The sequence below is a fragment of the Stenotrophomonas sp. 169 genome (assembly GCF_014621775.1).
In the GTDB taxonomy this organism is placed as follows: Bacteria; Pseudomonadota; Gammaproteobacteria; order Xanthomonadales; family Xanthomonadaceae; genus Stenotrophomonas.
On the sequence record NZ_CP061204.1, the window covers coordinates 1137992 to 1367496 of the forward strand.

General features: G+C 64.8%; 199 protein-coding genes, 1 tRNA gene and 4 pseudogenes (2 of these 204 running past the window's edge). 112 read left to right on the plus strand and 92 right to left on the minus strand.

The window, feature by feature from the left end; translation table 11 throughout:
* The 6 genes from ICJ04_RS04810 to ICJ04_RS04835 form a co-directional block, all read right to left on the minus strand.
* On the minus strand, positions 1 to 106 hold the 5' end (the start) of the coding sequence (locus tag ICJ04_RS04810; protein WP_188326414.1) for a PepSY-associated TM helix domain-containing protein. 533 nt of this gene lie to the left of the window's left edge; the window shows 106 of its 639 coding nt (coding positions 1–106); the start codon lies at positions 104 to 106; its stop codon lies beyond the left edge, outside the window.
* A 117-nt stretch (positions 107 to 223) separates the two neighbouring features.
* Positions 224 to 2605, minus strand: a complete 2382-nt coding sequence (locus ICJ04_RS04815; RefSeq protein WP_188326415.1) for a TonB-dependent receptor — start codon at positions 2603 to 2605, stop codon at positions 224 to 226.
* Positions 2606 to 2752: 147 nt separating this feature from the next.
* Positions 2753 to 3151, minus strand: coding sequence for a hypothetical protein (locus ICJ04_RS04820; RefSeq protein ID WP_188326416.1), 399 nt, complete (start codon positions 3149 to 3151; stop codon positions 2753 to 2755).
* Positions 3152 to 3313: 162 nt separating this feature from the next.
* Positions 3314 to 3991, minus strand: coding sequence for a Fe2+-dependent dioxygenase (locus tag ICJ04_RS04825; RefSeq protein ID WP_188326417.1), 678 nt, complete (start codon positions 3989 to 3991; stop codon positions 3314 to 3316).
* A 57-nt stretch (positions 3992 to 4048) separates the two neighbouring features.
* Positions 4049 to 6373, minus strand: a complete 2325-nt coding sequence (locus ICJ04_RS04830; RefSeq protein WP_188326418.1) for a catecholate siderophore receptor Fiu — start codon at positions 6371 to 6373, stop codon at positions 4049 to 4051.
* 116 nt (positions 6374 to 6489) lie between these two features.
* Positions 6490 to 6672 (minus strand): hypothetical protein, encoded by a 183-nt coding sequence (locus tag ICJ04_RS04835; protein ID WP_188326419.1) that lies wholly within the window; start codon positions 6670 to 6672, stop codon positions 6490 to 6492.
* A 430-nt stretch (positions 6673 to 7102) separates the two neighbouring features.
* Here ICJ04_RS04835 and ICJ04_RS04840 point away from each other — a divergent pair, with 430 nt between their 5' ends.
* Positions 7103 to 8167 carry an ornithine cyclodeaminase gene (locus tag ICJ04_RS04840; RefSeq protein WP_188326420.1) on the plus strand — a complete coding sequence of 355 codons (1065 nt, stop codon included), beginning with the start codon at positions 7103 to 7105 and terminating at the stop codon, positions 8165 to 8167.
* On the opposite strand, the gene ICJ04_RS04845 is transcribed toward ICJ04_RS04840, so the two are convergent.
* From ICJ04_RS04845 to ICJ04_RS04880, 8 genes are read right to left on the minus strand one after another with little or no spacing between them, the layout of a single operon-like run.
* Positions 8164 to 8496, minus strand: a complete 333-nt coding sequence (locus ICJ04_RS04845; RefSeq protein ID WP_188326421.1) for a non-heme iron oxygenase ferredoxin subunit — start codon at positions 8494 to 8496, stop codon at positions 8164 to 8166. The genes ICJ04_RS04840 and ICJ04_RS04845 overlap by 4 nt on opposite strands.
* Positions 8493 to 9032: a GNAT family N-acetyltransferase gene (locus ICJ04_RS04850; protein ID WP_188326422.1), complete on the minus strand. Its 540-nt coding sequence runs from the start codon at positions 9030 to 9032 to the stop codon at positions 8493 to 8495. Before ICJ04_RS04850 ends, ICJ04_RS04845 begins: the two co-directional genes overlap by 4 nt.
* A gap of 59 nt (positions 9033 to 9091) precedes the next feature.
* Positions 9092 to 10348 carry a cysteine desulfurase gene (locus ICJ04_RS04855; RefSeq protein WP_188326423.1) on the minus strand — a complete coding sequence of 419 codons (1257 nt, stop codon included), beginning with the start codon at positions 10346 to 10348 and terminating at the stop codon, positions 9092 to 9094.
* Positions 10345 to 11607, minus strand: a complete 1263-nt coding sequence (sufD, locus tag ICJ04_RS04860; RefSeq protein WP_188326424.1) for a Fe-S cluster assembly protein SufD — start codon at positions 11605 to 11607, stop codon at positions 10345 to 10347. The genes ICJ04_RS04855 and sufD overlap by 4 nt, the downstream gene beginning before the upstream one ends.
* A complete protein-coding gene (gene sufC, locus ICJ04_RS04865) occupies positions 11607 to 12371 on the minus strand; it encodes a Fe-S cluster assembly ATPase SufC (RefSeq protein ID WP_188326425.1) in 765 nt (254 codons plus the stop codon). Before sufC ends, sufD begins: the two co-directional genes overlap by 1 nt.
* 44 nt (positions 12372 to 12415) lie before the next feature.
* On the minus strand, positions 12416 to 12826 hold the full coding sequence (locus tag ICJ04_RS04870) for a lysozyme inhibitor LprI family protein (protein WP_223202986.1): 411 nt from the start codon (positions 12824 to 12826) through the stop codon (positions 12416 to 12418).
* Positions 12823 to 14289, minus strand: coding sequence for a Fe-S cluster assembly protein SufB (sufB, locus tag ICJ04_RS04875; protein ID WP_188326426.1), 1467 nt, complete (start codon positions 14287 to 14289; stop codon positions 12823 to 12825). Before sufB ends, ICJ04_RS04870 begins: the two co-directional genes overlap by 4 nt.
* Before the next feature lie 16 nt (positions 14290 to 14305).
* Complete coding sequence (locus tag ICJ04_RS04880; protein ID WP_188326427.1) at positions 14306 to 14761, minus strand: SUF system Fe-S cluster assembly regulator; 456 nt, start codon at positions 14759 to 14761, stop codon at positions 14306 to 14308.
* Positions 14762 to 14955: 194 nt separating this feature from the next.
* On the opposite strand from ICJ04_RS04880, the gene ICJ04_RS04885 reads away from it, so the two are divergent.
* Entirely contained in the window at positions 14956 to 15423 is a 468-nt protein-coding gene (locus ICJ04_RS04885) for an SET domain-containing protein-lysine N-methyltransferase (RefSeq protein ID WP_188326428.1), read from the plus strand.
* An 84-nt stretch (positions 15424 to 15507) separates the two neighbouring features.
* On the plus strand, positions 15508 to 16050 hold the full coding sequence (locus ICJ04_RS04890) for a type 1 glutamine amidotransferase domain-containing protein (RefSeq protein ID WP_188326429.1): 543 nt from the start codon (positions 15508 to 15510) through the stop codon (positions 16048 to 16050).
* Positions 16051 to 16101: 51 nt separating this feature from the next.
* Here the strand turns inward: ICJ04_RS04890 and ICJ04_RS04895 are convergent, their stop codons facing one another.
* The 4 genes from ICJ04_RS04895 to ICJ04_RS04910 form a co-directional block, all read right to left on the minus strand.
* Positions 16102 to 16698 carry a DUF1439 domain-containing protein gene (locus ICJ04_RS04895; protein WP_188326430.1) on the minus strand — a complete coding sequence of 199 codons (597 nt, stop codon included), beginning with the start codon at positions 16696 to 16698 and terminating at the stop codon, positions 16102 to 16104.
* Positions 16699 to 16770: 72 nt separating this feature from the next.
* Entirely contained in the window at positions 16771 to 17310 is a 540-nt protein-coding gene (locus ICJ04_RS04900) for a hypothetical protein (RefSeq protein WP_188326431.1), read from the minus strand.
* A 46-nt stretch (positions 17311 to 17356) separates the two neighbouring features.
* The gene (locus ICJ04_RS04905) at positions 17357 to 17665 is read right to left on the minus strand and encodes a DUF3861 family protein (RefSeq protein WP_188326432.1); all 309 of its coding nucleotides are present in this window, start codon (positions 17663 to 17665) and stop codon (positions 17357 to 17359) included.
* 267 nt (positions 17666 to 17932) lie between these two features.
* Positions 17933 to 18331 (minus strand): HU family DNA-binding protein, encoded by a 399-nt coding sequence (locus ICJ04_RS04910; protein ID WP_188326433.1) that lies wholly within the window; start codon positions 18329 to 18331, stop codon positions 17933 to 17935.
* 347 nt (positions 18332 to 18678) lie between these two features.
* Between ICJ04_RS04910 and ICJ04_RS04915 the strand changes: the two genes are divergently transcribed.
* Positions 18679 to 19113 (plus strand): OsmC family protein, encoded by a 435-nt coding sequence (locus ICJ04_RS04915; protein ID WP_188326434.1) that lies wholly within the window; start codon positions 18679 to 18681, stop codon positions 19111 to 19113.
* A 129-nt stretch (positions 19114 to 19242) separates the two neighbouring features.
* Here ICJ04_RS04915 and ICJ04_RS04920 read toward each other — a convergent pair whose 3' ends face one another.
* Together ICJ04_RS04920 and ICJ04_RS04925 are read right to left on the minus strand one after the other, a co-directional pair.
* A complete protein-coding gene (locus ICJ04_RS04920) occupies positions 19243 to 20118 on the minus strand; it encodes a PhzF family phenazine biosynthesis protein (RefSeq protein WP_188326435.1) in 876 nt (291 codons plus the stop codon).
* A 30-nt stretch (positions 20119 to 20148) separates the two neighbouring features.
* On the minus strand, positions 20149 to 21021 hold the full coding sequence (locus ICJ04_RS04925; protein WP_188326436.1) for a PhzF family phenazine biosynthesis protein: 873 nt from the start codon (positions 21019 to 21021) through the stop codon (positions 20149 to 20151).
* A gap of 75 nt (positions 21022 to 21096) precedes the next feature.
* Here ICJ04_RS04925 and ICJ04_RS04930 point away from each other — a divergent pair, with 75 nt between their 5' ends.
* The 3 genes from ICJ04_RS04930 (at position 21097) to murD (ending at position 26498) form a co-directional block, all read left to right on the plus strand.
* Complete coding sequence (locus ICJ04_RS04930) at positions 21097 to 23691, plus strand: bifunctional aspartate kinase/diaminopimelate decarboxylase (protein ID WP_188326437.1); 2595 nt, start codon at positions 21097 to 21099, stop codon at positions 23689 to 23691.
* 67 nt (positions 23692 to 23758) lie between these two features.
* Positions 23759 to 25111 carry a UDP-N-acetyl-alpha-D-muramoyl-L-alanyl-L-glutamate epimerase gene (gene murL / locus ICJ04_RS04935; protein ID WP_188326438.1) on the plus strand — a complete coding sequence of 451 codons (1353 nt, stop codon included), beginning with the start codon at positions 23759 to 23761 and terminating at the stop codon, positions 25109 to 25111.
* Positions 25092 to 26498 carry a UDP-N-acetylmuramoyl-L-alanine--D-glutamate ligase gene (gene murD / locus ICJ04_RS04940; protein ID WP_188326439.1) on the plus strand — a complete coding sequence of 469 codons (1407 nt, stop codon included), beginning with the start codon at positions 25092 to 25094 and terminating at the stop codon, positions 26496 to 26498. Before murL ends, murD begins: the two co-directional genes overlap by 20 nt.
* A gap of 637 nt (positions 26499 to 27135) precedes the next feature.
* Here the strand turns inward: murD and ICJ04_RS04945 are convergent.
* Complete coding sequence (locus ICJ04_RS04945) at positions 27136 to 28134, minus strand: polyprenyl synthetase family protein (RefSeq protein WP_188326440.1); 999 nt, start codon at positions 28132 to 28134, stop codon at positions 27136 to 27138.
* Positions 28135 to 28360: 226 nt separating this feature from the next.
* Between ICJ04_RS04945 and ICJ04_RS04950 the strand changes: the two genes are divergently transcribed.
* The gene (locus ICJ04_RS04950; RefSeq protein ID WP_188326441.1) at positions 28361 to 29977 is read left to right on the plus strand and encodes an alpha-amylase family glycosyl hydrolase; all 1617 of its coding nucleotides are present in this window, start codon (positions 28361 to 28363) and stop codon (positions 29975 to 29977) included.
* A gap of 575 nt (positions 29978 to 30552) precedes the next feature.
* Here the strand turns inward: ICJ04_RS04950 and ICJ04_RS04955 are convergent.
* Entirely contained in the window at positions 30553 to 33315 is a 2763-nt protein-coding gene (locus tag ICJ04_RS04955) for a TonB-dependent receptor (RefSeq protein WP_188326442.1), read from the minus strand.
* Between the two features lie 234 nt (positions 33316 to 33549).
* Positions 33550 to 35604: a glycoside hydrolase family 97 protein gene (locus tag ICJ04_RS04960; RefSeq protein WP_188326443.1), complete on the minus strand. Its 2055-nt coding sequence runs from the start codon at positions 35602 to 35604 to the stop codon at positions 33550 to 33552.
* A 237-nt stretch (positions 35605 to 35841) separates the two neighbouring features.
* Between ICJ04_RS04960 and ICJ04_RS04965 the strand changes: the two genes are divergently transcribed.
* From ICJ04_RS04965 to ICJ04_RS04985, 6 genes and pseudogenes are all read left to right on the plus strand, one after another.
* Positions 35842 to 38055: a Six-hairpin glycosidase-like protein gene (locus ICJ04_RS04965; RefSeq protein ID WP_188326444.1), complete on the plus strand. Its 2214-nt coding sequence runs from the start codon at positions 35842 to 35844 to the stop codon at positions 38053 to 38055.
* Positions 38052 to 39551 carry an MFS transporter gene (locus ICJ04_RS04970; RefSeq protein ID WP_188326445.1) on the plus strand — a complete coding sequence of 500 codons (1500 nt, stop codon included), beginning with the start codon at positions 38052 to 38054 and terminating at the stop codon, positions 39549 to 39551. The genes ICJ04_RS04965 and ICJ04_RS04970 overlap by 4 nt, the downstream gene beginning before the upstream one ends.
* The gene (locus ICJ04_RS04975) at positions 39551 to 41269 is read left to right on the plus strand and encodes an alpha-amylase family glycosyl hydrolase (RefSeq protein ID WP_188326446.1); all 1719 of its coding nucleotides are present in this window, start codon (positions 39551 to 39553) and stop codon (positions 41267 to 41269) included. The genes ICJ04_RS04970 and ICJ04_RS04975 overlap by 1 nt, the downstream gene beginning before the upstream one ends.
* 216 nt (positions 41270 to 41485) lie before the next feature.
* On the plus strand, positions 41486 to 41866 hold the full coding sequence (locus ICJ04_RS04980) for an SseB family protein (protein WP_188326447.1): 381 nt from the start codon (positions 41486 to 41488) through the stop codon (positions 41864 to 41866).
* Positions 41867 to 42007: 141 nt separating this feature from the next.
* Positions 42008 to 42091 (plus strand): annotated as a pseudogene (locus ICJ04_RS18515) (SseB family protein); the annotation flags it as partial.
* Between the two features lie 188 nt (positions 42092 to 42279).
* Entirely contained in the window at positions 42280 to 42765 is a 486-nt protein-coding gene (locus ICJ04_RS04985; RefSeq protein ID WP_188326448.1) for a hypothetical protein, read from the plus strand.
* 68 nt (positions 42766 to 42833) lie between these two features.
* Here the strand turns inward: ICJ04_RS04985 and ICJ04_RS04990 are convergent, their stop codons facing one another.
* Both ICJ04_RS04990 and ICJ04_RS04995 read right to left on the minus strand, forming a co-directional pair.
* Positions 42834 to 43178, minus strand: a complete 345-nt coding sequence (locus ICJ04_RS04990) for a hypothetical protein (protein ID WP_188326449.1) — start codon at positions 43176 to 43178, stop codon at positions 42834 to 42836.
* Positions 43165 to 44217, minus strand: coding sequence for a LacI family DNA-binding transcriptional regulator (locus ICJ04_RS04995; RefSeq protein WP_188326450.1), 1053 nt, complete (start codon positions 44215 to 44217; stop codon positions 43165 to 43167). The genes ICJ04_RS04990 and ICJ04_RS04995 overlap by 14 nt, the downstream gene beginning before the upstream one ends.
* A 700-nt stretch (positions 44218 to 44917) precedes the next feature.
* Here ICJ04_RS04995 and ICJ04_RS05000 point away from each other — a divergent pair.
* From ICJ04_RS05000 to ICJ04_RS05020, 5 genes are all read left to right on the plus strand, one after another.
* Positions 44918 to 45490: a single-stranded DNA-binding protein gene (locus ICJ04_RS05000; protein WP_188326451.1), complete on the plus strand. Its 573-nt coding sequence runs from the start codon at positions 44918 to 44920 to the stop codon at positions 45488 to 45490.
* Between the two features lie 231 nt (positions 45491 to 45721).
* Positions 45722 to 46624: a TIM barrel protein gene (locus ICJ04_RS05005; RefSeq protein WP_188326452.1), complete on the plus strand. Its 903-nt coding sequence runs from the start codon at positions 45722 to 45724 to the stop codon at positions 46622 to 46624.
* A 30-nt stretch (positions 46625 to 46654) separates the two neighbouring features.
* Positions 46655 to 48340 carry a GMC family oxidoreductase gene (locus ICJ04_RS05010; protein ID WP_188326453.1) on the plus strand — a complete coding sequence of 562 codons (1686 nt, stop codon included), beginning with the start codon at positions 46655 to 46657 and terminating at the stop codon, positions 48338 to 48340.
* A complete protein-coding gene (locus ICJ04_RS05015; RefSeq protein WP_188326454.1) occupies positions 48340 to 48915 on the plus strand; it encodes a gluconate 2-dehydrogenase subunit 3 family protein in 576 nt (191 codons plus the stop codon). Before ICJ04_RS05010 ends, ICJ04_RS05015 begins: the two co-directional genes overlap by 1 nt.
* Positions 48916 to 48959: 44 nt before the next feature.
* On the plus strand, positions 48960 to 49703 hold the full coding sequence (locus ICJ04_RS05020) for a DUF1080 domain-containing protein (protein WP_188326455.1): 744 nt from the start codon (positions 48960 to 48962) through the stop codon (positions 49701 to 49703).
* 28 nt (positions 49704 to 49731) lie between these two features.
* Here the strand turns inward: ICJ04_RS05020 and ICJ04_RS05025 are convergent, their stop codons facing one another.
* Genes ICJ04_RS05025 through ICJ04_RS05045 form a run of 5 tightly spaced genes read right to left on the minus strand, consistent with a single transcriptional unit; the run spans position 49732 to position 54367 of the window.
* Complete coding sequence (locus ICJ04_RS05025; protein ID WP_188326456.1) at positions 49732 to 50028, minus strand: cytochrome c; 297 nt, start codon at positions 50026 to 50028, stop codon at positions 49732 to 49734.
* Between the two features lie 18 nt (positions 50029 to 50046).
* Positions 50047 to 50913 carry a sugar phosphate isomerase/epimerase gene (locus tag ICJ04_RS05030; RefSeq protein ID WP_188326457.1) on the minus strand — a complete coding sequence of 289 codons (867 nt, stop codon included), beginning with the start codon at positions 50911 to 50913 and terminating at the stop codon, positions 50047 to 50049.
* A gap of 19 nt (positions 50914 to 50932) precedes the next feature.
* The gene (locus ICJ04_RS05035) at positions 50933 to 52057 is read right to left on the minus strand and encodes a Gfo/Idh/MocA family oxidoreductase (protein ID WP_188326458.1); all 1125 of its coding nucleotides are present in this window, start codon (positions 52055 to 52057) and stop codon (positions 50933 to 50935) included.
* 12 nt (positions 52058 to 52069) lie between these two features.
* Entirely contained in the window at positions 52070 to 53287 is a 1218-nt protein-coding gene (locus ICJ04_RS05040) for a nucleoside permease (RefSeq protein WP_188326459.1), read from the minus strand.
* Positions 53288 to 53314: 27 nt separating this feature from the next.
* Complete coding sequence (locus ICJ04_RS05045) at positions 53315 to 54367, minus strand: sugar phosphate isomerase/epimerase family protein (protein WP_188326460.1); 1053 nt, start codon at positions 54365 to 54367, stop codon at positions 53315 to 53317.
* Between the two features lie 95 nt (positions 54368 to 54462).
* Here ICJ04_RS05045 and ICJ04_RS05050 point away from each other — a divergent pair, with 95 nt between their 5' ends.
* The 11 genes from ICJ04_RS05050 (at position 54463) to ICJ04_RS05100 (ending at position 65960) form a co-directional block, all read left to right on the plus strand.
* Entirely contained in the window at positions 54463 to 55470 is a 1008-nt protein-coding gene (locus ICJ04_RS05050; RefSeq protein WP_188326461.1) for a LacI family DNA-binding transcriptional regulator, read from the plus strand.
* Between the two features lie 129 nt (positions 55471 to 55599).
* A complete protein-coding gene (locus ICJ04_RS05055) occupies positions 55600 to 56607 on the plus strand; it encodes an aldose epimerase family protein (protein ID WP_188326462.1) in 1008 nt (335 codons plus the stop codon).
* A complete protein-coding gene (locus tag ICJ04_RS05060) occupies positions 56604 to 57371 on the plus strand; it encodes an SDR family oxidoreductase (RefSeq protein ID WP_188326463.1) in 768 nt (255 codons plus the stop codon). Before ICJ04_RS05055 ends, ICJ04_RS05060 begins: the two co-directional genes overlap by 4 nt.
* 7 nt (positions 57372 to 57378) lie before the next feature.
* A complete protein-coding gene (locus ICJ04_RS05065; protein WP_188326464.1) occupies positions 57379 to 57993 on the plus strand; it encodes a 2-dehydro-3-deoxy-6-phosphogalactonate aldolase in 615 nt (204 codons plus the stop codon).
* A complete protein-coding gene (gene dgoD, locus ICJ04_RS05070) occupies positions 57990 to 59138 on the plus strand; it encodes a galactonate dehydratase (RefSeq protein ID WP_188326465.1) in 1149 nt (382 codons plus the stop codon). Before ICJ04_RS05065 ends, dgoD begins: the two co-directional genes overlap by 4 nt.
* A 2-nt stretch (positions 59139 to 59140) precedes the next feature.
* Entirely contained in the window at positions 59141 to 60049 is a 909-nt protein-coding gene (locus ICJ04_RS05075; RefSeq protein ID WP_188326466.1) for an SMP-30/gluconolactonase/LRE family protein, read from the plus strand.
* The gene (locus ICJ04_RS05080) at positions 60046 to 60927 is read left to right on the plus strand and encodes a 2-dehydro-3-deoxygalactonokinase (protein WP_188326467.1); all 882 of its coding nucleotides are present in this window, start codon (positions 60046 to 60048) and stop codon (positions 60925 to 60927) included. The genes ICJ04_RS05075 and ICJ04_RS05080 overlap by 4 nt, the downstream gene beginning before the upstream one ends.
* A gap of 75 nt (positions 60928 to 61002) precedes the next feature.
* A complete protein-coding gene (locus ICJ04_RS05085; protein ID WP_188326468.1) occupies positions 61003 to 62565 on the plus strand; it encodes a sodium/sugar symporter in 1563 nt (520 codons plus the stop codon).
* A gap of 10 nt (positions 62566 to 62575) precedes the next feature.
* Positions 62576 to 64417: an NPCBM/NEW2 domain-containing protein gene (locus ICJ04_RS05090; RefSeq protein WP_188326469.1), complete on the plus strand. Its 1842-nt coding sequence runs from the start codon at positions 62576 to 62578 to the stop codon at positions 64415 to 64417.
* A gap of 134 nt (positions 64418 to 64551) precedes the next feature.
* Positions 64552 to 65262, plus strand: coding sequence for a FadR/GntR family transcriptional regulator (locus tag ICJ04_RS05095; RefSeq protein ID WP_188326470.1), 711 nt, complete (start codon positions 64552 to 64554; stop codon positions 65260 to 65262).
* Positions 65263 to 65267: 5 nt separating this feature from the next.
* Positions 65268 to 65960, plus strand: a complete 693-nt coding sequence (locus ICJ04_RS05100; protein WP_188326471.1) for an MOSC domain-containing protein — start codon at positions 65268 to 65270, stop codon at positions 65958 to 65960.
* Positions 65961 to 66173: 213 nt separating this feature from the next.
* Here ICJ04_RS05100 and ICJ04_RS05105 read toward each other — a convergent pair whose 3' ends face one another.
* Together ICJ04_RS05105 and ICJ04_RS05110 are read right to left on the minus strand one after the other, a co-directional pair.
* Positions 66174 to 67007 carry an isocitrate lyase/phosphoenolpyruvate mutase family protein gene (locus tag ICJ04_RS05105; RefSeq protein WP_188326472.1) on the minus strand — a complete coding sequence of 278 codons (834 nt, stop codon included), beginning with the start codon at positions 67005 to 67007 and terminating at the stop codon, positions 66174 to 66176.
* Between the two features lie 34 nt (positions 67008 to 67041).
* Positions 67042 to 67704, minus strand: a complete 663-nt coding sequence (locus ICJ04_RS05110) for an SDR family oxidoreductase (RefSeq protein WP_188326473.1) — start codon at positions 67702 to 67704, stop codon at positions 67042 to 67044.
* Between the two features lie 143 nt (positions 67705 to 67847).
* Here ICJ04_RS05110 and ICJ04_RS05115 point away from each other — a divergent pair, with 143 nt between their 5' ends.
* Both ICJ04_RS05115 and ICJ04_RS05120 read left to right on the plus strand, forming a co-directional pair.
* Positions 67848 to 68987: a metallophosphoesterase gene (locus ICJ04_RS05115; protein ID WP_188327201.1), complete on the plus strand. Its 1140-nt coding sequence runs from the start codon at positions 67848 to 67850 to the stop codon at positions 68985 to 68987.
* 139 nt (positions 68988 to 69126) lie between these two features.
* Positions 69127 to 70374 (plus strand): MFS transporter, encoded by a 1248-nt coding sequence (locus ICJ04_RS05120; RefSeq protein ID WP_223202987.1) that lies wholly within the window; start codon positions 69127 to 69129, stop codon positions 70372 to 70374.
* A gap of 170 nt (positions 70375 to 70544) precedes the next feature.
* Here ICJ04_RS05120 and ICJ04_RS05125 read toward each other — a convergent pair whose 3' ends face one another.
* The 4 genes from ICJ04_RS05125 to ICJ04_RS05140 all read right to left on the minus strand — a co-directional run bounded on the left by ICJ04_RS05125 (position 70545) and on the right by ICJ04_RS05140 (position 76734).
* On the minus strand, positions 70545 to 71492 hold the full coding sequence (locus ICJ04_RS05125) for a nucleoside hydrolase (RefSeq protein WP_188327203.1): 948 nt from the start codon (positions 71490 to 71492) through the stop codon (positions 70545 to 70547).
* Positions 71493 to 71628: 136 nt separating this feature from the next.
* Positions 71629 to 73785 carry a TonB-dependent siderophore receptor gene (locus ICJ04_RS05130; RefSeq protein WP_188326474.1) on the minus strand — a complete coding sequence of 719 codons (2157 nt, stop codon included), beginning with the start codon at positions 73783 to 73785 and terminating at the stop codon, positions 71629 to 71631.
* A 180-nt stretch (positions 73786 to 73965) separates the two neighbouring features.
* Positions 73966 to 75672, minus strand: coding sequence for a malate dehydrogenase (quinone) (mqo, locus tag ICJ04_RS05135; protein ID WP_188326475.1), 1707 nt, complete (start codon positions 75670 to 75672; stop codon positions 73966 to 73968).
* Between the two features lie 156 nt (positions 75673 to 75828).
* A complete protein-coding gene (locus tag ICJ04_RS05140; RefSeq protein WP_188326476.1) occupies positions 75829 to 76734 on the minus strand; it encodes a LysR family transcriptional regulator ArgP in 906 nt (301 codons plus the stop codon).
* Between the two features lie 136 nt (positions 76735 to 76870).
* Between ICJ04_RS05140 and ICJ04_RS05145 the strand changes: the two genes are divergently transcribed.
* Together ICJ04_RS05145 and ICJ04_RS05150 are read left to right on the plus strand one after the other, a co-directional pair.
* Entirely contained in the window at positions 76871 to 77506 is a 636-nt protein-coding gene (locus tag ICJ04_RS05145; protein ID WP_188326477.1) for a LysE family transporter, read from the plus strand.
* Positions 77507 to 77653: 147 nt separating this feature from the next.
* The gene (locus ICJ04_RS05150; RefSeq protein ID WP_188326478.1) at positions 77654 to 79615 is read left to right on the plus strand and encodes a prolyl oligopeptidase family serine peptidase; all 1962 of its coding nucleotides are present in this window, start codon (positions 77654 to 77656) and stop codon (positions 79613 to 79615) included.
* A 26-nt stretch (positions 79616 to 79641) separates the two neighbouring features.
* Here the strand turns inward: ICJ04_RS05150 and ICJ04_RS05155 are convergent, their stop codons facing one another.
* Together ICJ04_RS05155 and ICJ04_RS05160 are read right to left on the minus strand one after the other, a co-directional pair.
* Entirely contained in the window at positions 79642 to 81390 is a 1749-nt protein-coding gene (locus ICJ04_RS05155) for an oligopeptide:H+ symporter (protein ID WP_188326479.1), read from the minus strand.
* 19 nt (positions 81391 to 81409) lie between these two features.
* Positions 81410 to 82561 carry a heparan-alpha-glucosaminide N-acetyltransferase domain-containing protein gene (locus ICJ04_RS05160; RefSeq protein WP_188326480.1) on the minus strand — a complete coding sequence of 384 codons (1152 nt, stop codon included), beginning with the start codon at positions 82559 to 82561 and terminating at the stop codon, positions 81410 to 81412.
* A gap of 142 nt (positions 82562 to 82703) precedes the next feature.
* On the opposite strand from ICJ04_RS05160, the gene ICJ04_RS05165 reads away from it, so the two are divergent.
* From ICJ04_RS05165 to ICJ04_RS05175, 3 genes are all read left to right on the plus strand, one after another.
* On the plus strand, positions 82704 to 84671 hold the full coding sequence (locus ICJ04_RS05165) for an oligopeptide transporter, OPT family (protein ID WP_188326481.1): 1968 nt from the start codon (positions 82704 to 82706) through the stop codon (positions 84669 to 84671).
* Between the two features lie 138 nt (positions 84672 to 84809).
* Positions 84810 to 86888, plus strand: a complete 2079-nt coding sequence (locus tag ICJ04_RS05170; RefSeq protein ID WP_188326482.1) for a S9 family peptidase — start codon at positions 84810 to 84812, stop codon at positions 86886 to 86888.
* 126 nt (positions 86889 to 87014) lie between these two features.
* Entirely contained in the window at positions 87015 to 88256 is a 1242-nt protein-coding gene (locus ICJ04_RS05175) for a DUF819 family protein (protein ID WP_188326483.1), read from the plus strand.
* A 172-nt stretch (positions 88257 to 88428) separates the two neighbouring features.
* On the opposite strand, the gene ICJ04_RS05180 is transcribed toward ICJ04_RS05175, so the two are convergent.
* The 5 genes from ICJ04_RS05180 to ICJ04_RS05200 are packed head-to-tail and all read right to left on the minus strand — an operon-like array spanning position 88429 to position 91462.
* On the minus strand, positions 88429 to 88908 hold the full coding sequence (locus ICJ04_RS05180; RefSeq protein ID WP_188326484.1) for a hypothetical protein: 480 nt from the start codon (positions 88906 to 88908) through the stop codon (positions 88429 to 88431).
* A gap of 46 nt (positions 88909 to 88954) precedes the next feature.
* Entirely contained in the window at positions 88955 to 89215 is a 261-nt protein-coding gene (minE, locus tag ICJ04_RS05185) for a cell division topological specificity factor MinE (RefSeq protein WP_188326485.1), read from the minus strand.
* A gap of 2 nt (positions 89216 to 89217) precedes the next feature.
* Entirely contained in the window at positions 89218 to 90027 is an 810-nt protein-coding gene (minD, locus tag ICJ04_RS05190; protein ID WP_188326486.1) for a septum site-determining protein MinD, read from the minus strand.
* Between the two features lie 36 nt (positions 90028 to 90063).
* Positions 90064 to 90852 carry a septum site-determining protein MinC gene (minC, locus tag ICJ04_RS05195; protein ID WP_188326487.1) on the minus strand — a complete coding sequence of 263 codons (789 nt, stop codon included), beginning with the start codon at positions 90850 to 90852 and terminating at the stop codon, positions 90064 to 90066.
* A gap of 13 nt (positions 90853 to 90865) precedes the next feature.
* Positions 90866 to 91462: a GNAT family N-acetyltransferase gene (locus ICJ04_RS05200; protein WP_188326488.1), complete on the minus strand. Its 597-nt coding sequence runs from the start codon at positions 91460 to 91462 to the stop codon at positions 90866 to 90868.
* Positions 91463 to 91602: 140 nt separating this feature from the next.
* Between ICJ04_RS05200 and ICJ04_RS05205 the strand changes: the two genes are divergently transcribed.
* The 4 genes from ICJ04_RS05205 (at position 91603) to ICJ04_RS05220 (ending at position 95192) form a co-directional block, all read left to right on the plus strand.
* A complete protein-coding gene (locus ICJ04_RS05205) occupies positions 91603 to 92793 on the plus strand; it encodes a sensor histidine kinase (protein ID WP_188326489.1) in 1191 nt (396 codons plus the stop codon).
* Positions 92793 to 93434: a response regulator transcription factor gene (locus ICJ04_RS05210; RefSeq protein WP_188326490.1), complete on the plus strand. Its 642-nt coding sequence runs from the start codon at positions 92793 to 92795 to the stop codon at positions 93432 to 93434. Before ICJ04_RS05205 ends, ICJ04_RS05210 begins: the two co-directional genes overlap by 1 nt.
* A 229-nt stretch (positions 93435 to 93663) precedes the next feature.
* Positions 93664 to 94737 (plus strand): SRPBCC family protein, encoded by a 1074-nt coding sequence (locus tag ICJ04_RS05215; RefSeq protein WP_188326491.1) that lies wholly within the window; start codon positions 93664 to 93666, stop codon positions 94735 to 94737.
* 83 nt (positions 94738 to 94820) lie between these two features.
* Entirely contained in the window at positions 94821 to 95192 is a 372-nt protein-coding gene (locus ICJ04_RS05220; RefSeq protein ID WP_188326492.1) for a DUF423 domain-containing protein, read from the plus strand.
* A 470-nt stretch (positions 95193 to 95662) separates the two neighbouring features.
* Here ICJ04_RS05220 and ICJ04_RS05225 read toward each other — a convergent pair whose 3' ends face one another.
* The 6 genes from ICJ04_RS05225 to ICJ04_RS05250 form a co-directional block, all read right to left on the minus strand.
* A complete protein-coding gene (locus ICJ04_RS05225) occupies positions 95663 to 96472 on the minus strand; it encodes a M15 family metallopeptidase (RefSeq protein ID WP_188326493.1) in 810 nt (269 codons plus the stop codon).
* Positions 96473 to 96552: 80 nt separating this feature from the next.
* The gene (locus ICJ04_RS05230) at positions 96553 to 97134 is read right to left on the minus strand and encodes a hypothetical protein (protein WP_188326494.1); all 582 of its coding nucleotides are present in this window, start codon (positions 97132 to 97134) and stop codon (positions 96553 to 96555) included.
* A complete protein-coding gene (locus ICJ04_RS05235) occupies positions 97131 to 98417 on the minus strand; it encodes an alpha/beta fold hydrolase (RefSeq protein WP_223202989.1) in 1287 nt (428 codons plus the stop codon). Before ICJ04_RS05235 ends, ICJ04_RS05230 begins: the two co-directional genes overlap by 4 nt.
* Before the next feature lie 2 nt (positions 98418 to 98419).
* The gene (locus tag ICJ04_RS05240; protein WP_188326495.1) at positions 98420 to 98596 is read right to left on the minus strand and encodes a DUF4177 domain-containing protein; all 177 of its coding nucleotides are present in this window, start codon (positions 98594 to 98596) and stop codon (positions 98420 to 98422) included.
* A complete protein-coding gene (locus ICJ04_RS05245; protein ID WP_188326496.1) occupies positions 98593 to 98772 on the minus strand; it encodes an Arc family DNA binding domain-containing protein in 180 nt (59 codons plus the stop codon). Before ICJ04_RS05245 ends, ICJ04_RS05240 begins: the two co-directional genes overlap by 4 nt.
* 21 nt (positions 98773 to 98793) lie before the next feature.
* Positions 98794 to 99672: an SPFH domain-containing protein gene (locus ICJ04_RS05250; RefSeq protein ID WP_188326497.1), complete on the minus strand. Its 879-nt coding sequence runs from the start codon at positions 99670 to 99672 to the stop codon at positions 98794 to 98796.
* Positions 99673 to 99804: 132 nt separating this feature from the next.
* Here ICJ04_RS05250 and purT point away from each other — a divergent pair, with 132 nt between their 5' ends.
* Complete coding sequence (gene purT / locus ICJ04_RS05255) at positions 99805 to 100989, plus strand: formate-dependent phosphoribosylglycinamide formyltransferase (protein ID WP_188326498.1); 1185 nt, start codon at positions 99805 to 99807, stop codon at positions 100987 to 100989.
* Positions 100990 to 101247: 258 nt separating this feature from the next.
* Here the strand turns inward: purT and ICJ04_RS05260 are convergent, their stop codons facing one another.
* Both ICJ04_RS05260 and ICJ04_RS05265 read right to left on the minus strand, forming a co-directional pair.
* On the minus strand, positions 101248 to 102465 hold the full coding sequence (locus tag ICJ04_RS05260; protein ID WP_188326499.1) for an endonuclease/exonuclease/phosphatase family protein: 1218 nt from the start codon (positions 102463 to 102465) through the stop codon (positions 101248 to 101250).
* A 38-nt stretch (positions 102466 to 102503) separates the two neighbouring features.
* Positions 102504 to 103259, minus strand: coding sequence for an arginyltransferase (locus tag ICJ04_RS05265; RefSeq protein ID WP_188326500.1), 756 nt, complete (start codon positions 103257 to 103259; stop codon positions 102504 to 102506).
* Positions 103260 to 103416: 157 nt separating this feature from the next.
* Between ICJ04_RS05265 and ICJ04_RS05270 the strand changes: the two genes are divergently transcribed.
* A complete protein-coding gene (locus tag ICJ04_RS05270; protein WP_188326501.1) occupies positions 103417 to 103995 on the plus strand; it encodes an EF-hand domain-containing protein in 579 nt (192 codons plus the stop codon).
* A gap of 78 nt (positions 103996 to 104073) precedes the next feature.
* Here ICJ04_RS05270 and ICJ04_RS05275 read toward each other — a convergent pair whose 3' ends face one another.
* The 4 genes from ICJ04_RS05275 to ICJ04_RS05290 form a co-directional block, all read right to left on the minus strand.
* Complete coding sequence (locus ICJ04_RS05275; protein ID WP_188326502.1) at positions 104074 to 105294, minus strand: sigma-70 family RNA polymerase sigma factor; 1221 nt, start codon at positions 105292 to 105294, stop codon at positions 104074 to 104076.
* 150 nt (positions 105295 to 105444) lie between these two features.
* Positions 105445 to 105969 carry a pathogenicity-like protein gene (locus ICJ04_RS05280; RefSeq protein ID WP_188326503.1) on the minus strand — a complete coding sequence of 175 codons (525 nt, stop codon included), beginning with the start codon at positions 105967 to 105969 and terminating at the stop codon, positions 105445 to 105447.
* Between the two features lie 13 nt (positions 105970 to 105982).
* On the minus strand, positions 105983 to 106891 hold the full coding sequence (tesB, locus tag ICJ04_RS05285; RefSeq protein ID WP_188326504.1) for an acyl-CoA thioesterase II: 909 nt from the start codon (positions 106889 to 106891) through the stop codon (positions 105983 to 105985).
* A gap of 61 nt (positions 106892 to 106952) precedes the next feature.
* Entirely contained in the window at positions 106953 to 107729 is a 777-nt protein-coding gene (locus tag ICJ04_RS05290) for an enoyl-CoA hydratase/isomerase family protein (RefSeq protein ID WP_188326505.1), read from the minus strand.
* A gap of 34 nt (positions 107730 to 107763) precedes the next feature.
* On the opposite strand from ICJ04_RS05290, the gene ICJ04_RS05295 reads away from it, so the two are divergent.
* Complete coding sequence (locus ICJ04_RS05295; protein WP_188326506.1) at positions 107764 to 108216, plus strand: copper chaperone PCu(A)C; 453 nt, start codon at positions 107764 to 107766, stop codon at positions 108214 to 108216.
* Positions 108217 to 108396: 180 nt separating this feature from the next.
* Here ICJ04_RS05295 and ICJ04_RS05300 read toward each other — a convergent pair whose 3' ends face one another.
* Both ICJ04_RS05300 and uvrA read right to left on the minus strand, forming a co-directional pair.
* Complete coding sequence (locus ICJ04_RS05300) at positions 108397 to 108804, minus strand: thioesterase family protein (RefSeq protein ID WP_188326507.1); 408 nt, start codon at positions 108802 to 108804, stop codon at positions 108397 to 108399.
* Entirely contained in the window at positions 108804 to 111806 is a 3003-nt protein-coding gene (uvrA, locus tag ICJ04_RS05305; protein ID WP_188326508.1) for an excinuclease ABC subunit UvrA, read from the minus strand. The genes ICJ04_RS05300 and uvrA overlap by 1 nt, the downstream gene beginning before the upstream one ends.
* A 292-nt stretch (positions 111807 to 112098) precedes the next feature.
* On the opposite strand from uvrA, the gene rplU reads away from it, so the two are divergent.
* The 3 genes from rplU to cgtA all read left to right on the plus strand — a co-directional run bounded on the left by rplU (position 112099) and on the right by cgtA (position 113932).
* Complete coding sequence (gene rplU, locus ICJ04_RS05310; RefSeq protein ID WP_188326509.1) at positions 112099 to 112419, plus strand: 50S ribosomal protein L21; 321 nt, start codon at positions 112099 to 112101, stop codon at positions 112417 to 112419.
* Between the two features lie 11 nt (positions 112420 to 112430).
* Positions 112431 to 112694: a 50S ribosomal protein L27 gene (rpmA, locus tag ICJ04_RS05315; protein WP_188326510.1), complete on the plus strand. Its 264-nt coding sequence runs from the start codon at positions 112431 to 112433 to the stop codon at positions 112692 to 112694.
* A 182-nt stretch (positions 112695 to 112876) separates the two neighbouring features.
* The gene (cgtA, locus tag ICJ04_RS05320; RefSeq protein ID WP_188326511.1) at positions 112877 to 113932 is read left to right on the plus strand and encodes an Obg family GTPase CgtA; all 1056 of its coding nucleotides are present in this window, start codon (positions 112877 to 112879) and stop codon (positions 113930 to 113932) included.
* 820 nt (positions 113933 to 114752) lie between these two features.
* Here the strand turns inward: cgtA and rpsT are convergent.
* On the minus strand, positions 114753 to 115022 hold the full coding sequence (gene rpsT, locus ICJ04_RS05325; protein ID WP_042614258.1) for a 30S ribosomal protein S20: 270 nt from the start codon (positions 115020 to 115022) through the stop codon (positions 114753 to 114755).
* Positions 115023 to 115138: 116 nt separating this feature from the next.
* On the opposite strand from rpsT, the gene murJ reads away from it, so the two are divergent.
* From murJ to ICJ04_RS05360, 7 genes are all read left to right on the plus strand, one after another.
* Positions 115139 to 116731 (plus strand): murein biosynthesis integral membrane protein MurJ, encoded by a 1593-nt coding sequence (gene murJ, locus ICJ04_RS05330; RefSeq protein ID WP_188327205.1) that lies wholly within the window; start codon positions 115139 to 115141, stop codon positions 116729 to 116731.
* 75 nt (positions 116732 to 116806) lie between these two features.
* A complete protein-coding gene (locus ICJ04_RS05335) occupies positions 116807 to 117754 on the plus strand; it encodes a bifunctional riboflavin kinase/FAD synthetase (RefSeq protein WP_188326512.1) in 948 nt (315 codons plus the stop codon).
* A complete protein-coding gene (gene ileS, locus ICJ04_RS05340) occupies positions 117751 to 120582 on the plus strand; it encodes an isoleucine--tRNA ligase (RefSeq protein WP_188326513.1) in 2832 nt (943 codons plus the stop codon). The genes ICJ04_RS05335 and ileS overlap by 4 nt, the downstream gene beginning before the upstream one ends.
* A complete protein-coding gene (gene lspA, locus ICJ04_RS05345) occupies positions 120582 to 121100 on the plus strand; it encodes a signal peptidase II (RefSeq protein ID WP_188326514.1) in 519 nt (172 codons plus the stop codon). Before ileS ends, lspA begins: the two co-directional genes overlap by 1 nt.
* A 34-nt stretch (positions 121101 to 121134) precedes the next feature.
* Complete coding sequence (ispH, locus tag ICJ04_RS05350; protein ID WP_188326515.1) at positions 121135 to 122085, plus strand: 4-hydroxy-3-methylbut-2-enyl diphosphate reductase; 951 nt, start codon at positions 121135 to 121137, stop codon at positions 122083 to 122085.
* A 301-nt stretch (positions 122086 to 122386) separates the two neighbouring features.
* Complete coding sequence (locus ICJ04_RS05355) at positions 122387 to 124270, plus strand: M61 family metallopeptidase (RefSeq protein WP_188326516.1); 1884 nt, start codon at positions 122387 to 122389, stop codon at positions 124268 to 124270.
* Positions 124271 to 124673: 403 nt separating this feature from the next.
* On the plus strand, positions 124674 to 125558 hold the full coding sequence (locus ICJ04_RS05360) for a hypothetical protein (RefSeq protein ID WP_188326517.1): 885 nt from the start codon (positions 124674 to 124676) through the stop codon (positions 125556 to 125558).
* 84 nt (positions 125559 to 125642) lie between these two features.
* Here ICJ04_RS05360 and ICJ04_RS05365 read toward each other — a convergent pair whose 3' ends face one another.
* Complete coding sequence (locus ICJ04_RS05365) at positions 125643 to 126611, minus strand: hypothetical protein (protein WP_188327206.1); 969 nt, start codon at positions 126609 to 126611, stop codon at positions 125643 to 125645.
* Positions 126612 to 126761: 150 nt separating this feature from the next.
* Here ICJ04_RS05365 and ICJ04_RS05370 point away from each other — a divergent pair.
* Positions 126762 to 126837, plus strand: a tRNA-Thr gene (locus ICJ04_RS05370).
* Positions 126838 to 127512: 675 nt separating this feature from the next.
* Here ICJ04_RS05370 and ICJ04_RS05380 read toward each other — a convergent pair.
* Positions 127513 to 128675 (minus strand): IS3 family transposase gene (locus tag ICJ04_RS05380; protein WP_188326519.1). Its coding sequence is split into 2 segments (ribosomal slippage): positions 127513 to 128405 and positions 128405 to 128675, totalling 1164 coding nucleotides; the frame shifts between segments, so codons are not numbered across the junction.
* Between the two features lie 324 nt (positions 128676 to 128999).
* Complete coding sequence (locus tag ICJ04_RS05385; RefSeq protein WP_188326520.1) at positions 129000 to 130220, minus strand: hypothetical protein; 1221 nt, start codon at positions 130218 to 130220, stop codon at positions 129000 to 129002.
* 433 nt (positions 130221 to 130653) lie between these two features.
* Here ICJ04_RS05385 and ICJ04_RS05390 point away from each other — a divergent pair, with 433 nt between their 5' ends.
* The 20 genes and pseudogenes from ICJ04_RS05390 (at position 130654) to ICJ04_RS05485 (ending at position 146242) form a co-directional block, all read left to right on the plus strand.
* Complete coding sequence (locus ICJ04_RS05390) at positions 130654 to 130818, plus strand: hypothetical protein (RefSeq protein ID WP_188327397.1); 165 nt, start codon at positions 130654 to 130656, stop codon at positions 130816 to 130818.
* Positions 130819 to 130826: 8 nt separating this feature from the next.
* Entirely contained in the window at positions 130827 to 131660 is an 834-nt protein-coding gene (locus ICJ04_RS05395; RefSeq protein ID WP_240008886.1) for an IS3 family transposase, read from the plus strand.
* A 178-nt stretch (positions 131661 to 131838) separates the two neighbouring features.
* On the plus strand, positions 131839 to 132498 hold the full coding sequence (locus ICJ04_RS05400) for an Imm8 family immunity protein (RefSeq protein ID WP_223202990.1): 660 nt from the start codon (positions 131839 to 131841) through the stop codon (positions 132496 to 132498).
* Positions 132499 to 133336: 838 nt separating this feature from the next.
* Positions 133337 to 133762, plus strand: coding sequence for a hypothetical protein (locus ICJ04_RS05405; protein WP_188326522.1), 426 nt, complete (start codon positions 133337 to 133339; stop codon positions 133760 to 133762).
* Positions 133763 to 134905: 1143 nt separating this feature from the next.
* Positions 134906 to 135235, plus strand: a complete 330-nt coding sequence (locus tag ICJ04_RS05410; RefSeq protein WP_188326523.1) for an immunity 53 family protein — start codon at positions 134906 to 134908, stop codon at positions 135233 to 135235.
* Positions 135232 to 135579, plus strand: coding sequence for an Imm40 family immunity protein (gene imm40, locus ICJ04_RS05415; RefSeq protein WP_188326524.1), 348 nt, complete (start codon positions 135232 to 135234; stop codon positions 135577 to 135579). The genes ICJ04_RS05410 and imm40 overlap by 4 nt, the downstream gene beginning before the upstream one ends.
* 240 nt (positions 135580 to 135819) lie before the next feature.
* Positions 135820 to 136386, plus strand: coding sequence for a hypothetical protein (locus tag ICJ04_RS05420; protein ID WP_188326525.1), 567 nt, complete (start codon positions 135820 to 135822; stop codon positions 136384 to 136386).
* A gap of 127 nt (positions 136387 to 136513) precedes the next feature.
* Positions 136514 to 136933, plus strand: coding sequence for a hypothetical protein (locus ICJ04_RS05425; RefSeq protein WP_188326526.1), 420 nt, complete (start codon positions 136514 to 136516; stop codon positions 136931 to 136933).
* 8 nt (positions 136934 to 136941) lie between these two features.
* Complete coding sequence (locus ICJ04_RS05430; protein WP_188326527.1) at positions 136942 to 137280, plus strand: hypothetical protein; 339 nt, start codon at positions 136942 to 136944, stop codon at positions 137278 to 137280.
* A gap of 475 nt (positions 137281 to 137755) precedes the next feature.
* Positions 137756 to 137908, plus strand: coding sequence for a hypothetical protein (locus ICJ04_RS05435; RefSeq protein ID WP_188326528.1), 153 nt, complete (start codon positions 137756 to 137758; stop codon positions 137906 to 137908).
* A 923-nt stretch (positions 137909 to 138831) separates the two neighbouring features.
* Positions 138832 to 139098: a hypothetical protein gene (locus ICJ04_RS05440; RefSeq protein ID WP_188326529.1), complete on the plus strand. Its 267-nt coding sequence runs from the start codon at positions 138832 to 138834 to the stop codon at positions 139096 to 139098.
* 209 nt (positions 139099 to 139307) lie between these two features.
* Positions 139308 to 139730, plus strand: a complete 423-nt coding sequence (locus ICJ04_RS05445; protein WP_223202991.1) for a hypothetical protein — start codon at positions 139308 to 139310, stop codon at positions 139728 to 139730.
* Positions 139731 to 140447: 717 nt separating this feature from the next.
* A pseudogene (locus ICJ04_RS05450) lies at positions 140448 to 140619 on the plus strand (transposase); the annotation flags it as partial.
* A gap of 57 nt (positions 140620 to 140676) precedes the next feature.
* Positions 140677 to 141108: a hypothetical protein gene (locus tag ICJ04_RS05455; RefSeq protein WP_188326530.1), complete on the plus strand. Its 432-nt coding sequence runs from the start codon at positions 140677 to 140679 to the stop codon at positions 141106 to 141108.
* A gap of 454 nt (positions 141109 to 141562) precedes the next feature.
* Positions 141563 to 142093 (plus strand): hypothetical protein, encoded by a 531-nt coding sequence (locus ICJ04_RS05460; protein WP_188326531.1) that lies wholly within the window; start codon positions 141563 to 141565, stop codon positions 142091 to 142093.
* 293 nt (positions 142094 to 142386) lie between these two features.
* Positions 142387 to 142962: a hypothetical protein gene (locus ICJ04_RS05465; RefSeq protein WP_223202992.1), complete on the plus strand. Its 576-nt coding sequence runs from the start codon at positions 142387 to 142389 to the stop codon at positions 142960 to 142962.
* The gene (locus ICJ04_RS05470; RefSeq protein ID WP_188326532.1) at positions 142962 to 143678 is read left to right on the plus strand and encodes a hypothetical protein; all 717 of its coding nucleotides are present in this window, start codon (positions 142962 to 142964) and stop codon (positions 143676 to 143678) included. Before ICJ04_RS05465 ends, ICJ04_RS05470 begins: the two co-directional genes overlap by 1 nt.
* The gene (locus ICJ04_RS05475; RefSeq protein ID WP_188326533.1) at positions 143675 to 144007 is read left to right on the plus strand and encodes a hypothetical protein; all 333 of its coding nucleotides are present in this window, start codon (positions 143675 to 143677) and stop codon (positions 144005 to 144007) included. Before ICJ04_RS05470 ends, ICJ04_RS05475 begins: the two co-directional genes overlap by 4 nt.
* Positions 144008 to 144611: 604 nt before the next feature.
* A complete protein-coding gene (locus ICJ04_RS05480) occupies positions 144612 to 144911 on the plus strand; it encodes a hypothetical protein (RefSeq protein ID WP_223202993.1) in 300 nt (99 codons plus the stop codon).
* 809 nt (positions 144912 to 145720) lie between these two features.
* On the plus strand, positions 145721 to 146242 hold the full coding sequence (locus tag ICJ04_RS05485) for a hypothetical protein (RefSeq protein ID WP_188326534.1): 522 nt from the start codon (positions 145721 to 145723) through the stop codon (positions 146240 to 146242).
* A 118-nt stretch (positions 146243 to 146360) separates the two neighbouring features.
* Here the strand turns inward: ICJ04_RS05485 and ICJ04_RS05490 are convergent, their stop codons facing one another.
* The 5 genes from ICJ04_RS05490 to ICJ04_RS05510 form a co-directional block, all read right to left on the minus strand.
* Positions 146361 to 147476, minus strand: a complete 1116-nt coding sequence (locus ICJ04_RS05490) for a pectate lyase (RefSeq protein WP_188327210.1) — start codon at positions 147474 to 147476, stop codon at positions 146361 to 146363.
* Between the two features lie 226 nt (positions 147477 to 147702).
* The gene (locus ICJ04_RS05495) at positions 147703 to 148107 is read right to left on the minus strand and encodes a hypothetical protein (protein WP_223202994.1); all 405 of its coding nucleotides are present in this window, start codon (positions 148105 to 148107) and stop codon (positions 147703 to 147705) included.
* 474 nt (positions 148108 to 148581) lie between these two features.
* Positions 148582 to 149061 (minus strand): hypothetical protein, encoded by a 480-nt coding sequence (locus tag ICJ04_RS05500; RefSeq protein ID WP_188326536.1) that lies wholly within the window; start codon positions 149059 to 149061, stop codon positions 148582 to 148584.
* A 108-nt stretch (positions 149062 to 149169) separates the two neighbouring features.
* On the minus strand, positions 149170 to 150480 hold the full coding sequence (locus ICJ04_RS05505; protein WP_188326537.1) for a diguanylate cyclase: 1311 nt from the start codon (positions 150478 to 150480) through the stop codon (positions 149170 to 149172).
* Positions 150477 to 151277, minus strand: a complete 801-nt coding sequence (locus tag ICJ04_RS05510; RefSeq protein ID WP_188326538.1) for an alpha/beta hydrolase — start codon at positions 151275 to 151277, stop codon at positions 150477 to 150479. Before ICJ04_RS05510 ends, ICJ04_RS05505 begins: the two co-directional genes overlap by 4 nt.
* 182 nt (positions 151278 to 151459) lie before the next feature.
* On the opposite strand from ICJ04_RS05510, the gene ICJ04_RS05515 reads away from it, so the two are divergent.
* A complete protein-coding gene (locus ICJ04_RS05515) occupies positions 151460 to 152464 on the plus strand; it encodes a 2-hydroxyacid dehydrogenase (protein ID WP_188326539.1) in 1005 nt (334 codons plus the stop codon).
* 61 nt (positions 152465 to 152525) lie between these two features.
* Positions 152526 to 154148 carry a lactate permease LctP family transporter gene (locus tag ICJ04_RS05520; RefSeq protein WP_188326540.1) on the plus strand — a complete coding sequence of 541 codons (1623 nt, stop codon included), beginning with the start codon at positions 152526 to 152528 and terminating at the stop codon, positions 154146 to 154148.
* Positions 154149 to 154208: 60 nt separating this feature from the next.
* Here ICJ04_RS05520 and ICJ04_RS05525 read toward each other — a convergent pair whose 3' ends face one another.
* A complete protein-coding gene (locus ICJ04_RS05525; protein ID WP_188326541.1) occupies positions 154209 to 154511 on the minus strand; it encodes an addiction module antidote protein in 303 nt (100 codons plus the stop codon).
* 884 nt (positions 154512 to 155395) lie between these two features.
* Here ICJ04_RS05525 and cyoA point away from each other — a divergent pair.
* The 4 genes from cyoA to cyoD are packed head-to-tail and all read left to right on the plus strand — an operon-like array spanning position 155396 to position 159421.
* Positions 155396 to 156442: a ubiquinol oxidase subunit II gene (gene cyoA, locus ICJ04_RS05530; RefSeq protein WP_188326542.1), complete on the plus strand. Its 1047-nt coding sequence runs from the start codon at positions 155396 to 155398 to the stop codon at positions 156440 to 156442.
* 2 nt (positions 156443 to 156444) lie between these two features.
* Positions 156445 to 158442 (plus strand): cytochrome o ubiquinol oxidase subunit I, encoded by a 1998-nt coding sequence (gene cyoB / locus ICJ04_RS05535; RefSeq protein ID WP_188326543.1) that lies wholly within the window; start codon positions 156445 to 156447, stop codon positions 158440 to 158442.
* The gene (gene cyoC, locus ICJ04_RS05540) at positions 158439 to 159077 is read left to right on the plus strand and encodes a cytochrome o ubiquinol oxidase subunit III (protein ID WP_188326544.1); all 639 of its coding nucleotides are present in this window, start codon (positions 158439 to 158441) and stop codon (positions 159075 to 159077) included. The genes cyoB and cyoC overlap by 4 nt, the downstream gene beginning before the upstream one ends.
* Positions 159077 to 159421, plus strand: coding sequence for a cytochrome o ubiquinol oxidase subunit IV (cyoD, locus tag ICJ04_RS05545; protein WP_188326545.1), 345 nt, complete (start codon positions 159077 to 159079; stop codon positions 159419 to 159421). Before cyoC ends, cyoD begins: the two co-directional genes overlap by 1 nt.
* Positions 159422 to 159603: 182 nt before the next feature.
* Here cyoD and ICJ04_RS05550 read toward each other — a convergent pair whose 3' ends face one another.
* Positions 159604 to 161661 (minus strand): bifunctional diguanylate cyclase/phosphodiesterase, encoded by a 2058-nt coding sequence (locus ICJ04_RS05550; protein WP_188326546.1) that lies wholly within the window; start codon positions 161659 to 161661, stop codon positions 159604 to 159606.
* A 178-nt stretch (positions 161662 to 161839) separates the two neighbouring features.
* On the opposite strand from ICJ04_RS05550, the gene radA reads away from it, so the two are divergent.
* The gene (gene radA / locus ICJ04_RS05555) at positions 161840 to 163222 is read left to right on the plus strand and encodes a DNA repair protein RadA (RefSeq protein WP_188326547.1); all 1383 of its coding nucleotides are present in this window, start codon (positions 161840 to 161842) and stop codon (positions 163220 to 163222) included.
* Positions 163223 to 163251: 29 nt separating this feature from the next.
* Here the strand turns inward: radA and ccsA are convergent, their stop codons facing one another.
* Positions 163252 to 164049: a cytochrome c biogenesis protein CcsA gene (gene ccsA / locus ICJ04_RS05560; RefSeq protein ID WP_188326548.1), complete on the minus strand. Its 798-nt coding sequence runs from the start codon at positions 164047 to 164049 to the stop codon at positions 163252 to 163254.
* 245 nt (positions 164050 to 164294) lie between these two features.
* Here ccsA and ffh point away from each other — a divergent pair, with 245 nt between their 5' ends.
* The 7 genes from ffh to ICJ04_RS05595 all read left to right on the plus strand — a co-directional run bounded on the left by ffh (position 164295) and on the right by ICJ04_RS05595 (position 169234).
* On the plus strand, positions 164295 to 165671 hold the full coding sequence (gene ffh, locus ICJ04_RS05565; RefSeq protein ID WP_188326549.1) for a signal recognition particle protein: 1377 nt from the start codon (positions 164295 to 164297) through the stop codon (positions 165669 to 165671).
* Positions 165672 to 165684: 13 nt separating this feature from the next.
* Positions 165685 to 166500 (plus strand): aminotransferase class IV, encoded by an 816-nt coding sequence (locus ICJ04_RS05570; protein WP_188326550.1) that lies wholly within the window; start codon positions 165685 to 165687, stop codon positions 166498 to 166500.
* A 112-nt stretch (positions 166501 to 166612) separates the two neighbouring features.
* Positions 166613 to 166873 carry a 30S ribosomal protein S16 gene (gene rpsP / locus ICJ04_RS05575; RefSeq protein ID WP_188326551.1) on the plus strand — a complete coding sequence of 87 codons (261 nt, stop codon included), beginning with the start codon at positions 166613 to 166615 and terminating at the stop codon, positions 166871 to 166873.
* A gap of 43 nt (positions 166874 to 166916) precedes the next feature.
* Positions 166917 to 167429, plus strand: coding sequence for a ribosome maturation factor RimM (rimM, locus tag ICJ04_RS05580; protein ID WP_188326552.1), 513 nt, complete (start codon positions 166917 to 166919; stop codon positions 167427 to 167429).
* Positions 167429 to 168202 carry a tRNA (guanosine(37)-N1)-methyltransferase TrmD gene (trmD, locus tag ICJ04_RS05585; RefSeq protein WP_188326553.1) on the plus strand — a complete coding sequence of 258 codons (774 nt, stop codon included), beginning with the start codon at positions 167429 to 167431 and terminating at the stop codon, positions 168200 to 168202. Before rimM ends, trmD begins: the two co-directional genes overlap by 1 nt.
* Positions 168203 to 168360: 158 nt before the next feature.
* Entirely contained in the window at positions 168361 to 168765 is a 405-nt protein-coding gene (rplS, locus tag ICJ04_RS05590; protein WP_188326554.1) for a 50S ribosomal protein L19, read from the plus strand.
* A gap of 88 nt (positions 168766 to 168853) precedes the next feature.
* Positions 168854 to 169234, plus strand: a complete 381-nt coding sequence (locus tag ICJ04_RS05595) for a DUF6404 family protein (protein WP_188326555.1) — start codon at positions 168854 to 168856, stop codon at positions 169232 to 169234.
* Between the two features lie 320 nt (positions 169235 to 169554).
* On the opposite strand, the gene ICJ04_RS05600 is transcribed toward ICJ04_RS05595, so the two are convergent.
* Positions 169555 to 171042, minus strand: coding sequence for an MATE family efflux transporter (locus tag ICJ04_RS05600; protein WP_188326556.1), 1488 nt, complete (start codon positions 171040 to 171042; stop codon positions 169555 to 169557).
* 179 nt (positions 171043 to 171221) lie between these two features.
* Here ICJ04_RS05600 and ICJ04_RS05605 point away from each other — a divergent pair, with 179 nt between their 5' ends.
* On the plus strand, positions 171222 to 171629 hold the full coding sequence (locus ICJ04_RS05605) for an RNA-binding S4 domain-containing protein (RefSeq protein ID WP_188326557.1): 408 nt from the start codon (positions 171222 to 171224) through the stop codon (positions 171627 to 171629).
* Between the two features lie 165 nt (positions 171630 to 171794).
* On the opposite strand, the gene katG is transcribed toward ICJ04_RS05605, so the two are convergent.
* From katG to ICJ04_RS05640, 7 genes are all read right to left on the minus strand, one after another.
* Positions 171795 to 174032, minus strand: a complete 2238-nt coding sequence (katG, locus tag ICJ04_RS05610) for a catalase/peroxidase HPI (RefSeq protein WP_188326558.1) — start codon at positions 174030 to 174032, stop codon at positions 171795 to 171797.
* Between the two features lie 145 nt (positions 174033 to 174177).
* Entirely contained in the window at positions 174178 to 174810 is a 633-nt protein-coding gene (locus ICJ04_RS05615; RefSeq protein ID WP_188326559.1) for a DUF937 domain-containing protein, read from the minus strand.
* A 115-nt stretch (positions 174811 to 174925) separates the two neighbouring features.
* Positions 174926 to 176902 (minus strand): acyltransferase family protein, encoded by a 1977-nt coding sequence (locus ICJ04_RS05620; protein ID WP_188326560.1) that lies wholly within the window; start codon positions 176900 to 176902, stop codon positions 174926 to 174928.
* A 206-nt stretch (positions 176903 to 177108) separates the two neighbouring features.
* The gene (mutS, locus tag ICJ04_RS05625; protein ID WP_188327211.1) at positions 177109 to 179679 is read right to left on the minus strand and encodes a DNA mismatch repair protein MutS; all 2571 of its coding nucleotides are present in this window, start codon (positions 179677 to 179679) and stop codon (positions 177109 to 177111) included.
* Between the two features lie 230 nt (positions 179680 to 179909).
* Entirely contained in the window at positions 179910 to 181007 is a 1098-nt protein-coding gene (locus ICJ04_RS05630; RefSeq protein ID WP_188326561.1) for a hypothetical protein, read from the minus strand.
* A 111-nt stretch (positions 181008 to 181118) separates the two neighbouring features.
* Positions 181119 to 181838 carry an EAL domain-containing protein gene (locus ICJ04_RS05635; RefSeq protein WP_223203039.1) on the minus strand — a complete coding sequence of 240 codons (720 nt, stop codon included), beginning with the start codon at positions 181836 to 181838 and terminating at the stop codon, positions 181119 to 181121.
* Positions 181839 to 181994: 156 nt separating this feature from the next.
* Positions 181995 to 182957, minus strand: coding sequence for a cation diffusion facilitator family transporter (locus ICJ04_RS05640; RefSeq protein WP_188326563.1), 963 nt, complete (start codon positions 182955 to 182957; stop codon positions 181995 to 181997).
* A 143-nt stretch (positions 182958 to 183100) separates the two neighbouring features.
* Between ICJ04_RS05640 and ICJ04_RS05645 the strand changes: the two genes are divergently transcribed.
* The 3 genes from ICJ04_RS05645 (at position 183101) to ICJ04_RS05655 (ending at position 185688) form a co-directional block, all read left to right on the plus strand.
* Positions 183101 to 183886: a DUF6491 family protein gene (locus ICJ04_RS05645; protein WP_223202995.1), complete on the plus strand. Its 786-nt coding sequence runs from the start codon at positions 183101 to 183103 to the stop codon at positions 183884 to 183886.
* Positions 183887 to 184065: 179 nt separating this feature from the next.
* Positions 184066 to 184692 carry a YiiX/YebB-like N1pC/P60 family cysteine hydrolase gene (locus tag ICJ04_RS05650; RefSeq protein ID WP_188326564.1) on the plus strand — a complete coding sequence of 209 codons (627 nt, stop codon included), beginning with the start codon at positions 184066 to 184068 and terminating at the stop codon, positions 184690 to 184692.
* Positions 184693 to 184779: 87 nt separating this feature from the next.
* Complete coding sequence (locus ICJ04_RS05655; protein ID WP_188326565.1) at positions 184780 to 185688, plus strand: alpha/beta hydrolase-fold protein; 909 nt, start codon at positions 184780 to 184782, stop codon at positions 185686 to 185688.
* 268 nt (positions 185689 to 185956) lie between these two features.
* On the opposite strand, the gene ICJ04_RS05660 is transcribed toward ICJ04_RS05655, so the two are convergent.
* Both ICJ04_RS05660 and ICJ04_RS05665 read right to left on the minus strand, forming a co-directional pair.
* The gene (locus ICJ04_RS05660; RefSeq protein ID WP_188326566.1) at positions 185957 to 186274 is read right to left on the minus strand and encodes a hypothetical protein; all 318 of its coding nucleotides are present in this window, start codon (positions 186272 to 186274) and stop codon (positions 185957 to 185959) included.
* A 101-nt stretch (positions 186275 to 186375) separates the two neighbouring features.
* Positions 186376 to 186768, minus strand: coding sequence for a barstar family protein (locus ICJ04_RS05665; RefSeq protein WP_188326567.1), 393 nt, complete (start codon positions 186766 to 186768; stop codon positions 186376 to 186378).
* 260 nt (positions 186769 to 187028) lie between these two features.
* On the opposite strand from ICJ04_RS05665, the gene ICJ04_RS05670 reads away from it, so the two are divergent.
* Entirely contained in the window at positions 187029 to 189740 is a 2712-nt protein-coding gene (locus ICJ04_RS05670) for a PAS domain-containing protein (protein ID WP_223203040.1), read from the plus strand.
* Between the two features lie 43 nt (positions 189741 to 189783).
* Here ICJ04_RS05670 and ICJ04_RS05675 read toward each other — a convergent pair whose 3' ends face one another.
* On the minus strand, positions 189784 to 192405 hold the full coding sequence (locus ICJ04_RS05675) for an excinuclease ABC subunit UvrA (protein WP_188326568.1): 2622 nt from the start codon (positions 192403 to 192405) through the stop codon (positions 189784 to 189786).
* A 183-nt stretch (positions 192406 to 192588) separates the two neighbouring features.
* Here ICJ04_RS05675 and ICJ04_RS05680 point away from each other — a divergent pair, with 183 nt between their 5' ends.
* Positions 192589 to 192951 (plus strand): glycine zipper 2TM domain-containing protein, encoded by a 363-nt coding sequence (locus tag ICJ04_RS05680; RefSeq protein ID WP_188326569.1) that lies wholly within the window; start codon positions 192589 to 192591, stop codon positions 192949 to 192951.
* A 79-nt stretch (positions 192952 to 193030) separates the two neighbouring features.
* Here ICJ04_RS05680 and ICJ04_RS05685 read toward each other — a convergent pair whose 3' ends face one another.
* A complete protein-coding gene (locus ICJ04_RS05685) occupies positions 193031 to 194086 on the minus strand; it encodes a beta-eliminating lyase-related protein (RefSeq protein ID WP_188326570.1) in 1056 nt (351 codons plus the stop codon).
* Positions 194087 to 194485: 399 nt separating this feature from the next.
* On the opposite strand from ICJ04_RS05685, the gene ICJ04_RS05690 reads away from it, so the two are divergent.
* Together ICJ04_RS05690 and uraH are read left to right on the plus strand one after the other, a co-directional pair.
* Entirely contained in the window at positions 194486 to 197086 is a 2601-nt protein-coding gene (locus tag ICJ04_RS05690) for a TonB-dependent receptor (protein ID WP_188327214.1), read from the plus strand.
* A 179-nt stretch (positions 197087 to 197265) separates the two neighbouring features.
* Positions 197266 to 197598: a hydroxyisourate hydrolase gene (uraH, locus tag ICJ04_RS05695; RefSeq protein ID WP_223203041.1), complete on the plus strand. Its 333-nt coding sequence runs from the start codon at positions 197266 to 197268 to the stop codon at positions 197596 to 197598.
* A gap of 447 nt (positions 197599 to 198045) precedes the next feature.
* Here uraH and ICJ04_RS18520 read toward each other — a convergent pair.
* Positions 198046 to 198615: pseudogene (locus tag ICJ04_RS18520) on the minus strand (Rieske 2Fe-2S domain-containing protein); the annotation flags it as partial.
* Here ICJ04_RS18520 and ICJ04_RS05705 point away from each other — a divergent pair.
* The gene (locus tag ICJ04_RS05705) at positions 198595 to 199536 is read left to right on the plus strand and encodes a cation diffusion facilitator family transporter (protein WP_188326571.1); all 942 of its coding nucleotides are present in this window, start codon (positions 198595 to 198597) and stop codon (positions 199534 to 199536) included. The pseudogene ICJ04_RS18520 and the gene ICJ04_RS05705 overlap by 21 nt on opposite strands.
* 174 nt (positions 199537 to 199710) lie before the next feature.
* The gene (gpmA, locus tag ICJ04_RS05710; RefSeq protein WP_188326572.1) at positions 199711 to 200460 is read left to right on the plus strand and encodes a 2,3-diphosphoglycerate-dependent phosphoglycerate mutase; all 750 of its coding nucleotides are present in this window, start codon (positions 199711 to 199713) and stop codon (positions 200458 to 200460) included.
* Between the two features lie 142 nt (positions 200461 to 200602).
* On the opposite strand, the gene ICJ04_RS05715 is transcribed toward gpmA, so the two are convergent.
* On the minus strand, positions 200603 to 201076 hold the full coding sequence (locus ICJ04_RS05715) for a DUF4262 domain-containing protein (protein ID WP_188326573.1): 474 nt from the start codon (positions 201074 to 201076) through the stop codon (positions 200603 to 200605).
* A gap of 134 nt (positions 201077 to 201210) precedes the next feature.
* Here ICJ04_RS05715 and ICJ04_RS05720 point away from each other — a divergent pair, with 134 nt between their 5' ends.
* Positions 201211 to 203307 carry a M13 family metallopeptidase gene (locus tag ICJ04_RS05720; protein ID WP_188326574.1) on the plus strand — a complete coding sequence of 699 codons (2097 nt, stop codon included), beginning with the start codon at positions 201211 to 201213 and terminating at the stop codon, positions 203305 to 203307.
* A gap of 63 nt (positions 203308 to 203370) precedes the next feature.
* Here ICJ04_RS05720 and ICJ04_RS05725 read toward each other — a convergent pair whose 3' ends face one another.
* The 4 genes from ICJ04_RS05725 to rlmJ all read right to left on the minus strand — a co-directional run bounded on the left by ICJ04_RS05725 (position 203371) and on the right by rlmJ (position 209231).
* Complete coding sequence (locus tag ICJ04_RS05725; RefSeq protein ID WP_188326575.1) at positions 203371 to 203967, minus strand: hypothetical protein; 597 nt, start codon at positions 203965 to 203967, stop codon at positions 203371 to 203373.
* A gap of 166 nt (positions 203968 to 204133) precedes the next feature.
* Complete coding sequence (gene mfd, locus ICJ04_RS05730; protein ID WP_188326576.1) at positions 204134 to 207598, minus strand: transcription-repair coupling factor; 3465 nt, start codon at positions 207596 to 207598, stop codon at positions 204134 to 204136.
* A gap of 134 nt (positions 207599 to 207732) precedes the next feature.
* Entirely contained in the window at positions 207733 to 208278 is a 546-nt protein-coding gene (locus ICJ04_RS05735) for a GNAT family N-acetyltransferase (protein WP_101098371.1), read from the minus strand.
* A gap of 95 nt (positions 208279 to 208373) precedes the next feature.
* Positions 208374 to 209231 (minus strand): 23S rRNA (adenine(2030)-N(6))-methyltransferase RlmJ, encoded by an 858-nt coding sequence (rlmJ, locus tag ICJ04_RS05740; protein ID WP_188326577.1) that lies wholly within the window; start codon positions 209229 to 209231, stop codon positions 208374 to 208376.
* A 46-nt stretch (positions 209232 to 209277) separates the two neighbouring features.
* Between rlmJ and creB the strand changes: the two genes are divergently transcribed.
* The 6 genes from creB (at position 209278) to ICJ04_RS05770 (ending at position 216915) form a co-directional block, all read left to right on the plus strand.
* On the plus strand, positions 209278 to 210009 hold the full coding sequence (creB, locus tag ICJ04_RS05745) for a two-component system response regulator CreB (RefSeq protein ID WP_188326578.1): 732 nt from the start codon (positions 209278 to 209280) through the stop codon (positions 210007 to 210009).
* Positions 209994 to 211427, plus strand: coding sequence for a two-component system sensor histidine kinase CreC (gene creC / locus ICJ04_RS05750; protein ID WP_188326579.1), 1434 nt, complete (start codon positions 209994 to 209996; stop codon positions 211425 to 211427). Before creB ends, creC begins: the two co-directional genes overlap by 16 nt.
* 355 nt (positions 211428 to 211782) lie before the next feature.
* Entirely contained in the window at positions 211783 to 213141 is a 1359-nt protein-coding gene (creD, locus tag ICJ04_RS05755; protein WP_188326580.1) for a cell envelope integrity protein CreD, read from the plus strand.
* 148 nt (positions 213142 to 213289) lie between these two features.
* Positions 213290 to 214891 carry a M20/M25/M40 family metallo-hydrolase gene (locus ICJ04_RS05760; protein WP_188326581.1) on the plus strand — a complete coding sequence of 534 codons (1602 nt, stop codon included), beginning with the start codon at positions 213290 to 213292 and terminating at the stop codon, positions 214889 to 214891.
* Between the two features lie 109 nt (positions 214892 to 215000).
* Positions 215001 to 216404: a glutamate--tRNA ligase gene (gltX, locus tag ICJ04_RS05765; RefSeq protein WP_188326582.1), complete on the plus strand. Its 1404-nt coding sequence runs from the start codon at positions 215001 to 215003 to the stop codon at positions 216402 to 216404.
* Positions 216405 to 216429: 25 nt separating this feature from the next.
* Positions 216430 to 216915 (plus strand): Fur family transcriptional regulator, encoded by a 486-nt coding sequence (locus ICJ04_RS05770; protein WP_188326583.1) that lies wholly within the window; start codon positions 216430 to 216432, stop codon positions 216913 to 216915.
* A gap of 1532 nt (positions 216916 to 218447) precedes the next feature.
* On the opposite strand, the gene ICJ04_RS05775 is transcribed toward ICJ04_RS05770, so the two are convergent.
* From ICJ04_RS05775 to ICJ04_RS05790, 4 genes are all read right to left on the minus strand, one after another.
* Entirely contained in the window at positions 218448 to 219653 is a 1206-nt protein-coding gene (locus ICJ04_RS05775) for an HlyD family secretion protein (protein ID WP_188326584.1), read from the minus strand.
* A 9-nt stretch (positions 219654 to 219662) separates the two neighbouring features.
* Positions 219663 to 221345: an MFS transporter gene (locus ICJ04_RS05780; protein WP_188327216.1), complete on the minus strand. Its 1683-nt coding sequence runs from the start codon at positions 221343 to 221345 to the stop codon at positions 219663 to 219665.
* Positions 221342 to 221908, minus strand: a complete 567-nt coding sequence (locus ICJ04_RS05785) for a TetR/AcrR family transcriptional regulator (protein ID WP_188326585.1) — start codon at positions 221906 to 221908, stop codon at positions 221342 to 221344. Before ICJ04_RS05785 ends, ICJ04_RS05780 begins: the two co-directional genes overlap by 4 nt.
* A gap of 156 nt (positions 221909 to 222064) precedes the next feature.
* Positions 222065 to 224254, minus strand: coding sequence for a TonB-dependent receptor (locus tag ICJ04_RS05790; RefSeq protein WP_188326586.1), 2190 nt, complete (start codon positions 224252 to 224254; stop codon positions 222065 to 222067).
* 156 nt (positions 224255 to 224410) lie between these two features.
* Between ICJ04_RS05790 and ICJ04_RS05795 the strand changes: the two genes are divergently transcribed.
* Both ICJ04_RS05795 and ICJ04_RS05800 read left to right on the plus strand, forming a co-directional pair.
* On the plus strand, positions 224411 to 224824 hold the full coding sequence (locus ICJ04_RS05795) for a MerC domain-containing protein (protein WP_188326587.1): 414 nt from the start codon (positions 224411 to 224413) through the stop codon (positions 224822 to 224824).
* Positions 224825 to 224934: 110 nt separating this feature from the next.
* A complete protein-coding gene (locus tag ICJ04_RS05800; protein ID WP_188326588.1) occupies positions 224935 to 225117 on the plus strand; it encodes a 30S ribosomal protein THX in 183 nt (60 codons plus the stop codon).
* Positions 225118 to 225246: 129 nt separating this feature from the next.
* Here the strand turns inward: ICJ04_RS05800 and ICJ04_RS05805 are convergent, their stop codons facing one another.
* The gene (locus ICJ04_RS05805) at positions 225247 to 227310 is read right to left on the minus strand and encodes a 3-hydroxyacyl-CoA dehydrogenase NAD-binding domain-containing protein (protein WP_188326589.1); all 2064 of its coding nucleotides are present in this window, start codon (positions 227308 to 227310) and stop codon (positions 225247 to 225249) included.
* 237 nt (positions 227311 to 227547) lie between these two features.
* On the opposite strand from ICJ04_RS05805, the gene rpoE reads away from it, so the two are divergent.
* From rpoE to ICJ04_RS05820, 4 genes and pseudogenes are all read left to right on the plus strand, one after another.
* Positions 227548 to 228168, plus strand: a complete 621-nt coding sequence (rpoE, locus tag ICJ04_RS05810) for an RNA polymerase sigma factor RpoE (protein ID WP_188326590.1) — start codon at positions 227548 to 227550, stop codon at positions 228166 to 228168.
* A gap of 32 nt (positions 228169 to 228200) precedes the next feature.
* Positions 228201 to 228371: pseudogene (locus ICJ04_RS18250) on the plus strand (sigma-E factor negative regulatory protein); the annotation flags it as partial.
* Positions 228372 to 228598: 227 nt separating this feature from the next.
* A complete protein-coding gene (locus tag ICJ04_RS18255) occupies positions 228599 to 229021 on the plus strand; it encodes a hypothetical protein (RefSeq protein ID WP_223203098.1) in 423 nt (140 codons plus the stop codon).
* A gap of 84 nt (positions 229022 to 229105) precedes the next feature.
* Positions 229106 to 229505 carry the beginning of a DegQ family serine endoprotease gene (locus ICJ04_RS05820; RefSeq protein WP_188327217.1) on the plus strand. 1163 nt of this gene lie beyond the right edge of the window, so the window shows 400 of its 1563 coding nt (coding positions 1–400); the start codon lies at positions 229106 to 229108; its stop codon lies off the right edge, out of view.

The window sequence follows — 229505 nt, forward strand, 5'->3', positions numbered from 1 at the left end:
CGATCAGGCAGACCGCCGAGCTGATCCAGTGCCATTGATGCAGCGTCCGCAGCCAGAAACCGCGGCTCTGCTGCTGTTGCACGGAGGTAGAGACGGAACGGCTCACGCGGAAGGGTAGGGCTCAAGGAGACGGGGCATTACAGCATTGATGAGAATAGTTCGCAATTAGGTGGGTAGTGACGGCCGCTGGCCGTCAAGCTTCGCGGCCGTCACTCCCGGGTCGTCAGAACGAGAAGTTCAGGCTCACCCAGACGCTGCGGGCCTTGTCCTTGTTGTTGTAGTCGTCTTCGAACAGCACCTCGTTGGTGCCGTCAGCGAATGCGCCGTCGCCGTCCAGGTCGTTGAAGGTGGCCTGGTAGGTAGTGAAGTCGCGGTCCAGCAGATTGTTGATGCGGGCGTTGACCGTCAGCCACTGCGTTGCCTCGAACGAGGCGCCCAGATGCAAGACGGTGTAGTCCTTGTAGTACTGCGGCTGTCCGCTGAGGGTGCTGACGCCCCGGTACCGCTTGGAGCGCATCTCGCCGGTCAGGAACACGTTGAAACGCTCGCTGGCCTGCCAGTCGAAGGTGGCGTTGGCCATGTGCTTGGCACTCAGGCCCAGCGGCAGGCCTTTTTCCGCACCGCTCTTCTGTTCGCTGTCGGTGTAGGTGTAGTTGGCGCGCAACGCGAAGCGATCGCTGATCGCCCAACGGCCCGCCACTTCCACGCCCTGGATGACCACCTCATCGATGTTCACCGTGCGGTTGCTGTTGGCATAGCCGAGCTCGCCGAACTCACCGGTGCTGCTGCACGCCAGCGTCAGCGCCGGGCCGCACGGCTGGTTGGCGATCTTGTCGTCGAATTTATTGTGGAACACCGTAGCGTTGGCGCTGTGGCCTGCGGGATGCTGCCAGTACACCGCCAGTTCGGTGCTGGTGCTGGTTTCCGGCTGCAGATCCGGATTGCCATACAGCGGCGTGGTGCCCTGGCCGCCGAAGCCGGTGACGCCGTCATACAGCTGGGTGGTCTTGGGCGTCTTGAAGCCGGTACTGACGCCGCCCTTCATGGTCCAGGCGTCGTTGAACGTATAGACGCCGTACACGCGCGGGCTGAGGTGGTTGCCGAACACTTCGTGGTCATCGAAGCGCAGGCCGTAGGTCAGCGCGAATGGCGCGGTGATGTTCCACGTGTCTTCGGCGAACACCGAATACATGTTGTGGTCCTGGGTCTGCCCGGGATTGCCGGTTTCCATGCCGAACACACCGTCGGTAAGCTCACCGCGGATGACCTGCGCACCGACCACGGCGATGTGCTCGCCCGCGGCCTGGAACGGGATGTCCAGCTTGGCATCCAGGGTGTATTGCGCGCTCTCCAGCGTGCGCTTCGGGCGTGGCAGGAAGGTGGCTTCGGCCGTTGCGCGGCGCTGTGCCTCGGTCTGCCCGGCGTATGCGCCGGTGGCGTTGAGCATCTGCAGTAGCTGGCGGCGTTCGTCGACGGTGAACGGCATCGTGCGGCCATCGTTGTTGGTGGCGACGTGGGCCAGTGACACCAGGCTGCGGCCGAAACTCCAGTCGCCTTCGTGGGTAAGCGCCCACGCATCACGGGTGAACTCCTGGCTGGCGCTGTAGCCCACCCGCGGATCGGCGCGCACACAGTTGCGGCGGGTGATGCAGGTGGTGGTGTTGCCGCGCCGAATGGAGGCGATGCCGTCCACCGTGCCGACCGGGTATTCCTCGACGCCGGCGTCGTTGATCTTGACCGAGTTGTCGTACTCCTGGCGCGAGGTGTCGAAATCCAGCGTGACGCGCTGCGCGTCGGAGACGTTCCACTCCAGACTGACACCGCCCGCCTTGTTGGTGTTGTCCACCGTCTTGCCGCCTGCGCCGAAGCCCAGCGGACGCGTGTGCTCGACGCCGGCCGGATCGGTGGACGGCGAGTACACCGGATTGGATGCCTTGCGGTCGTACCAGCTGGCGCGTGCGCTGAGGTTGAGCACGCCGGGCACCAGCGGTCCGGTGAGGAACGCGTCGACCGTGGTGTCATCGCCGAACTGGTCATCGGTTTCGAACGTGCGACCGATGGTGGCCGAGCCGTGCCAGCTGTCCAGGTTGCGCTTGGTGATTACATTGATCACCCCACCCATCGCATCGGCACCGTACAGGGTCGAGGCCGGGCCGCGGATCACTTCGATGCGTTCGATCGCATCCAGCGGCGGGATGTGGTTGAACTGGTTGCCACCGAAGTTGTTCGGGTAGATGTCGCCGTGGTTGTTCTGGCGCCGACCGTTGATCAGCAGCAGGGTGTAATCCGAGCCCATGCCGCGCATCGAGACGCTGCCTTGGCCCGTCTTGTCGCGCGTCTCGCCCACGTCCACACCTTCCAGGTCACGCACGGCATCCAGCAGCGTCATGTAGGGACGCTTGGCCAGTTCTTCGCGGGTGATGACCGAGATGCTGGCCGGTGCATCGGTGATCTTCTGCTCGAAACCGGATGCGGTGACGACCACCTGGTCGAGGGTGCGCGGCGCGGCGACGTCGGCCAAGGCCGGCGCAGCAAGTGCGCACAGCAGGGCGCTGGACAGAACGGTACGGGAAACGGACGAACGCAGACGATGGCGCTGGGCCATGGCGGTAACCTCGAGAAGATGCAGGAAGGCGCCGCACCGGTGCGCAGGGCATGCGGTGCAGGGCGGGACAGCCCGATGCGGGCGGCGGGTAACGGACGCAGGTACGGCATCAACGCGTTCGCCTGAGCGGCGGACACGGAAGGTGGATCAGCCCAGCGGAGGCGCTTGCCCACGTTGCTGGCGTCGGCCCGGGGCATCGGCACGGCGCGGCTGCGCACTGGCGTGACGCCAGTCGCGGGAATCGGCGGGCGCTGCGATGGCCGCCGCAATCAATATCGTCCAGCCGCGCAGGCAGCCCGCTTCAGTAGCGGACGTGGACGCGGAGCAGGCTTCCTCGGCCGCCAGCGCAGCGCGACGCAGTTTCGCCGGCGCCGACTCGTGCAGCGGCAGTTCGCCACCACCGCGTTCTTCCACCGGCATCTGCAGCAGGGCCGATGGCACGTCAACGACGCTTTCGTGCGACACCACCGCCAGCGACCCCAGCAACAGCGCCAGCATCGCCACCCACGCCAGCAGGCTGGCCAGCGCAGGACGCTGGCCGCGCATGGCGGTACCGAGTTGATGGTGGCGGTGCGGATGACGCAAGCAGGTGGACCCCGATAGGGCAGCCGACGGATGCCGGCGTGCACGGGGCGTGATTGTAGTGAGAGTCGTTCGCCGTTGCAAATGAGAACGATTATTGAAGTGGCGGATGCGAGGGGATGCCGCCTACACCTCGCTCCACCGCCGCAGGAGATTGTGATACACCCCGCTCAACTGCAGCAGCGAAAGCGCCTCTGCGTCAGCGCTGCGCAGTCGTTCCAGGGCGGTATCCATCTCCCACAGCAGGCGGCGCTGTCCATCGTCGCGGATCATGCTCTGCACCCAGAAAAAGGCGGCCGTGCGTTCGCCACGGCTGACCGGATTGACCTGGTGCAGGCTGCTGGACGGATAGAGGATGAGATCGCCTGCGGGCAGCTTCACCTCGTGCTCGCCGTAGGTGTCGCTGATGACCAGTTCGCCGCCGTCGTAGTCGTCCGGGTCGGACAGGAACAGCGTGCACGACACGTCGGAACGCAGATAGCCGCCGGCATCGTTGGCCATCACCGCACCGTCTACGTGGAACCCGTAGTGGCCGCCACCGTGGTACCGGTTGAAGCGGGGTGGCAGGATCTTCAACGGCAACGCGGCCGCGAAGAACAGCGGGTTGCGCTGCAACGCGGCCAGTACGGTGGTGCCCAGCGCCGCTTTCAACGGCGAGCTGTCGGGCAACTGCTGGTTGTGCTTCACCGGCGCGCCCTGCCGTCCCACGGTTTCGCGGCCGTCGGTCCAGTCGGCCGACCGCAGGCGACCCTGCAGGCCGGCCAGTTCTTCAGCATTGAGCACGTCGGGGATGTGCAGCAGCATGGAAGTGCTCCAGTGGGGCAGGGCGCGGGCCGCTGTGTACGGCCCGCGCCTGACGACTCAGAAACGGATGTCTGCGCTCAGCAGGAACGTACGCGGTGCACCCGGTGTGTAACGGTACCCGCTCTTGTTGATCGCAGCCACGTACTGCTTGTCGAACACGTTGTAGGCGTTCAAGCGCAGCACCAGGAAGTCGCTGACCGGGTAGGACAGCACCGCGTCATACACGGTGTAGGACTTGGTGAAGGCTGGCGTGCCCACCGCCCCGTCCGTGCCGCGATGCATCGCGCTGCTGTAACGCAGGCCACCGCCAACGGTCAGGCCGAACGGAAGCTGATACGTGCTCCACGCCGTGAAGGCATCATCGGGTGTATAGGTCAGGTTGCTTGTGCCATCGGCTGCAACGTTCGTCCCCTCCTTCACTTCGGTGTCCAGATGGCTGTAGCCGGCTGACAGCGACCAGTTGTCGGTCAGCCGGCCTACGGCCGACAGTTCAACGCCCCGCACGCGCTTGCTACCGGTCTGGGTCGGGTTGCCCGCATCGTCCAGCACCTGCGTGTTGATTTCATTCTCCACATCGGTCTGGAAGATCGCCATGTTGAATGCCAGCGCATCGTCGAGGAACGCCCACTTGCTGCCGACTTCGAACGTCTTCGCTTCCTGCGGATCCAGGCGCGGATTGTCCAGGCTGCTGGCCGAACTGCTGAGGGCGAAATTGCTGCCGCCCGGCGGCTGCTGCGACAGCGCGTAGTTCGCGTACACGCTTGCCGCATCGCCCACCTTGTACAACGCGCCGAGCTTCCAGTTCAACAACGTGTCCGAGGCTTTCAGGGTGGGCACGCCCAGCACCGTACCTGCTGGGTTGCTGCCACAGGCGGGGCCCGCGCGGCCACCGCAGACCACGGCGCTGGCGTACTCCGTGTTGTAGTGATCCGCGCGCACGCCAGCCGTCAACAGGAGGCTTTCGCCGAAGTGCAGCGTGTCGAACAGATACACCGAAGAGGTGGTGGTCTTGCCGTGCGCATCGGCACCGTTGTGTGCCCAGCTCAGTCCCCCCACGTTCCAGTCCGGGTCATACAGATTCGCCGCCGGCCAACTGCTGCCGCCGGTGACGGCCTGGCCGAAGCTGTCCATTTCTTCGCGGGTGAATTCCACGCCGGTGCTGAGGTTGTGCGCGATGGCGCCGGTGGCGAAGTCGGCGCGCAGGTTGAGCTGGTCGGTCAGCAACGTGTTGCGCTGGTCTTTCAACGTGGGCAGGCTGCGCGCGATGGTATACGTGGACAGGTCGTTGCGGTCGGTATAGCGGATGTTTCCGCTCGGCGCGCCGTTGCTGGCGCGTGTGCCGGTGCCCATGAACGCGGTGAGCAGGTAATCCTGTTCGGTACGGCCCCAGCGCGCGGTGTTGGTCAGGCGCACGGCGTCGTTGAAGTCGTGTTCGATGCGGAACGTGGCCATCTTCGCGGTGACCTCGTCATGGTCCGCGCGCGTGCCGTAGAAGTTCTGCGGATCCACCGGGCGGCCAGCCAGGGCCTCCAGCGTGGGTTGCGGGCTCCAGCCGGGCAGGCCAACGGTGGGCACGCCGCCGTCGGGTACGTTGTCCTGGTCCACGTAGAGCAGGTTCAGCACGTAGCGGGTGTCCGTCCCCAGGCCGAATGCCAGCGACGGCGCAATGCCCCAGCGCGAGGTGTTCACGTGGTCGCGGCCGGGCTGGTCGCTGTCCTGCCACACGGCATTCAGGCGCAGCGCACTGGTCGCTCCCAGCGACTGGTTCCAGTCGGCGGTGGCGCGGCGTTGCTGGTCACTGCCCAGGCTGGCGGTGCCGGATACTTCATCGTGCAGGGTGGCCTGCTTGCTGACCATGTTGATCGCACCGGTCGGTGCCGAACGCCCGTTGTCGGTGCCGGCCGGACCCTTGGTGATCTCCACCTGTTCGGTGTTGAAGACATCGCGGGAGATGGAGCCCAGGTCGCGCACGCCGTCGACGAACAGGCTGCTGGAGGTATCGAAGCCCCGCATGTACAGCGCATCACCGGTGGCGGTGTTGCCGTTCTCGCCGACGAAGAAGGTGCCCACGCCCGGGCTGTTGCGCAGCGCTTCGGTCAGTGTGGTGGCGCCCTGCTGGTTGAACAGGTCCGCGGTGATCACCTGGATGGTCTGTGGCGTGTCCTGCAGGGACTGGGTGAACTTCGGCGAGGCGACTTTGTCGGCCTTGTAGCCGCGCGTGGCGTGCACATCGACCTTGTCCAGCGTGCGTGCGCCGTCGTTGTCATCGGCGAAGGCAAGCGAGGGCAGGGCGGCCAGGCCAAGCCCCGCGGCCAGACTGGCGGTCGCCAGCGGCAGGCGACGGAGTGGGGCGGCATGCTTGCGGCTCTTGATCGGATTCATGGGCAGGGCTTCGGTAATGGCGGGTAGCTACCCGCCAGGTCACAACAGGGCTGCGCCTGGCCAACGGCCGGCGGCGTGCAGATGGGGATTGCGCCGAAGCCCGCGGGCGACGGCGGTCAGGTGTCGCGCGGAGGCGCCTGACCCAGCGGACGACGCGGCCGTTGCGCGTGGAACGCCAGCGCCTCGACCGGTGCCTGCGTTTTGGCTGCCGCACGTGCGAACAGTGCCGTGGGGGCGACCGGCTTCATGCTCGGCGGCTTGTTGCGGCCGGGTTCCGGTTCGGCTTCGGTCGCCCTCATGGCCTGCTCGAAGGGCACGCCTGGATAGGGTGCCGGGTCAGCCGCTCGAAGCACAGCGCTGTGCCGGTCGGCGTGCAGCGGGACCACACCGGCGCCAGCGACCTGCCAGAGCAGCAGCACCATCACCACAGCCCACGCTACCCACGCTCCGCAATGCGGAGGGGCGGAAGGATCCGAAGGACAGGGCAGGCCAGGATTCACGCAGAACGGGTTCCGACACACAATGTTACAAATCGTAGCAGTAACGCGAACTATTCGCATCTACAGAATTGCGCTGCTGCGAGGTGAGTCACATCAGGGTCGGATAATCCCGGAAATGGGGGTACGTACAACCCAGACGCTCGCCGCACAGGGCATTGCGTCAAGGATTCCACACGGCACTGCCTCTTAGCCTTTGCAGCGCCACTATCGGCTCTTCTGGCTCATTCCCATGCACCTGCCACTTCCCAGCGGCGATGTCGCGACGTTACCCGAGCCCGCTGCCACGCCGTGCGCGGTCCTGGATCCCAAGACCATCGGCCGACTCGCGCGCCTCGCCGTGGACCACATGGCCGCAGGCATCGCCTACGGCAGCAAGGTGGTGCTGCAGCCACAGGACGACGAACTGGCCCCGCTGATGGGTCGAACCGCGGCCGAATCCTGCCCGGGCAACCAGCGGTTGAACTGGAAGCTCAACGCGCTGCTGAGCGCGAATGCGCGGTACTGCGCGGTCAAGATCGTCGGCTCCAATGCCTGCAACCACGCGCTGGGGCTTCCGCGTTCGCAGTCGCAGTTGATCCTGTACGACAAGCTGACCATGACACGCCTGGCCCAGTTCGATGGAACCGCCGTGTCCGCGCGAAGGACGGGCGCCTACGCCTCGATGGCGGTCGACCTCCTGCTTGCCGACAGGGAGCGGTTTTCTGTCTGCCTGTACGGCGCGGGGCCCATCGCCGATTGCGTCATCGACGATCTGCACGCGCATCACGCCGAGCGTATCAGCCGAATCCAGGTCTGCAGCCGGCGCCCGGCCAGCGCGGAGGCCTTTGCCACAGCGGCGGCCGCCCGCAGTGGGCTGGATGTACGCAGTGGACTGGATGTACGCAGTGGTGCGGATGGGCCGATGCAGGCCGATCTGGTGATCACCGCGACCAACGCGGGAAGCCCCATCATGTCTGCCGACATGCTGCACAAGGACGTCGCCGTGCTGCACCTGGGGGGCGATGAACTGCCGGTTGCCTTCATCGAACAAGCGCTGGCGCGAGGCACGGTGATCTGCGACGACGTGGACAGCGTGTGCCATCGCAACTCGCAGAGCCTGCCCCTTTACTTCTCACGGCAGAACCTGCGTCTGTCCGATCTGGCCGGCCTTTTCAGGGTCCGTAGCCTGCACGACCACACGCTACGCGGTGAACCGGCGCCCGCGCGTCCCGCCTTGATGACCTGCGTCGGCCTGCCGGTGCTGGATCTTTACCTGGCCCAGTGGCTGTATGAGCACGGTGCAGGCAGCGCCTAATCCCGGTCGTCCCGCGTCCAGACCGCGTCGTGCTCCCGCTTTACCGGGAACTTCGGTGCAGGGCTGTACGCGGGCGCACACAAGGCGCGTCCGTCGCGTACATCGAAGCGGGCACCGTGCAGCACGCATTCGATGCTACCTTCGGCGGTATTGAACTCGCCGGAAGACAGCTCGAATTCTTCGTGCGTGCACTGGTCCTCCAGCGCATACAGCTCGCCGTCCAGGTTGAAGACCACGATGGGCGTACCGGTCACTTCATCGAAAACGGTCTTCATTTCCCCGGGCAGCAGGTCGTTGCTGGCACACACGAAGGTCCAGGCATCGCTCATCGCGGCAGCCCCGACAGGTGCTTTTCCAGGATCTCGAACTGCAGGTCATCGCGCTTGGGGATGCCGAAGCGTTCATCGCCGTAAGGAAAGGGCTTCTTGATGCCCGTACGGACGTAGCCGCGGCGTTCGTAGAAGGCGATCAGCTCTTCGCGGATGTCGATCACGGTCATCAGCATGCTGGACAGTCCCCACGCGCGGACACCGTACGCTTCTGCCTCGGCAATGAGCTGCTTGCCCAGGCCGCTGCCCTGCTGGGTGGGATCTACGGCGAACATGCCGAAGTACCCGTGCTCGCCGCCATCGGCGACGTGGGCGCAGGCCAGCAGGTGGCCATCGCGTTCGGCGACCAGGATGGTGGAACGGGCGCGGGCGATATCTGCCTGCAGACCCTCTGCATCGATACGGGCGCCGTCCAGGATGTCGGCTTCGGTGGTCCATCCCGCCCGGCTGGCGTCGCCCCGGTAGGCCGAGGTGACGAGGGCGATAAGGGCGGGAATGTCGGCCGGCGTGGCGGCGCGGAAGGTCAGCGTACTCATGCCGCCATTGTAGCGCCGAGCCATGCTCGGCGGCATTTGCCTTACCACGGCAACGCAGCTCAGCCCAACAGTTTGCGGACCTTGTTCAGCGCCACCACGAAGCGTTCGACTTCGTCATGCGTGTTGTAGAACGCCAGCGATGCGCGGCAGGTGGCCGCCACACCGTAGTACTGCAGCAGCGGATGGGCGCAATGCTGGCCGGACCGGATCGCCATGCCTTCCAGGTCGAGCAGGGTGGCCAGGTCATGTGCATGGGCGCCTTCGATCAGGAACGACACCACCGCCGCCTTGTCCGGCGTGGTGCCGAAGATGCGCAGGCCGTCGATCTTCTGCAGCTCCTCGGTGAAATGCGCCAGCAGCTCCGCCTCGCGCGCTTCCACATGGGCAAGTCCGAGCGATTCCAGGTAATCCACCGCCACGCCCAGGCCGATGAAGCCGGCGATGTTCGGGGTGCCGGCTTCGAACTTGTGCGGGGCCTCGTTGAACACGGTGCCCTCGAAGCTGACTTCCTTGATCATCTCGCCGCCGCCGAGGAACGGGGGCATCGCGTCCAGGTGCTCGCGACGCGCCCAGAGTGCGCCGGTCCCGGTCGGGCCGCACATCTTGTGGCCGGTGATGGCGTAGAAATCACAGCCGATCGCCGCCACGTCCACCTTGCGATGCGGTACGGCCTGCGAGCCATCCACCACGGTGACGATGCCGCGCTTGCGGGCTTCGCGGCAGATCTCACGCACGGGGTTCACGGTGCCCAGCACATTGGACACATGGGCGATGGCGAGCAGCTTGACCTCGGGGGTCATTGCCTTGCGCATCGCCTCCAGGTCGATCGCACCTGCGGGCGTGATCTCGGCCACGCGGACCGTTGCACCGGTCCGCTCGGCGACCAGCTGCCACGGCACGATGTTGGCGTGATGCTCCATGCGCGACACCAGGATCACGTCACCGGCCTTCAACCGCGGCAGGGCCCAGGAATAGGCCACCAGGTTCAGCGCGAAGGTGGTGCCGCTGCAGAGCACCAGTTCGCTGGCGCGCACATTGAGGAAACGCGCCAGCTTGTCGCGTGCGCCCTCGTAGGCATCGGTGGCCTCGGTGCCCAGGGCGTGCACCGCCCGGCTGACATTGGCGTTGTAGCGCCGGTAGAACTCATCCACCGCGCCGATCACCTGCACCGGCTTCTGGCCGGTGTTGGCGTTGTCGAAATACACCAGTGGCTTGCCGTGAACCTCGCGCATCAGCAGCGGGAAGTCCTGCCGCACGCGGTCCCAGTCCGGCGCGGTAGCGGTGTCAGCCTGCGGACGCGGGGTGGTCAGGTTCATGCCACGCCTGCCTCGACCAGTGCGCGGTCCAAACGGCGGCCGAGCTGCTCGCGCAGCGCATCGGGCAGCACCTTCAACGGCTCGTGGCAGAACGCGGCGCTGAGCAGGGCCTTGGCTTCTTCTGCAGGCAAGCCGCGCGAGCGCAGGTAGAACAGCGCGTTGGCATCGAGCTGGCCGACGGTGGCGCCGTGCGCGGCCTTCACTTCTTCCGCATCGATCACCAGCGTCGGCTGGCTGTCGATCTCGGCGTCGGCGGACAGCAGCAGGTTCTTGTTGGACAGGTTGGCGTCGGTGCCATCGGCGCCTTCGCGGATGTGGATGCCGCCATGGAACACCACACGGCTGCGGTTGGCGGCCACGCCGCGCCACAGCAGTTCGCAGTTGGTGTCGCGCGCGATGTGCTCGATGCCCAGGCGGGTGTCGACATGGCGACGGCCGGTTCCCAGCAGCACGCCGTTGGCGGTCAGGTGCGCATTGTTGCCTTCCAGGCGCACGTTGAGCTCATGACGGCTCAGTGCGGCACCCAGTTCCAGGTCCACGCGGTGATACTGCGCATCGCGTGCGAGTACGGCATCGGTGCGCAGGAAGCTGGTCTGTCGCGCGCTGCCGGCCTGCACCCGGGCGTGCTTGAGCACCGCGTCCTGGGCCAGGTGGACATGCACCACGCTGTTGTCCAGATGGGCGCTGTCGCCGACCTGCAGTTGGTGTTCAACGATACCCAGCTGTGCGCCGACGCGCAGCTCGATCAGCGTGCGATGGTGCCAGGCCAGGTCGGTGTCTGCGGCCACGCTGGCGAACACCAGCTGCACCGGGACATCGAGCTGCACGCCGTCGTCCACGCGCAGCACGACGCCTTCATCGGCCAGCGCGCCGTTCAGGCGGGCAAAGATTTCGTCGCTGCGCTCGTAACGGCGCGCAAGGAAGCGCGCGCTGTCTTCGCCAGCGGCCAGGGCAGCCGACAGCGGTTCCAGCACCACGCCGGCCGGCAGCCCGTGCGTGTCACTCAGTCCGTCATGCAGGCGGCCGTTGACGAAGACCAGGCGCGGCGCCGGGATGTCGTCCAGCAGTGCCACGTCCAGTGCCGGCGGCACGGCAGGCGCGGCGCTGAAGCTGCGGCGCTCCAACTGGCGCAACGAGGTGTATTTCCACGCTTCGGTGCGCGGTCCGGGCAGCCCGTCATGCAGCGCGGCATCCAGCACCTCGCGGCGCGCAGCGCTGCCGCTGAAGGTGGCAGCCAGTGAATCCAGCAGTGCGCTCATCAGACCGCCGCCTCCGGCACCACGCGATTCTTCAGGAAGTCGTACCCGTGCTCTTCCAGCTGCAGGGCCAGCTCCGGGCCACCGGACTGGACGATGCGGCCGTCCGCCAGCACATGCACGAAGTCCGGCTTGATGTAATCGAGCAGGCGCTGGTAATGGGTGATGACCAGGAACGAGCGCTCCGGGCTGCGCAGCGCATTGACACCATCGGCCACGCTCTTCAGCGCATCGATGTCCAGGCCCGAATCGGTCTCGTCCAGGATCGCCAGCTTCGGCTCCAGCACGGCCAGCTGGAAGATCTCGTTGCGCTTCTTTTCGCCGCCGGAGAAGCCTTCGTTGACGCCGCGGTGCAGCAGCTCATCCTTCAGGTGCAGCACGGCGAGCTTCTGCCGCACCAGCTTGAGGAACTGCATCGAATCCAGCTCGTCCTGTCCGCGCGCACGGCGCTGGGCATTCAGCGCGGCGCGCAGGAAATAGGTGTTGTTGACGCCGGGGATTTCCACCGGGTACTGGAAGGCCAGGAACAGGCCGGCGGCGGCGCGCTCTTCGGGCGACAGCTGCAGCAGGTCGGCGTCTTCGAAGCGCACGCTGCCTTCGCTGACGTCATAGCCTTCGCGACCGGACAGCACATTGCCCAGGGTGGACTTGCCGGCGCCGTTGGGACCCATGATGGCGTGCACCTGGCCGGGCTTCACGTCCAGCGACAGGCCCTTGAGGATTTCCTTGTCGCCGATGCGTGCGTGGAGGTTGTCGATCTTCAGCATGTCGATAATCGTCTTGTCAGATAGGGGGCTGGAGGCAGCGCGACTCAGAGGTCGTATTCGCTGCGCTCGAGGAATTCTTTACGCAGGTAGGCGGTACGCGCACGGGTCAGCGCCGCCTTGGCGTCGGAGTACAGCATCGGGTACATCGAGCCGTACAGGAAACGCGGGTTTTCGTCGGCACCCACGGGGTAGCGCGCTTCCAGGTCGGCATCGCGCAGCTGGACCCACACCCGCTGGGCGGCTTTCATCTTCGCCAGCGCCACGGGTTCGCCGGCCAGCTTGGCCAGGATCTGCCGATACGCGGCATTCAATTCGTCGTCTGCCTGCTTGAATTCGCGGTCCGCGCAGGCATTGAGCTCAAGCTGGCTGCCGCCCGGATCGCACGCCACCGGTTGCGCGGCCGCAGGTGCCGCTGCGCCCAGCAGCAGGCACAGACTGATCAGGACACGGATCATCCGACTGAACCTTCCAGCGACACGTCCAGCAGCTTCTTGGCTTCGACGGCGAACTCCATGGGCAGTTCGCGGAACACCTGCTTGCAGAAGCCGTCGACGATCAGCGAAACCGCGTCTTCCTGGCTGATGCCTCGCGCGCGGCAATAGAACAGCTGGTCGTCGGAGATTTTCGAGGTGGTGGCCTCGTGCTCGACCGTCGCGCCCGGATTCTTGACCTCGATGTACGGGAAGGTATGGGCACCGCACTTCTTGCCGATCAGCAGCGAATCGCACTGGGTGTAGTTGCGTGCACCGTCAGCGCCGCGCTCGATCTTGACCAGCCCGCGGTAGGTGTTCTGGCCGTGGCCGGCGCTGATGCCCTTGCTGATGATCTTGCTCTTGGTGCGCTTGCCGACGTGGATCATCTTGGTGCCGGTGTCAGCCTGCTGGCGATGGTGGGTCAGCGCCACGGAGTGGAACTCGCCGACCGAGTCGTCGCCCAGCAGCACGCAGGAAGGATACTTCCAGGTGATCGCCGAACCGGTTTCCACCTGCGTCCAGGTGACCTTGCTGCGGGCACCACGGCACTCGGCGCGCTTGGTCACGAAGTTGTAGATGCCGCCCACTCCGTTCTCATCACCCGGGTACCAGTTCTGCACCGTGGAGTATTTGATCTCGGCATCGTCCAGCGTCACCAGTTCCACCACGGCGGCATGCAGCTGGTTTTCGTCGCGCATCGGCGCGGTGCAGCCTTCCAGGTAGGACACGTAGGCCTGGTCTTCGCAGATGATCAGGGTGCGCTCGAACTGGCCGGTATGGCCCGCATTGATGCGGAAATAGGTGCTCAGCTCCATCGGGCAACGCACGCCCTTGGGGATGAACACGAAGCTGCCATCGGAGAACACGGCCGAATTCAGTGCGGCGAAGTAGTTGTCACCCACCGGCACCACCGTGCCCAGGTACTGCCGCACCAGGTCCGGGTACTCCTTGATGGCCTCGGACATCGAGCAGAAGATCACGCCTTTTTCAGCCAGCTCCTTGCGGAAGGTGGTGCCGACAGAGACCGAGTCGAACACTGCATCCACCGCCACGCCGGCCAGCCTGGCGCGCTCGTGCAGCGGCACGCCCAGCTTGTCATAGGTATCAAGCAGCTCCTTCGGCACGTCGTCCAGCGAGGCATACTTCGGGCCCTTCGGCGCGGAGTAGTAGCTCAGGCCCTGCAGGTCGATCGGCGCGATCTTCAGCTTCGCCCAGTCCGGCATCGGCATGGTGAGGAAGTGGCGGTAGGCCTCAAGCCGCCACTGGGTCATCCATTCGGGCTCTTCCTTCTTTGCCGACAGGGCGCGGATGGTGTCCTCGTCCAGGCCCGGCGGCAGGGAGTCCGATTCGATGTCCGTGATGAAGCCGGCCGAATACTTGCGGCCGAGCTGCTCGTGGATCTCGCGGTTGGGCGTGTCGCCGGTGGCGACGGTGTCGATGGCCATGGGGGCTGCCTGTAAATCAGGAGACGACAGCGGCCGCGATGGCGCGGCGCTGGGAGTCGTCAACAAGGGGATGAGGGGAGAGAATCTGGGCGAGCGTGACCGCACGCAGTGCCTCGGACACCACGTCGTTGATCAGCCGCCAACTGCTGCGCGCACCGCATTTGGGGGCCATGCCGCACTGATGGTTGTCATGGCTGCATTCGGTCAGTGCCAGCGGCCCTTCCATTGCTTCCACGACCTCGAACAGTGAGATATCGCCCGGGGTGCGGGTGAGGCGGTAGCCGCCGCGCACGCCGCGCAGGCCTTCGACCAGCCCGGCCTGGGCCAACGGCTTGAGGACCTTGCTGACGGTGGGCGGTTCCAGACCTGTGAACTCGGCCAGTTCGGTCGCGCTGAGGACTTCGCTCGGACGGGCAGCGAGCACGGTCAGCACGACGGTGGCGTAATCGGTGAGCTTGGTGACGCGAAGCATGGGGTCTGCGGCTGTTCTGCAAAGCGGACCGAAATTGTACGCTTTTCTTCGCCGGCGTCCAAGTTGGACCGTAACCCCGCGATGGGCGCGTGGCGGCGGCGGGGCGCACGAATGGTGGGACATGGCCCGGATTTTGGCAATCACGAAGATTAAGGGAGAATCAACGTCCCACTGTCCACAACGCGCCCGCGCCCATGCCGAAGAAGATCAAAGCCCGCAAATCCGCCATCCATGGCAACGGCGTGTTCGCCATCGCACCGCTGAAGCAGGGGGAGCGGGTGATCCAGTACAAGGGCCTGCTGCGCAGCCATGCCGACGTGGACGCAGACGACAGCGGTGACGTGGAAAGCGGGCATACCTTCCTGTTCACGCTGAACGACGACTACGTGATCGATGCCAACTACAAAGGCAATGAGGCGCGCTGGATGAACCACAGTTGCGATCCCAACTGCGAAGCGTTGATTGAAGAAAGCGAGGAGGGCAACTCGCGTGAGGACAAAGTGTTCATCGAAGCCCTGCGTGACATCGCACCGGGCGAAGAGCTGGTCTACAACTACGGCATCACCCTGGCCGAGCGGCACACTGCGCGCCTGAAGAAGGTATGGGAATGCCGCTGCGGGTCGAAGAAGTGCACCGGCACGATGCTGCAGCCCAAGCGCTGATCCGCACGCGCCGTCCACATCCGTATCACTGCCGGAAAATGCGCCTGCGGTGATGCTGGGGCTCCATTTCCCAGGAGCATTCCCATGGCACAGCGTCTCGAAGGCAAGAAGGTCGCCATCCTCGCCACCCACGGGTTCGAGCAGTCCGAACTGACCGAACCGAAGAAACTGCTCGAGGGCTGGGGTGCGAAGACCACGGTCGTGTCACCTGCCAAAGAAGACAGCATCAAGGGCTGGAAAGAAAAAGACTGGGGCGACGCGGTCAAGGTGGATCTGGCGCTGTCCGGCGCTGATGCCGGGGACTTCGACGCGCTGGTGCTGCCCGGCGGGCAGATGAATCCGGACGTGTTGCGCATCGAGAAGGACGCGTTGGCGTTCATCGAAGCATTCGCGAAAGCGGGCAAGCCGATCGCCGCCATCTGCCACGCCCCGTGGCTGCTGATCGACAGCGGCCTGGCGAAGGGCAAGCAGGTGACTTCGTGGCCGTCGGTGCGCCGCGACCTCGAGAATGCAGGCGCGCAATGGCGCGATGCCGAGGTGGTGGTCGACGGGCAGCTGATCACCAGCCGCAAGCCGGACGACATCCCTGCCTTCAGCGAGGCCGTTGCCAAGGCGCTGGAAGGCTGACCGGAGAACGTAGCGCCGAGCCATGCTCGGCGTTTCGCCATCCAACCGGGCTCAGCGCCCCAGCAGACCCGCCGGCACCATCGTGCCGAGATCCTGGTTGAACGTGACCTGCAGGCGGCCGTCCTTCACTTGTGCCGACTGCACCTGCAACGTGCCCAACAACCCGGCCACGGCCGGGTCGATCTTGTAGATTGGCTCGCGCTGCGCGTAGTCGGTCAGCCATGCATTGAGCAGCGAGCGGGTGCGTGAGTCGAGCCGTGCACCCTGCTGCGCAGGCACGAAATCATCCATGCTCGGCTGCTGCAGGTGGAAACCCTGGGTCTGCTGGTCGTAGCGCAGCCCACTGCTCAGCTTGACCGTGCCCAGCTTGGCCGGCGCCCCACCGGCGGTGGCCAGTGCAACGTCCATGCCCAGGTTGAGGCGCTCACCGGCGGGCAGGCTCAGCTGTGGGTGGCTCATGGTCAGGGCGATCAAGCCGCCCAGCGCATCCTGGGTGCGCGGGAAGCTGCTTTCCAGATACTCCTGCACATCGCCGGCGCCGACGGACAGCTGGCGCCCCTCGATGGACGGGGCGGCCTGCGCGCCGATGGCGGCGGCAACCAGCACGGTGGCCGTGGCAAACCGGGTAAGCATGGGACGAAGACGCATGGTCGTGGCCAGAAAAGAGAAGGACAGGGGGAAAGATAGCCCGCTGCACTGAACGGCGCGTGGACAACGCGCTCAGTCGAGCACCGGCTGCAAACTGGCCGAGTGGATCAACCAGGCGTTGCGTGCAGTGTCGGGGACCAACCGGTACCAGCCGGTATAGCGGAGCGTGCCCGTCGATGTGACCGCACGTACCCGCACCGGTACTTCGATCAGATGGCTGGGCTGTTGCTGGTCGCGCGCCAGCGGCGACTGCGTGTCCACGCGCAGGGTGAGCACGTCGCGCAGCTCACGCAGGGCGGCATCATCGGCATGGCGGGGGGGCGGGGGGACCATCCACGCCGCATCGGCCGCGGTCGTATCGCGCTTCAGCAGCTGCACGGCATAGTCGCGCACCACCCCACCCGGATCCTGCGCGCTGGGCGGCAGCGCAGACAGCAGCGGCAGCGACACGGGCCGCACCGGCACTGCGGAGGTCGCCTGCTGCGTGTCAGCGGCCTGATCGGAGCTCTCGCTTTCACCGGGGCTGCGCGTCGGCGTGGGGTCGGCAACCCGCTGGCACGCGCACAGCAGGATCAGCATCGCGGGTACAGACCAGATAGCGCGCTTCGTCATTCCCGAGATCCCGGTTGGCCAGCGCACAGTCTAGCCAGCGTCGACCTCAGGCGGGGCGGTGCAGGGCATCCAGAATGTCCAATGCGTCGCGCAGGGATCCGGCATGGGCGACAAGCGGATGACCGGACTCGTCGGCATGCCGGTCCAGCACATCGCGCAGGATCTGCGTGGCGACCAATACCGACGCGCGCTCGTCCCCGCTGAAACCGGCCAGTCGCGGCGCGCGCTCCAGCTGGCGCATCCAGTCGTTCTGCGCACGGTGCTCCAGCTCGATCGTGCAGCGCCCGCTGCACTGGATGCCGTCCTTTTCAATCGGGGTGACAGTGAGGCGGTAGCGGGTGGAGGGGCTGGCCATGGCGGGCATCCGTTGGGGGGTGCGACCACCATAGGGCTGTCAGGACAGGGCGACGACCAAGCCGGCTGCACGCAGTGTTCCACCATCCCGCCAGCGGGCATCCGAGGAAGCGGTGCCAACCTTGCACGGCAAGGCCAACGAGGCGCGGCGCAGCGAAACGCGAGCCGGCGGCACACTGTGTTGCGCGGGGCCGCATCGCGGTCCACAACGACGAACGGGACAGCCTGAGCCGTCCCGTTCGCGGTGAAACCCGGTATGCCTACGCGATCAGAGCGCGGCGTCCTTGAGCTTCTTCAGCGGACGCACCTTCAGCTTGGTGGTGGCCGGCTTGGCAGCAAACCACTGCTCTTCCTTGGTGAAAGGGTTGATGCCCTTGCGCTTCGGCTTGGCGGCGACGCTGACGGTGGAGATCTTCAGCAGGCCCGGCAGGGTGAAGCTGCCAGCGCCCTTCTTGTGGACCGACGAGGCGACGGCGCTTTCCAGCGAGGCCAGTACAGCGCGGACATCCTTGGCGACAACGCCGGAGGCTTCCACGATGTGTGCAACCAGGCCCGACTTGGTCAGCACTTCCTTGATCGGCTTCGGCGCGGCCGGCTTGGCAGCTGCCTTGGTCGCGACTTTCTTTACTGCCTTCTTCGGGGCAGCCTTCTTAGCGGTCTTTGCCATGGTTTCCTGTTCCGTAAACGGTTGGTTGTGTGGTCATGCCGACCCCGTCGGCAAACGCAATGTAGGGCAACTACAACGCGCCGCCAATAGGTTATACGCGGAAAAGCCTGCTTTTTTCGCGATCACTCGACCTTGGTCGGGGGGCGCTCAGCTGCACGCCGCATGCGTGGGACGGTGGAAGGTGTGGAATTTGCTCGGAAAAACCGCGCTGCGCGGAAATCCGGCAGGGCACGCAGCACGCGCACGCCGTTCGTCGGCGGACCTTCATCGTGGCGTTGCAGCAGCCGACGCTGCGCTAACGGCGCGGTGGGTAGGGTGGTCCCGAATCCAACCGAAGGAGTCATGCAATGGGCATTTCGCGCCACGCTACCGCGCACTGGGAAGGTGACCTGAAGACAGGCAAGGGACAATTGAGCACGCCGCAGAGTGGCTTGATGGACAAAACCCGTTATGCCTTCAGCAGCCGCTTCGGTGATGAGAAGGGCACCAACCCGGAAGAATTGATCGCTGCCGCACATGCAGGCTGCTTCACCATGGCCCTGTCGGCCAAACTGACCGAAGCGGGCTTTCCGCCGACTTCGCTCGATACCGAAGCCAAAGTCGACCTGTCGATGGAAGGCGGGCCGCAGCTTTCCCAGATCACCTTGAAGGTCGAAGCCAAGGTGCCGGGGATCGAAGCGGAGAAGTTCCGTGCGATCGCCGAAGATGCCAAGCAGAACTGCCCGGTGTCGAAAGCACTGAGCGCCGTACCGGTGACGTTGGATGCCAAGCTGCTCGACTGACTGATCAACGGGAGTGACGGCCGCTGGCCGTCAGCAGGCAACCGGTAGTGACGGCCGCTGGCCGTCAGCAGGACAACGTACATCGTGACGGCCAGCGGCCGTCACTACCTACGCCTCTCAGCATGTCGCCTACCAGTCGATGGTGCCGCGGATCACCGTCAGGATCTGGCCACCGGACCAGACCTCGCCCGCATCATCCACGGCCAGGTGCAGGCGCGCATCGTGACCCACTTCGCGACCCTGGCTGGCCGTGTACTCGCGTCGCCCGCGCGGCATGGCGTCGCGCTCATCCAGCCACGCTGCCAACACGGCATTCGCCGCGCCCGACGCGGCATCTTCGAAGCGCCTTCCGTTCCCGACGAACGCCCGCACCGCGACATCCCACGGCTGGCCGGAAGACCGGGCGTAGGCAAACACGCCCATGCTTCCGGTGTCCTCCGCCAGCGCCGCCACGGCGTCCCAGTCCGGCGTCAGGGCGCGCAACGCAGATTCGTCGGCCACCTCGACGACCCACCAACTGCGGCCGCCCTGCATGCGCGCCGGCGGCAGAGTACCCAGCGGCCAGCCCGCGATGGCAGCGGCCAGGCGCGGATCGGAGGCGTCCACGACCTCAGCGACTGAAGCACGTGGCGTGCGGATGGCGATACGGCGTTCTTGTCCTTCCCCCTCGACGCGCAGCGGCAACCGGCCGGCGATGCCGTCCTGCACCAGCAGGCCCTCCCGCGGCGACGCCAGCCCGGCTTCGATCACCGCATGCGCGGTTCCGATGCTGGGATGGCCCGCGAAGGGCACCTCTTTCTGCGGGCTGAACATGCGCAGCCGGTAGCTGCTGGCCGCATCGACGGCGGGCAGCACGAAGGTGGTTTCCGGCAACCGGGTCCAGCGGGCGATGGCCTGCATGGCCGCGTCATCCAGGCCCTCGGCATCGAGGACCACGGCCAGCGGATTTCCCGTTCCGGCACCGGTGGAGAAGACATCCAGCTGCAGGAATCGGCGGGTGGTCATCGGCAACGCTCCATGGGTTGGCCGCGCAGCTTACCAGTGCACCGTGCCGTCGATGATCCGCTGCACGTGGCCCCCGATCCAGGCGACACCGGTGCTGTCGACATGCAGGTGGACACGACCGTCGCGGCCGACCTCGCGGCCCTGGCTGGCGATGTAACGCCCGTCCTGGCCGGGTAGCTGGCCGCGCTGGGCGAGCACGCTGGCGATCAAGGCGTTGGCACTGCCGGTGACCGGATCTTCGGGCACGTTCACCGCATCGCCCGGGCAGAAGGCACGCACTACCAGGTCGTGGCCGTCGCACGCTTCAGGCGCGAACACGGCCACGCCCGTCGCGGCGGTTTCGTTGGTCCAGTCACGCAGCGCCGCCATGTCCGGTCGCAGAGCGCGGACGCTGGCCGCATCGCGCGCTTCCAGCAGCCACCAACGCGGTCCGTTGTCCCACAGTTCCGGCTGAGCATCAGGCCCGGCCACTGCCTGCAGCGTCTGCGGAAGCGTTCCCGCCTCGACGGAACATGCGCGGGCCGGCGGGCTGGAGAGGTGGATCACCGGCGCTTCGGACGTACCGGTCACGCGCACCGGCAGCAGGCCGGCGGCACATTGCTGCAGCAGATGTCCCTCGCGGGCGCTCGCCAAGCCGCTGGTCACCGCGGCCCATGCCGCGCCCACGCTGGGGTGGCCGGCAAACGGCAGCTCACTGCCAGGCGTGAAGATGCGGATGTGGTAGTCCGCCCCCGGTACGGTCGGCGTTACGAAGAAGACCGTCTCGGACAGGTTCAGCCAAGCGGCCAGTGCCTGCATGGCGTCGGTGGTCAGCCGGTCGGCGTCGAACACCACGCCGAGCGGGTTGCCCGTGCCGGGCTGCGGGGCGAAGACATCGAGCTGGAGGTAGCGGTGAGCGGTCATCGGCGGTCTCTTGGGCTTAGAATCGGGGGTTCCGCTCCCTGCGAGCGGACTCCCCACCTAGACCAGAATACTTCCATGCCTGTTTCTTCTCCTGTCGATCGCTGGATCGTCCTCAAGTTCGGCGGCACCTCGGTGTCGCGTCGCCATCGCTGGGACACGATCGGGAAACTGGCGAAGAAACGCGCGGAAGAAACCGGCGCGCGCGTCCTGGTGGTGGTCTCGGCGCTGTCCGGGGTCACCAACGAACTGACCGCCATTGCCGATGGCGCGGCCGACAGCCGTGACCGCGTGGCGGCGCTGGTCGAACGCCACCAGGCCTTCCTGGACGAACTGGGCCTGGAACGTGCCGTGCTGGCGGAACGCCTCAGTGCCCTGCAGGCACTGCTGGACGATGCCCGTGCCGGCGAGCGGACCCTGGACTGGCAGGCCGAGGTGCTGGGGCAGGGCGAGTTGCTCTCCTCCAGCATCGGTGCCGCCTACCTGCGCCAGAACGGCCTGGACATGGGCTGGATGGACGCCCGCGAGTGGCTGGATGCACTGCCGCCACAGCCCAACCAGAGCACGTGGTCGCAGCGGCTTTCGGTCAACTGCGAGTGGAAGTCCAATGCGGACTGGGCGCAGCGCTTCCGCGCGCAGCCGACGCGCCTGCTGATCACCCAAGGCTTCATCTCGCGGCATGCCGACGGCGGTACCGCGATCCTGGGGCGCGGTGGATCGGATACCTCGGCCGCTTACTTCGGCGCATTGCTGGGCGCCAGCCGGGTGGAGATCTGGACCGACGTGCCGGGCATGTTCAGCGCCAACCCGAAGGATGTGCCGGATGCGCGTCTGCTGACGCGTCTGGACTATTACGAAGCGCAAGAAATCGCGACCACTGGCGCCAAGGTGCTGCACCCGCGCTCGATCAAGCCGTGCCGCGACGCCGGCGTGCCCATGGCGATCCTGGACACCGAACGCCCCGAGCTGCCGGGTACCAGCATCGACGGTGATGCCGCACCGGTGCCGGGCGTCAAGGCGATCAGCCGCCGCAACGGCATCGTGCTGGTGTCGATGGAAGGCATCGGCATGTGGCAGCAGGTCGGCTTCCTGGCGGATGTGTTCGGGCTGTTCAAGAAGCATGGGCTGTCCGTTGACCTGATCGGGTCGGCGGAAACCAACGTCACCGTCTCGCTGGACCCGTCCGAGAACCTGGTCAACACCGATGTGCTGTCGGCGCTGTCGGCGGACCTGTCGCAGATCTGCAAGGTCAAGATCATCGTGCCGTGCGCGGCGATCACGCTGGTGGGCCGCGGCATGCGTTCGTTGCTGCACAAGCTGTCCGACGTCTGGGCGACGTTCGGGCGCGAGCGTGTACACATGATTTCGCAGTCGTCCAACGACCTCAACCTGACCTTCGTGATCGATGAGACCGACGCGGACGGGTTGCTGCCGATCCTGCATGCCGAACTGATCGACAGCGGCGCCATGCCGGTGGAAGAAACCGCCGTGTTCGGACCGCGCTGGCGTGAGATCGCCGGCACCGTGCGCCCGCGTGGCACGCCGTGGTGGCGCGGGCATCGCGCCCAGTTGCTGCAGCTGGCCGAGGCCGGCACCCCGCGCTACGTTTACCACCTGCCCACCGTGCGTGCCCGCGCCCGCGCGCTGGCAGCGATCACCCCGATCGACCAGCGTTACTACGCGATCAAGGCCAACAGCCATCCGTCGATCCTGCGGACACTGGAAGCCGAAGGCTTCGGCCTGGAGTGCGTGTCGCAGGGCGAACTTAAGCACGTCTTCAACGTCCTGCCGGACCTGTCGCCCAAGCGCGTGCTGTTTACCCCCAGTTTCTGCCCGCGCAGCGAGTACGAAGCCGGTTTCGCCCTCGGCGTCACCGTGACCGTGGACAACGTGGAGGCCCTGCAGCGCTGGCCGGACCTGTTCCGCAACCGCGAACTGTGGCTGCGCGTCGACCTGGGCCGTGGCGAAGGCCACCATGCCAAGGTGCGTACTGGCGGCAAGGAATCGAAGTTCGGCCTGCCGATGTCGCGCGTGGATGAGTTCGTCCGTGTAGCGACGGAACTGGGCACCAGCGTGGTAGGCCTGCATGCGCACCTGGGCAGTGGCGTGGAGACGGCCCAGCACTGGCGCCTGATGTGCGACGAGCTGGCTGGCTTTGCACGCCGCATCGGCACGGTGCAGACCATCGACATCGGTGGCGGCATGCCGATTCCGTACAGCGAAGAGGACGAGCCCTTCGACCTGGAGGCGTGGGCCGCCGGCCTGGCCGAGGTCAAGGCCGTGCATCCCGCATTCCGGCTGGCGATCGAGCCGGGCCGTTACCTGGTGGCCGAATCGGGCGTGTTGCTGACCCGCACCACGCAGGTGGTGGAGAAGGACGGCGTGCGCCGGGTCGGACTCGATGCGGGCATGAACACCCTGATCCGCCCTGCGCTGTACGACGCGTGGCATGACATCGAAAACCTGAGCCGCCAGGGCGGCTACGCCGAGGCGGTGTTCGATGTCGTGGGACCGATCTGCGAGTCCAGCGATGTTTTTGGCAAGCGCCGCAAGCTGCCCGCGTCCACCGCGCCGGATGACGTGATGCTGGTGGCCGACACCGGCGCCTACGGGTACGTCATGGCCAGTACCTACAACCAGCGGGAGCTGCCGCACGAGGACGTACTGGAATGAATCGTGCGCGACTGCTTGCCGACACCGTCCGCGCGTCTGCGCGTCACGTGCCCCACCCGGATAAAAAATGACTGCTTTCGATAAACACCAGGTTGCCTGCTTCCGTTTCGTGCGCTGCGATTTCGCCGTCGATACCGGCGTGGCCCGCCTGGTCTATGCCTTCGACCAAGGGCCGGAGATGGTGGAGACCATCACCGTGCCTGGCGCGCCCTTCGTGCTGGAGCCCGAGCGTGCCGCGGCGGTACAACGCGCGCTGCAGTTGCTGCACCTGATCGCCGGCGTCAGCTACTACAAGGCGGCGGTGCCGGATACCGTGACCATCGACGGTTACCGCATCGACGCCGCCACGGCGGCGCTGGTGGAGACCGTCTACCTGAACGGGTTGGGTGAGTTCGCCTACCGCAACGGACTGGATCTGCGGGGGCGCTTCCGCCTGCCCGTGCAGGGTGAACAGGTCGCCGCCCCGACGCTGGGGCTGCGTTCCCATGCGCTAGTCGCCATTGGTGGAGGCAAGGATTCGCTGGTCAGCATCGAAGCGCTGCGCCGTGCCGGCATCGAAGAAACGGTGACCTGGATTGGGGGCTCGCAGCTGATCCGCGCCTGCGCAGAGCGCACGGGTCTGCCGACCTTGAACCTGGGCCGCGCACTGGCACCTGAGCTGTTTGAACTCAATCGCCAGGGCGCGTGGAACGGGCATATTCCCGTCACTGCGGTGAACTCGGCGATCATGGTGCTGGCGGCCCTGTTGCAGGGCGCCGACCAGGTGGTGTTCTCCAACGAGCGGTCGGCCAGCTATGGCAGCCAGATTCCGGGCACTGGCGAGGTCAACCACCAGTGGTCGAAGGGCTGGGCGTTCGAGCAGGCGTTTGGCAACCACGTGCAGCGCTACGTGGCCGCCGACCTGCAGTACTACTCGCTGCTGCGTCCGATGTCCGAGCTGGCGGTCGCACGGCAGTTCACCAAGACCGATTTCTACGACGCGCATTTCTCCAGCTGCAACCGCAACTTCCACATACTCGGCGAGCGGCCGGTGAACCGCTGGTGCGGGGTCTGCCCGAAATGCCACTTCGTCTTCCTGGCGCTTGCACCGTTCATGTCGAAGGCGCGTCTGGTGCGCATCTTCGGGCGCAATCTGCTGGACGATCTCGACCAGGCGGGCGGTTTCGACGCGCTGCTGGAGTTCCAGGACCACAAACCCTTCGAGTGCGTGGGCGAGGGCACCGAATCGCGCGCCGCCATGGCGACGCTGGCGACCCGCGCGGACTGGAAGGAAGATGCGCTGGTGAAGCGCTTCTGTAACGAGATCCTGCCGCAACTGGATGCCAGCGAGCTGGCGCTGGAGCCGCTGTTGGAGCTGCAGGGCGAGCACCGTATTCCCGCGGCACTGTGGGAGCACGTGCGTGCAGATTTCACAGCTTGAGGGCAAACGGGTCGCGTTGTGGGGATGGGGGCGCGAGGGGCGCGCGGCGTTCGCCGTCCTGCGCGCACGGCTGCCGGCGCTGCCCCTGACCCTGTTCTGCCCTGAAAGCGAGATCGACGCAGCACGTGCCGAAGCCCGCGATGCGTTGGACGTGCGTGGCGAGCCGACCGCCAGCGCAATGGCCCACTTCGAGGTGGTGATCAAGTCGCCGGGCATCAGCCCGTACCTGCCGGTGGCGCAGGCCGCAGCCGCGCAGGGCACGCAGTTCATCGGCGGCACGGCCTTGTGGTTTGCCGAACACGCGGCGGCCGACGGCACGGTGCACAACACGATCTGTGTGACCGGCACCAAGGGCAAGAGCACCACCACATCCCTGCTGGCGCACCTGCTGCGTGCAGCGGGTCATCGCACCGGGCTGGTGGGCAACATCGGCCTGCCCCTGCTGGAAGTGCTGGAGCCGCATCCCGCGCCGGACTATTGGGCGGTTGAGCTGTCCAGCTACCAGACGGGCGAGGTGGCGCGCAGTGGCGCACACCCGCAGGTCGCGGTGGTGCTGAACCTGTTCCCGGAGCATCTGGACTGGCACGGCAGTGAACAGCGCTACATCGACGACAAGTTGAAGCTGGTGACGGAGGGCGCACCCCGCATTGCCGTGCTCAACGCAGCCGATCCGCATCTTGCGGCATTGTCTCTGCCGGGCAGCCAGGTGGTCTGGTTCAACCAGCCAGCGGGCTGGCACATGCGCGGCGACGTCGTCCATCGCGGGCCGCAGGCGGTATTCGATACCGCGCGTACTCCGCTGCCGGGACGCCACAACCGCGGCAACCTGTGCGCGGTGCTGGCTGCGCTGGAAGCACTCGGTCTGGATGCCGTGGCGCTGGCCCCCGCGGTGGAGACGTTCCAGCCGCTGCCGAACCGACTGCAGCGGATCGGCGCCCGCGACGGCGTCGTCTACATCAACGATTCGATCAGCACCACGCCGCACGCCAGCCTGGCGGCGCTCGAGTGTTTCGCCGGGCAGCGCATTGCCCTGCTGGTGGGAGGGCATGACCGCGGACTGGACTGGCGTGATTTCGTGCACCACATGGCGGAAGACCAGCCGCCGCTGGCGGTCGTCACGATGGGCAGCAATGGCCCGCGCATCAATGCACTGCTGCAGCCCCTGTCCGAGGCAGGGCGATTCGGCCTGCACGCCGCGCAGGATCTGGCGGACGCAATGGAGCAGGCGCGCAACGCGCTGGGCAGCGAGGGCGGTGTCGTGCTGCTGTCGCCAGGTGCCCCCAGCTTCGGCGCCTACCGCGACTATGTCGCCCGCGGCCGCCACTTCGCGGAGTTGGCCGGCTTCGATCCCGACCTGATCAGCGCCATCCCCGGCATCGGCCTGTAAGAAGGGGCGCGGTGGCGGGATGCTGGCGACCACGCGTTCGCCGCTGCGCTCGCCGACCATGGGTCGGCGCTACGGGGCTGCCGTGGTAGCGCCGAGCCATGCTCGGCGGAATGCTGGCGACCACGCGTTCTCCGCTGCGCTCGCCGACCGTGGGTCGGCGCTACGGGGCTGCCGTGGTAGCGCCGAGCCATGCTCGGCGGAATGCCGGCGACCACGCGTTCTCCGCTGCGCTCGCCGACCATGGGTCGGCGCTACGGGTGACCGGGGGCTGCCGTGGTAGCGCCGAGCCATGCTCGGCGGGATGCTGGCGACCACGCGTTCGCCGCTGCGCTCGCCGACCGTGGGTCGGCGCTACGGGGGCTGCCGTGGTAGCGCCGAGCCATGCTCGGCGGAATGCTGGCAACCACGCGATTTCCGCTGCGCTCGCCGACCATGGGTCGGCGCTACGGGGCTGCCGTGGTAGCGCCGAGCCATGCTCGGCGGAATGCTGGCGACCACACGTTCTCCGCTGCGCTCGCCGACCATGGGTCGGCGCTACGGGGCTGCCGTGGTAGCGCCGAGCCATGCTCGGCGGAATGCTGGCGACCACGTGTTCGCCGCTGCGCTCGCCGACCATGGGTCGGCGCTACCGGTTGGGTCAGTGGCTGCGCTGTACGGCGTAGCGGGCCAGGCCGCGCAGGGCGGCGACGGCGTCGTTGTCGGCCAGGCCGTCGAGGGCGCGCTCGGCGGCGGCAGCGTATTCCTCGGCACGGGCGCGGCTGTAGTCGAGTCCGCCGGTGGCGTGGATGGCGGCCAGCACCTCCGGCATTGCCGAGGCATCGCCATCCTGCACGATGCTGCGCAGGCGCTGGCGGGTGCTTTCGTCAGAATGGGCCATGGCATGGATCAGCGGCAGGGTGGCCTTGCCTTCGGCCAGATCGTCGCCCAGGTTCTTGCCCAGCTCATCCGCATTGGCCGAATAGTCCAGCACGTCGTCGGCAATCTGGAAGGCATAGCCGAGATTCATGCCGTAGTCGTACAGCGCCTGCTGGGTGGCCGCGTCAACCCCGCTGGCGAGGGCGCCCAGACGCGTGCCCGCGGCGAACAGCACCGCCGTCTTGCGCTCGATCACCCGCAGGTAGGCGGCTTCGTCGGTATCGGGGTTGTGGACGTGCAGCAGCTGCAGCACTTCGCCTTCGGCGATGCGGTTGGTGGTGTCGGCCAGGATCTGCATGACCGGCATCCGGTCCAGTTCCACCATCAGCTGGAAGCTGCGCGAATACAGGAAGTCACCCACCAGCACGCTCGGCGCGTTGCCCCACAAGGCGTTTGCCGTACTGCGACCACGCCGCAGGCTGGATTCGTCCACCACGTCGTCGTGCAGCAGGGTGGACGTGTGGATGAACTCGATGATCGCCGCCAACTGGTGGTGCTCCGGGCCCGAACCGCCCACCGCGTGGCCGGCCAACATCACCAGCATCGGCCGCAGGCGCTTGCCGCCGGCCGAGATGATGTGGTCGGCGATCTGGTTGATCAGCACCACATCGGAAGAAAGCCGGCGCCGGATCAGGGCATCGACGGCGGCCATGTCGGCGGCAGCAAGCGACTGGATCTGGGGCAGGCCCAGGGCGGCACGGGTGTCTTCGAGAATGGTCATGCGGTCTGGCTTCAAGGCTCGCTGTCAATTATAGGCGCTGGCCGTGAATTCGGGCGCATGGGGGCAGGACGGGCGCGGCGAGCGGACCTTGCGGTGCAGTGGCCGGCCGCCTTTGCCGTGAATACGTATGCAGGCATCCCCCTGTCATGGCCCCCGCCGCTAAGCTTCCACCGATGCATTCCGGCCCGCGTCCCTGCGCTGGCCCACAGAGCCCGGAGGGGGCCAGATGTCCAATACGCCATGGTGGCGCGGCGCCGTGATCTATCAGATCTACCCGCGGAGTTTCCTCGATGCCAACGGTGACGGCGTGGGAGACCTGCCCGGCATCATCGAGCGCCTGGACTACATCGCCGCGCTGGGCGTGGATGCGATATGGGTATCACCGTTCTTCAAGTCACCGATGGCGGATTTCGGCTACGACATCGCCGACTACCGCGACGTCGATCCGTTGTTCGGCACGCTGGACGACTTCGACCGATTGCTGGCCAAGGCGCATGCGCTGGGGCTGAAGGTCATGATCGACCAGGTCCTCAGCCATACCTCCAGCGAACACGACTGGTTCCAGGAGAGCCGCCAGGACCGCAGCAATCCGAAGGCGGACTGGTATGTGTGGGTGGATCCGCGCGAAGACGGCACGCCACCGAACAACTGGATGTCGCTGTTCGGCGGCGTTGCGTGGCAGTGGGAACCGCGGCGCCAGCAGTACTACCTGCACAATTTCTTCGCCGAGCAGCCGGACCTCAATTTCCACAACCCGCAGGTGCAGAACGCGACGCTGGAGAATGTCCGCTACTGGCTGGACCGCGGCGTGGATGGATTCCGCCTGGATGCGATCAACTTCTGCTTCCATGACCGGCTGCTGCGTGACAACCCGCCCAAGCCGGTGGAGAAACGCGTAGGGCGTGGCTTCAGTCCGGATAATCCGTACGCCTACCAATACCACTATTTCAACAATACGCAGCCGGAGAACCTGCCGTTCCTGGAAGACCTGCGCGCACTGCTCGACCAGTATCCGGGGGCTGTCAGCCTGGGTGAGATATCGTCGGAGGATTCGCTGGCAACCACCGCCGAATACACCACCGACACCCGCCTGCACATGGGCTACAGCTTCGAACTGCTGGTACAGGATTACAGCGCAGCGTATATCCGCGAAACCGTGTCACGCCTCGAAGTGGCGATGACCGAGGGCTGGCCGTGCTGGGCGATCTCCAACCATGACGTCGAGCGTGCGGTGACCCGCTGGGGTGGCCATCCGGCCGATCCTCGCCTGGCGCGGATGCTGGTGGCGATGCTGTGTTCGCTGCGCGGATCCATCTGCCTCTACCAGGGCGAAGAGCTGGGCCTGGGCGAAGCGGACGTGCCCTTCGAGGCGCTGCAGGACCCGTATGGCATCACGTTCTGGCCGAACTTCAAGGGACGTGATGGCTGCCGCACGCCACTGCCCTGGAACGACGATCCTCGGGCGGGTTTCACTACGGGCACCCCGTGGTTGCCAATTCCAGACGCACACCGGGGAGTCTCCGTGGCGACACAGGAGAAAGACCCGGCCTCGGTACTCTCCGCCTTCCGCGCATTCCTCGCCTGGCGGAAGACACAGCCTGTGCTGCTGCATGGCGCAATCAGCTTCCTTGAATCGGCCGAGCCGGTCCTGCTGTTCCAGCGCACCCTCGCCGATGAGCAGCTGCTGCTGGCCTTCAACCTCTCGGGGGTGTCGGTGCGCCATGCGCTGCCCGCTGGCCTGTGGCAGGCTGTAGCGATCCCTGGGCCGGATGCGGGGATGACCGATGGCACCGAACTGGTGCTGCCCGCGCACTCGGTGTTCTGCGGCCGACGCATCGGCTGAACGATTTCTCCGTTGGTGGTACTTGAGGGACGTCGCTGTAAAAAGCGACGTCCCTTTTTTAATGGACGCTTTCCATTGTCCTTTTCACCATCAGCGCGACGTTTTCCGACCCGCCAACGAGCCCTTCGCTCAGGGCCATTCTGCACCAAGGCAGTCAAGCTTCATGCTCACTCACCAATAGCGAGAGCGCTATGAAGTTCCATCGAATCATGTTTGTCACAGCCAGTGTTCTGCTGGCTGCTTCTGTGTTCACGGCCCAAGCCTCCGAGCAACCCTTTCGTGACCCGTCAGATGATGCCATCTGCGTGGATGCTTTCAGCCGCTCCCCCGCTGCGGCATCCTGTCAGCTCACGAAGGTCGAATACAGGGCTGGCAGTGGCGGCACGTGCCACCTATGGGCAGGCTGCCGACGCGATGACGGCAGTTCGGCGGCCGCGTTCGGGGCCTTCCCTGCCGCAAATGTGTATCGCGTGTGCAACAAGGACGGCAAGTTGGTCGCGGGCTGCCCGGGCTGACTCAACCAAGAGGGCCCGCTGCGCTGGCAGCGGGCCCTCTTGTTTCAACGCTTGAATATCTCAGAACTTGTAGTTCACGCCCAGCATGTAGGTGCGACCCCACTCGACATATTCCAGCGGCCGGTCCGTCGTACCGGCATAGGTGCGGTACGGCTCGTTGGTCAGGTTCGTCCCCTGCAGCAGCAGCGTCAGGCCGGCCATCGTGCTGCTGTCGCTGAAGGTATAGCTGACCTGCGCGTCGGTCACGTTCTCGCCGACCACGTAGCGCAGCGTGCGGTTGCCGTTGAAGTTGCCGATCTCACCGATGAAGTCCGACCGGCGACGCTGGCTGACGCGTGCCTCGAATCCATTACGCTCGAAGTACGCGGTGAAGTTGTACACGCGGTCGGACAGGCCGGGCAGGGCAATGGGGTCGCTGCCGACGCTGGAGGCGCTTTCAGGATCCAGGATCTCGATGTCGCTGTCATTGAACGTCGCACTGGCCTGCACGCCGAAGCCGCGCAGCGATTCGGTGAACATGTCCAGCGGCAGCGAGGCAGTCAGTTCCAGGCCGCGCAGCGTGCCGCCCTTGCCGTTCTGCGGCGAGGAGAACGTGCCGGTCTGCAGCACCGGCGACACCATGCCCGGCGGCGGCACATAGCTGGCCAGCAGGTCGGAGAAGTCATAGTCATCGACCGACTGCGTGTACACGTAGCTCTTCAAGTCCTTGTAGAACACGGCGGCGGCCACGTAGGCACGCTCGGCGAAGTACTTTTCGTAGGACAGGTCGAACGCGGTGGCACGCCACGGATCCAGCAGCGGATTGCCGCCGCTGCCACCCGGACGGCCGGTGGCGGTGTCCACGCCGAACTCCAGGCCGGCGCGCATCTGGTCCACGCGCGGACGCGCCACCTGCTTGGCGGCAGCGAAACGCAGGGTCTGCTGGTGCGGGAACATGAAGGCCAGGTTCAAGCTCGGCAGCCAATCCTTGTAGGTCTTGCCGGCGTCGATCGGGAGCACGTTCTGGCCAACGGGGCGCGAGCGGTCGAAGTAGTTCGACTGCGAGCTCTGGTCGGCATGCTGCATCTGCACGCCGATGTTGCCACGCACGCCCACCACGCCGATATCGGTATTGATGTTGGCGCGCAGCCACGCGGTGGTGATTTTCTCCTGCACCGTCCACGACTTCGGGATCAGATAATCCAGGTCGGTGACCGGATTGAACACCATGTAACGCGACACGGCCGCCGGTACGTTCCAGGCCGGGATATAACCGATGCCGGCAAAGCCCAGGTTCACCCGATCACGCTGCAGGTCGGCGGCGATGTTCGCATCCCCCTGTGCCCCCAGCAGGATGTTGCCCTCGGCCTGGGTCTTGTCCTTCTGGCGGTCGGCGTAGTTGACGCCGATATCGAAGTCAGCGAATACCGGGGAAAGCGCTTCCGGCGCGGGCAGCGTCAGGGCGACGCGCGCGCCCTTCAGGCGGTCTTCCACCGTGGGCACCTTGCCGTAGCCGGAGCCGTAGATGGTGTTGGTCAGGAACAGCGCATCGGGGTTGGAATAGTCAAGGCCCGGGGTGATCTGCGAGAAGCCGTTCGGGTTCACCACCAGGCCGATGGTATCCAGCTGTGGCATCGGGGTCAGCTGCAGGTTGTTTTCAAGGTTCAGCTCATCGCGGGTGGCCTTGGAGTAGTTCACATCAGCCACCAGCTTGACGCCATTGCCGAAGGTGAACTCGTTGTTCCAGCCGAACGCATCGATCTTGTCTTCGCGCTTGTTGTACATGCCGCGCACCAGCGGATAGACACCACTGGCCGTGCCGCCCGCGAAGGTGCCGTCGGCATTCACCTGCGGATTGCTGATCAGAAGCCCTGGCGTGTAACCGCCATTGAAGTTGCTGAGGTTGACCTCGAACTGGTTGGCCGTGTCGATCTGCTCGGCTTCGGTGTGGAACGCATCGAAGGTGCTGGTCCAACTGTTGGATGGGCGGAACTGGACGGTGGCCATCAGCCCGTCGCGCTTGTTGTTGCCGGTGCGGCGCAGCGCCTTGATGCCGTCGCTGAAGGCCACGCCGGGTGCCAGGCCCGGGCGGTTGCCGTTGTCGGTGTTCTCGGTGGTCCACGGCTCGTACAGGCCGACCTGGTTTTCCTGGATGGGCATATCGCTGTGCGCGTAGCCGATGGCAATACCCAGGGTCTTGTCGAGGAACTGGTCGATGTAGCTCGCGCTGAAGCGGTTGCCGAACTCATCCACGCCAGCGGCATCGCCCAGCGAGCTCTTCTGGTAGCGCCCGCTCACCGCGATCACGCGGTCCGGGAAACTCAAGGGACGCGCGGTCTGCATGTCGATGGTGCCCGACAAGCCCTGGCCGACGAGTGCCGCATCCGGGGTCTTGTAGACGGTCACGCCGTTGACCAGCTCGGACGGATACTGATCGAACTCCACGCTGCGGTTGTCGCCGGTGCTGACCACTTCGCGGCCATTGAGCAGGGTGGTGGCGAAGTCGGGCGACAGGCCGCGCACGCTGATCACCTGCGCACGGCCAGCGACACGCTGGGCGGCCAGGCCTGGCAGGCGGGCGAGCGATTCGGCGATGCTGACATCTGGCAGCTTGCCGATGTCTTCGGCGGAGATCACTTCCACCACCGAGGTGGCGTCCTGCTTTGCGGCGATGGCGTTCTCGATGCCGCGGCGGATGCCGGTGACCTGCACCGCGTCCAGGTTCGTCGCTGACGCACCGGTCTGGCCGGCGGTGGTGGACGTGGTGGACTGCGCGAATGCGAGTACCGGTGACAGTGCGACGGCCAGCGCCAATGACAGCGTGTTGCGCTTGTGGTTCGACATTTCCCCTCCCAGGCAATGTTGCCGAATCTAGTAGTGGTCCGCGCCGGCACGGCCGATACGGGTCGCGGCACGGTGGCCGCTGACTGCGTCGCTATGGTATGCAGCGCGCCGGGTAGTGGAATCAGCCTGCATACGTATTCAATGCAGTTGCATGCGGTGTAAGCGATTACATGTTGGTGATGACGGCGACGGGGTGTGGGTAGTGACGGCCGCTGTCCATCAGCGCGTGGCCCTTCAGAGCGGAATGAAGCGGATTGCCTGGCCGCCGCCGGGACCGAGGATCAAGGTGAGCTGGTCGGCGCTGGTGACCTCGCGGGTTTCGCGCGCGAAGGCAAAAGGACTGCTGCGGAAATCCGCACCGTCGCCATCGCGGTAGATCTCCGCGCGGTAGCGCACACCCGGCTCCAGGAAGCCCAGCGACACCGGCAGCACGCGGCCGTGTTCATCGGTGATGCTGCCCAGGAACCAGTCACGGCTGTTGCGGTCGCGGCGCACGATGGTGACGAAGTCGCCGACCTCGCCGTCCAGCACGCGGCTCTGTTCCCAGTCCACCGCGACGTCCTTGATGAACTGGAACGCGTCGCGGTGCTGCAGATAGTGCTCCGGCAGATCGGCAGCCATCTGGATCGGGCTGTACAGCACCACATACAGCGCCAGCTGGCGGGCGAGGGTGCTGGGAATCGCCTGGCCGTTGCGTCCCTTCAACGACAGGATGCCGGGGGTGTAGTCCATCGGCCCGGCCAGCATGCGGGTGAACACCAGGTTGACCTCATGCTCCGGGGGATTGGGCGGCTGACCCCAGGCGTTGTATTCCATGCCGCGCGCGCCTTCGCGGGATATCCAGTTCGGATAGGTACGGCGCAGGCCGGTGTCTTTGATCGGCTCGTGCGGGTTCACTGACAGTCGGCGCGCGGCCGCTTCCTGCACTACCTTCAGATGGTGGCGGGCCATGAACTGGCCGTCGTGCCACTCGCGCAGCAGCGGGCCACCGGCCGGGTTGCGCCGGTCCACTTGGCCGTCATCGCAGACATACCCGGTCTTGAAAGAATCCACGCCCAAGCGCGCATAGAGGTCCAGCGCCGCGCCCAACTGGTCTTCGTAGTGTTCGATGGCGCAGCCGGTTTCGTGGTGGCCGACCAGGTGCACGCCTTTTTTCGCACCATAGGCGGACAGCGCCTCGATATCGAAATCCGGAGTGGCGCGGGTAAAGTCGAAGTCGTAGCCGTTGCCCACCCAGTTGCCGTCCCAGCCAGGGTTCCAGCCCTCCACCAGCACGCCGCGGAAGCCATTGGCGGCGGCGAAATCAATCACCTTCTTCGTCTTCGCAGTCGTTGCGGCATGGCGCGGGCCAGTGGCCCAGCTTTCTTCGTCCAGGTGCATCGACCACCACACGCCAAGGTACTTCGACGGCTTGACCCAGCTCACATCACCCAGCGCATTGGGCTCATTGAGGTTGAGGATCAGGTCCGATTCCACCAGCCCGCCTGCGCGGTCAGCGATCTGCAGGGTGCGCCACGGCGTGCTGAAGGGCAGGGTGCGGCGGACCTTCCAGCCCTCTGCCGACGGCGAAAGCTGCGCGCGCAGGCGCTGGCCATCCGTGCGCCGCAGCCACATCCCGGCGTAGTCCACCAGCGCTGCCTCGTGGATGGCCACGTGCAGGCCGGAGTGGCTGCGCAGGGTGATCGGCGTGTGTGCCAGCGGCACTTCCTGCAGTGGCGTGCGCGCATACAGGTACTCATAGTGGATCGGCTCGCCGGCCGGGATCCACCACGCCGTGGACGGCTGGGCGATGGCGAACTCGGTCAGCTCTTCGTCGATGATCGCCTCGGTCATTCCCGGCTGCTGCGGGAACACGTAACGGAAGCCAACGCCGTCGTCGTAGACGCGGAAAACCACGTCCAGCCGACGCTTGTCACCGGTGGTCTGGCGCAGCGATACGGTGAGTTCGTTGTAGTGGTTGCGGGTGACGCGGCGCTCGCCCCACGGCTGCTCCCACGTTTCATCGAAGGCGCGGATGCTGCTGCCGATGATCTCGAAGTCGCGGTCCAGCCGGCCATCCCGCAGCTCGAAGCCGAGCTTGGACCCCTCCACCACGGCATCGCCGAGTCGCTCCACCTGGTAGCGGGCGGTGCCGCCATCCAGCTGCAGCGTCACTTTCAGGATCTTTGCGGGCGATTCCACGCTGGCCGATGGCAGGGTGGCAGCCAGCAGCACCGGGCTGGCGAGCAGCAGGGCCACGCCCAGCCAAGGCGCGGTTCGGCCACGCAGCAACAACGAAAACAGTGACATGTCCCCTCCCAGGGCAATGCAGGAACTGCGCCGACCATAGCCCAGCCGTCAGGGGCGCCTGGCACCCCGCGCCATGAATACGTATGCAGGCGGGGCGTGCCCTGCGAACGCCGTCTACCATGTCCGCACGATGCCTTGAGGGAGGCGTTGCGCCCCCGTCGGCCGCTCGGCAGGCAGGGACCTACAACATGCAAAGAGGGAGGGAGGGTGACAGGCGCAAGCCGGTCGTCCGCTTCGATGCTGAAGATGATCTGCCTGACCGTCGCCATCGCGACGACGCTGGGTTCGGCCGCGCATGCTGCCGACCTGGAATTCGACGGCCGCAAGGCGCATGCCGAATCCGTGGCCGGTGGCGGCTTCGTGCTGCACACGCCGGATCGCCAGGTGCGCATTGCCGCGCAGCCGATGCGCAGCGACACCGCCAGCCCGACGTTCGACGCCCTGTTTGCGCTTGCGCAGCAGGAAATGGACCAGGACCGCGTGGAGGCGATCCGCGATCCGTCTTTCGACGAAGGCCGGCCGGTGCCGTGCGACTGCTTCAAGACCGGTGCCAACTGGCCCTACGTATGGACCCGCGATGTGAGCTTCGCTGCCGATCTGGCGCTGGCGCGGCTGGATCCGCAGCGCACCCGACAGTCACTGCAGTTCAAATTGTCCGAATCACGCGATGGCCATACTGCCGGCCTGTTCGTAGCGCAGGACACCGGCTCCGGTGGCAGCTGGCCGATCAGCAGCGACCGGGTGGTGTGGTTCCTGGCCGCACGTCATCTGCTGGATGACAAAGGCTTTGCCGAGCAGGTCTGGCAGGCGCTGCAGGGCACGCTGGCACAGGACCGTGCGATGGTGTTCGACGCCCGCATCGGCCTGTACCGTGGCGAGACGTCATTCCTGGACTGGCGTGAGCAGACCTATCCCGACTGGACCCGTGAGGACGTGCGCTTCATCGGCGACTCCTTCGCGCTGTCCACCAATGTGCTGCATTACCAGGCCCTGCGGCTCGGCGAGCAGCTGGCGGGCCAGCACGGTGATGGCACCCGCGCGGCGCAGTACAAGGCCTGGGCCGATGCGCTGGCACCGCAGATCGATGCACGTTTCTGGCGCGAAGACGCCGGCCAGTACATGAGCTACATCGGCGAGGCGGCGCATCCGGTGCCCTACGCGAAGTACGACCTGCTGGCCACGTCGCTGGGCGTTCTGGCTGGCGTGCTGCCAACCGAACGCGCACGCCGCGCGCTTTCGGCGTATCCCGCGAGTGCCGCGGGCAGCCCGGTGGTGTGGCCGCAGGAAGGTAACCAGCCGGTCTATCACAACCGCGCGATCTGGCCGTTCGTCAGTGCGTACTCACTGCGTGCCGCGCGGGTGCTCGACGATGCACTGCGGATCCAGCGCGAGATCGAATCGCTGATGCGCGGTGCCGCGCTGGCAGGTTCTAACATGGAAAATTACGAACTGCTGACGCAGAAGGTCCACGTCGACGAGGGCGCCCTGAGCGGCCCCGTGGTCAACTCCGAGCGCCAGCTATGGTCGGTCGCGGGATACCTCGATATGGTGCTGCAGGGCGTGTTCGGCATGGAATCTGATGGCCGGGTGCAGCCAAAGCTGCCGGTGGCCCTGGTGCCGGAGCTGTTCGGTGCACGTGAACGGATCACGCTGCAGATGGACGGCAAGCGCTATGTGCTGCTGAAGCCGAAAGCGCTGCAGGGTGAGCTTTTGATCGCCGGAAAGGTGCAGCGCAGCGGTGACACCACCACCGTGCAGTTGGTGCCGGCCCCCGCGTTGGGGCCCGCGCAGCGCATCGCCGCCGACCGCCCAGCTGCGGCCGCAGCTGCCTACGCACCGGCAACACCGGCGGCACCTGTCGCGCGACAGATGGGCACCCACTGGACCATCGGGGTCCCGGCCCAGCACGTGCTGTGGCGCGATGGTGCCGCGGTCGCCGTACAGGGTGGAGAGATGCATATAGCCAACGACGGCCTGCAGCACTGCCTCAGTCTGACCCACCGCCAGAACGCGCTGGAATCACTGCACAGCCCGACCACCTGCATCGGCCCGCAGCAGCGCCTGCCTGGGGCGCAGACGTGGTCATGGACGCAGCCCGCTGCGGGACGCGTCCGCGTGCGCCTGCAGTTCAACAACCCCAACGGCCCGATCAATACCGGTGTCACCGCCGCGGTGAAGCAACTGGCGGTCACCTGCGCCGGCCAGCCTGCGCAGTCCCACACGGTGGTGATGCCGCACAGCGTGGCCGTGCAGGAATCCACCGCCGCCGAGTTCGACCTGCCGGCAGGCACGTGCGCGATCCAGCTGCAGGACGGTTTCAACATGAGCGCGCTGCAGCACTTCGCGCATTACACCGGTGGCAAGGGCGGCCGCGCGGGCGTGCTCAACGACGCCGAGGTCAAGGCGTTGCTGCTGGTGCCGATCGCCGCCGTGGCAGGGGGCCACCCATGAGCCGTCCCGCTGTTGCCCGTCCTCACAAACCCCAGCTGTCGTTCTGGCAGATCTGGAACATGTGCTTCGGTTTCCTCGGTATCCAGTTCGGCTTCGCGCTGCAGAACGCCAACGCCAGCCGCATCTTCGAAACCTTGGGCGCGTCGATGGAAGCCGTGCCCGGTCTGTGGATCGCTGCGCCACTGACGGGTCTGCTGGTGCAGCCGATCGTCGGCTATCTGTCCGACCGCACCTGGACGCGCTGGGGACGTCGCCGCCCCTTCTTCATGATCGGCGCGGTGCTGACCACGCTGGCCCTGCTGGTGATGCCCAACTCGCCGACGCTGTGGATCGCGGCGGGTACGCTGTGGGTGCTGGATGCGTCCATCAATGTGTCGATGGAGCCGTTCCGTGCCTTCGTCGGTGACCAGCTGGCACCGCGCCAGCGCCCCACCGGGTTCGCGATGCAGAGTTTCTTCATCGGGGTGGGCGCCATCGTGGCCAGCTTCCTGCCCTTCATCCTGGCCCACTTCGGCGTGGCCAATACCGCCGCGCCGGGCGAAGTGCCGGACACCGTGCGCTATGCGTTCTACTTCGGTGCGGTGGTGCTGCTGGCGGCGATCACCTGGACAGTGCTGAGCACGCGCGAATACTCCCCGACCGAGCTGGCCGGCTTTGCCGATGCCGAGCCCCCGCACGCGCACGCGGTAGCCGCGCGCGGTGTGCCGCCATGGGCGCAGATTGTGCTGTGGCTGCTGGTGGGGGGCGTTCTTGCGGCACTGATCGCCTGGCAGGGCGGCGACAAGATGCTGTACGCCCTGGCGGGGCTATGTGCCGCTTACGGCGTGCTGCTGGGCATTGCCCGCTTGCTTCCCGGCACGCACATGCTGGCGACCATCGTCGACGACCTGCGCAACATGCCGGGCACCATGCGGCGGCTGGCGTGGGTGCAGTTCTTCTCGTGGTTCGCGCTTTTCGCGATGTGGATCTACACCACGGCGGCGGTGGCCGGCACCCATTTCGGCTCCACCGATCCGCAGTCGGCCGCCTACAACGAAGGCGCGAACTGGGTCGGCGTGCTGTTTGGTGCCTACAACGGATTCGCCGCGTTGGCTGCGTTGGTGATCCCGTTGATGGTGCGTGCCATCGGCCTGCGCTGGAGCCACCTGGTGAACCTGTGGCTGGGAGGTGCCGGTCTGGTGTCGATGATGTTCATCGACGATCCGCACTGGCTGCTGTTGTCGATGGTGGGCGTGGGCTTTGCCTGGGCCTCCATCCTGTCCCTGCCGTATGCCCTGCTGTCGGACAGTGTGCCGGCGGCGAAGATGGGCGTGTACATGGGTATCTTCAATTTCTTCATCGTGATCCCGCAGCTGGTGGCCGCCAGCGCGCTCGGCTTTGCGCTGCGTGCGTGGCTGGGTGGCCAACCGATGCAGGTACTGGTGCTGGGCGGCTGCAGCCTGCTCGTGGCCGGCCTGTGCGTGCTGCGTGTTCCGTCCCGTCCGGAGGTGGTGTGATGCGTGTGCGTCTGTCTGTTGCGGTAGGTTTCGCCCTGGTCGCTGGCCAAGCGCTCGCCGCGCCGCGCCCGGAGTACGTGGGTACCACCGAACCGTTCGCCAGTGATGCGGTGTACTTCGTGGTCACTGACCGCTTCGTCAACGGCGACCCGTCCAACGACCACCGTGATCAGGGCGGCAAACATCCGACCTTTGATATCCCGGTGCCGTGCCCGGACAAGGTGGATGGCAACATCGGTTACCTCGGTGGTGACTTCAAGGGCGTGCTGGACAACGCGGAGTACATCCGCAACCTGGGCTTCGGCGCGGTGTGGATCACCCCCATCGTCGACAATCCGGACCAGGCGTTCACCGGCAGCAAAGAGATCAGCTGCACCAGCACCCTGACCGACCGCGGCAAGACCGGGTATCACGGGTACTGGGGCACCAACTTCTACAAGGTGGACGAGCACCTGCCCAGCGCCGGCCTGCAGTTCGCCGACTTCACCAAGGGCCTGCACGCGGCCAAGTTGAAGGTGGTGCTGGATATCGTCGGCAACCACGGCTCGCCGTCCTGGACGATGCCGGTGCGCCAGCCCCAGTTCGGGCAGATCTTCGACAAGGACGGCACGCTGATCGCCGACCACGAAAACCAGGCACCGCAGCAGCTGGACCCGGAGCACAACCCGCTGCACGCGTTCTACAACAACATCGGGCCGGTGGATGCGTCCAAGGGCTCGATCTTCGACGGCAACCTGGCCGAGCTCGGCGATTTCAACGAACACAATCCGGCGGTGATGGATTACCTGGTCGGCGCTTACCTGCAGTGGACCGCACAGGGCGTGGATGCACTGCGCATCGATACCATCGGCTGGCTGCCGCACCCGTGGTGGAACGAGTTCGTGCGCCGCGTGCGCGCCGAGCACCCGGGCATGTTCATGTTCGGCGAAGCGTTCGACTACGACGCGGCGAAGATCGCCGAGCACACGTGGCCGGCGAACGCGAACGTCAGCGTGCTGGATTTCCCCTCGCGTGGGGCGATGGAGGAGACGTTCGGCTTGAAGCAGAAGGGATTCGAGACGCTGGCCGAGCCGCTGCACCTGCTGGGCGGACCGTACGCCAACCCGTACGAGCTGATGAGCTTCTACGACAACCACGACATGCCGCGGCTGGATGCCAGCGATGCGGGCTTCATCGATGCGAACAACTGGCTGTTCACCGCGCGCGGTATTCCGGTGCTGTACTACGGATCGGAAACCGGCTTCATGCGCGGCCGCGCCGAGCACGCGGGGAACCGTGCGTACTTCGGCCAGCCGCGCGTAGATGCCGCGCCGCAGAGTCCGATTTTCGGCCCGCTGCAGCGCGTGGCGAAGCTGCGCGAAGCCACCCCGGCGCTGCAGCGCGGCCTGCAGGTCAATGAACGCCTGCAGGGCAATGAGGCGGTATTCTTCCGCGTGCTGCAGTACGACGGGATCAAGCAAACGGCCCTTGTGCTGTTGAACAAGGGGGACACGAACGCGCGCATGGAGGTGACCCGCTACGTGCAGCCCGGCACCTGGCGCGACGCACTGGACGGCGGCAGCGTGGAAGTTTCCGGCACCCTGCAAGCCGATGTCCCCGCGCATGGCATCAAGGTGTTCGTGCTCGACGCGCCCGTGCAGCAGGACGCCCTGCGCGCCGAGCTCGACCGCGCCATGTCCGACCAGCACGCCCGTAGCCGAAAGCTGGCCACCCCCTGACCATTCCGCACCTGCGTCGGTGTGTGACGACCGTTGGTCGTCACGCTGTTGCCCCCGCTCCGGTAGTGACGGCCGCTGGCCGTCATGCACTTGCTCTTGAATCACCCACCACGGCAGCCCGGCACCCCGTTCTGACGGCCAGCGGCCGTCACTACCCGATATCTGCGTCGCGGCGCTGGGTACAATCACGCTTCCGCCCGCCGTGCTCCACCCGCCATGACCGACCTCCCGCCCAAGACCCCGATCGAAACCCTGCTGCAGACCGCCATGGCCGGCCAATTGCCGATCAAGGCCTTTATGCAGGCCTTCGTCGCCTCCGAGGTGGTGCTGCTCACCGGTAGCTTGGTCACCCCCGATGGCAGCGGCTTCGACCCGCTGCTGTTCGACAAGCAGGGCGTGCTGCACGTCGCCGTGTTCACCGATCCGGCGCGTGTCGGTTTCCATTCCGAACAGGCCCCGCACCAGATCCGCTGGCTGATGCTCGACGTGCTGCGCCGCGTACCGGGCGGCTATGGCGTGGTGATCAATCCGGGCACGACGCTGGGCTTTGAGATTTCGCCTGCGGGTGTGGGTGAAATACTCAAAGACTTCGCGTAATGGTAGCCGTCCCGAAGTCCGGCGCCCTGGCAATGAAGTACGTCGCGTTGGGCGGGACCCTTCTGTCGGTAGAGCCGACTTCAGTCGGCTGCTCTGCAAGGAAGCCGACTGAAGTCGGCTCTACCTGCGCCCGACTGATGCCGCCGCGTACCGGGCGGCTATGGCGTGGTGATCAATCCCGGCACCACGTTGGGGTTTGAGATATCGCCTCCGGGCGCTGGTTAAATCCTCAAGGGCTTCGCAGCGTAGTAGCAGTTCGATCAAATTTTGCATCGCCGGACAGGCCAGCTTTGCGTAAATTGGATCATTGAATCGGGCGTTGGCGTGATCCCCAGGTCAGATATGGGCGACCAGCAGACCGTCGCTGTTTTTGATCACCTTCCGGTGATTGCTCAACTGAACTGGAGTGTTTAATGGTTGATTTCGTCAAGGCGCTCCGTCAGGGGATGGCAGCCAAAGAAAATGCCGACAAGAACCAAGAGGAGATCAGGGGAATTCTGGCCAAGGCGAGCGCGCAGTTCGTAGAGGCAGGTTTACCGGGATTCGCTTTCAAGGTCGATTCGGTCATGAAGCTGACGGCGGATTCATTGAAGAAGCAGCGCGCTGGTATGCTTGGCATGACGCTCGGCGACAGGCTTGAATACGAGCATTCTCACTACGTTCTGAAGGCCATGATTGGAGATCATGGAGTTGAACTTTGCGAGTGGGGTCGATCGGATGGGGGTTACCCGATCAAGCTGAAATACTCTGGTCGTGAAGTGACATGCCGTGACGGGGGCGGACTCGAAGTTGCGTTGACCGAGCTGTTGGCGACCGCATACGCTGGCAGAGAAATTGCCAAGCTCTTGACCGAGGCGGGCGCTACGATGCCGAGGCTGACGTCGGCAAGTCTCGAATAGACTGATGAACGATCCAGAGCGCGCGCGCGTCAGCGCACTCTGGAACAGCGTTTACAGACGGCGACGCGTCACCCGGCGTCAGGCTTTTCATGTGGATACCACACCAGTGAACTGCCATTGTTCAGTGCTTCTTCGTAGAAGCAGGCAAAGCCGCGGTAACTGTCCGTGTTCAGCACGTCTACCTGAAGCCTGCCGCAGCGCATGTTCTGGATTTCATGCATGCCGAACTGCTCGCATTCGGCCAGTGCTGCCTCGAACGCGTCCTCCTCGCTGGACTGGGTGAGGAAGAGCATGCAGTTGTGGCGCTGACCGACCTCCGGTGCATTCCAATCGAAGGCCGCAGTGCCGGAGTATTCCCCAGAGAATCGGTACACCATCACTACCCGGTCTGGCACATCTTCAGCCGCCATCATCATCCTTTCTGCACCGCTGCGATGATTCGCGCAGCACCAGTTTCACCGGGATGCTCATCCCCTCGGCGGTTTCACCGGCCACCAGCGCTAACAGTTTTTCCACCAGCAGTTGCCCCGCCTGCTTGGTGTCCTGCGCGACGGTGGTCAGCGGGGGCGATACGGAAGCGGCCAGCGGAATGTCATCGAACCCGGTGACCATGACGTCCTGCGGCACGCGCAGGCCGTGTTCGCGCAGGGCGCGCAGTGCGCCGATTGCGATCAGGTCACTGGCCGCGCAGATCGCATCGAACGGCACATCACGCGCCAGCAGTACTTCGCAGGCGGTCTGGCCATACTCTTCAGTGGTGATCGCATCGACCTGCAGCTGCGGATCGGCCAGCAGGCCGCGAGCTTCGAGCGCGGCGACATGTCCGCGATAACGTTCCTCGAACTCCGGGTAATGGCTGGACGCGTGGCCCAGGAAGGCGATACGCGTGCAGCCCTGGTCGAGCAGATGGGCGGTGATGTCGAAGCCGCCCTGGTAGTTGTCGCTGCCGATCGACACGCCGGGCTGGCCGGGCAGGGCGGCGCCCCAGCGCACGAAATGCGTGCCTTGCGCCACCAGCCGCTGCAGGCGAGTCAGGGACTCGTGGTAATCGCCGTAGCCGAGCAGGATGATGCCGTCGGCCTTGTTGCTGTCTTCGTAATCAGTATGCCAATCGGTGGACAGCTGCTGGAACGACACCAGCAGGTCGCGGCCGTGCAGCGCGCAGGCGCGGGTGATCGAACCCAGCATGGCGTGGAAGAATGGATTGATCAGCGAATCGTCGGTGGTGGGGTCTTCGAAGAACAGCAGCGCCAGCGTGCCGGCATTGCGCAGGCGCAGGCTGGAGGCGTTCTTGTCCACCTTGTAGTTCAGCTCGCGGGCGATGGCGATGATGCGCTCGCGGGTTTCGGCATTGACCATCGGGCTGCCGCGCAGGGCACGCGACACCGTGGGCTGGGATACCCCGGCCAAGTGGGCGATGTCCAAGGACGTGGCTTTGCCTTTGATGGTCATGAATGCGGCACTGGGATGATGCCGTCATGATGCCATGGGCTGATACGAGTGGCCGGGTGCCGGGATGGTGTTGGGCGACGCCGGGTAGCCACCTGCGCGGGAGCGCAAGGTGGCGGACGGTGCGAGGTCACAGTACCGGCTGAGCATAACCCCCCAATAGCCCGGTGGATCCGAAGATCCCCGCGCACCGCCCGCCATGGAAATCAGCGGGAGATGCATACTCTGCCCTGACTGCAAACAAGGGCAAAGCGCGGGGCGGTACTGCTCAGGTGGGGACTGTGATCCCCGCTGGCCTCGCTGGACCAGCCCCGTCATCCTGCGCAGGAACGCCCCGAGCGGCTATGGGCAAAGCTGCAATCTGCAGGTGCACGCCGCCGAGCACGGCTCGGCGCTACCAGCCCCAGCTGCCCCCAAGCCCGGACGACCCCGCAACCCGGTAGCGCCGAGCCGCGCTCGGCGGGATGCCAACGCAGGTCCAACGTCGCGGCCGCCGCCCGGAAACCCCATACCGCCGACCCCCGCTCGGCGGGTCCCCACAAGGGCAGAACCCGACCCCGCACGACCCAATCCCGCCCGAGTCCAACGCCCGTCCGGTGGTAACATGGGGCGTTCTGCAATCCCCCCAATTCACTGGGGTGGTCCCGCGCCGGCGCCCCCAAGGCCCGCCCGGACCGTCCCCGGACAACGGAAGAACACTCCTATGGCGCGTGGCATCAATAAAGTCATCCTGGTCGGCAACCTCGGCAACGACCCGGACGTGAAGTACACCCAGGGCGGCATGGCCATCACCCGTATCAGCCTGGCCACCACCAGCGTCCGCAAGGACAAGGATGGCAACCAGCAGGAGCGCACCGAGTGGCACCGCGTGGTGTTCTTCGGCAAGCTCGGCGAAATCGCCGGTGAATACCTGCGCAAGGGCAGCTCGGTGTACGTCGAAGGCAGCCTGCGTTACGACAAGTACACCGGTCAGGATGGCGTGGAAAAGTATTCCACCGACATCATTGCCGATGAAATGCAGATGCTCGGCGGTCGCGGTGAAGGTGGCGGCGGTGCAGGTGCAGGTGCAGGCGCCGGTGGCAACTACGGCGGCGATCGTCCGCAGCGCCAGCAGGCCCCGCGCCAGGAATACGGCGGCGGTGGTGGTGGCGGCGGTGGTCAGCGCCAAGGCGGCCAGGGTGGTCAGGGCGGCGGCTACGGCCAGCAGCGCCCCCAGCAGCAGCCGCAGCAGGCGCCGCCGATGGATGACTTCGCTGACGACGATATTCCGTTCTGACGGAGCGTCTACTGCCAGCTTTCAAGACATTTCAAAAAGCCCCGTTTTGACGGGGCTTTTTTGTGGCCGACGGATCGGTCGACGATCCCCCGCGCGCGCCGTCTTGTGCCCCGCAGCATGCGTTTTCGTGCACTGCGTCTTGCAAAAAATCAATGATGTCCTCTATGGTGCAATCGATTGCATTGAAGCAAATCGATAGCGTTTGAAACCGGTTGGGAGGCCGGCAGGTGGATGTCCATCCATTCGAACGGACCGGCCCAAGCCCCGGGGTTCACGCGACGGGATGCGCTCCGCATGGCCTTGGCCGGTAGCGCGGGCTTGGGTGCTGCCAGCGTATTAACCGCGCGCGCCACACCCGTCGCCACACGGCTCAAGGGCAATCTCAAGCACTCCGTCGCCCGCTGGACTTTCCCGCAGCAGTCGGTCGCGCAACTCTGTCAGACGGTCAAGGACATCGGTTTCTCCGCCATCGATCTGGTCGGCCCGAAGGACTGGCCCACGCTGAAGGCCCATGGCGTGTACAGCTCGATGTGCAACGGCGCGGAGATCAGCCTGGAAAAGGGCTTCGCCGACCGCCAGTTCCACGATGAACTGGTAGCACGCTACACGCGGCAGATCGACCTGGTGGCTGATGCCGGCTACCGCAACCTCATCTGTTTTTCCGGCAATCGTAACGGCAGGGACCCGCTGCAGGGCATGGCCGATGCCGAGGCCGGACTCAAACGCATCCTCGGACACGCCGAGAAGCGCGGCGTCGTGCTGGTGATGGAGTTGTTGAACTCCAAGGTCGATCATCCGGATTATCTGTGCGACCACTCTGCTTGGGGCGTGGCACTGTGCCAGCGGCTCGGGTCGGCGCATTTCGGCCTGCTGTACGACATCTACCACATGCAGATCATGGAGGGCGACATCATCGCCACCATCGGCAGGCATCACGCGTACTTCAAGCATTACCACACCGCGGGCGTGCCTGGCCGGCACGAAATTGGAGACCAGCAGGAACTCCATTATCCCGCCATCTGTCGCGCGATCCGCGACACCGGTTTCGATGGATATCTGGCGCAGGAATTCATGCCTGCAGCGCCCGATCCCGTCGGTTCGCTGCGCGAGGCAATACGCCTCTGCGACGTCTGAAACGATATCCACCAAGGTGAAGTAGACCCCATGGCAGACAATCATTACGACGCGATCGTCGTCGGCTCCGGAATCAGTGGCGGTTGGGCAGCAAAGGAACTGACCGAGAAAGGACTCAAGGTGCTGATGCTCGAACGCGGACGCAACATCGAGCACGTAAAGGGCTACGTCAACGCGATGAAGGAGGCTTGGGATTTCCCGCACCGCAACCGGCCGACCCAGGCGATGAAGGCCGACTTTCCGGTGCTGATGCGCGATTACGGTCTTGCCGAGAATCTTGAGGGCATGTGGGCCGACGAAAAGGACTCGCCGTACGTCGAGACCAAGCGATTCGACTGGTTCCGTGGTTATCACGTGGGTGGCCGATCGCTGATGTGGGGGCGGCAGAGTTATCGCCTGTCGGATCTGGATTTCGAGGCCAACCTCAAGGATGGCATCGCCACCGACTGGCCGATCCGTTATGCCGACATCGCGCCCTGGTACGACCACGTGGAGAAGTTCGCCGGCATCGCCGGCACGCGTGAGGGGCTGGACGTGTTGCCGGATGGCGAGTTTCTGCCGCCGATTCCACTGAACATCGTCGAAAAGGACGTGGCCGCGCGGATCAAAAAGGCATTCGGCGGCACCCGCCACATGATCCACTCGCGCACCGCCAACATCACCCAGCCCAAGGTGGAGCAGGGCCGGGTCAACTGCCAGTACCGCAACAAGTGCATCCTGGGCTGCCCCTTCGGTGCCTATTTTTCGACCCAGTCGGCGACGTTGCCGGCGGCGATGAAGACCGGCAACCTGACCTTGCGGCCCTTCTCCATCGTCAAGGAAGTGCTGTATGACAAGGATCGCAAGCGGGCGCGTGGCGTGGAGATCATCGATGCCGAGAACGGACAGACCTATCAGTACACGGCCAATGTCATCTTCCTCAACGCTTCGTCGTTCAACTCCAGCTGGCTGCTGATGAACTCGGCCACCGATGTCTGGGAAGGCGGGCTGGGCTCTTCGTCCGGCGAGCTGGGGCACAACGTGATGGACCATCATTTCGGTGCCGGGGCTTCCGGCCGCGTCGAGGGGTACGATGACAAGTACTACTTCGGGCGCCGTCCTTGCGGCTTCTATATTCCCCGCTTCCGCAATGTGGCCACCGACAAGCGCGGCTACCTGCGCGGGTTCGGTTACCAGGGCGGCGCCAGCCGCAACGGCTGGTCACGCGAGATCGCCGAGCTGAACATCGGCGCCGACCTGAAGGACGCGCTGACCCAGCCGGGCGACTGGCGCATCGGCATGACCGGATTCGGCGAGATGCTGCCCCATCACGACAATACGATCCGCCTGGACAGTGACAAGCGAGATAAGTGGGGGCTGCCCGTGTTGGCGATGGACGTGTCGATGCGCGCGAACGAAACGGCCATGCGCAAGGACATGGCCGCCGATGCCGCCGAGATGCTGGAGGCGGCCGGCGTGAAGGACGTGGAGATGCACGACCACGACTACGCGCCGGGCAAGGGCATCCACGAAATGGGCACCGCGCGCATGGGCCGTGACCGCAGCAACTCCGTGCTGAACCAGCACAACCAGGTCTGGGATGCGCCCAACGTCTATGTCACTGACGGCGCCTGCATGACCTCCAGTGCCTGCGTGAATCCTTCGCTGACCTACATGGCGCTGACCGCACGGGCAGCTGACCATGCAGTGCGCGAGCTGAAAGCGGGGAACCTGTGATGGACCGCCGCGAACTGCTGAAGATGATCGTCGCGGCCACCGGCGCGGCGATGGTGGGCCTGCCTGCGTTGGCCCATGGTCAGGCGCCTGCTGCCGGAGCGAAGCGCGCCTTCTCCGCCGCCGATGTCGCCATGCTGGATGAGATCGCTGAAACCATCCTGCCGCGTACCCGCACACCGGGGGCGAAGGATGCAGGCGCCGGTGCCTTCATGTCGACATTCGTCAACGACTGCTACACCCCCGCGCAGCAGACGACGTTCCGCGCCGGCCTGGCCGATATCGACAAACGCGCCGGCGGCCAGTTTGTCGCGCTCACCGGGCCCGACCGCACCGAGTTGCTGCGCACGCTGGATGCGGAGGCCAGGAAACGCGCTGTCGACGTGGACGAAACCGGAATGACCGGAGCGGGAGAAAAAATGCCGCACTACTTCACGATGATCAAGCAATTGACACTCTTCGGTTTCTTCACCTCGAAGGTCGGCGCGACCGAGGTGCTGCAGTATGTCGCCGTGCCGGGTCGCTACGACGGCGACGTGCCCTATGTCCCCGGCACGCCGGCGTGGGCAACCGGCTGATGGCCCGCCACGAAGCGCTTACTCGTCTCTTTCCGGGAACTACGATGATCAAACCCTTGCTGATGGCTACCGGGCTGCTCGCGGCGGCGCCTGCGTTCGCGCAGGCCATTGACGCGCCCGCGCGCGATCCGACCAGAACCGAGGTGTGGACGCCGGTGCCCGCGACCGTGGCCACGCCCGTGGGGAGGGCGCCTTCCGATGCGATCGTGCTGTTCGATGGCAAAGACCTTTCCGCTTGGGAGTCGGAGCAGGGCGGACGCGTGCCGTGGCGTGTCGATGACGGTGCGCTGACCGTGGTGCCGGGCAGCAAGGGCATCCGCACCCGGCAGCGGTTCTGCGATATCCAGCTGCACGTTGAATGGCGCTCGCCCAGCGCGACCGCAGGTTTCGACGGCCAGAACCGCGGCAACAGCGGCATCTTCCTGCAGGAGCTGTACGAACTGCAGGTGCTCGACAGTCATCACAACCCGACCTATGCCAACGGCCAGGCCGGCTCGATCTACAAGCAGGCGATGCCGCTGGTGAACGCCTCGCGTGCGCCGGGGGAGTGGCAGGCCTACGACATCATCTGGAAGGCGCCGCGCTTCTCGCAGGGCGGTGGGCTGATCTCACCTGCGCGCATCACCGTGCTGCACAACGGCGTGCTGGTGCAGGACGATACCGTGCTGGCGGGCAGGACCGAATACATCGGCGCCCCTTCGTACGCGCCGCATGACTGCGCGCCGATCTCGCTGCAGGAACACGATTCCAAGGTCAGCTACCGCAACATCTGGGTGCGCGAACTGTAGCGGCGCAGCGCGGCGCCGCGCCGGGATACTACTTCGCCAGATAGCTGGCGATGTCGTCGATCTCCTGCTGTGTCAGGTGAGAAAAGGGCGGCATCAGGCCGCCGCCTTTGCTGATCTTCTCTTTGATCTCTGCGGGCTGCAGCCGCTTGCCGACGTCGGTGAGTGCGGGGAACGCGCCCGGCATGCCCGCGCGGTCAGCGCCGTGGCAGGCCGTGCAGTGGGTTGCGTAGAGCGTCGCGCCGGCGGCGGGGTCGTCCTTGCTCCACGCCGCGGTGGCAAGCGTCGACGCCCATAGCACCACGGCGATTTTCAGGATCTTTTTCAAACGGGGCTCCTTGGCGTGCTAGCGCGGTGCGCTGGCTGGCAGGGTGGCGGTCAGGTGATTGCGCAGGTAGTCCGCGCCGGTCTGGATGACCGCGGCCGGATCACGCGGATGGTCGTGCTCGACGATGTACCACTGCACGCCAGCCGCTTTTGCAGCAGGCAGGATCGCGCGCCAGTCCAGCACGCCCTGGCCCACAGCGGCGAAGCCGCCTTCGTCTTCGGCGCGGCCTTTCGGCGCATTGTCCTTGGCGTGAATCGCGAACAGGCGGCCTTGGAATTTTGCCAGCATCACGGTCGGGTCATGGCCGGCACGCGCCACCCAGGCCACGTCCAGCTCGGTCTGCAGATCGGGGCCGGCCGCTGCGAACAGCAGTTCCAAGCCTGTCCGGCCATCGAAGTCGACCAGTTCGAAGTCGTGGTTGTGGTAAGCCAGGTGCATGCCCTTGGCCCGCAACCGCGTCGAGATGCGGCCAAGTTCCTCGCCCAATGCGGTCCAGCCGGCCGCATCGGTCGGCCGATCCTTCTCGTCCAGATACGGCACCACCAGCGTGGTATTGCCGACCGACCGGTTGAAGGCGACCGCGCCGTCCAGATCCTTGCGCAGGTCGGCCAACTGTACGTGGGAGGAAATGACCTTTATCGAATACTTTTCCAGCAGTTGCTTGAGTTCCACGGCGCTGACGTTCTGCGTGCCGACCGTCTCCACTGCGTCCACACCCGCGTCGTGGACGATCTTCAACTGTTGGTCGAGCGTGCCCGCGTCGCGCAGCGTGTACATCTGCACGGCAATGGGCTTCTGCGGGGCGGTCGCTTCGCGTGCGAAGGCGGGCAGGGCGGCGAGCACCAGCAGTGCGAAGGTGGCGGTCCGGCGTGCAGCGATGTTCATCAACACATCCTCTTGGGATTCAACCGATGGGGGTCCAGGCGCGTGTCCTGGCCGATGCGATGACGCGGTCGACGATCCGTGCCGAGCGCACGCCGTCTTCGAAAGTGGGAAGGCCCTGCGGCTGCTCGCCGTGGATAGCGCGATAGGTGTCGGCGACGAACGCCTCGAAACAGGTCGCGTAGCCCTGCGCATGCCCGGCCGGCAACACCGACAGGCGGCGCTGTTCGGCACTGCCGGCGCCCGGCCCACGCACGAAGCGCTCCTCGCGCTGGTCAGGCCGGCCGATCCACAGCCGTTCGGCGTCCTCCTGGTTGAACGCGACGCTCGCCTTGGCGCCATCGATCTCGAACCAGAGGCGGTTGTGGCGTCCCGCCGAGACCTGGCTGACCGTCAACGAGGCGAGCGTGCCCGTGCTGGTTCTGAACATCGCCGCCGCCACGTCCTCGCTCGCGACCGCCTGCATCGCGCCGCCCGCGGCCGGTGTGCTGAAGCTCTGCCCGGTGAGCGTGCCGCGCTCGTCGATCACGGTGGCGAACGCCGCGCTGACGTCGACGAAGCGCTCGCCGCCGACCCATTCCACCAGGTCGCACCAGTGCGAGCCGATGTCGGCGAACACGCGCGAAGCACCGCCCAGGACCGGGTCCACGCGCCAGTTGTTGCTGGCAGGGTCCAGCAGCCAGTCCTGCAGGTAGCTGCCGTGGATCAGGTGCAGCGGGCCCAGTTCGCCCTGCGCGATACGCTCGCGTGCCTCACGCACCACAGGGTGGTAGCGGTAGACAAAGGGCACCGTGGCGACCAGACCGCTCGAGGTGGCCAATGCGGCCAGCGCCTGCGCGTCTTCGAGCGTTGTCGCCAGCGGTTTCTCACAGATCACGTGCTTGCCGGCTTCCAGTGCCGCCTGTGCCATGGCGCGGTGCAGATGGTTGGGTGTGCAGATGTGCACGACCTGTACCTGCGGATCGGCGAGTAGCTCGTCGATATCGCGATAGCCGCGCGGGACATTCCACGACTGCGCAACCTCACGCGCGCGCTGTGCGGAAGAGGCAGCGACACCGCGGACCGCGGCCCCGGCCAGCAGGGCCGCGCGACGGTGCACGGCGCCGATCATGCCGGTGCCGACGATGGCGATTCCGAGTGCGTGCATCGGCTGGGGTCCTCAGGGCGTGGAAGGTGTGGCTGCGACGACCGGCCGGTCGCGGAACAACAGCAGGAAGGCGATCAGTACGATCAGTGCGACGCCTGCCGGGAACAGCCAGATCTTCTGCCAGTCCGGGCCGGCTGCCGTGGTGTAGTGCTCGACCACCGCGCCGGACAGGAATGTGCCGATCAACATGCCCACGCCGTAGGTGGCCAGTGTGATGAATCCCTGCGCGCTGCTGCGTGCGGCGGGGCCGGCATGTGCATCGGTGTAGATCTGGCCGGTGACGAAGAAAAAGTCGTAGCAGATGCCGTGCAATACGATGCCGATCACCAGCAGGCTGAAGCCGCCGCCTGCATCGCCGAAGGCGAACATGACATAGCGCAGCACCCACGCGGCCATGCCCACGGCCAGCATCGTCTTGACCCCCAACCGCACGAACAGGAACGGCATCGCCAGCATCAACAGGACTTCGGATACCTGCCCCAGCGACTGCAGGCCTGCCGCGCCGCGCACGCCCAGATCGTTGAGATACGGGTTGGTGAAGTTGTAATAGAACGCCAGCGGGATGCAGATGGCGATGGAGGCCAGGAAGAACACCAGGTAGGAGCGCGACTTCAGCAGCCGCAGCGAATCCAGTCCCAGGATCTGCCCCATCCCGGCGTCGCGCTGTCGGGCCAGCGGCGGCGTGTGGGGCAGGGTGAAGGCATACAGTCCCAACGCCAGCGAGGCCATCGCCGCCATGCGGAACGTCAGCTCAAGCCGATGCGCCTGTTCCCAGCCCAGCCAGCCGATCAGCACGCCCGCTACGATCCAGCCGACGCTGCCGGCCACGCGCACCAAGGGGAACTGCTTTTCAGGCGATTGCATGTGCCGCATCGCCACGCTGTTGGCCAGCGCCAAGGTGGGCATGAACAGCAGCATGTAGCCCATGACGCAGGCAGAAAACGTGCTGAAGTCCGTTGCCGTGGATGCCATCCACATGAGCACCGCGCCCGCCAGGTGGAGCACCGCGAGGATGCGCTGCGCGGCGAAGTAGCGATCGGCGACCAGGCCGACCAGGAAGGGGGCCACGATGGCGCCGATGGACTGGCTGAGGAAGGCCGTCGCCACCTGGCTTGCAGTGGCCTGCAGCGGGCCCTGCACCAGGTACGTGCCCAGGGTCACGAACCATGCGCCCCAGATGAAGAACTGCAGGAACATCATCGCGCCCAAGCGCGACATGGTGTGCGTCATGGCTACCCCTCCCAGGGCGGTAATGGTTCAGATCCCCAGCATGCGGTGCAGTGATTCCGTATTTGTGCCGCTGTCGGCAAAGTCATCGAAAGCACGTTCGGTTACGCGGATGATGTGGTCGCGGATGAAGGCGGCGCCCTCCCGCGCGCCATCTTCCGGGTGCTTCAGGCAGCACTCCCACTCCAGCACCGCCCAGCCCGGGAAATCGTATTGGGCGAACTTCGAGAAGATCGCCTTGAAGTCGATCTGACCGTCGCCGAGCGAACGGAACCGTCCGGGTCGATCGATCCAGTCCTGGTATCCGCCATACACCCCACTTCGCGCACTGGGACGGAACTCCGCGTCCTTGACGTGGAAGATGCCGATGCGCTCGTGATAGCGATCAATGAAGCCGAGGTAGTCGATCTGCTGCAGCAGCAGGTGGCTGGGGTCGTACAGGATTTTTGCGCGGGGATGGTGGTCCACCACGTCGAGGAAGCGCTCGAAGGTGGCGCCATCGTGCAGGTCCTCGCCCGGATGGATCTCGAAGCACAGGTCCACGCCGCAGGCATCAAAGGTATCCAGGATGGGACGCCAGCGGCGGCCGAGTTCGGCGAACGCCTCGTCCACCAGCCCTTGCGGACGCTGCGGCCAGGGATAGAAGTAAGGCCAGGCCAGTGCGCCGGAGAACGTGGCATGCGCCGTCAGACCCAGCCGCTGGCTGGCCTTGGCGGCCAGCATCAGTTGGTCGACTGCCCAGGCCTGGCGGGCGGCGGGATCGTCGCGTTTGTCGGGCGGTGCGAATCCGTCGAACAGGCTGTCGTAGGCGGGATGGACGGCGACCAGTTGCCCTTGCAGATGGGTGGACAGTTCGGTGATCTGCACGCCCTGTGCGGCCAGCGTGCCGGCAATGTCGTCGCAGTACGTCTGGCTGCGCGCGGCCTCGGCCAGATCGAACAGGCGCGGATCGCCGGTTGGCACTTGCAGGCCACAATAGCCCAAGCCTGCGGCCCACTTGGCCAGCGTGTCCAGCCGATCAAAGGGAGGTGTTTCACCGATGAATTGCGCCAGGAACAGCGCGGGACCCTTGAGCGTTTTCAAGCGGATTCGCCCTCGATGCAATCGATTGCATTATCCTAGCAGGGCCTCCTCCAAGAGCTGTTGTGCGCTGCACAGCGGAACCATGAACTGACGCAATGGCCACGATCTACGACATCGCAAAGCACGTCGGTGTGTCTGCTGGCACGGTGTCGCGCGCGCTTTCCCGGCCGGAAAAAGTCCTGCCGGCCACGCGTACCCGCATCGAGCAGGCCGCCGCCGCGCTGGGCTATGTCCCCAACACAGTAGCCCGCACGCTGAAGACGCAGCGCAGCGGCAAGATCCTGGTCACCGTGCCGGACATCGCCAATCCGTTCTTCGCCCAGATCCTGCAGGGTGCGGAGGACGCGGCGCAGGCCGTCGGCTACGCCGTGCTGCTGGGCGATACCCAGGATCAACCCGACCGCGAAGAGCGCTATGCGCAGATGCTCCGGCGCAACGAAGCCGACGGGTTGATCGTGCTGGGGCATCGCCTTCCGCCGACAGCGCAGGCGATCGTCCAGCAGTTGGGCGCCGCCGCGCCGGTGGTCAATGGATGCGAGTTCGATCCTGCGTTGGGCATCCCCAGCGTGCACATCGACAACGTGGCCGCTGCGCGTGCCGTGATGGAACACCTGTACGGGCTGGGACACGAGCACATCGCCGTGGTCGGCGGGCCTCCCGACAATCCGCTGCACCGGCAGCGGCTGGAGGGGGTGGAGGCGGCCGGCAGGGCCCGCGGACGCCTGCGCAGCCTGAGCAGGGTGCCGGGCGATTTTTCCGTGGAGTCCGGCCATGCCGCGGCGATGGCGCTTTTGGCCCGCCCTTCGGTGCCGACCGCGATCTTCTGCTTCAGCGACCAGATGGCGCTCGGCGCCCTGGCGGCCTGCCGGGACAAGGGCATCCGTGTGCCGGAAGACGTGTCCATCGTCGGCTTCGACGACCTGGCGTCGTCGCGTTACCTCACGCCGGCGCTGACGACCATCAGGCAACCCATGCGGGAAATCGGTGTGCGCGCGGTCGGCCTGCTGCTCGCCATCATCGATGGGGTGGAGGAGCCGCTGCAGCAGACGCTGGATTTCAATCTGATGGTGCGCGGCTCAACGGGCACGCCAAAGAACGGCTGAGGAACGAGGCTGCAGCCTCCTCCTTGAAGCCCCATGCTGCAGTGCAACTTTTAAATTGTAGTATTATTTGTTTTTATCCTCAGCGCAGGGCCTACAAGCCCTTGACCGCAGCGCGAGGTGTTTTTGTCCATGGTGGTGTTGAGCAACGTACATGGCCTGCAGGCAGAGATCGCGCAGCACGGCGCAGCGCTCGCGGCGATGCGCGTGCCCGACCGCGGTGGCCATCTGGCAGACGTGGTGCTGGGGCATGTGGATGCGACCGCCCGCCGCGAGGGCAGGTCGTTCCTGGGCAGCAGCATAGGCCGGGTGGCGGGGCGCATCAGCGGCGCTTGCTTCGATCTGGACGGCCAGCAGCACACGCTGGCGTCGGTGGATGGCGGCACGTGCCTTCACGGCGGGCCGGCAGGATTCGATACGCGGCCGTGGCAATGGCTGGACGTGCAGAATGACCGTGCCCGCCTTCAGCTGATCAGCCCCGATGGTGACCAAGGCTTTCCCGGTGAACTGCGGATCACCGTCGAATACACGTTGGATGACACTGACGCATTGCACGTGGAGTACACCGCGACCTGCGACCGTGCGACCGCGGTCAGCCTCACCCATCACCCGTTCTGGAACCTCGCCGGCGAAGGGGCGGGCACCGTGGACGCTCATCGGCTCACGCTGCCGGCGTCGTCGTTCCTGGAGGTGCGGCCGGATCTGACGCCTACCGGCAGACGCCTGGACGTCACTGGCAGCGCGTTCGATTTCCGCGACGAACGCGCGCTCGGTGACGGGCTGTCCGACCGCGACGACGCGCAGTTGCAGCGGGCCGCGGGCTTCGATCATTACTGGATTCTGGACACGCAGGTGCCGGGCGCCCTGCGCTTGGCCGCGCGTCTGCATGAACCGTCTTCCGGCCGCGTGCTGCACGTCTGGAGCGATCAACCCGGCCTGCAGGTGTACACCGGCAACTTCCTTGATGGCAGTCTGCAGGGACGCTCCGGCCGTCCGTACCGCGCACGCGGTGCGATCTGCCTGGAGCCACAGAGCTTCCCCGATGCGATGAACCGCCCGGCGTTTCCTTCCATCGTGCTGCGCCCCGGTGAGGTCTACCGTAATCGCATCGTCTACCGCTTCAGCAAGGACACGCAATGAACGCACCACCTGAACCAACGGGGCGGCTGCACGGCAAGGTGGCCATCGTCACCGGTGCCGCCAATGGGATCGGCCACGCCATCGCCACGCTGTTCCATGCGCACGGCGCGCTGGTGGCCGGCTATGACCTGGGCGCGCCGCCGCAGGGCGATCCCGCGTTCGCGCTGTTCCAGCAAGGTGATGTCACCGATGCCGACGCGGTCAGTGCGTTCGTCGAACACGTGGCGCAGGCCCTGGGTCGCGTCGACGTGCTGGTCAGCAATGCCGGCATGGATGTCTTCTCACCGCCGCTGGAACTGTCCGCGCAGACCTGGCAGCGCAACCTGGACGTGAACCTGGGTGGGCATTGGAACTTCGCCCGCGCGGTCGTGCCGCACATGCTGCAGCAGGGCGCGGGATCGGTGGTCAACATCGCGTCGGTGCATGGCCATCGCATCATCCAGGGGGCCTTCCCGTACAACGTGGCCAAGCATGCGTTGATCGGCATGACCAAGGCACTCGGCCTGGAATACGCGGCCAAGGGCCTCCGCTTCAATTCCATTTCGCCTGGCCTGATCCTGGTGGATCGCATCGAGCGCTGGTTCGACGCGCAGCCGGACCCGGCGCAGGCGCGGCAGGAACAGGAAGCACTACTGCCGCCCAAGCGCATCGGTGAACCGTCCGAAGTCGCGCAGACCGCGTTGTTCCTGGCCAGCGACGAAGCCCGTTTCATCAACGCGGCCGACATCCTGATCGATGGCGGCCGCAGCCAACTCTACTACTGAGCCCCCCATGAGCCTTCCTTCTCTTCCGCTTATTGCGATCCTGCGCGGCATCACGCCTGCGGAGATCCGCAAGCATGTGCGCGCGTTGATCGATACAGGCATCGCGCAGATCGAAATCCCCACCAATTCGCCGGACTGGCTGAGCAGTGTGCAGCTGGCACTGGAAGAGGCGCGCGGCGACGCCGAAGTGGGCGCGGGTACCGTGCTGACGACCGCAGACGTGGATCGATTGGCCGCCACGGGTGCACGGCTGATGGTCACCCCGAATACAGACCCTGTGGTGATCGCGCATGCCCGTGCGCACGGGCTGGACGTGGCCGCCGGTTTCGCCACCGCCAGCGAGGCGTTCGCTGCGATCAACGCGGGGGCGCAGCGATTGAAGCTGTTTCCGGCAGCGCATTTCGGCCCCGGCTATGTGCGTGCGCTGAAGGCGGTGCTGCCGCCGGACGTGCCGCTTTACGCCGTCGGGGGCATCGGCCCGGACAATCTCGCGGCCTTCCTGCAGGCCGGATGTACGGGGGCGGGGCTGGGCGGCGAACTGTATCGCCCCGGCCAGGATGCCGCTACCACCGCGCGCCATGCAGGCGCCTTCGTCGCCGCCCTGCGGAGTGCCACGCCATGAAGATCACCCGCCTGACGACGTATCGCGTCGCGCCGCGCTGGATGTTCCTGAAGATCGAAACCGACGAAGGCGTGGTCGGCTGGGGCGAGCCGGTCATCGAGGGCCGCGCGCGCACGGTGGAGGCCGCGGTGCAGGAGCTCGGCGAGCACTTGATCGGCAAGGACCCGGCGCGCATCAACGACCACTGGCAGGTGCTGTACCGCGGCGGCTTTTACCGGGGCGGCGCGGTGTTCATGAGTGCATTGGCCGGCATCGACCAGGCCTTGTGGGACATCAAGGGCAAGACGCTTGGCGTGCCGGTGTACCAGCTGCTTGGCGGTCTGGTGCGCGACCGCATGAAGACCTATTGCTGGGTGGGCGGTGACCGCCCGGCCGACATCATCGCGCAGATCCGCGCACGCGTTGCACTGGGCTACGACACCTTCAAGCTCAATGCCTGCGAGGAGATGCCACTGCTGGCACCCAGCCGCACCATCGATGCCGCCGTGGCCAAAGTCGCCGAGATCCGCGAAGCATTCGGTCAGACGATCGAGTTCGGCCTGGATTTCCATGGCCGCGTCGGCTGGCCGATGGCGAAGACGCTGATCCGTGAGCTCGAACCGTACCGGCCGTTGTTCATCGAAGAGCCGGTACTGGCGGAGCAGGCGGAGTACTACCCGCGCCTTGCCGAGCAGACGGCCATCCCGCTGGCGGCTGGGGAGCGCATGTTCTCGCGCACCGAGTTCAAGAGCGTGTTCGCTGCCGGTGGCCTGTCCATCGTGCAGCCGGATCTGTCGCATGCGGGCGGCATCACCGAGTGCATGAAGATCGCCGCCATGGCGGAGGCCCACGACGTGGCGCTGGCGCCGCACTGCCCCTTGGGTCCGGTTGCGCTGGCCGCGTGCCTGCACGTGGACTTCGCCAGCTGGAACGCCGTGCTGCAGGAACAGAGCATCGGCATCCATTACAACGCCGACGGCGAGCTGCTGGACTATGTAAAGAACAAGGATGCCTTCACCATGCACGAAGGCTCCATCCTGCCCTTTACCCAGCCGGGACTGGGCGTGGACATCGACGAAGACGTGGTGATCGAACGCGCGCGGACGGCGGGTGACTGGCGCAACCCGCTGTGGCGCCACGAAGACGGGAGTGTTGCCGAATGGTAAGCATGTCGATGCGGGCCCCGGATGCCGTGCTGGCGTTCGACAGCGGCTGCACGCTGGGAGAGAGCATCGTCTGGTGCGCGCGCGAGCGGGTGCTGTGGTGGACCGATATCAAAGGACGCCGGATCTGGCGGCAGGGGCCGGATGCGGCCGCCGGTACATGGTGGTCAACGCCTGGGCGGGTGGGTTGTCTGGCGCTGTGTGGGTCCGGACGCCTGTTGCTGGGCATGGAGGACGCGCTGTACCTGGCTGACCCGCGCGAGTGCGCCGCCGGCAGCGAACTGACGTGCGAGCGGATCTGCGACGTGCCGATGCCCGCAGCGGACATGCGCATCAACGATGGGCGCCTGGACCGCAGTGGCAACTTCGTGTTCGGGTGCATCAACGAGGGCGCGGAGCAGGCACGTACGGCGTACTTCCATCAGTACTCGCGGCGGCATGGCCTGCGTCAGCTGGCGCTGGATCCGGTGACGATCGCCAACGGCATCGGCTTCACGCCCGATGGCAACGGCATGTACTACTGCGATTCGCTGCAGGGACGGATCATGCAGGTGCGCTACGACGCCGATACCGCCACCGTCGGTGCACCACAGCTCTTTGCCGTGGTCGACGGTGCCGAGCCGGACGGTGCAGCGGTTGACGCGCAGGGCCGGGTATGGGGTGCGCAGTGGGGGGCAGGGCAGGTGGTGTGTTACTCCGCTGCCGGCGCCGTCGCGCACACGGTAGACGTGCCCGCCAGGCAGCCGACCTGCGTGGCTTTCGCCGGTGATGCGCTGGACACCTTGTTCATCACCTCGGCACGCGATGGATTGGACGCTGCGCAACTGGAAGCGGAACCCGGCAGTGGCGGCGTGTTCGCCAGCCGCCTGCAGGGCGTGCGCGGTCTGCCCGATACCCGGTTCGCGGACGCATGATCGCCGTTGACTGGGGCAGCAGCAGCCTGCGTGCCTTTCGCGTGGAAAGCGATGGCCGCGTGCGTGAAACGCGCCGGACCGATCAGGGCCTGCTGCACGTGGGTGGCCGCTTCGCTGACGTACTGGGGCAGTTGATCGACGGCTGGGACGACGCCCTGGTGGTGCTCGCCGGCATGGTCGGCAGCCGGCAGGGCTGGCAGGAAGTGCCCTACGTGCAGGCCCCCGTGGGTCTGCAGGACATCGCTGCCGGCATGCGGCTACTTGACGGCGACGCCATGCCGGGTCGCGCGCTGTGGCTGGTGCCGGGTGTGAGCTGTTTCGATGCGCATCAGGTGCCTGATGTGATGCGTGGCGAAGAGACCCAGCTGTGCGGCCTGCTGCCGACGCTCGGTGCGGGCTCGCATCACGTGCTTCTGCCCGGTACGCACAGCAAGCACGTTCGGATAGTGGATGGCCGCATCGAAGGCTTCAGTACCTTCATGACCGGCGAGGTGTTCGCTGTGCTGCGCCAACACAGTCTGCTGGGCCGGATGATGGTCGATGCGCCGCACGATGACGCTGCATTCGCCGACGGGATGTCCATGGCGTCGCGTGGCGATGCGCTGCTGCATCACTTGTTCAGTGTGCGAACGCGCGCACTGTTCGATCAGCTCGCACCCGAGCAGCTGACCAGTTATCTGTCCGGCCTGCTGATCGGGCATGAAGTGCAGTCGCTGTCCGCTTCGGGCGGCACGGTGCAGGTGATCGCATCCGACGACCTGGCTGCGCGCTATCTGACGGCGCTGAAGCTGCGCGGCATGCAGGCGGCACTCCACGGTGAAGAAAGCGCAGCGCGGGGCATGCACCTGCTCGCGCATGCACGTGGCCTGCCGGTATAGCGCTGGCGCACCTTCGCCTCGTTTCATCTCCCACCGCCCGGTGATCCGCCGGCACCCGCAACAAGGAAGCAGGACATGCAACTTTCGGTGCTTGATACCACCATCGTACTGATCTACCTCGCCGGTGTTTTCGTGCTGGCGCAGTGGGTATCCCGTGAGAAAGCGGGCCACATGAAGGACGCCAAGGATTACTTCCTGGCCAGTCGCTCGCTGCCGTGGTGGGCGGTCGGTGCCTCCTTGATCGCGGCCAACATTTCCGCCGAACAGATCATCGGCATGTCCGGCTCCGGTTATGCCATCGGCCTGGCCATCGCCTCGTACGAATGGATGGCGGCGCTGACCCTGCTGATCGTGGGTAAATGGTTCCTGCCGGTGTTCCTGCGCAACGGCATTTACACCATGCCGCAGTTCCTCGAACAACGTTACGGCAGCCGCATCCGTACGCTGATGGCGGTGTTCTGGCTGGGCCTGTACGTGTTCGTCAACGTCACCTCCATCCTGTGGCTGGGCGCGATCGCGGTCAGCCAGGTCACCGGCATGGACCAGATGCTGGCGGTGGTGCTGATCGGTGTGTTCGCCTTGCTGTACCAACTGTACGGCGGCCTGAAGGCGGTCGCCCTGACCGACATCGTGCAGGTGTCGCTGCTGGTGCTGGGCGGTCTGCTGGTGACCGGGCTGACACTCAACCAGCTGGGCGAAGGGGCGGGCATCGTCGCGGGCATCACCCGCCTGTGGCAGGCGCATCCGGGTCATTTCGAGATGATCCTGAGCAAGGACAACCCGTTCTACAAAGACCTGCCGGGCATCAGCGTGTTGATCGGCGGGTTGTGGATCATGAATCTCAGCTACTGGGGGTTCAACCAGTACATCATCCAGCGCGCGCTGGCAGCCAAGAACATCGGCGAAGCGCAGAAGGGCGTGCTGTTTGCTGCGTTCCTGAAGCTGCTGATGCCGCTGATCGTAGTGGTGCCGGGCATCGCCGCGGTGATGCTGGCGCCGGGGCTGGAGACGCCCGACCAGGCCTACCCGACCATGATGCGCCTGCTGCCGACCGGCATCCTCGGGCTGGTCTTTGCCGCGCTGGTCGCTGCGATCGTGGCGTCGCTGGCGTCGAAGATCAATTCGGTGGCCACCATCTTCACGTTGGATTTCTACGCCAAGGGCAAGCGCCAGCACGACGAGACGCAGTTGGTGCGGGTGGGACGCATCGCCGCAGCGGTCACCGTGGTGTTGGGCATCCTGGCCGCCAAGCCGCTGCTCGGCAGCTTCGACCAGGCCTTCCAGTACATCCAGGAATACACCGGCTTCTTCACCCCGGGCATCGTGGTGATCTTCCTGTTGGGCCTGTTCTGGAAGCGCGCCAACGAGGCTGGCGCACTTGCCGCTGCCATCGGCTCGTTCGTCCTGTCGGTGGTGCTGAAGCTGGCCTGGCCTGTACTGCCTTTCATCGACCGGGTCGGCCTGGTGTTCCTGCTGGCGCTTGCGCTCGCGGTGGGCGTTTCGCTGGCCACGCCTGCCGCGCCGGCCAAGGACGTGGTCCGCACCGATGATGTGGTCTACGCCACGAGTTCGTCCTTCAACGTGGGTGCCATCGCGGTCGTTGCGATCCTGGTGGCCCTGTACGCCCTGTTCTGGTGAGGAGAGAGCCATGATCACGAAGACCCTGCTGGCCGCTGCATTGGCCTTTGCCCCCCTGTTCTGCGCAGCGGCCGAGGCGCGCGAGGAACTGCAACCGACCGGCCGCTTCAGCGTATATGGCCACGGTGCCGCGGCCACGCCGCCGATGGGCTGGAACCCATGGAATGCATTCCGCACGGAAGTCACCCAGGACAAGATCCTGTCCGTCGCCGAGACCATCAAGCGCAATGGCATGCAGAAGGCGGGCTACCGCTACGTCAATATCGATGACGGCTGGTGGTTGCAGCGGCGCGAAGACGGCGGCATCCAGATCCGCACCACGATGTTCCCGATGGCGGCCAGCAAAAGCGGACCGCCCAGCCTGAAGCCGTGGACGGACCACCTGCATGCCATGGGGTTCAAGGCGGGGCTGTACACCGACGTGGGCCGCAACGTCTGTTCGCAGGCACACGATGCGCACAGCCCGAACCTGCCGGTGGGGACCACCGCGCAGCGCGAGATCGGCCTGGAAGGGTTCGAGGCGAGCGACCTGGCCACCATGTTTGGCGAATGGGGGTTCGATTACATCAAGGTCGATGCCTGCGGACTGGCTGACTATGGCCAGGGCAGCATGGCGCAGGCCAGTGGGCTGTACCGCGAGGCCCGCCCGCTGATCGTGCGTCGCGATGCGCAGCAGAGTGATGCCGACAAGGTGGAAACGATGTATGCGCGCGTCGGACGCCTGCTGGCCGAGGCCAATCCGGACAACGACTTTGTCTTCTCCATCTGCCCGTGGGGCGAAGCCAACGTGGGCACGTGGGGCGGGCGGCATGGCAACCTGTGGCGCACCAGCCCGGACATCGAGCCGACCTGGGAAAGCATGCTGCACAACTTCGACACGGCATCGCGCCGCGAGCTCTATGCCGGCCCCGGCCGCTGGAATGATCCGGACATGCTCGCCGTGGGATTGGGCGAGTTCGCTGCCGAGCACATGACCGAGGCGCGGACGCATTTTTCGATGTGGACGATCCTCGCCGCGCCGCTGCTGGTGGGGTTCGACCTCAACCATGCCACGCCCGCGCAGATTGCCCTGCTGTCCAACCCGGAGGTGATCGCGGTGAACCAGGATGCGGCCGGCAACCAGGGCCGTATCGTGGCGACGGACGGGGCCGTGCAGGTGCTGGTGAAGCCCTTGGCAGCGCGCGGCGATCGGGCGGTGCTGCTGGTCAACCGGGGCGAAAAAGAAGTGCGCGCCGGCGTGACTGCGGCGCAGATGCTGCTCAACCCGGACAGCCCGCTGCGCGCACGCGACCTGTGGCAGCAGCAGGAGATACCGGCGGCCGACGGCCGGCTTGGGTTCACCCTGCCACCGCACGGGTCGGTGCTGCTCAAGGTCAGCGGTACGCCGGCCACGGGCAACGACATCAGCCTGGGGGAGATCACCGGGCGCATCCACGTCGCCGTGGACGGGCTGGACGGCTACAGCGCCAAGCCCGCCGAGGTGTCTGGTACGCCGCGGGTCGACGTGACGCCGGCGGGACAACCGCTGCGCATCGGCGGCCAGGTGCAGGCACGTGGTATTGGCATCCATGCCAACTCGCGGCTGGAAGTGCGTACTGCCCGGGAGTACGCGCGTTTCAGCGCGCTGGTGGGCCTGGATGACAGCTCCGCAGCGGGGAAGGGCAAGGTCGTGTTCCATGTATACGGCGACGGCAAGCCGCTGTTCACCAGCGCCCCGCTGGGGCGTGGCGACGCGCCGGCCCGCATCGAGGTCGACACCACCGGCGTGCAGGTGCTGGAACTGGTGGCGGATGCAGGAAGCGCGCAGGGCACCACCCCGGTTGTGGTCTGGGCCGATGGCCGGCTGCGCTGAAGGCACCGCCGCGCCGGGTAGCGCCGAGCCATGCTCGGCGGCTTCTCGCGCAGACGGCAACAGCATCCGCCGCGCACGTCCCGGCGCTACACTGACTACATGGAAATTCCGATGTTTCCCGCACAGGACCGGACATGATGGCGACGTCGAGCCGTAGCCTGCACGGGCAGATCGTGCACGAACTGGGCAAGCTGATCATCGCCGGCACGTACAAGCCCGGCGAGGTGCTGCCACGCGAGGAGCTGCTTGCAGAACACCTGCAGGTCAGCCGCACCGCGCTGCGTGAGTCGCTGCGCGTGCTGGGCTCCAAGGGGTTGATCGAAACGAAGCAGAAGATCGGCACCCGGGTCCGCGATGCCACCCACTGGAACCTGCTGGACCCGGACGTGCTGGCCTGGCACGGCGCGGCCTTGCCGGACCTGGAGTTTGTCGAACAACTGGCAGAGATGCGCGAACTGATCGAGCCTGCCGCTGCCGCACTGGCCGCCCAGCGCCGCACGCCCGCGCAGCTCGAGCGTATCCAGCAGGCCTATGCGTCGATGGCAGCGGCCGTGGACATGGAGGCGTGGGCGGCAGCCGATCTCCGGTTCCACCATGCCGTGCTGGATGCCACCGCCAATGCGTTGCTGCGCCCGTTGTTCAGCGTGATTGAAACCGCACTCGGGAGTTACCTCCTGCTGTCTGCGCAGAAGGCCGACGCGGACTTCAAGTACTCGTTGCCCCGGCACGCACGTGTGCTGCAGGCCATTGCCGACCAGCAGCCGGAAGACGCCCGGCAGGCCATGCTGGAAATGATCGCCGATTCGCGCCGCAACCTGCGCGAGGGCGCGAGGCCTACGCCATGAGTGCCATGCCTTCACCCGTCCTGCTGAGCAGCATCCACACCGGACGCGCGCTGCCGTACACGCGACCGGGCAGCCGCAGCGCGATTGCCAAGTCGTTGGTCGATCATCCCGTGCGCATCCACGCAGAGGGCATTGAAGGCGATGAGCAGGGTGACCTGCGCGTACACGGTGGGCTGGACAAGGCCATCCATCACTATCCGTTCGATCATTACCCGTTCTGGCGCGCGGACCACCCGCATCCACTATTGGGCGCCGCTGGTGCCTTCGGCGAGAACTTCTCCAGCAGCGGGTGGACCGAAGCGCACATCCATATCGCCGATGTGATCCGGGTTGGAACGGCCACACTGCAGGTGTCGCAGGGTCGCCAGCCATGCTGGAAACTCAACGACCGATTCGGGTATGCGGACATGGCACGGACAATGCAGTCGAGCGGGCGCACCGGCTGGTATTACCGCGTGCTGGAAGGCGGTACGGTGTCGCCAGGCGACACGCTGACCGTTGTGGAGCGGCCGTGCGCTGATTGGCCGCTCAGCCGACTGGTGACCGTCTTGTTCGATCGCACGTTGGAGCGAGAGCTGCTGGAAGAAGCCAGCCAACTGCCGCTGACCGCATCATGGAAGAAACTGTTGTTGAACCGGCTGCAGCGCAACGAAGTGGAATCCTGGCAATCCCGGCTGCAGGGCCCCGCTGACGCATGACCGCGACCCGCCACGCGCGTCGCCGCCCGGTATAGCCGACCGGTAGAGCCGACTTCAGTCGGCTGCCGTCCGCGAAAAAGCCAGCCGCCTGGTAGAGCCGACTTCAGTCGGCTGCCGTTCGCGAAGAAGCCAGCCGACTGAAGTCCGCTCTACCAACCCGCACGAACCAACGCCCGCGAGCGGTACGGGTCTTCCGCCGAGCGTGGCTCGGCGCTACCGTTGCGCGGGGTCGAACAGGGAATTCAGCGTAGCGCCGGGCGTGGCGCCCTCCAGGCCGGCGAAACTGCCTTCGTCCTGCAGCAGCTGCGTGGCGCGCATGACGCCGCCCCACGCGGCGCGTGCAAGCGCGCCGCCGAGGCTGACGCGGCGCACCCCCATCGCGGCGATGTCCTGCAACGAGAACGCGCTTGGGCCCCCGACCAGCAGGTTCACCGGCTTCGGCGCGACGGCCGCGACCACGGCTTCGATGTGCGCGCGCTGGGTGATGCCCGGTGCATACAGGCAGTCGGCGCCGGCCGCTGCATAGGCGCGCAGACGCAGGATCGCGTCGTCGATATCAGGTTGCCCCACGAAGAAGTTCTCGGCGCGTCCGGTCAGCATCACCACCGCGCCGGAACGGTCGATCGCTTTCCGTGCGGCACGCAGGCGTGCCACGGCGTCATCCAGCGGGCGTAGCGGCTGACCGGGATCGCCACTGGCATCTTCTATGGACAATCCGGCCACCCCTGTATCGATGGCGCGCCGGACAGCCACGTCCACGTCAGCAGGCGCCGCCCCGAAACCATCGCCAAAATCAGCAGTGAGCGGCAGGGAGGTGGCTGCAACGAGCTCGCGCAGATGCGCCAGCACCTCATCCAGCGTCTCTCCGCCATCTGGCACGCCGCGGCTCCAAGCCCGCCCGGAACTGGTTGAAGCCAGTGCCGCGAAGCCCGCGTGCTGCAGGTAGCGTGCACTGCCGATGTCCCACGGGTTCGGCAGCACGAAACAGCCGGACGCGTGCAACGCCCGGAACTGCTGCCGGCGGTTGGTTACCTCGGGCGTCGACATGGAAGGTTTCTCCTGCGAGGGCAATAACAGTGCGTCAGGTGCGCGGATCCAGATAATCCAGCGCCTCGGCCACGGGCGTGTCGCCCGCGGTCAGCTCGATGATCACCCGCTGGATGGCGGGGCGCTCCACCAGCGCCACCAGCGTGGCGGCCACATCCTCACGCGAAATATCGCCATACCCGATCGCCGGGCCGGCAGACACATTACCGGTGCCGGCCGCATCGGTCAGCGTGCCGGGACGCAGGATCACCCATTCCAGACAGGACGCGGCCAGGTGTACGTCGGCCTGTTTTTTGACCTGCATGTAGACCTCGAACGTGTCGGACACGTCCGTGCCACGCCCGGCTTCTGGAAATGCGGACACCAGCAGGACGCGCTGCACGCCAGCCCGTCGCGCGGCATCCACGGCGGTTTCGAGTCCGCGACCATCGATGGCACGCGTGGTGTCCACGCCGCCCTTTCCGCCGGCGCCGGCCGTAAATACAAGCACATCGCTGCCTGTCAGGAGCGCGGCCAGCGCTGTGCCATCCAACGCCTGCAGATCACCCGCCACGGGCGTCGCACCGTCCTGTTGCAGCGCGGCGGCTTGCTCGGGTCGGCGATGCAGCGCACGGACCCGGTGCCCACGGGCGGTCAACTGGCTGACCAGGTGGCGGCCGACCTTGCCGGCCGCACCAATGACGAAGACAGTGCTCATCGGAGAGCTCCAGGGAAGAGGGGGAGGACCAGCATGCGTGATGCTGCGTTGCGACCGCGTGCGCGTCGCTGGGGGGCTGGACGCTACCGTGGCCAGGTGAAATCGGTCACGATGGTGGGTTACGCCCTTTCTGCTCCCCCTGGATTTTTCCTGTGCTGAGTGTCATTGCTTCCGTTCTCGCGCTGTACATCGTGCTCCGCCTGGTCTGGCCGCTGCGCCTTCCGCTGGCCGTGCGCGTGCTGCTGTCTCTGCTGGTCTTCGCGATGGCGCTGCACCATCGCATCGTGGCCCAGTTCGCCGGCACCATGGCGTCGCCTGAGCTGCCGAAGATGGTCATCGCCGTGCTGGCGACCGGATTCACGTCGTTGCTCCTCGGCGCCTTGTTCCTGCTGCTGATCGATGCGGCGTTGCTGATCGCACGTCTGCTGAAGTCAGCGAGGTCAACCGCCGCATTGCGCGCGCCATGGCTGCGTCCTGTCGCGGGCCTGACAGCGCTGGCGCTGGGAATTTTCGGCGTAAGCCAAGGCATGGCGGTGCCCAAGCCGCGCAGCATCGACGTCGAGATCGCCGGACTGCCCGCTGCGTTTGACGGCTATCGTGTGTTGCAACTGACCGACATCCATGCCAGTCGCCTGCTCACCGGTGACTGGGTGCGCAAGGTCGTAGCCGAAAGCAACGCGCAGCACCCGGACCTGATCGTCATCACCGGCGATCTGATCGATGGCACGGTCGCAGCACGTGCCGATGACTTCGCACCGCTCGGTGACCTGCGCGCGCCGGATGGCGTCATCGCGATTACCGGCAACCACGAGTACTACGCGCAGTACGCCCACTGGATGAAGGCATTCCGCGGCCTGGGCATGCAGGTGCTTGAAAATACCCATACCGAGGTCCGCCGCGACGGTGCGGTGCTGACCATCGCCGGGGTCACCGATCCGGTGGCCGCGCGCTATGGCCTGCCACTGCCGGACCTCGACGCCGCGCTGGCGGGCAGCAACCCGCAGGCCCCGGTGATCCTGCTGGACCACCGCCCGCGCGAAGCGGTAGCGAATGCCGCCCGCGGGGTGAAGCTGCAGCTGTCCGGGCATACCCACGGCGGCCATATCATCGGCATGGATCAGCTGGTGAAGCGTGCCAACGGTGGCTTCGTGTCCGGCCGTTATGCAGTGGGTGGCATGACGCTGTATGTCAGCAACGGCGCCGGTCTGTGGCCGGGCTTCGCGGCCCGCATCGGGGTGCCGTCGGAGATCACGTTGATCACCTTGCGGGTGCCGCGCTCGTGACAGCGCCGGCATTGCCGGAGCATGCCCGGCAGTGGCCTGCCGTGCGATTCCGTTCTTCACCTGCCCTGCGTTAGGGTGGCCGCTTCTTGAGCGGAGGCGCGTGGATGAAGCATCGGACAGGGAGCCTATGAACGCCGTCATGCACCGCCGTTCAATGTGGGTGGCCGCGCTGTCCACCGTGGTGGAGTGGTACGACTTCACCCTGTACCTGTACTTCGCCACCGTGCTGTCCCGGGTGTTCTTCGGCGGCGGCGAAACCGCGCTGCTGGCCACCCTGGCAGGGTTCGCCGTGTCCTACCTGATGCGCCCGCTGGGGGCGCTGTGCTTCGGCCATCTGGGTGACCGTCTCGGTCGTCGCTGGATGCTGCTGGCGTCGATGACCCTGATGGCCGCCGCGATGCTCGCCACCGCATTGCTGCCGACCCATGCCCAGATCGGCGCCAGTGCAGGCGTGCTGCTGCTGGTGCTGCGCTGTGTGATGGCGTTCTCGGTAGGCGGTGAGTACACCGGGGTGGTGGCCTACCTGCTGGAAAGCGCGCCCAGCGGACGGCGTGGTCTGATCACGTCGCTGGCATCGGCTGCCAGTGAAGTCGGTGCCTTGCTGGCGGTGGCGCTGTCCGCGCTCACGGTCGCCTTGCTGCCACAACCTGCGCTGGATACGTGGGGCTGGCGTATTCCGTTCTTCGTCGGTGCGGCGTTGGCGGTGGTGATCCTGCTGGCCCGCTCGGGCATGCACGAATCGCCGGAGTTCGAACGCCAGCAGCGCGAAGGCAGCGTGCCCAGCGCACCGCTGCGGCAGATACTGCGTTCGCATCCGGGCGCGGTCGCGCGTACTTTCGCCATATCGGCACTGGGATCGATCACCTACTACGTGGGCATCACCTACGTGCCCGCGTTCCTGCACGCCAACGGCCGCGGCGAGGGGGAAGCCCTGTGGCTTTCAACCATCGCGGCAGTGGCCGTGATCGCGGCGACGCCCTTGTGCGGTGCGCTGTCCGACCGCTTCGGGCGGCGCCCGATGTTGCTGATGCTGACGGTCCTGTCTGCGCTGCTGCCGTTGTCGATGTTCAGCTGGATGGCAGATGCCTCCACCGCAGGCGTCATCGCTGCAGCGGTAACCCTGGCCTGCGTGGCGGGTGGGATCAGTGCGGTGGCCGCATCGGCCACCGCAGAGCAGTTTCCCGGCGAGGGCCGCCTGAGCGGGCTGGCCCTGGGGGTGACCATGGCCACCGCAGTATTTGGCGGCGCCACGCCGTGGCTGGCGCAGTGGTGGGTGGAGCGCAGTGGCTGGAATGCAGCGCCCGGCGCGATGATCGCCATCGTCGCGGTGCTGGTCCTGCCGGTACTGTGGCGGCTGCCGGAAACGCGTCCGACGCCAGTCCGGTAGCGCCGAGCGACGCTCGGCGGACGAACAAAGGCGCCGCGCTGCGCGCTCGCCGAGCGTGGCTCGGCGCTACCAGAGAAACAAAGGCGCTGCGCTTCGCGCTCGCCGAGCGTGGCTCGGCGCTACCCGTTACCCGTCACCCGTTACCGCTTGCCGGGATGTGTCGTGCTGGCTTACAGCGACAGTGTCTTTTCGATATCGGCCAGCACGGCGTGGGCATCCACGCCGATGGCGATCGACTGCATGGCCTGGTTGTCCCACACGCTGGGGCCGAAGGACAGGCCGGCCGGCTTGGGGATGGTCATGCCGCGGGCCACGCCGTCGGTCGCCACGCGCACGCTGGCGTGCTCGTACTCGAACAGTTCCGGCCGGGTCAGCGCGATGCAGGCGCAGCAGTCATGCACCACCATGCCCTTGTGACCGGCCTGCAGGTAGAAGTCCACGTAGTCCTGCGACAGCGCACGGACCAGGTCGGCGTCGGCACCACCGACCTCGGCCAGGGCATCGAGTCCATGGCGATCCATCTCCACCTGGGTGGTGACGTCCAGGCCGATGGCGATCAGCGGCCAGTTGGCGGTGAACACGATATCGGCGGCTTCGGCATCGCCCCAGATGTTGGCTTCCGCCGCCGGGGTGATGTTGCCGTTGACATGGAATGCGCCGCCCATGATCACCACGCCGCGCACCAGCGACGCGATCTCGGGTGCTTCGCGCAGGGCCAGGGCGAGGTTGGTCATGCGGCCCACTGCGACCAGGGTGATCTGGCCCGGCTGGGCACGCACCATGTCGATGATCAGCTGATGCGCGCTGCGCGGATCGGCGGCGACGTCCAGCATGGCCGGCACCGGATGATTGCCCAGGCCGTTGTCACCGTGGATGTGCACCGGCCAGGCTTCCGGCTGTGCATCCGGCTGCAGCGGGCCCGCAGCGCCGCGGGCGACCGGCGCATCGAAGCCCCATACCTGCTTGAGGAACAGCGCGTTGTGGGTGGTGGATTCCACGGCGGCATTGCCGAATACCGTGGTCACCGCCAGCAGGTTCACCTGCGGATGCTTGTACAGGTAAAGCAGGGCCAGGGCATCGTCGACGCCCGGGTCCGTATCGAAAATAACGTTGTGCATCATGGCGTTGTTCTTCTGTTTCGTCGTGATTGTTCGCTGCGTATTGTGTCACGACGGAACACCCGCCAAGGCCACCCCACGGCCAGGTAGAGCCGACTTCAGTCGGCTCAGTCCCACTGCACCCCTCCAACGTAGCTCAATATTTCCAGCGCAGGCTGAAGGCCACGAAGCGCGGCTCGCCGTAGTTGTTGTAGTCCAGGTTCGCCCAGTAGGTCTTGTCCAGCGCGTTGCGCACGCTCACCGTGGCCGTCCAGCTGTCGCTGATCCGGTAGTTGGCGTTGAACTGCACCAGCGCATACGCCGGCTGGTTCACGGTCACCGCGCCACCGGTCGGGTAGGGCACGTTGAACGCCTGCACCTTGCTCTGCCACTGCACGCCGCCCCCCAGGGTCAGCCGCTCCCAGGCACCGCGCAGGCGGACGCTGGTATTGAGCTGCAGGAAGTCTTCAGGCAGGTTCGCGTACAGCAGGTCGGTCGCCGCGCGGGTCACCTTTACGTGGGTGAAGCCGGCATTGACCGTCCAACCGGGCAGGATCTCGCCGTTGAGGTCCAGCTCCCAGCCCCGTGCCTTGGTGCCGTTGATGCCGATGAAGGCCGAGCTGCCATCGCTGAGCGAGCCTTCCGGCACGCTGGCGTCACGCACCGCGTAGTTGTCCTGCTTGGCCTCGAACACGGCCGCGTTGGCAGTGAACCGGCCCTGCATCCACTGCGATTTGATGCCCGCTTCCACGTTGGAGCCTTCCACCGGCGCCAGCAGGTTTTCGTTGCGGTCCTTGTAGTTCTGCGGATTGAAGATCTCGGTGTAGCTGGCGTAGCCGGAAACGTTCGGCGTCACGTCATACACCAGGCCCACGTACGGCGTGACTTCGTCATCCACCTTGTACGCGCCGCTGGTGGCGGTATAGGTGTTGGCGACGTTGTAGGCCCGGGTGCGGGTCTCCCACGAACTCAGCCGCGCGCCGGCGATCAAGGACAGCGGGTCGGCCAGGCGCAGGCGGGTGGAGGCATACACACCGCGTTGGGTGGTACGCGCGTCGCGGTGTGCCCCGGTCCGGCGCACGATCAACTCCGGCGCGTCGCCGTTCCAGGTGTTGATATCGGGGATGTCGTAGCGCCAGCCCGCCGTCGGGCTCATCGTCCACGCGGTGGACTGCAGGTCGGAGAAGCTGCCACCCAGGACGACATCGTGCTCGCGGCCAAACAGGGCGAAGGTGCCGGACAGGTACACGTCCACGCCCTTGCGGGTGTCGTCGGTCTCACCGGCAGCGCCCAGCAGGTACACGCCTGCGCCGGTGGTCGGGTCCGGGTAGCCGCTGCCGTACACGCGCACGTTCTGCACGTTGCCGCGGGTGTACGCGGTGTTGACCTTCAGCAGCCAGTCCTCGCCGAAACGCTGTTCCAGGTTGGCGAACGCGGTGCTGGTCTGGCGCTGCCAGCGGGCCCAGTGCGGGGCCATGTTGGTGCTGCGCGGCAGGTGCGCGAAGCTGCCGTCACTGTTGAAGAACGGCACCGTGCCCCAGGTCGAGCCGACCGGGTTGTTGTCCTGGGTCTGGAAGCCGACGGTGACCGTGGTCGACTCGGTCAGGTCACCTTCCAGCACCGCCATGCCGGACATCTTGTCCTCGCTGTAGCGGTCGTAATAGAAGTCTTTGTCCTGATACGCCGCGACCACCCGGCTGCGGAAGCGGCCATCGGCGGTCAGCGGCGCGTTGACGTCGGCCTGCATGCGGCGGAAGTCCCAACTGCCTGCGCTGACCGCGAAGGAGGCGTCGAAATCCTTGCCCGGCCGCTTGCGCAGCAGGTTCACAGTGGCCGACGGCACGCCGGCGCCGCTGAGCAGGCCGTTGGCACCGCGGATCACTTCAATGCGGTCATAGAAGGCGGTGTCGTATTCCTGGTTGGTCGAGCCGCTGTACGTGGGCAGGCCGTCGACCTGGAAGTCGGTGATCGCAAAACCGCGCGCGTAGTACAGCGGGCGCTGGGTGTCGTAGAACGAGACATTGACGCCGGTGACGTTGCGCATCACGTCGTTGATGCTGAACAACGACTCGTCCTGCAACCGCTCCAGGCCGATCACGGTGGACGACTGCGGGGTCTCCTGCAGGCTGATCGGCAGCCGCGTGGTGCTGGACGGGGCGGCCTTGCTGCCGTGCACGCTGACCTGGTCGAGGGTCTTGGCACTGGCTGCGGCACTGGCGTCGGCCGCGGTGTCGGCCTTGGCCGGTACGGCGGTCAGGGCAGCGAGCAGCGCGATGGCCAGCGGCGCGGGTCGGAACGAGGAAGAGGCGGTCATGGCGGTTTCGCGGAAGGGTGGGGTAGGCGGACGGGCGCAAATGTAAATGATTATCGAAAACCTTACAATTCGCGATTGAGTCCGGGGCGACGAACGGTCGTGTCCGCGCTCAACCGCCAGGGCCGCCAACGAAAACGGCCACCCGAAGGCGGCCGTCTCGATAGATCACTTTGGCAGGCCTTACAGCGCCTGCAGCTCCTCGTTCTTGTTGCGCTTCACCTGCGGCGGCTCGGGCGCTTCGGCCGGGCGGGCCACCGTGGCGGGGATAGCGGCCGGCTGGATCACGTCCGCCGGCACATCCAGGAAGGGCAGCTTCAACGCCTGGCTGGTCAAGGTACGGATCTCGTTGGTCAGCGCCGGGCTCTCGTTGAGCTTGCGGCCATACGACGGCACGATCTCGCGAAGACGCGCTTCCCAGCCGGCTTTCATCTCTTCCGGGAAGGCCTTGGCCATCAGGTCGAGCATGATCGGCGGCGAGGTCGAGGCGCCCGGCGAGGCGCCCAGCAGGGCGGCCAGGGTGTGATCCTTGTCGGTCACGATCTCGGTGCCGAACTGCAGCACCGGGCCTTTCTCCGGGTCACGCTTGATGATCTGCACGCGCTGGCCGGCGGTGACCAGCGTCCAGTCTTCGCGTTTGGCGTTGGGGAAGTATTTGACCAGCTCGGCCTGGCGGTCGTCGTCGTTCAACTGGGCCTGGTTCATCAGGTACTTCACCAGGTCCAGGTTTTCCGCGCCCACGTTCAACATCGGGGCGACGTTGTTGTGGGTCACCGACGAGTAGAGGTCGAACCACGAGCCGTGCTTGAGGAACTTGGTGCTGAACAGCGCGAACGGTCCGAACAGGACCACGGGCTTGCCATCGAGCTTGCGTGCATCAAGGTGCGGCACGGACATCGGCGGCGAGCCGGTCTCGGCCATGCCGTAGGCCTTGACGCTGTGGCGCGAGGCGATGTCGGCACCCTGGAAGGCGAGGAACTGGCCGCCCACCGGGAAGCCGCCGTAGTTCTTGGCTTCCGGAATGCCCGACATCTGCAGCAGCTTCAGGGCCGCGCCGCCGGCACCGATGAAGACGAAACGCGAGTGGGTGGTGGTCTCGTTGCCGGACGCAAGGTCCTTGACGGTCACGTTCCAGGTCTTGTCGTCGTTCTGGCGCAGCGCGGTGACTTCATGGCCCAGGTGCAGGCCGAAATTCGGGCTGCGCTTCAGGCCATCGGTGAGCTGGCGGGTGATGACGCCGAAGTTCACGTCGGTGCCCAGCGGCATCCAGGTAGCGGCGACTTTCTGCTTCGGGTCGCGGCCTTCCATCAGCAGCGGAGCCCACTGCTTGATCTGTGCCGGATCTTCGGAGTACTGCATGCCGTAGAACAGCGGATTCTTGACCATCGCCTGCTGGCGCTTGTGCAGGAAGTTGATGTTGTCGTCGCCCCACACAAAGCTCATGTGCGGGGTGGCATTGATGAAATCGCTGGGCTGGCTCAGGCGGCCTTCGCGCACCTGGTGCGACCAGAACTGGCGCGAGACCTCGAACTGTTCGGCGATGCCGACCGCGCGCTTGGTCTCGATGCTGCCGTCCGGAAGCTCCGGGGTGTAGTTCAGCTCGGCGAACGCGGAATGCCCGGTACCGGCGTTGTTCCAGCCATCGGAGCTCTCTTCGGCCACGCCGTCGCGGCGCTCGTACACCTGTATGTTCCAGTCCGGCTGCAGTTCCTGCAGATAGGTCGCCAGGGTGACGCTCATGATGCCGGCGCCTACCAGGACTACGTCAACGGGCTTGTCGTTGCTGGCCGCCGGCACCGAGCGCTGGGTCAACGGCCAGTACAGGAACAGTACCGACGTCACCAACAGCAGCACGAGCAGGGCGACTAAAGCCTTGCCAAATTTCTTCATGGGAACGATTCGTTTGGGGAGGGAATCAGGATGCGTGCCGGCCAGGGGCGGCGCGTGAAGACGCGTCAGCAGGCGGCCGCCTACGGCGTCCAGTGACGTATTTTACCCGTTTGTGGTCCTGATTTGGTGCGACGCAGCATCCTGCGCGTGGCTGGATCAGCGTTTGCGGCGGATCAGGGCCGTCGATGCGCCCAGCACCGCGCGGGTCAGCAGCGCCATGGTCTGCACGTCGCCTTTCCAGTGCTGCCAGTACAGCGGCACGTCCTCCCACGCGCGCTGGCGCACGTAGACCAGCCGACCGGCATCGAGGTGGCGCTTCACCAGCGGCAGCGGATTCATCGTCCAGCCCAGCCCGCCCAGGTTGGCCTGGACGAACGCGCGGGTGGAGGGAATCCACCACGTGGGCGCCGTGTTGGGCACCTCGACCCCGGCCATCCGCCGCGCGAACCGGGCCTGCATGTCGTCCTTGCGGTTGAATACCAGGACCGGGGCCTGCGCCAGCGCCTGGGCGCTCACCCCCTTGCCGAAATGCCGGTCGCGGAACGCCGGGGTGCACGTGGCGGCGTAGCGGATGCTGCCCAAGGCGTGGATCTGGCAGCCCTGCACCGGCTCATCCAGCGTGGTCACCGCGCCCAGCACCGTGCCCTGGCGCAGCAGCTCCACAGTGTGGTCCTGGTCTTCCACGCGCAGGTCCAGGGTGGTGCCGGTGACCTGTGCGAACTGCTGGGCCGCTTCCGGGAACCAGGTTTCCAGGCTGTCATGGTTCACCGCCACCGGGATGCTGGCCTGCGGCAGGTCTTCGTCGGCAAGCCCCATCCGGTGCAGCGCGTCGTGCTCCAGCAGGGCCGTCTGTTCGGCCAGCTGCACCAGCACCTGGCCCTCGGCGGTGGCGGTGGCCGGTGCGCCGCGTTTCACCAACAGCCGACCGACGCGGTCCTCCAGCGCTTTGACGCGCTGCGACACCGCGGAGGCCGTGACATTCAGCGATTGGGCGGCGCGATCGAAGCTTCCCTCGCGTATTACGGCGGCAAGTGCACGCAGCTGGGCATGGTCAACGCGCATGGCAGTTAAGTTCCGCTAAAGAGGCTTAAGTAAGTTTAGCTTTTCTTGAGCGTGCTGCAACGCGACAATACGCGCCGTACCCCGGTGCTGTCCGCCTTCGCGAGGCACCGCCCACCCGCATTACAAGGTTGCCCTCATGTTCTCTCTCATCTCCGCCAGCACCGGCCTTGCGGCCTGGTTCAGTGGTGCCGCTACCGGCATCGGCTTGTTTGCCGTGGTCGGTGCACAGAGCGCTTTCATCCTGCGCCAGGGCATCCTGCGCAAGCACATCGTGCCGGTCGTGGCGACCTGCGCGGCGATCGATGCGGTCTTCATCTTCGCCAGCGTGGCCGGCCTGCGCACCCTGATCCAGGCAGCGCCGTGGCTGACCAGCGCGGTGCTGTGGACCGGTGTCGCCTTCCTGGCCTGGTACGCGCTGAAGTCCGCGCGCCGTGCCATCGCAGGTGGCGGTGGCATGGGCGAAGCCGAAAGTGATGACGGCAGCCGCCGCGCCGTGCTGATGGCAGCGGTCGGTTTCTCGCTGATCAATCCGCATTTCTGGCTGGACATGATGGTCATCGGTTCCATCGCGGAAAACTTCGGCAACGACCGCATGGCATACGCCGCCGGTGTGGTCACCGCCAGCTGCATGTGGCTGACCGCGCAGGGCCTCGGCGCCCGCCTGCTGGCACCGTTGTTCAACAAGCCCGGTACGTGGCGCGTGCTGGATGGCACCATCGCGGTGATCCTGAGCATTCTTGCCCTCACCCTGGCGGTGCGCGGCGTCAACTGATTCCACTCTCTCTCCAGAACGTGGTTTAAGGGGCGGCATCGGCAACGATGTCGCTCTTTTTTTGCAGATACCCTGATTCCCAATTCGTTCACGTGCCGTTTACAATCGTGGCGTGGCGGACATGCTGTCTGCAGAACGGGGATAAGGATGCGCAAGACGATGCTCGCGGCAATGATCGCCCTCCTGGCGACGCCGCCGATGGCCGACGCGGCCGAGGTGAACCTGGACCATTTCCTGCGCCGGGACGCCTTCACCGATATCAAGCTGTCGCCGGGTGGCGAGTATTACGCCGCGACCATACCGTTCGAGAAAGAGACCGCGCTGGCGATCCTGCGCGTGGCTGACGGCAAGCTGGTGGGCCAGTTCATGCCACCGCAGCACAACCACGCTTACCGCTTCGACTGGGTCAGTGACGACCGGGTACTGATCGAGCTGGCGCAGAAACTCGGTTCGCTGGACATGCCGCAACGCACCGGTGAGTTGTATTCGCTGCGCGCGAATACCTCCAGCGGCCAGCTGCTGGTCGGTTACCGGGTTGATGCGCAGGAGACCGGGTCGCATATTTCAGGCAAGAAGGCCGAGCGCGTGGCCGCCTTCCTCACCGACGACCTGCCGGCTGACGACCGCAACGTTTTGATCGCCGTGTCGCCGTTCACTGCCGATCCCTACACACGCCTGGAAAAGATGGATGTCAGCACCGGCCGGCGCACGCCGGTAACCCGCTCGCCGGTGCGCCGTGGCAGCTTCACCACCGACGGGCAGGGCCAGGCCCGCTTCGTTCATGGGGCCGGTGCGGACAACGTCAACAAGCTGTTCTACCGCGAGCGCAATGGTGCCAGCTGGGCGATGATCAACGACGAAGCCGTGACCGGCCGGATCGAAGATGCCATCGGCTTTTCGGCAGACGGCACGCTGGCGTACCTGCAGATCGAGCAGGCCGACGGTCCGGACAAGATCGTCAGCTGGAACCCGGCCACCGACGAACGCAAGGACGTGCTGCAGGACCCGGTGGTGGATCCGTCGCGGATCATCCATCGTCCAGGCACGGCCATTCCGGTGGGTGCGCTGTTTTTGGGCGACACGCCGCGCACGCGCTTCTTTGATGAGACGTCCGCCGATGCGCGGCTGTACCGCAGCTTGGAAAGTGCCTTCGACGGCAACGCCGTGTATGTCACCTCTAGCACGCGTGATGGCAACAAGGTGCTGGTCCAGACCTTCTCGGGCACCAATCCCGGCGATTTCTTCATCTATGACCAGAAGGCGAAGGCGGCCGAGCACGTGGTCAGCCGCAGCCAGTGGATCGATCCGGCGCAGGCCGCACCGGTCCGCGCTGTCACCCTCAAGGCCCGCGACGGCATGGTCCTGCATGGCTTCCTGACCACCCCGCCCGGTGGCCCATCGCGCAACCTGCCCACGGTGGTGATGCCGCATGGCGGACCCTTCGGCGTGTTTGATGAGGGCACCTACGACGTGCAGTCGCAGATGCTGGCCGCTGCTGGCTATGCGGTGCTGCAGCTGAACTTCCGCGGCTCGGGCAACTATGGCCGCGCGTACAAAGCGGCCGGTGCCCGGCAATGGGGCGGTGCCATGCAGGACGATGTGACCGATGCCACGCGCTGGGCGATCAGCGAGGGCATCGCCAACAAGGGAAAGATATGCATCTACGGCGCAAGCTACGGTGCCTATGCGGCGCTGATGGGCGTGGCCAAAGAGCCCGCTCTGTATAAGTGCGCGGCCGGCTATGTCGGGGTCTACGACCTGCCGATGATGCATGCCCGCGGCGACATCCAGCAGCGCGATTCGGGCGTGAACTACCTGCGGGAGTGGGTGGGCGAGCCGGCAACGCTGGCGGCGGTATCACCGGTCAATCTGGCCCAGCAGATCAAGGTGCCTGTCTTCCTTGCCGCCGGTGGCGAGGACGAACGCGCGCCGATCCAGCACACCCAGCGCATGGAAGCCGCCCTCAAGCGTGCCGGCGTGCCGGTGCAGAGCCTCTACTACCCCCGCGAAGGCCATGGCTTCCATGTCGATGCCAACCGCCGCGAGTACTACGGCAAGCTGCTCACCTTCCTCTCGCAGAACCTCGAAAAAGGGGACGGAGGGAATTAATTTCAATTAATTACCTCCGTCCCGCTTTACTTGACGCCGTGCATCATGCGCCGCAGCAGCGGCGCACAGGCGAAGGCGATCACCGCGCAGCCCAGCCCGATCCACATCAACAGCCAGAACAGGTGGGCGTAGCTGGCTGACGCGGCGACGATGTCCAACGTCTCGCCCTCGGGCACTTCGATGGCGGCCAGTTTGCCGAACAGGGCCGCCAGCGTTTCGGAAAACGCGGTGGCCAGGAACCAGGTGCCCATCATCAGGCTGACCACGCGCGGCACCGCCAGCTGGCTGACCGCCGACAGGCCCACCGGCGACAGGCACATCTCGCCACTGGCCAACAGGAAGTACGCCAGCACCAGCCACCACACGCTGGCCATCTGGCCGGTTTCGCCGACCTGCTGTGCGGCCAGCGCCAGCGGCACGAAGGAGAGCGCGCCGATCACCAGGCCCATCGCGGATTTGTACGCCTTGCCCGGTTCGGCGCGACGGCGGTCCAGCCACGCCCACAACAGCGCGAACAACGGCGCCAGCAGCACCAGGAACAGGCTGCCGAGGTAGGTCAGCGAACCGGCGGTCTGCGGTATGACCAGGCAGTCGCGCACCAGCAGCACCACCATCACCAGGCCGATGGCAATGAACATCCGCCGTGGCAGCGCCGAGCCGGGATGGCGATCGGACAAGCGCGCGCTGACCACGAAGCCCAGCGGTGCCAACACCAGCGAGAGGATGGACCACGGCAGCGGGGTGCCATCGCGGATCACCAACGCGGGTACGATGTCCTTGGTCAACAGGCGGTCGGTGAAGGTGACCCATGACCCGTACGACTGCTCGTACAGGGTGAAGAACACCAGTGCCATGGCGATCAGCGCCATCAGCGCGATCATCTGCTGGCGTTGCACCGGCGTGCACTGGGTGCCGGTGAACCAGGCAAACCACAGCAGCACACCGCCCAGCACGACGATCATCAGCAGCAACGCCAGGCTGATCTCGCCACCGAGCGCGAAGGCCCCGTTGCCGGCGGCCCACATCAGCCAGGCGATCGGCAGCACGGCGATCACCGCGCCGGCGTAGATCAGCCACTCGCGTGGCAGGCCGAGCACGCGGTCTTTCAATGAGGCCGGATCGCGCGGCTCGGCCAGCCCATGCAGGTATTTCTGGCCCCACAGGAACATGCCCAGGCCGACCAGCATGCCGATGCCGGCGGCACCGAACCCGTATTTCCAGCCGTAGGCTTCCCCCAGGAAACCGCAGATCAGCGAGGCGAACAGCGCGCCGAGGTTGATGCCGGCGTAGAACAGCGAGAAGCCGGAGTCGCGACGCGGATCGTTCTCGGCATACAGCTTGCCGACGATGGTGGAGATGTTCGGCTTGAGGAAGCCGACGCCCATGATGATCAGCGCCAGCGACAGGTAGGTGATGGACAGCGCGCCGGTATCACGCACCACCTGGCCGTCGCGCACGTAGGCCGCGTGGCCTTCGAAGGCCATGCCCAGGTGCCCCAGCACCAGCAGCACACCGCCGAACAACACGGCCCGGCGCATGCCCAGCCAGCGATCGGCGAGCAGCCCGCCGAACACCGGGATGCAGTAGACCAGTCCGCCATACGCGCCCAGGAGGTCCAGCCCGGCCTTGTCGCCGAACAGGTGGTACTTGGTGAGGTAGAGCAGCAGCAGCGCCTTCATCCCATAGAAGGAGAAGCGCTCCCACATTTCGGTGAAGAAGCAGACGTAGACGCCCTTGGGGTGGCCGAGGAAGTCGTCGGAGGCAGTGGTGGTCATCGGGCAGAGTATGAGCCCGTTACAGATACCTCAGCCAGAGCAGATCCTTGCGTCGTGCCTTCAGGGCAGCAAACGCGCGCGTGGGCAGGTACAGCAGCAGCGCCAATGCGGTGCTGATCAACAGCAGGGCGGCCACCGATTCCACCGCGAACAGGGGCCCGTTGGTGGGCCCCCACAGTGCCAGCGCGCCCAGGTACATCAGCTTCAGCACATACAGGTGCAGCAGATAGAAGAACATCGGTGCCGCGCCGATCCGCGCCAATGGCTGCAACGCGGCGGCCACGGCAGGTACTTCGTACAGGCGCAGCAACAGCAGCCCGACGCCGAGCGTGGCCAGCAGGAACAGCAGCGAGGGCGGGTACTTGGTGATGTTGACGATGCTCATCAGCGTCCGCAGCGCGGTGTCCTGCACCTGCCACGGTGCATCGCCATACCCATTGAGCGCGCGCAGCATCACGAACGCGGCCAAGGCGCCGACGCCGCTCATCAGCAGCCAGCGCTGGCGCTGTGCCGCCGGCCGGCTGTTGGCGAACCACGGTCCCATCAGGTAGCCCAACGTGATCACGCCGATCCACGGCAGCAGGGGGTACGAGGTGCGCAGGCGCAGCCCGTCACCGAGTGCGATCCAGTCGCGCTGGTGCAGCACTTTCCACAGGGTCGCCACGATGCCGTTGCCGTCCATATGCACACCGTCCAGCAGGTTGTGCCCGGCGACCAGCAGTACGGCCAGCGGCAGCAGCACCGCACGCGGCAGCCACACCAGCCCGGCCAGCGCGATCATGCTCAGGCCGATCACCCAGATCACCTGCAGGTAGATCGTGTCCGGCGGGAACTGGAAGGTCCACGCGAAGTTGACCAGGGTCAGCTCGAGCACCACCAGGAACAGGCCGCGCTTGAACAGGAAGCCGGCGATGGCGCGCCGGGGATCGGCCTGTCGCTGGCCGTAAAGCCACGCCGACAGCCCGGTCAGCAGCACGAACACCGGCGCACACAGGTGGGCCAGCAGGCGGCAGGCGAACAGCGCCGGCGACACCGTGCCGACATCCATCGGGTCGCTGACCTGGTACTGCATGAAGAAGGTTTCGCGCACGTGGTCGAGCAGCATCAGCAGCATCACGGTGCCGCGTAGCTGGTCGATCGACGCCAGCCGGGTGGAAACAGAAGGGGGCATACGGACGGCAGGAAGGGGTGTGGAAAGGATATAACATATCATTTTGGGGGTGTGCCAAGCCAGTCTCCCTGCGTGCGCGTGCTGGACTTGCCGCAGCCCGGACGCTAGCGTTGCAGGGATTTTTTTCGTATCAGGGGCTTCAATGAACAACGTCGCTGCGCCCAAGCAGCTCACGTTCCGCGCGGTGGTGCTTTCCATCGTGCTGGCCGTGGTGCTGTCGGCCGCCAACGCCTATCTGGGTCTGTTCGCAGGCCTGACCATCGCTACGGCGATTCCTGCCGCAGTGATCTCCATGGGCGTGCTGCGCCTGCTCGGCGGCGGTTCCATCCTGGAAAACAACATCGTGCAGACCGGTGCGTCTGCCGGCTCGTCGATCGCTGCCGGTGTGATCTTCACCATCCCGGCGCTGGTGATCATGGGCTACTGGCCGGACTTCAAGTACTGGTGGGTGCTCGGCATCGCCGGTCTGGGTGGTCTGCTGGGCGTGCTGTTCTCGGTGCCGCTGCGGCGCTCGATGATCGTCGAAGATCCACTGCCGTTCCCGGAAGGAAAGGCCGCGGCCGAGGTGCTCAAGGCCGGTGAGAATCCCGGGCCGGGCATGAAGATTCTTGCCGTGTCGGCGGTGATCGGCGCCGTGGTCAAGGTCGCTGCCGCCAGCGGTCTGCGGCTGATTCCCGACGCGTGGGCCACCGCAGCCTACGTGGGCAGCTCCAAGGTCACCGCGTTCATCGGCACCAACCTGTCGCCGGCATTGCTGGGCGTGGGCTACATCGTCGGCCTCAACGTCGGCATCGTGGTGGTGGGCGGCTCGATCCTCACCTGGCACATCGCCATTCCGATCTACCAGGCGTTCTTCCTCAACACCGACCCCGCCCTGGCCGCGTCCATCGCCACGGCATCGGCCACCGATGCGGCTTTCGCCATTTGGGGCGCGAAGATGCGCTACCTGGGCGTGGGCGCCATGCTGATCGGTGGCATCTGGACCCTGTTCTCGCTGCGCAAGTCGCTGCTGAGCGGCGTCAAGAGCGGCTTCGCCGCAGCCCGCAAGAGCACCGGCCCGGCCGTCGCCGAGACCGAGCGCGACCTGCCGATGAAGTGGATGCTGGTGGCGCTGGTGGTGTTCACCCTTCCGTTGCTTGCGCTGTACCAGGCGATCGTTGGCCAGTGGCATGTGTCGATCCCGATGACCATCATCATGATCGTCGCCGGCTTCCTGTTCGTGTCGGTATCTGCGTACCTGGCCGGCCTGATCGGCTCGTCGAACAACCCGGTGTCGGGTATCACCATCTCCACCATCCTGTTCGCGTCGGCGGTGCTGGTGCTGTTGCTGGGCAAGGACGGCCTGACCCCGGTCGGCGCCTTCGGGGCCCCGCTGGGTGCGGTCGCGGCGATCATGATCGGCGCGGTGGTGTGCTGCGCCGCCGCCGTGGGCGGTGACAACCTGCAGGATCTGAAGGCCGGTTACATCGTCGGTGCTACCCCATGGAAACAGCAGCTGATGCTGGGCATCGGCGCGTTCTCGTGCGCGCTGATCATGGCCCCGGTGCTGAACCTGCTGGCTACCGCCTACGGCATCGGTGCGCCGACGCCGGAACATCCCAACGCGCTGGCCGCACCGCAGGCCAACCTGATGGCGTCGGTGGCCCGTGGACTGTTCGGCGGCGAGCTGCCGTGGAACTTCATCATCATGGGCGCCGTGGTGGGTGCGGCGATCATCGCCCTCGACGACTGGCTGAAGAAGACCGGCAAGCGCTTCCGCGTGCCGGTGCTGGCGGCCGCCATCGGCATCTACCTGCCGCTGGAACTGATGGTGCCGATCTTCCTCGGCGGCCTGATTTCCTATCTGGTGGAACGCTTCCACAAGATCCGCGCTGAAGACGAAGAGGGCCGTGACCGCGTGCACCGCCCGGGCGTGCTGTTTGCCGCCGGCCTGATCACCGGTGAGGCCCTGATGGGCATCGCCATCGCCGTGCCGATCGTGGTCAGTGGCCGCGCCGACGTGCTGGCGGTTCCGGTCACGCTGCCGGCTGCGCAGTGGATCGGGCTGGCCGTGCTGTTCCTGGTCGGTTGGCTGATCTACCGCACCGGCAAGCGCGCCAGCGCTGCCTGATCACGTGCTGATCCGGGGTCGGATCCCGTTTGCCCTGCGAACTGAATCCGGCCCCGACCTGGCCCCATGACCGATGGGCTAGGCAGGGTGGGCCGCGCAGGCCTACCATCGACGTTTTGCCGTCCTGCGGAGAACCCGATGAAACTGCGCCATGCCCTGTTGCCGTTGAGCCTGCTTGCGGCCCTGCCGTCCGTGGCGGCCGCCCGCGGTCTCGATGTCCGCGACATGATCGCGATGGACCGGGTGTCTTCGCCCGTGCTCAGTGCCGACGGTGGCACCGTGGTGTTCGCCAAGCGCAGCGTGGATGCGCAGCAGAAGGCCAGCAGTGCGCTGTTCGTGCGCAACCTGCGTACCCGCGATGCGGCGCCGCCGAAGCAGGTCACCCCGGCCGGCTGGAACGTCAACTCGGCGTCGCTGTCCGCCGACGGCCGCACCGTGTACTTCCTCAGCAGCAAGAACGGCAGCCAGCAGCTGTACGCGCAGGGCCTCGACGGCGACGCACCGCGCCAGCTGACCGATTTCCCGGTGGACGTGGACAGCTACCACGTGTCGCCGCAGGACGACCGCGTGCTGTTCAGCGCCGGCGTATTCCAGGACTGTGGCTCCGACCTGGCCTGCACCGAGAAGAAACTCGCTGCGAAGAAGGACACCAAGGCCAGCGGCCAGGTGTTCGACACGATGTTCGTGCGTCATTGGGATACCTGGAACGATGGCCGCCGCAACACCTTGTTCGTCGCTCCGCTGCCCACGGGCAAGGCCGCTGGCGTCAAGGGCGCCTCGGCGCTGAGCGCCACCCTGGCCGGTGATGCACCGTCCAAGCCGTTCGGCGGCAACGATGATTTTGCGTGGTCGCCCGATGGCCGCAGCGTGGTGGCGAGCATCCGCGTGGCCGGTCGCGAAGAGCCGTGGTCGACCAACTTCGATCTGTACCGCTTCGATGCCGCTGGCAAGCAGGCGCCGGTCAACCTGACCGCCGACAACCCCGCGTGGGATGCCGGCCCGGTGTTCAGTGCCGACGGCAAGACGCTGTTCTACCGCGCGATGAAGCGTCCCGGCTTCGAGGCCGATCGCTACGCCCTGATGGCGATGGACCTGGGTACCGGCAAGCGCCGCGAAATCGCCGCGGACTGGGACCGCTCCGCCGGCGGCATCGTGCTGTCGGCCGACGGCAGCACGATCTACACCACCGCCGACGACATGGGCGAGCATCCGCTGTTCGCGGTGGACGTGGCCAGTGGCAAGGTGGAAAAGCTGGTGGGCGAGGGCAGCGTCACGGCGGTCGATGTGGCCGGCGGCAGCGTCGCCATTACCCGCAACAGCCTGAAGAGCAATGACCAGGTGCTGGTCGGCCTGCTGCCTGCGGCGGGTGAGGCGATGGGGGCGCTGCGTGCCCTGACGCCTTCCGCGGAAGAGGTGCTGAAGGACGTTGATTTCGGCGACTTCGAGCAGTTCTCGTTCAAGGGCTGGAACAACGACACCGTGCACGGGTACGTGGTCAAGCCGCACGATTACGTGGAAGGCAAGCAGTACCCGGTGGCGTTCCTGATCCACGGTGGCCCGCAGGGCAGCTTCGGCAATGGCTGGAGCTACCGCTGGAATCCGCAGACCTATACCGGCCAGGGCTATGCGGTGGTGATGATCGATTTCCACGGCTCCACCGGCTACGGCCAGGCGTTCACCGACGCGATCAGCCAGCATTGGGGCGACCGTCCGCTGGAAGATCTGCAGAAGGGCTGGGACGCTGCGCTTAAGCAGTACGCGTTCCTGGACGGTGACAAGGCCTGTGCACTGGGTGCCAGCTACGGCGGCTTCATGGTCAACTGGATCGCCGGCAACTGGAACAGCCCGTTCAAGTGCCTGGTCAACCACGATGGTGTGTTCGACCAGCGCATGATGGGGTACGCCACCGAAGAGCTGTGGTTCACCGAGTGGGAGCAGGGCGGCACGCCGTTCGCCAAGCCGGCCAACTACGAGAAGTTCAACCCGGTCAACCACGTGGCGGACTGGAAGAAGCCGATCCTGATCATCCACGGCCAGCTGGATTACCGCATCCCGGTGGAGCAGGGGTTGGCCGCGTTCACCGCCGCGCAGCGCCAGGGCATCGACTCGAAGTTCCTGTACTTCCCCGATGAGAACCATTGGGTGCTGAAGCCGGCCAACAGCGTGCTCTGGCACGACACGGTCAACGCGTGGCTGAAGCAGCACATCGGGCAGTAAGGCCCGTTTGAAGCGCCGCTCCTCGGGGCGGCGCTTTCAGGTGGGGTAGAGCCGACTTCAGTCGGCTGCCATTCCGTTTCACTGACAGCAGCCGACTGAAGTCGGCTCTACCGGGTGCCTGTGTCCATGCCTTCGACTCCCCTGATCCAGAACGACATCGTCGTCTTCGGTTTGATTGCCGCTACCCTCGGTGCGGTGTTCTGGACGGCTTCGCGCGAGCAGGGGCTGTGGAAGCGGTTCTACGCCTTCGTGCCGGCGCTGCTGCTGTGTTACCTGCTGCCCGGCATCTACAACACGGTGGGCCTGATCGACGGCCAGAACACCAAGCTGTACAACCCCATCGCCCGCGACGTGCTGCTGCCGGCCGCGCTGGTGCTGCTCACCCTGGCGGTGGACATAAAGGGCATCCTGCGGCTGGGGCCGAAACTGGTGCTGATGTATCTGGGGGCGTCTGCCAGCATCATGATCGGTGCCGTCGTGGCGTTCCTGCTGATGCGCGCGCTGCACCCGGAAACGGTCGCCGGCGATACGTGGGCCGGCATGGCGGCGCTGGCCGGCAGCTGGATTGGTGGCGGCGCGAACATGCTGGCGATGCGCGAAGTCTTCGACGTCAACGCGACCACGTTCGGCCAGTTCGCGGTGGTCGATGTCGGCGTGGGCTATGTATGGATGGCCGTGCTGATCTTCATGGCGGGGCGGTCGGCGAAGATCGATGCGCGCAGCGGGGCCGATACCACGCCCATCGATGAGCTGAAAGAGCGCATCGCCCGCTTCCAGGCCGAGCACGAGCGTGTGCCGACCTTGACCGACCTGATGCTGATCGTGGCGGTGGCCTTTGGCGGTGTGGGCCTGGCCCATGCGCTGGGCGCGCCCTTGGCGGCGTGGTTCAAGCTCAATGTCAGCTGGGCATCGCAGTTCAGCCTGGACGCGCCGTTCGTCTGGGTGGTGGTGCTGTCCACCACCTTGGGCCTGGCCCTGAGCTTTACCCGGGCACGCACCCTGGAAGGTGTGGGTGCATCGCGCGTCGGCTCACTGCTGCTGTACTTCCTGATCGCCTGCATCGGCATGCAGATGGACCTGCTGGCGCTGCTGGACCGGCCGTGGCTGTTCCTGCTGGGCATCATCTGGATCGCGGTGCACATCGTGCTGCTGTGGCTGTTGGCGAAGCTGCTGAACGTGCCGTTCTTCTACTTCGCCATCGGTTCGCAGAGCAACATCGGCGGGCCGGCGTCGGCACCGGTGGTGGCCGCGGCATTCCATCCGTCGCTGGCGCCGGTGGGCGTGCTGCTGGGCACGATGGGCTACGCGACCGGCACGTACCTGGCCTACGTGGTGGGCATTACATTGCGGGCGCTGGCGGGGCAGTAATTTTTTCGTCTGTCGTGGTGGGACCAGGCAGAAGCAGGTAGCGCCGAGCCATGCTCGGCGGAATCCATCCGTGCCCGTCAGCAAAAAGCCGCCGAGCATGGCTCGGCGCTACCGCTTTTGCGTTTGCTTTTCTTCCCGCCCTCGGCCCACCCGCACACACGGACACACCCGCTCAGCCGACCAACAAACCCCGTTCGACCAACCATGCGCGCGCGTCTTCGGCGTCCTGCTCGAACCAGGCGCGGGTGGAGCCCAGCCGGTAGGTGTAGCCCCAGGCATCCATGTCCGCCATCAGGCGGTCGCTGCCCACGCCGGGCAACTGCCCGGCCAGCACGATCTGCAGATAACAGGTGGCGTCTTCTTCGGGCACCGAATCGGTGGCGTCGGTGTGCACCAGCGCGCGGCGCTCCGGCGGCAGCACGATCAGATGGCAGGACTCGTGCAGCATCGAATGCACCGGGGTGTCATCGCGCACGTAGACAGTGTGGGCGATGATGCCTGCCTCCGGTTCGCCCCAGTAACTGCCGGGGATCGGTTCACCCGCCGCCACGTGGTGCAGGTGCAGGCCGTGCGTGGCGAGCAGGCACGCGGCATCGGCGAAGGCGATGTCGCCCACGCAGGTGACGATGGGATCGGATGCAGGATCGGTCATGGCAGGTATCGACCCCGTCCGCACCGGGTGCGGACGGGGCAAAGAATCAGGGCTTGTCAGGCCCTTCGGGCAGGGCCACGGAAATATCCAGCACGTCGTGCTGTCCATCCTTGACCAGGTCCACCCGTACCGCATCAACGTCGATGTTGACGTACTTGCGGATCACTTCCAGCAGCTCGCGCTGCATCAGCGGCAGGTAATCCGGACCGCCGCGATGGCTGCGTTCCTGCGCGATGATGATCTGCAGGCGGTTCTTCGCGGTCTCGGCGGTGGTCTTCTTCGCTTTCAGGAAATCGAACAGGCCCATGCTTACCCTCCGAACAGCTTGCTGAAGAAGCCCTTCTTGTCTACGGCGGTGAAGCGCATCGGGCGGTCTTCGCCCATGATGCGCGCGACGGCATCGTCATAGGCCTGGCCGGCCGGTGAGGTGCCATCCAGAATGACCGGCTCGCCCTTGTTGGAGGCATTGAGCACGTCGCCCGATTCCGGAATCACGCCGATGGCCTTCAGGCCCAGCACTTCTTCCACGTCGGTGATGCTGAGCATTTCGCCAGCTTCCACCCGGGTCGGGGTGTAGCGGGTCAGCAGCAGGAAGGCGGGTACGTCCTGGCCGTTCTCGGCCTTGTGGGTCTTCGAGTCCAGCAGGCCGATGATGCGGTCTGAGTCGCGTACCGACGACACTTCCGGGTTCACCACCACGACGGCGCGGTCGGCGAAGTACATGGCCAGGAACGCGCCTTTTTCGATGCCGGCGGGCGAATCGCAGATGACGTACTCGAAGCCGTCGGCGGCCAGGTCCTTCAGGACCTTGCCCACGCCTTCCTGGGTCAGTGCATCTTTGTCACGCGTCTGCGAGGCCGCCAGCACGTACAGATTGTCAAAGCGCTTGTCTTTGATCAGGGCCTGCTTGAGGCTTGCTTCGCCATGCACGACGTTGACGAAGTCGTACACCACGCGGCGCTCGCAGCCCATGATGAGGTCAAGGTTGCGCAGGCCGACGTCGAAGTCGATCACCGCCACCTTTTTGCCACGACGTGCCAGGCCGCAGGCAAGGCTTGCGCTGGTGGTGGTCTTGCCGACGCCGCCCTTGCCGGAGGTGACTACGATGATTTCAGCCAAAGGACTTCTCCTGCTCTAGTTCTGGTTGGGGCTGCGTCAATCAAGCGCAGCGATCATGATCTGGTCCTGTTCCAGCCAGACCTGCACGGCCTTGCCGCGCAGGTTGTCCGGTACATCGTCCAATACCTTGTAGTGGCCGGCAATGGCTACCAGTTCGGCATGGAAATCGCGGCAGAAAATACGCGCCGCGGTGTTGCCTTGGGCACCGGCCAGCGCGCGTCCGCGCAGGGTGCCGTAAATATGGATGCTGCCATCGGCGATGACTTCGGCGCCGGCGCCCACGGTCGCCATCACCGTCAGGTCGCAGTTTTCCGCGTACAGCTGCTGGCCCGATCGTACATTGGCCAGTTGCATGCGGCCCGGCTTCGGCGCACCGCCGGTGGCCGGTGGGGGCGCCGCCAGCGCTGCGCTTGCCGCCGCCGCACGGCGCGGTTCACGCGTCGGCGCGGGCGCAGCAGCAGGGGCCTGGCGTGCCGTTACCGGCTCGGCATCCGCGCGTTCGTACTGGGCGCGGAACTTGGCCAGCAGCGGCAGGCCAAGCTGCTGGGACAGCAGCTCGATTTCCGACGTGCCATAGGCCAACGCCACCGGCAGCACGCCGGCGCCGCGCAGCCCGTCCAGCAGCGCCTGCGCACTGACAACATCCGGTGCGCGGGTCAGGCCGCCGAAATCCAGGATCACTGCGGCGCGGCCGAACAACTTCGGCGCCCGCGTGACCCGCTCGTTCATTTCCTGCACCAGCCGTTCGACATCCATCGTGCGGATGCGCAGGTTGGCAATGCCCACCTGGCCGATCTTCAGCTCACCGGCCTGTTCGTAATCCATGTTCACCGCCACCTCAAGTACCCGTCGGCTGCTGTGCGTGCGCCGGCAACTGCCGGCCACGCGCCCATGCCACGTCTGGCAGCTTGCCGCCGTAGGTATCACTCACCCAGGCGTAGCTGCACAGTTCCTTGGCCAGCATGCTGGCGCGTACATCGACGTGCGGCATGGTGTTCTGGCCCAGTTCGCGGAAGCCGAAGCTGCCGTGGAAGAGCAGTGCCGCATCGGCGCCGTGGTCCTGGAAGACCTCGCACGTCATCTGCGGGTAGCGCAGTTCGGCATAGCTCTGCGCATCGGCGTAAAAAGCCCGCCCGACACCGCCGCCACGCCGACGGCTGGCGACCACGATGCGGTCGATATAGAAGAATCCGCTGTCCAGGTGCTGCTTGAACCAGGCGAAGTTGCTGCTGTCGTGCTCGCTTGCGCTGCCGAACCCGATCAGGAAGCCGGCAAGGTTGCCGTCGCGCTCGGCGACGCGGAAATATTCGGCCGTTTCATAGAACAGATGCAGCCGGTGCGCGTCCAGCGGCAGGATCGCCAGGCCGGCATTGTTGTTCAAGGCCAGGACGGAATCGAGCTCATGCTCGCGCACGTCGCGGATGACAATCGACATTGTGACTCCGTGGGGTGGTGCGTGTGGCCCGTTTCCGGACCGCTCCCATTGATTATTGCATGGGGGGACCGTCGCCGGGGGAATCCGGGGCATGACTTCCGTGGGAGTGACGCGGGCCGGGTTCAGCCTAAGATGCAGGGATGTTGGGAGCCCTCAGTCATACCCGCGTCCTCCGTCTGGCCGGCCTGTTCACCTGGGTCATGGTCGGCCTGCCGCTGGTTTATTCACAGATAGAGAACCTGCAGCGGCAAGGCGCTGACAACGGGCCGGCCATGCTGTTGTTCGGTGCCTACCTGGTGTTCGGCGGGGCCTACTTCCTGCTCACCCGTGATCTGCGCAGTGGGGGCCACGCCAGTTGGATGGACCGCGGCATGCTCGTGCTGCTGACCATTTCCGCGCTCGGCGTCAGCTTCCTGAGCGGCTCGGGGCTGGGCAGCATCCTGATGATGGTCGCCGCCGGGGTGATCCCATGGATGCTTGCCGCGCACTACGGCGTGATCTGGCTGCTGTTGAGCCAGTTGGCGGTGGCGCCGGTGTACTACGTGCTGCTGCGCTTCCCCCTGTTCGAGGCGGTGATGCAGTCGCTGCTGTACGGCGGGTTCTCGATGTTCATCTTCGTCACCAGTCTGGTGGCCCGGCAGCAGACCGATGCCCGTGAAGAACAGCGTCGTCTGAATACCGAGCTGCGCGCCACCCGTGTACTGCTGGCCGAAAGTGCCCGCGTCAACGAGCGCACGCGCATTTCCCGCGAGCTGCATGACCTGTTGGGCCACCACTTGACCGCGCTCAGCCTGAATCTGGAGGTCGCCGGTCACATCACCGAGGGACGCGCGCAGGAGCACGTGCATCAGGCGCACACGCTGGCGCGGCTGCTGCTGACCGATGTGCGCGAAGCGGTCAGCCAGCTGCGCGACAGCGGCGCGATCGATCTGGCGGCGGCGCTGCGCCCGTTGACCCTGCGCGTACCGGCGCTGGAGGTGCACCTGGACGTGCCCACGCCGCTGTATGTGGAAGATCCCGAGCGCGCCCATGTGCTGCTGCGCTGCACCCAGGAGATCATCACCAATACCGTGCGCCACGCCGGTGCGCGTAATCTGTGGCTCAAGGTCCGCCGGGAAGAGGGCGGAGTGAGCCTGGAAGCACGCGATGATGGTGCCGGCACGGACGGAATCGTGGTAGGTAATGGCCTGCGCGGAATGCGCGAACGCCTGCAGCAATGCGGCGGGCAGCTGGAGATTGAAACCCGCCGTGGCGAAGGCTTCTGCCTGCGTGCAACGGTTCCCGGTGTTCCGGCCTTGGCGCTGAGCACTGCACCTGAAGGAGTTCGTTGATGATTCGCGTATGCCTGGTCGACGACCAAACCCTGGTGCGGCAGGGAATCCGCTCGCTGCTTGCACTGGACGATGGCATCGAAGTCATTGCCGAGGCGGCCGACGGCCGGCAGGCGGTCGAGCTCATTCCGCAGGTGAAGCCGGACGTCGTGCTGATGGACATGCGCATGCCGGCGATGTCGGGGCTGGAGGCGCTGCAGATGCTGTCCAAGCTGGGGCAGCTGCCGCCCACCATCATCCTCACCACCTTCGACGATGACCAGCTGGTGCTGGCGGGGCTGAAGGCCGGTGCGAAGGGCTATCTGCTCAAGGATGTGACCCTGGACCAGCTGGTCGGGGCGATCCGCACGGTGTCCGAGGGCGGTTCGCTGGTACAGCCGGCGGTGACCCAACGGCTGCTGTCCGGACTGGAGCACATGCGCAATGAGTTCGTCAGCCTGGACCGGCCGGACCCGTTGACCGATCGTGAGACGGAGATCCTCCGGCTGATGGCCAGCGGTTTCTCCAACAAGGAGATCGCCAATTCGCTCGGCGTGGCCGAGGGCACGATCAAGAACCACGTTTCCAACATCCTGTCCAAGCTCGGTGTGCGCGACCGTACGCGCGCCGTGCTCAAGGCATTCGAGTTGCAGTTGGTGTGAAAAACCTTGAATGACAAGGGTTTGGCGATAAACTGAACGACCCCCTGAAGGGGACCCCCTACTGGTGGGTAGCGGATGTGCGCTACCCTTCGGTCCCTTGTATGTACAAAACGGTTGCCGGCACGGAAACCGGTACGCCAAAACCAGATCTACAACGCCAACGAAGCTGCTAGGATTGGCGCTTCGCTTCAATCAACCCGGCCGTGGGATCGGCCCCGGAGACTTCTGAATGACCCGTATTATCGAGTTCCTGATCGCTTTGGGGATCGTGGCTGGCCTGTTCGTCATCATCGGCGTGGTCTTGCCGGGCCAGCGCCATGTTTCGGAAAGCATCGAAACCAACCGCAAGATGACGATCGTGTTCGACACGGTGAACAGCTTGCGCCGCTTCAAGGATTGGAACCCACTCCTGCTGCGTGATCCCGCTGCCGAACTGAAGTTCTCCGGCCCGGCTGCCGGCGTCGGTGCCACCTTGGATTACACCTCCAAGGACCTGGGCAACGGCACCTGGAAGATCACCGAGAGCGAAGAAAACAAGCGCGTTGCAATCGCTGTCGACGATGCCACCAAGGGCAGCGACAAGGTGACCACGTTCCTGCTCGAGCCGACTGGCAAGGGTGGCCGCAACGTCAAGATCACCCAGGATTACAGCGTCAACTACGGCTTCGATCTGTTCGGTCGTTATGCCGGCCTGTACGTCAGCCGCCACATCGGTGACGACCTGAAGCTGGGTCTGTCGCGCATGGCGAACATGCTGGCCACGGTGCCGAACATTGATTACCGCACCGCCGAAGCACCGTTGAACGACCTGGCCATCGTGGATGTCCCGGCCGAAGATCTGCTGGTCGTCAACGCGGGCAACGTGGATCGTGGCGAAGCCACCATCACCAAGTCCATCGCTGACAACGAAGAGTGGATCAAGCGCGTGATGGAAGCGAACAACCTGGAAGCTGCAGGTCCGTTCCGCCTGATCACCACCGATTTCGGTGCAGAGAAGTACGCCTTCGACGTGGCCCAGCCGGTCAAGAAGAAGGGCACCGAGGGCGTGTCGGCTGAAGAGCTGACCGTCAAGATCGACGGTGGCGCGCCGGTGAAGTACGTCCGCGTTGCACCGCACCGCTCGGCCCATGCGACCTTCACCGGTCACATGGCTGGCCTGGACATTGCCCGCAATGCCCTGCGCGCCTGGTCGGTGACCGGCGGCAACGAAGTGATCGACCGCCCGTACGAGACCTGGAATGGTGGCGTGCAGAAGTCCTTCACTGCAGAAGGTACGTACGACATCTATTGGGCCGTCAAGTAAGCCTGGACGCCTGATGTAACGTACGAACGAAAACGCGCCGCTCACTGCGGCGCGTTTTTTTTTGTAGTGCCCAAGGAGCCGCTATGTTTTCCATGGATCGACGTACCCGCAGGCCTTCGTTGCTGGCCTGCATCGGCGCGCTGTTGGCTGCAGCGTCCATCGGCGTGTCTGCCTACGCCTCGCACGGTGTCAGCGACCCGCTGGCGCAGCAGCACCTCAACATGGCCGCGCTGTATGCGTTCGCGCACGGTGCGGTACTGGTGGCATTGGGGCCGCGGGCGAGCACGTTCTTCGCGCAGCTGGGGTTGTGCGTGCTGCTGCTGGGCACGCTGCTGTTTGCCGGCAGCCTGGCCGGCAACGCGCTCTGGCAGTGGCCGACACGCTTCGCACCGATCGGCGGCAGCGCATTGATGCTGGGGTGGGTGCTGGTGGCGGTAGACGCCTTGCGGCGCTGAGTGACCTGGTAGCGCCGAGCCGTGCTCGGCGGAGGCTTCAGGCACCGCTGCGCTCGCCGAGCGTGGCTCGGCGCTACCGATTACGGGCATTTCGGGGCCGGCTGTTGTAGCGCCGAGCCATGCTCGGCGGAGGCGTCAGGCACCGCTGCGCTCGCCGAGCGTGGCTCGGCGCTACCGATCACGGGCATTTCGGGGCCGGCTGTTGTAGCGCCGAGCCGTGCTCGGCGGAGGTGTCAGGCACCGCTGCGCTCGCCGAGCGTGGCTCGGCGCCACCGATCACGGGCATTTCGGGGCCGGCTGTTGTAGCGCCGAGCCATGCTCGGCGGAGGCGTCAGGCACCGCTGCGCTCGCCGAGCGTGGCTCGGCGCTACCGATCACGGGCATTTCGGGGCCGGCCGTTGTAGCGCCGAGCCGTGCTCGGCGGAGGCTTCAGGCACCGCTGCGCTCGCCGAGCGTCAATCAGGCGCGTTTCAGGCGCCGGCCGGGTGCCATCGCCAATGCCACGGTTCGTAGACGATGCCATGCGGGTTGCCCTGCGGGTAACTCATCCGGAATCCATGCCGGTGCGCATGTTCCTGCAGCCAGGCGAACGCCGGGCTGTGCTCGAACGACGTTTCCGCAGGCGGCTCGCCGGGTGTGCCGATGTCCAGCGCCATGCCACTGTGGTGCTCGCTGAAACCCGGTGCCGCGTTCACCTGCAGGATCTGTTCGACGTGCTGCCCGCGGGCCCGCTTGCGTTCGAAAATTCCCAGCTGGTAAGCATGGCTGCGGTAACCGGAAATCGCGTCCAGGGCGACGCCGTTGCGTGCTGCCTGCAGGCGCATGCGTCGCCACGCCAGGGCCGCCGCTCGACGCAGCCACAGGGGGCGATGGAAACGGTCGCGACCGGCGTAGTGAAGCAGCACCGGTTCAGGCTCAAGCATCAGGCCACTCTGGTCCGCGTACGCATCAGCATCCAGCCCAAGCGGCTCGAGCCGCTCCCGCAGGCCCTGCGGGGACAGCAGGCGCGTGTCCAAGGCCCCCGCGCCGCGCGCAGGGTCCAGCCACGACAGCGCGTCGAGCGCCTCGGCGGTACCGGGTTCCCGTGGCAGCTGGGCGATCAGCGAATGCACGCCCTGATCGAGCACCGCTGCCAGATAGCGGCCGTCGCGCTTGCGCCGGAGTACCCAATCCGCCCGTGCCAACAGGCGCGCATCGGCATTGCCGTGGGCGCGCAGCAGCGGGGCGGGCCACACTTCGATGGCGTCGGTGTTCAGCAGCAGGGGGATCGAGCGGTGCATACGGTCAGCTTAGCGCGAAGCGCCGTGGGGGGCAGCCTGGGCAGGCTCCCCGGTAGCCCCGACCATGGCGCAGCCCACGCTCAGCCGCGATCGTTGCGCAGCGCCTGCAGCAGCTGCTGTGGCTGCTCCACGCTCAGCAGCAGGGTAGGCCCCTCGCGCACCGGGATCACCAGCACCCGGCGCAGGTCGGTCACCAGGGCGAAGCCCTTGCCGCCACCGCGCAGGCGGTAATGGCCGGAGTGGAAGCCGGGCAGGCTGTACGCATTCGTCCTGCACTGCAGCCCTTGCCGCCGGTCCCGCGTCATATCGACCACCACGGCTTCGTCCAGTTGCATGTCCACGACGGCCGTGCGGCGGCGATAGAACGTGGACCACACCGTCAGCACGCCGTTGTCCAGCTGCACCCGGCGCTGGAAATACTTCCAGCACAGCACGCCAGTGACGGTGATCGCCACCAGCAGACTCCATCCGGGGCTGCCCCCCATCGTGAAGTAAGGGGGCGAGGCGGTGATGTCGAAGATGAGCGTCGAGAAGGGCGCCGGTTCGCGCAGGTGCCACGCCGTCACGCCAATGAAGGACAGCATGGGCAGCAGGATCCAGAGCAGGCGCAGTGCCGAATCCTCGCTCACGTCGAAACAGCGCGGGTCGCTGCCGCCGCTCACTTCTGCGCCTCGATCCAGGTGGCGATGTCATCCACCAGCTGATCATCGACGTGGCCGGTCTGCGTGTATTCCTTCAGCGAACTGGGTCCGGTGCCGGCGATGCCGATGTGGTTCAAGGCCGGATAGCGCTTCCAGGCGACGTCGTTGCGTCCCTTCAATGCGGCTTGCCACAGCGCCCAGTCGGTGTCGGTGATCTGGAAGTCACGCCCACCGTGGACCAGCAGCAGCGGTTTGCGCAGGGCCTTGGCATCGGCGCGTGCATCTACTGCTTCGATGCTCTTCCAGAAGTGCTGGGGCACGCCCAACGGCAACGTGTTGGCGGCAGCAGGCACGTCGCTGCGCGCAGCGGCGATCTGTGCGTCCAACGTGTCGAGGAAGGCCTGTTCGGGGGCCGTGATGTCACCGTCCAGCCCCAGCAGGTAGCGGTTCTGTTCGGGCAGCAGGTCCAGCAGGCCGCGCGCCGGCGCTGCCCACATCACCACGCCGCGTGCCTGCGGCCAGCGGCTGGCGATGCGCGGTGCCAACATGCCGCCCTGGCTGTGGCCCAGGACGAACACACGGCGGCCATCGATGCGGGGATCGGCGGCCAGTGCGGTCAGTGCCGCGACGGCGTCGTCGGTGGTCTCGTCATCGATGTCGAACGGTTGCTGGAAATCCTGCGGGCGGGCGAGGGTGCGCTTGTCATAGCGCAGTACCGCTTTGCCGTGTGCCGCCAGGCCGCGCGCGATGTCCAGGAAAGGACGGTTGCCGCCAACGGTCTCGTCGCGGTCCTGCGGGCCGGAGCCGTGGACCAGCACCACCGCGGGGAAGGGGCCCTTGCCCTTGGGCAGCGCCAGCGTGCCGGGCAGTGCGCCGCGCTGCTGGGGAACGCTGAACTCCAGCTCCAGGAAGCGGGCGTCCGCTGCGGGCGCGGGTGCCTTCGCGGCCGGGGCAGGGCGTAGCAGCAGGCCGGCGATGTTGTCCTGTGGGTCTACCGCGATCTGCGCGATCAAGGCCGCGCTGGCGAACTGCAGCGGAACCTCCACCATCTGCATTCCCTGCTGCGTACTCACGCGTGCATCGCCGCGCTGTTGCAGATCACCCAGTGATTGCCACAACGCACGCAGCTTGGCAGCGGGCACGGCAGCGCGCATCTGCGGGGTGAACATGGATTCGGCGTCGTCGACACGCCCCGCCTGCAGGTGGTCGAGCAGTTGCACCGCGCGCGTCGCCGGTTCGCCTGCACAGGCCAGGCCGGCAGACAGTGACAGCGCCACGGCGAGCATCGTGCGATAGAAGCGCATGCTCAGGCCTCCTTCTTGAAGACCAGGATCATCGGATTCAACGGAGCGAAGACGATGTTGACCAGCTCCCAGCCGAGCTGTCCCTGTCGATTCAGTTCCGTCTGCACTTCATCAACCTTGAAGCCGCCCATCAGGCCGGGCTTGATCTCGATGGTTTGATAGGTCCAGCGCTTGCTCATTCCTTGTGCTCCTTCGATGGGGGGGATTTGGGCAGCCGCCCGGCCTTGCGCAGCGCATCGCGCAGCACGTATTCGATCTGGGCGTTGAGGCTGCGCAGCTCGTCGTCAGCCCAGCGCTGCGCCGCGGCCAGAACATCGGCGTTGATGCGCAGTGGATAGGCTTTCTTCTCGCTCATGGAAACTCCTGTGACACCGACTCAGTACAGCGATCCGGCATTGATGACCGGCTGCGTGCCGCGGTCAGAGCACAATACCGTCAACAGGTTGCTGACCATGTGCGCTTTGCGCTCTTCGTCCAGCTGCACCACACCGTTCTTCTGCAGTTCGCTCAGGGCCATTTCCACCATGCCCACCGCACCGGCGACGATGCGCGTGCGCGCGGCGATGACCGCGTTGGCCTGCTGCCGCTGCAGCATCGCCTGGGCGATCTCGGCGGCGTAGGCCAGATGGCTGATGCGCGCATCGATGATCTGCACGCCGGCATCGGCCAGCCGCTCGGCCAGCTCGTTCTTCAGGTGCAGGGAGATCTCGCTGGCATGGCTGCGCAGGGAAAGCTGGCCTTCTTCATGCTGGTCATACGGATAGCTGGTCGCCATCGCGCGCAGCGCGGATTCGGACTGGATATGCACGAAGCTTTCGTAGTCGTCCACGTTGTAGACGGCTTCGGAGGCATCCACCACCTGCCATACGATCACGGCCGCGATCTCGATCGGGCTGCCGTCGAGCTCGTTGACCTTGAGCTTGCCGCTTTCGAAGTTGCGTACGCGCTGGCTGACACGGCGCTTGGCATAGAAGGGGTTGTTCCAGCGCAGGCCGTTGTCTTTCACCGTGCCGACATATTTGCCGAACAGGCTCAGCACAGCCGCCTGGTTGGGCTGCACGGTGTACAGGCCGATCAGTGGCAGCACCGCCACCATCATCAACACCACACTGCCCAGCAACAGGACCGGGCTGGGGCGCATGCCGCCCGCACCGGTGATGCCGACCAGGAATGCAACGCCCGCAATGCCGGCGATGACCAGAATGGCGGCCAGTACGGCCAGGCCATTGATGGAGCGGATGGGCTGTTCTTTCATGGCGATACGTCCTTGAGGTGTCAGAAATGGAAGATATCAAATTGATATCACTTTGCAAGTTCCGCTGTTCGGCCGGAAGGCCGGAGCGGCTAGAATGCCCCTCCGCCATCAGCTCGCCGTTGGATCGCCGCCATGTCTGCATTTGGAACCCCCCTGTCGCCCTCCGCTACCCGTGTATTGCTGCTCGGTTCGGGTGAACTCGGTAAGGAAGTGGCGATCGAACTGCAGCGGCTGGGCGTAGAAGTCATTGCGGCCGACCGCTATGCCGATGCGCCGGCGATGCAGGTCGCGCACCGGGCGCATGTGATCGACATGCTGGACGGCATGGCGTTACGTGCGCTGATCGCAGAGGAGAAGCCGCATCTGGTGGTGCCCGAAATCGAAGCCATCCACACCGAAACGCTGGTCCAGCTGGAACAGGAGCAGGGCCTGCGCGTCGTGCCGACGGCGCGTGCCGCGCGGCTGACCATGGACCGCGAAGGCATTCGCCGGCTGGCCGCAGAAACGCTCGGCTTGCCGACCTCGCCGTACCGTTTCGTGGATACCGAGGCAGAGTATCGCGCGGCCGTGCAGGCCATCGGTCTGCCGTGCGTGGTCAAGCCGGTGATGTCGTCGTCGGGGAAGGGGCAGAGCACGCTGCGCAGCGAATCGGACATCGCGCCGGCATGGGCGTATGCACAGACCGGTGGTCGCGCCGGTGCCGGTCGCTGCATCGTTGAAGGCTTCATCGACTTCGAGTACGAGATCACCCTGCTGACCGTGCGCCACGCGGGCGGCACCTCGTTCTGCGCGCCGATCGGCCACCTGCAGAAGGATGGCGACTACCGCGAGAGCTGGCAGCCGCAGACGATGACTGCCGCGGCGCTGGCCCGCGCCGAGCAGATTTCGCAGGCCGTCACCGATGATCTCGGGGGCTGGGGGTTGTTCGGCGTCGAACTGTTCGTCAAGGGCGACGAGGTGTGGTTCAGCGAGGTCTCACCGCGCCCGCACGACACCGGCCTGGTCACGTTGGTATCGCAGGAACTGAGCGAGTTCGCCCTGCATGCGCGGGCGATCCTCGGCCTGCCGATTCCGGTGATCCGGCAGAGCGGACCGAGTGCCTCGTGTGCGCTGCTGGCACACGGCGAAGGCGTGCCGCACTTCGCCGACGTCGCCGCCGCGCTGCAGGTGCCGGATACCGCCGTGCGCCTGTTCGGCAAGCCCAGCGTGCACGGCCATCGCCGCGTCGGCGTCACCTTGGCCCGCGGCGAAAGCACGGATCAAGCGCGCGCCATCGCCCGCGACGCCGCCGCCGCCATCGGCGTAAGCCTGAAGTAGGGCCGCTGCTGTCTCTGGTAGGTAGAGCGGACGGGTAGAGCCGACCGGGTAGAGCCGACTTCAGTCGGCTGCCGTTGCGTGGACCCCAAGAGCAGCCGACAGGTAGAGCCGACTTCAGTCGGCTGCCGTTACGCGGACTCGAAGAACAGCCGACAGGTAGAGCCGACTTCAGTCGGCTGATGTTATGCGGACGCAGAGCAGCCGACTGAAGTCGGCTCTACCCGGTCGGAGCTACCCGGTCGGCGCTACCCCTCAGCGTTACCGGACGTCGGCCCAGACGAGGTGGTGGTCGCTGCCGTCTGCGATGCGGGACTCGGGGCTGCCTTCGGCGGGCCAGAAGACGCCGCCACCGAGGTACGCGAAGCCGACCGAGGGCAGCACATAATCCAGCCGCATCGTGCCCGACTTCGGGCCGAAATCGCCGGTTGCGTGCTGCGGGGCGCCACGGCGGGTGATGCCTTTGGCGGCGTAGGCCAGGCTGGTCTGCTCACCGCCCACGCTGGAGGGGGTGGCGTGGCGCAGCACGCGCGGGTGTTCCAGCAGTTCGACAATCGCCTCGTGGCGGCCATCGCCGTCCACCGGATCATTGTTGAGGTCACCCAGGATCACGAAGCGGGCATCCTGCGCCAGGCCGCCGCAGCGCTTCTGGTCATCGCACAGCCACGAGGTGTCACCGGCCGACAGGTAGGCCTGCCACAGCTTCAGTTCGTCATGGTTGCGCGCGGCATTGCGCTTCTCCGGGCCGTCGAAAACCGGCGGGGTGGGGTGGGATACCAGGGCGTGCACCACGCCGGACGGGGTCTGCACCGGCACGTCCCAATGCGATTTGGACGACAGCCGCAGCTGGGCCCATACCGCGTCGCTGTAGAAATGCGTTCCGGTGCGCGGGTCCACCGGGCGGATCGCTCCGGGCAGCGCGCTCCACTTCAGCAACTGGAAGCTGCGCACCTTTGCTTCATCGATCGGGTAGCGCGACAGCACCAGCATGCCGTATTGGCCGGGGTGCAGGCCGTAGCCCCATGCATCGTTGCCGCGGCTGCGGCCCTCCCCGCCGATTTCGCCGTTGTTGTCCAGGTCCAGCCCGCTCTGCACGCCGGTATTCACCGGGGCCAGGTAGCGGTAGGCGAAATGCAGCGACTCACCGCCGCCGTCCTGCGCGACCTCCAGATAACGTTTCTGGAACAGATCGGCAGCCCGCTGGGCGTCGTCGAAGTCGAACTCGTTGAGCAGCACCAGGTCCGGGCGTACCTGCTGCAGTACCGCGGCAATCTTGCGCGCATGCGCGCTGTCGCCTTCCAGTTCGGCGATCAACCCCCCGGTCTCGTCCGAGTACAGCGAGGTGTTGTAGGTGGCCAATCGCAGGGGGGAGGCGGCGTCGGGCATCGTGGCGGTACGCTCGGGGGTCTGCGCGCAGCCGCCGCACAGCAGGGCCAGGGCGACGGTCAGGGCAGGGAGGCGGAATGCGGGAATTTTCATGGTCGGTATTGTGCACCGGCGCCTGTGTCAGTGGCTTGTCAGCGACCGGCCAGTTCCAGGTCGAACTCGTTCCAGCGGCGTCCGTCATAGGCTTCAAGCGGGCGGAACCTCCGCTTGTAATCCATCTTCAGGTGGTCGCGTATCCAGTAGCCCAGGTAGAGATGAGGCAAGGCCTCGCGGCGCGCCCATTCCACCTGCTGCAGGATCGCGAACGTGCCCAGACCGCGCTGGGCGTGGTCCGGATCGAAGAACGTGTAGACCGCCGACAGGCCCTGCTCGGTCACGTCGGTGACCGCCACCCCGATCAGGGCGCCGGGACCGCCCTGCGGCGGCGGCAGGCGGATTTCCATGAAGCGGGTGTGCGACCAGCTGCCGATCAGGAACTGCTCGAACTCGTGCGGGCCGTGGCTGTCCATGCCGCCGTTGGCATGGCGGTGCGACAGGTAGCGGCGATACAGCGCGAACAGCTCGTCGCTGGCAGTGGCGGCGGTGATGCGGATTTCCAGGTCAGCGTTGCGCGCGGCGCAGCGGCGCTGGCTGCGGTCGGCGGCGAAGCGCTGCACCGGGATGCGCACCGCCACGCAGGCATGGCACTGCGCACAATGCGGCCGGTAGACCAGATCGCCACTGCGCCGGAACCCCCAGCTGAGCGCCATCGGATACAGGCCACCCAGCCGGCGGTCGTGCGGGTCCAGCACCAGGTCGCGCGCGGTTCGGTCCGGCCAGTAGCCGCACGGGTGCTCGCCGGTCTGGAACAGGCGCAGGTCGTCGTCTCGGTTGCCATGTAGTGCCATGCGGACAGCATAACTTCTGGCTGTCGCATCAGCCGCGACTGTCTGCCTGATGAACGCGGCGGGGTGGCAGGTCAACCGTGGCTCCGCCCGGGCGTTGTTCGTATATCGAGGGTGACAGACATGCACCCCCGGTACCCCCTTCTACTGGAGCGACACCATGACCCTGCGTACCCCCCTGCTGCTGGCCCTGCTGTTCAGCACCTCTGCTACCGGCATCGCACTGGCCGCTGACGCGCCGCCCGCTCCGCAGCGTCCGGCCAAGCTGGACACCAACAACGACGGCTTCGTCGATCGTGCCGAAGCAGCCGCGTCGCCGCGTCTGGTCGCGCGTTTCGACCAGATGGACGCGAACAAGGACGGCAAGCTGTCGCGCGAGGAAATGCCGCGTGGCAAGCACGGCCACCGCGGCCCGGGCCGCGGCCACGCCGAGCAGCTGGCGAAGCTGGACACCAACAAGGATGGCCGCATCAGCCGTGAGGAAGCCAAGGCCGATCCGCGCCTGGCCGAACGCTTCGATCAGATGGATATCAACAAGGATGGCTTCCTGGACCAGGCCGACCGCGAGCTGCGCATGAAGCAGCATCGGGATGCCTGGTTCACAGCGGCCGACACCAACAAGGACGGCCAGTTGAGCAAGGCCGAGTTCGATGCAGCGAAGGGCCTGATGCACGGTCCCCGCGGCCAGGGCCGGGGACCTGCTGGTCCGGCGGGTCCGGCTCGCCCCGCTGCCAAGTAACCCTGCAGGTTGATCGCCCGCCCTCGTCGGCCACGCCGGCGAGGGCAGGTGATCGCGGTGCTCAGGATCCGGCTGGGCTCACAGCGAGCCGTTTCTCCACAACAACGCCCCGACCACGATCAACGCACCCAGGCCGGCGCCCAGCATCCCCTGCTTGCCGTACATCGCTTCGTACGTCCAGTTCCGCTTTCCCTGCCGTCCGCGCCGTTCGGCATCCCGGTCGATCAGCGGCTGCATGATCTGCCGCAGTGGAACCAGACACTGCCAGCACACCAGCGACAGGCCTGCGAACAGAGCGAACAGACCCACCCACACCGGTGCCGCCAGCAGCGAAAGCGCCAGCACGGTGATGCAGACCACGAGCGCAGTGAGCGTGTTGAGATACACGAAACGCCGGATCTGCGTGCGTTCCTGCGGCGATTCCGCGAATGACATCAGGTAGCGACCGCCGAGGTAACTGAAGGTCGTACCCCCCACCACGGCGCCGATCGTCGCGCCCACGCTGAGTTGATCCGCAAACACCGGCAGCTGGGATGCCGCTGCGGTCAACGAACCCAGTGCCGTGCCACCGGTCGCACTGGCGCCGCCCAGGCCGAGCTTGGTGCCGCCCGCGCCCACGGTACCCAGTACGATGGCCGCGCTGGCCGTACCCGGCGCCACCACCATCAGCGTAGACACCACCGCTGTAGCGAACGCGGCGCTGGGCGCCGTGCTGCGGGCGAACTCGCCGAAGCGTTGCAGCAGGCCCTCGCGCACCATGCCGCGCGCGCGCGACAGGCGCTTGCGTACCGCCGCGTCACTCAGGCCCAGCAGGTTGGCCACGTGCTGCGAGCGCTGGCCCTCGCGGTAATACAGCAACAGCACTTCGCGGCTGTCTTCAGGCAAGGCCGAGATGATGTCTTCGGCCGCCGTTTCTTCTTCGATCTGTTGCAGGCGGTCGGCTGCATCGGGCGATGGATCGGCCGCCATCTGGATGGCCAGATCGGCCGCATCGCCGGACAGGGGACGACCGCGCTGACGGCGCAGCCAGTCACGGGCGAGGTTGCGGGTGATCTGCCGCAGCCACGGCATGAAACTGGACGGATTGCGCAGCGTCTGCAGTTGCTGCCAGCCGCGGACGAAGGCGTCCTGGGCGATGTCTTCGCTCGCCTCGCGATCACGGGTGATGGCCAGGGCGATGGCGGTCACCGTGTTCTGGCACGCCTGCACGATGCGGCCATACGCATGCTGGCAGCCCTTTGCGGCGGCCGGCAGTTCGCGGTGCAGGACATCATCGAAGGGTGCGGCAACAGTCGTCATGGGCGGCGCTCCTGCGGGGATTGTGTCCCAAGACGAAGCGGCCCGGCGAATGTGACCGCCCTGTAGTGACGGCCGCTGGCCGTCTGCGCTGACGGCCAGCGGCCGTCACTACCGTCAGCGCGCGTTGACGGCCAGCGGCCGTCATTGCAGTCAGCGTTGCGGGGCGGCGGGCTGGATACGCACGCGGACTTCTTCTTCCTCTTCCGGCGCGGCGGGCGGGGTCGGTGCGGCAGGCTGCGGTTGGGCGGCGGGTGCAGGTGCAGCGGGCGCAGGCTGCGGGGCCTGTGCGCCGCGATGGCCCATCGCGATGAACAGCGCTACGCCGGCGATCACCACCAGCAGGGCGATGCGGATGCGCCACGCCCAGCCGCGGCCGCTGGTGGCAGCGGCGGGTTCGCGGAAGGCGAATTCCGCGGTCGGATGGTCGCGGCGCGTGGTGTCGAGCAGCCGTGCATCACGCAGGATCTCGCGCGCCTTCGGCTGGTCGTCGGCCCGCACCACCCACACCGTGGGCGGTCGGATGTTCTTGTTCTGGTCGAGGTAGCTGAACTGGCCGCGGCGTTTGGTGTGGTACGTGCGCCCATCGGTCACACGTACTTCGATGTCATGGCTGCGCAGCAGCTCGGCCACGCCCTCCACGGTTTCCACGCGCTGGCTGCTGAATATCTGTCTCATGGGATGGGGTCCTTCAGTCCTTCGCCGGTACGGCGGCTGCGGCGACGCTGTCGGGCACCACGCGGATCAGGCCTTCCTGTGCCGTGCTGGCGACCAGCCGACCCTGGCGGTCGAAGAACTGGCCGCGTGCCAAGCCGCGCGAATCCTGCGCGCTGGGACTGTCCAGCGAGTACAGCAGCCAGTCGTCGGCGCGGAACGGCCGGTGGAACCAGATGGCGTGATCCAGCGAGGCCATCTGCACGTGCGGCTGGTAATAGCTGATGCCGTGCGGGAACGTTGCCGTGCCCAGCAGGTGGAAGTCCGATGCATAGGCCAGCAGCGCTTGATGCAGCTCCGGGGAATCGCCCACCGGCTCGCTAAGGCGGAACCAGACCTGGTGATACGGCGGGCGCTTGGGCGGGTTGAGTTCATCGCGCGGATAGACGTGGCGGAACTCGAACGGACCGCCGCGTGACAGCCAGCGCTGCACCTTGATCGGCAGCCGCTCCAGCACGTCCTGCGGCAGCGGGCGGTTGGGTTCCAGGTCTTCCGGCTGCGGCACTTCCGGCATCTTGTGCTGGTGCTCGGCGCCGTGCTCGGCTTGCTGGAACGAGGCCGCACAGAAGAAGATCACCTTGCCGTGCTGGATGGCGGTGACCCGGCGTACCGAGAAACTGCCGCCGTCCCGGGTGCGGTCGACGTCGTACACGATCGGATGATCGATGTTGCCCGCCCGCAGAAAGTAGGCGTGCAACGAATGGACGTGGCGGCCGTTCTCCACCGTGGCCTGGGCTGCGGCCAGGGCCTGGCCCAGCACCTGTCCACCGAACACATACTTGGTGCCGATGTCGCGGCTCTGGCCACGGAACAGGTTGTCTTCCAGCCGCTCCAGGGTGAGCAGGTCGATCAGTTCGGAGACGACGGGTTCGTGCGTGTCGTTCAAGAGGGACAGCCGGTGTCAGGACAGGGGGCGATTATAGCGGGGACGCCCCCGGACCCACGGTTCATTTACCCAGCCGGGCGACCAGGTGCTGCAAGGCCTGCTGCGCATCGGGCGCGTACCAGGATTCAATGAAGCGATCCAGCTGGATCAGGTCCGGATGCAGGGCTTCGTGCAGCTCGGCGCGGGCGATGGCCCGGGTCAGCAGCATGGGCTGGCGCGGCATCTTCAGCAGCCGCTGCAGCCACGCCACGGCGCGGGCCACCACCAGATCGCCGTCCGCCAGCTCATCCACCAGGCCGATCTGCAGCGCCTGCTCGGCCGGCACCATCGCCGCAGTGGTAAGTAGGATGCCGGCGCGGTGCACGCCTACGGCACGGCGCAGCAGGCGCTGGATGCCTTCAGGCGCGACCAGGCCGACCTGTACCTCGTTCAATCCGATGGTGAAGGGCTGGGCAGGGTCAATGCTGCGCGCCATCACCCGGTAGTCGCAGCACAGCGCCAGCACGCAGCCCCCTGCCGGCGCGTGGCCGGTCAGCGCGGCCACCACCGGGATGCGGCTCTCGGCCAGCGTGCGCACCGCGCCGAAGAACGCCTGCCAGCTGTCCAGCAGAGCACGCTGGTCATCGCCATGGGCCATCAGATGCGGCACGTCCATGCCGCCGGTGAACACGCGCTCGTTGCCGGACAGCACCAGGCCGTGCACGTCCTCGGCCATGGCCTGTTCGATCGCGTGGATCAGCTGCCGGCACAGCTCGGTGTCGAGCGCATTGACCGGCGGCCGCGCCAGGCGCAGTTCGCGGATGGGGCCGTGGTTGTACACCTCGATGAGGGTGGTCATGCTGCGATCTCTTGCCGTGAGGGAACGTGGTCCGATGATAACCAAACCATTCGTTGGCGTACTGTTCGGGATCTGCGCCTGGGCTGCGCCCCTTGTGGGCTCCGCCGCGACGGTGACCTGCCTGGAAGTAAAGGAGGGCTGGGCGCGATTGCCGCCGACCGCCTCCACGCCGATGACCGCCGGCTACGGGAAAATCCGCAACGCATGCGGAAAGGCCGTCACGGTGGTGGGCGCGCGCAGTGCGGCCTTCGCCGATGTGTCGCTGCATGAAACCCGGGTGCAGGGCGATGTCAGCCGCATGCAGCACCTGCACCATCTGGCGATACCGGCGGGCGCGACGATCGAATTGAAGCCCGGTGGCATGCACCTGATGTTGATGCAGGCAACTGGCGCAGTGAAAGAAGGGCAGGCGGTGCCGGTGGTATTGGCGCTGGACGGCGGTGACGAAGCGAGCATCACCCTGCAGGTGCGGAAGGCCGCCCCCTGACACCCCGCAGTCGTGCGGACGGATGCCGGGTAGCGCCGAGCCACGCTCGGCGAGCGCAGCGGCAAGGTCTACGTGCAGAAGCCGCCGAGCACGGCTCGGCGCTACCGGGGTGGTGTCTGTAGCGCCCAGCCACGCTCGGCGAGCGCAGCGGCAGGGTCTACGTGCAGAACAAGCGGTCGCTCAGGTCGAGGCGTTGCGCACTGCATCCGGTAATGGCGCGCTCTTGCCGGTCTGCGTATCCATCCACACCACCACCACGTTGCCATCCGAGTACAGGCGGGTTTCGTCCTGCTGGTCGACGATGCGATGGCCGATGGTGACGCTGCTGTTGCCCAGCCGCTCCACGAACAGTTCCACCAGGATGTCGTTCGGCCACACGAGCGGCAGCCGGTAGTTGACGTTGGTGGCGGCCACCACCGGCGCGATGCGGTCGGTCATCGCCACGCCTTCCACGCCCAGCATCCAGCGCACGCGCGCTTCTTCCAGGTACGAGATGTACTTGGCGTTGTTGACGTGGCCCATGCTGTCCATGTCGCGCCAGCGCACGCTGATCGGTATGCGGGCGAGGATCTTGTGCTCGTTGCTCATCAGGCGTCCTTCTTCTTGCGCGTCGCGGGGGTCTTGGTCGCGGCGGACTTGGTCGTGGTGCCGGTGCTCTTGGCGGCGGCAGCTTTCTTCTTCGGTTCCGGCTTCACCTTGCGCGGCGGGCGGGCATCCGGCTTGTTCGCCACGGCGGCCGGCTTGTCCGGACGCGCGCTGATCGAAGGCAGCATCTTCGCCAGGAACTGGCCGGTGTACGAGGTCGGGCAGGCTGCCACGTCTTCCGGCGTGCCGGTGACCAGGATCGTGCCACCGCGGTGGCCGCCTTCCGGGCCGAGATCGACGATCCAGTCGGCGGTCTTGATGACATCCAGATTGTGCTCGATCACCACCACCGTGTTGCCTTCGTCGCGCAGCTTGTGCAGCACGCCCAGCAGCGCTTCGATGTCGTGGAAATGCAGACCGGTGGTCGGCTCATCCAGGATGTACAGCGTGCGCCCGGTATCGCGGCGCGACAGTTCCTTGGACAGCTTCACGCGCTGTGCTTCACCACCGGACAGCGTGGTCGCGCTCTGCCCCAGCTTGATATAGCTCAGGCCCACGTCGACCAGGGTTTCCAGCTTGCGCGCGATGCTCGGCACCGGCTCGAACAGCTTCAGCGCATCTTCGACGGTCATCTGCAGCACGTCGTTGATGTTGTAGCCCTTGTACAGGATCTCCAGCGTCTCGCGGTTGTAGCGCTTGCCATGGCAGACATCGCACGGCACGTACACGTCCGGCAGGAAGTGCATTTCGACCTTGATCAGGCCATCGCCCTGGCAGGCTTCGCAGCGGCCACCGCGCACGTTGAAGCTGAAGCGGCCCGGCGAGTAACCGCGCGCACGCGATTCGGGTACCTGCGCGTACAGCTCGCGCAGGGGCGTGAACAGACCGGTGTACGTGGCCGGATTCGAGCGCGGGGTGCGGCCGATCGGCGACTGGTCGATGTCCACGACTTTGTCGAACAGGTCCAGCCCGTCGATTTCCTTGTACGGAGCGATGTCGTGCGATGCGCCGTTGATCTCGTTGGCGGCCAGCGAGAACAGCGTGTCGTTGATCAGCGTGGACTTGCCCGAGCCGGACACGCCGGTGATGCAGGTCATCAGGCCCGCCGGAATCGCCAGGTCGACGTTCTTCAGGTTGTTGCCGCTGGCGCCGCGCAGGTGCAGGGTCGTCTTCGGATTCGGCTTGTGCCGGCGTGCCGGGATCTCGATCCCGCGCTTGCCTGACAGGTACTGGCCGGTCAACGAACGGGGCGAATCCAGGATGTCCTGCAGGGTGCCCTGGCCGACGATCTCGCCACCGTGCACGCCCGCGCCCGGACCGATGTCCAGCACGTAGTCGGCCAGACGGATCGCATCTTCGTCATGCTCCACCACGATCACCGTGTTGCCCAGGTCACGCAGGCGGGTGAGGGTGCCAAGCAGGCGTTCGTTGTCGCGCTGGTGCAGGCCGATGGACGGCTCATCCAGCACGTACATCACACCGACCAGTCCCGCGCCGATCTGCGACGCCAGGCGGATGCGCTGGGCCTCACCACCGGACAGGGTATCGGCCTTGCGTTCCAGACTCAGGTAATCCAGGCCCACGTCCACCAAGAAGCCGAGGCGTTCACCGATTTCCTTGACGATCTTGCTGGCGATCTCGCCACGCCAGCCCGGCAGGCTCAGCGTGTTGAAGAACGTCAGCGCCTCGTCGATCGGCATCACCACCAGGTCCGGCAGCGGACGGTCGGCCACGAACACGTTGCGCGCGGCACGGTTCAGGCGGGCGCCCTTGCACTCCGGGCAGCTCTGCTCGCTGATGTACTTGCCCAGTTCTTCCTGCACCGCCGACGATTCGGTTTCCTTGTAGCGGCGTTCCAGGTTGGGAATGATGCCCTCGAAGCGGTGCTTGCGCTGGGTGCGCCCGCCCGCCTCGGTGAAGTAGGTGAAGCTGATGGTCTCATCGCCGCTGCCGTACAGCACGGCCTTCTGCACGTTGGCCGGCAGCGTGTTCCAGGCCGCATCCACATCGAACTTGTAGTGCTTGGCCAGCGAGGCGATCAGCTGGAAGTAGTACGCGTTGCGACGGTCCCAGCCGCGCACGGCGCCGGCCGACAGCGGCAGCTCCGGGTGCACGACCACGCGGGACGGATCGAAGAACTCGGCCATGCCCAGGCCATCGCAGCCGGGGCAGGCGCCCATGGGGGCATTGAACGAGAACAGGCGGGGCTCCAGCTCGGGCAGCGAGTAATCGCAGACCGGGCACGAGTACTTGGACGAGAACAGCGCGGGCGCCGCATCGGCTGCGTCCAGCGACTGCACCGACACCATGCCGTCACCGAGCTTCAGTGCGGTTTCAAAGCTTTCGGCCAGGCGCTGCTTGATGTCATCGCGCGGGCGGAACCGGTCGATCACCGCCTCGATGGTGTGCTTCTGGCGCAGCGCCAGCGGCGGCACTTCGTCCACCTCGTACAGCACGCCGTCCACGCGCACGCGGACGTAGCCCTGCGCACGCAGCTGGTCGAAGACCTGCGCATGCTCGCCCTTGCGGTCGCGGATCACCGGCGCCAGCAGCATGTAGCGCTGTTCCGGATCCAGCGTCAGCACGTGGTCGACCATCTGGCTGACGGTCTGTGCTTCCAGCGGGTAGCCGTGGTCCGGGCAGCGCGGGGTGCCGACGCGCGCGTACAGCAGTCGCAGGTAATCGTAGATTTCGGTGATGGTGCCGACGGTCGAACGCGGATTGTGCGAGGTCGACTTCTGTTCGATCGAGATGGCGGGGGACAGGCCTTCGATGTGGTCCAGGTCCGGCTTTTCCATCACGCTGAGGAACTGGCGGGCATAGGCCGACAGGGATTCGACGTAACGGCGCTGGCCCTCGGCGTAGATCGTATCGAACGCCAACGAGGACTTGCCCGAGCCGGACAGGCCGGTGATCACGATCAGCTTGTCACGCGGCAGATCGAGATCGATGTTCTTGAGGTTGTGCGTCCGCGCGCCGCGGATGCGGATGAAATCCATCGCCATGGGGGATCCGGTAGTGGGGACTTGGGCTGGGGCCCGGCCAGCAGGAAGGGCGTCGGGGACGGCAATCAAGCAGCCTACCGAGCAGACCAGATGGGGGCAATGGGCGACAATGCCAGCCGCCAGTCGCATGGGATGAGATTGCCAGTCAGGGTGATGAAGGCCTTGTGCCGCCTGCGTTTGCGTGGCGTGGGGCTGGGTTGACCGGGGCAGGGGGCTCGCGTACAATTCCGCTCCTGTTTGCCCTCGATGGCAACAGCCAATAGACCACAATAACTACAAAGGAAGTCTGGTCATGTACGCAGTACTGGTCACCGGCGGTAAGCAATACCGCGTCGCGCAGGGCGAAAAGCTCCGCGTGGAAAAGCTCGAAGTCGAAGTCGGCAGCGAGATCAAGTTTGACAACATCCTGCTGCTCGGCGACAGCGATGGCATCAAGATCGGCGACGCCCTGAGCGGCGCTTCGGTCACTGCCACCGTCCTGTCCCAGGGTCGTGCCGACAAGATCCGGATCATCAAGTTCCGTCGTCGTAAGCACCACATGAAGCGCCAGGGTCACCGTCAGTACTACACCGAAATCGAGATCACCGGCGTTGCCGGTGGCAGCAGCAAGTAAGGAGATAGGTCATGGCACATAAAAAAGGCGTAGGCTCTTCGCGCAACGGTCGCGACTCCAACCCGAAATACCTCGGCGTGAAGATCTTCGGTGGCCAGGCCATCGACGCTGGCAACATCATCGTGCGTCAGCGCGGCACCCAGTTCCATCCGGGTACCGGCGTCGGCCTCGGCCGTGACCACACCCTGTTCGCCCTGGTGAACGGCAAGGTGGAGTTCTCGGTCAAGGGTCCGAACAAGCGTCGTACCGTCAGCGTGGTGTCGGTCGAAGCCTGATCCAGGCCTGGCTGGCAGCCCATGCTGGTCATGGGTTCGCTGCAGAAGAGCCCCGCTTCGGCGGGGTTTTTCGTTGAATGAAGTACCCGGCCCACCGCCCAGGTGGCCGTGCTCCGGCTGCGCCGGCGCGCTAGAATCCCAAGGCGACGGCAGGCTGCCGCGCCCATCGTAGGCATCGAAAAATGAAACTGGTAGACGAAGCAGAAATTGAAGTGTTCGCCGGCAACGGCGGCAATGGCTGTATCGGCTTCCGTCGCGAGAAGTTCATCCCGCTCGGTGGCCCCGATGGTGGCGATGGCGGCGGCGGTGGCAGCGTGTGGATCCGCGCCGACGAAAACCTGAACACCCTGGTCGATTTCCGCCATGACCGCATCTTCAAGGCGCAGCGCGGCGAGAACGGCATGGGCCGCCAGGCCTATGGCAAGGGCGGCGAAGACCTGATCATCACCGTGCCGATCGGCACGACGGTGACCAACGTGGCCACCGACGAAGTGATCGGTGACATGACCACGCACGGCGATCGCCTGCTGGTGGCCAAGGGCGGCCGTGGCGGCCTGGGCAACATGCATTTCAAGAGCTCGACCAACCGCTCGCCGCGCCAGGCGCTGCCGGGCGAGCCGGGCGAAGAGCGTTCGTTGAAGCTGGAGCTGAAGCTGCTGGCCGACGTCGGTCTGCTGGGCTTCCCCAATGCCGGCAAGAGCACGCTGATCCGCGCGGTGTCGGCGGCAACGCCGAAGGTGGCCGATTACCCGTTCACCACGCTGTACCCGAACCTGGGTGTGGTGAAGGTGGAGAACTACCGCAGCTTCGTGATCGCCGATATCCCGGGCCTGATCGAAGGTGCGGCTGACGGTGCAGGCTTGGGTGCGCAGTTCCTGCGCCACCTGCAGCGCACTCGTCTGTTGCTGCATCTGGTGGACATTTCGCCGATGGAAGGCGGGGTGGAAATCTCGCCGGTGGAGCAGGTGCGTGCGATCGAGCGCGAGCTGGAACGTCACGATCCGGAGCTGCTGCAGAAGCCGCGCTGGCTGGTGCTGAACAAGGCCGACCTGATGTTCGAGGACGAGGCCAAGGCCGCGGCCGAGCAGATCATTGCGGATCTGGGCTGGAAGGAGCCGTGGTTCCTGGTGTCGGCGCTGGGTCGCGAGGGTACGTTCCCGGTGATGAGCAAGATCATGGCGTTCTTTGATCGCCAGAAGGAAGACGAGCAGCAGGCGCGTCACGCGGCTGGCGAGTAATCGTCTTCGTTTGGTTGGACGCGAAAAGCCCGGCTTCGGCCGGGTTTTTTGTTGGCTGTTGGTTGGCAGCGAACGGCGGAGCCCCTCGTGGTGGGTCGCGCGAAACGCCGGATTGCTGGGTTGGGGCCGGGCGGGAGGGGTTGGTGGGGGACGCGCACAAGTACGTCCATGTAGCGCTCGTTTCGCGCCATCCATGGCGCTCAACGCCCCCACCAACCCCTCCCGCCCGGCCCTGACAGTCCGCGCGCGGCCCGCCACGTAATGAAAAATGAAAAGCGGTAGCGCCGACCCATGGTCGGCGAGCGCAGCGGGCCGTTGGCGGAGACATTCCGCCGACCATGGGTCGGCGCTACCGCAGGCTCCCTTGACCCGTCGGGGGGAGAGAGCCTCTGAGTCAGCGTCGGCGCGCGCGTCCCGCCACGTAAGAAAGAATGAAAAGCGGTAGCGCCGACCCATGGTCGGCGAGCGCAGCGGGCCGTTGGCGGGAACATTCCGCCGACCATGGGTCGGCGTTACCGACCTGCTTTTCTTTTTCTTTTCCGTGGTGGGCCGCCGCAGAATTCCGGCAGGGCCGGGCGGTGGGGCTGGGTGGGGGCGTTGAGTGCCATGGATGGCACGAAACGAGGCCCGCAAGGACGCAGTTTTTGCCGTCCCCCGCCCAGCCCCACCGCCCGGCCCCAACCCGGGAACCCGACGCTTTACGCGACCCACCACGAGGGGCTTCGCCGTTCGCTGCCAAATCACAGGCAACAAAAAACCCGGCCGAAGCCGGGTTTCAAGCAGCAACCCACACCCTGAGGGTGCAGGTAGCTTCGCCGGATCAGGCGGCCTTGAGGGCCTTGATGCGGGCGGTCAGGCGGCTCTTGTGACGAGCTGCCTTGTTCTTGTGGATCAGACCACGCGCGCTGAAACGATCGAGGATCGGCTGGGCAACGGTGAAAGCGGCTTCGGCGCCGGCTGCATCGTTGTTATCCAGAGCCTTGATCACTTTCTTGACAGCGGTGCGCAGCATCGAGCGCTGAGCCACGTTGCGCGCGTTGCGCACGACGGTCTGCTTGGCGCGCTTCTTGGCGGACTTGATATTGGCCACGGTGGTGGTTTCCTGAAAAATCGGTGTTATGGGAACAGCAAGCTAGCTAGTATGATGACTCGAGAAATGTACGTCAAGTCGATTGTCAAGAGGATGTTTGAGTGAGTTCACCCAAGATGCTGCGGGGCCTGCTGTCGTTCAGCAGCATGACAATGGTTTCGCGGGTGTTGGGGCTCGTTCGGGACACCGTCATCACCACGACTTTTGGTACGAACGCCACGACGGACGCATTCTGGGTCGCCTTCAGGGTACCTAATTTCCTCCGCCGGTTGTTCGCCGAGGGCTCATTCGCCACCGCATTCGTGCCGGTGTTCACCGAGGTGAAAGAAACCCGCAGCCACGAAGAGCTGCGCGATCTGATGGCCCGGGTGGCTGGCACGCTCGCTGGCGTGTTGATGGTGGTGACCGCGCTGGCGCTGATCTTCGCGCCGCAGTTGGCCAGCCTGTTCGCCAGTGGCGCCGATACCGATCCGGCCAAACAAGGCCTGCTGGTGGACCTGTTCCGGCTGACGTTTCCGTTCCTGTTCTTCGTTTCGCTGACCGCGCTGGCGGGCGGGGCGCTCAACAGCTTCCAGAAGTTCGCGATGCCGGCACTGACCCCGGTCATCCTCAACCTGTGCATGATCGTCGGCGCCCTGTGGCTGGCCCCACGCATGGACGTGCCGATCCTCGCGCTGGGCTGGTCGGTGCTGGTGGCCGGCCTGCTGCAGCTGCTGTTCCAGTTGCCCTCGCTGAAGGGCATCAACCTGCTCACGCTGCCGCGCTGGGGCTGGCGCCATCCCGGCGTGCGCAAGGTGATGACGCTGATGATTCCGACGTTGTTCGGCTCGTCGGTGGCGCAGATCAACCTGCTGCTGGACACCGTCATCGCGGCCAAGCTGACCGATGGCTCGCAGTCCTGGCTGTCGCTGGCGGACCGCTTCCTGGAGCTGCCGCTGGGCGTGTTCGGCGTGGCGCTGGGGACGGTGATCCTGCCGGCACTGGCACGGCACCATGTCGGCACCGACCGCGCGGGGTTCTCCAATGCGCTGGACTGGGGCCTGCGCATGACCCTGCTGATCTCCATTCCGGCCATGCTGGGCCTGCTGCTGCTGGCCGAGCCGCTGATCGCCACCATCTTCCAGCACGGTGAGTTCACCGCCTTCGACACCCGCATGACCGCACTGGCGGTGTACGGCCTCAGCTTCGGCCTGCCAGCCTTCGCGCTGCTGAAGATCGTGCTGCCGGCCTTCTATGCGCGGCAGGACACGCGCACCCCGGTACGCGCCGGCATCGCCGCGCTGGTGGCCAACATGGTGTTCAACTTCGCCCTGTTGGCGGTGCTGTACCACGTGATGGTGCCGCAGGAGCTGCGCGCCCAAGGAGTGATGCAGGCGCTGGGGCAGCAGCCGGGCCTGCATCTGGCGCTGGGCATTGCCAGTGCGCTGTCCAGCTACCTGAATCTGGGGCTGCTCTGGTACTGGCTGGGCAAGACCGACGTGTACGAGCGCCGTCCGGGCTGGGCACGCTTCCTGGTCCGGCTGGGCGTTTCCTGTGCGGCCATGGTGGGCGTGCTGCTGGCCCTGCTGTACTGGCTGCCGGCGTTCTCGCCGATGGGCCTGTGGCAGCGGATCGGCGCGCTGTCGCTGCTGGTCGGGGCGGGCGGGGCGACCTATCTGGTGATGCAGCTGGCGCTGGGTCTGCGACCGCGCGACCTGCGCGGGCATTGATCGGCGGCCACGGCGGCTATACTTCATGGTTACCACAAAGGATCCAGCGGCCGGTGTCGGCCGCGAGCGGAGTTGATGACCAGCTTGTTTCGAAGCGTTGAGGGCGGGGCGTTGTTCCCGCACGGAAGCGTGGTCTGCATCGGTGCCTTCGACGGCCTGCATCTGGGCCACCGGGCGCTGGTGCGCCACGCCGTCGCCCGTGCGCGTGCGCTGGGCGTTGCCGCCGTGGCCGTGACCTTCGAGCCGCTACCGCGCGAGTTCTTCGCCCAGGGCACGCCGCTGCCGCGACTCACGCTGGCGCGCGGAAAGGTGCAGATGCTGCGCGAGCTGGGCGTGGATGCGGTCGGCCTGCTGCGTTTCGATGCCGCCATGGCCGCCATGCAGGCCGAAGACTTCGTGCAGCGGCTGCTGGTGCAGCGGTTGTCGGCGCGTGAGGTGTGGATCGGGCCGGAGTTCCAGTTCGGCAACCGCCGTCGCGGCAACCTGGCGCTGCTGCAGGAGATGGGGGCCACGCTCGGTTTCCAGGCCAATGAGATCGAAGCGGTGGACCTGCGCGGTGAGCGCATTTCCAGCACCCGCATCCGCCAGTTGCTGTTGGCCGGTGAGTTCGGCCACGCTGCCGACCTGCTCGGCCGGCCCTATGCCATCAGTGGGCGGGTCGTGCGCGGCCGCCAACTGGGCCGCACGCTGGGCTATCCCACGGCCAACCTGCGGTACCCGAAAACGCCTGCACTTTCGGGCATCTATGCCACCCTGGTGCACGGCGTGTTCGAGCAGCCGTGGCCGTCGGTCTCCAGCTTCGGCACCCGTCCCACCGTGGACGGCGTGGAGCCGCTGCTGGAAGCACACCTTTTCGATTTCCAGGGCGACCTGTACGGTCGGCATATCAACGTCGAGTTCGTGGCCAAGCTGCGCGACGAAGTGAAGTTCAATGATCTGGCGGCACTGACCGACCAGATGCACCGCGACGCCGAGCAGGCGCGCGCCCTCCTTTCCGAACATAGATTGCGAGCCACTGCGTGAGCCAGGATTACAAAGCCACCCTCCATCTGCCGGCCACCGAATTCCCGATGCGCGGCGACCTGCCCAAGCGCGAGCCGGGCATTCTGGCGCGCTGGGAAGAGCAGGGGCTCTACGCGCAGCTGCGCGAGAACGCCGCCGGCCGCCCGCTGTTCGTGCTGCATGACGGTCCGCCGTATGCCAACGGCCGCATCCATCTGGGCCATGCGGTCAACAAGATCCTGAAGGACATCATCGTCAAGTCGCGCTACCTGGCCGGCTTCGATGCGCCCTACGTACCCGGCTGGGACTGCCACGGCCTGCCGATCGAGATCGCGGTCGAAAAGAAGTGGGGCAAGGTCGGTGTGAAGCTCGACGCCGTCGAATTCCGGCAGAAGTGCCGCGAGTTCGCCGAAGAGCAGATCGAGATCCAGCGCGCCGACTTCAAGCGCCTGGGCGTGACCGGCGACTGGGACAACCCGTACAAGACGCTGAGCTTCGAGTTCGAAGCCAACGAGATCCGCGCCCTGTCCAAGATCGTGGCCAACGGCCACGTGATGCGCGGTGCCAAGCCGGTGCACTGGTGCTTCGACTGCGGCTCGGCACTGGCCGAGGCGGAAATCGAGTACCAGGACAAGGTCTCGCCGACGGTGGACGTGGCCTATACGGCGCGTGATTCCAAGGCGCTGGCCGCGGTGTTCGGCGTGGAGCTGCGCGAAGGCGTGGAAGTGGCGGTGCCGATCTGGACCACCACCCCGTGGACCCTGCCGGCCTCGCTGGCCGTGTCGCTGGGTGCGGCCATCGAGTATTCGCTCGTCGAAGGTCCGGCCCACAACGGCGGCCGTCGCTGGCTGGTTCTGGCCACCGCGTTGGCGGGTCGTTCGCTGGCGCGTTACGGCGTGCAGGACGTGGTAAGCCACGGCCATGCCAACGGCGCGGCGCTGGAAAACCTGCTGCTGGCCCACCCGTTCTATGCCGAGCGCGATATCCCGCTGCTCAACGGCGAGCACGTGTCCGACGAAGACGGCACTGGTGCAGTGCATACCGCCCCCGGCCACGGCCAGGAGGATTACGCGGTATGCCAGCAGTACGGCCTGCTGGATCGCTACCACGCCGGTGAAATCACTCCGATCGACGGTGCGGGCGTTTACCTGCCATCGACCCCACCGGCGGGCGATGTCGTGCTGGCCGGCGTGCACCTGTGGAAGGCGCAGCCGCTGATCATCGACGTGCTGCGCGCGTCCGGCGCGCTGCTGGCGTTCGCCGAGATCACCCACAGCTACCCGCATTGCTGGCGCCACAAGAAGCCGGTGGTGTTCCGCGCGACGCCGCAGTGGTTCATCTCCATGGAGAAGGCGCGGCTGCGCGAGGATGCGCTGACCGCCATCGACAACGTGGGCTGGTTCCCGGCCTGGGGCAAGGCGCGCATCCAGAGCATGGTCGACGGTCGCCCGGACTGGTGCATCAGCCGCCAGCGTACCTGGGGCGTGCCGATCGCCCTGTTCACCCACCGCATCACCGGTGAGATGCATCCGCGCAGTGTCGAGCTGATGCAGGCCGTCGCCGACCGCGTGCAGGCCGAAGGCATCGACGTGTGGTATTCGCTGGATGCCGCCGAACTGCTGGGCGCTGAAGCGGCCGATTACGAGAAGGTCACCGACATCCTGGATGTCTGGTTCGACTCCGGCGTCACCCACGAAGGCGTGTTGCTGGCACGTGGCTTCGGCAAGCCGGCTGACCTGTACCTGGAAGGCTCCGACCAGCACCGCGGCTGGTTCCAGTCCTCGCTGCTGACCGGCGTCGCCATCGATCGGCACGCACCGTACAAGCAGTGCCTGACCCATGGCTTCACCGTGGACGAGCACGGCCGCAAGATGTCCAAGTCGCTGGGCAACGGCATCGAGCCGCAGGACATCATGAAGAACCTGGGCGCGGACATCCTGCGCCTGTGGATCGCATCGGCCGACTACAGCAACGAAATGTCGCTGTCGCAGGAAATCCTCAAGCGCAACGCCGATGCGTATCGCCGCCTGCGCAACACTGCGCGCTTCCTGCTGGCGAACCTGGACGGTTTCGATCCGGCCGTGCATCTGCGCCCGCTGAACGACATGGTCGCCCTGGACCGCTGGATCGTGCATCGCGCGTTCGAGCTGCAGGAGAAGATCAAGGCGGCCTACGAGCGCTACGACATGGCCGAGATCGTCCAGCTGCTGCTGAACTTCTGCAGCGTGGACCTGGGCTCGTTGTATCTGGACGTGACCAAGGACCGCCTGTACACCATGGCGGAAGACTCGCGCGGCCGTCGTTCGGCGCAGAGCGCGATGTATCACATCGCCGAAGCGTTCACCCGCTGGGTGGCACCGATACTGACCTTCACCTCCGACGAGCTGTGGGGCTATCTGCCGGGCAAGCGCAGCGCACACGTGCTGTTCGATACCTGGTACGAAGGGCTGGCCCCGTTGCCGGCCGATGCCGAGCTGACCGCTGCCGATTTCGACCAGCTGTTGGCCCTGCGCGAGCAGGTGTCCAAGGTGCTGGAACCGATGCGTGCCAACGGCGCCATCGGTGCCGCGCTGGAAGCGGAAATCACCGTCGCCGCCAGTGAAGAGCAGGCCGCGCGCTGGCAGCCGCTGGCCGAGGAACTGCGCTTCCTGCTGATCAGCGGTGACGTGCAGGTGCGCCCGGCCACCACCGACGAAGTGTTCGTCAGTGCGCAGCCGACCAGCAAGACCAAATGCGCACGCTGCTGGCACTTCCGCAGCGACGTGGGCAGCGTGCCCGAGCATCCGGAGATCTGCGGCCGCTGTGCCGACAACATCGACGGTGCCGGCGAAGATCGGCGGTGGTTCTGATGACCGCCGTCCGTCCGCGCCCGAACGCGCTCATCTGGCTGCTGCTGTCGGCGGTGGTCATCGTGCTGGACCAGTGGAGCAAGGCCTGGGTGCTGTCCAGCCTGCCCGAGTACCAGGCGGTGCCGGTCATCGATGGCTTCTGGAACTGGTTCCGCACCTACAACACCGGCGCGGCGTTCAGCTTCCTCAGCGACGCCGGTGGCTGGCAGAAGTACTTCTTCACCGTGCTGGCGATCGCCATCAGCGGCCTGATGGCGTGGTGGCTGTATGGCACCGCCCGCAGCAACTGGCGCAGCGCACTGCCGTTCGCGCTGGTGATCGGCGGGGCCATCGGCAACGTCATCGATCGCCAGGTGCATGGCCACGTGGTGGATTTCATCCAGTGGTACGTCGGTGACCATTACTGGCCGTCGTTCAATATCGCCGATGCGGCGATCGTGGTCGGCGCCATCGGTATCGCAGTGTTCGGCCTGTTCGAGGGCAAGCCGAGCAAAAAAGCGGATAATACGACCCCGTAACCCCCAGCCGGCTGACGCCGGGAGACGTTGATAGATGGATGTTCTGCTCGCCAATCCGCGTGGTTTCTGTGCAGGTGTCGATCGCGCGATCGAGATCGTCAAGCGCGCGATCGAAACGCTCGGCGCGCCCATCTACGTGCGCCACGAAGTGGTGCACAACCGTTTCGTCGTGGACGATCTGAAAAGCCGTGGCGCCATCTTCGTCGAGGAACTGGACGAAGTGCCGGACAACAACACGGTGATCTTCAGTGCGCACGGTGTGTCCCAGGCCGTGCGTGCCGAGGCGGACCGTCGCGGGCTGAAGGTCTTCGATGCCACCTGCCCGCTGGTGACCAAGGTGCACTTCGAAGTGGCCCGCCACTGCCGTGCCGGCCGTGACGTGGTGCTGATCGGCCACGCCGGTCACCCGGAAGTGGAAGGCACCATGGGCCAATGGAACCGTGAAGCCGGCACCGGCCAGATCTATCTGGTGGAAGACGTGGAGCAGGTGTCCACCCTGGTGCTGGACCAGCCGGAAAATTTTGCCTATACCACCCAGACCACGCTGTCGGTGGATGACACGCGCGGCATCATCGAGGCCCTGCGCGCCAAATTCCCGGCCATGCAGGGCCCGAAGAACGACGACATCTGCTACGCCACGCAGAACCGCCAGGACGCCGTGCGCGACCTGGCCAAGCGCTGCGACCTGGTGCTGGTGGTGGGCTCGCCGAACAGCTCCAACTCCAACCGGCTGAGCGAGCTGGCCCGTCGCGAAGGCGTGGAGTCGTACCTGATCGACGGCGCACACGAGATCGACCCGGCGTGGGTGCTCGGCAAGCAGCACATCGGCGTCACCGCCGGCGCGTCCGCCCCGCAGGTGCTGGTGGACGGCGTGCTCGCCCGCCTGCGCGAACTGGGTGCCGACGGCATCGGCGAACTGGACGGCGAACCCGAATCGATGGTCTTCGCCCTGCCGAAAGAACTGCGCCTGCGCCTGGTCGACTGACCCACGTCCGCCACCGCCGGACGTGACCCCATAACGCGCGACGTAATCCGCCACCGGGCGATGCTCTTCGGTAGCGCCGACCCATGGTCGGCGAGCGCAGCGGCGCTTTTGCCGTCGCTTTCGCCCTTCACGCCCCACCGCGCACCGCGCTCGCCGAGCACGGCTCGGCGCTACCGCTGACGTCCTTCTTACGCACCCACTTTGCCCAATCCGGCCACCCGCCCATCCATGACCTTTGGCCATGGGGCAGGGCACGCCCACAGGCCTAGCATCAAGCATCCCCGCCTGCTGGAACCGCCCCATGACACCCCGTGCGCTGGCCCTGTCCGTCCTGCTTTCCCTGGCGGCCACGCCCGCCTTTGCCCAGCCTGCGCCCGCGGCCCCCATCGCCGCCCCCGGCATGCTGCGCATCGACGTCGACGCACGCGACCTGGACCGGCGCATCTTCAAGGTCACCGCCACCGTTCCGGCCAAGCCCGGCCCGCTGACGCTGCTGTACCCGCAGTGGCTGCCCGGCAACCATTCGCCCAGCGGCCCCATCGACAAGCTCGCCGGCCTGCAGATCACCGCCAACGGGCAGCCACTGAAATGGCAGCGTGACCAGTACAACGTCTACGCGTTCAAGGTTGACGTGCCCGCAGGCGCCAGTGAAGTCGTTGCTCACTTCAATTACCTGTCATCGCAGGGCGGCAGTCAGGGCCGCGTCGTGATGACGCCGGAAATGCTCAACCTGCAGTGGAACGCGAACTCGCTGTATCCCGCAGGCGTGAACATCCAAGGCCTGCAGGCGCAGACCACCGTCACCCTGCCGCCGGGTTGGTCCTACGCCACCGCGCTGGACACCGAGCGCCGCGACGGCGATACCGTAGTGTTCAAGCCGATCAGCTACGACCATCTGGTGGACTCACCGCTGTATGCCGGCGCGCACTTCCAGCGCTTTGATCTGGATCCCGGCGCGAAGCAGCCGGTGCATCTCAACGTCTTCGCTGACGACGCCAAGTCACTCAACGCCAGCGAAAAGCAGCTCAACGCACACCGCGCCCTGGTCCAGCAGATGGACAAACTCTACGGTGCGCGCCACTTCAACCATTACGAGTTCCTGCTGGCGCTGACCGACAAGCTTGGCGGCATCGGGCTGGAACATCACCGCTCCAGCGAAAACAGCGCCGACGTCGGCTACTTCACCGAGTGGGACAAGAATTGGTGGGCACGTGATCTGCTGCCGCACGAATACAACCACTCGTGGAACGGCAAATACCGCCGCGGTGCAGACCTGGCAACCGCCGACTTCAATACCCCGATGGGCGACAGCCTGCTGTGGGTGTACGAAGGGCAGACGCAGTTCTGGGGCCAGGTGCTGGCGGCGCGCTCCGGTTTGTGGAGCACCGACCAGGCGCGCGACATGCTGGCCAACGTGGCGGCGACGTTTGATCGGGGTCGTCCCGGATTGGCGTGGCGCCCCTTGCAGGACACCACCAACGATCCGACCATCGCACAGCGCCGCACACTGGCCTACCGCAATTACCAGATGAGCGAGGACTACTACTCCGGCGGTCAGATGCTATGGCTGGAAGTAGACGGCAAGCTGCGTGCGCTGAGCGGCGGCAAGCGCGGCCTGGACGACTTCGCCAAGGCGTTCTTCGGCATGGACAACGGCAACTGGGACGTCAACCCGTACACCTTCAATGACGTGGTGGCCACGCTCAACGGCATCGCCCCCAATGACTGGGCGAGCTTCCTGCGCGAGCGCCTGGACGGGCATGGATCGTTGATTGGCGGCTTGGAAATGGCCGGCTGGAAACTCGTCTACCGCGATACGCCGAACGACGCCTTCAAAGCACAGGAAACCCGCGCCAAGGCCGCGCTGCTGACGTATTCCATCGGCGCCACCGTCACCGATGCCGGCGTGGTCGGCGATGTGGTGTGGGACAGCCCCGCGTTCAACGCAGGCTTGGCCCCGGGCATGACCGTGATCGCAGTAAACGGGCGCGAGTACAAAAGCGAGCGACTGAAGGACGCGGTGGCCGGATCCAAGGATCAGAAGGCACCGATCACCCTGCTGGTGAAGAACTTTGATCGCGTGATGCCGATCAGCATCGATTACCACGGCGGCGCGCTGTACCCGGCGCTGGAGCGCATCCCCGGCACCCGCGATGGGCTGGCTGCGCTCTGGAAGGCCCGCTGATCCGGCGCCCTACTTGTTGATCCCGCGCCCCAACCCCCGCGCCGGAAATGCCGGCGCGAGGCACGCACCCCCGCACCCGCGGCTCCGCGTGCCCTGAACGCACCTGCGCCCGGCACGTCGACCTCACGCGGCCCCGTGCGCACACCCGGTAGCGCCGAGCCATGCTCGGCGGAAGCCTTCCCCCCATCCCGAACGCCGACGGTACTGCCCTCAGATACTCCGATGCCCAGCGACACCGGCACCGGCCATCTACATCAGGACCGCACCTTGCGCCACTCACAACCACGCGCTACGTTCCTTCGGCACACATGAGGGCTGCCGCAACCCGGTTGCGCTTGAAGCTGATCCACCCGCAGGAGCGAGGCACCAAATGCAAAGGAAGGCAGGAATCGCAGGATGCGTAGTGCTCGTAGCCGCCATCGCTACAACGCTCTGGCTGTGGCGTGGAAACTCGGATGACGTAAGGCCACAATCAAGCCCTCAGGCAGCCGCCTTCAGCAATGCGCCAGCCCGGCCCAGCCCAGTGCCGTCGCCCGCAACGACCCAGCACCTGCAAGCAGCCCGATTTCCGGCCTACGATCCGTCCATGCGAATGGCAGTGGGCCTGAAGGCCTACAGCATCCAGCGGGAGACGGCATGGCGAGCCCCCGGCGATGCACGGCAGCAGGTGCTGGCGCTGAAGCGGCAATCAGATGCAGGCGAGGGCTTGGCCAGCTACGAAATTGAATTGATCGTGCGGGACTGCAGAAACCTGATCAACGGCAATCCGGAGGAAGCCTGGCAGGCCCTGCAACGCGCGGGCATGCGTCCCGATCCCAATCACCTGAGCAGACTGGAGATCGGTCTGGGCGAGTGCTCGGCATTGAGCCAGGATCCCACGCTTTACGACGCGCCGTGGCTGGCGCGTGCAGCGGAACAGGGCTCGGTAGAGGCGCAGTTGCTCTACAGCATCGACATCGAAGCGGTGATCGGGCCCGCATCGACCTTGACCGGGCGCGATGATGAACTGCAGGCGTGGAGGGAGACCTCGCTCCGCTATCTGCACTCCCTCGCCGACGGCGGCAACGTCGACGCACTTTCTGCACTGGCGAGTGTTTACGACAACGGCTTCAACGTCGCCCGCGATCCAGTCGCCGTGCACGCTTATCGCCAAGTCCTCAGCCGCCTCGATCCGCGGTACATCGACGAAACCACGCTGGCGCGCGAACGGCGGGCACTGGCCCCGGAGCAGCAGCGGAAGGCAGCCGATCAAGCCGATGCAATCTACAAACGATGTTGCTCCCTATAGGCGAAGGCCCCGCACCCTTGCATCGCCAAGCCATGCGCGGCGAGCCGGATCCTGACCGCTAAAACCCCGCCGCCGCCCACCGATTCACCACCCCACCGCCTGCACACGCTGCGGATCCTCGGGGTCGTAAAGGATATCCATCGTCTCCCGCGGAATCCTGGCCAGGCCAATCAACGGCACATAGCGTCGAATCACCGCGCGTTGCGCTCGACCCGCCACATCAGTGAAACCCAGCTGGAACTCCACCTGCGGCTGCTCATTGAAGAACGCGCCGGTCTGCCGCACCTCCGCGATGCTTGCCACCGTACCCACGCCCCGATACTTCAATGCGTTGCCGGCCGCATCGGCCTGCAGCCGACGCAACAACAAACGTACGCCGACAACGAACGCGCACAGCACCAGCGGACTGATCAGCAGCGGATGCCCCAAGCTGAAAAATGTCCAGCCCAAGCCGTCGTTCTGCAGGTGCCACGCCACGCCGTACGCGCTCGCGACCAGTGCCATGAAGAACACGCCGATCGCCGCGCGCAGCCACAATGTGCCGTGGTTGATCTCCGGCGCGCCACCTTCCAGCGACATATTGGGATAGGCGCCGGGCGAGCGGCTGAGCCGGGCAGGCAACGTGCGGCCGACCTCGTAGCGCTGCTGCATCGGCTTACTGTCCACCAGCACGAGCTCATCGGTAATGGGCGTGCCGGACAGATTCTCGAATGCCAGGCGCAACCGCAGCTGCGGGAAGCCGTCGACGGTGCCGGGCAAGGAAACCACCTGCTCGATGCGTGCGTTGCGGGGCTCACCGTAGGCCAGGATGTCGCGCATCCGGCGCACAGCGCGCACCCCGGCGAGCACCAGCGTGTCCACATAGACGTAGAGCAGGACCAGCCACAGGCTGAGGGACGCCACCAGGAGTGTCATCGCCCACCCGGGCGGAGAGCGGCTTTCCAGCGGGACGGGGTAGCTGGCCTGCGCATACATCATCACCGGCAAGCCGATGGCGAACATCAGCGCGAAGAACAGTAGGAAAGCGCCCCAGAACCAGAGTGGATTTTTCACGGCCATGTGAGGGGAGTACAGGGGAGGGCAGGGTACTACAGGGGTGTCAGGCCCTTGTCGGGATTGGCTTTGGGGCCATCTTGCGGATTGGGCAGGATGAGCACGCGCGCATTGACCGCTTTCCGGACACGCTTTAGAATTGCCAGCTCAGCCGGAATAGCTCAGTTGGTAGAGCGGCGCATTCGTAATGCGTAGGTCGTAGGTTCGATTCCTATTTCCGGCACCAGTTCTACGAAAAGCCCCGGCCTTGGTCGGGGCTTTTTGTTTGCGGCTCGCTTGGTGGTAGTGCCGGCCGCTGGCCGGTAACTGCAGGTCCGCTTGACGCGAGCACCTGTCGAGACCGCCACCAAGGTCTGGTCTGGCTTCGTTGGCCCTTAGCGCAAAAGGCGCGGGCATTTTCGACTCAGTTGGCGTAGCCATTGATGCAACGGCTACGGCTGTACCCTTCGTGCCCGATGGCGCAGGTACAGCGATCAAGGCAGCTAGAGGACTTGAGAGGGCTGTTGAAGGTGCACGTACGGCAGAAAAAGCGGGAGACAGGCTCGACTCCGCGAGACGTGGTGCGTTTGAGAGCGCTGGGATGAATGACCCCATCAAGGTTGCCTTCTCAAAGGTTGATGAGAAGACCGGTAAAGCTGTGGAGTTCAAGGGGGAGGGTGGGGCGAAGATTGGATACGATGGACCACATCCCAGTCCTGGGCCTCACCATGACACCCAGCATTTAAGCTGGCAGTCTGCGGGAAAGAGAGGCGACGGGTGCACAGCGTGGAAAATATCCCATATTCCGGAGAACGCCATCCATCAAGGCCGGATAGGAAAGATCAATGAGCACGAAAGATAGTGGTGCTGTGGCGGCATCTAAACAAATCTGTGATCTAGACCCCCAATCATGGACACGGGGTTAAGCTATATTTTCAAGCTCGAACTGATCCGGGCTGACGTAGCCCAAGGTCGAGTGCAGGCGTGATCGATTGTAGTAGACCTCGATGTAGTCAAACACCTCGGCTTTGGCTTGCTCGCGTGTGGCGAAGCGCTCGCCGTGGATGGCCTCAACTTTCAGGCTGTGGTTCCAGCTCTCCATCGCGGCGTTGTCATAGCAGTTGCCCTTGGCGCTCATGCTGGGCACCAAGCCGTAGGTCTCCAGCAAGCTCCGATGCTCTTTCGAGCAGTACTGCGAGCCGCGGTCGCTATGTACGATCACACCACGTGGGAACTTGCGCCGGAAAAGAGCCATCAGCAGGGCGTCGCACACCAGCGTCGCGGTCATGCGACTGTCCATCGCCCAACCTACGACTTTGCGGGAGTAAAGGTCCAGCACCACAGCCAAGTACATCCAGCCCTCGTCGGTCTGAATATAGGTGATGTCGCTGACCCAGGCCTGGTTTGGCCGCTCGGTGCGGAAGTTCTGATTGAGCAGGTTTTCAGCCAACGGAAGATTGTGCCGAGAGTTGGTCGTTGCCTTGTATCGACGTGCTGCCTTGGCGCGCAGACCTTGCCGGTGCAGACTTTCGGCGACCTGACGGCGCCCTCGGCGGAGCCTTCGACTCAACCGCTGCGCGCCTTCACGGCGTCTGGCTGTCACGAATGCATCCTGCACTTGGACATCCAGTTCTGACTGCCGCTGTGCTCTGGCCGAGGGCTTGCGGCGATGCCATGCGTGGAAGCCGGTTCGGGAAATCGCAAGCACACGACACATCAGAGATACCGGGTGCTCACCAACGTGCTCAGCGATCACGGCGCACTTCACTTGGAACCCTTGGCGAAGTGCGCCGCCACTTTTTTTAGGAAGTCGTTCTCTTCGGACAACCGCGCCACTTCGCGCTTGAGCTTGGCCAGGTCCGCCTGGGCCGTGCGTTGCTCCTCGCTGAGCGAATCCCTCTCCTGTGCGCGGGCTCGCCACGTGTAGAGCTGCTGAGCCTGCAGGCCGAGGTCCTGCGCAGCCTGGGCTACACCATCGCGCCGAGCACGCTCCAGCGCCTGCACCTTGAACTCCTCGCCATAGCGTTTACGGGTCGTCGGCGGCGCGGGCTTCTGAGCACTCTTCTTGGTCGTCTTCTTGATCATCTGGGCACCTTCAAGTTGTGATATCAAATCACTTAACCGGGTGTCCATGAAACAGGGGCTGGATCAGAACTCGTGGTAGTCCACCCGGCTGGGCTTGTAGAACTGCCGATACCAACGGTGGGCGATGGCTTGGCCCACGTTGCTCTCCGTGCACGGAGGCAGCCCTTTCAGCACGCAGGCCAGCCGTTGGGCGCACACCCGGGCTGCCCGATGCAGCTCTCGTCAGAAATGGACGCAACCGTCAAGCTGCTCTGCGAGGCGTGTGGTTGATCAACGTTCCGCAGAAGGGGCGCCGACTCAGCCACCCCCATGCTGTGCAAGTGTTCAGCCTGACGTGAGGCCAAGCTCTTTGATCGCGCCCCAAGGCATTATGGTAATGCCGTCGCATTCGCCCGCGAGGACGCCGTTGGAATCCGCCTTGGAAACGATGCCATGTCCGTTGTTCCCTCGGACTACTGCGGCACCGCTGTCTCCCGGCGCGCATGCGAGCGCTGGACCCTGGACGCGTATCCAAGTGTTCGCACACGGAAGAGCCTGGCCGGGTCCGCACGAGATGCCAGGATCCCACCCGATGCTGACTACCTTGCCGCAACTCCACCCCGTTCGGACGCCTCGGAAACAGAGTTCTTGCCCCACTTGTGCACCTGTCCACATGTACATGATCGAGCGCTTGTTGTAGTCCGAGGTTGAGGTTGCATACACGCTCCTAAGTGGTGTATGGGCGCCGACCGTATGCCATTGAACGTCATGACTGGCATCGTTGATGCCATCGACGTAGGTCAGCGGCGTGGAGAACTTGGTGGGGTAGCCGTAGTTGCCGTAAATCAGATCGTCAGGGCAATGGGCAGCGGTCGTAATTCCTTTCCGACCCGTCGCGGTATGCTTGACGGGAAATCCTGAGGTGCAAAAAGAGTTGTTGTTCTGAAGCACCGCGCCGCCGTTGATGTACTCCATGTTCAACGACCTGGACATGTTAGGCCTGAGGGAGAGAGAAATGCCTAAGACGCGTTCAAGTTTTTTAAGGGTCGTCTTGAGTTCCTCAGTCTTTGCCTCATCACCCGTAATGTGGATCACAAGCAGGTCTTCACCGGGCAGCCCCATCGTGCCCACGATGCCGGGTATTGCGCTATACAGTAGGTCTCGATGCTTGTCTACAATGGCGTAAAACTCTTCTTCGTTATGCTTGCGGCCGGTCTCAATAACGACGCGGGTGGTGCCGCTGGCTGTTTTTAGAACCCTGCTGTTCACGGGCTCTGAGCCCTTCAGTTCGAGAAGGATGTGTTGATCCGGCTCCTGCTGAATAGATATTGCGGTGAATCTTCCTGCAAATTCCTGTTCAAGGTCCTCCATCGGCTGCAGTATTTCGGTCTGAACTGCGAGTCGGGTGATCACGTCGTCGATGGCTACTTCAGGATGCTCGGTCACATAAGTCTTCACCAACGTTTGCATCTCCTCGCCTAGTTCGGAGTCCGGATCGGGCACCTGTGCCCAAGCGTTCGTCGACAGGCAAAACAAGAATGAACAACCGAGAAGCTTCCATTTCATAAGGGTCTCCGTGTCCCTGTAGGTTGATCCCAGCGCCATGCGATACGCGGGGAGAAAGCAGGCTATCAGTCAAGCCCAGCAGGTTCAGTGACCCGCCTCGCATACTACAGCTGCTCCGTATAACCGAGCGACTGAGTAAATAGGCGTTCGACCACGCGGATAAGGGGAAGCGCGGTCATCTCGGAGGGCCACTGCACCTCAGACTGAAGTCCTGGTAGTCCACTCGTGCTGGGTTGTAGAGTTGCCGATACCAACGGTAGGAAGTGGCTTGGCCCACGTTGCTCTCCGTGCACGAAGGCAACCCCTGCTGGCTCCCATACCCGCCGTTTGGCGTGCACCCGGCTTGGCCCGTGCAGGTCACGTAGGGTGATCCAGCCCCTGTTTCATGGACACCCGGTTAAGTGATTTGATATCACAACTTGAAGGTGCCCAGATGATCAAGAAGACGACCAAGAAGCAGGAGAGGGATTCGCTCAGCGAGGAGCAACGCACGGCCCAGGCGGACCTGGCCAAGCTCAAGCGCGAAGTGGCGCGGTTGTCCGAAGAGAACGACTTCCTAAAAAAAGTGGCGGCGCACTTCGCCAAGGGTTCCAAGTGAAGTGCGCCGTGATCGCTGAGCACGTTGGTGAGCACCCGGTAGCTCTGATGTGTCGTGTGCTTGCGATTTCCCGAACCGGCTTCCACGCATGGCATCGCCGCAAGCCCTCGGCCAGAGCACAGCGGCAGTCAGAACTGGATGTCCAAGTGCAGGATGCATTCGTGACAGCCAGACGCCGTGAAGGCGCGCAGCGGTTGAGTCGAAGGCTCCGCCGAGGGCGCCGTCAGGTCGCCGAAAGTCTGCACCGGCAAGGTCTGCGCGCCAAGGCAGCACGTCGATACAAGGCAACGACCAACTCTCGGCACAATCTTCCGGTGGCTGAAAACCTGCTCAATCAGAACTTCCGCACCGAGCGGCCAAACCAGGCCTGGGTCAGCGACATCACCTATATTCAGACCGACGAGGGCTGGATGTACTTGGCTGTGGTGCTGGACCTTTACTCCCGCAAAGTCGTAGGTTGGGCGATGGACAGTCGCATGACCGCGACGCTGGTGTGCGACGCCCTGCTGATGGCTCTTTTCCGGCGCAAGTTCCCACGTGGTGTGATCGTACATAGCGACCGCGGCTCGCAGTACTGCTCGAAAGAGCATCGGAGCTTGCTGGAGACCTACGGCTTGGTGCCCAGCATGAGCGCCAAGGGCAACTGCTATGACAACGCCGCGATGGAGAGCTGGAACCACAGCCTGAAAGTTGAGGCCATCCACGGCGAGCGCTTCGCCACACGCGAGCAAGCCAAAGCCGAGGTGTTTGACTACATCGAGGTCTACTACAATCGATCACGCCTGCACTCGACCTTGGGCTACGTCAGCCCGGATCAGTTCGAGCTTGAAAATATAGCTTAACCCCGTGTCCATGATTGGGGGTCTAGATCATGCAACTGAACTAAGTCAGCCGCACAGCGCGGAAGATGTTGTCTTGTATACCGCAATTGCGATGTCGGCTGGCATCGGTGCTGGCGCCGGTGGAAGGGCAATGGTTTCGGCAGAGGCGAGGGTGGGTGGGGCTAAGGGGGTGGCTGAGATGAGTGGCATGCTTCGCGATGCCGCTCGTGGAAAAGGAAATTTCGGGATTGGTAATGCGACTTCTGAGCAAGCTGATGTTATGGGTCGAGCATGGGTTGGATCGGGTGCGAGCCAGTCTAGTTCTGGGAATGCGCTCATTAGTCGAGATGGTTTGCGCCAATGCCGTTTCCCATCAGACAAACCCAACAGTGCTCACGCTTCTACCGGTGTTCAGGCCAATTTTGAATATCGCTCCATACCTGGAGGTAGGTGGACCAACAATGCATCTCGATGTCGAGAAAATAAAATGACTCAAGCAAAGTTGATGGGGATCGATTCGGCTGATTGGGATGCTTCATATGATAAGTATCGTCAAACTGGTTTATTTGGTTGCTACTTTCAGGCATCTATCGGTCCAGATGACGCCAAGGGTGCGGAATTTTTTGGTTTTACTGCATGTAACCGCGAGTGGCTGGAGCGCATGGTCGAAGAAGGTCAAATCCTTCCAAAGCTTCTTGTTGTAAGTGATGTCAGCTGTGAGGCAGTTAAACGAGCAGTTGAGCTTGTTTGCGCCGCCGTGCCGCATGGCAGTTGGGATGAGGTGGCCCATAGGTTGGCTGAAGTGATGGACTGGGAGTTTGAAGGTTATGTTCCAAGAGATGACGTTGATCAAAGGTGATGTAGGTAATTACAAAGCTTCCTGGCGTGATTCCCCAAATGATAGTGACGTTTGTTTGAACGTTTAGATGCAGTCAGTCGGGATGATCGGCAGGACCAGTTCTTCAATGGAGACACGGCATACAAGTTTGAAACCCCTCAGCAGCAAAATATCTTCAAGACGTTGCCCAGTGAGCAGCGCCTTATCAATCGGACCACATCATGGATCAGGCTCGATGAAAAAGTTATTGGTGGCTGCCTTGTTGTGCATGTTGATACCGGCCTGTGCAACCCAGCTTCGGCGTGCGGACTCTAAGGACTTCAGCGTTTCTGTGACTGACCGCGCGACGGAAAACCGATACGATGTAGTCTTGAATTCTGCCGCTGACGGGCCTCTTTGCCTGTCAAAGGAAAGCTGCGAAAGAGTTTGATGGGCAGGGTCGACCTGTCAAGACCATCGACTTCACTGACCACGGGAGACCGGGAAGCCATACAAACCCTCATGAGCACCCCTACGAGTCCAACGGTACTGGTGGGACGCCATCTCGGGCGAAGGCCCGGCCACTCAATGAAGGTTGAGCAGTATGAATGCTGAAGACTGGGGATTCCCCATAACTGGAAAGATAGTCAGTGAGGTCCTTAGGCGACACTTCAGCCCGGAAGACGTCTGGGAACTATCCTTCTTGGATGTTCCATCGGGAGATTTTTCATCTCCATCACTCGATGCACTACGAGATAAGGTTTCTGGACGAGGTTGCCATATTTCAACAGCCGGGTTATGCGAAGCGTTGGATGCACAGCGTGGAAAATATCCCATATTCCGGAGAACGCCATCCATCAAGGCCGGATAGGAAAGATCAATGAGCACGAAAGATAGTGGTGCTGTGGCGGCATCTAAACAAATCTGCTCTCTTGGGTATGGCAGTGTTTCAGTAGCGTCTGATGCGGATCTGCTGCTTCGAAGGCTGGTCGAAATACATGGGATCGATTCAACCAGGCACTATTGGTGGGAGTCTTTGGCGACGTCCCGGTTCGTTCGCTACAGCACATCAGGCAATGATTGGACGGAGCAGATTGCGGTGTTTCTGGCTGACATGGGAGACCCCATATTTCTTGCCATCACCGATGATGAGCCGCCGCCGTGGCCGGTGTTGAGAATTGAGCATGGTTCGGAGGTTGCGACTTTGCTCAGCGAAATGCACTTTTTTGAGTATTTCGTATTCTCGCAAGACTGCGCGCGAGTCTTCTTTGATACACACGATAACGTTTTGATCTCCTCGCCATAGGGGGAGTGTTCGTAGGTTCGATTCCTATTTCCGGAACCAATTGTACGAAAAGTCCTGGCCTTGGTCGGGGCCTTTTGTTTGTGCGGGTGTTGCCGCGTAGCGGCACCCATGGTCGGTGGATGGCAGGATGGCCCTCCCGGGCAGTGGCAGGCCGGGATTGTCGAACCTGTCGATCTGCTCGCACGCCCCTGCGGCTTACCTAGTCCTTGTTGAGGGGATCCGAAATACGTCTTTAAAGCCAGATTGTTATCGGGACACGGATCTGCCTTGTTCTGGTGATGGGGCTGGATGTGGTGCAGACTGCAGGCGAAACGACGGTCACGTACATTATATGAGAGATGCCGGCATGCTTGGATTTCTAGAGGAGATATGTTCCATTCGTTGGGACGTCATGGAGTTTGGCGCGTTTGAGCTAATTCCAGCAGACGCGCATTCGGTTAGATGTAACCACGTTTACGTCGATTGCAAGATGCCATTTCTTATCGCGGCGGAATCTTTGGAGCTGGATGGCATCGAGACGTTTGGTGTGGGATTGGTGCATGAGCCGGATCGGATAAGAAGGTTCTTGGAAGGGCCGTACCCACCGCACAATAAGCCGCGCACAGCTGGGTTATCCGATTTGGTTGGTATGGATTGCGAGCCTTGTCTACTAAGCAGAAAGTCCTTTCGCGCTTTCAGCGAGACAAGCGAGTTGTGCCATCTTACTTCTGAGTTGGTACATGCCGTGACTTTCGAAATGTGCTCTATCACTATCACCATATCGGCTGACGAGGAGGCTCCCATGGGGTTGAGGGTGAGCTGGTGAGTCCGGGTTGAGGCTTTATTCCCTCGTTTTGATTGATGGGCCGACTGAGAGTCTGGTCGCGGCCTGTTCCTTACGCTATTTTACTAAGGGTGCAGCTATAGGCTGGATGACGAAGGAAAAGATAAGGTGTCGGTTCGCTGGCAATGCCGCAACGTACGAGCGGAATTAGGATATTCCATCTGATTTCCAAAAGGTGAAGCCTGTCAATGTAACCAGGAAGGCCCGAGCCAACCAAGTGGTGGATCTGCGGTTGCTACAGCTCACGTAAAATAGATAGGTCAGAAGGGTGTACGTCCGGCACTGCCAGAAGAGCTGCCGAAGCTAAAGTGAGATCAATTATGGATACTGCTATCTCGTTGTTGCAAAAATGGTATGCGCGGCACTGCGATGAAGATTGGGAGCACTCCTACGGTATCAATATAGATACCCTGGACAACCCAGGGTGGATTCTTACCGTCGACTTGGCCGATACGGAGTTCAGCGAACTTCTGCTGCCGCGCAATCGCCTTGATCGGTCAGAAGCAGACTGGGTCCAGTCGGAGATTTCAGGGCGGCGCTACATTGCTTGCGGAGGCGTGTTAAATCTGGAGGAGATGGTCCTTCAGTTTCTGATCTTCGTAGGGGAGCCCGGGGTCGATACTTTCATTAAGCCAAAAAGCGAGTTATGAACGTGGTTCAGTATGTATGGTCAGAACAGATAGATTCGATGCTGCGCGAAGGCGAATTTCTGGAAATGCTGGGCGTTCGTAACTGGGCGCTTGACAGGGTTGGAGCGCTGGACGCAGTGGAGAGGTTGAGTTGTGAGAGGATCGCGGTCGCCGGTGGTGATGTGTACAAGCGGGAAAACGGTCGCCTTGAAACGACTTACGACAATTGGTATTGCAACAGGAACGATGGTGAGCAGATGAGCGAGTACATTGAACGTAGCGTCGATATTGCGAGGAATTACATATCCAAATACCCCGGGTCGGACAGCATAGTTTTCTTCTCATTAGTGCCTGTGGCTCAGTGACCAGAGTCCTGGGTCTAGAGAAATTTAATTTCGGTAAGCAGGATCCGCATCCAAACACCGCCTCGCCTCCTCTCCTACGTCGGCGCCATCGCCACCCATGCAATTCGCTCAATGTCATGTGCTCTCACGAAGCGCATCATTTTTACGTCAGAGCCACTTGGTCGCCCTTGGGAGCTCGGAGACGCTCAGATTCGCGGCTTGATTCTCCTTGGGTAGCCTTCCTGGTATATGGCTTGGATCATGGCCTGGGTGTACAGCAAGCGTCGTAGGTTGGGCTGGGTTGAACACCTGAGCTTGGATCAAGCGAGTGATCAGGCTCGCCAAACAGTTGCTGAGTACGTTCATTCGGGATTGCCCGCCCCAGCGAAGTCCAAGGCAATTAGTTGCACACTCGAGAAGAAAGAAGCGGCTGGGCGGCTGCTTGAAGAAATCCCGAAAATTCCGGAAACTGTCAAGAGAGCCTTCGGCCGCAGTCGATTCGATTACTGGGGGCGAACGGTAGAGGTCTGCGTCTTGAGGCGGATCGAGCACTCAACTCTTTCGTGGGTCAAAAAAACGGGTGTAGTGATGGGGAGCTTCTCAACAGATTTTGTGAGCCCGACGAATTTTGATTCGCTGGCGGTGGAGATATCGTACGACTCTCAAATCCTTTGTCGTATTGACAGGGAGAGCGCTGATGGAACGCTGGAAATAGAATTTTTTCATGAGGCAAGGCTTCTAGCCGATGATGTCAACATGAAGTTTCCGGTGCTGGAGTTCCTGAGTGCCGTCGAGGAGGCATGTGTGGATCTTCGAGAGATTTCCTAGAGGAGGCGCGGCGACGAGATTAGAGAGCCCGGCTGCACGTGAAGCGGGTGAGCCCGATCGGAAAAGCTACAGCGATACGAACAGTACAGTTAAAGTCTGCTCCCCTACTATCGATCAAGGGGGTTGAGTGAATCGCATTCTGATGATTGCATTGGCTTTATCCAGTGTTTCATGTTGGGTCGACGACGAGCTCCCGCCTCCGTGCGGCGTCGGAAACAGTCCTGTGGAAGCCGTTGCCCCCATCGTGCCTGCGGCGGCGGATTCGCAGGTGTGCGGCTCTATCGTGGCCACACTCGTCGTTGAAGAAGATGGCAGGGTAACGAATCCGGTCATGGCGCGCTCTCAGTTCAAAGAACTCCATCGGAGGAAGGTCGATAGTGCTGCTTATGAAAGTGCTGTCCTGACCGCTGTAGCGAAATGGCGTTTCCCGCCTGTACCATCTCGCTGCACGAAGAACATTACAGTTGACTTCCAGCGTCTGGATAGCAATGGTAAGAGTGTTGCGCCGGAGTCGCCCGAGGTGCATCTTCCTCTTGAGACAAAGTGAGGCGCAAAATGCACGATTGGACGCTGTTGGATATCAGTGTTGATTGGGTTGGCGGGGTGGCAGAGCTCCGCGTTCTGGATGAGTACTCTTCAGAGCGGTTAGTTCGATTTAGAGGGCTCCGCGAGATATATGCAGATAGGCAGGAGCATTGGGGGCCGAGCAGTTCGATCAATGAGGATTCATGGATGGATAGCGATGGCGCGGACGTGGTGTCTTTGAAGATTGAGATGCAATCAGGTGGTGTGATCAACATATCCGCTGAATCATGTGAGATCGACGGTTTGGGTTGTTGCCCGTCCGTGAACGAGGTGAAGAGAGTGGTCTCTAGTAGCGACGGCAACACGTGATCTGACTTCAGTGATTTTTTTGTCCATCAGTTCGGCGTGTGTCTTCCAGCCAAACGTCTTACGTGTCGGAGTGCTCATAAGCATCGCTACGTAGTTGAGATATTCTTGGCTTGCGCCCTTCAGATATACGCCCTTGGGCAGGAACTGTCGAAGCACGTCCATTGGTGTTCTCGCTGCTGCCACGCTGCTTGGTGATCCGGGCGGGGCAACGAAAGCTGCTATCCAAAAATCGCTGGATGGGGTCGCGGCAAGGTCTCGATTTGCTTTCCGAGGCAGTTGCGGAGAAGTAACTCAGGTGAGCATCGCGCTACACTCCGTCGGAGATATGGACGCCGTCACCATGGCGACAGCGCCTACCGTAGGTTCGAATGCCGGGCAGGTCATAGAGCCCTGTGTCAGCTGCGCTGCGGTCGCCAACGACCAAGGTGTCCGTGCGGTACTTCCTGTAAGAGCACGCCCGTTCTAGGATTGATTGATGAATTTCAAGGACACCTCTTATGATCAGCGACGTCAGCTGATCGATGCTCTAGATGATGCATTGGATGCTGCTGGGCTCGGACAGGATCGTCGCGCCAGTGCGATGATGGCCGTCGCGCTGTGTGATCGGCTGGGCAACCGACTCGACTGAGAACGGCAGTCTGCCATCGAGGCCGCTCGACATTTCTGGGCGGTAGGCGATGGTGTCGAGTACAAGAAGTGGTTAGATTTTTTTTCCACACGGCTCAATGATCAGCCGCTCTCGGATTCGGTTGATCGGCTAGTTTGGAGTGCATTGGCCCAGTCCGGTGGGCTTGATTCGTACACGGGTGAATACTTGGTCCTGGAAGCACTCGATGCGGGGCTCGATATTTCAGCAGTATCGGAAGCGATCAAGACTGTCTTTCCGGAATACACGTATCCCTAGGTATGTTGTCTTTTCAGGTTGGGGATGTGATGGTGTACATCGTAAGCTTGATCCCTATGCCGGCACCAGATATGGCGAGAAGCCGCGGCCTTGGTCGGCGCTTTGTTTGTGCGGCTGTTGGAAATCTTTGATTGGTGAGAGGTTCGTGGCGGACGGATTGCTGTTGGGCTTCATTGGGGCGAGTTGGGGATGGCTGTTGCCGTGCGCACGGGTTGTGTTGGTCCTGATCACTTGGCTTCATCTCAACTTACATGAAGGTGTTCCATGGCCTCACTGATCCAAGTTCGCCTAGTATCCCCAGTACGCTTGGTTGGTAGTAGCACGTTGGCCCTTGATGACGTAGGTTCCGGATAGGCACGGACGCCAACGCAAGGGGAGATGCGCGGATCTCTGCGAGCGCGCAAACGGTGACCCACATCCAGCTTTGTCGTTGTCCAGACTGGAATGGGCAGCATGTTTCAATCATCAGCGGCGGCTGGAACCCACCGTCTAAAGTCCATCTGCCGTGGGTGAGGCGAACTACAATCGGCAACTAGCCAATCAAGCCCTCGCGGTGGCCTCCTGAGTTGAACCAGCCGACCTCCGAAACCTGGAGTGATTCATTCCGAGAAATAGCCATGGGTTGAGAGACCCGGAGGTTAAGTAAATTGAAGAGATCTATCTCATCTCAGCAATATTCGGAGTTGGTTGCGATTGCGGCGAAGCGCCATTTTTCCTTGCCGAAAGGGGGAGTGAGCTGCCTCATTGACAGTGAGCGCGAGTTGCTGATTGATGCTCTATTGCAAGAGCTTTTAGAGGTAGGCTTAGGATCTGACGACGAGCCCAATCGCCGAGGTTTGGACATCGAAGCGCTCATTGATTTCGTTGGGCCGGCCGCGGAACAGCCGGATGTATCGAAAGGGAAGGTCATCTGACGTGGGGCCAGATAGCTGATCATAGGTGCCATTCCGAGCTCTAGGCAAAAATCGAAAGAACCCGTCGCCTCCGTCAAGGCTCTGTTCTATGCCGTCTATCTGATAATGTCGACGTGCCAGAGGCGGCAGGGCGTCGAATGGCAATATTATTGTCGCGGAGTGCTATATCAAGCATCATCCCGATAGCAGCCCGATAGCGGGGCTTGACCATGAAGAGGTTTGCATGGAGTTCCGCAAGAATTGCATTCGAGGGATTAGCTATGATTGATGGGGCTGAAAGTAAGGGCGGAGAAGTCGAAGTGCCTGTGCCTACCGTCTGGCGGCCTACGTTGGTGGCCATTGTTGATGCTTTGGTTAAAGAGGAAGAGCTACTTCTGCCGAAAGTCACGCTTCAAGCTCAGGAAACATGGAAAGATGCGCAGCAGAGCGTTCGAGCATATGGGGCAAACCTTAAAAGTCTGCCCGAGGAGTCTTGGGACTCTTCTGTTTGCATTTGGTACGGGGATTTCTGGGACGTTCTAATCGATCTGTACACGGAGGAAGAAGGGAGAAGCGATATAGTGCTTCAGGTGCACGTGTATGAAGTTGATGATGGCTACCGCTATGAGATCGTCTTGGTATACGTGCCGTAGTGATCAAGTGCCCATCACCGTTTGAGCCGTGGGCGGCATGTCAAGTTGAGAGTCTGAAGTGCCGGGATGGTGCCGCACGCGACATGTTGCTCCAATCCGGATGTATTTCTTAGGCACTGATATGGGCGCGTTGGGAACTATGTCCATCACGATGATGAGGGCATACGAGCTGCTCTCCCTGCCTAGCGGTCGGTAGCTCAAACGTCACGTCTGCGCGTCGGGTATTGCTTTTTTTGGGGACGTTTTGATGCGACTAGGTTGCTCGGAGATGCCAGGTGGAAATATGAAGAAATCGGTCGTGCTTGCTGTCTCAAATGCGCTGATCCTCGTGATGGATCATGACTCTGGATCGCTGCCGTGTAGTATGGGATCTGCTCTTGTCTCGGCGACATCATCATGTGTCGCAATAGGGACAAAGCCAGCGTCGGATGGTGTTAGTGAGGTCACATTGATTAACGAAGTGGAATGTAGCGCCACGGGATTGTGCGTGTATGAAGGTTCGGTGGAAACGCCGAGTCTGGAGATTTCGGTGTGTGACGTCACCAACGTGAGGCTGCTATCTCTACCGGTAGAGAAGTCGACTACAGGTGTCAGAGTGTTTGTCAACGACCAATACGAGCCTGATCGAATAGTTGTAGTCGTTCGGTGATTGTCTTCGTCCCAGCTGCGACGTCCCCCCGAGATTGAGTAGCGGAGCGGTTTGGAGTCCAATCCTCAATGACAAGGAGATTGGACGTGAAGAAGCGCTTTGACCAGACATTCGTCTGTTGAAAGGCCCGCAGAGCAGATCATCGGCTTCCTACGCGAAGCTGAGGCCGGCATGCCCATCAAGGCCCTTTGCCGCCAGCATGGCTTTAGCGAGGGCTCGTACTACCTTTGGTGCAACAAGCTCTACAGTAGAGCGGCAGTCGACAGTTGTTCGCCGAGATGACCTAGGACCAAAAAGATGACGCCCAAAGAAGAGGTTGAAGGATTGCTCGGCAATTTGCTGGAGTTCGCTAGAAAGATGCTTGTCGAGCATGGGGAATTTCACCCATTTGGCGGCTACCTCACGTCCTCTGGAAATGTGGTTCACATGGGTGTCCAGATGGATGGGGGCGGCGCGGTGGATCGACTGAGCCTGCTGTATTCGGCTTTGCAAGAGCGGGCTGATTGCGCCATTGCATGTGGTGTGGCTTCAAACATTTGGCTGCCGCAGAGTGATGGCGTCGGATTCGATGCGGTCAAAGTATTTTTAGAGCATAAGGATGGATATTGTACGGACGTGTTCTGTCCATACGATCTTTCTAGGCATGATCCGCTACTTGTCCCGGAAATGTTTGCTCAGCGTGGCGATTCGGTCTTTTTTGCCCAGTCTTCCTTGGACTGCGGAAGATAATGCTTGGTCGTTCCGTGATCTGTTAGCCAAGCATCCTCAGTGGGCGCTCTTAATCGCCCCGCAGGTTAGCCGCAGCCAGACGCGGAACTTCCTGGGAGCCCAAGGCTTCTCTCAAGCTCAAGGCTTCCCGCCCCGGCTTTCCGCGGTACATCGGCAGCAACCTCGCCGGCATTCAATGCCAACGGGTCTGGTTGGTGATCAGAGCAGCCCTCTGGCAGGAGGAAATAAGAGTGGCACGCGGCATACAAGCGGCAACCTAAAGCCGGAGTTCGGCGGCACCGGGAAATACGAAGACGATCTCAAGACGGACGCTCGCCGGGGATACAAGGCCTGCAGTTCGAGGGGACCGTGCTCTCCCTGGGGGCACAAATCGGGGAGAATGGCGTTTTTGGTCGCCAGACGAACAGCTCCGGTGGAAAAAGCATCGACATCCCTGCCAATGGTGGTAAGCCACATGAAACCCTACACTACGATTGAACAACGTCCCGACGGTGGGCACTATTTGCCGCTGCAATTGCAAGGAGTGGAGCTGGGTAAGTTGGCGGCTTTGCTCCGAGGGCGCCGGCTTCTTGCATGCAAAGTCCCCAAGATGCAGACAGCCAGATCGGCTTGGCAGGTGATCTTGATTTTTGATCCTGATATGTACCTTGAATTGACATCTTCTAGTACCGTTGCTCAGGGACGGGACGATTTTGGAACGATAAATGTCGAAGTGCTGGCCGGAGCCGCTGTCGAATCAATGTGCGAATGGGAAAATTTGCAGTTTCCGGAAGTCCTTGTTGTTGTCCGGGCTGAGATTGTTCGTTGGCAAGGCGGAGGGCTGATCGTTGATTCCGGTATTCGTTTGCAATTCGCCCATGGCCGGACCTTCTCAGCCGTGTCTTCGGACGTGCCTGGAGCGCTTCTCTTGACCATGCCAGAAGAGGCTGCTCCAACTTCTTGGCAGTTTCCAGCAAGTGAATACTCCTTCGTAGCGATTGAATGAGTAAGTTTGATTCTTCTGTTCGGCACATTTTCTTATTCAAACGAGCCTCTTGGCAGTAGCTTGTGGCTGGCATTGCGTAGGTCGTAGGTTCGATCCCTATTTCCGGCACCAGATTCAACAAAAGCCCACGCCTTGGTCGGGACTTCTTGTTTGTGGCGGGTCGGAACCTGTTGGTAGAGAAGGGCTTTGTCTCGAGTCGTTGTGCGCCTTAGCTCAATTGCAGCCAACTGTGGATGATGCGTATCCGTGCCGACCAATTGCAGTAACCGCTAGCATCTTGGCCGATCGCCTTCTTGGTCATCGGCCAGCGGCTGGGGTTGCCGTTGACCATGACCACGGCACCTTATCACTTGATCGTCAAATACGGCGATGAAGAACAGGGCCAGTGGACGAACTTTGAGGCCACAAGCGCCTTGTTCCATCCGGATAGTGGCTACGAACAGGCCATGAGCATTCCGTCCGAGGCGACGCGCAACGACACGTTCCTACTCCCTTTCTCGCAACGGGAAACGGTGGCCCTGTTCGCAACCGCTTCCCTATTGCCCCACTACCGGGAGAGGAAGCAGGCCGAACGCATGTTGGCAGCAAGCGACTTGATCCTTGCGGCCAATCCCAAGGATGTCAACGCTATGACCTTCCGTGGGGATGCCTACTACATGCTCATCGAACAGCGTTTCAGGGCCAAGTATCCGAAGGCCGAACAGATACCGTTGGAGCTACGCGCCGAGTATCTGGATTACGGTAAGCAAAATTTGGCTTGGTACGAAAAGGCCGAGGCCTTGCGGTGGCGCCAATGGGGGCTGGCGGAAAGGCAGCGCTACCTACAGCACTTCAACAACATGAAAACACAGAGCCAAGGAGGTTCGTGATGCGCGTAATCTTGACGTTTAGTGTACTGTCGATGACGTTGGCAGCGGCTACCGCTCACGCATCGACCGATCCGGTGAAGGCCAACCCCAATACGGGTGCAAGCTTCAATCGCTACTCTTATGCGGCGAACAACCCTTACAAGTTCGTGGACCCTGATGGCCGCGACATCAAGTGTGCCGGCAACACCTGTCAGTTAGTGCCGACTGGCGGAAACCTTCCGACTATGAACTTCCCCAGGCCCGAAGGTTTCCCCGCGAACATCAGTCCGACTGATTCCATCTTTCATCACGCTTACCGCTTCAGTGATGCTGCCGGAAGTGGCGATGCCGCATACGGTCAACGCCTGAACAATCAGTTGGTCAACAACCCAACGCCCATGCAGAACCAGCATGCCACCTTGCAGGGCAATAAGATCGACGTAAACGCCAACAACGCGATCAGCAGGCTCACGGGGCAGGACAACGTGATGTCGTATCAGGTGCCCCTACAAGATGGCGCCAGCGCCGTTCTCAATGTTACAACTGGCGATCATGCTGCCACCTGGGGAATTGTCATGCGAATGGTTCAGCCCGATCAGAACGGCGCGCAGAACATCGATACGTATGGGGAAGGCGACTCCTTCCTGCAACGCGCCTTCGATCCCAAGAACAACCAATCCAGGGGAGTGTGGTCGCAGAGCGCAGAGGAGATTACCCGGAGAGCCCAGCAGCCATGAAAGCGTTGGCTTCCATTTCCTTGCTGGTGTCGCTGGCACTCTACCTCGCCCAGATTTTCCTTTACACGAAGGGTCAAGAAATCCTCGTGTATGGCGTGTTCGGCGCATTGTGGTTCCTCGCCATGTACCTCGATGCGTTCAGCGTCCAAGTCAGGACCACACTTACTGGCATCGTCGTTCTTTCCGGTCTGGCCGCTTTTGGCTTGGGGTTCGTTCCCCATCGTCTGCGCCTTGGCCCTGGGTTCGACATCTACGTGGCCCTGTTCCCGGTGATCCACTTCTTGGCGACGTTCGCCTTTCTGTCAGCCGCGCGAAAAGCAGCGAACTAAGGCCACCTCTACAGTTTCGCTTGGACCATGAGCGCCGACCTGAAAGAACCATTCCCGCTGTTGCTTGCTGTGGCTGCAACGCGAATCTGCAAGGCCCTATGACTTGTCTCTCTCACCGCGGGTTGGGCAATTGTGGCAGCCGACAGATGGTGATCCAGTACCAATGCCTCGGAGACCCAGGCCGATGACGGGCGATGAAGTACTGAGTGCAACCACCGCTGCAATCATGGGTGACGATGTCCGTGAGATTGAATACCTCATCAGCGGATTTCATCGGGTGCTCTACGTGCCGCCACCCCAGTGGCCGGGTTGTCGCTTCGAACAGGGCGAAAAACGTCGCCTCAGTCAAGGCTCTGTTCTATGCCGTCTACCGGATAATGTCGGCGTGCCGAAGGCGGCAGGGCGTCGAATGGCAATATTATTTTCGCGGAGTGCTATATCAAGCATCATCCCGATAGCAGCCCGATAACGGGGCTTGATCAGGAAGAGGTTTGCATAAAGTTCCGCAAGAATTGCATTCGAGGGATTAGCTATGAATGACGGGGCTGTAAGTAAGAGCGGAGAAATTGAGGTCCCTGTGCCTACTGTCTGGCGGCCTACATTGGTGGCCATTGTTGATGCTCCGGTTAAAGAGGAAGAGCTAGTTCTGCCGAAGGTCACCCTTCAAGCTCAGGAAACATGGAAAGATGCGCAGGAGAGCGTTCGAGCATATGGGGCAAACCTTAAAAGTCTGCCCGAGGAGTCTTGGGACTCTTCTGTTTGCATTTGGTACGGGAATTTCTGGGACGTTCTAATCGATCTGTACACGGAGGAAGAAGGGAGAAGCGATCTAGCGCTTCAGGTGCACGTGTATGAAGTTGATGATGGCTACCGCTATGAGATCGTCTTGGTATACGTGCCGTAGTGATCAAGTGCCCATCACCGTTTGAGCCGTGGGCGGCATGTCAAGTTGAGAGTCTGAAGTGCCGGGATGGTGCCGCACGCGACATGTAGCTCCAATCCGGATGTATTTCTTAGGCACTGATATGGGCGCGTTGGGAACTATGTCGATCATGATGATGAGGACTTGCCAACTGCTGTCCCCGCCTAGCGATCGGTAGGTCAAACGTCACGTCTGCGCGTTGGGTATTGTTTTTTTTTGGGTTGGGCGTTTTGACGCGACTAGCTTGCTCGGAGATGCCAGGTGGAGTTATGAAGAAATCGGTAGTGCTTGCTGTGTCAAATGCGGTGATCCTCGTGATGGATCATGACTCTGGATCGCTGCCGTGTAGTATGGGATCTGCTCTTGTCTCGGCGACATCATCATGTGTCGCAATAGGGACAAAGCCAGCGTCGGATGGTGTTAGTGAGGTCACATTGATTAACGAAGTGGAATGTAGCGCCACGGGATTGTGCGTGTATGAAGGTTCGGTGGAAACGCCGAGTCTGGAGATTTCGGTGTGTGACGTCACCAACGTGAGGCTGCTATCTCTACCGGTAGAGAAGTCGACTACAGGTGTCAGAGTGTTTGTCAACGACCAATACGAGCCTGATCGAATAGTTGTAGTCGTTCGGTGACTGTCTCTGTCCAAGGTGGACGAATGAGGCCCGATGGTACGATCATAGGTAGCCATGTATCCAAGTCTACCGGCGTTGCGACTATCGATATTAATAAGGCTGGGCAGGTTTACAAGATAAGAGTCGAGGCGCCTAAGCAGGCTCGGGAGTAAGGTTATGATCGACTTTCATTTAAGTATTATTGAGAATTATGGGTCTGATGTTCTTGATGATCCGAATATGGAGTACCTGCGAAAGTATTGGATTAATATTTCGCAGCTGAAGGCGGATTGGGCGGAGCTTCTTGATCAGAAATTTGTTTTGGGTCAGGATTGTTTTGCAGTACCAACCAGGTGCGATGCGGAAAGTCGCTTGGGTGGAGCGATCTTTGCCGAGGAGGAGTTTTCTGAGTTCAAGCGGATGTCCACTGATATGGGTGCGAAATCTTTCGCAATAGTTGAGTACATCGGGCAGGACCAATGGAATGAATTTGAATCTATATCATTCTTTAGGTTTGTTTTCCCGTTGGACATTACTTGGGCTGAAATGGTGTGCTCTTGTTCGATCGCTTACGATGTGTTTGAACGGCCCATCAGGACCTACTTTGTCTTGTCCGACAATGGTTGTGTCGGAAAGTATGTTGATAGTGACGCGTTGCATCCTTACGAATTGTGCTTTCCTGTCGCCCGTGAAGGTTAGGGCATCCTGCCGAGTTCCGGGGCAGCTCCCAATAAGCACCATCCGCATCACCGCTCCCCGGATTAGATCAGGAGAAAGTTCCGCCTATGGCCGCCGCTTACCCAGGGGGGCATCGCCCTCAAAGCTTCCCCGCCCCGGCTTTCCCCAGCACATCGGCAGCAACCTCGCCGGCATTCAATGGCAAGTAAGGGTAAGGCGGAGTCCAGCCGATATTGCGGTTCCAGCTGCACTCCAGTGAGGTTCCGTTGAGCATCGATCCGTCATCGCGGTAGACGGTTCCGCCATAATTGACCGCGACCTTATCGCAGCTGCTTATGCCGTCGAGTTGGTACACATTGGCTTCAGCGAGAATCTTTGACTCTTTGCCAACGCCATGCGCGTACGCGAAGGGATACACCGGGTGACTCGCGCTCCCGACATGATAATTGTTGTACAGGTGTACCTGGCCGAATCGAACCCGAGGTCCGCGCGAACCGATGTTCTCGAACAACGTGTTGTGGATGGTGACTTTGAGCTTGCCGCTATCTTTGGATGACGCTGCGTCGCTGGCGCCAATCAGGCTGTTCTTTTCGTGCAAGCGAAACGCCGAGTAGGACACGGTCACGTAGTTCGCGCCGTTCTTTATGTCCAGTGCACCATCGTGGTGCTGCTTGGGCCGCCCATTCTCACTGCCATTCTGATCATCGGTACGACGCCCGTCTGTGAACGTCACGTGGTCCACCCACACATTCTTGGCGCCATCTATCGTGATGCCGTCGAACTCAGAGTTCCAATTGCCTGCGTTCCCGTCATTGGGGTCCCAAACGGGCACTGGGTCCCATGGATTCTCGATCGTGAGATTCCGGATGATGACGTCATCTGCCTTGATGATTAAATAGGCCTCTCGGAACTCAGCATCAGACGCGATGCCGACAATCGTGGTCTTGGCCGGCACCTCGACCCTTGCCCGCGCCTTCATATCGGCCGAGCTGGTGTATGGCATCCCTTCGCTGAGGTCGATCACACCGTTGATGCGGATGATCCGCCCGGTGTCACCCACCTCGGCCTTGAGTGCGCTTCGGAGTGTGGCCGCGTTGTTGACGGTAAAAACAGCGCTCGCTGCTGCGTTGGAACCACCGCGGGTGCCGCCGTCCTGGGTCGCCCAGCCACTGGTGGCTATCTCGCGACTTCGATCAGGCTGCGCTGCTGCACTGTGCGGCCAAGAGAGTGATGCCGCTACGACGAAGGCAACCATCAGCACGTGGGGATTATGTAATGCTCGCATGTGGCAATGTCCTTATGCAGTGAGTTGGGCTATCTCAGGCGCTCTGCAAATGCAGCTGCAGACGGCGAACTCCCGCAATCACCGGTCGTTAAACCATGACTGGTGTTCGATTCGTTCGTAGCTTCATTTTCCCAAAGCGTGAGTGAAGCGTCCGCGGAAGCCAGGATGATTCGGTTCGCAACAGCCACCATCCGCATCACCGCCCACTGAACTCCCTACGCGCGGGCCCCTTGATCATCTCCCTCCCTGCAACCAACAGGCCTTCCACCAAATGCTCCCCCAGCAGCGACGCCGTATCCCCATCGCGCCGCGCAATGTGTTCGGCATGCAGTATCTCCAGCACCGCATCCACCGCTTCCAGAACCCGCAGGGGCACGGCTACGTGGCCCGATCGTTCAAGCGCATCAAACCGCTCAGGCCGGTTCGCGGGCAGATCCGGCACCAAGGCCAGATGGGTTGCTCGCACGCGCGCAGGCTGCTCCTGCTCCCAACGCGCCAAGCATCGTTCCAGCCTATCTACGAGGTAAGGCGGCAACGTGTGGATGTGATCTCCCAGCAGGGCGGTCATGCGCGGTGAACCCGGCGGATGGTCGATAGGCATTGCGGCAACCTCGCAGTGAGGCCACCCGCGCGGCAGCGCAGGGTGGCAGGCGATGCGGGTTGGCATACCGGGCAAGCAAACCATAACCGGCGGATCAGGGATCCCCACACACCGCCCGCCGTGTAACCGGTAGACGATGCAGTGCATTCTCCGCCGTGCCCCGGAGGACAGAACAGAGCTACTGGTTGACTTGCTATCAGGATGCCAATCCCGGCCGATGCCCCGTGGCACCAGCATCACCATCGTGCGCAGCGCCAAGTCCCCGCGTCCATGAGGAAAACTGCGAAGTAGGGCGCTTAGGCCAGCACCCCATAGGGGCAGAACCCGCCACCGCTCGACGCCACAGTCTCAGCGCATCCCAGTCCCGTTCGCCCGGCTGAAAGATGCAATGCGCCTACCCGAGCAGGCGTCCTGCGACACCCAGCAAAAAGGCCCCGGTCGCCCGGAGCCTTCGTTCATCACCTTAGCTACGCATCAGGCAGGCAGATCCCACTTGTCCGAATCCGCGCGCTTTTCCTTGTAGATCGTGCCGGCAAAATCAACGTGCAGTTCCATCCACACGCCATCCCCGCGCTCAGCCACGATCTCGAAGTGCTTGGGCTTACGATCCGGATCACTGCCCACCGTCCACCCCGCCTTTTCCACTGCAGCCAAGGCAGCATGCGGACCGGCCTTTCCATCCGGGTGGTGGTGGTGCTTCGGGCCGTGATGTGGCTTCTTGTGTTCGACCTCGACAAAGCGTCCGCCTTTCTTGCCAATGCGGGTCACTTTGATTTCCGATGGCCGTTGTTCGCCTTCCAGTCGTATGGCCAAGCCTTCCTCCAGCGTGAAGGCCTCCGCGCCCTTCGGTCCCAGATCGGCCAGGTACGCCTGGTCGTCGGCAATGAAGGTGAAGCGATGGGCAAAAACGTGCTCGATGACGCCGGCGAGGGCGACTTTTTCATGGTGCGGCATGCATTTCTCCTGAGAGCGCCCAACCGCGGGCGCAGCTCAGTGATGGCGACCGGCCGGCGTGGTTTCAAGCCACGGCGCCGGGCCCGGAAGTGAACGGATCAGCTTGGTTCAGCTGGCCATGCTGACCCGGTTCCGCCCCTCTGTCTTGGCGCGATACAGCGCCTCGTCGGCGCGCGCGGTCAGTCCCTCCAGTAGGCTCTGATCGCCACCGGGCAGGGCTTCGCCCAGCGCGCCGCCCACACTCACCGTCACATTGATGCGGACGCCGTCGACATTGATCGGCGCCGAGGCAATGGCGCTGCGCAGCCGTTCGGCGGTCGCCGGTACTTCGTCGATCGCAGGTGCGGCCAGCAGGGCGATGAACTCCTCGCCGCCAAAACGCGCGAACAGGTCGCGCTCGCGCAGGGCTTCCCGGCAGCGCTTGGCGACCACCTTCAATACCTGGTCGCCCACGGGATGGCCGTGGGTGTCGTTGATCTTCTTGAAATGATCCACGTCCACCATCAGCACTGCCACGGTACGTCCGCTCGCCTCACGCGCGGCGATGATCTGGGCGGAACGTTCTTCGAAATGGCGGCGATTGGGCACACCGGTCAACGGATCCGATGAGGCGAGGCGCTGCAGCTCGGCGGCCATCAGCAGATCGGCGGTGACATCAGTGAACAACCAGATACGCCCGTACTCACCGTTTCCCCGCACCGGGTGGGTATCCACTTCAAACGTGCGTTCGCCCAGTGTCCAGTTGATCTTCGCGGCGAAGTTGACGTTGCCCACCTGTGCGGCATACGCCTGTTCCAGCTCGGCGTGGTTGTCGCAGCGCTCGCGCAGGGCGCGCATGGGGCTGAGCAGATCTCCGGCACCGAGACGGCCCGGCGCGCAGCCCAGCAGGCTGGCAGCGTGTTCGTTGATCACCGAGCCCATGCCATCGCCATCGATCAGCACGATGCCGGCGGGAACACTCTCCACCAGGTCGATGAACTGATTCTGCACGATCACCTCGCGCGCACTCTCCCGCCGTGCGGACAGCAGCCGAGCTACGCCTTTGGCCAGCAATGGTACCTGCACGGTCATGGATCCGGCCGGTTGTGGACTGCGCCACAGCAGCAGCACACCACTCAGCGGTGCATCACGGGTTGGCGTCGGGACGAACAACAGCTGCCGTGCCGGGCCGCCCAAGGCGTGCACGATGGCGGTCGGCAGGCGGAATGCGCTCGCCTCGACGGCGTGCCCACTCCAGGGTGCTTCGAAGAGCCCGCTTCGCGCCAGGTTGAAGCTCGCTATCGGTAGCGCGGGGGATGAGGCCGTCCAGGCGGCACGTCCATTCGATTCAACTTCCACCGCCATCACCAGATCCGCCCCTGAGGCGAGTTGGGCGAAATGGCACAGGCTGGCGAGTGCCTCGCTGTCGGTGGTGGTCACGCGACTGTCTTGCCGAGGCGGTATTCGAGGATTTTCTGCACTTCGTCGGCTGCCGTCATGTGCGGCAGATGACCCGATGCCGCGATCACATCCAGTGTGGCGCCGTTGATGGCCTGTGCCAGCCATTCGCCCACCTGCACGGGCACGGCGACGTCGACCTCCGTCTGGATCAGATGCACCGGCGTGGAGATCTGGGCGGCTACGCCGCGCATGTCCGAAGTGAAAATGGTGCGCGAGGTGTTGAGTGCGATGTCGGGGCGCATCCGGAACAGCGCGTTGGAGAAATCCGCGATGACCTCGGAATTGTCCACACCGACCACCATCGGCGCGAAACCGGCGACCCACGCCTGGTAATTCGCGCTCATGCTTTCAAACAGGTTTTCCAGGTCTGCCGGTTTGAAACCACCGGTATAGCCCTCGTCGTCGAGATAACGCGGCGAGGCGCCGATCATCACCATGCGCTGGAACACCTCCGGCCGGGCGACCGATGCGGCAGCACCGATCATGCCGCTCATCGAGTGGCTGATGTAGGTGCAGTTCTGGATGCCCAGGTCGTCGATGATGTCGAGCAGGTCATCGGCGTAGCCGAAAACAGAGCCGTGCCGTTCGAAATCGTAGGTGTCCGCACCGTGCGGACCGCAGCCGGCCAAGTCGAAGGAAATGACATCGAAGCGTTCGTCGAACCACGGACGCAGCGCGGTCCACGCGGTCTGGTCGGTACCAAAACCATGTGCCAGGATCGCGACTTCTTTGCCGGAACCACTGCGGCGGCCGTTGAATCGTTCAAAGCTTCCCACGCACTTTCATCCATCACGCCGCGCAAGGGAAAGATACTAGGCCACCGGGGGAGGCCGGTCCACCGCAGCGGTGGCCCTTGATCGGCAGGGTCCAACCCCCGCTCGCGCATTGACCCAACGCAATGCGGCGCGGCATTCGCGGGTGCTACAGTCCGCCCATGTTCCGGGAAGGGAAGTCCTGCATGAAAATCGCCGTCTTCAGTGCCCGCCCGTACGATCGCCGCTCGCTGGATGCCTGCAACCAGCAAGGCCACGCAGCAGATGGCTTCGAGTTCATTTACTTCGATGCCACCCTGGACGCCCATACCGCGGCCCTGGCACAGGACTGCGATGCGGTCTGTGTGTTCGTCAATGATCGCCTGGATGCGCCTGTGCTGCAGGCTCTGCATGCGTTGGGCGTGCGCGCGGTGGTGCTGCGATGCGCCGGGTTCAACAACGTGGATCTGGCCGCCGCCGAGCAGCTGGGTTTCTTCGTCGCCCGCGTACCGGCGTATTCGCCTGAGGCGGTCGCTGAGCACACGCTCGCGCTGATCATGACGCTCAACCGGCAGACCCACCGCGCCTATAACCGGGTGCGCGAGGGAAACTTCATGCTGGATGGGCTGCTGGGTCGGACGCTGCACGGCAAGACGGTCGGCATCGTGGGCACCGGCAAGATCGGGCTGGCGACGGCGCGCATCCTGCATGGCATGGGCTGCACGGCGCTGGGTCACGACCCGTACCCGTCGCCTGAATTCGATGCGCTGGGCAGCACCGTGCCGCTGGATGAACTGCTGGCCCGGTCGGACATCGTTTCGCTGCACTGCCCGCTGACGACGCAGACCCAGCACATGATCGATGAGGCCTCGCTGGCGCGGATGAAGCCTGGTGCGATGCTGGTCAATACGTCGCGCGGCGGGCTGGTGGATACCGATGCGGTGATCCGGGCGCTGAAATCGCACCATCTGGGCCACCTGGCCATCGATGTCTACGAGCAGGAAAGCGCATTGTTCTTCCAGGACCGCTCCGGCGAAATCATCGACGACGATGTCTTCCAGCGGCTGATGACGTTCCCCAATGTATTGGTGACCGGTCACCAGGGCTTCTTCACCGCCGAGGCGCTGCAGGAAATCGCAGAGACCACTCTGGGAAATCTGGTGCATTTCGCGGCCGGGTCCGAGTGCCCCAACCGGGTAACCAAGGCGTAGGGTGGGCTCAGGTGCGATGCACCGTCGCGCGTGATCGGGTGTCCAACGGGGAGCAGGAACCATGTGGCAGCAGAACTACGATCCGCTGGGTAATGCCAATCTGTCCGCGATCCTGGCGGCGCTGCCGGTGCTGGTGTTCCTGCTGGCCCTGACGGTCTTCAAATTGAAAGGTCTCACTGCCGCCATTCTTGCGGTAGTGGTTTCTGCGGCGGTATCTCTGCTGGTGTTCGGCATGCCGGCCGGCGCCATCGCCGGCGCGGCGCTGCTGGGCATCGCCAACGGCGTCTTCCCGATCAGTTTCATCGTGCTGATGGCGGTGTGGCTGTACAAACTGGCCATCCGCAGTGGCAAGTTCGAGGTCATCCGCGGCAGCATCGCGACGATATCCGAAGACCAGCGCATCCAGGTGTTGCTGATCGCATTTTGTTTTGGCGGTTTTCTCGAGGGGGCGGCGGGTTTTGGCGTGCCGATCGCCATCTGTGCGGCGCTGCTGGTGGAATTGGGTTTCCGGCCGTTGAAGGCGGCCATGCTGTGCCTGCTGGCCAACGGGGCAGCCGGCGCATACGGGGCCATTGGCATTCCGGTGCTGGTGGGCGCGCAGCAGGGCGGCGTCAGCCTGGACGCGATGTCGTTGATGCTGATCGCGCTGGTGCAGGTGATCGCTCTGCTGACGCCGGTCATTCTGGTGGCGATGCTGGATGGATGGCGCGGCGTGCGCGACACCTGGCCGGTGCTGCTGTTTGTCGGCGCGGTGTTCAGCGGGGTGCAGACCCTCACGCTGTATCTGTTGGGGCCGGAGCTGGTGGATATCCTTGGGCCGCTGGCGGCGATGGCCGGACTGGCCGCCTTCATGCAGTTCTGGCGCCCCAAGCGCATCTACCGCGAGGCGGGCTCTGCCGCGGGCACGACGCAGCGTTACCAGCTGAAGGACGTGCTGCTGGCGTGGTCACCGTTCTACATCCTGACCGCGGCCATCCTGTTGTGGAGCCTGCCGGCCTTCAAGGCGTTGTTCGCCGCCGGTGGCGCCTTGAGTGGATCGGTCCTGCACCTGCCCATCGGCCTGCTGCACGAGCGCGTGCAGGAACTTCCGCCGCTGGTGAGTCAGGTGCATACGCTGCCGGCGGTATGGAACGTCGGCTGGATCAATGCGTCGGGCACCGCCATCCTGGTTGCCGCCCTGCTGACGGTGCTGCTGTCGCCGCGGTTGAGCGTGCGCATGGCCGGTGAGGAGCTGGCGCAGACCGGGCGTGAGATGTGGAAACCGCTGGCCACGGTGTCGCTGGTGATGGCGGTGGCCTACATCACCAATTACTCCGGTGCCTCGTCCACCATCGGCCTGGCGTTGGCGCAGACCGGGGGCATTTTCCCGCTGCTGTCGCCGGTGATTGGCTGGATGGGCGTGTTCATCACCGGCTCGGTGGTGAACAGCAATACCCTGTTTGCCCACCTGCAGGCGGTCACCGCGACCCAGATCGGTGTGCCGGAGGCCCTGCTGGTGGCGGCCAACACGGCGGGCGGGGTGATGGCCAAGCTGGTATCCCCGCAGTCCATCGCCATCGCGGCCGCTGCGGTGAAGCTGGTGGGGCAGGAGTCGGCGATCATGCGGACCACGCTGGCCATCAGCCTGGGCCTGCTGGCTTATATATGTGTGTGCACGTGGGTGCTGTCGATGGTGATGGGGTGAGCGTGCGGGAGGCCGCTACTCGGTAGGGCTGCGTTGTATACGGTACGGCGTTGTTCTGCGTCACGTCACTGCCGGGCTGCCGGGCTTGATCAGCAGGGTGACGCCCAGCGCACCGAGCACCCGCTGTACTGTTTCGAACCGGGGGTGGGCGCCGGGCCTGAGTGCCTTGTACAGGCTTTCGCGTCCGAGGCCGGAGGCGTCGGCGATGGTCGACATGCCGCGGGCGCGCGCCGCCGTCTGCAGTGCTTCCTGGAAATGTGTCGTGTCGCCGGAGGCCAATGCCTCGGTGAGGTAGGTCGCAATGGTTTCGTCGCTGTCCAGAAACGCTGCTGCGTCGAAAGGGATGATGTGGGTTCTGCTCATAGGTCGATTTCCCGTCGGTCGCACGTCGGCAAAGCAGCGCGATCAGAGGCGTGATGCCAGTCGTCTTGCGTTGTCGATGTCATTACGGTCAATGATGATCGCCTTTGCGCGACGGTCTCGCAGCAACCGAAGCCAAGTGGCGAGCGCCGTAGTCTGTGTGATGACTGCCACGAATTGTATCCTTGTGGATACATTTCGCAAGCGTGGTGATGCCACCTCGTGCGCCCGGGATTCCCGCTCCTGCAGAATCGGCGTCCGTTCAGTAGAGGAAAATCGGGAAACCCCGCATCCCTGCAGTGGCGCAGTGGGTTCATGCCAGCCAGGAATGCCGTTCCGGACAGTTCCCAGCGCACTTCGCAACTTTCCTCATGTACGCCTGTGTCGCCGATAGACAGGATGGGGGTGCTGGAAGCAGCTCCTCCAGCCGGCAATGGCCGTTTCGCTTCCGTCAGGAGGCGGTCATTGCCTTTTGCCCTCCTTGTTCGGGCACGGCGGATGGTGCGGCGGCTACCCGGTTCGGGGCTGGGCGTTGCATGGGGTCTTCCCGATCCGCCGCTTTTTTTCCGTTGCGGGGGATGGGGGTTGCGGGTAGGGTGCCGTGTGGCTCAGCTCGTGCGTGGCCAGCGGGAGATTGACGGCCAGCGGCCGTCACTACCCGGCGGAATGCCCGCAAAATCGACGCTGCGACAACGTGTCGCATGCCGAAAACGTCGAATTCTGCGTCAGATCAATGTCAATGGCTTTCTTAAATGGTCGGTGACGGCCTAAACTTGAAAGGCTGACTCTTCCCCCGTTCTCCGAACCCGTCGATCCTTGGCAGGTCGGGCCGGCTTTTGCCGGACTGGGCAGGGCGGGGTGGCATTCCCTCGCAATTGGATCGACCGATGATTCCGTTGAAAACCCTTGGACGCTGTTTGCGTCCGGGCCTGCTGTTCGCACTGGCGGTGTTTCTCACCGGCTGCAACACGGCCATCCTGAATCCGAAGGGCCAGATCGGCCAGGATGAGAAGACCCTGCTGATCACGGCTGTCGTGTTGATGCTGCTGGTCGTCGTCCCGGTCATCATCATGACCCTGACGTTCGCCTGGAAGTACCGCGCTTCCAACACCAAGGCCCGTTACGAGCCGAACTGGTCGCATTCCACCGCGATCGAAGTGGTGGTCTGGTCGATCCCCTGCATGATCGTGCTGGTGCTGGCCGTGCTGACCTGGCGCTCCTCGCACGCGCTGGACCCGTATCGCCCGATTGAATCGGACGTCAAGCCGGTCGTCATCGAGGCGATCTCGCTCGATTGGAAGTGGCTTTTCGTCTATCCGGAAGAAAAGATCGCCGTGGTCAACGAGATCAAGTTCCCGGTCGATACCCCGCTGAACTTCAAGATCACGTCCGATACGGTGATGAATGCGTTCTTCATTCCGCACCTGGGCAGCATGATCTACTCGATGGCCGCGATGGAGACCAAGCTCCACCTGATCGCCAACGAGACCGGTGAATTCCCGGGCATGTCCTCGCACTACAGTGGTGCGGGCTTTGCCAAGATGCACTTCACGGCCCATTCGGTCACCGAGCCGGAATACCGTGCGTGGGTGGACCAGGTGCGTGCCGAGCAGGGCAACAGCCTGAACAAGGACACGTTCAAGGCGCTGGGCGAAGAGCGCAATTCGGACTGGCATCCGGTCACCTACTACGGTCAGGTGGAAGAAGGCCTGTTCGACTGGGTCATCGCCAAGCACATGGGCGATAACCGGCACTACGGCATGAAGCACGCGCACCCGGGTGCCGCTGCAGCCGATGCGGGCACGCAGGAAGAGCATGAGGGCCACGCCCCCATGGACGACCACGAGTCCAAGGCGTCTGGCGAGAACCTCGACGCCAACACCAACGAACACGAGCACGCGGGCCACGCCGGCCACGAGGGCTCGGGAGAATGAACATGCTGGGTAAGCTCTCTATTGAGTCGATCCCCCACGATCCGATCGTCCTGACGACGTTGATCGGCGCGATGCTTGGCGGTCTGGGCGTTGTTGCCCTGATCACCAAGTTCAAGCTGTGGGGCTATCTGTGGAAGGAGTGGTTCACCTCGGTGGATCACAAGAAGATCGGCGTGATGTACCTCATCGTCGCCTTCGTCATGTTGCTGCGTGGTTTCTCCGACGCGATCATGATGCGTACCCAGCAGGCGCTCGCCGTCGGCGGGTCCGAAGGCTACCTGCCGCCGCATCACTACGACCAGATCTTCACCGCCCACGGCGTGATCATGATCTTCTTCGTGGCGATGCCGCTGATCACCGGCCTGATGAACCTGGCCGTGCCGCTGCAGATCGGTGCGCGCGACGTCGCGTTCCCGTTCGTGAACTCGCTCAGCTTCTGGCTGTTCGTGTCCGGTGCGGTGCTGATCATGCTGTCGCTGTGGATCGGTGAGTTTGCCGCTACCGGCTGGCTGGCGTTCCCGCCTTTGTCTGGCATCGAGTACAGTCCAAGCGTCGGCATGGACTACTACATATGGGGTCTACAGGTCGCAGGCCTGGGCACCACGCTGAGCGGCATCAACTTCTTCATTACCATCCTGAAGATGCGTACGCCCAGCATGAAGCTGATGCAGATGCCGATCTTCACCTGGACGGCGCTGATCACCAACATCCTGATCGTCGCCGCCTTCCCGGTGCTGACCATCACCTTGGTGCTGCTGACCCTGGACCGTTACCTGGGTACGCATTTCTTCACCAATGACGGTGGCGGCAACGCCATGCTGTACATCAACCTGATCTGGATCTGGGGTCACCCGGAAGTCTATATCCTGGTGCTGCCGGCCTTCGGCGTGTTCTCTGAAGTGATCGCCACGTTCTCGCGCAAGGCGTTGTTCGGCTACAAGGGCATGGTGTACGCCACGGCCGCCATCGGCGTGCTGTCCTTCATCGTGTGGCTGCACCACTTCTTCACCATGGGCTCGGGTGCCAACGTCAATGCCTTCTTCGGCATAACGACGATGATCATCTCCATTCCCACCGGTGTGAAGATCTTCAACTGGCTGTTCACCATGTTCCGCGGTCGCGTGCACTTCACCACTCCGGTGTTGTGGACCATCGGCTTCATGATCACCTTCGTCATCGGCGGCATGACCGGCGTGATGCTGGCGATCCCGGCCATCGACTTCGTGCTGCACAACAGCCTGTTCCTGATCGCCCACTTCCATAACGTCATCATCGGCGGCGTGGTGTTCGGCATGTTCGCCGGCATCACCTACTGGTGGCCGAAGATGTTCGGCTACAAGCTCAACGAGTTCTGGGGCAAGTGTGCGTTCTGGTGCTGGTTCATCGGCTTCTATGTGACCTTCATGCCGATGTACGTGCTGGGCTTCATGGGCATGACCCGTCGCCTGCAGAGCACGGTCAACCCGGCCTACGAGCCGCTGCTGCTGATCGCTGCGGGCGGTGCCTTCATCGTCGGTGCCGGCATCCTGTGCCAGGTCATCCAGATCTTCATCTCGGTCCGCGACCGCAAGAAGAACATGGACCTGACCGGCGATCCGTGGGATGCCCGTACGCTGGAGTGGGAAACCTCTTCGCCGCCGGCCTTCTACAACTTCGGTACGCTGCCGCAGGTCACCGAGCTGGACGATTTCTGGGCCCGCAAGCAGCGCGGTGAAGCCTGGCCGAAGCCGGCCAAGTACACCGACATCCACATGCCGCGCAACACCGGCACGGGCGTGGTCATCGGTGCCTTCAGCATGGTGTTCGGCTTTGCGATGATCTGGCACATCTGGTGGCTGGCGATCATCGGACTGGTCGGCATGATCGGCACGTTCATCTACCGCACCTTCGACAAGGACGTGGACTACTGGGTCCCGGCTGCCGAGGTGGAGCGCATTGAAAACGAACACCGCAAGCACCTGGTTGCCCAGGGTCTGGTGAAGTCGGAGCTGAAGGCATGAGCACCCATACCCCTACCGTGAACCACGGGCACGCCGCACACGCGGCGGCCCATGGCCATGACGACCACGAGCACCACGACACCGGCGGCAACACCGTCTTCGGTTTCTGGGTGTACCTGATGAGCGATTGCCTCATCTTCGCTTCGCTGTTCGCCACCTACGTGGTGCTGGTCGGTGGTACCGACGGCGGCCCCGGCCCGGGCGATCTGTTCGAGCTGCCGTTCGTCGCGTGGGAAACCGCGCTGCTGCTGACCTCCTCGCTGACCTTCGGCCTGGGCATGATCGCCATGCACAAGAACAAGGTCGGTCAGCTGTACCTGTGGCTGGGCATCACCTGGCTGCTGGGCTTCGGCTTCATGTGCATGGAAGTGTGGGAGTTCAACCACCTGATCCATCAGGGCTACGGCCCGGACCGCAGTGCCTTCCTGTCGGCGTTCTTCGCCCTGGTCGGTACCCACGGCCTGCACGTGAGCGCGGGCCTGTTGTGGCTGCTGGTCATGTTCATCCAGGTCAAGCAGAACGGCCTGACCCCGACCAACAAGACCCGCCTGGCGTGCCTGAGCCTGTTCTGGCACTTCCTGGATCTGATCTGGATCGGCGTGTTCTCGGTCGTCTACCTCAACGGAGCGCTGTAATGGCACATGACAACGCACACGACCACGCGCATGGCACCGGCGGCGAGAGCCACGGCAGCGTCAAGTCGTACCTGATCGGCTTCGTGCTGGCGGTGATCCTGACCGTCATCCCGTTCTGGGTGGTGATGTCGGGTGACTTCTCGCGCACCGTCAGTGGTGTGGTGATTGCCGTATCGGCGGTCCTGCAGATGCTGGTCCACCTGGTGTTCTTCCTGCACCTGGACCGCTCGTCGGAGAGCCGCTGGAACGTCAACGCGGCGGTGTTCACCGTCGTGGTGATCGGCATCATCGTCGCCGGCACCCTGTGGGTCATGCACAACATGAACGTGCACATGATGCACTGACGTCCACTCGACGTTGCCGCAGAACGCGAAAGGCCACCCCTCGGGGTGGCCTTTTGCTTTGGGTGATGCGCTTCATCGGTCTGGGACGAGCAGCCGACTGAAGTCGGCTCTACCGTGCACGGTGCCTGGTGTGTTCATCGGTAGCGCCGAGCCATGCTCGGCGAGCGCAGCGGCCCGGTGGCTTATCCCACCTTGCGCAGGAAATCCTCGGCGGCCATCGGCCTGCCCAGGTGATAGCCCTGCAACTGGTCGCAGCCCAGGTTGCTCAGGTAATCGCGTTGGCCCGCCGTCTCCACGCCCTCGGCCACCACTTTCAGCTGCAGCGAACGGCCCAGCGCCACGATCGATGACACGATGGCCGCGTCTTCCGCGTTCTGCTCCAGGTCGCGCACGAAGGCGCGGTCGATCTTCAGTTCGGTCGCGGGCATGCGCTTTAGGTACAGCAGGCTGGAATACCCCGTGCCGAAATCATCGATGGAGATCCGCACGCCCAGCCCGGTCAACGCATTGAGGATCTGCAGGCTGGTTTCCACGTTCTTCATCGCCGTGGTTTCGGTGATCTCCAGCGTCAGCCGGTCCGCTTCCAGGCCGTGCTTCTGCAGCGTCTCCTTCACCGTTTCCACCAGGCCGGGGGCGGCGAACTGCAGCGGGGACAGGTTCACTGCCATCGTCCAGTGCGGATGGCCGGCGTCGTGCCACGCACGCAGCTGCGCACAGGCCTGGTCCAGCACCCAATCACCGATCGGCAGGATCAGCCCGCTGCGCTCTGCGATCGGAATGAAGACATCCGGTCCCAGCATCCCCAGCTCCGGGTGCTGCCAGCGCAGCAGGGCCTCGGCGCCCACGGCCGGTGCGCCGGAGGCCATGAACTTCGGCTGGTAGTGCAGCAGCAGCTCGCCGCGGTCGGTCGCGCGGCGCAGGTCCTGCAGCAGCCGCAACTGGCGGTTCGCACTGACCTGCATCGACGGCGTAAAGAACGTATAGCCGTTCCGTCCGCCTTGTTTGGTGTGGTACATCGCCGCATCGGCGTTGGCCATCAGCTGGCGCTCGTCGTTGGCATCGTCGGGATACAACGCAATGCCCAGGCTGGCAGTGACCTGCAGTTCGGCCGACTCGATGCTGAAGGGTTTGCCCACTGCGGCAATGATCCGCTCTGCCACCACCACCGCATCGTCCGGTTCGTCGACGGGCAGCACGATCACGAACTCGTCCCCGCCCAGGCGCGCCAAGGTGTCCTGCGGTCGCAACAACGAGCCGATGCGCTGGCTTACTTTCACCAGCAGGCGGTCACCCAGTTGGTGGCCGTAGGCGTCGTTGACGGTCTTGAAGCCGTCCAGGTCGCAGAACATCACCGCGACGCCATGGTGGCGGCGACGTGCCTTTTCGATGGACTGTTCGATGCGGTCCTGCAGCAACGAGCGGTTCGGCAGCTGGGTCAGCGGGTCGTGCAGGGCGGCCTGCAGCAGCTTGTCATTGGCGCGTTCCAGCGACTCGGCCAGCAGGCCGGTGCGTTCGCGCATCTGCCGGTCGAACAGCGAGGCGACCAGCGCGATGCCGATGGTGCCCAGCGTGGTGACGATCACCAGCACTGCCAGCCACTGCGCATCAATGCCGCCATCGATCACCGCGCCGCACAGGCTGTCGGCGGGGAAGCGGGCGGCGGCCATGCCGGTGTAATGCATGCCGACGATGGCCACGCCCATCACCAGCGAGGCCAGACCACGCAGGCTGCGGGTGTTGCGCCGCTCGGCGCGCAGGCGGAAGGCGATCCACAGCGCCGCACCGGCGGCCCCGATGGCGATCAGGATGGAGGCGGTGAACCACAGCGGGTCGTAGTCGATGCCCGGCTGCATGCGCATCGCCGCCATGCCCAGGTAATGCATGGTCGCAATGCCCAGCCCGAGCAGCACCGCGCCGGCGACCAGGCGGTGGGTCGGCAGCAGCGGGCGTGAGACCAGCCACAGCGCGTACGCGGAAGCGCCCACTGACACGGCAAGCGAATAGAACGTGATGGCCAGGTCGTAGCCGATCGGGATGGGCAGCTTGAAGGCGAGCATGCCGATGAAGTGCATCGACCAGATGCCCAGGCCCATTGCCGTCGCGCCGCCGGCCAGCCACCAGCGCGCCACGCGCCCCTGGGTTGTCGCGAGTCGTCCGGCCATGTCCAACGCGGTATAGGACGCAAGGATCGCGACCAGCAGCGAGAACAGGACGAGGCTCTGGCTGTAGCTGCCAGTCATGGGGAATCCTTGGGAAACGTGGGGGTGCGGGCAAGGCGGCGCGTATCTTATCGACCGGTCCGGCTTCAACCTGAGCGTGGCCTCACACGACGGGTCAGGTGACGGTCAGGTCGCCCGGTCGCAGCACCTGCGACGGCGCTCGGCTATGCTCGCCGTCCAACGCGCAATCGGAATCATCATGGCCAAGAGCCGTACCGCCTACGTCTGCAGCGAATGTGGCGCCGACTACAGCAAATGGCAGGGTCAGTGCACCGAGTGCAAGGCCTGGGACACGCTGTCGGAGATCGTCGTGGAAAGCGCGGCCGCTGCCGGCGCACCGGCGTCACGGCGCAGTGGCTGGGCCGGCAAGATCGACCCGCCGAAGGTCACCGCGCTGAAGGACGTGGCGCAGACCGACCACATCCGGGTCAGCACCCGTATCGGCGAGTTCGACCGCGTGCTCGGCGGCGGCCTGGTGGAAGGTGCAGTGGTGCTGGTCGGTGGCGATCCCGGCATCGGCAAGTCCACTCTGTTGCTGCAGGCGGTGGCCCTGATGGCGGCCGAGTTGCCGGTGCTGTACGTCACCGGCGAAGAATCGCTGGCACAGGTGGCCGGCCGTGCGCACCGTCTGGAACTGCCGCTGGAAGGCGTCAACGCGCTGGCCGAAACCTGCGTGGAAACCATCCTGCAGCATGCCGGGAAGGCCAAGCCGCGGCTGATCGTGGCCGACTCGATCCAGACGCTGTGGACTGAATCGCTGACTGCCGCACCGGGGTCGGTCAGCCAGGTGCGGGAGAGCGCCGCGCGGCTGGTGCGCTTTGCCAAAGAGACCGGCACGGCCGTGTTCCTGGTCGGGCATGTCACCAAGGAGGGCGGCATTGCCGGGCCCCGCGTGCTGGAGCACATGGTGGATGCGGTGCTGTATTTCGAGGGCGAGAGCGGCAGCCGCTTCCGCCTGCTGCGGGCGTTCAAGAACCGCTTCGGCGCGGTCAACGAACTGGGCGTGTTCGCGATGGGCGACAAGGGCCTGAAAGAGGTCTCCAATCCGTCGGCGATCTTCCTGTCCGGCGGCAGTACGCGCCAGCCCGGTTCCTGCGTGATGGTGACCCGCGAGGGCACCCGCCCGTTGTTGGTGGAGGTGCAGGCACTGGTGGACTCCTCGCCGCTGTCCAATCCGCGCCGCGTGGCGGTGGGGCTGGAACAGAACCGGCTGGCGATGCTGCTGGCGGTGCTGCACCGCCACGGTGGTGTGGTGGTGGGCGACCAGGACGTGTTCGTCAACGTGGTCGGCGGCATCCGCGTGCAGGAAACCGCGGCGGACCTGCCGGTGCTGCTGGCGGTGCTGTCGTCCCTGCAGGATCGCGCGCTGGCGGAAAAGACCATCGCCTTCGGTGAGGTCGGTTTGTCCGGCGAGATCCGTCCGGTGCCCAATGGCGAAGACCGCCTGCGTGAAGCGGCCACCCACGGCTTCAAACGCGCCATCGTGCCCAAGGCGAACGCGCCGAAGGGCGGGGCAGTGAAGGGCATGGAAGTGATCGCCGTGGAGCGGCTGTCCGAAGCGCTGGAGGCTGCTGCGCAGTAGCGGTAATGCGTGGCATACGACCCGCTGCGTCAGCGGGTCGTATGCCCGAATACCAGTTCGATCACGAACTGGCTGCCGAAGAACGCCAGCAACAGCAGCAGCATCGCGCTGAGGGTCCAGTGCACGGCCTTCAGCCCGCGCCAGCCGTAACGGCGACGGCCAATCAGCAGCACACCGAAGACCAGCCACGAGAGCACGCTGAGCACCGTCTTGTGCACCAGCTTCTGTGCCAGCAGGTCATCAACGAACAGCACGCCGGTGACCAGCGTCAGGGTCAGCAGGGCGAAGCCCACGGTGATCACCCGGAACAGCAGTGATTCCAGATCGGCCAGCGGCGGCAGGGCGCGCAGCCACGGACGGAACTCGCGGCGGCGCAGGGCGCGTTCCTGCAGCCACAGCATGATGGCCAGCAGGGCGGCGATGCTGAGCGTGGCGTAGGACAGCAGGGCCAGCCAGGCATGGCTGGCCAAGCGCCAGCCCAGCTCCCGGCTTGGTTCGTGTCCATAGCCGTGATACGCGGCCAGCAGCAGCGCGGCCAAGGGGAACACGACCACGCCGAGCGCCGCCATGCGCCCGCGCGCACCGACCAGCGAGGTCAGGCCGGCCATGCCCAGGCCCACCAGTGAGAGTGCGGCAAAGAAGTGCATGTCCGGACCGCCGGCATTCTGCAGCGCCACCTGCACGTGGTAGCCAGCATGCAGCAAGGTGGCCGGCACCGCCGCCCACACCCAGCCGCGACCGGGGCGGGGCGCATCGCTGCCGACCGCGCGCACCAGCATCACGGAAGCGGTCAGATAGAGCAGGGCAGCGATGAGAACGATTGTCATCGTAGAAGTTTCGCACACCCCCAGCACAGTAGCGACGACCCGTCGGTCGCACCCGGGGCGGCGGCACCGAGGCCCCGAACCCCGGTAGCGCCGACGCATGGTCGGCGAGCGCGAAGCGCGGCCTGCGTCAGGCACCACAATCCCGCACAGCGTCCGCCAAGCACGGCCCGGCGCTACCGGTCCCGTTTCCCGGACCGGCTATACTGTATGCCTCATTGTTCCCCGTTCCAGACAGGTTGCATCGCATGTTCGAGTCCCTGACCCAGCGCCTTTCCGGCACCATCGAGCGCCTGCGTGGCCGTGGCCGCCTGACCGAGGAAAACATCCGCGACGCTACCCGCGAAGTACGCATCGCGCTGTTGGAAGCGGACGTTGCCCTGCCGGTCGTGCAGGCCCTGATCGAGCGCATCAAAGAGCGCGCGGTCGGCCAGGAAGTGTTGAAGTCGCTGACCCCGGGCCAGGCGCTGATCAAGGTCGTCCGTGACGAGCTGACCGCGGTGATGGGCGCTGAAGCGAGCGAGCTGAATCTCAATGTGCCGGCGCCGGCGATCATCCTGATGGCCGGCCTGCAGGGTGCGGGCAAGACCACCACGGTGGGCAAGCTGGCCAAGCACCTGAAGGAAAAGCGCAAGAAAAAGGTGATGGTGGTGTCGGCCGACGTCTACCGTCCGGCCGCTATCGAGCAGTTGAAGACGCTGGCCGACCAGGTGGGGGTGCTGTTCTTCCCGTCCAGCGCCGACCAGAAGCCGGAAGCGATCGTCCGCGCGGCCATCGACGATGCGCGCAAGTCGTTCGTCGATGTGCTGATTGTCGATACCGCCGGCCGACTGGCGATCGACGAAGCGATGATGGCCGAGATCAAGGCCCTGCACGCAGCGGTCAATCCGGCGGAAACCCTGTTCGTGGTCGATGCCATGACCGGCCAGGATGCGGCCAATACCGCGAAGGCCTTCGGCGATGCGCTGCCGCTGACCGGCGTGGTGCTGACCAAGACCGACGGTGATGCGCGTGGCGGTGCTGCGCTGAGCGTGCGCCACATCACCGGCAAGCCGATCAAGTTCGTTGGTGTCAGCGAAAAGCCCGACGGCCTGGATGTCTTCCATCCCGACCGTATCGCCAGCCGCATCCTGGACATGGGCGACGTGCTGTCGCTGGTGGAGCAGGTTGAACAGCAGGTCGACAAGGACAAAGCCCAGAAGTTGGCCGAGAAGGTCGCCAAGGGCAAGAAGTTCGACCTCAACGACATGCGTGACCAGTTGGAGCAGATGCAGAACATGGGCGGCATCGGCGGCCTGATGGACAAGCTGCCGGGCCTGGGCCAGATCCCGGAGCACCTGAAGCAGCAGGTCAGCCAGGGCAAGGAAGTGCCGCGGATGATCGCGATCATCGGCTCGATGACCAAGAAAGAACGCCGCAATCCGGGCCTGCTCAACGGTTCGCGCCGCGCCCGCATCGCGCGCGGCTCGGGCACCCAGCCGTCTGACGTGAACAAGCTGATGAAGCAGTACATGCAGATGGAAAAGATGATGAGCAAGATGGCCGGCGGCGGCATGAAGGGCATGATGCGAAGCATGAAGGGCATGATGGGCGCCATGGGCGGCCGCGGCCTGCCGTTCCGCTGATCATCGCCCGGTGATGAGCGCGGTCTGGTGCAACGGTGAGCCGGCAGACGCCGCCGCGTTGTCCGCCGCGCTGGTCAATTACGGTCACTTCACATCGCTGCAGGTGCGCGATCGCGCGGTGCAGGGATTGGACCTGCACCTGCACCGTCTGGTGCAGGCCACCGGCACGCTGTTCGGCACGACGCTGGAGGCGCAGCAGGTGCGGCGCTGGATGGCGTATGCGGTTGAACACAGGGAGATGGCGGACGCTTCAATGCGGGTCACCGTATTCTCCCGCGCCTTCGATTTCCGCGAACCCTTGGCGGCCGTGCCGGTGGACGTCCTGGTGGCCGTGGGGGCGCCGGTGCAGTTGGCCGCCGTGCGCGCGGTGCGCAGCATCGGCTATCAGCGTGAGCTGCCGGCCCTGAAGCACGTGGGGACGTTCGGCCTGTTCCAGCAGCGGCGCGATGCCATGGCGGGCGGCTTCGACGATGCGCTGTTCCTGACCGCGGATGGTCTGGTCAGTGAAGGCACCACCTGGAATGTGGCATTTCTCGATGGCGAGCAGCTGGTGTGGCCGCAGGCGCCGGCCTTGCGCGGTACGGCCGAGGCACTGCTGCAGGCGCATTGGCAGGGGCCTCAGGTGCAGCGCGCCTATCACGCGGCGGAACTGGCCACGGCCACGGCGGCGTTTGCCTGCAACGCGAGCGGCATCTGGCCGTTGGGTGGCATTGACGGGCGTCTGTTGCCGGATTCCATCGCCTTGGCCGAACGGGCCCGGAGCGTCATGGCCGCCGTTGCCTGGCAATCACTGGACGAGCAAGCGGTGCCGTCCCGCCCTCCGGCCTGATAGCCCATTCAGCCCGGAAAGGTCCGCTGGGGTTGGCGCGGACGAAAGCTGCCGCTATAATCGCCGGCTTACCGCGCCATCCTGGCGACTGGGTTACATAGGAAAATACACCATGGTCAAGATTCGACTGACCCGCGGCGGCGCCAAGAAGCGTCCCTTCTACCACATCATCGTGACCGACGTCCGTAGCGCCCGTGATGGCCGCAACATCGAGCGCGTTGGTTTCTACAATCCGGTTGCCCAGGGCGCCGAGAAGCGTATCGAGCTGGACCTGGCCCGCGTTGACCATTGGGTCAAGAACGGCGCCCAGCCGACCGACAAGGTGCGCAACCTGATCAAGGAAGCGTCCAAGTCCCAGGCCGCTGCGGCCTGATCATGAAGGGCCGCGCCCCGCGCGGCCCGTCTGGCCTACGCAGATGAAAGATATCGAGCGCCGGATCCTGCTGGGCAGGGTTGCCGGCGCTTTTGGTGTGCGCGGCGAAATAAAGCTCGAGTCGTTTACCGAGCCACGTTCCGCCATCTTCAATTACCAACCGTGGATCGTGCGCAGCCCCTCTGGGCAGGAATCGACGCTGACCGGCGTGCGCGGACGCGACACCGGCAAGCATCTGATCGCACGGTTCCCCGACGTCGACGACCGCGATGTGGTCGAAGCGATGCGTGGCACCGAGGTCTACGTGGCCCGCAGTGCGCTGCCGCCGCCGAAGCCCGATGAGTATTACTGGGTCGATCTGGAAGGCCTTGACGTGAAAACCGTCGAGGGCGTGTCGCTGGGCCAGGTGTCGCACCTGTTTTCCACCGGCTCCAACGATGTGCTGGTCACCCGCGGCGACCGTGAACGGATGATTCCGTTCGTGCTGCCGGAGTTCGTCAAATCGGTGGACTTCGACGCCAATCTGGTCGTGGTCGACTGGGATCCCGACTTCTGATGCGGTTCGACGTCATCACGTTGTTCCCTGAATTCCTCGCCCAGTCCGCTGGGCTGGGCGTGGTCGGACGGGCACAGGAAAAGCAGCTTTTCAGCCTGCATGGCTGGAATCCGCGTGATTACGCCGAAGGCAATTACCGCCGGGTGGACGACCGTCCGTTCGGTGGTGGCCCCGGCATGGTGATGTTGATCGAACCGTTGCAGGCGTGTCTGGCGGCGGTGCGGGCGGCAGATCCGACGCCGGCGCGGCTGATTTACCTCAGCCCGCAGGGACGGCCGCTGACCCAGGCCAAGGTGCGGGAACTGGCGGCGTTGCCGCGGATGATCCTGCTCTGCGGCCGCTATGAAGGCATCGACGAACGTTTCCTGCAGGGCGAGGTCGACGAGGAAATATCCCTCGGCGACTACGTGCTGTCGGGCGGCGAGCTCGGTGCCGCCGTGATCATCGACGCGGTTGCCCGGCTGCAGGAGGGGGCGTTGAACGACGCCGAATCCGCCGCCCAGGACAGCTTCGAAGGGGAGTTGGGCCTGCTCGATTGCCCGCATTTCAGCCAGCCGGCCCAGCATCCACTGGGAAATGTGCCGGACGTGCTGCGGTCAGGCAATCACGCGGCCATCGCTGCCTGGCGGCGCCAGCAATCGCTGGTACGCACTGCACAGCGGCGGCCGGAGCTGCTGGACGAGACTGCCTTGTCCAAGGCGGATCGCAAGCTGCTGGAGCAGGGCAGGCAGGAGCTGGCCCGCCAGGTCCCGCCAACGGATCAAAACCCCTAGCGCGCTGGCCCCGGAGTGGGCTAGAATCGCGGATTACCTCGGCCGTTCACCGCCGACGTGCACTACACATAACAAACGTGCAGCACAGTCCAGTGACTGCATGAGCCCTACGTTGTCAATCGACACGCCCACCCGAACATACGAATCGGTGTAACCCAATGAGCAAGCTGAACAAGTCCATCCTCGCAGATTTCGAATCTGCCCAGATCACCCGTGAACTGCCGAAGTTCAGCCAGGGCGACACCGTTGTCGTCAACGTGAAGGTGAAGGAAGGCAACCGCGAGCGCGTGCAGGCCTATGAAGGCGTTGTCATCGCGACCAAGAACGGTGGCCTGAACTCCGCATTCACCGTCCGCAAGATCTCGCACGGCTACGGCGTCGAGCGCGTTTTCCAGACCCACAGCGCCATCATCGACTCGGTCGAAGTGAAGCGTCGTGGTAAGGTCCGCGCCGGTAAGCTGTACTACCTGCGTGGCCTGGAAGGCAAGGCTGCCCGCATCAAGGAAGATCTGGCTGCTGCTGCGCAGGCCAAGGCCGCGCGCCTGGCTGCCAAGGCCCAGTAATACCCGTCGACAACTTCGGTTGTCGCCGCAACGGCCGCCTTCGGGCGGCCGTTTGCGTTTGGGTGGCAGGAGCCGCTATGTTCGGGGGATGAATGCACAACCTCCCCTGATTCCCGAACATTACCCACCGCAGGTGCAGCGCGCCCTGCAGAAACTGGATGCCGCCGGTGCGAAACGCGCGATGTCCGCACCGCCCCTATACCGCCTGTTCTGGCGACTGGGCTGGGACGTGGCACCGCCGGTGCTGGCCAGCTTCGCCACCAACGTGCTCACCACCGGCCTGTGGTTTGGTGCCGGCTGGGGACTGGCGATGTGGCTGCTGTTCTGGCGCACCACTGGCATGACCGGCGCGACGATGGTGGCCGCGGGATTGCTGGCGGGGCTGTTGTTCGGCGTCTGCATGGCCTTGCTGCTGCGCTACCAGCGCCAGCGCCTTGGGCTCCCGTTGTGGAGCGAAATCAACCACTGAGATCGCGCCGCGCCCTGTGATGCGGCGGGGCAAATCGACGCGACGGGATGACTCGGCGCGGCGGGGCAAATCGGCACGGCGGGATGAATCGGCGCGGCGGGGCAAATCTACGCGGCGGGATAAATGGGCGTGGCGGGGATAAGTCGACGCGGCGGGATGACTCGTGCCTCGGTAGAGCCGACTTCAGTCGGCTGCTTTTCGATGGAGCAGCCGACTGAAGTCGGCTCTACCGGAGCTGGGCATGGGGCAGCCGACTGAAGTCGGCTCTACCCGGATCCGGATCCGGTGGGCGCGGGCGGTGGTGGCGTACCACCGGCGGCTCAGCGCGGTGGGGCGGCCGGGGACACCGCCGTCGGTGCCGCCATCTCCAGCGCGGCATCCGGGTCGGCGACCGGGGACGGCGGGCTGGCTGGGACCTCGGCGGGCGTGCCCTGCGCCGGGGCACCCATCATCCGCGCCTTGCGCCAGCCACCCCAGCGGTAGTACGCCAGCGACAGCAGCATCGACACCAGCGAACTGGCCGGGAAACTCCACCAGATCGCATCCACGCCCAGATAGGGCTGCAGCAGTTCGGCGAAGGGCACGCGTACGCCCCACAACGACCCGGCCAGGATCAGCAACGGCGCCAACACCGCGCCGGTGGACCGCACCACGCCGGAGATCACGAAGCTGACACCGAAGAACAGGAACGACCACACCGCGATGTGGTTGAGGTGGCGCGCGGCCTCCAGCGCCTGGCTGCCGTCCGGCAGGAACAACGCCAGCGTGTAGCGGTCGAGCAGGATCAGCGGGGCGATCAGTACGCCGGTCATCAGGAAATTGAACAGCACGCCCTGCCGCGCGGTGGCGCGCACCCGTCCCCACTGCAGCGCGCCCACGTTCTGCGCGGCCATCGACGAACACGCCGCGCCGATCGCCATCGCCGGCATCTGCACATACGTCCACAGCTGCAGTGAAGCGCCGTAGGCCGCTGCGGTATCGGTGCCGTACTGGTTGACCATGGTCATCAACATGATCATCGACAACGAGATCAGTACCATCTGCAGGCCCATCGGCACGCCCTTGACCACCAGCGCTTTCAGGATCGGCAGGTCCACTTTGAACAGCGCCATATCCTTGCGACCCAGCCACAGCACGTGGCGCTTGTGGCGCATGTACAGCAGCAACGCAATCAGCGACAGGGTCTGCGCGATCAGGGTCGCCCACGCGGCACCCGCGATGCCGAGCTCGGGCAACGGGCCCAGGCCGAAGATCAGCAACGGGTTGAACACGATATCCAGCGCGACCGAGACCAGCAGGAAGCGGAACGGCGTGCGCGAATCGCCCGCACCGCGCATGGCCGCGCTGAGGAAGGCGAACGCGTACAGCGTGGGCATCGCGAGGAAGATGACTTTCAGGTAGGCCTCGGCCAAGGGCAGCGACTCGGCCGGCGTGCCCATCGCGGAAAGCAGCGGATGCGCAAGGAACCAACCGGCCACCGCGATCACCACCGACAGGCCGATGAAGAAGGTGGCGCTGGTGCCCATCACCCGACGCGCCTGGCTGATGTCCTTGGCGCCCATGGCCTGCCCGATCAGGATCGTCGATGCCATGCCGATGCCGAAGACCGAACCGATCAGGAAGAACATGATGTTGTTGGCGTTGGCTGTCGCCGTCAGCGCGGCCTCGCCGAGGAAGCGCCCGACCCAGACCGCATTCACCGAGCCATTCAACGACTGGGCGATGTTGCCCGCCAGGATCGGCAGCGAGAACAGCAGCAGGTTGCGGCCGATCGGGCCGGAGGTCAGGTCAAGGGGCGCTTTTGCCATGGACTGGAGATCGAACGGACGTGCGCGAACACTAGCACTTGGCGGGTCTGCAGGATGTGGCGGTGAATCATTCACCGATGGGCACCGCAGGTAGCCGGGGGGAACCTTGATTGCTGGAGGGAAGCCCGCATGTCCTGAGCATAATCTTCTTGAATCCGCGAACGGAGCAACCCCTGTCGATGACCGAGCTTTCCCTGCCGCAGCCCAGCGTCCGTCTGGACATCTGGTTGTGGGCGGCCCGCTTCTTCAAGACCCGCAGCCTCGCCAAGCAGTCGGTGGACACCGGCAAGGTGGCCGTGGCCGGACAGCGACCGAAGTCTTCACGTGCGGTGCGCGTGGGTGAGCAGCTGACCATCGAGCGGGGCGAAGAGCACTTCGAGATCGCGGTGGCCGCGCTCAGTGATCAACGCGGGCCGGCGACCGTGGCGCAGCAGCTGTACGTCGAAACCGAGGCGTCCAAGGCGCGGCGTGCCGAACAACGGGCACTGCGCATCGCCGCGCGTGATGGCTACCAGGCGCCGGAACACAAACCGGACAAGCGGGCGCGCAAGTTGATCCGTGCACTGGGTGATCTGGACGCTATCTAGCACTCATGGCGTCAACCGCATAGGTCAGGAACCGACGCGTCTACCTATGACGTGACCGTAATGGACCTGCACCACGGACGCGCGCCGCATCAGCGAACACGCTTGTCCGGCCTTGCCGACAGGTACCGGCATCATACCGGTACCTGTCGTCCGCACTGCGCAGGCTTACGCGTGCAGGTCGTAGCGGTCCAGTTCCATCACCCGCGTCCAGGCGGCGATGAAATCCTGCACGAACTTCTTCTGCCCGTCGTTGCTGGCATATACCTCGGCAAGCGCACGCAGCACCGAGTGCGAGCCAAACACCAGATCCGCACGGCTTGCGGTCCAGCGCGCGGTGCCGCCGCTGCGGCTGATGCCTTCATAGCCATCGCCTGCAGCCTTCCATTGCGTGCCCAGGTCCAGCAGGTTGACGAAGAAGTCGTTGCTCAACGTGCCCGGCCGGTCGGTCAGTACGCCGTCCTTGCTGCCGTCCACCGTCGTGCCCAGCACGCGCAGGCCACCGACCAGAGCGGTGAGTTCGGGCGCGGTCAGGGTCAGCTGCTGCGCCTTGTCGATCAGCAACGATTCGGCGGGGACGCTGTAACGGCCCTTCAGGTAGTTACGGAAGCCATCGGCCGCCGGCTCCATCACCGCGAACGAGTCGACATCGGTCTGTTCCTGGCGGGCATCGGTACGGCCCGGGGTGAACGGTACGCTGACGTCATGGCCCCCCGCCTTGGCGGCCTGCTCGATGCCGACACCGCCGGCGAGCACGATCAGATCGGCCAATGAAACCTGATGTCCACCCTGGCCATTGAACTCGGACTGCACCGTTTCCAGTGCGGCCAGCACCTTGGCGAGCTGCTGCGGCTGGTTGACCGCCCAGTCTTTCTGCGGGGCGAGGCGAACACGCGCACCGTTCGCGCCACCGCGCTTGTCGCCGCCGCGGAAGGTCGATGCCGAGGCCCACGCCGTGGACACCAGCTCGGCGATGCTCAGGCCGGTTGCGCTGATCTTCTGCTTCAGCGTGGCGATGTCCTTGGCATCGATATGCGGCTGCGTTGCGGCGGGCACCGGATCCTGCCAGACGAATTCTTCGGCCGGGATCTCCGGCCCGAGGTAGCGCGCACGCGGCCCCATGTCACGGTGGGTCAGCTTGAACCACGCACGTGCGAAGGCATCGGCGAAGGCCTGCGGATCGTCGAGGAACTTCCGCGAAATCTTCTCGTACGCGGGGTCGAAGCGCAGCGCCAGATCGGTGGTGAGCATGCTCGGACGGTGCTTCTTCGACGGATCGAAGGCATCGGGAATGACCGCCTCGGCGTCCTTGGCCACCCATTGGTGCGCGCCGGCCGGGCTCTTGGTCAGCTCCCACTCGTACTTGAACAGGTGCTCGAAGAAGTCGTTGCTCCACTGCGCCGGCGTGCGCGTCCACGTCACTTCGAGGCCGCTGGTGATGGTGTCGCCGGCCTTGCCACTGCCGTAGCGGTTGCGCCAGCCCAGGCCCTGGTGTTCCAGGTCATCCGCTTCCGGTTCAACGCCGACATTGTCGGCCGGGCCGGCACCGTGCGTCTTGCCGACCGTATGGCCACCGGCGATCAAGGCCACGGTTTCTTCGTCGTCCATCGCCATGCGGCCGAACGTATCGCGGATGTCATGCGCGGCGAGCACCGGATCCGGGTTGCCGTCCGGACCTTCCGGATTGACGTAGATCAGACCCATCTGCACTGCGGCCAGCGGGTTTTCCAGCTTGCGCGAATGCACATCGCCATCGGCATCGTCATCGGACACCAGTACGCCGCCGGCTTTCTCCACGCCTTCCGACCCGTGCTTGTAGCGCTCGTCACCGCCCAGCCACGTGGTTTCGCGACCCCAGTAGACGTCCTGGTCCGGCTCCCAGCTGTCCGCACGGCCGCCGGCAAAGCCGATCACCTTGAAGCCCATGGACTCCAGCGCGACGTTGCCCGTGAGGATGATCAGGTCGGCCCAGGAGATGGCCTGGCCATACTTCTGCTTGATCGGCCACAGCAGGCGGCGTGCCTTGTCCAGGCTGACGTTGTCCGGCCAGCTGTTGAGCGGAGCGAAGCGTTGCTGACCCCGGCCACCACCACCGCGGCCATCGCCGACGCGATACGTGCCCGCGCTGTGCCATGCCATACGCACGAACAGGCCGCCGTAATGGCCGAAGTCGGCCGGCCACCAGTCCTGCGAGTCGGTCATCAGCTGCGTGAGGTCGGCCTTGAGGGCGGCGTAGTCGAGCTGATTGAACGCCTTGGCGTAATCGAACTGCGGATCGAGCGGATTGGAGCGCGCGGAATGCTGGTTGAGCAGGTCAACGCGCAACTGCTTGGGCCACCAGTCCTGATTGGTGGTGCCTTCACCAGTGACGGCATGGTTGAAGGGACATTTTGCTTCGCTTTTCATGGGTAGCTACCTGTGTACTGGCGAGGAGGATCGACCTGACCAACCTAAGCACGCACGCGCAATCGGTACAGTCGATTTATTCAACCATGCTGATAGGTCTGGGCTATAGGACACGGCCTGCACGTCATGCGTTTTCGCAATCGACTCAGGGGCGCTTGCCGAACAAGCCGCTGCCGATCTTCATGACGTCACCGATACCGAACTTGCCGTCACCATCCTGATCCAGCAGCCCAGCGAGGCCACCGCCGGCCATGCCGGAGGCCTGCGCCTCCTGACCCAATTCCTGGCTCAGCTGGCCGGCATTGCCCTGCTGTGCAAAACGCTGTGCCAGGTACGACATGACAATAGGCGCGAGCAGGGCGAGCAACTGGCCGGACTTGCCGCTGTCCAGGCCGGTTTTCTGGCCGAGCAACTGGGCAGCCTGCGGCGTTTGGCCACCGAACACATGGCCGAGGATGCCTGCACCGTTGGTGGCCTGGCCACCGCCGCCGCCCAGCACCGCACCGAGCAGGCCCCCCAGATCGAGGCCACCGGACGCAGCCGCTGGAGCGGCCGCGCTGACGGTCGAATGGTCTCGCTGCAAGGCATTCAGCAGCGACTGCGCGCCTTGGGGGTTGCTGGCGTTGTTGCCCAGCGCCCCCATCAGCAGCGGCAGGGCGGACTGGATGGCTTGGCTTGCCTGGTTGCTGTCCACGCCCAGCGTCTTGGATACCTGCTGCAGGGCAGGGCCCTGCTGCAGTTGCTGGAGGAGAGTGGAAGTGAGCGAGGAAGCATTCATGGCGGAGCTCCTGGGCGGTGGATGGGAAACCGCCCGAGCATAGCGCTGCGTGCACTAGCCCGGTGCGAAGGCCTCACGCCGCGCTCGAACACGCCAACCACAAGCCTGGCCCCTGTCACTCCTCGGTGCCTTGGCCAATCCGCAGCAGCAGTCGGTCGAAATCAGGCAGGAGTACCCGGTTGCCGTGCCCGCTGAGGTGATCCTGATCGAAGAACAACGGCTGCTCGCCATCCATCGCCGTGCAGCGCTCTGCTGTGCATAGCAGTGGCATGGGGTCCCATATGTGCACGGCGGGGTACCGCGCGGCCAAGCGTTGCAGCAGTGCCATCTGTGGGGCCCGCAGTGCTTCCATCTGTGCGCGGGGCACGCTCAGCCCACCGGCGCAGGCCGGATTCATCCGGTTGAAAGCGTCAGAGCACCGGTAAGCGGCCGAACGAAACACCGGCAGGGGGGCATCAATGATGACCTGCACCTTCAGCGGTTCCAGTCGCGCCAGCACAGCATTCGCCTCACGCTCGGCTGCAGCTTCATCAGCCGCACTGCGCTCACTACGCAGCGTGGCAAAGGCTGCCTCCTCCCCACCGCTGAAGTCCACATCGCGCAGTTCCGGCATGCGCAGGGACGCGAGCAGTACGATGTCGCCGGGCCGCGCATCGCGTTCGATCCCGGACAGCACCCGTTCCAGGTACGGCGCACACTGGTCGCTGCTGGCTCGCAACAGATTGACGATGCTGCAACCGCCTCGCTCATCCATGTGCAGGTTGAGGTCGAACTGCCGCGCCGCGATGCTCACCATGTTGCGATACGCCGCCGCGTGCGAGTCGCCGGCCACGAACAGATTGCGGCCCGCCAGTGCAGGTGCATCGATCGTTTCAACCGGCATCCACTTCGGTTGCCGCTGCGCCCGCCAGGTGTAGCCGTCGCCGGTGGTGCTCAGTGAAAGACTGTCGGTGTACTGGACGGTGGTCCAAGCGGCTGCCGTGGACACACCCAGCCCGGCCATTGCGACGAGCAGGATCTTGCCGGGATGCCAGCGTTTGCCCCAGCCTGCCGCGCGCACCGGGCATTCCACCCAGTGGTAGGACGCGCTGGCCAGCATCAGCAACAGCACCGGATAGGCCCACAACGCGATGCCGTGCATGCCGTAGGTCCAGCGCAGCAGCACCAGCAGCGGCCAGTGCCACAGATACAGTCCGTAGGAAAGGCGGCCAAGGTAGGCCAGCGGACGCCACTGCAGCGCGCGCAGCAACGGCTGTGCGCGCTGGGCACTCGCGGCCGCCGTCGCCGCGGCAAGCAACATCAGCGTGCCGACGACGGTGCCTATCACCCCTGGGACCGGGGACAGCAACTCCGGTACGAACAGGAAACCGACCACCAGCAGCAGCAGACCCGGCAGCGCCCAGCCCTGCCAGTGGGGGGCCAGCCGATGCGTGGCGACGAACTGGTACAGCAGCGCGCCCGAGGCCAGTTCCCAGAATCGTGCGGGCAGCAGGTAGAACGCCGACACTGGCGCAGAACGCGTCTGCCAGGCGCCGAAGCACAGCGATGCCAGTGCGAGAACCGGCAGCAGCCACCGCGACCACGCCTGTGTGTGTCTGCCGCGCAGCCAGACCAGGAACAGCAGCGGGAACAGCAGGTAGAACTGCTCTTCCACCCCCAGCGTCCAGGTATGCAGGAAGGGGTTGAGATCGGCACCGGGTGAGAAGTAATCGCCCCCCTGCCAAGCCAGAACGAAGTTGCTGACGCCCAGCAGTGCGCCCAGGCCGGTCTGGTCGAACTGCTCGTTCCGCCACGCACGCGGAATGAGCAGTGCGGACAACAGGAAGGTAACCAACAGCACCAGCAGCAGCGCCGGTAGCAGGCGCAGCACCCGCCGCCGATAGAAATCCAGCAGGAAGCGGCCCGCGTGGTCGTTCGGCCGTGAGGCCAATGATTGGCTGATGACGAAGCCGGAGACGACGAAGAACAGGTCGACGCCGGTGAAGCCGCCGGGCAGCAGCGTGGCGTCGACATGGAATAAAATCACCGCGATGACGGCGAGCGCGCGTAGGCCGTCGATAGCGTTGTCACGGCGTGGTGTCGTATAGGACATGGATGATTCCGTGGCAGACGATGCCGCAGGATCAGAGCGATGGTCCTCCCGGACAAGTGGCAGACACGACAGTGCTGAAAACGGTTGGGCTGGCGTTGCGTCGCGGCAGCCGACTGAAGTCGGCTCTACCTGGGTGCGACGGCGGCAACGTTACCGCTGCCGCCTGCTTGGCTGATTCCGGCGCGTCACTACCGCGCCGGCAGGGCTCAGATCAGCGCTTTCAGCCGGTACAGCGCTTCCAGCGCCTGGCGCGGGGTCAGCTCGTCCGGATCGACCGCCGCCAGGGCGTCCAGCGCGGCCGTATTGTGCGCGGCAAACAAGCCGAACTGCTGCGGTGCATCCAGCGCCTGCGGTGCAACCGCAGCCGACTGGGTCTCGCCCCCACGCTGCTCCAGCTCGGCCAGACGGCGACGCGCCTGCGCCACCGTTGCCCGCGGCAGACCGGCCAGCGCCGCGACCTGCAGGCCGAAGCTGCGGTTGGCCGGCCCGTCCTTTACCGCATGCATGAACACCAGTCGCTCGTTGCCGCCCTGGTCGGTGTGCTCCACCGCATCCAGATGCACATTCGCGATGCCGCTGCGGCCACCTTCGTGCTGTTCGTCGGCCAAGGCGGTCAGCTCGAAATAGTGCGTGGCAAACAACGTGTAGCAGCGGTTGTGCCATGCCAGATGACGGGCGACCGCATCGGCCAGCGCCAGTCCGTCGTACGTCGATGTGCCACGGCCGATCTCGTCCATCAACACCAACGAATGCGCCGTGGCGTGGTGCAGGATGTAACTGGTTTCGGCCATCTCCACCATGAAGGTGGACTGCCCGCGCGCGAGGTCGTCGCCTGCACCGATGCGCGTCAGGATGCGGTCGATCGGACCGATCACCGCGCGGCTGGCCGGCACGAAACTGCCGATATGGGCCAGCAGCACGATCAACGCGTTCTGACGCATATAGGTGGATTTACCGCCCATGTTCGGACCGGTGATGACCAGCATGCGGCGGTCCGGATGCAGGTCCAGGTCATTGGGTTCGAAGGGCTGGTCACGCACCGCTTCCACCACAGGATGGCGTCCGCGCTCGATCTTCAGGCAGGGCGCCGTTTCCAGCTCCGGGCGCGACCAGTCAAGCGCCTGCGCGCGTTCGGCGAAGCCGGCCAGTACATCCAGTTCGCTCAGGGCGCCGGCGCACTGCTTCAGCGGTTCCAGGGACTCGCCCAGCGTGTCGAGCAGTTGCTCGTACAACTGTTTCTCACGCGACAGCGAGCGGTCACGCGCAGACAGCACCTTGTCTTCGAAGGTCTTCAGTTCTTCGGTGATGTAGCGCTCGGCATTGGTCAGTGTCTGGCGGCGGGTGTAATGCACCGGCGCGCGATCGGACTGTCCCTTGCTGATTTCGATGTAGTAACCGTGCACGCGGTTGTAGCCGACTTTCAGCGTGGCGATGCCGCTGCTCTCGCGCTCGCGCTGCTCCAGGTCCACCAGGAACTGGTCCGCATGAGTGGACAGTCGGCGCAGTTCGTCCAGCTCGTCATCGAAGCCATCGGCCAGCACGCCGCCATCGCTGAGCTTGAGCGGTGGCATTTCGGCGATCGCACTGGCCAGCAGGCGCGCGCAGTCGTCATGCTCGCCCAGCAGCTGATGCAGCGCCTGCAGGCGCGGCGAATCGAGCGGCGCCAGCACCTCGCGCACGGCCGGCAGCAGGCCAAGTCCATCGCGCAACGTGGAGAAATCGCGCGGTCGCGCCGAGCGCAGGGCCACGCGGGTGAGGATGCGTTCCAGGTCGCCCAGGCGACGGAACTGCTCGCGGATGTCCGCCTCCGCGCCGCGGTCGATCAGCGTTTCCACCGCGTGGTGGCGCTGCACCAGCACATTGCGCAGGCGCAGCGGGCGATGCAGCCAACGGCGCAGCAGACGGCCGCCCATCGGGGTGACGGTGCTGTCGAGTACGCCGAGCAGGGTGTTGCGCGTATCACCGTCCACGCGCGTATCCAGCTCCAGGTGACGGCGCGTGGCAGCGTTCATGGCGATCGCTTCGCCCGCGTCTTCCATCGCGATGGACGTCAGGTGGGGCAGGCGCTGCTTCTGCGTTTCTTCCACATAGCCCAGCAGCGCACCGGCCGCGCCGGTGGCACGCGGTTTGTCATCGATACCGAAGCCGCTGAGGTCATGCAGCTTGAAGAAAGTCAGCAACTGGCGGCGGCCGCTATCGGCGTCGAACAGCCACGGCGCACGCAGGCGCACGCCCTTGCGCTGGCGCAGGAACTCGGGCCAGTTGTCTTCGTCGGGCACCAGCAGTTCGGCCGGTTCCAGACGGGCAAGCTCTGCCTCCAGCGCGTCGTCGGTGTCCACTTCGTTGACCAGGAAGCGGCCACCGGCCAGATCTGCCCATGCCAGCCCGTAACCGGACTTGCTGCGCGACAACGCCATCAGCAGGGTGTCACGACGCTCATCCAGCAGCGCTTCGTCGGTGACCGTGCCGGGAGTGACGATGCGCACGACCTTGCGTTCAACCAGCCCCTTGGCCAGGGCCGGATCGCCGATCTGTTCGCAGATGGCGACCGACTCGCCCAGCGCGACCAGCCGGGCCAGGTAGCCCTCGTAGGCGTGGACGGGGACGCCGGCCATCGGAATCGGCGCGCCGCCTGAACTGCCGCGCTGGGTCAAGGTGATGTCCAGCAGGCGGGCGGCTTTGCGGGCGTCGTCGTAGAAGAGCTCATAGAAGTCGCCCATGCGGAAGAACAGCAGCAGGTCCGGGAACTCGGACTTTGCGGCGAAGAACTGCTTCATGAGCGGGGTGTGTTCGGGCTGCTTCTGGGTCACGCGGGGGCCATCGGGATGCGGGTGCGGGCACGGGGTGGCCGCGGGTGGACCATTGTAGGGGAGGGGGGCGATGGGGGCGATGGCTACGGCTGCGCTGGGCAACCCTTGTGCAAAACCGGGCTCTTCAGGGCGCCATCGCGAGCGGTTTTATGCGTCCATGCGGACGAAAGCACCAGAATGGTGCCGACGCGACCGATTCAGAAATAGAACCCCACATTGAGATTGAACCGCGAGCGCCAGCGCGACGGTCCTCCGTCATTGATGCCGATGCCTTCACCCCCAGCGAACCACATGTCCTTGCCGGCTATCCAGTCCACGTAGGTCAGCATGATGCCCTTCTGCAGGCTGCAGCCGCTGACGTTCTGCACGGAGGTGCGCGTGCCCGCCGTGCGCTGCACCGGGCGCGCCGCACTCAGGTTGTTGTAACAGGTGATGTCATCCAGCCAGCGCTGCTCGCCGAACGAATAAGCCAGGTTTACCGACGGCACATCCGCGTGCGCGGCGATCTCGAACGGCGCCTGGAAGGCGGACAGCGCGATGCGCTCGCCGGGGACGTCGTAGCGGTAGCGCGCCCATTGCACCTGCGCCGTCCAGCCTTCGCGCTGCCACTGTGCATGCACGGCAGCACCGTGGTGGCCGTGATGGCGGCGCGTCTGTGTGTTCTGCACGGTGCCACTGAAGCCCGACGCGCCCACCAACACCTCACCGCCCGCCCAGTCGGTGCTCCGCTCGTAGCGCAGGTGCACGCGGTCGCGTTCGCGGTAGGGCAGCCCCGGCACCTGCGCCACGTCGAAGGAATACCGATCCGTGCGGGAGCCGGTGCCGTATTCGTCGCCGGAAAACCAGCCGATGTGCCATGTGTGCGCACCCCGCTGGTGACTCACCACCACGCCGGGATCGTAGTCGTCTTCGATGCCGAGGTAATAGCCCGCACCGAACCAGAAACTCTGCGACACCGTGGGCAGCAGGCCGAAGGGCACCTGCTGGATGCCGGCGGTAACGAGCGTGGATTCCGTGGCCTGCCATCCGACCTGCGCGTGATGCACCGCGTCGAAGCCGTCGTACCAGCGATACTGTGCCGAGAACGTAAGCGGCCCGCTGCCTGCTTTGATGTCCGCGCGCAGCAGCTCCAATTGCAGCCTGCTGGTGGGGCCATAGTCCAGCCACCCGTAGTTGAAGCGTACCGCCCCGCCGATGTCCACGTAGGGCGCGGTAGTGGATGACGGCGCATCCTCTGCGCGTAGTTCAGTGCTGGACCATGCGGTGGCCAGCAACAACGGGAGTGCTCTCTTCATAGCGCCGTCGGGCTCCAGGAAGCGGAAGAAGGCCAAGTACCTTAACGCGTCGCTGTGAGGATATTGACCACGATGCGGGACGCGCGCGCTGCTTCGCGCACACGAGCGCCATCACTCCGATGCCGTGGCAGGCAGGCGCAGGTGTTCCCAGAGCGACGCATCGACGCTGCCCAGCGCCTCCAGTTGCGGCTTCCCGAACAGGTAGCCTTGGTACAACGCGATGCCCAGCGAGCGCAGGAACTGATACTCCGCCACGGTCTCCACCCCCTCGGCCAGCACCGTCGAGCCGACCGACGTGCCGATGTCCACGACCCCCCTGACAATGGCTTGGCGCACCGGATCGGTGTCGATGCCACGGATCAGCGCCATGTCCAGTTTCAACAGGTCCGGCTGGAAATCGGCGAGCAGGGTCAGCCCCGCATAACCGGCGCCGAAGTCATCGATCGCGGTCAGGAACCCGCGGGCGCGGTAGTCGCGGAAGATGCGGGTGATGTGCAGGCGGTCGCGCATCTGCTCGGCTTCGGTGGTCTCGAAGATCAGTTTTTCGGTGGGGAATCCGCAGGCCTGCGCAGCGCTCAAGGTCAGGCGGATGCAGGTGGCCGGCTCATACACGGCGTTGGGGAAGAAGTTGATCGAAAGCCGCTCACGCAGCCCGAGGCGCGAGGCGGTTTCGATGGCCTTGACCCGGCAGGTCTGGTCGAAACGGTACAACTGCTCCGGGTGCACCTGGGCGATGACATCCGCCGCACTGCCGCCGTCCATCGAGCGCACCAGCGCCTCGTAGCCGAAGATGGATTCGTCGCGGGCATCCACGATGGGCTGGAAGGCCATGCGGACGTCGAAATCCAGTCGGTTGTCACCCTGGCAGCCCGCGCAGGGATGCGGGCTGCCGCCCGTGCCGAAGAAACGTTCCAGGTACATCAGCGGTCTCTCGAGTGGATAGCGTCATGGTGCCGCGAACGGCGGGGCGTGCCAAGCAGGCGTCCGTCATTCCGCCGGTGCGGGACCGGCCAGCATCGCGGCACGTCGTGCCCGATAGGTTTCCGGCGTCTGCGGCTTGATGAACAGGGCCGTCAGCTCCGGGTACTCGCTTCTCACCGTGGTCTCGATGCGCGCGATGCAGGCCTCGATTTCCGGCGTGGTGCAGTCATCTTCGAACTCCGCGCTCAGCATCGCCACGACTTGATTGGGCCCCATCTGCATGGTGCTCAGGCCGTTGGCGTGGCGCAGGTCAGGATCGGCGTTGGCTACGGCCATGATGCGTTCGGCCACGTGCGGGTGCGCCGGTTCGCCGACGAGCAGACCCTTGGTTTCACGGGCGAGCAGGAAGGCCGTGAGCGCCAGCACGCCGGCGATGCACAGCGACGCCACGCCATCCAGGACGGGCATGTCCAGCACCTGCGCGGCCAGCAGGCCGGCCATCGCAAAGAAGAGCCCGAGCAGGGCGGCGCTGTCTTCCAGCAGGACGGTAAACGTGGTGGGGTCCTTGCTGCGCCGGAACGCTTCGAAGTAGCCCATGCTGCCCTTGGTAGCACGGAACTCGCGCAGCGCAATCCACCACGAAGCGCCTTCGAACACCATGGAGACGCCCAGCACCACATAGCTCACGGTGTGGTTCGTGGCCGGCTCCGGATGGCGGATGTGCTGGATGCCTTCGTAGGCTGATACGCCTGCACCGGCCGCGAACACCAGCAGGGCCACGATGAAACTCCAGAAATACAGCTCGCGACCGTGGCCGAAGGGGTGGGCCGCATCCGGCTTGCGCTCTGCGCGGCGCAGTCCGTACAGCAGGAGCACCTCGTTGATGGTGTCGACCAGCGAGTGCACACCCTCGCTGACCATGGCCGAGCTGCCCGATATACCGGCGGCGACGAACTTGGCGATGGCGATGGCGAGGTTGCCGGCGAGGGCGGCATAGATGACGAGACGGGAGCCGGAGGGCTTGGCCATGGTGGGGGAACCGGTGGGGAGGCCCATCATCGACAACGGGCTGTGCCGACTGCGTGCACGGCGGGGCGGCGGTAATCTGGCGGCAATGTTCCGTCTACAGGGTGCATGCTAGGTTCGACCCATCCCCGTGCAAGGACAGCATCGTGATCAAGACCCTACGCCTTGTTTCCCTTGCCATGGCCGGGCTGGTCCCGGGCGTGGTTCTTGCCCAGCAGGGCCCCGCCGACCGGGTGCCGCCGGCCTCCCACTGCCTGGATGCGCGCGATATCCGTCAGGTAGAACAGGCCAGCGCGGAGTCCATCGCGGTGCGCGGCGGCAATGGGCAGGCGTATCGGATTGATTTCAGCGGGGAGGGATGCCCGGGCATCAACGAAGCCAGTCAAGTGCGGCTGGACGCACCGGCGGGCTGGGCCTGCGGCCGCCCCAGCGAGCAGGTTATCGTGGATGGGCGGAACTGCGGCATCAGTGCGGTGACGGTGATGGACAACCGGGATTTCGCTGAGGCTGCCCGTGAAAGCAGCCGTCAGTTCGCCGCTACGCTGCCGGGCATCACCGTGACCGGCGACGGGGACGCCCAGGGCGCACGCCGCAGTGCGCGGCATACGTTCGAAGGCACGCACGATTTCTGCTTTGCCACCCGCCATGTACGCAGCTGGAATGAAGATCCGCAGGGTGTGGTGGTTGAAACCAATCCACGCCGCAACGGCGGCGTGCGTTACTACCGTGTGGAGCTGGGCGGGTCCTGCAGCATTCTTGCCGGCGCACAGTCGGTGGACTTTCAGTCCGGCTTCCAGAACGGTCTGATCTGCGGCAACCCGGGCGACCGCATCGTGATGACGCCGTCGGCCATCATCGGTGACCTGCGCTCCAGCACGCCGCGTTTCGCGCGGCCGGGCTGTGAGGTGCTGGCGGTGTACCCGAAGGACTAGCCGGGGGGCAGGGATCAGGGGGCGCACCAGTCGGTGGCCGATGACGCGCGCACGAGCTGCCTGGCCGCTACGATCAGGCCCTCCTGCAAGTGCTCGCTGAGCGTGCGCCACTGACGGCTGCGCTACGCCGTTTACGACATGGCATCATCACCGCCTTGCCCCAGCCCCTGTGAGTGTTCATGCCAAGCCTGCTGCTTTTCCTCGTCATGCTGGTTGCGCCCGTGCTGTCGGCCCAGGCCGCGCCGGTCCAGCCGCAGAACGGCGATCTGCTGTTCGTCACCGCCGCCCGTACCGGGCTCAGCGGGGCCATCCACGATGCCACCGGCAAACAGGGGGCGGCGAGTTACGACCACGTTGCACTGGTCGCGCACGAAGAGGAGGGCGAGGTGGTGCTGCATGCGGACGAGAAAGGTTCCCGCGCGCAGGACCTGGACAGCTTCCTCGCCGATGCGCGGGCCAAACATCGACAGGTCATCGTCTACCGTTTGAAAGGCGAAGCGCGCACGGCGATCCCGGCGGCCATCGCACGTGCGCGTACGTTGCTGGGCAAGCCGTACAACTTCACCTATGTGCAGGACGAAGGCAGTTACTACTGTTCTGATTTCATCGAGCGCGCGTTTCGTGCACAGCACGTGTTCGCTACCCAGCCGATGAACTTCAAGAATCTGCAGACGGGCGAGATATCGTCGTACTGGGTGGATTTCTACAAGAGCAAGGGTATGGAGGTTCCACAGGGTGCACCAGGAACCAATCCGAATGACATGTCCGCATCGCCGGTGCTGGAACGCATCGGCAGCGCGCTGTAAGGCTGCACGCGCAGGCGTCGGCGCTCTTTCGCCTGCCGAAAGGGAATCGTCCCTGCTTTTGGATTCAGACGTATCGGAGATAGCGGGATGAACATGGTGTTGACTGCCGTGCTGGCGGTTTTTCTTGTGGGATGCGGATCGGTTTCGGCATCCGTGCCGGTCGCGCAGCGGGGCCAGGGGCAGCCGTATGAGATCGTTGGCAGCGAGGTGTGGGACGTGCCCGATCCGGTGTCGGGCCGCGGGTACCAGGTGTTCGTCAACCTGCCTGCGTCGTATGCGAAGGACCCTGCACGCCGTTACCCCGTGCTGTATGTCACCGACGCCGACTATGCCTTCCCGGTCCTGCGCCAGGTGGGCAGGCGGCTGGGCAGTTCGGTGCAGGAATTCATTCTGGTGGGCGTGTCCTACGCGGTAGGCGAAGAGGGCACGACCAGCCGGCGTCGCGACTACACGCCCACGGCGCTGGGCGCGGCCGATGCGCCGGATGGCGCGGTGCATGGCGGTGGTGCCGCACACGCCGCCTATCTGCGGGACCAGGTGCTGCCCTTCGTCGCGCAGCGTTTCCGAACGGATGAAACGCGTCGGCTGTTCCTGGGGCACTCCTACGGGGCACTGCTGGGTACGCAGATCCTGTTCAGTGATCCCGCGCTTTTCTCCGGCTACGTGCTCGGCAGCCCCTCTTACTGGTACGACGACCACGTCATGGACCGCATGGAGCGGGAGTCTGCGCAGACGCTGCGTGACATGCCGGCCACTGTGTATTTCTACATCGGCGAGTACGAGGCCAAGAAGGTCGGTGACCCGCGCTACCTGCAGGACGATGACATGGTGGAGGATGCCCGCCGGATGGAGCGCACGTTGCGCGCGCGCAAGTATCCGTCACTGAAGCTGCGGCTGGATGTGTTGAACGATGAAGACCACCTGACGGTCGCCCCGCGCGGGTTCACGTTGGGCTTGAAGTATCTGCTGCCAGGGCCGAGCAAAACCGACCCGTAACGCATGCAGGCCGGTAGAACCGCGTAATAGAGCCGCGTGGTAGAGCCGACTTCAGTCGGCTGCCTTGGAGCAAGGCTGAGGTAGAGCCGACTTCAGTCGGCTGGTTGAAGATCAGCCGACTGAAGTCGGCTCTACCACCGCCACACCGTCCCATCGCCCGACCCAGTCCCACCGTCCCCACACCGTCCCATCGCCCGAACCCGTCCCATCGTCCCACCCAGCCCCATTACCCCCACCCCGTCCCATCGCCCACCCCGTCCCATTCCCGCTACGGGGTCGCGTCCGGTTCGGGCGGCATGAAGAACTCCACTTTGCCGCAGCCCGTGCAGAGAAACGATTCGAAGCGCTTTCGGTTGACCAGCAGCTCACCGATGTTACCCAGCAGGAAAGGCCACATGCGCGTGCCTTCATGCAGTTGCAGGGTGCCGGCGAACTGCATGGGCGATGCGCAGCGCAGGCAGCGCTCGGGCGCGTAAGCACCGGGATGCGCAGCCAGGGGTGCGGTGGAATCAAATCCGCAGTTGCCACAGACGTCGGATTCCTGCGGAACGGCGGCGCCACAGTGGTTGCAGGACCAGCAGATCATCGTGTGTTGTTTCCTCTGACGGTGCAGGACCGAGTGTAACCGGCGGAGGGTAGAGCCGACTTCAGTCGGCTTCGCCGATAAGCAGCCGACTGAAGTCGGCTCTACCTGCTGGGTTGCAGGTGGATGTTCGGGTGGGCGGCGAATATTTCCAGCACGATGTCGAAATAGGTCTGACCGGTGCCGTCTTCCAGCGCCTGCAGTTGCTGGCTTATGCGGCCGGTCGAAAAGCCGGGCTGCGCGAGTTTCTGCTGCAGCCATTCGCGGGTGGCCTCAAGGCCGAGAGACGCCCTGCTGATGTCCATGTTCCGCCACACCACCGTGGCTTGCTCCATGCCCAGCAGCTTCCCGTAGCCGCCGTACAGCAGGTCGTCCAGCGCATCGAGGCTGGCGCCCAACGTCCAGTCTTCGTCTTCCATGAACACCCGGTTGAGCTCGGCATACAGTGCCGGTATGTCGGTAATGCGGGATCCTTCGATGATGAAGCGGTCGGTCATCTGGCTCTCCTGCGCGGGGTGGACGTTGACATGTTCTTCGCGCGACTGGAATAAATTGCCACCATTAAGGCTGTGGCGTACGCAGGTTGTCCATCTCGTTTTCCTCCAGCGTCACCCCCCGCACGTTTCCTTTCCACGATGGCCCGGCGGCGGCGCAGATCCGTGCGCGGGACTGGGCCGACACGGCCATCGGGCCGCCGCCGCAGTGGCCGGCTGCGCTTCGCCAGGCCACCAGCCTGATGCTGTCTTCGCCGGAAAGCATGTACATCGCCTGGGGTGAGGATCTGACGTTCCTGTTCAATGATGCGTACAGCCCGATCCTGGGTCCGCGCCTTGCCGGGGCCATGGGAAAGCCGCTGCGCGCAGTGTGGGCCGATGCATGGGACGCGGTGCGCGTGCCGATCGAACAGGCGTTGGCGGGCGAGGGCTCACGCTTTGACAGCGTGCCGGTGCAGATGAACCGCCAGGGCGAACCGGAAGATACCTGGTGGACTTTCTCGTTTTCGCCCATCCATGACGACGAAGGATGCATAGAGGGCGTGTTCTGCGTGACGCGCGAGGTCACGCAGATCGTGGTCGCGCAGCAACGGCTGGCGCACGAGAACGAGCGCCTGATCGGGCTGTTCGAGAAGTCGCCGATGTTCATGGTCTTCCTCAACGGGCCCGAGCACCGGATCGAACTGGCCAACCCGCGCTATACCGAGCTGGTCGGCCATCGCGATCTGATCGGGCAGCGGTTGGTCGACGCAGTGCCGGAAGCCATCGACCAAGGCTACCTGCCGTTGCTGGACGAGGTGTACCGTACCGGCGAAACCTACATCGGCAGCGAAGTCTCTTACGCGCCCCTCTCGGTAGACGGCAGACTGGGCGACAAACGCCTGCTTGATATCGTCTTCCAGCCGGTCAAGGATGCGCAGGGCGCCCCGCTTGGCATATTCGTGCAGGGGCTGGACGTAACGTCGCAGGTCGACCTGCAGCGGAGTCTGAGGTCCAGCGAATCCCTCCACCGGCAGATCATGGACAGCGCGATGGACTACGCCATCTTCGCGATGGATCTGCAGGGGCGCATCACGTTGTGGAACGAGGGTGCGCGGCGTACGTTGGGCTGGACAGAAGAAGAGATGCTGGGGCAGACCCCGGAGCGGCTGTACAACGAGGTGGATCGCCGCGCCAAGCGTTTCCAGCACGGCATGCGGGTCGCGCTCGCCGAGGGAGGTCTGACGGGCGAGCGACCGTTCCTGCGCAGGTCGGGCGAAACCTTCTCGGCGCAGGGCGCAATGACCGTGCTGCGGGACGAGGACGGTACGGCGCACGGGTTTGTCATCGTGCTGCGTGATCGCAGCGCCGAGCGCGCCGCCATCGATGCGTTGGCCGACAGCGAGCGGCGGCTGGGAGCATTGGTCGGTGCGTCATCCCAGGTGTTGTATGCGCTGTCGGCCGACTGGACGGAACGTCGGCAGATACTGCGCCAGGGCGATACGGTGCGCTTGCTGCCGCCGGACTGGAACTGGCGAGAGGCGTTCGTCCATCCCGATGACCATGCGCTGCTGGCCGCCGAGATCGCGAAGGCGAGTTCAGAGAAGAAGCCGTTGGAGATCCACCACCGTACGCCGCTGAACAAGGGCAGCCATCGCTGGGTGCTGATGCGCGTGGTGCCGATGCTGGATGCCGATGGCAACGTCAGCGAATGGTTCGGCACGGCAACCGACGTCACCGAGAAACGCGAGGCGGAGGAGCGCCTGCAGCAGTTGACCATTACCTTGGAAGAGCGCGTGCGCGACCGCAGCGCCGAATTGCTGATGACCGAGGAGAAACTGCGCCAGAGCCAGAAGATGGAGGCGGTGGGCCAACTGACCGGTGGCATCGCCCATGACTTCAACAACCTGCTCACTGCAGTCTCGATGGGGCTCGAGCTGTTGGAGATGCGTGTCGCCCAGGGCCGCTTCGATGACCTTGGCCGTTATGTCGAGATGGCGCGCTCCGGTGCAGACCGCGCCGCAGCGCTGACCCAGCGCCTGCTGGCGTTCTCCCGTCGGCAGACCCTGGCCCCGACGGCGGTGGTGATGGAGACGATGGTGCAGGGCATGCTGGAGATCATTTCGCGCTCGTTGGGGCCTTCCATTGCCATCCGCACCCGTTTCCACGATGGCGGCGCCGCGGTGCAGGTGGACGGACCGCAGCTGGAGAATGCGCTGTTGAACCTGTGCATCAATGCGCGGGATGCCATGCCCGCCGGCGGCACGCTGGCCATCACCAGCGAGGCCATGGATCTGGCAGCGGTGGAGGCTGCCGCGCTGGAGGTGCCGCCCGGCCCGTACGTGCGCCTGTCGGTGGAAGACAGTGGCACCGGCATGGAGCCGGAGGTGGTCGAGAAAGTGTTCGAGCCGTTCTTCACCACCAAGCCGATCGGGCAGGGCACGGGCCTGGGGTTGTCGATGATCTATGGGTTCACCCGCCAGTCCGGTGGTCAGGTGCGGGTGGATTCCCGGCCGGGCGAGGGCACCACGATGCATCTCTACCTGCCGCAGTTGGTGGGTGATGTGCAGCCGGCAGGCATCGCACCGGTGGAGACGGGAGAGCGCGCCCTGCAGGGCCGTCCCTTGCGCACCGTGTTGCTGGTGGAAGATGAGACCGCAGTGCGGGTACTGGTCAGCGAGGTGCTGGTGTCGGCGGGCTACCGGGTGCTGGAAGCATCGGAGGGCCCTCCGGCTGTGGACATGCTGCGCTCGGTGGAGGCGATTGATCTGCTGGTGACGGATGTGGGGTTGACCGGCCCGTTGAACGGGCGTCAGGTGGCCGATGCCGGACGGCAGTGCCGCCCCGGCCTGCCGGTGCTGTTCATCACTGGCTACGTGGCCACCGCGGCAGTGGGGGCGGGGCACCTGGAAGACGGGATGGAGGTGCTCGCCAAACCGTTCGCCGCCGCAGAATTGATGCGACGCGCGAATGCGTTGGTGGAGCGCGGTCGGTAGGCCCTTTGGTATTGGTCGGTCCTCCGCCGAGTATGGCTCGGGCCTACGGAGTGCGGTCGAGTGAGGCTTTCAGGAAGGGGGCGGTGATGCTGTCCTTGGCCTTTGCCACGTGCCGCGGTGTGCCTTCGCTGATGATCTTTCCGCCGCGCTCACCGGCGCCCGGCCCCATGTCAATCACCCAATCCGCATCGGCCACCACGCGCATGTCATGTTCAACGGCGACCACGGTGTTGCCCGCATCGACCAATCCGTGCAGCTGCACCATCAGCTTGTCCACGTCGGACGGATGCAGCCCCGTGGTCGGTTCGTCCAGCACGTACAGCGTGTTGCCGCGCTGCGCGCGCTGCAGTTCCGTCGCCAGTTTGATCCGTTGCGCCTCGCCGCCGGACAGCTCGGTGGCCGGCTGACCCAACCGGAGGTAGCCCAGCCCGATCGCCTGCAGCAGCGCCAGCGGTTTGTGCACGGCGGGCTGCTGATCGAAGAAAACCAGGGCGTCGTCGACGGTCATGTCCAGCACCTCGGCGATGTTGCGGCCTTCCCAGGTGACTTCGAGCGTCTTGGCGTTGTAGCGCGCACCGTGACACGTGGGGCAGGGCGCGTAGACGCTGGGCATGAACAACAGCTCGACGCTGGTGAAGCCTTCGCCTTCGCAGGTGTCACAGCGGCCCTTTGCCACGTTGAACGAAAAGCGCCCGGCGTCGTAACGGCGCGCGCGTGCCTGCCGGGTGGCGGCGAACAGCTTGCGCACGTGGTCGAACAGCCCGGTGTAGGTGGCCAGGTTGGAGCGTGGGGTACGTCCGATCGGCTTCTGGTCAACGTTCACCAGCCGCCGGATACCTTCGCCGCCGCTGGCAATACGCCCGGCGGACTGAACCAGCAGGTTCGGGCGCGGATCATCCCCCTCGCTTTCTTCGACCTGCGGCTCATGTCCCAGTTGCAGACCGACCAGTTCCACCAGCGCTTGGCTTACCAGGCTGGATTTGCCCGATCCGGAGACGCCGGTGACGGCGGTCAGTACGCCCAGCGGGATGCGGGCGGACAGCCCCTGCAGGTTGTTGCGCTGCAGCCCCTCGAGCTGCAGCCAGGCCGCTACGGTGCGTGGGGTACGCGGCGCAGGCGGCTGCTGGTTGAAGAGATAGCGCGCGGTGCGCGACTGTTCAACCGCCGCCAATCCGGCCGGCGGGCCGCTGTGCAGTATCCGACCCCCGTGCTGGCCCGCATCCGGGCCCACGTCCACCAGCCAGTCGGCCCGCCGCATCATCTCCAGATCGTGCTCGACGACGAACACCGTGTTGCCCGATTGCTTGAGCGCATCCAGCGATGCGTGCAGCGCGGCGCTGTCCGCCGGGTGCAGCCCGGCCGTCGGTTCGTCCAGTACGTAGACCACGCCGAACAGGTTGGAGCGGATCTGCGTGGCCAGGCGCAGGCGCTGCAGTTCGCCGGGTGACAGCGTGGGCGTGGCCCGATCCATCGAGAGGTAACCCAGGCCGAGCCCCTGCAGCGTGGCGATGCGCTGCACCAGGTCGTACGTGATGCGCTGTGCGGCGATACGCTTGTCTTCGCTGAGCTCCGGCGTGCGGCGTACATCGGAGCCACCGGCGTGCGCTGAGCCGCCCGCGGCAACGCGTCGCGCCGTGGCCTTGCCAGAGGCCTTGCGGCTCAGCGTGGCCTTGCCGGCTTCACGGGTCGACTCGAAACGGCCTTCCGATGCAGGCCGCAGCACCTCGGCCATGCGATCCAGCGAAAGCTGCGACAGCGATCCGATATCCCGTCCAGCGAAGGTGACCGACAGCGCTTCGCGCTTGAGCCGACGGCCGTCGCAGAGAGGACAGACGCTGCCCACCATGTAGCGAGAGACGCGTTTTTTCATCAACGCGCTCTGCGTGCTGGCAAAGGTGTGCAGCACATAGCGGCGGGCCCCGCTGAAGGTGCCCATGTAGGCCGGCTCGGTCTTGCGACGCAGTGCGGTGCGCGTCTCCGCCGGCGTGAAGCCGGGATAGACCGGCACCACGGGCTGCTCTTCGGTGAACAGTATCCAGTCCCTCTGTTTCTTCGGCAGGTCGCGCCACGGAACATCGACGTCGTAGCCCAACGTGACCAGGATGTCGCGCAGGTTCTGGCCATGCCAGGCAGGCGGCCATGCGGCGATGGCGCGCTCGCGGATGCTCAAGGAAGGATCCGGCACCATGGAGGCCTCGGTCACGGCGTAGACGTGGCCGAGTCCGTGGCACTCCGGGCACGCGCCCTGCGCGGTGTTCGGCGAGAAATCCTCGGCATACAGCATCGGCTGCGACGCGGGATAGCTGCCTGCGCGCGAGTACAGCATGCGCAGCAGGCTCGACAGGGTGGTCACGCTGCCCACCGATGACCTCACGCTGGCCGTGCCGCGTTGCTGCTGCAGTGCTACCGCAGGCGGCAAGCCTTCGATGGAGTCGACGTCCGGAACGCCGACCTGATCAATGAGTCGACGCGCATAGGGAGCGACCGACTCGAAGTAGCGACGTTGTGCTTCCGCGTACAAGGTGCCGAACGCCAACGAGGATTTGCCCGAGCCGGATACACCGGAGAACACCACCAGCGCATCGCGCGGAATATCGACATCCACGTCCTTGAGGTTGTGTTCGCGAGCGCCGCGCACGCGGACGAAGTCGTCGTGTTTTTTCATGTTTCCAGTCTGCCACGTTGTCTGGCAGATCCAGAAGCGGGGACACGCTCCCGTGACGCCCAGCTTGGACGCGAGCTGAATGGGACTGTCGTCGTGCACGCGGCCTGCACGCGAATTCACGCGGGTTTGCACCGGCGGGGCGAAGACTGGCACCACGTTACCGAACCGTATCAGGAGTCCTCCATGAAGATGTCCATCCCCTTGTTGTGCGCTGGCGCCCTGATGGCCGTTTCAACGGCGGTTTCGGCGCAGAATTACGGTCCTCGCGATGAAGGACGCCGCTTCGACGATGGCAGCCGCGTGGTCTGCCGCAATGTCGAAGTGCAGCGCAACAGCAAGGATTCCAATCGCATCGCCGGCACCGCGACCGGTGCGGTGGTGGGCGGCCTGCTGGGCAACCAGGTAGGCGGCGGCAACGGCAAGAAGCTGGCCACCGTGGCTGGCGCGGTTGCGGGCGGCGCGGCCGGGCGCAACATCCAGGGTCGTCAGCAGCAGAAGAACGGCGACCGCGTGGTAGAGCGCCGCTGCGAGCGCGAATACAGGTAACCCCTGCAGCGCGCCCTGTCTTGAATCGAACAAGCGGCAGCCCTCTGGGCTGCCGTTTTTTCATGCGCGCCGCCGTCGCTTATCCGGCCAGAGCGGCCGCGAACGCGTCGAGTTCCTCGCTGCTCGTGGACCACGCAGTGACGAAGCGCACGGGCAGCTCGTCTTCGCCCAGCACGAAGCCGGTCGGCAGGCTGCCCGGATACCAGTCGTAGCACAGCACGCCGGCGGCATGCAGGTGGGCGAGCAGGGTCTTGGGCATCACAACGAAGACCTCGTTGACCTGCACTGGCCACGTCATGCGCACTGCAGGGTGGGACTGCAGGAGGGTGGCAAGCGCGGCGGCGCGATCGTTCGCCGCCTGGGCCAGTTCCAGCCAGTGGCCGTCCTGCAGCCACGCGCTGAACTGCGCGCCGAACAGCCGTCCCTTGGACACAAGCTGGCCCGCGCGCTTGAGGCGGAGATCGAAGTCCCGCGCCAGCGATGTGTTGAAGAACACCACCGCTTCAGCCACCAGTGCGCCGTCTTTCGACGCGCCGAAGGACAGCACGTCGATGCCGGCCTTCACCGAAAGTTCGGCCGGTGTGCAGCCCAGGTAGGCCACTGCATTGGCAAAGCGTGCGCCATCCATGTGCACATGCAGCCCGCGCTCATGGGCGAGGGAGGTCAGTGCCTGCAGTTCGCTGGGCGTATAGACCAGGCCGTTCTCGGTTGCCTGGGTCAGCGTCAGGGCAGACGGCCTGACGCTGTGCGGGCGTGCATCCGGCAGGCGCTGCAGGGTGTCGCGCAGGGCCGCGGGGGTGATCTTGCCCGAGTCGGTTGCGATGGGAAGCAGCCGTGCGCCGCCGGTGAAAAACTCCAGCGCCGTGGATTCGTCGCTGATCAGGTGCGCCTGCGCGTGGCACAGGATCGAATTCCAGGGCTGCGCCAGTGCTGAGAGCGACAGGCAGTTGGCGGCGGTCCCGGTCGCGACGAAGAAGACCCGCACATCGTGCTCGAACAGCTCGGCGATTTTCTGCTCTGCTTGTCGGGTGTACGTGTCGGTACCGTAAGGTGCGGCGGTGCCGCTGCACGCACGTACCAGCGCGTCAAGGATCCGCGGGGAAACGCCGGATTGATTGTCGCTGCCGAAATTCATGGAGAGACCTTGGTTGATGACAGGGGCAGAGCGTAGCGCGTCGGCACGCGATGGTCGCGTCTCCTGCGCGACAGATGGGAGCGAACAGCGATCCGCATCGGCACGCACAACAACTGCCTCACCGTCAGCGAACGGAAAATTAAGTTTCCGGTTGCTCTAATGCCGCCACCGATTCTGTCGTGATCGGCTCACAACCAGTATCCATATCGCCGCAGCGTCGTTGCGTGCGCCCCCTTTGATCGACCTGTGCGCCCGACGCTGCGGGCAGGGCAGGTGCGCGCCTTCGCTACGCGGCACGCATTGAAAGGCCTTGCCCGCATGACGTCATCCTCGCCCTTGCCCGTTGCGCCCCGCTTCCGTCCGACGCGCCGCCTGCTGCGACGCGCGCTGCTGCCTTCGATGATCTTCGGCATCGTGAGCGTGGCCCACGCCCAGGCGCAGACACCGGCCTCCACCGAGGGGCAGACGCCTGCCGCCGCGGGTGCGCAGGATCTGGATGCCGTGCAGGTCCGGGGCGTGCGTGGCAGTGCGACCGGTGCGGTCGACGCCAAGCAGTCGAAGGCGGAAATCAGCGACTCGGTGGTGGCCGAAGATATCGGCAAATTGCCGGACAACAGCGTCGCCGCGGCGTTGCAGCGGGTGACCGGCGTCCAGGTCGCGCGGGGTGGCGCGGAGGTCGGTACCGTGTTGGTGCGCGGCCTGCCCGATGTGGTGACCACGTTTGATGGTCGCAATGTGTTCACCGCCAGCGGCCGGGGCATCGCGCTGCAGGATATTCCGGCCGACCTGCTGCAGAGCGTGGACGTCTACAAGACCGGCAGCGCGAAGTTCATCGAAGGCGGCATCGGTGGCACCATCGACGTGCACCTGCGCAAGCCCTTTGATCTGGACAAGGACACGACACTGGCGGGCAGCATCAGTGCCGTGCAAGGGGATCAGGCCGATGAGACAAAGCCGAACGGCAGCCTGACGGCCGCGCACAACTGGGACAGTGGCCATGGTCGAATGGGCGTGCTGGGCAGTGTGTCGCTGCAGCAACGCCCTTATCAGGAAAGCAACAGTTTCCACGGCACGTATGACCGCGTCGCGAATCCGGCCGACCCTGCGCAGCAGATCTTCGTGCCCTACAACGCAGGCGGGCTGGTCGCGCGCAACACGCACAAGCGCCGCTCGGCGAACTTCACCTTCCAGTGGGCACCGACCGACAACAGCGAGGTTTACTTCGACACGTTCTACGTGAACTACGAAGGCCGCAACAACGTCAACTACTGGATGCCGTTCCCGGGCCTGGTCAACGCGGGCAATGTGCAGTCGGTCAGCCTGCGACCCGGGACCGACGTCATGGACGGCTTCGTCGCCCGTGATCTCTACACACTGTCCAGCACGCAGGCGCACAAGCAGACATCGGATACGTTCCAGGCCGCACTGGGCGGAAAGTGGAACAACGAGAACGTCACTCTGTCGACCGAGCTGGCCTACACGTGGAGCACCAACAAGCACCGTGCCATGACCTTGGACATGGGCATGGACGCGCCGTTGATGCACATGCGGGATGCGGGCGGTGTGCCCGATACCTGGGCGACCCAGGCTGACGGGTCTCCCTACGATGTCACCAACCCGGCCAACTGGTACTTGAGCCAGTACTACGACAGCTGGGACGAGCAGAAAGGCGAGGAATGGGCGTGGCGAGGCGACAGCACGTTCGCCTTCGAGGCCGGTCCGTTCAGTTCGCTGGATGCCGGCGTCCGGGTCAGCCGCCGCACGGCGTCGAATCATGGTGGCGGTCCGGGTGCGATGGACAACGTGACCGGCCGCCGCGTGTACGCCAACGAGGTACCGGGGCTGGCCGATGTATCGCCGGGCGGCATGCTGGACGGTGCGCGCGCGTTCTCCACGGACCGTTGGGCAGTCGCCAACGCGGCCTATCTGCTGCAGCAGACCGAACAGGTACGGCAGGTGATGGGGCAGTCAGCGGAAGCGCCGCCGGAGCTGGCGTCGCTGTTCTTTGACACACGCGAAGACAATTACGCCGCGTATGTGCAGCTCAACTGGGGCACCACGCTGGGCAGCATTCCGGTGGACGGCCGCATCGGCGTGCGCGCAACGCGCCTGGAATCCCAGCTCGCCGGCACGCGGACGGTGGATGGGGTGGATCGTGCCAGCCAGATCGACACCACCCAGACAAAGTACCTGCCCAACGCCAGCGCGAACTTTTCGCTGCGCGAGGACCTGATCCTGCGCCTTTCCGGCAGTGAAACGATTGCTCGGCCGAACTTTGCCGACCTCAATCCGCAGCTCAGCCTGTTCGAATCCACCGACAGCCTGCCGGCGCGTGGCAGCGGCGGCAATCCCGATCTGCAGGCGGTGGAATCGAAGAACCTGGACGTGTCGCTGGAGTGGTATTTCAAGCCGGGCTCGTTGCTGTCGGTGGCAGGCTTCCACCGCAAACTGGATGGCTATGTGCAGAGCTATGCGGACGACGAGACCATCGGCGGAACGACCTACTCCATCACCCGGCCGCGCAACACCGGCGAGGGCACGCTGAAAGGGTTCGAGGTGGGCTACAGCCAGTTCTATGACTTCCTGCCGGGTTGGCTGTCCGGCTTCGGCACGCAGCTGAACTACACGCGCATCAGCGCCGAAGCCGAATCGCCGACGGGGCAGGTCCAGCCGCTGACCAACGTGTCCAAGCACGCGTTCAATGCGGTACTGATGTATCAGTACGACCGCTTCTCCGCGCGCGTGGCGTGGAACCGGCGCACCGACTATGCGACCAGTTTCAACAGCTCCGGTGACCAGCCCAGCGAGATCCGCCAGGGTGACGAGGATTGGCTGGACGTGGCGTTGAACTACGACATCAATGACCACATCACCGTGTTTGCCGAGGCAACCAACCTGTTGGGTGGCTCGACCCGCAACTACTTCGGCAGTCCACAGTTTCCGCGCGATTTCGCATCGCCGGAGCGGACCTACACCGTGGGTGCGCGCTTCAGGCTCTGACGCGCGCGACGCGTTGCGGATCAGGACCGATCCGATAGTGCTGCATGCGTGCCCATCGCACCATGCAGCACCGTCCGATGGAAAGGTTACCCAACGTGAAGAAGAACATCATCCGGGTCGCGGCGCTGCTGATGGCCTTGTTCACCGTGGCCTGCGTCAGCGCGGCCCCGCGCAATCCGATGAGCGTGCATGTGTTGGACCAGCAGACCGGCTTGCCGGCTGAAGGGGTGCAGGTGATGCTGGCAAAAGCGGAAGGGGATCGCTGGGCGGTGATCAGCAACGGCACCACCGACGTCGACGGCCGCGTGGCCGCGCTCTATCCGCCGGGCAAGGCGCTCGATCCTGGCCGCTACCAGGTCACCTTTCTGACCGGTGCGTGGTACACGCAGCACGGCGGAACCACGTTCTACCCGGAGGTCCAGGTGATCGTGGATGTCGACGGGAAGCTGCCGCATTACCACATCCCGTTGTTGCTCAGCGCTTACGGTTATTCGACCTACCGCGGCAGCTGACATGGCCTTCAGGCGACATCGGCGAAGAACCGCCGGTAGCCGAGCTGCAGCAGCCTGCGTCGATACGCCAAGGTGGGCGCGGCGGCCAGAGTCGACGGGGTAGTCGGGCATGTCGCTGTCGTAGTCCATCGCGAAGCCATCGCTGGGATGATGCACGTCGTAGGACGGCACACCGCGCCGGTCCGGATCGGCGAAGGTGCCCGCGTGCACCCAGGGCAGGTGAGCCACATCGATGAAGCCCTCAAGCTTGCGGCCTGCAAAGCAGTCCATCGGGTAGCAGGGACACACGGCCTGCTGGAAGCCCGCTTTGTCCCAGTGAGGCATCACGGGAATATCGGGCCGCACGCTCTCCTGCGGCCACAGGCAGGTCCATAGCAGTCCATAGCGCTCGACGGTGGGATAGGTGCGCAGGTGCAACTGCGCCTGCACCGGATGGCCGGGCTGGCAGGGGACATCCAGGCAGCGCCCTTCTGCGCCGAACATCAGGCCATGGTAGCGGCAGCGGATACCGCCCGGATCCGCCGTGCCCATGCTCAGCGGCACACCCCGGTGCGGACAGGCATCGGCGGCTGCGACGACAGTCCCTGCCGCGCGGTACAGCACCAGCGGTTGGTCCAGCAGCCGGGCGGCCTGGGGCGCGGCGCGCAGGTCTTCGCTGCGCATCACCGGGAACCAGCAGCGGGCCATGAGGTACCAGTCCGGCGCATCGAAACTGCAGCCGGTCGGCAGCTGGGGGCGGTCCTCGTGGCTGCGCGGACCGAGGTGATGGTGCAGGGCCATGCGGTGCTTCTCCAGCGGTGGCGTGAGGAAATGCTGGATCCCACGCAGGTCCTGCTTCCATGCAGGATGCTGCAAAGCGCACTTCTGTTGACCGGCCGCGTCGTGTCCCGTCGTGCCGACCAGTCCGCTGCGCCACGCAGGCGCGATGTTATAACGCGTGTGATGGTGTCCACCGCCCTGCGCGCGTAGCCTGCACGCATCGCACTGGAGATCCCGATGGGACACGATCACAACCATCTTCCGAACGAAATCCGCCACGAGAAGCCGCTGTGGTGGGCACTGGGCCTGACGGCCGCCTTCCTGCTGGTCGAGGTGATCGGCGCGTTTGTCACCAACAGTCTGGCGCTGCTGTCCGACGCTGCGCACATGGCCACCGATACGCTGGCGTTGATGATCGCGCTGGTAGCGGTGCGCTTGAGTCGCCGGCCGCCCGATGCGCGACGCACCTATGGCTACGCCCGGTTGGAAGCGCTCGGCGCGATGTTCAACGGCGGCATGCTGTTTGTCGTGGCCGGATACATTCTGTGGGAGGCCGTCGCACGGTTCCGCCAGCCGCAGGAGATCGCGTCGACCGGCATGTTGGTCATCGCGGCGATCGGCTTGGCGGTGAACCTCATCGCGATGCGCCTGCTGAAAGCGGGCAGCGGCGAGAGCCTGAACGTGAAAGGGGCCTACCTGGAAGTGTGGGCGGACATGCTCGGCTCGGTGGCGGTGATCATTGGCGCGCTGCTGATCCGCTGGACCGGCTGGAAAGTCATCGATCCGATCCTGGCGGTGCTGATCGGGTTGTGGGTGCTGCCACGCACGTGGGTGTTGATGCGCGAAGCGATAAACGTGCTGCTGGAGGGTGTGCCGAAGGGCATCGTATTGTCTGAGGTTCGAGGCAGTCTGTGCAGCCACGCCAGTGTCGTGGATGTGCACGACCTGCACGTGTGGGCGCTGGCGTCGAGCACCCCGGCGCTGAGCGCGCACGTGGTGGTGGCCGAAGGGGCGGACACCGACCAGGTACGTAGGGAACTGGCCGATGCGTTGCACGAACGCCACGGAATAGACCACGTCACGTTGCAGCTGGAAGCCGACCACTGCGGCGACGCCTGCGCGGTCGGACCGACGGCAAAAGCGCACGATCACGGTCATCACGGTCACGTGCACCACTGACGCTGGTGCTGGTGGTGGTGGTGGTGGTGCTGGTGCTGGTGGTAGAGCCGACTTCAGTCGGCTGTGTTTCGCGATGGACCAGCCGACTGAAGTCGGCGCTACCGAGGGCAATGCCGCCGAGCGCGGCTCGGCGCTACACTATCGGCCTGCCTTCCCGATGTTGGAGACCCTGCAGTGACCCGTAAACTCGTACTGTTGCGCCACGGCCAGAGCCAGTGGAACCTGGACAACCGTTTCACCGGTTGGGTCGATGTCGAACTCACGGACAAGGGGCGCCAGGAGGCTGCCGCTGCCGGTCGCCTGATGCGCGAGGAGGGCCTGCAGTTCGATGTGGCGCACACGTCGGTGCTCAAGCGCGCCATCCATACGCTGCAGGGCGCCCTGGCCGAGATGGACCAGGACTGGTTGCCGGTCAGCAAGAGCTGGCGCTTGAACGAGCGCCACTACGGCGGACTGCAGGGCCTGGACAAGGCGGAAACCGCGGCCAAGCATGGCGAGGAGCAGGTCAAGATCTGGCGTCGTTCCTACGACATCCCGCCGCCGCCGATGGACCTTGAGGATCCGGGCCATCCGATCCACGACCGCCGGTATGCCACACTGGACCGCAATGCGCTGCCGGGCACCGAGTCGCTGGCGACCACGCTGGACCGCGTACTGCCGTACTGGTTCGATGCCATCGCACCGCAGTTGAAGGACGGCAAGACCGTACTGGTCACCGCGCACGGCAATTCGCTGCGCGCGCTGTACAAGTATCTCAACGGTGTGTCGCGCGAGCAGATCCTCGAACTCAACATTCCCACCGGCATCCCGTTGCTGTTCGAGCTCAACGACGACCTGACCGTGCAATCGTTCCGTTACCTGGGTGACCCGGAAGCGGCGCGCAAGGCGGCCGAGGCTGTGGCCAACCAAGGCAAAGCAAAGTAAAGGCGGCGGCCGATCGGCCGGCTGGTTGCCCGGTAGAGCCGACTTCAGTCGGCTGCTTTCACCAAGCCGACTGAAGTCGGCTCTACCGTTGCTTTAATCAAGCTGACTGAAGTCGGCTCTACCCTCGGCATGACCGTCGGCACTACCGGGCGTTGGCGTGCACGATGCCCAGCGCTTCATCGGCCTGTGCATCGTCATACCCGGCCTGCCACGCGAAGCGGTGCGCGCTGTCGGGCAGGAACATCACCACCGCCTGCAGCGGCTGCGGGCCGCAATGGCGCATGGCAGTGGCCAGGTACTCATCGTGGCAGTCCGCGCGTACGGTGCGGAAGATGACTTTGTAACCGCCATCGAGGACCTCGCCGTCTTCGACGTCGGTCTGGATCTTGTGCCCTGCGGCCAGCAGGGTGGCGCATTCGCCAAGCAGCGCCTGCGCCTTGGATCGCTGCAGGCCGAAGACCATGACTTCCGGCGCGCGGTAGGTCGCCTGGAATCCGATCGAATAAGAGAACCCGGATTCACCGTCCGGACCGGGCAGCACATGCAGGCAATGCCAGCCGTGCTGCTGGATATCGTCGATCACCTTGCGGTCCTTGGAGCTGTCGGGTGCTGTCATGAAGGTCACGCTGGCCAGTTGATCGGGAGGTCCAGCCCAGTGTCCCACGCCCCGATGGATTCGGGTGTGACCTTTGGCGGTCCCCGGTCTTGCATGTCCGGGCTACCCTCGGGGATTACCTGTTGGAGAGTCCCATGAAGTTGCGCACCTTGGCCCCGCTGGGCCTGACCGTCGCCATCGCGGCATCGCTGGCTGCCTGTGGCAAGTCCGAAACGGCGCCCACTGCCACGGCGAATGCCAGCACGTCGGCCTTCGACCCGTCGCTGATCAAGACGCCGCTGATTTCGCTCAACAGCGCGGATCTGGATACGGCTATTTCTGCGTGTACGGACCTGAACGCGTTTGTGAACCAGAAGTGGCTTACCGCCAATCCCGTGCCGGGTGACCAGACCACCTGGGGGAGCTTCGAAATCCTGCGCGAGCGCTCGCTGGAAGTGCAGCACGCGTTGGTCAAGCAGGCCGCCGACAGCGATGCCAAGGCGGGCTCGGTGGAAGCGAAGATCGGTGACATCTGGAAGACCGGCAGCGATGAAGCGAAGATCGATGCGGCCGGCTTGGCACCGCTGCAGCCGCAGCTGGACAAGATCGCCGCGCTGAACGATACCGCGGCCATCACCCAGTACCTGCGCGACAGCCAGGCGCAGGGGCAGGGCGTGCTGTTCTCGTTGTCGGCCAATGCTGATTACAAGGATTCGGCGAACGTCATCGCCTACGTCGGCCAGAGTGGCCTGGGCCTGCCCGAGAAGGGCTACTACACCGATGCATCGCAGGCGAAGATCCGCGATGCGTACGTGGCCTACATCACCCAGGTGCTGACGCTGTCCGGCGTGGACGCGGCGCAGGCGGCCGAGCAGGCCAAGGCCGTGCTGGCGTTTGAAACGCGATTGGCTGCCGCCTCGCTGTCACGCATCGAACTGCGTGATCCGTCCAAGCGCTACAACCCGGTCAGTGCCGCCGATGCAGACAAGCTGACGCCCAACTTCAGCTGGACCGCACTGTTCGACACGCTGAAGGTACCGGCCGCGCAGAAGTTCTCGCTGGCCCAGCCGCAGTTCTTCACCGAGGTCGACAAGATGCTGGCCGACGTGCCGGCTGCGACCTGGCAGGCCTACCTGCGTTTTCACACCATCGACGATGCCGCGCCCTATTTGAGCAGCAACGTGGAAAAGGCCAACTTCGACTTCTATGGCAAGACGTTGCGGGGCCAGCAGGAAATGCAGCCGCGCTGGAAGCGGGTGCTGGATTCGGTCAACAACGGCATGGGCGAAGCGCTGGGCCAATTGTATGTGGATGCGGTGTTCCCGGCCGAGAGCAAGGAACAGATGCAGCATCTGGTGGACAACCTGTCCGAAGCGCTCAAGGCCCGCCTGGAGAAGCTGGAATGGATGGGCGAAGACACCCGCAGGAAGGCACTGGAGAAGTGGGCCAGCTTCACCCCGAAGATCGGCTACCCGGACAAGTGGCGTGACTGGTCGGGCCTGCAGACCAACGGTGACAGCTTCCTCGGCAACATGCAGGCGGCGCGCGCGTACAACTACCGTTACATGCTGGACAAGATCGGCAAGCCGGTCGACAAGACCGAGTGGGGCATGACCCCGCAGACCGTCAATGCGTACTACAACGCCACCAAGAACGAGATCGTGTTCCCTGCTGCGATCCTGCAGGCACCGTTCTTCGATGCCAAGGCAGACCCGGCGTTGAACTACGGTGGCATCGGCGCGGTGATCGGCCATGAAATGATGCACGGCTATGACGACTCCGGCAGCCAGTTCGCGGCCAACGGAAACTTCGACAACTGGTGGACCGACGCCGACCGCAGTGCCTTCACCCAGCGGACGGACCAGTTGGTCGCGCAGTTCGATGGCTATGAGGCCGTGCCCGGTGTGAACGTCAAGGGCAAGCTGACCCTGGGCGAGAACATCGGCGATCTCGGTGGCCTGACCGTGGCCTATGACGCGCTGCAGATGGCGCTGAAGGAAGATCCGTCGAAGAACGCACCGGTGGACGGTTATACCCAGGACCAGCGCTTCTTCATGAACTGGGCCACCGTGTGGCGTCGCAACTTCACCGACGGCGAACTGCGCGTGCGGTTGAACACCGATCCGCACGCACCGGCGAACTTCCGCGCCAATGGTGCGCCGTCGAACATGCCGTCGTTCGCGGCAGCATTCGAATGCAAGGCGGGGCAGCCGATGGTGCGTGCCGATGACAAGCGCGTTGTGATCTGGTGATCGCACGCGTGTGCTGAGAAATGAAAAACCCGGCGAAAGCCGGGTTTTTTCTGGACAGATCCATCAGCCGGCCGCGACCTCGTCGCACTTCAGGTACTCCTGCTGCGTGATCTTCCATGCGGTAGCGGCATCGAATCCCGGCACCACCAGTCCGGTGTCCTTGCCGGTGAACGCCGACATGCCGTGGCTCAGCATGTAGGTGGGGGCGTAGCGCGGCGGACCCAGGCGCTCTGCGAGGAGGCACAGACTTTTCTGGTAGGCGTCCGCGTGGGCCATGCGGTCCTGCAGCGCGGCGCTGAACGCAGCCATCTGCCCGTCTCCAGCAGACTCGAAGCTGGCGACCAGGTTCATCTTGAGCGCGCCGTAGGCACCGTGTGCGGTTCTGTCTGCCACGCGTTGCGTATCGAAGTGGGCGAACACACCGGCGATGGAGAAAAGGTCTGCGCCGTCGGTATTGCGCCCGGCCTGGATGCAGCTGGGGATGGCGGCCATCAGGTCGGCTGGCGAGTCGTTGGCGGTCACATCCTTCAGCGCGGTGCAGGGCAGCGAGCGGGTTGCCTGCAGGTTGCCCGCCGCACGTTGATCGACCGTCTTGGCGTGGCCTGCCAAGGGCATGAGCAGGCAAGCAAGCAGGGCGGGGAGGCGCGTGAGTCCGTGCATGGTGATGCGTCCGTGTTGTGATGCAGAGGATGGAGTGTAGATGAGGCATCGCCATTGGTAGCGCCGACCCACGGTCGGCGAGCGCAGCGGCAGGTCAGGTCATGCATCGGTGCGTTTGCGGTAGCGCCGACCCATGGTCGGCGAGCGCAGCGGCAGCCGACTGACGTCAGCCCGGGGCCAGCGTGGTCAGCAGTGCGCGCGCTGCGTTGAAGCGGTCTTCCGGCAATGGCAACGGATGCTTGATCCGCAGCTTGTCCGGACCGTCCATGCTGTACAGATTGGACTGCTTCTGGATCAGCTGGATCACGGACATCGGATCGATGTTCGGTTTGGCTTCGAAGACGATGCGACCGCCGGATTCGCCCAGATCGAGCTTGCGGATGCCCAGTTCGTTGGCCTGCAGTTTCAGCTCGGCAATGGCGAACATATGCTTGGCCGGATCGGGCAACAGGCCGAAGCGGTCGATCATCTCCACCTGCAGTTCGCGCAGCGATGCACTGTCACGCGCGCTGGAAATGCGCTTGTACAGGGTCAGGCGCGTATGCACGTCGGGCAGGTAGTCATTCGGAATCAGCGACGGCACATGCAGTTCCACCTCGGCGCCGCGGACTTCCTGCCCCGCATCCAGATCGGGCAGTTTGCCCAGCCGGATGCTGCGCACGGCGCGTTCCAGCAGCTCGGTGTACAGGCTGAAGCCCACTTCAGCCATCTGGCCGCTCTGGTCTTCGCCCAGCAGCTCGCCGGCACCACGGATCTCCAGATCGTGGGTCGCCAGGGTGAAGCCGGCGCCCAGCTCATCCATCGAGGCGATCGCATCGAGCCGCTTTTCCGCGTCGGGTGTGATCGACCGGCGGTCCGGCACGACGAGATAGGCGTACGCGCGGTGGTGCGAACGACCGACGCGGCCACGCAGCTGGTGCAGCTGCGCCAGCCCGAAGCGGTCCGCCCGGTTGATGATGATGGTGTTCGCGTTGGGGATGTCGATGCCCGATTCGATGATCGTGGTCGACAGCAGCACATTGAAGCGCTGCTTCTGGAATTCCAGCATCACCCGTTCCAGCTCGCGCTCCGGCATCTGCCCGTGGGCAATGCCGATGCGCGCCTCCGGCACCAGCTCGGACAGCTCGCGCTGCATGCGGCCGATGCTCTCCACGTCGTTGTGCAGGAAATAAAGCTGCCCGCCGCGCGCCAGCTCGCGCTGGAAGGCTTCGCGCAGCAGCGCGTCGTCCCATTGGGTGATGAAGGTCTGCACCGCCAGCCGGTTCGGCGGCGGCGTGGCAATGATCGACAGGTCGCGCAGGCCGGCCATGGCCATGTTGAGCGTGCGCGGGATCGGCGTGGCCGTCAGGGTCAGTAGATGCACGTTGGCGCGCATCGCTTTCAACGCTTCCTTCTGCCGCACACCGAAACGCTGTTCTTCATCGACCACCACGAGGCCAAGATCCTTGAACTTCACATCCGGCTGCAGCAGCCGGTGCGTGCCAATGATCACGTCGATGGTGCCCTCGGCGACCTTTTCCAGTTCCGCCTTGATCTCTTTGGTGGATTTGAAGCGCGACAGCACTTCCACCTTCATCGGATAGTCGGCGAAGCGGTCGCGGAAGTTGCGGTAATGCTGTTCTGCCAGCAGCGTGGTCGGCACCAGCACCGCGACCTGCTTGCCGGCGCTGGCCGCAGCGAAGGCAGCACGCACGGCCACTTCGGTCTTGCCGAAGCCCACGTCACCGCAGACCACGCGGTCCATCGGTTGGCTGCTGGCGAGATCGCGCAGGGTGGCGTCGATGGCGGCCAGCTGGTCGGGAGTCTCTTCGAACGGAAAGCCGGCCGCGAAGGGTTCGTACATGGAACGGTCCACGTCCAGCGCCAGGCCTGCACGCGCCCGACGACGTGCCTGGATTTCCAGCAGTTCGGCGGCGACATCGCGCACCTTCTCCGCGGCCTTGCGCTTGGCTTTGGTCCACTGTTCGCCACCCAGCGAATGCAACGGCGCGGTATCGGCCGATGCGCCGGAGTAGCGACTGATCAGGTGCAGTTGGGCAACCGGCACATACAGCCGATCCCCCTTCGCGTACTCGATCTCGAGGAACTCGCCGGGCATTCCGCCCACGTCCATTGCGATCAAGCCGCGGTAGCGACCTACGCCGTGGTCTTCGTGGACGATCGGTGCACCTTCGGTCAGCTCGCCAAGGTCGCGGATGATCGCTTCGGGCTCGCGACCGGCGCGGCGCGAGCGGCGCTGCTGGCCTGCGCGCTCCGGGAACAGCTGGCGTTCGGTCAGCACCGCGATGCGCGGATCGTCCAGCGCGAAGCCGTCTTCCAACGGTGCAACGGTGATCGCGAAGCGCTCGCTGCCGGCAAGGAACGAGGGCAGGTCGACCACGACGGGCGGCTTCAATGAAGCGGCCTGCAGTACTTCCAGCAGCGCTTCCCGTCGGCCTGCCGTATCGGCGGCGATCAGGATGCGGCCCGGGTATTCCTTGACGAACGAGGCCAGTGCCTGGCCCGCCGTTGCATCACGTGCGGCCACCGGCAGTGGCGGCAGCTTGGTATCGCCCAGGGGCTGGGCCTGCTCGATGCGTGCGTGTTCGGGCGGCCACACTTCCACCCGTGGCAGGTCGTTGAGCTTCTCGCGCAGCAGATCCGGCGACAGATACAGCTGGTCCGGCGGCAGCAGCGGGCGTTCGACGTCATGCCGGCGCTGTTCGTAGCGCTGGCTGGTCTGTGCCCAGAACGCAGCGGCCGCCTCGCCCACGCCCGGTGCCATGACCGGCAGCACGTCGGCGGAAAAGTAATCGAACAGCGTGGCGGTGCGGTCGAAGAACAGCGGCAGGTAATACTCGATGCCCGCCGGTGCCAGGCGGGACTTGAGATCCTGGTACAGCGAGCTGCGACGGGTATCCACGTCGAAGCGCTCGCGCAGCGCGTCCATCACCCGCGAGATGCTGGCGTCGTCCATCGGCACTTCGCGCCCGGGCAGCATGTGCACGGCCTGGACCTTGTCCAGCGAGCGCTGCGTCTCCGGGTCGAAGGCACGGATGGTGTCGATGTCTTCATCCAGCAGTTCCACCCGCAGCGGCTCGCGGGCTCCCATCGGATAGACATCCAGCAGGCCACCGCGCACGGCGAAATCGCCCGGGTCCATCACCTGCGGCACATTGCGGTAGCCAGCACTTTCCAGACGGCGTTTTTCCGCATCAAGGTCCAGTCGCTGGCCAACCTGCAGATCGAAGCTGCCGCCGATCACGTACTGCTTCGGTGCCAGATGCTGCATCAGCGTCTGCACGGGTACCACCACCAGGCCGCGCTTCAGGCCGGGCAGGCGATGCAGTGCGGAAAGGCGCTGGGAAATGATGTCCGGATGCGGGCTGAAACGATCGTAGGGCAGCGTCTCCCAATCCGGGAACGCCACCACAGGCAAGCTGTCGTCGGCACCGAGCAGGGTGTGCAGATCGGCTTCGATCTGGTTGGCACCGTGGTTGTCCGGAGCGACGACCAGCAGCGGGCCGTCGTGTGCCTGCGCCGCACGGGCGAGGTACCACGCGAGCGCCGTGGCGGAGCTGGGAGCGCGCCACCAGGCGCGGAGCTGGCCGGGACGGGGCAGCGGCGGAATGGGATAAGGAGAGCGCGACATTGGCCGCCGATTCTATCAGAGGCCGTTGTGCAGACCGGGACAACGCTGCAACAAGCCCGAACGCGGCGCCGCGCCATGCCCGGTGCGCGCGGCGGCCCGGGATGGATCGCCGGGCAGCGCCCGGCGCACGCGCCTCAGTTATCCAGTTCCAGCACCATCCGCACCAGGCCGGGCGTGCCCTGCGGGTGCGGCACCGGCTTGAAGCCCAGCGAGTCGGCCAGCTGCTTCATCGGCTCGTTCTCTTCGGCGACATCGCCATACAGGCGATCCAGGTACTTGCCGCGAGCCCATTTCACCAGCTTGCGCATCAACTGCCGGCCAAGCCCCTGGCCGATCAGGAAGCGGCTGATCAGGATCGCGTACTCGGCTTCACGCGTGCCCTGGATGATCGAGGCGCGGGCTACCGCGCCGACCACGGCTTCACCGGCCGGCAGCGATTCGGCCGCGACCAGCGTGATTTCGGTCTTCGGATTGGGGTGGGTGAGCCGCTGGGTGGTCTCCGGCGAAAGCTCGGTGACCGCCTGCAGGAAGCGGTCACGGATTTCCTCCGGGCCGAACAGGCTGAAAGCAGCCTGCAGCGGCGGGCCGTCTTCTGGCCGGATCGGACGGATCAGCAGTTCGTGGCCGCTGGGGGCCTTGAAGATCTCGTGCCAGGGCGGCATGCGGTTGCGAGTGGCCATACCGGGTTGTTCCTTGGTGGTCCAGCGATTGTGGCATTCCCATGGCCGCACACCGTGAACGAATGGTTCACGGCGATGCACGGCGTCACAGGGGCCTATTCGGCGGTCTTCAACCAATCGATGCGGGTGCTGGCACCCGTTTCACCGAGGTGCTGCTTCAGCGCCGGCAGGGCCGGGCCGACGATCCGGTCGAACTGGAAGGGGGCATTGAGGATAAGCATGCCGCTGCCGTTGAGGCGCAACGGCGATTCGTCCGGGCGCACCAGCAGCTCGATGGTCAGGGCGGACTTGAACGGCAGCGCGGTTGCCTTGCGCAGGAAGTGGAGGATGGTGCGGCGCTGCTTGATCGGGAACCAGACCGCGCAGGTGGCCTGTGGCCAACGCTCGTAGGTTTCCTTCAACGTGGCCAGGATGCGGATGTACTCAGCGTCCTGCCCTTCGTAAGGCGGATCGATCAACACCAGACCGCGGCCGATCTTGGCCCCGTTGGCCTTCGGCGGCACCAGGGCCCGCACTTTTTCGTAACCGTCGCCTTCGTAGACGCCGACCCGCGCATCGTTGGCGAACACCTTCCGCAGGGCAGCGGCTTCTTCGGGCTGCAGTTCGCAGGCCGCAAGACGGTCCTGCGGACGCAGCGCCTGGGCGGCCAGCAGCGGCGAGCCCGGGTAGTTGATCATCGCGCCGACCGGATTATCGGCCTGCACCGCCTTCAGGTAGCGCTCGACCACCTCGGGCAGCTTGGGCTGGGACATCAGGCGCATCACCCCCTCTTCGGCCTCCAGGGTCTTGCGGCCCTCTTCGCTGGCCATCAGGTAGCGGCCGCGGCCGGCATGGGTGTCGAGCACGAAGAACGGGCTGTCCTTGCGCTTGAAGCTGTCGATCAGGGCGAGCAGTACGATGTGCTTGAGGACATCGGCATGGTTGCCGGCATGGAAGGCGTGGCGGTAGTTCATGGGGCGCAGTGTACGGGTAGGCAGGCGCAGCGGCTATGCTGCCGCCATGACAGAAGCTGCTGCCCACGTACTGGTGGTCGAAGACGAGACCGCCATTGCCGAAACCGTGCTGTATGCGCTGCGCAGCGAAGGCTACGCGGCGACCCACTGCCTGCTCGGCGGGCAGGCCCTGCAGCACCTGCAGGCACACCGCGTGGACCTGGTGATGCTGGATGTCGGCCTGCCCGACCTGGGCGGCTTCGAGGTATGCCGCCGGCTGCGCGCGCTGCCGGGTCCGGCGGGGCAGGTGCCGGTGATTTTCCTGACCGCGCGCAGCGAGGAGATCGACCGGGTGCTGGGGTTGGAGCTGGGCGCCGACGACTACGTGACCAAGCCGTTTTCACCGCGCGAACTGGTGGCGCGGGTGCGTGCGCGCCTGCGCCGCAGTGCGTCGGTGGCCACCACGGTGGTACCTGACGAGAAGGGGCAGCAGCACGGTGCATTCCGGATCGACCCGGAGAGCCACCGCATCCATTACGCAGGGCGGGTGCTCGACCTGACCCGCTATGAGTACGCACTGCTGGCGGCGTTGCTGCAGCGGCCCGGGGCCATCCTCAGCCGCAACCAGTTGATGGACCGCGGTTGGGACGCTACCAGTGACAGTGCGGACCGCACCGTCGACACGCATATCAAGACGTTGCGCGCGAAGCTGCGGGCGGCGGGGGCGCAGGACGATCCGATCCGCACCCATCGTGGCCTCGGCTACGCGCTGGAGGTCTGGGCATGCGGCTGGGGCTGAAGCTGTTCCTGGGATTCTTCCTGATCGTGGGCCTGGCGGCCTTCTTCGTGATGCGGATATTCGTGGATGAAGTGAAGCCGGGTGTGCGGCAAGCCATGGAATCCACGCTGGTGGATGCGGCCAACGTGCTGGCCGAGATGGCGGCACCGGAGCTGAAGGCGGGTACGCTGGCCGGGGGCGGTTTCACTGCCAGCCTGGCACGCGCCCAGCGCCGCGACCCGAAGGCGATGGTGTGGCGCTTCCCCAAACGCGCGCTGGATTACCAGGTGACCATTACCGATGCCAAGGGCATCGTGGTGTATGACTCGCTGGGGCGCGACGTGGGGCGTGACAACTCGCGCTGGAATGATGTCCATCGCACGTTGCGCGGTGAGTACGGTGCGCGGTCCAGCCCCGAAGTGCCCGGCGATCCCACCCACACAGTGATGCACGTTGCGGCGCCGGTGTACGACCCGGCCGATGGGCACAGGCTGATCGGGGTGCTGTCGCTGTCGCAGCCCAATCGCAGCATCGACCCCTTCATCGCCGCCAGCCAGCGCCAGATCATGCTGCGCGGCGCGTGGCTGATCGGGCTGTCGGCGCTGATCGGCATCCTGATGACAGCATGGCTGATGACCGGCGTGCGGCGCTTGAATCGCTACGCTCAGGCGGTGAGCGCGGGCGAGCCGGTACCGCCGCCCCGCCCGCGGCGCGATGAGATCGGCGACCTGGGCCAGGCGCTGGAGACCATGCGGCGCAAGCTGGAGGGGAAGGCGTACGTGGAGCACTACGTGCAGTCGCTGACCCACGAAATGAAGAGCCCGTTGGCGGCGATCCGTGGCGCGGCCGAGTTGCTGCAGGAGCCCATGGCCGAGGAGGATCGGGCACGCTTCGCGCGCAGCATCGTCGACCAGCAGCAACGGCTGACCGAGACGATCGACAAACTGCTGGCGCTGGCCGAAGTGGAGCAGCACGGATGGCTGCAGACGCGCGAGGTGCTGCCGGCATCGGTGTTGCTGGACGGCGTGTCCCAGGCTCTGCAGCTGCGCGCGCAGGCGGCGCAGGTCAGCCTGGATATCGACGCGTCTGTTGCGCTGACGGTGCGCGGTGACGGGTACCTGCTGCGCCAGGCGCTGCACAACCTGCTGGACAACGCGATCGACTTTTCGCCCGTGGGCGGCAGGGTGCACCTGCGTGCGCTGGCGGAGGGCGATGGCGTGGCGCTGCAGGTAGTGGATCACGGGGAGGGCGTACCGGACTACGCACGCGAGCGGATCTTCGAACGGTTCTATTCACTGCCACGGCCTGCCACGGGACGGCGCAGCTCCGGGCTGGGGCTGCCGTTCGTGCACGAAGTGGCCCGGTTGCATGGTGGCCGGGTGCGGGTGGAGGCCCGCGACGGCGGGGGTTCGGTGGCCACGTTGTGGCTGCCGGGTTGATGCTGGTATGGCGGGCGGGATGATGCCGCTTTGGCTCGCGGGGTGATGCCGCTTTGCCTGGCGTGATGAAGCCGCTTTGCCTGGCGGGATGATGCCGTTCTGGTAGAGCCGACTTCAGTCGGCTGCGTTGTGCTTGCCCGCAAACGGCAGCCGACTGAAGTCGGCTCTACCACGGCAGCTCGACACCGCGCGGCGTTTCCACGGCGTCATTGCCGCAGCCGCATCGGAATCGCCGCGTTTACACGGCGGCATGATCGCAACGGACGTGCGCCGCGGGTCGCTCCACTTCACATTCACTTCAAACTGCGCACACCGGCGCTGTCCATCCTGCAGTCCTCTCCAACGAGGATGGACCATGAAATCCCTGCATCTGTTCCTGCGCTTCGCCATTGTCGGCGGGCTGATCCTGCTGCTGCTGGTTCCGCTGATGATGATCCGCAGCGTCATCACCGACCGTAGCGAGTACCGCGAAGAAGCCTTCCGTCGCGTGGCCGAAAGCCGTGCGGGTACGCAGCAACTGGTCGGGCCGGTGCGTGTGGTGCCCTGGATCGAGCGCACCACGGTCGCCGTCGTCGACAAGGCGGGCAAGACCACCACCGAAGTGCAGACCACGCAGGGGCATTGGCTGCAGATGCCGCAGCAGCTGACCGTGGATGGCCGAATGCTGCCGGACCAGCGCTCGGTCGGGTTGTTCAAGGTGCCGGTGTACAGCTGGCAGGGCAAGATCACGGCTGCATTCTCCGCCGATGACTACCCGATCAAGACGGGCCGCACGTACGGCACGCCGTATCTGGCGGTCGGGCTGAGCGACGTGCGCGGACTGGTCGGCACGCCGAATCTGCGGGTCAACGGTGCGCCGCTGCGCCTGCAGCCCGGCGTGGGCGTGGCCGATGAGCTGGGTCGCGGACTGCAGGCCGAGGTCGCCGGTTTCAGCGATCCCGCCGGTGGCCTGCTGGCGGCCAGCCGCGTGGAGCTGGAGCTGCAGGTCGATGGCAGCCGCTCGCTGGCCGTGGTGCCGGTGGGCGATGACAACCAGATCGCCCTGCGCTCCACCTGGCCACATCCCTCGTTTGCCGGTGCGTTCCTCCCCAACGAGCGCCGCGTCGATGCGCAGGGCTTCGAGGCCCGCTGGGCGGTCTCGTCGCTGGCCTCGGATGCACAGCGCCAGCTGCGTGCTGGCGATTCCTCGGCCCAGTCGGTGGAGGTATCGCTGGTGGACCCGGTGGACGTGTACACCCAGGCCGACCGCGCATCCAAGTACGGCGTGCTGTTCGTCCTGCTGACCTTCGTCGGCTTCCTGTTGTTCGAACTGATCCGACAGCTGCGCATCCACCCGCTGCAATACCTGATGGTGGGCCTGGCGCTGGCGATCTTCTTCCTGCTGCTGATCAGCCTGTCCGAGCACATCGCCTTCTGGCAGGCGTATCTGGTATCGGCGCTGGCGTGTATCGGGCTGCAGGCGGTGTACCTGGCCAACGTGCTGGGGCACTGGAAGCGGGGCGCAGGCTTCGCGCTGATGCTGACGGTGCTGTACGGCGCGCTGTATGGCCTGCTGGTGTCGGAAAACAATGCACTGCTGATGGGTTCGCTGTTGCTGTTCGGCATCCTGGCGCTGGTGATGTGGGTGACCCGCCGGGTCGACTGGTATGCACTGGGGATGGGCGGGCCGCCGGCCCTGCCTGCGGACGATGACGCGCGCACCGGCGTGCGCTGAAGCCGGCCTGATGCATCACCCTGGCAGGGCCACATTCCGGATCGGAATGTGGCCCTGCTTCTTTGCGTGACCTTAGGCATCTGCGACCTGGCGGGGTCGCCTCTACACTCGATGGTTGACCAATGATGGTGTGAGCCGGGGGAAGCCGATGTTGAAGTGGGGAGTGCTGGCCGTTGCGCTGGCCGTGAGCAATCCGGCGATGGCGCAGCGCGCCGAGCCGGTCGACCTGGACATGGTCAGCAAGATCCGCCAGGAGGCATTCCATCGCTCGCAGGTGATGGATACCTTCAGCCACCTCACCGAGTCCATTGGCCCGCGGCTGACCAACTCACCGGCGATGGCGCAGGCCAACGCGTGGACGCGCGGCAAGTTCAGCGAATGGGGGCTGAGCAACGTGCATGACGAAGCCTTCGATGATTTCGGCCGTGGCTGGGAGTTCACCTCCGCCCGCGTGGAGATGCTGGGTGAGCGCGTGCAGCCGCTGCATGCATTGCCCAAGGCATGGACGCCGGGTACCAACGGACCGGTGGAAGGCGAGCTGGTCCAGGTGGACATCAAGAAGCTGGCGGACCTGGAAAAGTACAAAGGCACGCTGCGCGGCAAGATCCTGCTGCTGGGCGAGGCACGCGAGTACAAGCGTGGCACCGAGCCGGACTCGCACCGCCATGATGCGACCTCGCTGGAGGGCCTGCAGGAGTTCACCCTGCCGAAGAATGCAGCGGCCGAGAAGGAGAAGCGGGTCAAGGAGTACAGCGAGCGGCAGGCGCTGGCCAAGGCCACCAATGCCTTCTTCGTGGAAGAGGGCGCATTGGCCGCGATCAGCATCAGCGGCTGGGACAACGGCATCATCCGCGTCGCCGGCGGCGGTTCGCGCAGGGCCGGTGAGTCGGCCGGCATCCCCGAGCTGGCGATGATTTCCGAGCACTTCAATCCGTTGGTGCGGGCGCTTGCCAACAAGCAGGCGGTGAAGCTGCGCGTGGACGTGGCAGCGCGCTTCACCGATGCAGCCAACCAGCCCGGCTACAGCACGCTGGCCGAGCTACGCGGCAGCAGCAAGGCCGACGAAGTGGTGATGCTGGGCGCGCACCTGGATTCATGGCATACCGGCACCGGCGCAGCGGATAACGCGGCGGGGGTGGCGGTGATGATGGAAGCGATGCGCATCCTCAAAGCGGTCGGGGCCAAACCGAAGCGCACGATCCGGGTTGCGCTGTGGAGTGGCGAAGAGCAGGGGTTGATCGGCTCGCAGGCCTACGTAGCCAAGCATTTCGCGCAGTTCCCGGAGCCCACCGATCCGGCGCAGAAAGCGCTGCCGGCCTCTTTGCGCGAGCCCACCGGTGCGCTGCTCAAGCGCCGCGACTACGACAAGTTCTCCGTCTACTTCAACATGGACAACGGCTCCGGCCGCTTCCGCGGCATCTACGCGCAGGAAAACCTGGCCGCGATGCCGGTGTTCGAAGCCTGGCTGAAGCCCTTCAACGACGTGGGCGCCACCACGGTGGCCAGCCGCAACACCGGCTCTACCGACCACATCAGCTTCGATCGCGTCGGCCTGCCGGGCTTCCAGTTCATCCAGGACAAGCTGGATTACTTCAGCAACGTCCACCACAGCCACCTGGACACCTGGGACCACGCCGAGCCGGAAGACCTCAAGCAGGCCGCCGCCATCGTCGCCTCGTTCGTGTACAACGCCGCCACCCGCGACGACCTGTTCCCGCGCAAGACCCTAAAAGGGGACGGAGGGGATTAAGTCGTATCTGGCTTGAATTGATGAACAAAAGGGGGCGGGTGGATTGCGACTTAATCCCCTCCGTCCCCTTTTGGTAAAATCGGGGGACAACCGTTGCTCCGAGCGTCCCATGACCTGCCGCACCCGCTTTGCCCCCAGTCCCACCGGCTACCTGCACATCGGTGGTGCCCGCACCGCGTTGTACTGCTGGCTGGAGGCCCGCCACCGTGGCGGCGAGTTCGTGCTGCGTATCGAAGATACCGACCGCGAGCGCAGCACCCAGGGCGCCATCGACGCGATCCTGGAGGCGATGGAGTGGCTGGGCCTGGGCTATGACGAGGGTCCGATCTACCAGACCCAGCGCGTGGCGCGTTACAAGGAAGTGGCCGAGCAGCTGGTGGCTGACGGCAAGGCGTACTACGCCTACGAGACCAAAGACGAGCTCGACGCGATGCGCGAAGCCGCCATGGCCAAGCAGGAGAAGCCCCGCTACAACGGCGCGGCGCGTGAGCAGGGCCTGGCCTACCGCGAGGATCCGAACCGGGTGATCCGTTTCAAGAACCCGCTTGAAGGCACGGTGGTGTTCGACGATCTGATCAAGGGCCCGATCGAGATCGCCAACAGTGAGTTGGACGACATGGTGATCTTCCGTCCGGACGGTTACCCGACCTACAACTTCGCCGTCGTGGTGGACGACTGGGACATGGGCATCACCGAGGTCATCCGTGGCGATGACCACATCAACAACACCCCGCGGCAGATCAACCTGTACGAAGGCATCGGCGCACCGGTGCCGAAGTTCGGCCATATGCCGATGATCCTGGACGAGCAGGGGGCCAAGCTGTCCAAGCGCACCGGCGCGGCCGATGTGATGCAGTACAAGGATGCCGGCTATCTGCCCGAAGCGCTGCTGAGCTATCTCGCCCGTCTGGGCTGGTCGCACGGTGACCAGGAGATCTTCAGCCGCCAGGAGCTGATCGACCTGTTCGATGTGACCAACTGCAATTCCAAGGCGGCGCGGCTGGACATGGCCAAGCTGGGTTGGGTCAACCAGCACTTCCTGAAGACCGAAGCGCCTGCGTCGATCGCGCCGGCACTGGTCTATCAGCTGGAAAAGCTGGGCGTGGACCTGAACGCAGGTCCGTCGCCGGAGGATGTCGTGATCGCGTTGCGCGAGCGGGTGCAGACCCTGAAGGAAATGGCCGAGAAGGCCGTGGTCTGGTACCAGCCGTTGACTACCTACGATGACGCTGCCGTGGCCAAGCACCTCAAGGCGGGCGCGGATGTCCCGCTGGGCAAGGCGCGTGAGCTGCTGGCGGCCCTGCCGGAGTGGACTGCCGAGAGCGTGGGGGTGGCGCTGCACGATGCGGCCGCGGCGCTGGAGATCGGCATGGGCAAGGTCGCGCAGCCGCTGCGCGTGGCCATCACCGGCACCCAGGTGAGCCCGGATATTTCGCAGACGGTGTACCTTGCCGGACGCGATGAGGCCTTGAAACGCATCGATGTTGCCATCACCAAGATAGCAGCGGTCTGATCCCGCCCCGAACCGGAGAATCCGCATGTCCGCCAAGCACGCCTGTACGGCCCCGCATCACCACGTCCATGACGCAACGGATTTCGTCGGGGTGGTCGAGCGTGTCTGCCGCGAGCGTGGACTGCGGCTGACCCCGATCCGGGCCAACGTGCTGCGCCTGATCGCCGAGGCCGGCAAGCCGGTCAAGGCGTATGAACTGCTGGAGTGGGTACGCAGTGGCAAGGGCGTGGGGGCCGATGCGCCGCCCACGGTCTACCGCGCGCTGGATTTCCTGATGGCCAATGGCTTCGTGCACAAGCTGGAATCGGTGAACGCGTTCGTGGCCTGCCATCACCCCAGCAGTGCCGCACATTCGGTGCCCTTCCTGATCTGCAACAGCTGCCACAGCGCGGTGGAACTGGAAGACCGCGAGATTGTCAGCCAGTTGGAAAAGCGCGCCAAGGAGCTGGGTTTCCAGCCGCAGGCGCAGACGCTGGAAGTGCACGGACTCTGCGCCCGCTGCGCGGGGTGAATTTTTGTGGTGTTGCCGGGCCTGCGGCCCGGCACCTGCGTTTTCGAGCAACAGCAAGAGCAACGGCTGCAGGGCTGCGTGTAGGTGGGGCGGGGTGGGTTGGCGGGAGACGGCAAGAGCCGCATCCATGCGTGCCTCGTTTCGCGCCATCCATGGCGGGTCCACGTCATCGCATTCGCGCTGCCGCTCCCACGCTTTGCTTCGCAAACCGTGGGCCCCGTCTCACCAGCACCCACACCCGCCGCTTCGCGGCCGCCCCTGACTCAGGGGCTCCCTACACCCGACGGATCATCGCCATCTGTAGCGCCGACCCATGGTCGGCGGAATGTTCCCGCCAACGGCCCGCTGCGCTCGCCGACCATGGGTCGGCGCTACCGCTTTTCTTTTTTTATTACGCGGCTGGCGGCCACGGAACCTGCCAGAGGGCCGGGCGGTGGGGCGGGGCGGGGGCGTTGAGCGCCATGGATGGCGGGGTCCACGTCATCGCATTCGCGCTGCCGCTCCCACGCTTTGCTTCGCAAACCGTGGGCCCCGTCTCACCAGCACCCACACCCCGCCGCTTCGCGGCCGCCCCTGACTCAGGGGCTCCCTACACCCGACGGATCATCGCCATCTGTAGCGCCGACCCATGGTCGGCGGAATGTTCCCGCCAACGGCCCGCTGCGCTCGCCGACCATGGGTCGGCGCTACCGCTTTTCTTTTTTTATTACGCGGCTGGCGGGCACGGAACCTGCCAGAGGGCCGGGCGGTGGGGCGGGACGGGGGCGTTGAGTGCCATGGATGGCGGGTCCACGTCATCGCATTCGCGCTGCCGCTCCCACGCTTTGCTTCGCAAACCGTGGGCCCCGTCTCACCGGCACCCACACCCCGCCGCTTCGCGGCCGCCCCTGACTCAGGGGCTCCCTCCTCCAGATGGGTCAATGGGGTCTGCGGTAGCGCCGAGCCGTGCTCGGCGGAATGTCTCCGCCAACGGCCCGCTGCGCTCGCCGACCATGGGTCGGCGCTACCGCTTTTCTTTTTTTATTACGCGGCTGGCGGCCACGGAACCTGTCAGGGTGCCGGGCGGTGGGGCGGGACGGGGGCGTTGAGTGCCATGGATGGCGGGGTCCACGTCATCGCATTCGCGCTGCCGCTCCCACGCTTTGCTTCGCAAACCGTGGGCCCCGTCTCACCAGCACCCACACCCCGCCGCTTCGCGGCCGCCCCTGACTCAGGGGCTCCCTACACCCGACGGATCATCGCCATCTGTAGCGCCGACCCATGGTCGGCGGAATGTTCCCGCCAACGGCCCGCTGCGCTCGCCGACCATGGGTCGGCGCTACCGCTTTTCTTTTTTTATTACGCGGCTGGCGGCCACGGAACCTGTCAGGGGGCCGGGCGGTGGGGCTGGGCGGGGGCGTTGAGCGCCATGGATGGCGCGAAACGAGGCCCGCAGGAGCGGCTTTTGCCGTCCCCCGACCAGCGCCACCGCCCGGCCCAAGCTCAGCTGTAGCTCTCCAGCCAACCGCGAGGGGGGCACCCGTTCGACCTACTCACTGCGCGGGACGCGCGACCACCGGGGCCGCCGGCTCTACCGACGTATCCACTTTCGCGATCACCGACATCCCCGGCCGCAGGCGCACCGCCAGCGGTTGATCGGCGTCGATCGCGATCCGCACCGGCAGCCGCTGTACCACCTTGGTGAAGTTGCCGCTGGCGTTGTCCGGCCGCAGCACGCTGAACTCCGAACCGGTCGCCGGGGCGATCTCTTCGATATGGCCGCGCAGCACCTCGCCCTGGAACGCATCCACCGCGAAGGTGGCCGGCTGGCCGATGCGCATCGGCCAGGTCTGGCCTTCCTTGAAATTGGCCACCACCCACAACGTGTCCGGCACCAGGAACAGCAGCTGTGAACCGGCTGCAACGTATTGCCCGGCGCGCGCGCTGGCCTCGCTGACTTGTCCGTCCCGCGGTGCGTGGATGACCGTGTTGGCCAGGTCGATGCGCGCCAGTTCCAAGGCAGCCTCGGCGCTTTCCACCTGCGCTTCCAGTCCCTTGCGCGCCACACGGGTGGACACCAGGGTCTCTTCGGCGATCTGGATCTGTGCCTGCGACTGCTGCACACCGGCCTGCGCCGAGGCCTGGCCGGTGCGGAACTTGTCGCGGTCGTTCAGGGCGACCAGTCGCTGCGCGGCGAGCTGCTCATACCGTGCCAGTTCCGCACGCGAACGCTGCAGCTCGGACTGTCCGGCCGACAGCGTGGCCTTGGCCGAGGCGATCTGCGCGCGGTTCTGTGCCTGCGACTGATCGGAGTTGGCCAAGGCCGCCCTCGCACTGTCCAACGCGGCTTCCGCTTGGGCGACACGCTGGTGGTAGATGCGGTCGTCGATGCGCAGCAGCACCTCCCCCTGTTTCACATGCTGGAAGTCCTTGACCAGCACCTCGGTGATGTAGCCGTTGACCTGCGGGGCCAGCACCGTCACCTGTCCGCGCACGTAGGCGTTGTCGGTGGTCGCGATGGCCGTGGTGAACGGCCACAGCTGCCATGCACGCAGGATCAACGCGATGCCGATCAGGGCGATCACCACCGCCAGGATCACTGCGCGGTTGCTGGGCGTGAGGTACTTCGGCGCACCGTCGCCGGTGGCCGTGCGGGTCACCGGTGGCGGTGGCGCGGGTGCAGGCGCGGCATCGGTAGGCGGCGGCGGATTGACGTTGTCCGCTGCATCGTCATCGCGGGGAGGCTGTTGTGGGGACATGGAATCGACTCAGCGTGGTGCAGCGGCCGGAGGCGGCGCCACAGGAGGGAAAGAAGAGGAACGGCGCTTGCGCCACTGCTTCATCACCGCGGTCCACGTGGACAGCAGCAACAGCCATCCAAGGAACCCCAGCGCGATCCAGCCGGTGACCGTGAATACATCGTTGAAGCCGCGCACGTTGGCCTCGCGTCGGGCGATCTGCGCCAATTGCGCTGTGCCTTGTGCGCTGCGCAGCATCGGATCGGTGATCTGTGCGGCGTAGATCTGCTGCTGCAGCCGCAGCCGCTGCGCCACCACCGGATCGGCGGGGTCGAGCTGGCTGACCAGGGCGCTGGAATAGATCTGTTCGCGGTGCAGCTGCACGGTGCCCAGTACGGCCGACCCGGCCAGTCCACCGAGGGTCTGGGTGATCGACAGGGTGACCAGGAAGGTGATCATGTGGTCCACGCCCTGTTTCAGCACGGCGGTGATGCCGAGCATGATCAGCGGGCCCATGAACATGCCCGAACCCACGGCGGCCAGGAACTGGCTGACGAAGAAATCATGCGGACGGTCCAGGCTGGTGCGGTGCTGGTCCAGCAGCGCGGCGCTGCCGAGCAGCAGGATGGCCATCAGCAGCTGGGGGATCAGCCGCTTCGGCCCGAAAGTGAGCGAGCTGGCGGCGATGCCGGTGACCACGCCGGCCAGGATCACCGCGAACAACGGCCGCATCTGGTCCGGCCCCATGCCGAGGATGCGCATCAGCCCGACCACGCCGTAGGACTGCTCGGTGGTCAGGAAACGCAGCAGGAACGCCCCGACGATGAAATGCATCACAGGCAGGCTGAAAAGCCAGCGCGTCTGCAGCAGCGGATTGCGCCGATGGTGTTCGATGACGAACGCCGTGGTGGCCAGCGCGATCGAGGCCACCAGGGCCCAGCCCAGCCACGGCGTATCCAGCCACCAGCGCACATAGCCCTGCGCCAGCACCACGACCAGCAGGCCGACGGCCGGTGCCATCAGGGCGAAGGTGAGGAAGTCCATCGGCTCGAAGGCCTTGATCTGCACGCCCGGTGGCAGCTTCAACAGGACCACCGCCGCAAACGCGCACAGGGCAAGCCCGGCTTCGAAGAAGTACAGCAGGTGCCATTGGCCGGTGCCGACCAGACTGGGGGAAATCACCCACGCCAAGGGCACCGCCAACTGCGAAAGCCCCACCCCGATGACCAGCAGGTTGCCGGTATAGCGGCGCGGCAGCGACTGCAGCATGTACAGCGTGCCGAGCGTCGAACAGGCGGCACCGGCAAAGCCACTGGCCGCGCGCAGCAGTACCGTGGTTTCGAACGTGCCGACCACCAGGTGCAGCAGCGCAAGTGCGGCGTACAGGCCGAGCCCGATCTCCGCGAACAGGCGGATGCCATATTGCTGGCGGAACTTGAACGCCAGCAGGTTGGCGGTGACGTTGACCATCACGTACGACGCCACCAGCCAGCTGCCCTGGGCCGGGGTCAGGCCCAGCTGACCCTGCAGGAAGGGCAGGTTGGCAGTGACCAGCGCGGTGCCGAGGCCGCCGGTGATCGCCACCAGCACCGATACCATCGCATAGGCCATGCGCCGGTGCGGCGGGTGCCACGGCATTGAAGCGGACCCGGGCAGGGTCGGCTTTTCGTGTTCTTCCCAGTCCGGGATGGGCTTGAGGTACTGCGACATCAGGCCTCCGCGGCGTCGGTTCCCTGCAGGCCCGCGCGCAGCAGCTGCAGCGCACGTCGTGCCAGTTCAGTCCGCTCGGCGCGGTCCTTGCCGCGCAGCGCGGCCCCCAGCATGCCTGAAATCAGTGAAATGTCCGTGGAGGTCAGGTCGGGCCGGCACAGGCCCGCCGCGATGGCGCGCTGTATCGGCGCTTCCATCAGGGTGCGGACGGTTTCGCGGGCGATGGTGACGGTCGGATCGTCCGGATGCACCGCGCGCCAGTAATCGGCCAGTGCGGGCGAGTCGACGATACGGCGACCCATGCCGTCCAGGAGTTCGAACAGCGCATCATCCCGATCACCCAGTTCGACCACCTGTCGTCGGATACGCTCGACGGTGCGTTGCAGCAGTGCTTCGATCAACGCCGCGCGGTCGGGGAAGTTGCGGTACAGCGTGGCCCGCCCTACGTGCGCGCGCTCGACGACCAGGTCCAAGGGCGCGGTGACGCCGTGGTTGCCGAACACATGGTCGGCGGCATCCAGGATCTGTGCGCGGCGTGCTGCCGCGTCGGCACGTAAAGAGGTCATGACGCTATTTTCGGACAAAAGTGTCCGAAATGCGATGGCCGTTTGCGTCATCGGGCGCCCGCGTTGGCGTCCGGTGGGCTTCGTGAGAGGGCAGTGATCCCAAGGGAAGCAAGCGGGGCCCGGCTGCATGCCGGACCCCGCTTTGTCACGCGTGCATCAGAAGTAGGCGCGGATGCCGAACGCCACGCCGCGTCCCGGCAGCGGCGAGTAATCGCGGAGCAGGGACGTGTGCGGGCGTACTTCGCGGTTGGTCAGGTTGTTGCCGTCCAGGAACACCTCGTAGCTGTTGCTGTCGCTGCGGTCCCAGCGGTAGGCCACGTGCGCGTCGACCAGGGTATAGCCGTCGCTGGCCTGTTCGTTCTGCGCGGTGTCCTTCTGGCTGCTGTAGCGCACGGCGCCCAGCGATGCACGCCAGCCGTCCTTCGCCCAGCGCAGGTCCGCGCCCACGCGTGCCGGCGAAATGCGCGGCAGGTAACCGCCGTTGGCCAGTTCCACGGTGTAGTTGTGGTTGTGGTCGCCATGCGGCACCGCGATGTCCACGTTGCGGCTGCCGCTGCCATCCAGCTCGGCCTTGACGTAGTCACCGAACACCCGCAGGTCCCAATCGCCGGCGCCGCCTTCGAACAGATGGACCAGTGCCTCCGCTTCGGCGCCCTTGAAGGTGGCGTCCTGCTGCGCCCACAGACGTACCGGCAGGTCTTCCACCACGCCGGTGTCGGCCAGATAGATGAAGTCCTTGAACTTCGTCTGGTACACCGAAGCCGAGAAGTCCACGCGTTCGCTGTGCGTATGGATACCCAGTTCGATGCGCTGGCCGCGCTCGGTCTTCATGTCAGGGTTGCCCAGCTCGATGGAACGCGTGGCGATATGCGCGCCGGCGGCGTAGAGCTCTTCATTGGTCGGGGCGCGCTCGGAGCTGTCCACGCCGAAGCGCAGGTCCACGGCATCGTTGAGCGTCCAGATACCGGCGGCAGACAGATTGGTGGCATCGAATTTGCGCTGCTGGTAATCGCCGGTGGGGTCCAGCTTGACCTGATCGTGGCGTGCGCCCAGCTCCAGCTTGAACGGACCGAACTGCTTTTCCTGCAGCACGAACAGGCCGGCGTTTTCGGTGCGGGTGTCCGGCACGAACGCTTCTTCGCCCTTCGCACCGAAATCGCTGTTGCCGAACTGCAGGCCGAAGGCGCCGTTCCAACCGGCGATTTCATTCTGCACCGCTTCCAGGCGACCTTCGATGCCTTGGTTGGTGAAGCGGGTGGCCGGGGTGCCGGCTTCCAGTTCGACGTGTTCGTAGTCAGTGAACGCGGTGCGCAGGGTGACGCTCTTCAGGAACGAGGTCGGGTTGTAGAGGCCGCCTTTGAACTCGAAGCGGTTCTGCACCATGTCGATGCGCACGTCGTGCTCGTCCCCTTCTTCTTCCTCGCCGCCATGATCGTGGTCGTGATCGTGGTCATCGCCGTCGGCATGCACGTGCGCGCCGTTGGGAATGCCGTAGTTGGTGCGGTAGGTGCTGGCAGACAGGCCGAAGAAGCCACCATCGCCCAGCCACGTCGCGCCCACGCCGCCGGCGCGGGTACGGATGGAGCTGTTGTCCAGCGTGCCGCGCCGCGGCTCGGCGGCGTCGCCATCGTCATGCGCATGGTCGTGTTCTTCCAATGCATCGACCACGGCGTAGCCGGGGATGCGGTAATCGTCGCCATTGCGTACCAGGCCGTCCACGTGCAGCACCCAGTTGCCGTTGACGCCATCCAGCCGGAACATGCCGCTGCGCTCGTCATTGACGCTGTTGCCACGGACTTCGGCGCGGCCACTCAGCGGGCGATCCGGGATCTCCCGGGCGATGCGGCCATCGACGACGTTCACCGCACCACCGATCGCGCCACTGCCGAACAGCAGGGTGGCCGGGCCCTTCAGTACTTCGATCTGATCGGCCAGGAACGGCTCGATGCTGGTGGCATGGTCGGCGCTGACCGTGGAGGCATCCATGTTGCCCATGCCGTTGGACAGCACGGCCACGCGTGGGCCTTCCTGGCCGCGGATGATCGGGCGGCCGACGCCTGGGCCGAAGAAGGTGCTCTGCACGCCGGGCAGCTTGGCGACGGTGTCACCCAGGGTGCCGGCCTTGGCGTCGTCCAGGCGCTCGCCGGACAGCACCTCGACCGGACGCGCCAGTGATTCGGCATCGCCCTGCAGTGGGGAGGCGGTGACCTTCACTTCGGACAGTTCGGTCAGGTGGCGATCGCGATCAGCAGGCGCGTCGGCCGCCATCGCCAACGCGGGAACAAGGGCAGCGGCCAGCGCCAACGCGAGGGCATGCGGGCGGGGCCGGAAACGCAGAGCAGTCATGGGGCTATCCAATGAATTGTTATAACGTATCAACAAGGGGGCGCACGAATCCCGTCGAGTGCAGCGGGAGAGAGAGACGCTGACGCAAACGGGCCGTGCGGGTTCAGAAGGGATGTTATATTATTCCATAACGCTTCGCCGACCCTGCTGGAAGTCATGCCCCTCATCCAACGCCTTCGCCATCTGCTCGACCGCTTCGGTGCCACCGGCTCGCTGCTGTGCGCCGTGCACTGTGCGGTGATTCCCATCGTGCTGGCCGCGGCGCCTTCGCTGGGCCTGTCGGTGTGGCTGGGTGACGGCGTGGAAGCGGCGCTGGTGGTGTTCGTGACGTTGCTGGGGCTGTTCAGCCTGGTGTGGGGTTATCGCCGCCATGGCGCATTGCGCGCGCTGGGGTTCCTGTTGCCTGGTCTGGTCGCGTTGTGGGCGGGATTGTTGTACTCCCCGCTGCACCACGACCCTGTTCCGCACGCGGTGGTGATGACCTTGGGCGGCCTGCTGGTAGGGGTGGCGCACCTGGTGAACCTGCGGCTGAACCACGGCCATGTGCATGACGCGAGCTGCGCGCACTGAGGCCGTCGTGGTAGGCTTTCCGATCGTGCGCGGGGGCGTCCAGCAAGACGGCCCCGCCAAACCCGTGTCAGCACGGGGTAATCAGAATCAACATAGCCAGGAGTTAAGACATGGGTAAGGGTGACCGCAAGACCGCCAAGGGTAAGCGTTTCAACGCCAGCTACGGCAACGCCCGTTTGCACATCGTGAGCAAGGCCGCCGTCGGCGCCGCTGCTCCGGTAGCCAAGAAGACCGTGGCCAAGGCCCCGGCAAAGAAGGCCGTTGCCAAGAAGGCCGTCGCCAAGGCCAGCTGATCGCTGACCGGCAGAACACGAAAAAACGCGGCGCCCAGCGCCGCGTTTTTTTTATGCCTCAGATTTCCTGCTCGGCGGTGTCGCTCGCCGGGTGCTGCCGCACGCATCAGCCCCTGAGCAGGCCAGTGCTCACACCACCGGCTCGCGCAATACCGGATTGTCCCAGCCCGGTCGCGGCGAGAACCGATCGCCATGGCGCTGCTGCAGTACCTTCAGCCGCTCCACCAGCACGTCCGCGCCGGTGGCCCGGATGTACTGCACCGGACCGCCACGGAACGGGGCAAAGCCGGTGCCGAAGATCACGCCCGCATCCAGCAGGTCCGCATCGGCCACCACGCCGTCGTGCAGGCAGGCCACCGCTTCGTTGAGCAACGGCAGGATCAGGCGATCCTCCAGGTCACCCGGTGCCTGGTAGTCCTTGGCCACTTCAGGCTTCTTGGCGCGGCCGTTTTCCCAGGTGTAGATCCCCTGGCCATCCTTCTTGCCGCGCTTGCCCTGTTCCACCGTCTGCAGCGCCGCAGGAATCTGCAGCCCCAGGAACGGCGCCAGTTCTTCGCCCACGCCCGCGGCCACGTCCAGACCCACCGTATCGAGCAGCTCGATCGGCCCCATCGGCATGCCGAACTTCACTGCGGCCTTGTCGATCACCGGGCCCGGGATACCTTCGGCATACGCGGTCGCCGCTTCCAGCATGTACGGGAACAGCACGCGGTTGACCAGGAAGCCGGGGGTGCCGGCCACCGGTACCGGGAACTTGCCCAGCGCCTTGCAGAATGCCGCCAGGCGGCGCTCGGTCTCCGGCGCCATGCCATCGTGATGGATGATCTCCACCAATGGCATCTGCGCCACCGGGTTGAAGTAGTGCAGGCCGGCAAACTGCGCCGGGCGCTGGATATGGTCGCGCAGTTCAATCAGGGGGATGGACGAGGTATTGGTCGTCAACAGCGCGTCGGCCTTCATGTTCGGCTCCAGCGTCTGGTACAGGTCACGCTTGGCCTGCGGATTCTCGATGATCGCCTCGATCACCAGATCCGCCTGTGCGGCGCCGGCACCGGCCAGATCGGCCTGCAGGCGCGCGGCCACGGCGGGGCGCTTGCTCTCGTCACGGACCTTCTTTTCGAACAGCGTCTGCGCACGCTGCATGGCCGGGTCGATGAAGCGCTGCTCGCGGTCCTGCAGGGTCACGTTGAAGCCCTTGTACGCTGACCAGGCGGCGATGTCGCCGCCCATCACCCCGGCGCCGACCACATGCACATGGTGGATGCCGTGGTCGCCGCCACCGAGGGCCTTCAGCCGCTCGGTCAGGAAGAAGATGCGGATCAGGTTGCGCGCGGTCGGCGTGCTGGCCAGCTTCACGACCGCGCGGCGCTCGGCATCCAGGCGGGCCTGCACCGGCTTGCCCCCTGTGCGCTCCCACGTGCTGATGAGTGCATACGGCGCGGGGTAGTGTTCCTTGCGGGCCTTGCGCGCGACCTGCTTGGCCATCTGCGGGGCCAACAGCTTGCGCGCCGGCCAGGTGTTGGTCGCCCACGCGGTGGCGCGCTGCTTGAACGGGCGCGTCGTGCCTTTCAGCGCCAACGCAACCGCGGTGTCGAGCAGCAGCGCCGGGGCCACGACCTTGTCGACCAGACCGATGTTGCGCGCTGCCGATGCCGACAGCGTGCGGCCGGTGAGCATCATGTCCATCGCCGCCGGTGCGCCGACCAGCTGCGGCAGGCGCGCGCTGCCACCCCAGCCGGGGAAGATGCCCAACTGGGTCTCCGGCAGGCCGATGCGGGTGCTGCTGTCGCTGGACGCCACGCGGTAACGGCAGGCCAGGGCCAGCTCGGTGCCGCCGCCCAGACAGTGGCCGTGGATGGCCGCGACGGTGGGGCAGGGCAGCTCGGCCAGCTTCTGGTAGGTGACCTGGCCACGACGGATCGCATCGTTCACGGTGCCACGGCGGTCGAACTCCTGGAATTCCTTGAGGTCGGCCCCGGCAATGAAGCCGGCCTTCTTCACCGACTGGATCACCACGCCCTTGGGCGGATCGATCGCAATGCGTTCAATCAGGTCGCCCAGCTCGAGCAGGACGTCCTGGGACATCGCGTTGACGTTGGCGTCCTGGCGGTCGAGATTGAGCACCACGACACCGTCGTCGCGGATCTCCGGGTGCCAGTGCGCGAGGCGAAGCCCATCGAAGCCTGAGAGCATGGACGTTCCATCCGGTTGTGTATGGAGAAGGGGCTATGATCCAGAGGTTGTTTCCGTTCCGTCAAATCCCAATCAATTACGTGGGATAGGGCAGGCTGGTTCATATCGTGAACGCATACGTTAACGGAACGTTGGTTAAAAGCTGGTGCGGTGCCCGCATGCGCGGCGCTGAACTTTTTCCGGGATTGGCAGTCTCATTGCCTGACGTCGGTTGGGCTGACAGGAGTGCGGTCCCGAATGGCCGAGGTTGAAACACCACAGGAGCTGGACCTGGAACTGGTCCGGCGCGTGCAGCGCGGCGAGAGCGCGGCATTCGATGTGCTGGTGCGCAAGCATCAACACCGTGTCGTGTCGCTCGTGGGGCGCTACATCGCCGACTGGAGTGAATGCCAGGACGTCGCCCAGGACACGTTCATCCGCGCCTACCGTGCGATCAACAGTTTTCGTGGCGATGCCCAATTTTCGACCTGGTTACACAGGATTGCCGTGAATACAGCCAAGAACCACTTAGCCGCAAGCAACCGCCGTCCGCCCACCGATGACATCGAGATCGGGGATGCCGAACAGTTCGACTCGGGCACCCGTCTGCGCGATAACGACACGCCCGAGCGCCAGCTGATGCGCCAGGAGCTGGAGAACACGGTCATGAAGGCGGTGTCCGCATTGCCGGAAGAACTGCGTCTGGCCATCACCCTGCGTGAGGTGGAGGGCCTGAGCTATGAAGACATCGCGCTGAAGATGGGGTGCCCGATCGGCACCGTACGTTCGCGGATATTTCGCGCCCGCGACGCCATCGATATCCAGCTCCGGCCGTTGCTGGACGTTGGCAGCGCAACACGGGAGAAAAGCCGCGCATGAACACGCATCAGCAACCGGTCGACAAGATCGACATGCATAACCGGCAGCAGTTGTCTGCGCTGGTGGACGGCGAGCTGTCCTCCGACGAGGCGCGTTTCCTGCTGCGCCGCCTGCAGCACGATCCGGAGCTGCAGGCCTGCCAGGAGCGCTGGGCGCTGCTTGGCGATGCGCTGCGGGGACAGGCCGTTGCGCCGGCGCCTGCTGATTTCGCCGCACGGGTCAGTGCGGCGCTGGCCGCCGAGCCGGCACCGCAGGCTGAACCACGACGTGAGCTGCCGCGCGGCTGGATGCGCTGGGGTGGCGGTGCTGCACTGGCTGCCTCGGTGGCGGCCGTGGCGTTGTTCATGGGACGGCAGTCGCTGGATGCGCCGGACCCCCCCGTCGATGCGCCGACCCAGGTGATCGCCAGCCAGGCCGAGCTTGCCCCCCCGTGCAGGCGCCGTCGGGCGGCGATGCGACCGGTACGGGCAGCGAGGCCGCCGCGCTGGTGGCCAGCGTCCCAGCTGCCGCTGTCGCCGCAGCCAGCCGGCGCCACGACGCGGCCGCCCGCCGCGCCAGTGCGACCCGCAGCCAGCAGGTGGCACGTGCCGCGCAACGCGGCGACGTGTCGCAGACCGCCGTCGCCTCCCGCGAGCCGGCGTCGCTGCCGTCGTTGGCCGCGGCCAACCATCGCGACCTGTCCTTCGGCAATGTCGGGGCGTTGCAGGCACGGCCCTGGCCGCGCTCCAGCGTGGGCCCGGCAGCCGGTGGCGCACTCAATGCCAGCTACCCAGGCACCGCGCCCGGTGCCACGTTCTACCCCTTCGAACCGCGCCTGCAGGAAGAACTGCAGGTGCCGGGACGGCGTGACTGATCGCGCCGTCCCCCTCGCGCCTGCCACCTCGGCAGGTGCGTTTCCCCGTATTCCGTTGATCTGACCGGAGGTTGTAATCCGATGATGCCGCTCACCCGTTCGTTCCGTACCCAGGCACTGGGCCTGTTGGCCATGACCCTGCCGCTGGCCGCCTGCGCGCAATCGCCGTCGCCGCTGGCGCAGGAGGCCGCTGCGCAGACTGCCGCCGCCGCGCCGCGCGCACCGGCGCAGCCGCTGGTGACCGGACTGCCTGACTTCACCAACCTGGTGGAGCAGGTCGGGCCGGGTGTGGTCAACATCGAAACCACCATCGTGCGCAGCAACCGCCAGGCCCGCGGCGGCGGTGCCGGCCCGAGCCAGGACGAGATTCCGGAAATCTTCCGCCGCTTCTTCGGGCCGGAGTTCGGCATGCCCGGTCCGGGCGGCCCCGGTGGTCCCGGTGGTGATCAGGACGGCGGTCCCAGCATCAAGGGCCGCGGCATGG

What these genes read in the sequence shown, in the direction of transcription:
- ICJ04_RS04815 (WP_188326415.1), bottom strand. Translation starts at nt 2,605, where the DNA reads ATGGCCCAGCGCCATCGTCTGCGTTCGTCCGTTTCCCGTACCGTTCTG.
- ICJ04_RS04820 (WP_188326416.1), bottom strand. Translation starts at nt 3,151, where the DNA reads ATGCGCGGCCAGCGTCCTGCGCTGGCCAGCCTGCTGGCGTGGGTGGCG.
- ICJ04_RS04825 (WP_188326417.1), bottom strand. Translation starts at nt 3,991, where the DNA reads ATGCTGCTGCACATCCCCGACGTGCTCAATGCTGAAGAACTGGCCGGC.
- ICJ04_RS04830 (WP_188326418.1), bottom strand. Translation starts at nt 6,373, where the DNA reads ATGAATCCGATCAAGAGCCGCAAGCATGCCGCCCCACTCCGTCGCCTG.
- ICJ04_RS04835 (WP_188326419.1), bottom strand. Translation starts at nt 6,672, where the DNA reads ATGAGGGCGACCGAAGCCGAACCGGAACCCGGCCGCAACAAGCCGCCG.
- ICJ04_RS04840 (WP_188326420.1), top strand. Translation starts at nt 7,103, where the DNA reads ATGCACCTGCCACTTCCCAGCGGCGATGTCGCGACGTTACCCGAGCCC.
- ICJ04_RS04845 (WP_188326421.1), bottom strand. Translation starts at nt 8,496, where the DNA reads ATGAGCGATGCCTGGACCTTCGTGTGTGCCAGCAACGACCTGCTGCCC.
- ICJ04_RS04850 (WP_188326422.1), bottom strand. Translation starts at nt 9,032, where the DNA reads ATGAGTACGCTGACCTTCCGCGCCGCCACGCCGGCCGACATTCCCGCC.
- ICJ04_RS04855 (WP_188326423.1), bottom strand. Translation starts at nt 10,348, where the DNA reads ATGAACCTGACCACCCCGCGTCCGCAGGCTGACACCGCTACCGCGCCG.
- sufD (WP_188326424.1), bottom strand. Translation starts at nt 11,607, where the DNA reads ATGAGCGCACTGCTGGATTCACTGGCTGCCACCTTCAGCGGCAGCGCT.
- sufC (WP_188326425.1), bottom strand. Translation starts at nt 12,371, where the DNA reads ATGCTGAAGATCGACAACCTCCACGCACGCATCGGCGACAAGGAAATC.
- ICJ04_RS04870 (WP_223202986.1), bottom strand. Translation starts at nt 12,826, where the DNA reads ATGATCCGTGTCCTGATCAGTCTGTGCCTGCTGCTGGGCGCAGCGGCA.
- sufB (WP_188326426.1), bottom strand. Translation starts at nt 14,289, where the DNA reads ATGGCCATCGACACCGTCGCCACCGGCGACACGCCCAACCGCGAGATC.
- ICJ04_RS04880 (WP_188326427.1), bottom strand. Translation starts at nt 14,761, where the DNA reads ATGCTTCGCGTCACCAAGCTCACCGATTACGCCACCGTCGTGCTGACC.
- ICJ04_RS04885 (WP_188326428.1), top strand. Translation starts at nt 14,956, where the DNA reads ATGCCGAAGAAGATCAAAGCCCGCAAATCCGCCATCCATGGCAACGGC.
- ICJ04_RS04890 (WP_188326429.1), top strand. Translation starts at nt 15,508, where the DNA reads ATGGCACAGCGTCTCGAAGGCAAGAAGGTCGCCATCCTCGCCACCCAC.
- ICJ04_RS04895 (WP_188326430.1), bottom strand. Translation starts at nt 16,698, where the DNA reads ATGCGTCTTCGTCCCATGCTTACCCGGTTTGCCACGGCCACCGTGCTG.
- ICJ04_RS04900 (WP_188326431.1), bottom strand. Translation starts at nt 17,310, where the DNA reads ATGACGAAGCGCGCTATCTGGTCTGTACCCGCGATGCTGATCCTGCTG.
- ICJ04_RS04905 (WP_188326432.1), bottom strand. Translation starts at nt 17,665, where the DNA reads ATGGCCAGCCCCTCCACCCGCTACCGCCTCACTGTCACCCCGATTGAA.
- ICJ04_RS04910 (WP_188326433.1), bottom strand. Translation starts at nt 18,331, where the DNA reads ATGGCAAAGACCGCTAAGAAGGCTGCCCCGAAGAAGGCAGTAAAGAAA.
- ICJ04_RS04915 (WP_188326434.1), top strand. Translation starts at nt 18,679, where the DNA reads ATGGGCATTTCGCGCCACGCTACCGCGCACTGGGAAGGTGACCTGAAG.
- ICJ04_RS04920 (WP_188326435.1), bottom strand. Translation starts at nt 20,118, where the DNA reads ATGACCACCCGCCGATTCCTGCAGCTGGATGTCTTCTCCACCGGTGCC.
- ICJ04_RS04925 (WP_188326436.1), bottom strand. Translation starts at nt 21,021, where the DNA reads ATGACCGCTCACCGCTACCTCCAGCTCGATGTCTTCGCCCCGCAGCCC.
- ICJ04_RS04930 (WP_188326437.1), top strand. Translation starts at nt 21,097, where the DNA reads ATGCCTGTTTCTTCTCCTGTCGATCGCTGGATCGTCCTCAAGTTCGGC.
- murL (WP_188326438.1), top strand. Translation starts at nt 23,759, where the DNA reads ATGACTGCTTTCGATAAACACCAGGTTGCCTGCTTCCGTTTCGTGCGC.
- ICJ04_RS04945 (WP_188326440.1), bottom strand. Translation starts at nt 28,134, where the DNA reads ATGACCATTCTCGAAGACACCCGTGCCGCCCTGGGCCTGCCCCAGATC.
- ICJ04_RS04950 (WP_188326441.1), top strand. Translation starts at nt 28,361, where the DNA reads ATGTCCAATACGCCATGGTGGCGCGGCGCCGTGATCTATCAGATCTAC.
- ICJ04_RS04955 (WP_188326442.1), bottom strand. Translation starts at nt 33,315, where the DNA reads ATGTCGAACCACAAGCGCAACACGCTGTCATTGGCGCTGGCCGTCGCA.
- ICJ04_RS04960 (WP_188326443.1), bottom strand. Translation starts at nt 35,604, where the DNA reads ATGTCACTGTTTTCGTTGTTGCTGCGTGGCCGAACCGCGCCTTGGCTG.
- ICJ04_RS04965 (WP_188326444.1), top strand. Translation starts at nt 35,842, where the DNA reads ATGCTGAAGATGATCTGCCTGACCGTCGCCATCGCGACGACGCTGGGT.
- ICJ04_RS04970 (WP_188326445.1), top strand. Translation starts at nt 38,052, where the DNA reads ATGAGCCGTCCCGCTGTTGCCCGTCCTCACAAACCCCAGCTGTCGTTC.
- ICJ04_RS04975 (WP_188326446.1), top strand. Translation starts at nt 39,551, where the DNA reads ATGCGTGTGCGTCTGTCTGTTGCGGTAGGTTTCGCCCTGGTCGCTGGC.
- ICJ04_RS04980 (WP_188326447.1), top strand. Translation starts at nt 41,486, where the DNA reads ATGACCGACCTCCCGCCCAAGACCCCGATCGAAACCCTGCTGCAGACC.
- ICJ04_RS04985 (WP_188326448.1), top strand. Translation starts at nt 42,280, where the DNA reads ATGGTTGATTTCGTCAAGGCGCTCCGTCAGGGGATGGCAGCCAAAGAA.
- ICJ04_RS04990 (WP_188326449.1), bottom strand. Translation starts at nt 43,178, where the DNA reads ATGATGGCGGCTGAAGATGTGCCAGACCGGGTAGTGATGGTGTACCGA.
- ICJ04_RS04995 (WP_188326450.1), bottom strand. Translation starts at nt 44,217, where the DNA reads ATGACCATCAAAGGCAAAGCCACGTCCTTGGACATCGCCCACTTGGCC.
- ICJ04_RS05000 (WP_188326451.1), top strand. Translation starts at nt 44,918, where the DNA reads ATGGCGCGTGGCATCAATAAAGTCATCCTGGTCGGCAACCTCGGCAAC.
- ICJ04_RS05005 (WP_188326452.1), top strand. Translation starts at nt 45,722, where the DNA reads ATGTCCATCCATTCGAACGGACCGGCCCAAGCCCCGGGGTTCACGCGA.
- ICJ04_RS05010 (WP_188326453.1), top strand. Translation starts at nt 46,655, where the DNA reads ATGGCAGACAATCATTACGACGCGATCGTCGTCGGCTCCGGAATCAGT.
- ICJ04_RS05015 (WP_188326454.1), top strand. Translation starts at nt 48,340, where the DNA reads ATGGACCGCCGCGAACTGCTGAAGATGATCGTCGCGGCCACCGGCGCG.
- ICJ04_RS05020 (WP_188326455.1), top strand. Translation starts at nt 48,960, where the DNA reads ATGATCAAACCCTTGCTGATGGCTACCGGGCTGCTCGCGGCGGCGCCT.
- ICJ04_RS05030 (WP_188326457.1), bottom strand. Translation starts at nt 50,913, where the DNA reads ATGAACATCGCTGCACGCCGGACCGCCACCTTCGCACTGCTGGTGCTC.
- ICJ04_RS05035 (WP_188326458.1), bottom strand. Translation starts at nt 52,057, where the DNA reads ATGCACGCACTCGGAATCGCCATCGTCGGCACCGGCATGATCGGCGCC.
- ICJ04_RS05040 (WP_188326459.1), bottom strand. Translation starts at nt 53,287, where the DNA reads ATGACGCACACCATGTCGCGCTTGGGCGCGATGATGTTCCTGCAGTTC.
- ICJ04_RS05050 (WP_188326461.1), top strand. Translation starts at nt 54,463, where the DNA reads ATGGCCACGATCTACGACATCGCAAAGCACGTCGGTGTGTCTGCTGGC.
- ICJ04_RS05055 (WP_188326462.1), top strand. Translation starts at nt 55,600, where the DNA reads ATGGTGGTGTTGAGCAACGTACATGGCCTGCAGGCAGAGATCGCGCAG.
- ICJ04_RS05060 (WP_188326463.1), top strand. Translation starts at nt 56,604, where the DNA reads ATGAACGCACCACCTGAACCAACGGGGCGGCTGCACGGCAAGGTGGCC.
- ICJ04_RS05065 (WP_188326464.1), top strand. Translation starts at nt 57,379, where the DNA reads ATGAGCCTTCCTTCTCTTCCGCTTATTGCGATCCTGCGCGGCATCACG.
- dgoD (WP_188326465.1), top strand. Translation starts at nt 57,990, where the DNA reads ATGAAGATCACCCGCCTGACGACGTATCGCGTCGCGCCGCGCTGGATG.
- ICJ04_RS05075 (WP_188326466.1), top strand. Translation starts at nt 59,141, where the DNA reads ATGTCGATGCGGGCCCCGGATGCCGTGCTGGCGTTCGACAGCGGCTGC.
- ICJ04_RS05080 (WP_188326467.1), top strand. Translation starts at nt 60,046, where the DNA reads ATGATCGCCGTTGACTGGGGCAGCAGCAGCCTGCGTGCCTTTCGCGTG.
- ICJ04_RS05085 (WP_188326468.1), top strand. Translation starts at nt 61,003, where the DNA reads ATGCAACTTTCGGTGCTTGATACCACCATCGTACTGATCTACCTCGCC.
- ICJ04_RS05090 (WP_188326469.1), top strand. Translation starts at nt 62,576, where the DNA reads ATGATCACGAAGACCCTGCTGGCCGCTGCATTGGCCTTTGCCCCCCTG.
- ICJ04_RS05095 (WP_188326470.1), top strand. Translation starts at nt 64,552, where the DNA reads ATGATGGCGACGTCGAGCCGTAGCCTGCACGGGCAGATCGTGCACGAA.
- ICJ04_RS05100 (WP_188326471.1), top strand. Translation starts at nt 65,268, where the DNA reads ATGCCTTCACCCGTCCTGCTGAGCAGCATCCACACCGGACGCGCGCTG.
- ICJ04_RS05105 (WP_188326472.1), bottom strand. Translation starts at nt 67,007, where the DNA reads ATGTCGACGCCCGAGGTAACCAACCGCCGGCAGCAGTTCCGGGCGTTG.
- ICJ04_RS05110 (WP_188326473.1), bottom strand. Translation starts at nt 67,704, where the DNA reads ATGAGCACTGTCTTCGTCATTGGTGCGGCCGGCAAGGTCGGCCGCCAC.
- ICJ04_RS05120 (WP_223202987.1), top strand. Translation starts at nt 69,127, where the DNA reads ATGCACCGCCGTTCAATGTGGGTGGCCGCGCTGTCCACCGTGGTGGAG.
- ICJ04_RS05125 (WP_188327203.1), bottom strand. Translation starts at nt 71,492, where the DNA reads ATGCACAACGTTATTTTCGATACGGACCCGGGCGTCGACGATGCCCTG.
- ICJ04_RS05130 (WP_188326474.1), bottom strand. Translation starts at nt 73,785, where the DNA reads ATGACCGCCTCTTCCTCGTTCCGACCCGCGCCGCTGGCCATCGCGCTG.
- mqo (WP_188326475.1), bottom strand. Translation starts at nt 75,672, where the DNA reads ATGAAGAAATTTGGCAAGGCTTTAGTCGCCCTGCTCGTGCTGCTGTTG.
- ICJ04_RS05140 (WP_188326476.1), bottom strand. Translation starts at nt 76,734, where the DNA reads ATGCGCGTTGACCATGCCCAGCTGCGTGCACTTGCCGCCGTAATACGC.
- ICJ04_RS05145 (WP_188326477.1), top strand. Translation starts at nt 76,871, where the DNA reads ATGTTCTCTCTCATCTCCGCCAGCACCGGCCTTGCGGCCTGGTTCAGT.
- ICJ04_RS05150 (WP_188326478.1), top strand. Translation starts at nt 77,654, where the DNA reads ATGCGCAAGACGATGCTCGCGGCAATGATCGCCCTCCTGGCGACGCCG.
- ICJ04_RS05155 (WP_188326479.1), bottom strand. Translation starts at nt 81,390, where the DNA reads ATGACCACCACTGCCTCCGACGACTTCCTCGGCCACCCCAAGGGCGTC.
- ICJ04_RS05160 (WP_188326480.1), bottom strand. Translation starts at nt 82,561, where the DNA reads ATGCCCCCTTCTGTTTCCACCCGGCTGGCGTCGATCGACCAGCTACGC.
- ICJ04_RS05165 (WP_188326481.1), top strand. Translation starts at nt 82,704, where the DNA reads ATGAACAACGTCGCTGCGCCCAAGCAGCTCACGTTCCGCGCGGTGGTG.
- ICJ04_RS05170 (WP_188326482.1), top strand. Translation starts at nt 84,810, where the DNA reads ATGAAACTGCGCCATGCCCTGTTGCCGTTGAGCCTGCTTGCGGCCCTG.
- ICJ04_RS05175 (WP_188326483.1), top strand. Translation starts at nt 87,015, where the DNA reads ATGCCTTCGACTCCCCTGATCCAGAACGACATCGTCGTCTTCGGTTTG.
- ICJ04_RS05180 (WP_188326484.1), bottom strand. Translation starts at nt 88,908, where the DNA reads ATGACCGATCCTGCATCCGATCCCATCGTCACCTGCGTGGGCGACATC.
- minE (WP_188326485.1), bottom strand. Translation starts at nt 89,215, where the DNA reads ATGGGCCTGTTCGATTTCCTGAAAGCGAAGAAGACCACCGCCGAGACC.
- minC (WP_188326487.1), bottom strand. Translation starts at nt 90,852, where the DNA reads ATGGATTACGAACAGGCCGGTGAGCTGAAGATCGGCCAGGTGGGCATT.
- ICJ04_RS05200 (WP_188326488.1), bottom strand. Translation starts at nt 91,462, where the DNA reads ATGTCGATTGTCATCCGCGACGTGCGCGAGCATGAGCTCGATTCCGTC.
- ICJ04_RS05205 (WP_188326489.1), top strand. Translation starts at nt 91,603, where the DNA reads ATGTTGGGAGCCCTCAGTCATACCCGCGTCCTCCGTCTGGCCGGCCTG.
- ICJ04_RS05210 (WP_188326490.1), top strand. Translation starts at nt 92,793, where the DNA reads ATGATTCGCGTATGCCTGGTCGACGACCAAACCCTGGTGCGGCAGGGA.
- ICJ04_RS05215 (WP_188326491.1), top strand. Translation starts at nt 93,664, where the DNA reads ATGACCCGTATTATCGAGTTCCTGATCGCTTTGGGGATCGTGGCTGGC.
- ICJ04_RS05220 (WP_188326492.1), top strand. Translation starts at nt 94,821, where the DNA reads ATGTTTTCCATGGATCGACGTACCCGCAGGCCTTCGTTGCTGGCCTGC.
- ICJ04_RS05225 (WP_188326493.1), bottom strand. Translation starts at nt 96,472, where the DNA reads ATGCACCGCTCGATCCCCCTGCTGCTGAACACCGACGCCATCGAAGTG.
- ICJ04_RS05235 (WP_223202989.1), bottom strand. Translation starts at nt 98,417, where the DNA reads ATGCGCTTCTATCGCACGATGCTCGCCGTGGCGCTGTCACTGTCTGCC.
- ICJ04_RS05240 (WP_188326495.1), bottom strand. Translation starts at nt 98,596, where the DNA reads ATGAGCAAGCGCTGGACCTATCAAACCATCGAGATCAAGCCCGGCCTG.
- ICJ04_RS05245 (WP_188326496.1), bottom strand. Translation starts at nt 98,772, where the DNA reads ATGAGCGAGAAGAAAGCCTATCCACTGCGCATCAACGCCGATGTTCTG.
- ICJ04_RS05250 (WP_188326497.1), bottom strand. Translation starts at nt 99,672, where the DNA reads ATGAAAGAACAGCCCATCCGCTCCATCAATGGCCTGGCCGTACTGGCC.
- purT (WP_188326498.1), top strand. Translation starts at nt 99,805, where the DNA reads ATGTCTGCATTTGGAACCCCCCTGTCGCCCTCCGCTACCCGTGTATTG.
- ICJ04_RS05260 (WP_188326499.1), bottom strand. Translation starts at nt 102,465, where the DNA reads ATGAAAATTCCCGCATTCCGCCTCCCTGCCCTGACCGTCGCCCTGGCC.
- ICJ04_RS05265 (WP_188326500.1), bottom strand. Translation starts at nt 103,259, where the DNA reads ATGGCACTACATGGCAACCGAGACGACGACCTGCGCCTGTTCCAGACC.
- ICJ04_RS05270 (WP_188326501.1), top strand. Translation starts at nt 103,417, where the DNA reads ATGACCCTGCGTACCCCCCTGCTGCTGGCCCTGCTGTTCAGCACCTCT.
- ICJ04_RS05275 (WP_188326502.1), bottom strand. Translation starts at nt 105,294, where the DNA reads ATGACGACTGTTGCCGCACCCTTCGATGATGTCCTGCACCGCGAACTG.
- ICJ04_RS05280 (WP_188326503.1), bottom strand. Translation starts at nt 105,969, where the DNA reads ATGAGACAGATATTCAGCAGCCAGCGCGTGGAAACCGTGGAGGGCGTG.
- ICJ04_RS05290 (WP_188326505.1), bottom strand. Translation starts at nt 107,729, where the DNA reads ATGACCACCCTCATCGAGGTGTACAACCACGGCCCCATCCGCGAACTG.
- ICJ04_RS05295 (WP_188326506.1), top strand. Translation starts at nt 107,764, where the DNA reads ATGATAACCAAACCATTCGTTGGCGTACTGTTCGGGATCTGCGCCTGG.
- ICJ04_RS05300 (WP_188326507.1), bottom strand. Translation starts at nt 108,804, where the DNA reads ATGAGCAACGAGCACAAGATCCTCGCCCGCATACCGATCAGCGTGCGC.
- uvrA (WP_188326508.1), bottom strand. Translation starts at nt 111,806, where the DNA reads ATGGCGATGGATTTCATCCGCATCCGCGGCGCGCGGACGCACAACCTC.
- rplU (WP_188326509.1), top strand. Translation starts at nt 112,099, where the DNA reads ATGTACGCAGTACTGGTCACCGGCGGTAAGCAATACCGCGTCGCGCAG.
- rpmA (WP_188326510.1), top strand. Translation starts at nt 112,431, where the DNA reads ATGGCACATAAAAAAGGCGTAGGCTCTTCGCGCAACGGTCGCGACTCC.
- cgtA (WP_188326511.1), top strand. Translation starts at nt 112,877, where the DNA reads ATGAAACTGGTAGACGAAGCAGAAATTGAAGTGTTCGCCGGCAACGGC.
- murJ (WP_188327205.1), top strand. Translation starts at nt 115,139, where the DNA reads ATGCTGCGGGGCCTGCTGTCGTTCAGCAGCATGACAATGGTTTCGCGG.
- ICJ04_RS05335 (WP_188326512.1), top strand. Translation starts at nt 116,807, where the DNA reads ATGACCAGCTTGTTTCGAAGCGTTGAGGGCGGGGCGTTGTTCCCGCAC.
- lspA (WP_188326514.1), top strand. Translation starts at nt 120,582, where the DNA reads ATGACCGCCGTCCGTCCGCGCCCGAACGCGCTCATCTGGCTGCTGCTG.
- ispH (WP_188326515.1), top strand. Translation starts at nt 121,135, where the DNA reads ATGGATGTTCTGCTCGCCAATCCGCGTGGTTTCTGTGCAGGTGTCGAT.
- ICJ04_RS05355 (WP_188326516.1), top strand. Translation starts at nt 122,387, where the DNA reads ATGACACCCCGTGCGCTGGCCCTGTCCGTCCTGCTTTCCCTGGCGGCC.
- ICJ04_RS05385 (WP_188326520.1), bottom strand. Translation starts at nt 130,220, where the DNA reads ATGAAATGGAAGCTTCTCGGTTGTTCATTCTTGTTTTGCCTGTCGACG.
- ICJ04_RS05390 (WP_188327397.1), top strand. Translation starts at nt 130,654, where the DNA reads ATGATCAAGAAGACGACCAAGAAGCAGGAGAGGGATTCGCTCAGCGAG.
- ICJ04_RS05400 (WP_223202990.1), top strand. Translation starts at nt 131,839, where the DNA reads ATGAGTGGCATGCTTCGCGATGCCGCTCGTGGAAAAGGAAATTTCGGG.
- ICJ04_RS05405 (WP_188326522.1), top strand. Translation starts at nt 133,337, where the DNA reads ATGAGCACGAAAGATAGTGGTGCTGTGGCGGCATCTAAACAAATCTGC.
- ICJ04_RS05410 (WP_188326523.1), top strand. Translation starts at nt 134,906, where the DNA reads ATGGATACTGCTATCTCGTTGTTGCAAAAATGGTATGCGCGGCACTGC.
- imm40 (WP_188326524.1), top strand. Translation starts at nt 135,232, where the DNA reads ATGAACGTGGTTCAGTATGTATGGTCAGAACAGATAGATTCGATGCTG.
- ICJ04_RS05420 (WP_188326525.1), top strand. Translation starts at nt 135,820, where the DNA reads ATGGCCTGGGTGTACAGCAAGCGTCGTAGGTTGGGCTGGGTTGAACAC.
- ICJ04_RS05430 (WP_188326527.1), top strand. Translation starts at nt 136,942, where the DNA reads ATGCACGATTGGACGCTGTTGGATATCAGTGTTGATTGGGTTGGCGGG.
- ICJ04_RS05435 (WP_188326528.1), top strand. Translation starts at nt 137,756, where the DNA reads ATGAATTTCAAGGACACCTCTTATGATCAGCGACGTCAGCTGATCGAT.
- ICJ04_RS05445 (WP_223202991.1), top strand. Translation starts at nt 139,308, where the DNA reads ATGAAGAGGTTTGCATGGAGTTCCGCAAGAATTGCATTCGAGGGATTA.
- ICJ04_RS05455 (WP_188326530.1), top strand. Translation starts at nt 140,677, where the DNA reads ATGACGCCCAAAGAAGAGGTTGAAGGATTGCTCGGCAATTTGCTGGAG.
- ICJ04_RS05460 (WP_188326531.1), top strand. Translation starts at nt 141,563, where the DNA reads ATGAAACCCTACACTACGATTGAACAACGTCCCGACGGTGGGCACTAT.
- ICJ04_RS05470 (WP_188326532.1), top strand. Translation starts at nt 142,962, where the DNA reads ATGCGCGTAATCTTGACGTTTAGTGTACTGTCGATGACGTTGGCAGCG.
- ICJ04_RS05475 (WP_188326533.1), top strand. Translation starts at nt 143,675, where the DNA reads ATGAAAGCGTTGGCTTCCATTTCCTTGCTGGTGTCGCTGGCACTCTAC.
- ICJ04_RS05485 (WP_188326534.1), top strand. Translation starts at nt 145,721, where the DNA reads ATGATCGACTTTCATTTAAGTATTATTGAGAATTATGGGTCTGATGTT.
- ICJ04_RS05490 (WP_188327210.1), bottom strand. Translation starts at nt 147,476, where the DNA reads ATGGTTGCCTTCGTCGTAGCGGCATCACTCTCTTGGCCGCACAGTGCA.
- ICJ04_RS05495 (WP_223202994.1), bottom strand. Translation starts at nt 148,107, where the DNA reads ATGCCTATCGACCATCCGCCGGGTTCACCGCGCATGACCGCCCTGCTG.
- ICJ04_RS05500 (WP_188326536.1), bottom strand. Translation starts at nt 149,061, where the DNA reads ATGCCGCACCATGAAAAAGTCGCCCTCGCCGGCGTCATCGAGCACGTT.
- ICJ04_RS05515 (WP_188326539.1), top strand. Translation starts at nt 151,460, where the DNA reads ATGAAAATCGCCGTCTTCAGTGCCCGCCCGTACGATCGCCGCTCGCTG.
- ICJ04_RS05520 (WP_188326540.1), top strand. Translation starts at nt 152,526, where the DNA reads ATGTGGCAGCAGAACTACGATCCGCTGGGTAATGCCAATCTGTCCGCG.
- ICJ04_RS05525 (WP_188326541.1), bottom strand. Translation starts at nt 154,511, where the DNA reads ATGAGCAGAACCCACATCATCCCTTTCGACGCAGCAGCGTTTCTGGAC.
- cyoA (WP_188326542.1), top strand. Translation starts at nt 155,396, where the DNA reads ATGATTCCGTTGAAAACCCTTGGACGCTGTTTGCGTCCGGGCCTGCTG.
- cyoB (WP_188326543.1), top strand. Translation starts at nt 156,445, where the DNA reads ATGCTGGGTAAGCTCTCTATTGAGTCGATCCCCCACGATCCGATCGTC.
- cyoC (WP_188326544.1), top strand. Translation starts at nt 158,439, where the DNA reads ATGAGCACCCATACCCCTACCGTGAACCACGGGCACGCCGCACACGCG.
- cyoD (WP_188326545.1), top strand. Translation starts at nt 159,077, where the DNA reads ATGGCACATGACAACGCACACGACCACGCGCATGGCACCGGCGGCGAG.
- ICJ04_RS05550 (WP_188326546.1), bottom strand. Translation starts at nt 161,661, where the DNA reads ATGACTGGCAGCTACAGCCAGAGCCTCGTCCTGTTCTCGCTGCTGGTC.
- radA (WP_188326547.1), top strand. Translation starts at nt 161,840, where the DNA reads ATGGCCAAGAGCCGTACCGCCTACGTCTGCAGCGAATGTGGCGCCGAC.
- ccsA (WP_188326548.1), bottom strand. Translation starts at nt 164,049, where the DNA reads ATGACAATCGTTCTCATCGCTGCCCTGCTCTATCTGACCGCTTCCGTG.
- ffh (WP_188326549.1), top strand. Translation starts at nt 164,295, where the DNA reads ATGTTCGAGTCCCTGACCCAGCGCCTTTCCGGCACCATCGAGCGCCTG.
- ICJ04_RS05570 (WP_188326550.1), top strand. Translation starts at nt 165,685, where the DNA reads ATGAGCGCGGTCTGGTGCAACGGTGAGCCGGCAGACGCCGCCGCGTTG.
- rpsP (WP_188326551.1), top strand. Translation starts at nt 166,613, where the DNA reads ATGGTCAAGATTCGACTGACCCGCGGCGGCGCCAAGAAGCGTCCCTTC.
- rimM (WP_188326552.1), top strand. Translation starts at nt 166,917, where the DNA reads ATGAAAGATATCGAGCGCCGGATCCTGCTGGGCAGGGTTGCCGGCGCT.
- trmD (WP_188326553.1), top strand. Translation starts at nt 167,429, where the DNA reads ATGCGGTTCGACGTCATCACGTTGTTCCCTGAATTCCTCGCCCAGTCC.
- rplS (WP_188326554.1), top strand. Translation starts at nt 168,361, where the DNA reads ATGAGCAAGCTGAACAAGTCCATCCTCGCAGATTTCGAATCTGCCCAG.
- ICJ04_RS05595 (WP_188326555.1), top strand. Translation starts at nt 168,854, where the DNA reads ATGAATGCACAACCTCCCCTGATTCCCGAACATTACCCACCGCAGGTG.
- ICJ04_RS05600 (WP_188326556.1), bottom strand. Translation starts at nt 171,042, where the DNA reads ATGGCAAAAGCGCCCCTTGACCTGACCTCCGGCCCGATCGGCCGCAAC.
- ICJ04_RS05605 (WP_188326557.1), top strand. Translation starts at nt 171,222, where the DNA reads ATGACCGAGCTTTCCCTGCCGCAGCCCAGCGTCCGTCTGGACATCTGG.
- katG (WP_188326558.1), bottom strand. Translation starts at nt 174,032, where the DNA reads ATGAAAAGCGAAGCAAAATGTCCCTTCAACCATGCCGTCACTGGTGAA.
- ICJ04_RS05615 (WP_188326559.1), bottom strand. Translation starts at nt 174,810, where the DNA reads ATGAATGCTTCCTCGCTCACTTCCACTCTCCTCCAGCAACTGCAGCAG.
- ICJ04_RS05620 (WP_188326560.1), bottom strand. Translation starts at nt 176,902, where the DNA reads ATGTCCTATACGACACCACGCCGTGACAACGCTATCGACGGCCTACGC.
- mutS (WP_188327211.1), bottom strand. Translation starts at nt 179,679, where the DNA reads ATGAAGCAGTTCTTCGCCGCAAAGTCCGAGTTCCCGGACCTGCTGCTG.
- ICJ04_RS05630 (WP_188326561.1), bottom strand. Translation starts at nt 181,007, where the DNA reads ATGAAGAGAGCACTCCCGTTGTTGCTGGCCACCGCATGGTCCAGCACT.
- ICJ04_RS05635 (WP_223203039.1), bottom strand. Translation starts at nt 181,838, where the DNA reads ATGGCCTTCCAGCCCATCGTGGATGCCCGCGACGAATCCATCTTCGGC.
- ICJ04_RS05640 (WP_188326563.1), bottom strand. Translation starts at nt 182,957, where the DNA reads ATGGCCAAGCCCTCCGGCTCCCGTCTCGTCATCTATGCCGCCCTCGCC.
- ICJ04_RS05650 (WP_188326564.1), top strand. Translation starts at nt 184,066, where the DNA reads ATGCCAAGCCTGCTGCTTTTCCTCGTCATGCTGGTTGCGCCCGTGCTG.
- ICJ04_RS05655 (WP_188326565.1), top strand. Translation starts at nt 184,780, where the DNA reads ATGAACATGGTGTTGACTGCCGTGCTGGCGGTTTTTCTTGTGGGATGC.
- ICJ04_RS05660 (WP_188326566.1), bottom strand. Translation starts at nt 186,274, where the DNA reads ATGATCTGCTGGTCCTGCAACCACTGTGGCGCCGCCGTTCCGCAGGAA.
- ICJ04_RS05665 (WP_188326567.1), bottom strand. Translation starts at nt 186,768, where the DNA reads ATGACCGACCGCTTCATCATCGAAGGATCCCGCATTACCGACATACCG.
- ICJ04_RS05670 (WP_223203040.1), top strand. Translation starts at nt 187,029, where the DNA reads ATGTACATCGCCTGGGGTGAGGATCTGACGTTCCTGTTCAATGATGCG.
- ICJ04_RS05675 (WP_188326568.1), bottom strand. Translation starts at nt 192,405, where the DNA reads ATGAAAAAACACGACGACTTCGTCCGCGTGCGCGGCGCTCGCGAACAC.
- ICJ04_RS05680 (WP_188326569.1), top strand. Translation starts at nt 192,589, where the DNA reads ATGAAGATGTCCATCCCCTTGTTGTGCGCTGGCGCCCTGATGGCCGTT.
- ICJ04_RS05685 (WP_188326570.1), bottom strand. Translation starts at nt 194,086, where the DNA reads ATGAATTTCGGCAGCGACAATCAATCCGGCGTTTCCCCGCGGATCCTT.
- ICJ04_RS05690 (WP_188327214.1), top strand. Translation starts at nt 194,486, where the DNA reads ATGATCTTCGGCATCGTGAGCGTGGCCCACGCCCAGGCGCAGACACCG.
- uraH (WP_223203041.1), top strand. Translation starts at nt 197,266, where the DNA reads ATGAGCGTGCATGTGTTGGACCAGCAGACCGGCTTGCCGGCTGAAGGG.
- ICJ04_RS05705 (WP_188326571.1), top strand. Translation starts at nt 198,595, where the DNA reads ATGGGACACGATCACAACCATCTTCCGAACGAAATCCGCCACGAGAAG.
- ICJ04_RS05715 (WP_188326573.1), bottom strand. Translation starts at nt 201,076, where the DNA reads ATGACAGCACCCGACAGCTCCAAGGACCGCAAGGTGATCGACGATATC.
- ICJ04_RS05720 (WP_188326574.1), top strand. Translation starts at nt 201,211, where the DNA reads ATGAAGTTGCGCACCTTGGCCCCGCTGGGCCTGACCGTCGCCATCGCG.
- ICJ04_RS05725 (WP_188326575.1), bottom strand. Translation starts at nt 203,967, where the DNA reads ATGCACGGACTCACGCGCCTCCCCGCCCTGCTTGCTTGCCTGCTCATG.
- mfd (WP_188326576.1), bottom strand. Translation starts at nt 207,598, where the DNA reads ATGTCGCGCTCTCCTTATCCCATTCCGCCGCTGCCCCGTCCCGGCCAG.
- ICJ04_RS05735 (WP_101098371.1), bottom strand. Translation starts at nt 208,278, where the DNA reads ATGGCCACTCGCAACCGCATGCCGCCCTGGCACGAGATCTTCAAGGCC.
- rlmJ (WP_188326577.1), bottom strand. Translation starts at nt 209,231, where the DNA reads ATGAACTACCGCCACGCCTTCCATGCCGGCAACCATGCCGATGTCCTC.
- creB (WP_188326578.1), top strand. Translation starts at nt 209,278, where the DNA reads ATGACAGAAGCTGCTGCCCACGTACTGGTGGTCGAAGACGAGACCGCC.
- creC (WP_188326579.1), top strand. Translation starts at nt 209,994, where the DNA reads ATGCGGCTGGGGCTGAAGCTGTTCCTGGGATTCTTCCTGATCGTGGGC.
- creD (WP_188326580.1), top strand. Translation starts at nt 211,783, where the DNA reads ATGAAATCCCTGCATCTGTTCCTGCGCTTCGCCATTGTCGGCGGGCTG.
- ICJ04_RS05760 (WP_188326581.1), top strand. Translation starts at nt 213,290, where the DNA reads ATGTTGAAGTGGGGAGTGCTGGCCGTTGCGCTGGCCGTGAGCAATCCG.
- gltX (WP_188326582.1), top strand. Translation starts at nt 215,001, where the DNA reads ATGACCTGCCGCACCCGCTTTGCCCCCAGTCCCACCGGCTACCTGCAC.
- ICJ04_RS05770 (WP_188326583.1), top strand. Translation starts at nt 216,430, where the DNA reads ATGTCCGCCAAGCACGCCTGTACGGCCCCGCATCACCACGTCCATGAC.
- ICJ04_RS05775 (WP_188326584.1), bottom strand. Translation starts at nt 219,653, where the DNA reads ATGTCCCCACAACAGCCTCCCCGCGATGACGATGCAGCGGACAACGTC.
- ICJ04_RS05785 (WP_188326585.1), bottom strand. Translation starts at nt 221,908, where the DNA reads ATGACCTCTTTACGTGCCGACGCGGCAGCACGCCGCGCACAGATCCTG.
- ICJ04_RS05790 (WP_188326586.1), bottom strand. Translation starts at nt 224,254, where the DNA reads ATGACTGCTCTGCGTTTCCGGCCCCGCCCGCATGCCCTCGCGTTGGCG.
- ICJ04_RS05795 (WP_188326587.1), top strand. Translation starts at nt 224,411, where the DNA reads ATGCCCCTCATCCAACGCCTTCGCCATCTGCTCGACCGCTTCGGTGCC.
- ICJ04_RS05800 (WP_188326588.1), top strand. Translation starts at nt 224,935, where the DNA reads ATGGGTAAGGGTGACCGCAAGACCGCCAAGGGTAAGCGTTTCAACGCC.
- ICJ04_RS05805 (WP_188326589.1), bottom strand. Translation starts at nt 227,310, where the DNA reads ATGCTCTCAGGCTTCGATGGGCTTCGCCTCGCGCACTGGCACCCGGAG.
- rpoE (WP_188326590.1), top strand. Translation starts at nt 227,548, where the DNA reads ATGGCCGAGGTTGAAACACCACAGGAGCTGGACCTGGAACTGGTCCGG.